The 207,898-nt window shown below is 67.6% G+C and carries 194 protein-coding genes, 4 pseudogenes and 1 riboswitch; of the genes and pseudogenes, 125 read left to right on the top strand and 73 right to left on the bottom strand.

Translation table 11 applies throughout. The features are described from left to right. Positions 1-109 precede the first annotated feature (109 nt). Positions 110-1,954, bottom strand: coding sequence for a glycoside hydrolase family 15 protein (locus VZC37_RS23560; RefSeq protein ID WP_330436383.1), 1,845 nt, complete (start codon positions 1,952-1,954; stop codon positions 110-112). Between the two features lie 152 nt (positions 1,955-2,106). On the opposite strand from VZC37_RS23560, the gene VZC37_RS23555 reads away from it, so the two are divergent. From VZC37_RS23555 to VZC37_RS23535, 5 genes are all read left to right on the top strand, one after another. Next, positions 2,107-2,928: a MerR family transcriptional regulator gene (locus VZC37_RS23555; RefSeq protein ID WP_330436381.1), complete on the top strand. Its 822-nt coding sequence runs from the start codon at positions 2,107-2,109 to the stop codon at positions 2,926-2,928. A gap of 54 nt (positions 2,929-2,982) precedes the next feature. Next, the gene (locus VZC37_RS23550; RefSeq protein WP_330436379.1) at positions 2,983-3,597 is read left to right on the top strand and encodes a DNA-3-methyladenine glycosylase I; all 615 of its coding nucleotides are present in this window, start codon (positions 2,983-2,985) and stop codon (positions 3,595-3,597) included. Between the two features lie 34 nt (positions 3,598-3,631). Then, positions 3,632-4,024, top strand: a complete 393-nt coding sequence (locus VZC37_RS23545) for a PPOX class F420-dependent oxidoreductase (protein WP_330436377.1) — start codon at positions 3,632-3,634, stop codon at positions 4,022-4,024. A 76-nt stretch (positions 4,025-4,100) separates the two neighbouring features. Continuing rightward, positions 4,101-4,853 carry a maleate cis-trans isomerase family protein gene (locus VZC37_RS23540; protein WP_330436376.1) on the top strand — a complete coding sequence of 251 codons (753 nt, stop codon included), beginning with the start codon at positions 4,101-4,103 and terminating at the stop codon, positions 4,851-4,853. A 5-nt stretch (positions 4,854-4,858) separates the two neighbouring features. After that, on the top strand, positions 4,859-5,257 hold the full coding sequence (locus VZC37_RS23535; protein WP_330436375.1) for a PPOX class F420-dependent oxidoreductase: 399 nt from the start codon (positions 4,859-4,861) through the stop codon (positions 5,255-5,257). Positions 5,258-5,299: 42 nt separating this feature from the next. Here VZC37_RS23535 and VZC37_RS23530 read toward each other — a convergent pair whose 3' ends face one another. Next, a complete protein-coding gene (locus VZC37_RS23530; RefSeq protein ID WP_330436373.1) occupies positions 5,300-5,845 on the bottom strand; it encodes a DUF6611 family protein in 546 nt (181 codons plus the stop codon). 334 nt (positions 5,846-6,179) lie between these two features. Between VZC37_RS23530 and VZC37_RS23525 the strand changes: the two genes are divergently transcribed. The 7 genes from VZC37_RS23525 to nhaA all read left to right on the top strand — a co-directional run bounded on the left by VZC37_RS23525 (position 6,180) and on the right by nhaA (position 15,990). Further along, on the top strand, positions 6,180-6,278 hold the full coding sequence (locus VZC37_RS23525) for a potassium-transporting ATPase subunit F (protein WP_330436371.1): 99 nt from the start codon (positions 6,180-6,182) through the stop codon (positions 6,276-6,278). A gap of 4 nt (positions 6,279-6,282) precedes the next feature. Further along, positions 6,283-8,076: a potassium-transporting ATPase subunit KdpA gene (gene kdpA / locus VZC37_RS23520; protein ID WP_330436369.1), complete on the top strand. Its 1,794-nt coding sequence runs from the start codon at positions 6,283-6,285 to the stop codon at positions 8,074-8,076. 254 nt (positions 8,077-8,330) lie between these two features. Continuing rightward, positions 8,331-10,451: a potassium-transporting ATPase subunit KdpB gene (kdpB, locus tag VZC37_RS23515; RefSeq protein WP_330436368.1), complete on the top strand. Its 2,121-nt coding sequence runs from the start codon at positions 8,331-8,333 to the stop codon at positions 10,449-10,451. A gap of 4 nt (positions 10,452-10,455) precedes the next feature. Then, positions 10,456-11,085 (top strand): potassium-transporting ATPase subunit C, encoded by a 630-nt coding sequence (locus VZC37_RS23510; RefSeq protein ID WP_330436366.1) that lies wholly within the window; start codon positions 10,456-10,458, stop codon positions 11,083-11,085. A 39-nt stretch (positions 11,086-11,124) separates the two neighbouring features. Continuing rightward, the gene (locus tag VZC37_RS23505) at positions 11,125-13,686 is read left to right on the top strand and encodes a sensor histidine kinase KdpD (RefSeq protein ID WP_330436364.1); all 2,562 of its coding nucleotides are present in this window, start codon (positions 11,125-11,127) and stop codon (positions 13,684-13,686) included. After that, the gene (locus VZC37_RS23500) at positions 13,683-14,375 is read left to right on the top strand and encodes a response regulator (protein ID WP_330436363.1); all 693 of its coding nucleotides are present in this window, start codon (positions 13,683-13,685) and stop codon (positions 14,373-14,375) included. The genes VZC37_RS23505 and VZC37_RS23500 overlap by 4 nt, the downstream gene beginning before the upstream one ends. A gap of 274 nt (positions 14,376-14,649) precedes the next feature. Further along, a complete protein-coding gene (gene nhaA, locus VZC37_RS23495) occupies positions 14,650-15,990 on the top strand; it encodes a Na+/H+ antiporter NhaA (protein WP_330436361.1) in 1,341 nt (446 codons plus the stop codon). Here nhaA and VZC37_RS23490 read toward each other — a convergent pair. Then, complete coding sequence (locus tag VZC37_RS23490; RefSeq protein WP_330436358.1) at positions 15,885-16,667, bottom strand: maleate cis-trans isomerase family protein; 783 nt, start codon at positions 16,665-16,667, stop codon at positions 15,885-15,887. The genes nhaA and VZC37_RS23490 overlap by 106 nt on opposite strands. A 65-nt stretch (positions 16,668-16,732) precedes the next feature. On the opposite strand from VZC37_RS23490, the gene VZC37_RS23485 reads away from it, so the two are divergent. The 4 genes from VZC37_RS23485 to VZC37_RS23470 all read left to right on the top strand — a co-directional run bounded on the left by VZC37_RS23485 (position 16,733) and on the right by VZC37_RS23470 (position 20,893). Then, positions 16,733-18,154, top strand: coding sequence for an amidase (locus tag VZC37_RS23485; RefSeq protein WP_330436356.1), 1,422 nt, complete (start codon positions 16,733-16,735; stop codon positions 18,152-18,154). Continuing rightward, a complete protein-coding gene (locus VZC37_RS23480; protein WP_330436354.1) occupies positions 18,151-18,648 on the top strand; it encodes a DUF3830 family protein in 498 nt (165 codons plus the stop codon). The genes VZC37_RS23485 and VZC37_RS23480 overlap by 4 nt, the downstream gene beginning before the upstream one ends. A gap of 22 nt (positions 18,649-18,670) precedes the next feature. Further along, positions 18,671-19,390, top strand: a complete 720-nt coding sequence (locus VZC37_RS23475; protein WP_330436352.1) for a GntR family transcriptional regulator — start codon at positions 18,671-18,673, stop codon at positions 19,388-19,390. A 123-nt stretch (positions 19,391-19,513) separates the two neighbouring features. Continuing rightward, positions 19,514-20,893 (top strand): MFS transporter, encoded by a 1,380-nt coding sequence (locus VZC37_RS23470; RefSeq protein WP_330436350.1) that lies wholly within the window; start codon positions 19,514-19,516, stop codon positions 20,891-20,893. A 300-nt stretch (positions 20,894-21,193) separates the two neighbouring features. Here VZC37_RS23470 and VZC37_RS23465 read toward each other — a convergent pair whose 3' ends face one another. The 8 genes from VZC37_RS23465 to VZC37_RS23430 form a co-directional block, all read right to left on the bottom strand. Continuing rightward, positions 21,194-22,417, bottom strand: a complete 1,224-nt coding sequence (locus VZC37_RS23465; protein ID WP_431309481.1) for a M20 family metallopeptidase — start codon at positions 22,415-22,417, stop codon at positions 21,194-21,196. A gap of 13 nt (positions 22,418-22,430) precedes the next feature. Further along, positions 22,431-23,675: an aminotransferase-like domain-containing protein gene (locus VZC37_RS23460; protein WP_330436348.1), complete on the bottom strand. Its 1,245-nt coding sequence runs from the start codon at positions 23,673-23,675 to the stop codon at positions 22,431-22,433. A gap of 152 nt (positions 23,676-23,827) precedes the next feature. Continuing rightward, positions 23,828-25,021 (bottom strand): M24 family metallopeptidase, encoded by a 1,194-nt coding sequence (locus VZC37_RS23455; protein ID WP_330436346.1) that lies wholly within the window; start codon positions 25,019-25,021, stop codon positions 23,828-23,830. Between the two features lie 57 nt (positions 25,022-25,078). After that, positions 25,079-26,584, bottom strand: coding sequence for an NAD-dependent succinate-semialdehyde dehydrogenase (locus VZC37_RS23450; RefSeq protein ID WP_330436344.1), 1,506 nt, complete (start codon positions 26,582-26,584; stop codon positions 25,079-25,081). A 2-nt stretch (positions 26,585-26,586) separates the two neighbouring features. Continuing rightward, complete coding sequence (locus VZC37_RS23445; protein WP_330436343.1) at positions 26,587-29,718, bottom strand: FAD-binding and (Fe-S)-binding domain-containing protein; 3,132 nt, start codon at positions 29,716-29,718, stop codon at positions 26,587-26,589. Further along, complete coding sequence (locus VZC37_RS23440) at positions 29,715-31,040, bottom strand: aspartate aminotransferase family protein (protein ID WP_330436341.1); 1,326 nt, start codon at positions 31,038-31,040, stop codon at positions 29,715-29,717. The genes VZC37_RS23445 and VZC37_RS23440 overlap by 4 nt, the downstream gene beginning before the upstream one ends. 112 nt (positions 31,041-31,152) lie before the next feature. Further along, positions 31,153-31,617, bottom strand: a complete 465-nt coding sequence (locus tag VZC37_RS23435; protein WP_330436338.1) for a MarR family winged helix-turn-helix transcriptional regulator — start codon at positions 31,615-31,617, stop codon at positions 31,153-31,155. Continuing rightward, positions 31,614-32,219, bottom strand: a complete 606-nt coding sequence (locus VZC37_RS23430; RefSeq protein ID WP_330436336.1) for a DJ-1/PfpI family protein — start codon at positions 32,217-32,219, stop codon at positions 31,614-31,616. The genes VZC37_RS23435 and VZC37_RS23430 overlap by 4 nt, the downstream gene beginning before the upstream one ends. A gap of 121 nt (positions 32,220-32,340) precedes the next feature. Between VZC37_RS23430 and VZC37_RS23425 the strand changes: the two genes are divergently transcribed. Genes VZC37_RS23425 through VZC37_RS23410 form a run of 4 tightly spaced genes read left to right on the top strand, consistent with a single transcriptional unit; the run spans position 32,341 to position 35,573 of the window. After that, entirely contained in the window at positions 32,341-33,366 is a 1,026-nt protein-coding gene (locus tag VZC37_RS23425) for a D-2-hydroxyacid dehydrogenase (RefSeq protein WP_330436334.1), read from the top strand. 4 nt (positions 33,367-33,370) lie between these two features. Then, positions 33,371-34,327 (top strand): type III secretion system chaperone family protein, encoded by a 957-nt coding sequence (locus tag VZC37_RS23420; protein WP_330436332.1) that lies wholly within the window; start codon positions 33,371-33,373, stop codon positions 34,325-34,327. Between the two features lie 8 nt (positions 34,328-34,335). Continuing rightward, positions 34,336-34,905 carry an orotate phosphoribosyltransferase gene (pyrE, locus tag VZC37_RS23415; RefSeq protein WP_330436330.1) on the top strand — a complete coding sequence of 190 codons (570 nt, stop codon included), beginning with the start codon at positions 34,336-34,338 and terminating at the stop codon, positions 34,903-34,905. Between the two features lie 2 nt (positions 34,906-34,907). Further along, positions 34,908-35,573 (top strand): TrmH family RNA methyltransferase, encoded by a 666-nt coding sequence (locus VZC37_RS23410; protein WP_330436328.1) that lies wholly within the window; start codon positions 34,908-34,910, stop codon positions 35,571-35,573. A 127-nt stretch (positions 35,574-35,700) separates the two neighbouring features. On the opposite strand, the gene VZC37_RS23405 is transcribed toward VZC37_RS23410, so the two are convergent. From VZC37_RS23405 to VZC37_RS23385, 5 genes are all read right to left on the bottom strand, one after another. Then, the gene (locus VZC37_RS23405) at positions 35,701-37,185 is read right to left on the bottom strand and encodes a long-chain-fatty-acid--CoA ligase (protein WP_330436326.1); all 1,485 of its coding nucleotides are present in this window, start codon (positions 37,183-37,185) and stop codon (positions 35,701-35,703) included. Between the two features lie 230 nt (positions 37,186-37,415). After that, positions 37,416-38,816: a VOC family protein gene (locus VZC37_RS23400; protein WP_330436325.1), complete on the bottom strand. Its 1,401-nt coding sequence runs from the start codon at positions 38,814-38,816 to the stop codon at positions 37,416-37,418. A 9-nt stretch (positions 38,817-38,825) separates the two neighbouring features. Then, complete coding sequence (locus VZC37_RS23395; protein ID WP_330436323.1) at positions 38,826-39,839, bottom strand: alpha-ketoacid dehydrogenase subunit beta; 1,014 nt, start codon at positions 39,837-39,839, stop codon at positions 38,826-38,828. Then, positions 39,836-40,903: a thiamine pyrophosphate-dependent dehydrogenase E1 component subunit alpha gene (locus VZC37_RS23390; RefSeq protein ID WP_330436321.1), complete on the bottom strand. Its 1,068-nt coding sequence runs from the start codon at positions 40,901-40,903 to the stop codon at positions 39,836-39,838. The genes VZC37_RS23395 and VZC37_RS23390 overlap by 4 nt, the downstream gene beginning before the upstream one ends. Positions 40,904-40,967: 64 nt before the next feature. After that, the gene (locus tag VZC37_RS23385; protein ID WP_330436320.1) at positions 40,968-41,966 is read right to left on the bottom strand and encodes an NAD-dependent epimerase/dehydratase family protein; all 999 of its coding nucleotides are present in this window, start codon (positions 41,964-41,966) and stop codon (positions 40,968-40,970) included. A gap of 147 nt (positions 41,967-42,113) precedes the next feature. Between VZC37_RS23385 and VZC37_RS23380 the strand changes: the two genes are divergently transcribed. Continuing rightward, positions 42,114-42,881, top strand: coding sequence for a helix-turn-helix domain-containing protein (locus VZC37_RS23380; RefSeq protein WP_330436317.1), 768 nt, complete (start codon positions 42,114-42,116; stop codon positions 42,879-42,881). Between the two features lie 6 nt (positions 42,882-42,887). Here VZC37_RS23380 and VZC37_RS23375 read toward each other — a convergent pair whose 3' ends face one another. After that, positions 42,888-43,874, bottom strand: coding sequence for an MOSC domain-containing protein (locus VZC37_RS23375; protein WP_330436316.1), 987 nt, complete (start codon positions 43,872-43,874; stop codon positions 42,888-42,890). Positions 43,875-43,988: 114 nt separating this feature from the next. Between VZC37_RS23375 and VZC37_RS23370 the strand changes: the two genes are divergently transcribed. Continuing rightward, on the top strand, positions 43,989-45,137 hold the full coding sequence (locus VZC37_RS23370) for a phosphatase PAP2 family protein (RefSeq protein ID WP_330436314.1): 1,149 nt from the start codon (positions 43,989-43,991) through the stop codon (positions 45,135-45,137). A 20-nt stretch (positions 45,138-45,157) separates the two neighbouring features. On the opposite strand, the gene VZC37_RS23365 is transcribed toward VZC37_RS23370, so the two are convergent. Both VZC37_RS23365 and VZC37_RS23360 read right to left on the bottom strand, forming a co-directional pair. Further along, a complete protein-coding gene (locus tag VZC37_RS23365; protein ID WP_330436312.1) occupies positions 45,158-45,898 on the bottom strand; it encodes a DedA family protein in 741 nt (246 codons plus the stop codon). A gap of 57 nt (positions 45,899-45,955) precedes the next feature. After that, complete coding sequence (locus tag VZC37_RS23360) at positions 45,956-46,996, bottom strand: DUF368 domain-containing protein (RefSeq protein ID WP_330436310.1); 1,041 nt, start codon at positions 46,994-46,996, stop codon at positions 45,956-45,958. A gap of 92 nt (positions 46,997-47,088) precedes the next feature. On the opposite strand from VZC37_RS23360, the gene fbaA reads away from it, so the two are divergent. Beyond that, a complete protein-coding gene (gene fbaA / locus VZC37_RS23355; protein ID WP_330436309.1) occupies positions 47,089-48,126 on the top strand; it encodes a class II fructose-bisphosphate aldolase in 1,038 nt (345 codons plus the stop codon). A gap of 394 nt (positions 48,127-48,520) precedes the next feature. Here the strand turns inward: fbaA and VZC37_RS23350 are convergent, their stop codons facing one another. Together VZC37_RS23350 and VZC37_RS23345 are read right to left on the bottom strand one after the other, a co-directional pair. After that, positions 48,521-48,853, bottom strand: coding sequence for a hypothetical protein (locus VZC37_RS23350; protein ID WP_330436307.1), 333 nt, complete (start codon positions 48,851-48,853; stop codon positions 48,521-48,523). Next, positions 48,838-50,781 (bottom strand): Rv0361 family membrane protein, encoded by a 1,944-nt coding sequence (locus VZC37_RS23345; protein ID WP_330436305.1) that lies wholly within the window; start codon positions 50,779-50,781, stop codon positions 48,838-48,840. Before VZC37_RS23345 ends, VZC37_RS23350 begins: the two co-directional genes overlap by 16 nt. A 243-nt stretch (positions 50,782-51,024) precedes the next feature. Between VZC37_RS23345 and VZC37_RS23340 the strand changes: the two genes are divergently transcribed. The 4 genes from VZC37_RS23340 (at position 51,025) to VZC37_RS23325 (ending at position 54,386) form a co-directional block, all read left to right on the top strand. Further along, positions 51,025-51,462 (top strand): DUF3151 domain-containing protein, encoded by a 438-nt coding sequence (locus VZC37_RS23340; protein ID WP_330436304.1) that lies wholly within the window; start codon positions 51,025-51,027, stop codon positions 51,460-51,462. A gap of 45 nt (positions 51,463-51,507) precedes the next feature. Beyond that, on the top strand, positions 51,508-52,611 hold the full coding sequence (locus VZC37_RS23335) for an FUSC family protein (protein WP_330436302.1): 1,104 nt from the start codon (positions 51,508-51,510) through the stop codon (positions 52,609-52,611). 152 nt (positions 52,612-52,763) lie between these two features. Beyond that, positions 52,764-53,687, top strand: a complete 924-nt coding sequence (locus VZC37_RS23330; RefSeq protein ID WP_330436299.1) for a cation diffusion facilitator family transporter — start codon at positions 52,764-52,766, stop codon at positions 53,685-53,687. 51 nt (positions 53,688-53,738) lie between these two features. Beyond that, a complete protein-coding gene (locus VZC37_RS23325) occupies positions 53,739-54,386 on the top strand; it encodes a pyridoxamine 5'-phosphate oxidase family protein (protein WP_330436298.1) in 648 nt (215 codons plus the stop codon). On the opposite strand, the gene VZC37_RS23320 is transcribed toward VZC37_RS23325, so the two are convergent. Beyond that, entirely contained in the window at positions 54,353-55,213 is an 861-nt protein-coding gene (locus tag VZC37_RS23320) for a site-2 protease family protein (RefSeq protein ID WP_431309480.1), read from the bottom strand. The genes VZC37_RS23325 and VZC37_RS23320 overlap by 34 nt on opposite strands. Then, the gene (locus VZC37_RS23315) at positions 55,210-55,842 is read right to left on the bottom strand and encodes a hypothetical protein (RefSeq protein WP_330436293.1); all 633 of its coding nucleotides are present in this window, start codon (positions 55,840-55,842) and stop codon (positions 55,210-55,212) included. The genes VZC37_RS23320 and VZC37_RS23315 overlap by 4 nt, the downstream gene beginning before the upstream one ends. Positions 55,843-55,920: 78 nt before the next feature. On the opposite strand from VZC37_RS23315, the gene VZC37_RS23310 reads away from it, so the two are divergent. Then, positions 55,921-57,207, top strand: coding sequence for an adenylosuccinate synthase (locus tag VZC37_RS23310; protein ID WP_330436291.1), 1,287 nt, complete (start codon positions 55,921-55,923; stop codon positions 57,205-57,207). Positions 57,208-57,211: 4 nt separating this feature from the next. Here the strand turns inward: VZC37_RS23310 and VZC37_RS23305 are convergent. The 3 genes and pseudogenes from VZC37_RS23305 to VZC37_RS23295 all read right to left on the bottom strand — a co-directional run. After that, positions 57,212-58,306: pseudogene (locus VZC37_RS23305) on the bottom strand (carotenoid oxygenase family protein); the annotation flags it as partial. Between the two features lie 41 nt (positions 58,307-58,347). Continuing rightward, entirely contained in the window at positions 58,348-58,962 is a 615-nt protein-coding gene (locus VZC37_RS23300) for a hypothetical protein (protein ID WP_330436290.1), read from the bottom strand. Between the two features lie 139 nt (positions 58,963-59,101). After that, positions 59,102-61,837, bottom strand: a complete 2,736-nt coding sequence (locus VZC37_RS23295) for a helix-turn-helix transcriptional regulator (RefSeq protein WP_330436289.1) — start codon at positions 61,835-61,837, stop codon at positions 59,102-59,104. A gap of 103 nt (positions 61,838-61,940) precedes the next feature. On the opposite strand from VZC37_RS23295, the gene VZC37_RS23290 reads away from it, so the two are divergent. The 4 genes and pseudogenes from VZC37_RS23290 to VZC37_RS23275 all read left to right on the top strand — a co-directional run bounded on the left by VZC37_RS23290 (position 61,941) and on the right by VZC37_RS23275 (position 66,524). Beyond that, a complete protein-coding gene (locus tag VZC37_RS23290) occupies positions 61,941-63,530 on the top strand; it encodes an adenylate/guanylate cyclase domain-containing protein (protein WP_330436288.1) in 1,590 nt (529 codons plus the stop codon). Positions 63,531-63,582: 52 nt separating this feature from the next. Then, positions 63,583-64,869: pseudogene (purT, locus tag VZC37_RS23285) on the top strand (formate-dependent phosphoribosylglycinamide formyltransferase); the annotation flags it as partial. A 489-nt stretch (positions 64,870-65,358) separates the two neighbouring features. After that, positions 65,359-65,838 (top strand): DUF456 domain-containing protein, encoded by a 480-nt coding sequence (locus VZC37_RS23280; RefSeq protein WP_330436283.1) that lies wholly within the window; start codon positions 65,359-65,361, stop codon positions 65,836-65,838. Continuing rightward, the gene (locus VZC37_RS23275; protein WP_330436282.1) at positions 65,835-66,524 is read left to right on the top strand and encodes a YoaK family protein; all 690 of its coding nucleotides are present in this window, start codon (positions 65,835-65,837) and stop codon (positions 66,522-66,524) included. Before VZC37_RS23280 ends, VZC37_RS23275 begins: the two co-directional genes overlap by 4 nt. Here VZC37_RS23275 and VZC37_RS23270 read toward each other — a convergent pair. The 3 genes from VZC37_RS23270 to VZC37_RS23260 are packed head-to-tail and all read right to left on the bottom strand — an operon-like array spanning position 66,484 to position 69,493. Then, positions 66,484-67,326 carry an ABC transporter ATP-binding protein gene (locus VZC37_RS23270; RefSeq protein ID WP_330436280.1) on the bottom strand — a complete coding sequence of 281 codons (843 nt, stop codon included), beginning with the start codon at positions 67,324-67,326 and terminating at the stop codon, positions 66,484-66,486. The genes VZC37_RS23275 and VZC37_RS23270 overlap by 41 nt on opposite strands. Continuing rightward, complete coding sequence (locus VZC37_RS23265) at positions 67,323-68,447, bottom strand: FecCD family ABC transporter permease (RefSeq protein ID WP_431309479.1); 1,125 nt, start codon at positions 68,445-68,447, stop codon at positions 67,323-67,325. Before VZC37_RS23265 ends, VZC37_RS23270 begins: the two co-directional genes overlap by 4 nt. Further along, positions 68,444-69,493, bottom strand: a complete 1,050-nt coding sequence (locus VZC37_RS23260) for a FecCD family ABC transporter permease (RefSeq protein ID WP_330436277.1) — start codon at positions 69,491-69,493, stop codon at positions 68,444-68,446. Before VZC37_RS23260 ends, VZC37_RS23265 begins: the two co-directional genes overlap by 4 nt. A 186-nt stretch (positions 69,494-69,679) precedes the next feature. Here VZC37_RS23260 and VZC37_RS23255 point away from each other — a divergent pair, with 186 nt between their 5' ends. Beyond that, positions 69,680-70,159 carry a hypothetical protein gene (locus tag VZC37_RS23255; protein WP_330436276.1) on the top strand — a complete coding sequence of 160 codons (480 nt, stop codon included), beginning with the start codon at positions 69,680-69,682 and terminating at the stop codon, positions 70,157-70,159. A gap of 197 nt (positions 70,160-70,356) precedes the next feature. Here VZC37_RS23255 and VZC37_RS23250 read toward each other — a convergent pair whose 3' ends face one another. Then, positions 70,357-71,754: an FAD-dependent oxidoreductase gene (locus tag VZC37_RS23250; RefSeq protein ID WP_330436273.1), complete on the bottom strand. Its 1,398-nt coding sequence runs from the start codon at positions 71,752-71,754 to the stop codon at positions 70,357-70,359. 153 nt (positions 71,755-71,907) lie between these two features. Continuing rightward, positions 71,908-72,942 (bottom strand): ABC transporter substrate-binding protein, encoded by a 1,035-nt coding sequence (locus VZC37_RS23245; protein WP_330436271.1) that lies wholly within the window; start codon positions 72,940-72,942, stop codon positions 71,908-71,910. Between the two features lie 101 nt (positions 72,943-73,043). Here VZC37_RS23245 and VZC37_RS23240 point away from each other — a divergent pair, with 101 nt between their 5' ends. From VZC37_RS23240 to VZC37_RS23230, 3 genes are read left to right on the top strand one after another with little or no spacing between them, the layout of a single operon-like run. Beyond that, positions 73,044-73,562 carry an Rv0361 family membrane protein gene (locus VZC37_RS23240; RefSeq protein ID WP_330436268.1) on the top strand — a complete coding sequence of 173 codons (519 nt, stop codon included), beginning with the start codon at positions 73,044-73,046 and terminating at the stop codon, positions 73,560-73,562. Continuing rightward, entirely contained in the window at positions 73,559-73,972 is a 414-nt protein-coding gene (locus VZC37_RS23235; protein WP_330436266.1) for a rhodanese-like domain-containing protein, read from the top strand. The genes VZC37_RS23240 and VZC37_RS23235 overlap by 4 nt, the downstream gene beginning before the upstream one ends. After that, positions 73,969-75,168, top strand: coding sequence for an O-succinylhomoserine sulfhydrylase (locus VZC37_RS23230; RefSeq protein ID WP_330436264.1), 1,200 nt, complete (start codon positions 73,969-73,971; stop codon positions 75,166-75,168). Before VZC37_RS23235 ends, VZC37_RS23230 begins: the two co-directional genes overlap by 4 nt. 137 nt (positions 75,169-75,305) lie before the next feature. Here VZC37_RS23230 and VZC37_RS23225 read toward each other — a convergent pair whose 3' ends face one another. Then, complete coding sequence (locus VZC37_RS23225) at positions 75,306-76,262, bottom strand: ERCC4 domain-containing protein (protein WP_330436262.1); 957 nt, start codon at positions 76,260-76,262, stop codon at positions 75,306-75,308. Beyond that, positions 76,255-77,358 (bottom strand): isochorismate synthase, encoded by a 1,104-nt coding sequence (locus VZC37_RS23220; protein ID WP_330436259.1) that lies wholly within the window; start codon positions 77,356-77,358, stop codon positions 76,255-76,257. Before VZC37_RS23220 ends, VZC37_RS23225 begins: the two co-directional genes overlap by 8 nt. Before the next feature lie 89 nt (positions 77,359-77,447). Further along, a riboswitch (SAM riboswitch) is annotated at positions 77,448-77,561 on the top strand. Between the two features lie 17 nt (positions 77,562-77,578). Here VZC37_RS23220 and VZC37_RS23215 point away from each other — a divergent pair. Beyond that, positions 77,579-78,922, top strand: a complete 1,344-nt coding sequence (locus VZC37_RS23215; RefSeq protein WP_330436257.1) for an aminotransferase class V-fold PLP-dependent enzyme — start codon at positions 77,579-77,581, stop codon at positions 78,920-78,922. Positions 78,923-79,081: 159 nt separating this feature from the next. On the opposite strand, the gene alc is transcribed toward VZC37_RS23215, so the two are convergent. Continuing rightward, complete coding sequence (gene alc / locus VZC37_RS23210; protein WP_330436398.1) at positions 79,082-80,065, bottom strand: allantoicase; 984 nt, start codon at positions 80,063-80,065, stop codon at positions 79,082-79,084. A 182-nt stretch (positions 80,066-80,247) separates the two neighbouring features. Between alc and VZC37_RS23205 the strand changes: the two genes are divergently transcribed. Further along, entirely contained in the window at positions 80,248-80,742 is a 495-nt protein-coding gene (locus VZC37_RS23205; protein ID WP_330436254.1) for a MarR family winged helix-turn-helix transcriptional regulator, read from the top strand. After that, entirely contained in the window at positions 80,739-82,403 is a 1,665-nt protein-coding gene (locus VZC37_RS23200) for an MDR family MFS transporter (RefSeq protein WP_330436252.1), read from the top strand. Before VZC37_RS23205 ends, VZC37_RS23200 begins: the two co-directional genes overlap by 4 nt. A gap of 185 nt (positions 82,404-82,588) precedes the next feature. On the opposite strand, the gene VZC37_RS23195 is transcribed toward VZC37_RS23200, so the two are convergent. Next, a complete protein-coding gene (locus tag VZC37_RS23195; RefSeq protein WP_330436250.1) occupies positions 82,589-83,101 on the bottom strand; it encodes an inorganic diphosphatase in 513 nt (170 codons plus the stop codon). A gap of 133 nt (positions 83,102-83,234) precedes the next feature. On the opposite strand from VZC37_RS23195, the gene dacB reads away from it, so the two are divergent. Genes dacB through tilS form a run of 3 tightly spaced genes read left to right on the top strand, consistent with a single transcriptional unit; the run spans position 83,235 to position 86,643 of the window. Next, positions 83,235-84,638 carry a D-alanyl-D-alanine carboxypeptidase/D-alanyl-D-alanine endopeptidase gene (gene dacB, locus VZC37_RS23190; RefSeq protein ID WP_431309478.1) on the top strand — a complete coding sequence of 468 codons (1,404 nt, stop codon included), beginning with the start codon at positions 83,235-83,237 and terminating at the stop codon, positions 84,636-84,638. Then, positions 84,635-85,714, top strand: a complete 1,080-nt coding sequence (locus VZC37_RS23185; protein ID WP_330436245.1) for a zinc-dependent metalloprotease — start codon at positions 84,635-84,637, stop codon at positions 85,712-85,714. The genes dacB and VZC37_RS23185 overlap by 4 nt, the downstream gene beginning before the upstream one ends. Continuing rightward, the gene (gene tilS / locus VZC37_RS23180) at positions 85,693-86,643 is read left to right on the top strand and encodes a tRNA lysidine(34) synthetase TilS (protein WP_330436243.1); all 951 of its coding nucleotides are present in this window, start codon (positions 85,693-85,695) and stop codon (positions 86,641-86,643) included. The genes VZC37_RS23185 and tilS overlap by 22 nt, the downstream gene beginning before the upstream one ends. A gap of 143 nt (positions 86,644-86,786) precedes the next feature. On the opposite strand, the gene VZC37_RS23175 is transcribed toward tilS, so the two are convergent. Then, the gene (locus VZC37_RS23175; protein WP_330436241.1) at positions 86,787-87,506 is read right to left on the bottom strand and encodes a DUF8020 domain-containing protein; all 720 of its coding nucleotides are present in this window, start codon (positions 87,504-87,506) and stop codon (positions 86,787-86,789) included. Positions 87,507-87,844: 338 nt separating this feature from the next. Here VZC37_RS23175 and hpt point away from each other — a divergent pair, with 338 nt between their 5' ends. From hpt to VZC37_RS23105, 14 genes are all read left to right on the top strand, one after another. Next, positions 87,845-88,408: a hypoxanthine phosphoribosyltransferase gene (hpt, locus tag VZC37_RS23170; RefSeq protein ID WP_330436239.1), complete on the top strand. Its 564-nt coding sequence runs from the start codon at positions 87,845-87,847 to the stop codon at positions 88,406-88,408. A gap of 194 nt (positions 88,409-88,602) precedes the next feature. Further along, positions 88,603-91,080 carry an ATP-dependent zinc metalloprotease FtsH gene (gene ftsH / locus VZC37_RS23165; RefSeq protein WP_330436238.1) on the top strand — a complete coding sequence of 826 codons (2,478 nt, stop codon included), beginning with the start codon at positions 88,603-88,605 and terminating at the stop codon, positions 91,078-91,080. 92 nt (positions 91,081-91,172) lie between these two features. Then, positions 91,173-91,790, top strand: a complete 618-nt coding sequence (gene folE / locus VZC37_RS23160) for a GTP cyclohydrolase I FolE (protein ID WP_330436397.1) — start codon at positions 91,173-91,175, stop codon at positions 91,788-91,790. Between the two features lie 17 nt (positions 91,791-91,807). Further along, entirely contained in the window at positions 91,808-92,725 is a 918-nt protein-coding gene (folP, locus tag VZC37_RS23155; RefSeq protein WP_330436236.1) for a dihydropteroate synthase, read from the top strand. Beyond that, the gene (gene folB, locus VZC37_RS23150; RefSeq protein WP_330436233.1) at positions 92,725-93,099 is read left to right on the top strand and encodes a dihydroneopterin aldolase; all 375 of its coding nucleotides are present in this window, start codon (positions 92,725-92,727) and stop codon (positions 93,097-93,099) included. Before folP ends, folB begins: the two co-directional genes overlap by 1 nt. Next, positions 93,096-93,623: a 2-amino-4-hydroxy-6-hydroxymethyldihydropteridine diphosphokinase gene (gene folK / locus VZC37_RS23145; RefSeq protein WP_330436231.1), complete on the top strand. Its 528-nt coding sequence runs from the start codon at positions 93,096-93,098 to the stop codon at positions 93,621-93,623. Before folB ends, folK begins: the two co-directional genes overlap by 4 nt. Continuing rightward, entirely contained in the window at positions 93,620-94,153 is a 534-nt protein-coding gene (locus tag VZC37_RS23140) for a DUF3180 domain-containing protein (protein WP_330436228.1), read from the top strand. The genes folK and VZC37_RS23140 overlap by 4 nt, the downstream gene beginning before the upstream one ends. Before the next feature lie 85 nt (positions 94,154-94,238). Then, entirely contained in the window at positions 94,239-95,351 is a 1,113-nt protein-coding gene (locus VZC37_RS23135; protein WP_330436226.1) for a DUF6779 domain-containing protein, read from the top strand. 155 nt (positions 95,352-95,506) lie between these two features. Next, complete coding sequence (locus VZC37_RS23130; RefSeq protein WP_330436224.1) at positions 95,507-96,508, top strand: Rossmann-like and DUF2520 domain-containing protein; 1,002 nt, start codon at positions 95,507-95,509, stop codon at positions 96,506-96,508. Further along, positions 96,505-97,422: a pantoate--beta-alanine ligase gene (gene panC / locus VZC37_RS23125; RefSeq protein WP_330436222.1), complete on the top strand. Its 918-nt coding sequence runs from the start codon at positions 96,505-96,507 to the stop codon at positions 97,420-97,422. Before VZC37_RS23130 ends, panC begins: the two co-directional genes overlap by 4 nt. Before the next feature lie 27 nt (positions 97,423-97,449). Then, positions 97,450-97,875, top strand: coding sequence for an aspartate 1-decarboxylase (gene panD / locus VZC37_RS23120; RefSeq protein WP_330436221.1), 426 nt, complete (start codon positions 97,450-97,452; stop codon positions 97,873-97,875). A 15-nt stretch (positions 97,876-97,890) separates the two neighbouring features. Continuing rightward, positions 97,891-98,694 (top strand): type III pantothenate kinase, encoded by an 804-nt coding sequence (locus VZC37_RS23115; RefSeq protein WP_330436220.1) that lies wholly within the window; start codon positions 97,891-97,893, stop codon positions 98,692-98,694. A gap of 154 nt (positions 98,695-98,848) precedes the next feature. Next, positions 98,849-99,289: a rhodanese-like domain-containing protein gene (locus VZC37_RS23110; protein WP_330436218.1), complete on the top strand. Its 441-nt coding sequence runs from the start codon at positions 98,849-98,851 to the stop codon at positions 99,287-99,289. A gap of 59 nt (positions 99,290-99,348) precedes the next feature. Then, on the top strand, positions 99,349-100,803 hold the full coding sequence (locus VZC37_RS23105) for an aldehyde dehydrogenase family protein (RefSeq protein ID WP_330436216.1): 1,455 nt from the start codon (positions 99,349-99,351) through the stop codon (positions 100,801-100,803). A gap of 9 nt (positions 100,804-100,812) precedes the next feature. On the opposite strand, the gene VZC37_RS23100 is transcribed toward VZC37_RS23105, so the two are convergent. Then, positions 100,813-101,214 (bottom strand): hypothetical protein, encoded by a 402-nt coding sequence (locus tag VZC37_RS23100; RefSeq protein ID WP_330436214.1) that lies wholly within the window; start codon positions 101,212-101,214, stop codon positions 100,813-100,815. A gap of 182 nt (positions 101,215-101,396) precedes the next feature. On the opposite strand from VZC37_RS23100, the gene lysS reads away from it, so the two are divergent. Continuing rightward, entirely contained in the window at positions 101,397-102,938 is a 1,542-nt protein-coding gene (lysS, locus tag VZC37_RS23095; RefSeq protein WP_330436212.1) for a lysine--tRNA ligase, read from the top strand. A 19-nt stretch (positions 102,939-102,957) separates the two neighbouring features. Here the strand turns inward: lysS and VZC37_RS23090 are convergent, their stop codons facing one another. Further along, positions 102,958-104,517, bottom strand: a complete 1,560-nt coding sequence (locus VZC37_RS23090; protein WP_330436211.1) for a FadD3 family acyl-CoA ligase — start codon at positions 104,515-104,517, stop codon at positions 102,958-102,960. A gap of 43 nt (positions 104,518-104,560) precedes the next feature. Between VZC37_RS23090 and VZC37_RS23085 the strand changes: the two genes are divergently transcribed. The 7 genes from VZC37_RS23085 to VZC37_RS23055 all read left to right on the top strand — a co-directional run bounded on the left by VZC37_RS23085 (position 104,561) and on the right by VZC37_RS23055 (position 113,918). After that, positions 104,561-105,859 (top strand): acyl-CoA dehydrogenase family protein, encoded by a 1,299-nt coding sequence (locus VZC37_RS23085; RefSeq protein ID WP_330436210.1) that lies wholly within the window; start codon positions 104,561-104,563, stop codon positions 105,857-105,859. Continuing rightward, positions 105,856-106,677 carry an SDR family oxidoreductase gene (locus VZC37_RS23080; RefSeq protein WP_330436209.1) on the top strand — a complete coding sequence of 274 codons (822 nt, stop codon included), beginning with the start codon at positions 105,856-105,858 and terminating at the stop codon, positions 106,675-106,677. Before VZC37_RS23085 ends, VZC37_RS23080 begins: the two co-directional genes overlap by 4 nt. Positions 106,678-106,718: 41 nt before the next feature. After that, positions 106,719-107,882, top strand: coding sequence for an acetyl-CoA C-acetyltransferase (locus VZC37_RS23075; protein WP_330436208.1), 1,164 nt, complete (start codon positions 106,719-106,721; stop codon positions 107,880-107,882). A gap of 128 nt (positions 107,883-108,010) precedes the next feature. Next, a complete protein-coding gene (locus tag VZC37_RS23070; RefSeq protein WP_330436206.1) occupies positions 108,011-109,519 on the top strand; it encodes an aldehyde dehydrogenase family protein in 1,509 nt (502 codons plus the stop codon). 81 nt (positions 109,520-109,600) lie between these two features. Further along, positions 109,601-110,200, top strand: coding sequence for a TetR/AcrR family transcriptional regulator (locus VZC37_RS23065; protein ID WP_330436204.1), 600 nt, complete (start codon positions 109,601-109,603; stop codon positions 110,198-110,200). Between the two features lie 101 nt (positions 110,201-110,301). Beyond that, positions 110,302-112,182, top strand: coding sequence for an ABC transporter ATP-binding protein (locus VZC37_RS23060; protein ID WP_431309477.1), 1,881 nt, complete (start codon positions 110,302-110,304; stop codon positions 112,180-112,182). Next, positions 112,179-113,918 (top strand): ABC transporter ATP-binding protein, encoded by a 1,740-nt coding sequence (locus VZC37_RS23055; protein WP_330436202.1) that lies wholly within the window; start codon positions 112,179-112,181, stop codon positions 113,916-113,918. The genes VZC37_RS23060 and VZC37_RS23055 overlap by 4 nt, the downstream gene beginning before the upstream one ends. Before the next feature lie 219 nt (positions 113,919-114,137). Here VZC37_RS23055 and VZC37_RS23050 read toward each other — a convergent pair whose 3' ends face one another. Continuing rightward, on the bottom strand, positions 114,138-115,388 hold the full coding sequence (locus tag VZC37_RS23050) for an HNH endonuclease (RefSeq protein ID WP_330436200.1): 1,251 nt from the start codon (positions 115,386-115,388) through the stop codon (positions 114,138-114,140). 188 nt (positions 115,389-115,576) lie between these two features. Beyond that, a complete protein-coding gene (locus VZC37_RS23045) occupies positions 115,577-116,128 on the bottom strand; it encodes a TetR/AcrR family transcriptional regulator (RefSeq protein ID WP_330436198.1) in 552 nt (183 codons plus the stop codon). 87 nt (positions 116,129-116,215) lie between these two features. Here VZC37_RS23045 and VZC37_RS23040 point away from each other — a divergent pair, with 87 nt between their 5' ends. Continuing rightward, the gene (locus VZC37_RS23040; protein WP_330436392.1) at positions 116,216-116,863 is read left to right on the top strand and encodes a lysophospholipid acyltransferase family protein; all 648 of its coding nucleotides are present in this window, start codon (positions 116,216-116,218) and stop codon (positions 116,861-116,863) included. A gap of 98 nt (positions 116,864-116,961) precedes the next feature. Here the strand turns inward: VZC37_RS23040 and VZC37_RS23035 are convergent, their stop codons facing one another. The 4 genes from VZC37_RS23035 to echA20 are packed head-to-tail and all read right to left on the bottom strand — an operon-like array spanning position 116,962 to position 120,510. Beyond that, entirely contained in the window at positions 116,962-118,053 is a 1,092-nt protein-coding gene (locus VZC37_RS23035) for an NAD(P)H-dependent flavin oxidoreductase (protein WP_330436195.1), read from the bottom strand. Then, positions 118,050-118,826, bottom strand: a complete 777-nt coding sequence (locus VZC37_RS23030; protein WP_330436193.1) for a CoA-transferase subunit beta — start codon at positions 118,824-118,826, stop codon at positions 118,050-118,052. Before VZC37_RS23030 ends, VZC37_RS23035 begins: the two co-directional genes overlap by 4 nt. After that, positions 118,823-119,722 (bottom strand): CoA transferase subunit A, encoded by a 900-nt coding sequence (locus VZC37_RS23025; RefSeq protein WP_330436192.1) that lies wholly within the window; start codon positions 119,720-119,722, stop codon positions 118,823-118,825. The genes VZC37_RS23030 and VZC37_RS23025 overlap by 4 nt, the downstream gene beginning before the upstream one ends. After that, complete coding sequence (gene echA20 / locus VZC37_RS23020) at positions 119,722-120,510, bottom strand: (7aS)-7a-methyl-1,5-dioxo-2,3,5,6,7,7a-hexahydro-1H-indene-carboxyl-CoA hydrolase (RefSeq protein WP_330436190.1); 789 nt, start codon at positions 120,508-120,510, stop codon at positions 119,722-119,724. Before echA20 ends, VZC37_RS23025 begins: the two co-directional genes overlap by 1 nt. A 66-nt stretch (positions 120,511-120,576) precedes the next feature. Here echA20 and VZC37_RS23015 point away from each other — a divergent pair, with 66 nt between their 5' ends. The 5 genes from VZC37_RS23015 (at position 120,577) to VZC37_RS22995 (ending at position 123,732) form a co-directional block, all read left to right on the top strand. Then, positions 120,577-121,410 carry an SDR family oxidoreductase gene (locus VZC37_RS23015; protein ID WP_330436189.1) on the top strand — a complete coding sequence of 278 codons (834 nt, stop codon included), beginning with the start codon at positions 120,577-120,579 and terminating at the stop codon, positions 121,408-121,410. Positions 121,411-121,457: 47 nt separating this feature from the next. Beyond that, on the top strand, positions 121,458-122,354 hold the full coding sequence (locus VZC37_RS23010) for an SDR family oxidoreductase (RefSeq protein WP_330436187.1): 897 nt from the start codon (positions 121,458-121,460) through the stop codon (positions 122,352-122,354). A 2-nt stretch (positions 122,355-122,356) separates the two neighbouring features. Continuing rightward, positions 122,357-122,740, top strand: coding sequence for a DUF8021 domain-containing protein (locus VZC37_RS23005; protein ID WP_330436185.1), 384 nt, complete (start codon positions 122,357-122,359; stop codon positions 122,738-122,740). Positions 122,741-122,876: 136 nt separating this feature from the next. After that, the gene (locus tag VZC37_RS23000) at positions 122,877-123,260 is read left to right on the top strand and encodes a DUF5313 domain-containing protein (protein ID WP_330436183.1); all 384 of its coding nucleotides are present in this window, start codon (positions 122,877-122,879) and stop codon (positions 123,258-123,260) included. Positions 123,261-123,264: 4 nt separating this feature from the next. Beyond that, positions 123,265-123,732 carry a MarR family winged helix-turn-helix transcriptional regulator gene (locus VZC37_RS22995; protein ID WP_330436181.1) on the top strand — a complete coding sequence of 156 codons (468 nt, stop codon included), beginning with the start codon at positions 123,265-123,267 and terminating at the stop codon, positions 123,730-123,732. Between the two features lie 4 nt (positions 123,733-123,736). Here VZC37_RS22995 and VZC37_RS22990 read toward each other — a convergent pair whose 3' ends face one another. Further along, positions 123,737-124,393: a GNAT family N-acetyltransferase gene (locus tag VZC37_RS22990; protein WP_330436179.1), complete on the bottom strand. Its 657-nt coding sequence runs from the start codon at positions 124,391-124,393 to the stop codon at positions 123,737-123,739. Between the two features lie 181 nt (positions 124,394-124,574). Here VZC37_RS22990 and fadD8 point away from each other — a divergent pair, with 181 nt between their 5' ends. Continuing rightward, positions 124,575-126,215 carry a fatty-acid--CoA ligase FadD8 gene (gene fadD8, locus VZC37_RS22985; RefSeq protein WP_330436178.1) on the top strand — a complete coding sequence of 547 codons (1,641 nt, stop codon included), beginning with the start codon at positions 124,575-124,577 and terminating at the stop codon, positions 126,213-126,215. Between the two features lie 83 nt (positions 126,216-126,298). Here fadD8 and VZC37_RS22980 read toward each other — a convergent pair whose 3' ends face one another. Then, positions 126,299-127,540, bottom strand: a complete 1,242-nt coding sequence (locus VZC37_RS22980) for a cytochrome P450 (protein WP_330436177.1) — start codon at positions 127,538-127,540, stop codon at positions 126,299-126,301. A 168-nt stretch (positions 127,541-127,708) separates the two neighbouring features. Between VZC37_RS22980 and VZC37_RS22975 the strand changes: the two genes are divergently transcribed. Further along, positions 127,709-128,320 carry a TetR/AcrR family transcriptional regulator gene (locus VZC37_RS22975; RefSeq protein WP_330436175.1) on the top strand — a complete coding sequence of 204 codons (612 nt, stop codon included), beginning with the start codon at positions 127,709-127,711 and terminating at the stop codon, positions 128,318-128,320. Positions 128,321-128,394: 74 nt separating this feature from the next. Here VZC37_RS22975 and VZC37_RS22970 read toward each other — a convergent pair whose 3' ends face one another. Together VZC37_RS22970 and VZC37_RS22965 are read right to left on the bottom strand one after the other, a co-directional pair. Continuing rightward, the gene (locus VZC37_RS22970) at positions 128,395-128,883 is read right to left on the bottom strand and encodes a nitroreductase family deazaflavin-dependent oxidoreductase (protein WP_330436173.1); all 489 of its coding nucleotides are present in this window, start codon (positions 128,881-128,883) and stop codon (positions 128,395-128,397) included. Then, entirely contained in the window at positions 128,883-130,046 is a 1,164-nt protein-coding gene (locus VZC37_RS22965; RefSeq protein ID WP_330436390.1) for a steroid 3-ketoacyl-CoA thiolase, read from the bottom strand. The genes VZC37_RS22970 and VZC37_RS22965 overlap by 1 nt, the downstream gene beginning before the upstream one ends. A 277-nt stretch (positions 130,047-130,323) precedes the next feature. On the opposite strand from VZC37_RS22965, the gene VZC37_RS22960 reads away from it, so the two are divergent. The 3 genes from VZC37_RS22960 to VZC37_RS22950 all read left to right on the top strand — a co-directional run bounded on the left by VZC37_RS22960 (position 130,324) and on the right by VZC37_RS22950 (position 132,734). Continuing rightward, on the top strand, positions 130,324-131,613 hold the full coding sequence (locus VZC37_RS22960; RefSeq protein ID WP_431309476.1) for a cytochrome P450: 1,290 nt from the start codon (positions 130,324-130,326) through the stop codon (positions 131,611-131,613). Next, on the top strand, positions 131,610-132,056 hold the full coding sequence (locus VZC37_RS22955; RefSeq protein WP_330436171.1) for a nuclear transport factor 2 family protein: 447 nt from the start codon (positions 131,610-131,612) through the stop codon (positions 132,054-132,056). The genes VZC37_RS22960 and VZC37_RS22955 overlap by 4 nt, the downstream gene beginning before the upstream one ends. Positions 132,057-132,182: 126 nt before the next feature. Beyond that, positions 132,183-132,734 carry a carboxymuconolactone decarboxylase family protein gene (locus VZC37_RS22950; protein ID WP_330436169.1) on the top strand — a complete coding sequence of 184 codons (552 nt, stop codon included), beginning with the start codon at positions 132,183-132,185 and terminating at the stop codon, positions 132,732-132,734. A gap of 33 nt (positions 132,735-132,767) precedes the next feature. Here the strand turns inward: VZC37_RS22950 and VZC37_RS22945 are convergent, their stop codons facing one another. Further along, positions 132,768-134,099 carry a site-specific integrase gene (locus tag VZC37_RS22945; protein ID WP_330436167.1) on the bottom strand — a complete coding sequence of 444 codons (1,332 nt, stop codon included), beginning with the start codon at positions 134,097-134,099 and terminating at the stop codon, positions 132,768-132,770. 241 nt (positions 134,100-134,340) lie between these two features. On the opposite strand from VZC37_RS22945, the gene VZC37_RS22940 reads away from it, so the two are divergent. From VZC37_RS22940 to VZC37_RS22885, 12 genes are all read left to right on the top strand, one after another. Continuing rightward, a complete protein-coding gene (locus VZC37_RS22940; protein WP_330436165.1) occupies positions 134,341-134,676 on the top strand; it encodes a helix-turn-helix domain-containing protein in 336 nt (111 codons plus the stop codon). Positions 134,677-135,062: 386 nt separating this feature from the next. Next, complete coding sequence (locus VZC37_RS22935; RefSeq protein WP_330436163.1) at positions 135,063-135,707, top strand: hypothetical protein; 645 nt, start codon at positions 135,063-135,065, stop codon at positions 135,705-135,707. Between the two features lie 529 nt (positions 135,708-136,236). Beyond that, the gene (locus tag VZC37_RS22930; protein ID WP_330436161.1) at positions 136,237-138,348 is read left to right on the top strand and encodes an AAA family ATPase; all 2,112 of its coding nucleotides are present in this window, start codon (positions 136,237-136,239) and stop codon (positions 138,346-138,348) included. A gap of 1,007 nt (positions 138,349-139,355) precedes the next feature. Next, positions 139,356-139,769 (top strand): hypothetical protein, encoded by a 414-nt coding sequence (locus VZC37_RS22925; RefSeq protein WP_330436159.1) that lies wholly within the window; start codon positions 139,356-139,358, stop codon positions 139,767-139,769. Continuing rightward, on the top strand, positions 139,766-139,999 hold the full coding sequence (locus VZC37_RS22920; RefSeq protein ID WP_330436157.1) for a hypothetical protein: 234 nt from the start codon (positions 139,766-139,768) through the stop codon (positions 139,997-139,999). The genes VZC37_RS22925 and VZC37_RS22920 overlap by 4 nt, the downstream gene beginning before the upstream one ends. Next, positions 139,996-140,406 (top strand): hypothetical protein, encoded by a 411-nt coding sequence (locus tag VZC37_RS22915; RefSeq protein ID WP_330436155.1) that lies wholly within the window; start codon positions 139,996-139,998, stop codon positions 140,404-140,406. Before VZC37_RS22920 ends, VZC37_RS22915 begins: the two co-directional genes overlap by 4 nt. Positions 140,407-140,457: 51 nt before the next feature. Next, complete coding sequence (locus VZC37_RS22910) at positions 140,458-140,616, top strand: hypothetical protein (RefSeq protein ID WP_330436153.1); 159 nt, start codon at positions 140,458-140,460, stop codon at positions 140,614-140,616. 73 nt (positions 140,617-140,689) lie between these two features. Continuing rightward, positions 140,690-140,920 (top strand): hypothetical protein, encoded by a 231-nt coding sequence (locus VZC37_RS22905; protein ID WP_330436151.1) that lies wholly within the window; start codon positions 140,690-140,692, stop codon positions 140,918-140,920. Continuing rightward, on the top strand, positions 140,917-141,747 hold the full coding sequence (locus tag VZC37_RS22900) for a hypothetical protein (RefSeq protein ID WP_330436149.1): 831 nt from the start codon (positions 140,917-140,919) through the stop codon (positions 141,745-141,747). The genes VZC37_RS22905 and VZC37_RS22900 overlap by 4 nt, the downstream gene beginning before the upstream one ends. After that, positions 141,720-142,268, top strand: a complete 549-nt coding sequence (locus tag VZC37_RS22895) for a hypothetical protein (RefSeq protein ID WP_330436146.1) — start codon at positions 141,720-141,722, stop codon at positions 142,266-142,268. Before VZC37_RS22900 ends, VZC37_RS22895 begins: the two co-directional genes overlap by 28 nt. Further along, the gene (locus tag VZC37_RS22890) at positions 142,265-142,474 is read left to right on the top strand and encodes a hypothetical protein (protein ID WP_330436144.1); all 210 of its coding nucleotides are present in this window, start codon (positions 142,265-142,267) and stop codon (positions 142,472-142,474) included. The genes VZC37_RS22895 and VZC37_RS22890 overlap by 4 nt, the downstream gene beginning before the upstream one ends. A 42-nt stretch (positions 142,475-142,516) precedes the next feature. Further along, positions 142,517-142,729, top strand: coding sequence for a hypothetical protein (locus VZC37_RS22885; RefSeq protein ID WP_330436142.1), 213 nt, complete (start codon positions 142,517-142,519; stop codon positions 142,727-142,729). Between the two features lie 166 nt (positions 142,730-142,895). Here VZC37_RS22885 and VZC37_RS22880 read toward each other — a convergent pair whose 3' ends face one another. After that, positions 142,896-143,207: a helix-turn-helix domain-containing protein gene (locus VZC37_RS22880; RefSeq protein WP_330436140.1), complete on the bottom strand. Its 312-nt coding sequence runs from the start codon at positions 143,205-143,207 to the stop codon at positions 142,896-142,898. Positions 143,208-143,635: 428 nt separating this feature from the next. Between VZC37_RS22880 and VZC37_RS22875 the strand changes: the two are divergent. Then, positions 143,636-143,731, top strand: a pseudogene (locus tag VZC37_RS22875) (carboxymuconolactone decarboxylase family protein); the annotation flags it as partial. A 198-nt stretch (positions 143,732-143,929) separates the two neighbouring features. On the opposite strand, the gene VZC37_RS22870 reads toward VZC37_RS22875, so the two are convergent. The 3 genes from VZC37_RS22870 to VZC37_RS22860 are packed head-to-tail and all read right to left on the bottom strand — an operon-like array spanning position 143,930 to position 147,223. Then, entirely contained in the window at positions 143,930-145,108 is a 1,179-nt protein-coding gene (locus VZC37_RS22870; RefSeq protein ID WP_330436138.1) for a thiolase domain-containing protein, read from the bottom strand. Beyond that, positions 145,108-146,142 carry a thiolase domain-containing protein gene (locus VZC37_RS22865; RefSeq protein ID WP_330436136.1) on the bottom strand — a complete coding sequence of 345 codons (1,035 nt, stop codon included), beginning with the start codon at positions 146,140-146,142 and terminating at the stop codon, positions 145,108-145,110. Before VZC37_RS22865 ends, VZC37_RS22870 begins: the two co-directional genes overlap by 1 nt. A gap of 46 nt (positions 146,143-146,188) precedes the next feature. After that, entirely contained in the window at positions 146,189-147,223 is a 1,035-nt protein-coding gene (locus tag VZC37_RS22860) for a Zn-ribbon domain-containing OB-fold protein (protein ID WP_330436133.1), read from the bottom strand. A gap of 69 nt (positions 147,224-147,292) precedes the next feature. Here VZC37_RS22860 and VZC37_RS22855 point away from each other — a divergent pair, with 69 nt between their 5' ends. Together VZC37_RS22855 and VZC37_RS22850 are read left to right on the top strand one after the other, a co-directional pair. Continuing rightward, entirely contained in the window at positions 147,293-148,330 is a 1,038-nt protein-coding gene (locus VZC37_RS22855) for an LLM class F420-dependent oxidoreductase (RefSeq protein ID WP_330436131.1), read from the top strand. A 169-nt stretch (positions 148,331-148,499) separates the two neighbouring features. Then, positions 148,500-149,939, top strand: a complete 1,440-nt coding sequence (locus tag VZC37_RS22850; protein ID WP_330436129.1) for a cytochrome P450 — start codon at positions 148,500-148,502, stop codon at positions 149,937-149,939. Between the two features lie 319 nt (positions 149,940-150,258). Here the strand turns inward: VZC37_RS22850 and VZC37_RS22845 are convergent, their stop codons facing one another. Next, entirely contained in the window at positions 150,259-150,666 is a 408-nt protein-coding gene (locus tag VZC37_RS22845; protein WP_330436127.1) for a YybH family protein, read from the bottom strand. Positions 150,667-150,715: 49 nt separating this feature from the next. Continuing rightward, on the bottom strand, positions 150,716-151,537 hold the full coding sequence (locus VZC37_RS22840) for a crotonase/enoyl-CoA hydratase family protein (RefSeq protein WP_330436124.1): 822 nt from the start codon (positions 151,535-151,537) through the stop codon (positions 150,716-150,718). A gap of 70 nt (positions 151,538-151,607) precedes the next feature. On the opposite strand from VZC37_RS22840, the gene VZC37_RS22835 reads away from it, so the two are divergent. The 3 genes from VZC37_RS22835 to VZC37_RS22825 all read left to right on the top strand — a co-directional run bounded on the left by VZC37_RS22835 (position 151,608) and on the right by VZC37_RS22825 (position 155,299). After that, entirely contained in the window at positions 151,608-153,233 is a 1,626-nt protein-coding gene (locus VZC37_RS22835) for an acyl-CoA synthetase (RefSeq protein WP_330436122.1), read from the top strand. 18 nt (positions 153,234-153,251) lie between these two features. After that, a complete protein-coding gene (locus VZC37_RS22830) occupies positions 153,252-154,400 on the top strand; it encodes an NAD(P)H-dependent flavin oxidoreductase (protein ID WP_330436120.1) in 1,149 nt (382 codons plus the stop codon). An 80-nt stretch (positions 154,401-154,480) separates the two neighbouring features. Next, a complete protein-coding gene (locus tag VZC37_RS22825; RefSeq protein ID WP_330436117.1) occupies positions 154,481-155,299 on the top strand; it encodes a DUF1206 domain-containing protein in 819 nt (272 codons plus the stop codon). Here VZC37_RS22825 and erm read toward each other — a convergent pair. The 4 genes from erm to VZC37_RS22805 form a co-directional block, all read right to left on the bottom strand. Further along, positions 155,187-156,071, bottom strand: a complete 885-nt coding sequence (gene erm / locus VZC37_RS22820) for a 23S ribosomal RNA methyltransferase Erm (RefSeq protein WP_330436115.1) — start codon at positions 156,069-156,071, stop codon at positions 155,187-155,189. The genes VZC37_RS22825 and erm overlap by 113 nt on opposite strands. 178 nt (positions 156,072-156,249) lie before the next feature. Then, a complete protein-coding gene (locus VZC37_RS22815; RefSeq protein WP_330436113.1) occupies positions 156,250-157,830 on the bottom strand; it encodes a long-chain-fatty-acid--CoA ligase in 1,581 nt (526 codons plus the stop codon). After that, entirely contained in the window at positions 157,827-158,972 is a 1,146-nt protein-coding gene (locus VZC37_RS22810) for an acyl-CoA dehydrogenase family protein (protein ID WP_330436112.1), read from the bottom strand. The genes VZC37_RS22815 and VZC37_RS22810 overlap by 4 nt, the downstream gene beginning before the upstream one ends. A gap of 240 nt (positions 158,973-159,212) precedes the next feature. Next, entirely contained in the window at positions 159,213-160,415 is a 1,203-nt protein-coding gene (locus tag VZC37_RS22805; RefSeq protein WP_330436110.1) for an acyl-CoA dehydrogenase family protein, read from the bottom strand. Between the two features lie 127 nt (positions 160,416-160,542). On the opposite strand from VZC37_RS22805, the gene VZC37_RS22800 reads away from it, so the two are divergent. From VZC37_RS22800 to VZC37_RS22745, 12 genes are all read left to right on the top strand, one after another. Continuing rightward, positions 160,543-160,731, top strand: a complete 189-nt coding sequence (locus VZC37_RS22800) for a ferredoxin (protein ID WP_330436108.1) — start codon at positions 160,543-160,545, stop codon at positions 160,729-160,731. A 95-nt stretch (positions 160,732-160,826) separates the two neighbouring features. Then, positions 160,827-161,717, top strand: a complete 891-nt coding sequence (locus tag VZC37_RS22795; RefSeq protein ID WP_330436106.1) for a 3-oxoacyl-ACP reductase — start codon at positions 160,827-160,829, stop codon at positions 161,715-161,717. Between the two features lie 114 nt (positions 161,718-161,831). Beyond that, positions 161,832-162,572, top strand: coding sequence for an MlaE family ABC transporter permease (locus VZC37_RS22790; protein ID WP_431309232.1), 741 nt, complete (start codon positions 161,832-161,834; stop codon positions 162,570-162,572). 3 nt (positions 162,573-162,575) lie between these two features. Continuing rightward, complete coding sequence (locus tag VZC37_RS22785) at positions 162,576-163,427, top strand: MlaE family ABC transporter permease (RefSeq protein ID WP_330436103.1); 852 nt, start codon at positions 162,576-162,578, stop codon at positions 163,425-163,427. Positions 163,428-163,440: 13 nt separating this feature from the next. Then, complete coding sequence (locus VZC37_RS22780; protein ID WP_330436101.1) at positions 163,441-164,619, top strand: MCE family protein; 1,179 nt, start codon at positions 163,441-163,443, stop codon at positions 164,617-164,619. Beyond that, the gene (locus tag VZC37_RS22775) at positions 164,612-165,670 is read left to right on the top strand and encodes an MCE family protein (RefSeq protein WP_330436100.1); all 1,059 of its coding nucleotides are present in this window, start codon (positions 164,612-164,614) and stop codon (positions 165,668-165,670) included. The genes VZC37_RS22780 and VZC37_RS22775 overlap by 8 nt, the downstream gene beginning before the upstream one ends. Continuing rightward, positions 165,667-166,896, top strand: coding sequence for an MCE family protein (locus VZC37_RS22770; protein WP_330436099.1), 1,230 nt, complete (start codon positions 165,667-165,669; stop codon positions 166,894-166,896). Before VZC37_RS22775 ends, VZC37_RS22770 begins: the two co-directional genes overlap by 4 nt. A gap of 4 nt (positions 166,897-166,900) precedes the next feature. Next, a complete protein-coding gene (locus VZC37_RS22765) occupies positions 166,901-168,154 on the top strand; it encodes an MCE family protein (protein WP_330436097.1) in 1,254 nt (417 codons plus the stop codon). Between the two features lie 8 nt (positions 168,155-168,162). Next, positions 168,163-169,410: an MCE family protein gene (locus tag VZC37_RS22760; protein WP_330436095.1), complete on the top strand. Its 1,248-nt coding sequence runs from the start codon at positions 168,163-168,165 to the stop codon at positions 169,408-169,410. Then, a complete protein-coding gene (locus tag VZC37_RS22755; protein ID WP_330436093.1) occupies positions 169,410-170,825 on the top strand; it encodes an MlaD family protein in 1,416 nt (471 codons plus the stop codon). Before VZC37_RS22760 ends, VZC37_RS22755 begins: the two co-directional genes overlap by 1 nt. Continuing rightward, positions 170,789-171,727, top strand: coding sequence for a hypothetical protein (locus VZC37_RS22750; protein WP_330436091.1), 939 nt, complete (start codon positions 170,789-170,791; stop codon positions 171,725-171,727). Before VZC37_RS22755 ends, VZC37_RS22750 begins: the two co-directional genes overlap by 37 nt. After that, complete coding sequence (locus tag VZC37_RS22745) at positions 171,727-172,314, top strand: hypothetical protein (RefSeq protein ID WP_330436089.1); 588 nt, start codon at positions 171,727-171,729, stop codon at positions 172,312-172,314. The genes VZC37_RS22750 and VZC37_RS22745 overlap by 1 nt, the downstream gene beginning before the upstream one ends. 138 nt (positions 172,315-172,452) lie before the next feature. Here VZC37_RS22745 and VZC37_RS22740 read toward each other — a convergent pair whose 3' ends face one another. The 3 genes from VZC37_RS22740 to VZC37_RS22730 all read right to left on the bottom strand — a co-directional run bounded on the left by VZC37_RS22740 (position 172,453) and on the right by VZC37_RS22730 (position 175,039). Beyond that, entirely contained in the window at positions 172,453-173,955 is a 1,503-nt protein-coding gene (locus tag VZC37_RS22740) for an aldehyde dehydrogenase (RefSeq protein WP_330436087.1), read from the bottom strand. 84 nt (positions 173,956-174,039) lie between these two features. Further along, on the bottom strand, positions 174,040-174,693 hold the full coding sequence (locus VZC37_RS22735) for an LON peptidase substrate-binding domain-containing protein (protein ID WP_431309475.1): 654 nt from the start codon (positions 174,691-174,693) through the stop codon (positions 174,040-174,042). A gap of 37 nt (positions 174,694-174,730) precedes the next feature. Then, positions 174,731-175,039: an antibiotic biosynthesis monooxygenase family protein gene (locus VZC37_RS22730; protein ID WP_330436085.1), complete on the bottom strand. Its 309-nt coding sequence runs from the start codon at positions 175,037-175,039 to the stop codon at positions 174,731-174,733. Between the two features lie 61 nt (positions 175,040-175,100). Here VZC37_RS22730 and VZC37_RS22725 point away from each other — a divergent pair, with 61 nt between their 5' ends. Together VZC37_RS22725 and VZC37_RS22720 are read left to right on the top strand one after the other, a co-directional pair. Continuing rightward, complete coding sequence (locus VZC37_RS22725; RefSeq protein ID WP_330436083.1) at positions 175,101-175,481, top strand: DUF427 domain-containing protein; 381 nt, start codon at positions 175,101-175,103, stop codon at positions 175,479-175,481. 84 nt (positions 175,482-175,565) lie between these two features. Next, positions 175,566-176,366, top strand: a complete 801-nt coding sequence (locus VZC37_RS22720) for an alpha/beta fold hydrolase (protein WP_431309484.1) — start codon at positions 175,566-175,568, stop codon at positions 176,364-176,366. Positions 176,367-176,435: 69 nt separating this feature from the next. On the opposite strand, the gene VZC37_RS22715 is transcribed toward VZC37_RS22720, so the two are convergent. Continuing rightward, positions 176,436-177,332 (bottom strand): A/G-specific adenine glycosylase, encoded by an 897-nt coding sequence (locus tag VZC37_RS22715; protein ID WP_330436080.1) that lies wholly within the window; start codon positions 177,330-177,332, stop codon positions 176,436-176,438. Between VZC37_RS22715 and VZC37_RS22710 the strand changes: the two genes are divergently transcribed. From VZC37_RS22710 to VZC37_RS22700, 3 genes are all read left to right on the top strand, one after another. Beyond that, positions 177,331-177,975 carry a carbonic anhydrase gene (locus tag VZC37_RS22710; RefSeq protein ID WP_330436077.1) on the top strand — a complete coding sequence of 215 codons (645 nt, stop codon included), beginning with the start codon at positions 177,331-177,333 and terminating at the stop codon, positions 177,973-177,975. The genes VZC37_RS22715 and VZC37_RS22710 overlap by 2 nt on opposite strands. Before the next feature lie 120 nt (positions 177,976-178,095). Further along, positions 178,096-178,866 carry a hypothetical protein gene (locus VZC37_RS22705; protein WP_330436075.1) on the top strand — a complete coding sequence of 257 codons (771 nt, stop codon included), beginning with the start codon at positions 178,096-178,098 and terminating at the stop codon, positions 178,864-178,866. 95 nt (positions 178,867-178,961) lie between these two features. Then, a complete protein-coding gene (locus VZC37_RS22700; protein WP_330436073.1) occupies positions 178,962-180,149 on the top strand; it encodes an acyl-CoA dehydrogenase family protein in 1,188 nt (395 codons plus the stop codon). Positions 180,150-180,175: 26 nt separating this feature from the next. Here the strand turns inward: VZC37_RS22700 and disA are convergent, their stop codons facing one another. Next, entirely contained in the window at positions 180,176-181,258 is a 1,083-nt protein-coding gene (gene disA / locus VZC37_RS22695; protein WP_330436071.1) for a DNA integrity scanning diadenylate cyclase DisA, read from the bottom strand. Positions 181,259-181,330: 72 nt separating this feature from the next. Between disA and VZC37_RS22690 the strand changes: the two genes are divergently transcribed. Further along, positions 181,331-181,879 carry a PaaI family thioesterase gene (locus tag VZC37_RS22690; RefSeq protein WP_330436070.1) on the top strand — a complete coding sequence of 183 codons (549 nt, stop codon included), beginning with the start codon at positions 181,331-181,333 and terminating at the stop codon, positions 181,877-181,879. A gap of 4 nt (positions 181,880-181,883) precedes the next feature. On the opposite strand, the gene radA is transcribed toward VZC37_RS22690, so the two are convergent. Together radA and VZC37_RS22680 are read right to left on the bottom strand one after the other, a co-directional pair. Further along, positions 181,884-183,260 carry a DNA repair protein RadA gene (radA, locus tag VZC37_RS22685; RefSeq protein ID WP_330436068.1) on the bottom strand — a complete coding sequence of 459 codons (1,377 nt, stop codon included), beginning with the start codon at positions 183,258-183,260 and terminating at the stop codon, positions 181,884-181,886. A gap of 140 nt (positions 183,261-183,400) precedes the next feature. Further along, a complete protein-coding gene (locus VZC37_RS22680) occupies positions 183,401-184,102 on the bottom strand; it encodes a copper chaperone PCu(A)C domain-containing protein (protein WP_431309474.1) in 702 nt (233 codons plus the stop codon). A gap of 307 nt (positions 184,103-184,409) precedes the next feature. Here VZC37_RS22680 and VZC37_RS22675 point away from each other — a divergent pair, with 307 nt between their 5' ends. The 7 genes and pseudogenes from VZC37_RS22675 to VZC37_RS22645 all read left to right on the top strand — a co-directional run bounded on the left by VZC37_RS22675 (position 184,410) and on the right by VZC37_RS22645 (position 191,420). Further along, entirely contained in the window at positions 184,410-184,898 is a 489-nt protein-coding gene (locus tag VZC37_RS22675; RefSeq protein WP_160900148.1) for a CarD family transcriptional regulator, read from the top strand. A 129-nt stretch (positions 184,899-185,027) separates the two neighbouring features. After that, positions 185,028-185,699, top strand: a pseudogene (gene ispD, locus VZC37_RS22670) (2-C-methyl-D-erythritol 4-phosphate cytidylyltransferase); the annotation flags it as partial. Between the two features lie 164 nt (positions 185,700-185,863). Continuing rightward, positions 185,864-186,322 carry a 2-C-methyl-D-erythritol 2,4-cyclodiphosphate synthase gene (gene ispF, locus VZC37_RS22665; protein ID WP_330436060.1) on the top strand — a complete coding sequence of 153 codons (459 nt, stop codon included), beginning with the start codon at positions 185,864-185,866 and terminating at the stop codon, positions 186,320-186,322. Positions 186,323-186,353: 31 nt separating this feature from the next. After that, on the top strand, positions 186,354-187,784 hold the full coding sequence (gene cysS, locus VZC37_RS22660; RefSeq protein WP_431309483.1) for a cysteine--tRNA ligase: 1,431 nt from the start codon (positions 186,354-186,356) through the stop codon (positions 187,782-187,784). A gap of 1 nt (position 187,785) precedes the next feature. After that, positions 187,786-188,739, top strand: a complete 954-nt coding sequence (gene rlmB, locus VZC37_RS22655; protein ID WP_330436056.1) for a 23S rRNA (guanosine(2251)-2'-O)-methyltransferase RlmB — start codon at positions 187,786-187,788, stop codon at positions 188,737-188,739. Positions 188,740-188,887: 148 nt separating this feature from the next. Then, a complete protein-coding gene (locus tag VZC37_RS22650) occupies positions 188,888-189,649 on the top strand; it encodes a LamB/YcsF family protein (RefSeq protein WP_330436054.1) in 762 nt (253 codons plus the stop codon). Between the two features lie 220 nt (positions 189,650-189,869). Then, the gene (locus VZC37_RS22645; protein WP_330436050.1) at positions 189,870-191,420 is read left to right on the top strand and encodes a carboxylesterase/lipase family protein; all 1,551 of its coding nucleotides are present in this window, start codon (positions 189,870-189,872) and stop codon (positions 191,418-191,420) included. A gap of 14 nt (positions 191,421-191,434) precedes the next feature. On the opposite strand, the gene VZC37_RS22640 is transcribed toward VZC37_RS22645, so the two are convergent. Continuing rightward, positions 191,435-192,241, bottom strand: a complete 807-nt coding sequence (locus VZC37_RS22640; protein ID WP_330436047.1) for an alpha/beta fold hydrolase — start codon at positions 192,239-192,241, stop codon at positions 191,435-191,437. A gap of 207 nt (positions 192,242-192,448) precedes the next feature. Between VZC37_RS22640 and VZC37_RS22635 the strand changes: the two genes are divergently transcribed. The 4 genes from VZC37_RS22635 to VZC37_RS22620 are packed head-to-tail and all read left to right on the top strand — an operon-like array spanning position 192,449 to position 199,134. Continuing rightward, positions 192,449-194,404, top strand: a complete 1,956-nt coding sequence (locus VZC37_RS22635; RefSeq protein WP_330436045.1) for a hypothetical protein — start codon at positions 192,449-192,451, stop codon at positions 194,402-194,404. Then, entirely contained in the window at positions 194,401-195,924 is a 1,524-nt protein-coding gene (locus VZC37_RS22630; protein ID WP_330436043.1) for a hypothetical protein, read from the top strand. Before VZC37_RS22635 ends, VZC37_RS22630 begins: the two co-directional genes overlap by 4 nt. Before the next feature lies 1 nt (position 195,925). Then, positions 195,926-197,455: a glycosyltransferase gene (locus VZC37_RS22625; protein ID WP_330436041.1), complete on the top strand. Its 1,530-nt coding sequence runs from the start codon at positions 195,926-195,928 to the stop codon at positions 197,453-197,455. Continuing rightward, positions 197,452-199,134 (top strand): glycosyltransferase family protein, encoded by a 1,683-nt coding sequence (locus VZC37_RS22620; protein WP_330436040.1) that lies wholly within the window; start codon positions 197,452-197,454, stop codon positions 199,132-199,134. Before VZC37_RS22625 ends, VZC37_RS22620 begins: the two co-directional genes overlap by 4 nt. On the opposite strand, the gene VZC37_RS22615 is transcribed toward VZC37_RS22620, so the two are convergent. Continuing rightward, positions 199,127-200,245 carry a glycoside hydrolase 5 family protein gene (locus tag VZC37_RS22615; protein ID WP_330436038.1) on the bottom strand — a complete coding sequence of 373 codons (1,119 nt, stop codon included), beginning with the start codon at positions 200,243-200,245 and terminating at the stop codon, positions 199,127-199,129. The genes VZC37_RS22620 and VZC37_RS22615 overlap by 8 nt on opposite strands. A 39-nt stretch (positions 200,246-200,284) precedes the next feature. Here VZC37_RS22615 and VZC37_RS22610 point away from each other — a divergent pair, with 39 nt between their 5' ends. Then, a complete protein-coding gene (locus VZC37_RS22610) occupies positions 200,285-200,815 on the top strand; it encodes a DUF2599 domain-containing protein (RefSeq protein ID WP_431309482.1) in 531 nt (176 codons plus the stop codon). A gap of 29 nt (positions 200,816-200,844) precedes the next feature. Here the strand turns inward: VZC37_RS22610 and VZC37_RS22605 are convergent, their stop codons facing one another. The 5 genes from VZC37_RS22605 to VZC37_RS22585 all read right to left on the bottom strand — a co-directional run bounded on the left by VZC37_RS22605 (position 200,845) and on the right by VZC37_RS22585 (position 205,541). Then, on the bottom strand, positions 200,845-201,720 hold the full coding sequence (locus VZC37_RS22605; RefSeq protein WP_330436035.1) for a metal ABC transporter permease: 876 nt from the start codon (positions 201,718-201,720) through the stop codon (positions 200,845-200,847). Next, positions 201,717-202,595 carry a metal ABC transporter ATP-binding protein gene (locus tag VZC37_RS22600; protein WP_330436033.1) on the bottom strand — a complete coding sequence of 293 codons (879 nt, stop codon included), beginning with the start codon at positions 202,593-202,595 and terminating at the stop codon, positions 201,717-201,719. Before VZC37_RS22600 ends, VZC37_RS22605 begins: the two co-directional genes overlap by 4 nt. A gap of 5 nt (positions 202,596-202,600) precedes the next feature. After that, on the bottom strand, positions 202,601-203,611 hold the full coding sequence (locus VZC37_RS22595) for a metal ABC transporter solute-binding protein, Zn/Mn family (RefSeq protein ID WP_330436031.1): 1,011 nt from the start codon (positions 203,609-203,611) through the stop codon (positions 202,601-202,603). Positions 203,612-203,713: 102 nt separating this feature from the next. After that, positions 203,714-204,310: a TetR/AcrR family transcriptional regulator gene (locus tag VZC37_RS22590; protein WP_330436029.1), complete on the bottom strand. Its 597-nt coding sequence runs from the start codon at positions 204,308-204,310 to the stop codon at positions 203,714-203,716. Then, complete coding sequence (locus tag VZC37_RS22585; protein ID WP_330436026.1) at positions 204,291-205,541, bottom strand: cytochrome P450; 1,251 nt, start codon at positions 205,539-205,541, stop codon at positions 204,291-204,293. Before VZC37_RS22585 ends, VZC37_RS22590 begins: the two co-directional genes overlap by 20 nt. Positions 205,542-205,685: 144 nt before the next feature. Here VZC37_RS22585 and mshA point away from each other — a divergent pair, with 144 nt between their 5' ends. Together mshA and VZC37_RS22575 are read left to right on the top strand one after the other, a co-directional pair. Next, positions 205,686-207,032 carry a D-inositol-3-phosphate glycosyltransferase gene (gene mshA, locus VZC37_RS22580; RefSeq protein WP_330436024.1) on the top strand — a complete coding sequence of 449 codons (1,347 nt, stop codon included), beginning with the start codon at positions 205,686-205,688 and terminating at the stop codon, positions 207,030-207,032. A 44-nt stretch (positions 207,033-207,076) separates the two neighbouring features. Continuing rightward, the gene (locus VZC37_RS22575; RefSeq protein WP_330436023.1) at positions 207,077-207,703 is read left to right on the top strand and encodes a type III secretion system chaperone family protein; all 627 of its coding nucleotides are present in this window, start codon (positions 207,077-207,079) and stop codon (positions 207,701-207,703) included. The last annotated feature ends 195 nt before the right edge of the window (positions 207,704-207,898 follow it).

Here is a 207,898-nt window from a genome sequence, read left to right as displayed (position 1 = left end):
AATCCGCGGTTGTCGCGGGCGTATTTGGTTTCGTCACAAATTCTGAATCATGCCCCGACAACCGCTCTGAACTGCGCAAACACGCCGCAGCATTCTCACCAACCGCGATCTACGGCTGTAGTACTAGGCGTCGGTCGAGGTTGATGGCAGCGCTGATCAGGGACAGATGCGTGAAGGCCTGCGGCATGTTCCCCAGTTGTGCGCCGGTCAGGCCGATCTGCTCCGCGTAGAGCCCGAGATGGTTGGCGTGGGTGAACATCTTCTCCATGGCGAGCCGGGCGTCGGCGAGCCGACCGGATCGTGTCAGTGCCTCCACATACCAGAACGAACACAGCGAGAACGTGCCCTCGCCGCCGTCGAGACCGTCGTGGCCGTCGGAGGTGTCGTAGCGAAACACCAGTGAATCGCTGACCAATTCGTCCTCGATGGCGCGCAAGGTACTCACAAACCGCTGGTCGGTGGGGGCGAGGAGTTTGACCGCCGGGATGAGCAGCAGCGCGGCGTCGAGCCGATCGGAGTCGAGGGTCTGCACGAATGCTTCGAGCTTCTCGTTCCAACCGCGCTCCATGATCTGGGTGAAGATCTCGTCACGGGTGGCCATCCAGGTGGCGACGTCGCCGGGCAGCCCGCGCTGTCGGCTCATCCGGATCATCCGCTCCAAAGCCACCCAGCACATCAGCCGCGAGTACACATGATGGCGGGGTTCGGTCCGGACCTCCCAGATGCTCTGATCGGGTTGATCCCAGTTGTCGACGAGCCACGCCGCGACCTCGCACAGCTGGGCCCATGAGTCATACGAGATGCCCGGTCCGTACTTGTTGTACAGGTAGACCGAGTCGATGAGTTCCCCGTAGATGTCGAGCTGGCGTTGCTGGGCGGCGGCGTTGCCGATCACCACCGGCGACGACCCCTCGTACCCTTCCCAGTCGAGCCGAGTCTCGCTCGGCGGTGGATCACCGTCGAGCGTGTACATCAGGCGCAGCGGGCCCGTCTGTTCGTCACCGCCGTCGGCGAAGCGGCACGTCAGCCACTGCATGAAGGACGCCGCCTCGTCGGTGAACCCGAGTCGCAGCAGGGCGTACAGCGTGAACGCGGTGTCCCGAATCCACACGTAACGGTAGTCCCAGTTACGTTCGCCGCCAATGCTCTCCGGAAGTCCGGCGGTCACCGCCGACACCACCGCGCCGGTGGGCTCATGCGTCAGCAGTTTGAGCGTCAGCGCCGACCGGTGCACCATCTCGCGCCACCGGCCGGTGTAGGTGCTCTGCGAGATCCAGCGCTGCCAGAATGCGACGGTCTCGGCGACCACCGCCGGTTCGCGGTCGTGCGCGAAGCAGTCGTCGGCGATCGGATCCGGGGCTGCCACCGTGGTCCTCGATTCGCCGGTTCGCACGGTGAATGTCGTCTCGATGTCACGGTCGTCGAGAACCGTCCAGTCGCCCTCGCCGAGGACGTGCAGGGCGAATCCGTCCGCCTCGAAACCGACGCGACCGCCGTCGACCGACACGGTGTGTGGCGCGCAGCCGTAGTCGAACCGCGGCGCGAGTCGCATCCGGAACGTCACCTCACCGCGTACGCAGACGACCCGGCGCACGATTCGCGTGCGGTGGTCGTCGTCGTGGGGACGTGCGATCGGCATCAGATCCTGCACCTCGGCCACGCCGTCGTCGCTCATGAAGCGGGTCACCAGAACGTTGGAGTCGGGGAGATAGAACTGCCGGGTCGTGACGTCGCCGTCGAGCTGTTCGATCGTCCACGCGCCGCCACGCTCCGCGTCGAGCAGCGAGCCGAAGACGCTGGGGGAATCGAAGCGCGGGCAGCAGAACCAGTCGATCCGGCCGTCCACGCCGATCACGGCGGCCGTGCGCAGGTCGCCGATGACGCCGTGGTCGGCGATCGGCAGATATCCCGGCGCGGGCGAGGACGTGGTGGTGGCACCGTCGGTTCGGGTCATACCCGCAGGTTAGGCGCCCTCGCGCAACTGCGAGGTCGACGACGGATACGGTCACGGAGTCGTGATCCGATGCCACGATTCGGTATCGATCGGTGTCGCCGGAAATGGCACCTTGACCCTGACACCGTGTGAGACAGGAGTGTGATCGTGTCATGTTCACCATCGGAGATTTCGCCACGATGGGTCGGGTGTCGGTACGGATGTTGCGGCACTACGACTCGATCGGGCTCCTGCAACCGGCACGAGTCGACGACCACACCGGCTACCGCTATTACGAGGCCGACCAACTCCGTCGGCTCAACCGGCTGGTCGCGCTGAAGGATCTGGGATTCACCCTGTCCGAGGTCACCCGGATCATCGACGCCGACGTCGACACCGCCGAATTGCGGGGCATGCTGACTCTGCGGCAATCGCAGGTGGCGGCCCAGATCGAGGCCGATTCCGACCGCCTACGGCGCATCGAGGCGAGACTCCGGATGATCGAAAGGGAAGGCAGAATGAGCACCAGTTCCGTCACCGTGAAGTCGGTCGAGCAACTTCGGATCGCGTCCGTGTCCGGCGTCGCCGACAGCGCCAACAGCGAGGACATCGCACCCGTCATCCAAACGCTCTTCGGTGAGTTGTTCGGCCCGCTGCAGGTTGCCGGGGTGCAACCTGCCGGCCCGATCGTCGCGACCTACGCGCCGACCGGCGACGGCAAGATGACCGTCACCGCCGGATGCACCGTCGCCGACGGTGTGAACGTCGATGGACTCGAGATCTCCACTCTTCCGGGACAGGAGCAGGTGGCGAGCTACATCCACGAGGGCGAGATGGCCAACATCGGGGAGGGCTACCAGACCCTCGCGACCTGGATCGACGACAACGGATACGTCACCGACGGCACCGCCCGGGAGGTCTACCTGGTCAGCCATCCCGAGCCGGAGGAGAAGTGGCAGACCGAGCTGCAGATGCCGATCACCGCGTCGGCCTGAGCTGTCGCAGCACGCCGGTAGGGTGCGGTTGATCACCGAGCCCGAGGAGTGCGCATGTCGTTCGTGACCACCGGAGATGACGGCGTGACCCGCTGCGGTTGGGCGGCGGTCGAGCCGGAGACCACCTACCACGACGACGAGTGGGGATTCCCCCTCGAGGGCGACGACGCGTTCTTCGAACGGGTCGCCCTCGAGGGCTTCCAGTCCGGTTTGAGCTGGCGCACCATCCTCACCAAGCGGGAGAACTTCCGCGCCGCATTCGCCGGCTTCTCCATCGAGAAGGTCGCCCGGTTCACCGACGCCGATGTGGCCCGACTGCTCGCGGACGCCGGGATCGTGCGACATCGCGGCAAGATCGACGCGACCATCAACAACGCTCGTCGCGCCGAAGAACTGATCGAGAGTGAGGGATCATTGCCCGGTTTCTTCTGGCGATACGAAGCCGATGCTGAGGCGGAACCGCAGTCGCAGACCACGTCTGCCGAGTCGATCGCGCTGTCGAAGGAACTCAAGAAGCGGGGCTGGAAGTTCGTCGGACCAACCACCATGTTCGCGCTGCTGCAGGCCAGCGGCATCGTCAACGACCACGCCCTCGAGTGCGTGACGCGCGAGCGGGTCGCGATGGCGCGGGCAGCGGCCCGGCCGACGGTTTCGCGCGGCGGAGCTTGACCTCAAGTGGACTTGAGGTCTTAACGTCGCGGGCATGACGACGCAGATGACCGAACGCAAACTGTCCGATCCCGATGTGCTCGAGTACCTGGCAACTCAGAAGCTCGGCCGATTGGCGACGGTCGACCGGCACGGGGCACCGCAGAACAATCCGGTCGGGTTCTGGGTGAACGAGGAGCTGGGCACCATCGACATCGGCGGGCTGAGCCTGTCGACGAGTCGCAAGTTCCGCAACCTCGCGCACAACGACCGGGTGGCGTTCGTCGTCGACGACCTGGCGTCGGTGACACCGTGGCGGGTGCGCATGGTCGAGATCCGCGGCCGGGGCGAGCAGATCACCGATGCGCCGTCACCCCGACCAGGCATGGACTCAGCGTTGATCCGGGTCCATCCGGAACGCATCATCGCCTTCGGAATCACCGACTGACCTTGGTAGACCGCGGTAACACAAACGTCACCTCACCTGGATTGTTGACAATCCGACAATGTGTCATCATTCCTGCATGAAACCGGTGGAGGTCACAGGCGTCCCCCAGCAGCAGGTGGGGATCGGCATGGTGTGTCCGTTCGACATGGCGCTCGACCGCGAGCTGTGGCGTTGGATGCCGGACTCAGCGTCCATCTACTTCACGCGCACCGGATTCATCGACGCCCCGGTCGACGTCGATCTGTGCCGCGACCTCAACAATCACGCCGACATCACGGCCGCGGTTCGCAGCATCACCGCGGTCGGGCCGCACGTCGTCGGATACGCCTGCGCGTCAGGAAGTTTCGTGTACGGGATGACCGGCGCGCGGGAGCTGTCGCACTGCATGATCGCAGCAGGCGCCGCGGCGGCGGTGACCACGTCGGAGGCGTTGGTGCGCGCTCTCGACGTGATGAACCTGAGCCGCATCGCGGTGGCCACCCCGTACACGTCGGCACTGACCGGGCTGCTGTGCGACTTCATCGGCGAGGCCGGCCGCACGGTGGTGTCCCAGGCTGGATTGGGGCGCGACCATGAGATCTGGACCATTCCGTATGCGGTGACGTGCGATCTGATCCGGGCCGCCGACCATCCGGATGCGGACGCGATCTTCGTATCGTGCACCAACTTGTGGACCTACGAGATCCTCGGCCTCATGGAGGCGGAGCTCGGCAAGCCGGTGCTGTCGGCCAATCAGGTCACGGCCTGGGCGACGCTGTCGGATGCGGGTTTGGTGGCCGAATCGCTGTCCGGCGACGACGGGCAGTCGCTGTTCGCCCGAGTAGCCTGAGGCTCATGTCCGATGGCGCACCTTTTGGCGAAGCGACCGATGCCACCTATGTCCAGCTGACCACCTTCCGCAAGGACGGCACGCCCAAACCGTCACCCATCTGGGCGGCGATGGACGGGGACCGGATGGTGGTGTGGACGGAAACCGATTCGTGGAAGGTGAAGCGACTGCGCCGGGACAGCCGTGTCCTCGTACAGGCCTGCGACGCACGCGGGAAGAAGACGCGCGGTGAGGTCGTCGAGGGTACCGGCGAGGTGCTCGACGCCGCGGGAACCGAGCGGGTTCGTGAGCTGATCCGTCGGAAATACGGTCTGCTCGGAAAGGTCATCGTCACAGCGTCGACCTGGCGTCGTGGCAAGGACGGCACGATCGGTATCTCGATCCAGCGCACTCCTCCCAGCTGACCTTCCCGAACACAGCGCCCCTCGCGAGAGCAGCCGGCGTGATCAGATCAACTGGTCGTAGCACCGCGCCCAGATCGCCTCGTGCTGAGCCGGATTGATGCGTCCATTGCGCAGGTCGGCGTCGTTGCGTCGCAGAGCATCGACGATGTCGAGCAGGTGATTGCGTGGTACCGACGTGAGTGGGTCCGCAGTCAGGTCGAGCCACACCGTCCGGTGGTGGATGCGACGACGAACCTGATGGGTGGTCCGCTCCGACCACACGACGGCGGCCGCGGTGATCAGTGCGGGCACCGAGATCGACCAAACCACGCCGACACCCGCACCCGCGAGGACGGTCCAGAGGACGAGGCCCACGGCCGAACCCCAGATGGGCGCGGCGTACCAGATGCGCAGCCGCAACCGTTGCTCGTATGGAATCCCCGGAGGGTAGATGATCAGCCGGTACTGCGCCCAATGCCGCGCGTACCCCACTCGCATCATGCCCCACGAATCGGGTCCGGCGAGACGATGTGGCCGGCGGGGATGTACCGCCGCGACGGGCGCAGTCGGCTGCGATCGGCGTAGTGGCCCAAAAGTTGTGTCGCTCATGTCATCAGGCCTACTCCCGCCGAAGTCGGGGCAGCGGCTTCGCAACGAGATCTACACGCCGGTCGAGCACATCTTGACGTCATCCTGACGCCGGATTCGACGAGTGCATACGCGCCATCAAGAACGGTTCTGCGCGCGTATGGATCGCGTTAAGGACCCTGTGCACCGGCGTCTGGCGGAGTGATCCTGTTCGTCGTGCCGTGCGGCAGCTGCTGCACGGAATCGACTTCGAACAAGGAGTGGAAGTGGCAGACCTGCTGTATCTGCTCGCGGCGCTCGCAGGCTTCGTGGCCTGCCTGTTGGTCGTGCGCGGCGTCGACGTGAGGATCGGCCGATGACGGCCGCCGGGGTGACCGCGGTCGTGTTGCTGGCGGTCGCAGGTGCTGTCGTGATCTATCTGCTGGCGGCGCTGATTGCGCCGGAAAGGTTCTGAGCAGGTGTCCGAAACCTCCGCCGGCCTCCTTCAACTCGCCCTGCTGATCGCGGTGCTGGCCGTGTTGTACGTACCGCTCGGTGACTACATGGCCCGCGTCTACGACTCCGGCCGTGACCTCCGGGTGGAGCGCATTCTGTATCGGATCGGCCGAATCGACCCGCGTGGACAACAGACCTGGGTCCGGTATGCCCTTGCCGTACTCGGATTCTCCGTGATGTCGTTCCTGATCCTGTATGCGATCCAACGTTTGCAGGGCGTGCTCCCGTGGTCGGACGACAAGCCCGGCGTCGATCCGTCGATGGCGTTCAACACCGCGATCTCGTTCGTCACCAACACCAACTGGCAGTCGTATTCGCCCGAAGCGGTGATGAGCAACCTGACACAGATGGTCGGCCTCACGGTGCAGAACTTCGTGTCCGCGGCCGTCGGGATGGCCGTCGCTGTCGCACTGATCCGCGGCATCATGAACCGCAAGGGCGATGGCGAACTGGGCAACTTCTGGGTCGACCTGATCCGCGGAACGGTGCGAATCCTGTTGCCGCTGAGCTTCATCGTCGCAGTGATACTACTGACCCAGGGCGCGATTCAGTCCTTCCGCACGGGATTCGACTTCGTCACGCTCGACGGGGAACAGATGCGCAGTATGGTCGGTCCGTTCGCATCCCAGGAGGCGATCAAGGAGATCGGCACCAACGGTGGCGGAACACTCTCGATCAACTCGGCTCATCCGTTCTCCAACCCGACACCGCTGTCGAACATCGTGGAGAACATCGCCCTCTTGATCGTCCCGGTGTGCCTGACCCGCACCTACGGCACGTTGGTTGGTGACCGTCGGCAGGGACTCACGCTTCTGGGTGTGATGACCGCGATCTGGACGGCGATGCTGGCCATCGTCTGGATCGCCGAATCCGGCGCCGCAGGAACAGCTTCGTCTGCTGCCGGTGCGATGATGGAGGGCAAGGAGCAGCGGTTCGGTATCCCGGCATCGGTCTTGTGGGCTGTCTCGACGACGGGAACATCTACGGGTGCAGTCAATTCCATGCACGACAGTTATTCGGCCGCCGGTGGCGGTGCGCTGATCTGGAACATGCTGCTCGGCGAGGTCGCGCCCGGCGGTGTTGGGGCCGGGCTGTACGGGATTCTCATCATGGCTGTCATCACGGTGTTCGTGGGCGGTCTCCTCGTCGGCCGGTCACCGGAGTTCCTGGGCAAGAAGATCGGACAGAACGAGATCACGGTGTGCGCGCTCTATGTGCTGGTGATGCCGGCGCTCGTCCTCGCCGGCACCGCGATCTCGGTGATCCTCGGTTCGACGACGGGCTTCCAGGGCAACAGCGGCGACGCCGGTACGCCCGGGTCGATCCACGGATTCAGTGAGGTGATCTACGCGTACACGTCGGCCGCCAACAACAACGGCAGCGCGTTCGGTGGGCTCACCGTCACCAGTGACTGGTTCCAGACATCTCTCGGTATCGCCATGCTGCTGGGGCGATTCCTGCCGATCATCTTCGTCCTGTCGCTGGCGGGTCTGCTTGCGCGGCAGAAGCCACGTACTCGGCAGGCAGCGGTCGACGACGTTGGCGCGGATGAGGATCGGCAGCGCGTGTCGGACGGTACAACTGTTGTTGCTGAACGGATTCCGACCCTCTCGCGAGCGCGTGTCGACGATCCGTCGACGCTCCCCACGCACGGACTGCTGTTCGGCGCGTTGCTCGTCGGCACCATCCTGCTGGTTGCCGGACTCACCTTCTTCCCGGCGATGGCGCTGGGACCGATCGCGGAGGCAATGCTGTGACCACTCCTGCAAGTCGACGGCGCGAGACCCTTCGTGACGCATCGCTCGTACCTCGCGAGGCTCCTCAGGGATCAGGTGAGGTGCCCCCTTTGACCCCTGAGGAGCACGCGAACGGAGTGAGTGTGCGTCACGAAGGGTACCTTCGTGACGCTCGCAAGCTCGCTCCTCAGGGAGCGGGGGACGCTCGCGAGCTCGCTCCTCAGGGAGCAGACAAGACGCAGCTCGTCACGAGTGGCGCATTCGACGTACGAACGTTGATCACCTCACTGCCACAAGCAATTCGCAAGCTGTCACCCCGCGCACAGGCCCGCAACCCGGTGATGTTCGTCGTGTACATCGGGGCGGTCATCACCACGCTGCTGGCGATCTGGCAGCCGTCCTGGTTCGCGTGGGCGGTGACCGTATGGTTGTGGTTCACGGTCGTCTTCGCCAACCTGGCCGAGGCCGTCGCCGAGGGTCGCGGCCGCGCACAGGCCGACAGCCTGCGAAAGGTCAAGCAGGACACAACGGCTCGCCGCCTCGACGACAAGGGTGCGACCACCGAGGTGCCAGGCAGCGCCCTGCGGATCGGCGACCTGATCGTCGTCGAGGCCGGTGAGGTGATCGCCGGCGACGGCGATGTGGTGGACGGCATCGCCACCGTCGACGAGTCGGCCATCACCGGCGAGTCCGCGCCCGTCGTCCGCGAGTCCGGCGGCGACCGTTCGGCCGTCACCGGCGGCACCGTGGTCCTCTCGGACCGGATCGTCGTCAAGATCACGACGGCGCCCGGCGAGACCTTCGTCGACCGGATGATCGCCCTCGTCGAGGGAGCCGCACGGAAGAAGACGCCCAACGAGATCGCCCTCGACATCCTGCTGACGAGCCTGACGATCATCTTCCTCCTGGCGGTGGTCGCGGTCGGGCCGATGCAGCAATACGCGGGCCAGGAACCCGATCCGATCAAACTGATCGCGCTGCTGGTCTGCCTCATCCCCACGACGATCGGTGCGTTGCTGTCATCGATCGGCATCGCCGGCATGGATCGTCTGGTGCAACGCAACGTGCTCGCGATGTCGGGGCGAGCCGTCGAAGCCGCCGGCGACATCGACACCCTGCTGATGGACAAGACCGGGACCATCACCTTCGGCAATCGGCGGGCCACCGAACTCCTCGGCGCGGCCGGGATCGACGCCGTCGACCTCGCCCGCGTCGCCTACATCTGCAGCCTCGCCGACGACACCCCGGAGGGCCGCAGCATCGTCGAACTGTGTGTAGGTGACTTCGCGGTGGAGGAGATCGATCCCGCGACGCTCGCCGCCGCCCGCGCGCATCAGCACCCCGAGTACGAGGCCGTGCCGTTCACCGCGGAGACCCGAATGAGCGGCATCGACCGTCACGGCCGGGAGGGGACCGTCGAGTACCGGAAAGGCGCAGCCGATGCCGTCGCCCGGTGGGTGGTCGCCGGAGGTGGTGAGGTGACCGCGTCCGTGCTCGAGCAGGTCGAGCGGGTCTCGTCGGGCGGGGCGACACCGCTCATGGTCGCCGTTCGCGGTTCCGTCGGCGCAGACGAGGGTTCTGTCGGCGCGAAAACGGGTTCTGTCGGCGGAAAAGTGGGTTCTGTCGGCGGGGGCGGGGGCGGGGGCGGGGTGCCGGTGGTGCTGGGCGTCATCGTGCTGTCGGATGTGGTCAAGCCCGGCATGTCCGAACGATTCGCGCAGTTGCGAGCGATGGGGATCAAGACGGTGATGGTCACCGGCGACAACCCGCTGACCGCGAAGGCGATCGCAGCAGAGGCCGGGGTCGACGACTTCGTCGCCGAGGCCACCCCGGAGGACAAACTCGCGCTGATCCGCAAGGAGCAGTCGGGCGGCCGGCTCGTCGCGATGACCGGAGACGGCACCAACGACGCACCGGCGCTCGCACAAGCCGACGTCGGACTGGCGATGAACACCGGTACGTCGGCGGCCAAGGAGGCCGGCAACATGGTCGACCTCGACTCCGACCCGACGAAGCTGATCGACGTGGTGGCGATCGGCAAGCAGCTGCTCATCACCCGTGGCGCGCTCACCACGTTCTCGCTGGCGAACGATCTCGCGAAGTACTTCGCCATCCTGCCGGCACTGTTCAGCTCGATCTACCCGCAGCTCGATGCGCTGAACATCATGCATCTGCACTCGGCGCAGTCGGCGATCGTGTCCGCAGTGATCTTCAATGCCCTGGTCATCGTGGCTCTGATCCCGTTGTCGCTGCGCGGTGTTCGCTATCGTCCGGCCGCGGCGTCACGTCTACTCGGCCGCAATCTGATGATCTACGGCATCGGGGGAGTGATCACGCCGTTCCTCGGGATCTGGCTGATCGACCTCGTGGTGCGCCTTCTTCCGGGAATGGGATGAACAAATGAAGACAGTCATGTCGGGATTCGTGCGTCAGTGGGTGGCCGCGGCCGGAGTGCTTCTCGCTCTCACGGTGGTCCTCGGAGTCGCCTATCCGGCGGCCGTGTGGGCGGTGTCGCGGATCGGCAGCAGCTCTGCGGAGGGATCACAGATCCAGGACGCGCGGGGATGCTCGGTGGGCTCGGAGTTGATCGGGCTCGACCCGAAGGTCGAGCCGGGGCAGCCCGACCCGTTCCTGCACGCGAGAGTCCTGGGATCGAGCGACGACGCCATGGCCGTCGGCGACCCGTCGGCGTCGGCGGCGAGCAACAAGGGCCCGAACAACGAGGAACTCGTGGACTGGATCGTCGAGCGGCGTACCGTCATCGCGGCCCGCGAGGGGGTGGATCCGGCGGAGGTGCCGGTGGATGCGGTGACCGGCTCGGGGTCGGGTCTCGACCCCGAGATCTCCCCGGAGTACGCACGGCTCCAGATGCCCAGATTGGCCCGCGAGAACGGCCTGCCGGTGCAACGGGTCGAGCAGATCATCGACGACAACACCTCGTCGCGCCCGCTCGGCTTCCTGGGACAGCCACGCGTCAACGTGCTGAAGGTGAATCTCGCACTCGGCCACACGGCACCGGCGTGTCCGTGACGAGCCTGACTCCGATTGCCGCCGGATACACTGATCGACATGGCCGCGGCGAGTGATGCGCGTGGACGACTCGAGGTCTTCCTCGGTTGTGCCCCGGGCGTCGGCAAGACATACGAGATGCTTGCCAGCGCCCGGGTGCTCGTCGACGAAGGCGCCGATGTGGTTGTCGCGGTGGTGGAATCGCACGGCCGTGTGGCGACCGCAGCGCTCATCGAGGGATTCGAGACGGTCGCCCGCAGGCCGGTCGAGTACCGCGGCACCGTTCTCGAGGAGATGGACCTCGACGCCGTCCTGGCGCGAAAGCCCCAGGTCGCCCTGGTCGACGAGCTGGCCCACACCAATGCACCCGGGCTGCGGAACACCAAGCGGTGGCAGGACATCGAGGTCCTGCGGGATGCGGGCATCGATGTCCTGTCGACCATCAACATCCAGCACCTGGAGAGCCTGAACGACGTCGTCGCACAGATAACCGGTGTGGTCCAACGCGAGACCGTGCCCGACGACGTCGTGCGGGCGGCCGATCAGATCGAACTGGTGGACATCGCCCCCGAAGCGCTACGCCAGCGGCTGTCGGCCGGAAAAGTCTACCCGGGCGGTCGGATCGACGGCGCGCTGGCGAACTACTTCCGGCAGGGCAACCTCACCGCGCTGCGTGAATTGGCACTGCTGTGGCTCGCCGATCAGGTCGACGACAATCTCGCCGATTACCGTGCTGCGCACGCGATCACCGAGACATGGGAGGCGCGGGAACGGGTCGTCGTCGCGATCACCGGAGGTCCCGAATCGGCGACGCTGCTTCGGCGGGCCAGTCGGATCGCGTCCCGGTCCAGTGCAGAACTCGTCGTGGTGCACATCGTCGCCGGGGACGGTCTCGCCGACCGGACCCGTTTCGACATCGACACCCTACGAGACCTCGCAGCAGGGTTCGGTGCGAAGATCCACACCGTCGTCGGCGACGACATCCCGACCACGCTGTTGGAGTTTGCCCGTGGCGTCAATGCGACCCAGTTGGTGCTGGGGACATCCCGTCGCCCGCGGTGGCAACGCATTCTCGACGAGGGCGTCGGCGCCACCGTGGTCCGCGAGAGCGGGCGGATCGACGTGCACATGGTCACGCACGACGAGACACGCAAGCGGAATCGGCTCGACATCCGCGACACCCGGTTTCAGCGTCCGCTGAGCTGGGCCGCCGCGGTCGTGGTGCCGTTCATCGTCACAGCCGTCCTGACCTATCTCGATCGCTGGCTCGGATTGTCCAGTGAGTCGGCATTGTTCTTCGTGGCGGTGCTCGCGGTGTCGATGCTGGGCGGCGTCGGACCTGCGGCGTTGTCGGCGGTGGTGTCGGGACTGTTGCTCAACTACTTCTTCACCGACCCGCGTTTCACCTTCACGATCAACGACACCGACAATCTGATCACGATCCTGGTCATGCTGATCATCGCGACGGCCATTGCGGCATTGGTCGATTCGGCCACCGTTCGTCGCGTGCAGGCCCAGCGCGCCGGACGTGACGCGGAGTTGTTGGCGCTGTTCTCCAGCGCCGTGCTCGGCGGTGCGGACGTGCCGGCATTGCTCGATCGGGTGCGCGAGACCTATGACCAGGACGGGGTGGCCCTGATCCGTAGGTCGGAACGCGGAGCGATCTCGATCGAGTCCGAGGTCGGCATCGGCGCGCCGCGGACGGAGACCGACGCGGTGACGGTATGCCCGGCCCCCGGTGGCGAGTTCGAACTGTGGCTCGCCGGACCCGAGCTCGGTGGTCGCGACCGGCGAGTGCTCACCGCGGTCGCCACGCAGGCTGCCGGCGCGGTCCAGCGACATCAGCTGGAATCCGAGGCCGCGGCGGCCGAGGCACTGGCCCAGACCGACGAGCTGCGGCGCGCCCTGTTGTCCGCGGTCAGCCACGACCTGCGGACGCCGCTCGCCGCCGCCAAGGCGTCGGTGTCGAGCCTGCGGAGCACCGACGTCACGTTCAGTGAGTCCGACACAGCCGAGTTGCTCGCCACCATCGAGGAATCGGTCGATCAGCTCGCCGCGCTCGTCGGCAACCTGCTCGACTCCTCGCGGCTCGCCGCGGGAGCGGTGCGCCCGAAGCTGCAGCGGACCTACCTGGCCGAGGTGGTCCACCGTGCCACCGCGGCCGTTCACCGCAGCGGTCCGACCGCGCCCACCACTGCCGTCGAGCTGGAACAGGCGTGGGCGTACACCGACGGGGGCCTGCTGGAACGCGCGTTGGCCAACCTCATCGACAACGCCTACCGCCATGGTGGCGGCGAGGTGACCGTCGACGCGCGTTCCGAGACCGTCACCGACCTCGAATCCGATTCCGGCGCAGATGATATCCGATGTGTCATCCGCGTCATCGACCACGGCTCCGGGATACCGCCCGACGAGCGAGGTCGGGTGTTCACCGCGTTCCACCAGTTCGGGGATCAGAACGGCGCGAGCACCGGAGTCGGGCTCGGACTGTCGGTGGCGCGGGGATTCGTCGCCGCCATCGGGGGCACCCTCGAGGCGACCGAGACCAGCGGCGGGGGAACGACGATGGTGATCTCGTTGCCGATGGCCGCGGAACCCACCGACCGGGACGTGCCGTCGTGAATGCACACGTCCGGGTCCTCGTGGTCGACGACGAGCCACAGTTGTTGCGGGCGTTGCGGATCAACCTCAACGCCCGCGGTTTCGCAGTGACCACCGCCGCCAACGGCGCGGAGGCGCTCGCCGCCGCCGCGCGCACCAACCCGCAGGTCGTCGTCCTCGATCTGGGGCTTCCCGACATCGACGGGCTGACCGTTCTCGAGGGTCTGCGCGGGTGGACGAACGTGCCGGTCATCGTGTTGTCGGCGCGTGCGGATGCCGCCGACAAGGTGGCGGCGCTCGACGCCGGTGCCGACGACTACGTCACGAAACCCTTCGGGATGGAGGAGTTCCTGGCGCGTCTGCGCGCAGCGGTCCGACGCGGAGCGGTGGTGTCGGATGCCGTGGGCGCGCCGGTCGTCGACGCAGGCGACTTCGTGGTCGACCTGTCCGCGAAGTCGGCGACCCGTGGTGGCGCGCAGGTGCATCTCACGCCCACCGAGTGGGGAATCCTGGAGATGCTGGTCCGCCACGAGGGCAAACTGGTGTCGCAGAAGGAAATCCTGCAGTCCGTGTGGGGTCCGACGTATCTCAACCAGACCAACTATCTGCGGGTGTACTTGGCCAGTCTGCGGCGCAAACTCGAAGCCGATCCGGCTCACCCACGCCACCTGCTCACCGAGACGGGGATGGGGTACCGGTTTGTCAGGTGAGTTGAGCTCGCGAATGGTTTGACGCACAAGATATTTGATGATCCAGGTCGATGTCGGCTGTGTCCTGCTGTGCCGGCGCGATGTGCACGACTGGGTGCGATCGTCTACACTCGGTGGCCGGTGTGCCGGGAAGCCTGGTCGGCCACGAGGTTGTTGACTGTTCGACGCCTCGTGTAGAAATGTCGACCCACGAAAGGCGCAACACCGCAATGTGGATAGCTCAATGCTCGAGAAACAGTCGAATTGATGTGAGGACCTCGACCGATGGCTCGCCATGAAGGGCGGGGCATCACCTACGGCAAAAGAGGTCTCGCGTCGTTCGTGGTCAGCCGTTTCCCGACTCTCCGACACTCTTCAGCGGGACACCGTCGGCGGATGCCTGTTGCTGGGTGCCGCCGTATTCGCCCTGCTCTGGGCAAACTCGCCCTGGGGTGACGCGTATGCGGCACTCGGCGAGGTGGAGGTCGGCGCCGACATCTTCGGCTTGCACCTGGACCTGAGCCTTTCCGCGTGGGCTGCGGACGGACTACTCGCGATATTCTTCTTCGTGGTCGGTCTGGAACTCAAGCAGAAGTTCGTTGCCGGGGATCTCCGCGACCCCTCGCGGGCCGCGCTTCCGATCGCCGGTGCTGTCGGTGGGATGATTGTTCCCGCAGCGATTTTCGTGGCAGTCACCCTGCCGGCCGGGGATGGTGCCGTCGAAGGGTGGGCCATCCCGGCTGCGACGGACATCGCGTTCGCTCTTGCTGTCCTTGCGGTGGTGGCTACACATCTGCCAGTCGCGCTCAGGACGTTCCTGCTGACCTTGGCTGTGGTCGATGATCTGCTGGCCATCACGGTTATCGCTGTCTTCTACAGCGAATCAATCGATTTCACTTTCCTCGCGTTGGCACTGGTGCCGCTCGCACTCTTCGCCATCTGCGTGCAGCGACGTGTGTCGCAGTGGTGGGTCCTCGTCCCGCTGGCCACGCTCACCTGGATCTTCATGCACGAGTCGGGTGTTCACGCGACCGTCGCAGGCGTACTACTCGGGTTCGCAGTCCCGGTTCTGGCTCGGGACGGTGCAGATGACAACGAACACGGTGGACTCGCCCACCATTTCGAACGTCGAGTGCGCCCGATCTCGGCCGGTGTGGCGGTGCCTGTCTTCGCATTCTTCGCGGCGGGAGTGACCGTCGGTGGGGTCGGTGCACTTGGTGACACCGTCACCGATCCGGTTGCGCTCGGTGTGATCGCCGGACTGGTGGTGGGCAAGGTGGTCGGGATACTCGGCACCACCCGTATCGTCTCGGAAGTCACGCGAGCCTCGCTCGACAGCAGTGTGAAGTGGATCGACATTTTCGGTGTTGCACTGTTGGCGGGAATCGGATTCACGGTGTCGTTGCTGATCGGTGAACTCGCCTATGCCGATGACGGGGACCGCGCCGAGGTGGTCAAGGTAGGGGTCCTGATCGGTTCGCTCATCTCGGCCTCATTGGCGGCGATCGTCCTCCGAGTACGTAACCGGCACTATCGCGATCTGCGGCGGGCAGCCGGCGACGACGACGCCCATCGCACCTCGTCCGCCGAGGGCCGGAACAACGCGCCAAGCCCCTCAGCGGCTACATCGACGTAAGCCAGCCGGGCAGCCTGCCACGCCGTGACCTGGTTGGCTGTGAGCACCGGCTTGTCGATCTCGCGTTCGAGGTCGGCGACCCACGCGATCGTGTGCAGGGCGGTGTCGGGCACCAGGACCGCCTGGGCGTCCGGCGAGTTCGCCGATCGGATCATCTCGAACAGGTTGTCGCCGTCGACGATGCCGGCCTCGGTTGCGGTGTGGATGTCGTGGGCGGCCGACGCGACGACGGCGATCCCGGCCCCGGCGAGGAACGTGGTGAAGCCGTCGGCGACGGGCGCCGGGTAGGTGGCCGCGACCGCCACGGACGTGACGCCGAGTTCGCGGCACGCCGCGGCGAACGCGAGCGAGGTGGATGACACCGGCAGGCCGACGGCGTCGGCGAGGCGGGCAACCTGCTCATGTGCGCCCTCCCAGCCGTACAGGAAGCTGCCGGATGTACAGGCCCACATCAATGCATCGGGCTCGTACGATGCCGCGCGACGCGCACCGTCACGCAGTGGCGCGTCCGTTCCGACGGCACGCATGGCCGCCACGGTGTGGTCATCGGACTCGATGTCGGTGATGATCACCGGCAGGCGGATCACGCCACCCAGGGCGGATTCCACGAGCGGGTAGTCGTCCTCCGCTGCGTGGCCCGGATAGAGCAGCGCGACCGTCGGCGTCCTGGTTGTCACTCACAGACCTCCCGAGTAGATTGTCAACAATCTACCAACATCTCGCCGATCTGCAGAAGGAACCGATGGACACATCCGCACGCTGGTCGACCGCCGCCCACTTGGCGGAGGGATACCGGTCGGGGACGTTCTCCCCGGTCTCGGTGACCGAGGAGCTCCTCTCCGCCATCGAGGCGGACAACCCCGCCGTCAACGCCTATTGTCTCGTCGACGCGGATGCGGCGATACGCGATGCCCGCGCCTCGGCGGAGCGGCACGCCGCGGGCGTGGCGCTTGGCCCCCTCGACGGGGTGCCGGTCAGCATCAAGGACCTGTTCCTCACCAAGGGTTGGCCCACGCTCCGCGGCTCCGAGTTGATCCACGCCGACGACGACGAGTGGGCAGTCGACGCCCCTGCGGTCGCCCGGCTGCGCGAGGCCGGCGCGGTACTGCTGGGGAAGGTGACCACGCCGGAGTTCGGTTGGAAGGGCGTCACCGACAGCCCAAGGTGCGGCGTCACCCGCAACCCGTGGGACACCGAACGGACGCCCGGCGGGTCCAGCGGCGGCAGCGCCGCGGCCGTCGCCGCCGGACTCGGTCCGCTGTCGGTCGGGACGGACGGGGGCGGGTCGATCCGCATCCCCGCATCTTTCTGCGGCATAGTCGGTTTGAAGCCGACATTCGGTCGCGTGCCGTTGTATCCGGCCAGCCCGTTCGGCACCCTCGCGCACGCGGGGCCGATGACCCGGACCGTCGCCGACTGCGCCACGATGCTCGACGTGCTCAGCGGTTTCGATCCACGCGACTGGTGGGCCATGCCGACCCCGACGACCAGCTCCGCCGAACTTCTCAGCCGCGCACCACATCACCTCGACGGTGTGCGCATCGCGTACAGTCCCGACCTCGGCTACGGATCGAATGATCCGGTGGTACAACAGAACACCGAAGCGGCACTGGAGATCATGCGCGGCCTCGGGGCCTCGGTCACCCAGATCGAACTCGGCTGGGAAGACCCGGCTTGGGCCTACCACATCCTGTGGTTCAGCGGCGCTGACGTCGTCGTCAAGGCGCAGGGGCCGGGCGCGACGGAGAAGATCGACCATGGACTGGCGGCGGCATTGACCCGCCATGCCGACTTCTCGGCCACCGACTACCTCGATGCCACCGCGCTGCGGATGGCTCTCGGGGTCGAGATGGGCCAGTTGCACCTCGACTTCGACGTCTTGATCACGCCCAGCACGCCACGTGTCGCGTTCGAGGCAGGCGTCGACGTCCCGGCCGGATCTGCCTCGCCGGACTGGACGTCGTGGACGCCGTACTCGTATCCATTCAATCTGACCGGGCAACCGGCGATCACGATCCCGAGCGGGTTCGATCGCAGCGGCGCCACCGCGCTGCCCACCGGCCTGCAGATCGTCGGAGCGCGCCATGCCGACGACACGGTGCTGCGCGTCGCGGCCGCCTACGAGCGGGTCGCGCCATTCACGACACGGGAGGGGATTCGGTGAGCGACCGCTTCATCACGGTCAGTTTGGAACAGCGCGGCGTGACAGCGGTCGCGAAGTTGCTCGACGACGAGGCCCCGCGCACCGCCGCAGCGGTCTGGGATGCCCTACCGCAGGGCGGACAGGTCTACCACGGCAAGTTCGCCCGCAACGAGATCTACACTCTGCTGCCCGCATTCGCCCCGACGGAACCGGGCCTGGAGAACAGCACGGTCACACCCATTCCCGGTGACCTGTGCTACTTCACCTTCGACGGCGTGCTCGACAATCCGGCATACGGGTACGAACCGGGCGGAGCGCCCGGCAGTCAACGACTGCTGATCGACCTCGCCGTGTTCTACGGGCGCAACAACCTGCTGGTCAACGGCGACGTCGGATGGGTACCGGGCAACGTGTTCGCGACCATCACCGAAGGTCTCGACGCATTCGCCGCCGCGTGCAACGACGTCTGGATGGGCGGTGCACGCGGAGAGACCCTCACCTACCGGCGTGCGTGAGAACCGACAAAGGAGCCAACACATGACAGGAACACGACAACGAGAACCCGGGCGCAAGCGAGTGCTCACCCCGCTGGTTCAGGAGTCGACGCCGGCGATCATCGCGCGGAAACTGCATGACGCGATCGCCAGCGGTGACTTCCCGCCAGGGTCCCAATTGACCGAATCCGGTCTCGCCGCGGATCTCGGCGTGAGCCGTGGGCCGCTGCGTGAAGCCATGCAGCGTCTCACCGCCGAAGGGCTGCTCGTGAGCCACCGCAATCGCGGCCTTTTCGTTGTGTCGATGGATGATTCGGACATTCGCGACATGTACGTCGCGCGAACGGCGGTCGAACGTGCCGCGCTGGAGCAGGTGATCTATCGTGGGGACGATGACGCCATCGACGACCTGAATGATGCAGTGGCACAGATGCGGGAGTTCATCGATGATCCCAACGGGGTCGAGATGGCCGACGCGGACATGCGTTTCCACCAGACGCTGGTGGATCATGCCGCCAGCCAGCGCCTTTCGCGGCTACACGAGACGATCCTGGTAGAAACCCGGATGTGTCTGCGGGCGATGCGGGGAACCTACGCATCGGGGAAGGAACGTATAGCAGAACATCAGGCATTGGTGGATGCCATCGTCGCGGGGGACGTGGCGGCGGCCGACGCACTGATGATCGAGCACATGAACGACGGGCTGCACCGTCTGGTCGGTGACACCATTCCCGACCTGTCCGGAGCGGTGTCGACGGGTTGATCGTTGCCATGATGTGAACGGATTCGCCCGCCCCCGGGGGCTTGCCGACTTAGTCTCGATACGTCAGATCGCCGATGTGAATCAGCACCAGAGAACTGGCCACCCAGACTGAGGAAGGCGCAGATGACGAACCCGAGTTCGACCGGATCGACGGCACATCCCAGACCCGACCCGGAATCCCCCGAAGGAAAGTCGATCCTCCGAAAGGCGATCAGCGCCTCCGCGATCGGCAACGCCACCGAGTGGTATGACTACGGCGTCTACGCCGCGACGGCGACCTATCTGACCGACGCCTTCTTCCCCGGCGACCTCGGCACGCTCGGCACCATGCTGGGTTTCGCGGTCTCCTTCGTCCTCCGGCCGCTCGGCGGGTTCGTCTGGGGGCCGATCGGCGATCGCATCGGACGTCGCTCCGTGCTCGCGCTCACCATCGTGCTGATCTCGGTCGCCACGGCGTTGATCGGTGTCCTGCCGACGCACGCGTCAATCGGTGTATGGGCGCCCGTCCTGCTCATCCTGCTCCGCGTCGTGCAGGGGTTCTCCACCGGCGGTGAGTACGGCGGTGCGGCCACGTTCATGGCCGAGTACGCCCCGGACAAGAAACGTGGCCGCTACGGCAGCTTCCTGGAGTTCGGCACGTTGGGCGGGTTCGTCCTCGGCTCGGCGGTCGTGCTCTTCCTCGATCTGCTCCTGAGCGACGACGCGATGGCCACCTGGGGATGGCGCCTGCCGTTCTTCCTCGCCCTGCCGCTGGGTCTGATCGGCCTCTACCTGCGTACCCAGGTCGACGAATCGCCGGTCTTCGAGGAACTCGAGGACGAACACAAGCTCGAATCGTCGCCCTGGGCCGAGCTGGTCGATCTGGTGAAGACGTACTGGCAGCCGGTGACGATCATGTTCGGCATGGTGGTCGCGCTCAATGTCGCGAATTACACTCTGTTGGCGTATCAACCGACGTATCTGGAGAACACGCTCGGGATGAGCACCGACACCGCCACGGCGGTGATCCTCATCGGTGAGTTGGCAATGATGGCGGTCATCCCGTTCTTCGGGGCCTGGTCGGATCGGACCGGACGAAAACCGATGTGGTGGTCGTCGTTGATCGGCCTGTTCGTCCTCGCCTTGCCGTTGTATTGGCTGATGGGGCAGGGATTCGCCTGGGCGATCATCGGTTTCACGATCCTCGGGCTGCTCTACATTCCGCAGCTCGCGACGATCTCGGCCACCTTCCCGGCCATGTTCCCGACCCAGGTGCGCTACGCCGGTTTCGCGATCTCCTACAACCTCTCCACAGCCGCGTTCGGTGGTACCGCTCCGCTCGTCAACGACGCCGTCGTGGAGGGCACGGGCTGGAACCTCTTCCCGGCGCTGTACATGATGGGCGCCTGTGCGATCGGCATGGTGGCGCTGGTGTTCTTGAAGGAGACCGCCGGAGTTTCGATCCGTGGTTCCGAGATCCCTTCGAGGGAGCGCGATCTCGCGATGGCGGCGAAGTCGACGTGACCGGGTTCTCCCGTTGGTCGAGTAGCGAATTCCCGCTGGTCGAGTAGCGACGGATTCCCGCTGGTCGAGTAGCGACGTGCGAGCGCAGCGAGCCCGACGCGTATCGAGGCCGTGGTGGGGGATCTCGATACGCATGCTCGCCTAGCGGCTCGCAGGCTACTCGATCAGCGGGTGGGGCGGCTCGCACGCTACTCGATCAGCGGGAGGGGGGTTTTCGTTGGTCGAGTAGCGACGTGCGAGCGTAGCGAGTCCGACGCGTATCGAGACCTTGGTGATCCGATCAGCGGGAACGCCAGACGATCAGCCCAGCATCCGCAACGCCGTGAGCGCGTAGGCACGCGCCGCGGTTTCGAGGTCGGCGATCGCCACGGATTCGTCGGGTTGATGTGCCTGCGTGTGGATCTCACCGGGACCGCACACGATCGCCGGGATACCGAGATCGCGGTTCACGAAACCGCCGTCGCATGCTGCGCTCCACCCGCCGACCGACGTGGAACCTCCCGCATCGGTGATCGCCCCGACGGTGGAGGTGACCAGGGAGTGCGACTTGTCGGTGGCGAAACCGGGCATCTCCATGGTGACCCGGACGTCGACGGAGATACCATCGGAGTCGATACCGGACTGCGAAATCGTCTGTCGCAGTTCTGCTGCAATGGTCTGCGCGCTCTCGTGCGGCATCAGGCGACGATCGATGCCGAGGCTGCACATGGGCGCGACCACCGAGATGCCCTGGCCGCCGGCGATGGTGCCGACGTTCCAGGTGCCCGATCCGAGGAGGTCGTCGGCGGTCATCGCGAGTTGCTCGTGGTCGAAGCGGATCAGATCCACGATGGATGCGGCGGCGTTGATGGCGCTGCGTCCGTCGGCGGGTCGGCCGGAATGCGCGGCCCGGCCGGTGATGTCGATCTCCAGATACGACGCCCCGCGGCATCCCCGAACGACCTCGAGGTCGGTGGGTTCGGCCACGATGCAGCCGGCGAACTCGTACTCCGGAGCCTGGGACACGAAGTCGCGCACGCCGATCCCGTGTTCTTCTTCATCCACGGTGCAGACCAGCTGCACGGGGCCGGACAGGTCGACGCCGTACGCCGAGGCATGGGACAACGCCTGCATGGCGACGACGGCGGCGGCCAGCCCGCCCTTCATGTCGGTGGCGCCACGGCCGTAGAGTCGTCCGTCCGCATACCGGGCGCGGTACGGGTCGGCCGACCAGCCGGGTCCGGCAGGCACCACATCTGAGTGGCCGAGCAACATCAGGCCCGGGCCCGAGCCGGCCGACAGGGTGGCAACCAGATTCGGCCGGCCCGGTGCGACCTCTCGCGTGGACACGGAGAAACCCGCACTGCGACATGCCTTCTCGAGGACCTCGACGGCGGCTGCCTCGGTGCCACCCGGATTCTCGCTGGATGCCTCGACGAGACCTGCGGTGAGCATGGCGACGGTGTCGGCGTTGATGTGGGACAACACGCCGGCCTCGGCTTCGGACAGGGACACGTCGCGACCTCCGGGTGCTCGTCTCGTCATCGAATGGATTCCGTCACCCAGTATGAGCCATCTTCTCCAGCGTGCCCGTCAGGCGCTTGATGCCCTCCTCGATCCGCTCCGGTGTGCTCGACGCGAAGCACAGCCGCATCGCGTTGCGGAACCGTCCGCCCGGCGACAATGCGGGGCCCGGGATGAAGGCGACGCCGTCGGCGAGGGCCACCTCGAACAGTTCGCGGGTGTCGATCTCGGCGAACTCCTCGCGCAGCGTCACCCACAGGAAGAAGCCGCCATCGGGGTCGGTGGTGTCCACGCGGTCGCCGAGGTGACGGCTGATCGAGTCCAGCATCGCCTCCTTGCGTTCGCGATAGAGCTTGCGAATCCCGGCGAGGTGGTCTTCGAGACCGCCACGCGCGATGTACTCGGCGACGATGTGCTGATTGGGCACGTTGGTGCAGGTGTCCATCGCCTGCTTGCCGTTGATGAGCAGCTGGCGCAGCGAGGCGTCCGCGTCGACCCAGCCGACGCGCCAACCGGGCGCCAGGATCTTGGAGAAGGTGCGCACCGAGAAGATCAGCGGGTCTTGGGGACTCAGCGTCTGGAAGGTCGGCAGATCCTCGCCGGCGAAACGCAGCAGCCCGTAGGGATCGTCGTCGATGATCACCGCACCCCACTGGTGTGCGAGGCGCAGCAGTTCGCGTCGTCGTTCCTCAGAGAGGGTGACGCCCGACGGATTCTGGAAGGTCGGGATCGTGTAGATCGCCTTGGGGGTCTGGTGGGTGTGGGAGACGAGATCCTCCAGGGTGTCCACCTGCATGCCGTCCTCGTCGGTGGGAACCTCGAGGAGTTGCGCACCATAGGAGAGGGCGGTCGCGCTGCCGTTGGTGTAGGTGGGGGATTCGACGATCACGAGGTCGCCGGGGTCGACGAAGAGCTTGCACGCGAGGTCGAGCCCCTGCATGCCTCCGGTGGTGATCACGAGGCGGTCGAGGCTCGACGGATCCGGTGTGGTCGCGAGGTAGTCGACGAGGAGCTGCAGGAGGCGTGGCTCGCCCTCGGTGGCGCCGTAGGTGAACGACGAGTTGTCCAGGATCTCCCCGGCGATCTGCCGGAACTCGTCGGCCGGGACAGCCTCGTCGGCCGGCGAGCCCATGGCGAAGCGCACGATGTCGTGGGTTTGTGCCGCGAGCAGGGAGGTGGACGAGTCGATCATCGACCCGACCAGGTCCTTGGCGCGCCCGGCCAATGGCAGCGTGGGGCCGGAATGGCGCAGGTTGTGGGTGTCGGCGGTGGCGGTCATCGGTTCACCTCTCGGTGTGGTTGGGGCCCTTCGTGACGCAATGTATCCGGTCCCTGAGGAGGTCCGGAGCGCTAGCGGAGGACCGTCACGGAGGGGCTGCCCTTCGTGGCCCTTCGAGACGCTCGCAAGCTCGCTCCTCAGGGATCGGGGGTTCATTTGCGGATCAACTCGCGCGGGAAGCTGGTGAAGGTCTCGACGCCGGTCGGGCTGACGCGCACCGACTCGGACAGTTCGAAGCCGTAGTCGTCCATCCACATTCCGCAGACGATGTGGAAGGTCATGTTGGTCTCGAGGATCGTCTCGTCCTCGGTCCGAATGCTGATCGTGCGCTCGCCCCAGTCGGGCGGATACCCGATGCCGATCGAGTAGCCCAGGCGCGAAGGCTTTTCCAGTCCGTACTTGGCAAGGGACCAGTTCCAGGTGGACGCCAGTTCACGAGTGGCCACCCCCGGACGGATGGCCTCGAGGACGTTGTTGAGCCCCTCAGCGGTGGCCTTGGCCACGTAGTCGAGATCCTTCGACGGCACGCCGAGTGACACGGTGCGGGCAAGCGGACAATGATATCGGTTGTGCGCGCCGGTCAGTTCGATGACCACCGCCTCGTCGTCGGTGAACGTGCCCTGATGCCACGTCAAGTGCGGGGTGTCGGCGGCGGCGCCGGTCGGCATCATCGGCACGATCGCCGGATAGTCACCACCGAAGTCCGAGGTGCCGGTGATCTGCGCCTGCGAAATGGCGGCCGCCGCATCACACTGGCGCACACCGACATCGATGGTTTCGATGGCGGCGCGCATGGCCTCCGAACACACCATGCCCGCCTGCCGCATCAGTTGGACCTCGGCGTCGGACTTCACCGACCGCACCCAGTTGACTAGCTCGAAGTTGTCGACGAGCTTCCACTCCGGGATGGCGTTGTAGAGCGCACGATACGCCTTCGGCGAGAAGAAGTGTGAGTCCATCTCCAGGCCAACTGATCCGGCCCGTGACGCCGGGGCGATCAGGTGGCGCTGACGCAACGCCCACGCGACCCAGTCGAAGGCGTGCACGTGCGGCCGATGCACGTAGCTCTCCGGGTAACCGACGATCTGTTCCTCGGGCAGCCACGTGGTGCGGTGTGCACCATGGGCATCCATCTCCCGGGCGAAGAACACCATCTCGCCCTCGATCGGCACGAACAGCATCTGCGGGGTGTAGAACGACCACGCGTTGTACCCGATGAGATAGAAGATGTTGGCCGGGTCGGTGACGATGATCGCCGAGAGGCCCTGCCGGTCCATGAGTTCACGGACACGGGTCAGGCGCTGTTCGTACTCGCTGTCGGTGAACAGCTGAGCGCCGAGGTACATCCGGGGTCTCCTGTCGGGTCGTCACCGGCCATGGCTGGACCAGTCAATTATGTTGTGTCAACGGGCTATCGGCCGTGCAACGTACTTTACGTCGAGAAACTCCTCGATGCCGAGTCGACCGCCCTCGCGGCCGAGTCCCGACTCCTTGATCCCGCCGAAAGGTGCGGCCGGATTGGAGACGAGACCGGTGTTGACACCGACCATCCCGACCTCCAGGGCCGTCGACAACCGGTCCGCCCGGTCGATGTCCTGGGTGTAGAGGTATCCGACGAGTCCCCACGGGGTGTCGTTGGCCAGCCGCAGCACCTCCTCGTCGTCGGCGCCGGCATCGCCACCGGTGGTGCCGAACGGGATGATCGCGGCCACCGGACCGAAGATCTCGGTGTGCATGAGGTCGGCGGACGGGTCGACATCGGTCAACACGGTCGGTGGGTAGAAGTGACCGGGACCGTCGGGACGTTCTGCACCGCAGACGATTCGCGCACCACGATCGACGGCGTCGGAGACGAGTTCGGTGACCTTGTCGGCGGCCTTGCTCTCCACGAGGGGACCCACCTGGGTGCCGTCTGCGGCGCCGTCGCCGACGGTGAGTCCACCCATCCGTGCGGCCAGCTTCTCGGTGAAGTCGGTGATCACGTCGCGGTGCACGAAGATCCGGTTGGCGGCGGTACACGCCTGGCCCATGTTGCGCATCTTGGCGACCATGACACCCTCGATCGCCCGATCGACATCGGCGTCGGCGCACACGATGAATGGTGCGTTGCCGCCCAGTTCCATCGATGTGCGCATCACGGTGCCGGCGGCCTGCCCGAGCAGGATCTTGCCGACCTCGGTCGAACCGGTGAAGCTGATCTTGCGGGCCTGACCGGATGACATCCATTCGCCCACCACAGATCCGGGATCGGTGGTGGTGACGACATTGAGCACGCCGTCGGGCAGCCCGGCCTCACGCAGGATGTCGGTGAGCAGCAGAGCGGTGAGCGGGGTGAGCTCGGCCGGTTTGAACACCATCGTGCAGCCCGCCGCAACCGCCGGACCGATCTTGCGGGTTCCCATGGCGAGCGGGAAATTCCACGGCGTGATCAGGATGCACGGGCCCACCGGTTGCTTGCTGACGACCACACGGTTGTTGCCGTCACCGGTCACGGTGTGGTCACCCCCGATACGCACGGCTTCCTCGGCGAACCACCGGAAGAACTCCGCCCCGTAGGCGACCTCGCCCTTGGCCTCGGCCAACGGCTTGCCCATCTCGGCGGTCATCACCGACGCGATCTCATCGACTCGATCCATGATGAGCTGGTATGCGCGATAGAGGATCTCACTGCGCGAACGGGGTGACGTGGCCGCCCACGCCGCCTGATGGTCGGCGGCTGCCTGCAGTGCACTGCGCGCGTCGGCGGCGCTGCCGTCGGCGACCACGGCCAATGGTTGACCGGTGGCCGGGTTCTCGACGGTGAAGGTGGCGTCCGCCTCGGCCGGTCGCCACTGGCCGTCGATGAACAGGTCGGTGTGGAGCCGCCCGATGACCTGTGATGCGTCCGAAGTGGGAATGGTGGCCGTCATGGTCACGCTCCTTCCGTGGTGGTGGGTTCTGTCGACGAGGGATCGGATTCCGTCGACGGGAACTTGGGTTCTGTCGGCGACTTTCGGGGTTCTGTCGGCGAAGATGGGGGTTCTGTCGGCGGGGTGGTCGGGTGGCGGGGCCGGCGGGTGAGCAGCTCGGCGAGGTGCAGGCCGGTCGCGGTGACCGCCGAGTCGGTCGCGGCGAGGTGGTCGACCGACATCGCACAACTGAAACCGTCAGTGATGACCGGCCGGTCCGGGTTCGCCCGCAGGGCCGGGGCGAGCGCGTTCTCGGCGACGGCGACACTCACGTCGTAGTGCCCGCGTTCGAACCCGAAGTTGCCCGCGACGCCGCAGCATCCGTCCGCCGTGTGGACTTCGACGCCGAGCGTCTCCAGCACCGACGCACCGGTACGGGCGCCGAACACGGCGTACTCGTGGCAATGCGTCTGCAGGGTGACGGATTCGGGTAGCCCCGTCGGCGTCCAGCCACGGTCGATGAGCCGTGGCAGGTAGTCGGCGAAGCTGTGGACCCGGGCGGACACGCGGTGAGCCGCGGCGCTGTCCACGAGTTCGGGTAGATCTTTGCGCAGGGCCGCCGCGCAACTCGGCTCCGGGAGCACGATCGGCCGGTCGGTGCCGTCGTCGAGCGCTGTCACCGTGCGCGTCAACACTTTCCGTGCGTGCGTGAGCTGTCCGGTGGAGATCCAGGTGAGCGCACAGCAGTTGTCCGCGCTACATCCCACTTGGTCTCCGCTGCCTCCCAGGACCTCGGCGGCGGCGGTCGCGACCTGCGGACGGAACGCTTTGGTGAACGAGTCGACGAAGAGGATGGTGTCGGTGGTCGGGGTCACCGGCGCCAGTGCGCGCAGGTGTCGTCGGCGGTCGCGGCGGGCGGCGAACCGCGGCATGCTGCGCCGTGCGTCGAGACCGCCTGCGCGGGCCGCGATCCGCCGCAACGGGGTGTTCAGGCTCGCGTTGATCACCGGTGCCAGGGTCCCGGCCACGGTCAGCCACGCCGGCATCCAGCCGAGCGAGTAGTGCGACATCGGCCGACGGCGACCGCTGTAGTGGTGGTGCAGGAACTCCGATTTGTAGGTGGCCATGTCGACCCCGGTCGGGCAGTCGGTGGAGCATGCCTTGCAGGACAGACACAGGTCCAGGGCGTCGGCCACATCTGTGGACTGCCAACCGGTCTCGATGTCGGGTGCGGTACGGACCATGTCCTGCAGGACCCGGGCCCGTCCGCGGGTGGAGTCCTTCTCGTCGCGGGTGGCTCGGAAACTCGGGCACATCACACCGCCCGACGACGCGCGGCAGCGACCCACGCCGATACATCCCTGCACGGCGTGCACGAACGGATCGAGGCTGTCGGCCGTCTCCGTAGCGCTTCCTGATTCGGCCGGCGTGAGGGTGAACATCGTCGGCCAGCGTCGTGCCGGGACGTCCGCCAGCGCGAGGTCGTCCGTGATGGGCGGTGCATCGATGATCGAGCCGGGGTTCAGCGTGCCCGCCGGGTCCCAGATCTTCTTGAACTCGGCGAACGCGGCGAGCATGGCAGGGGAGTACATCACGGGCAGCAGCGCCGACCGCGCGCGCCCGTCTCCGTGCTCACCCGACAGTGACCCGCCGTGTGCGACGACGAGATGGGCTGCGTCGGTGCAGAAACGGTCCATCGTCGCCCGCCCCTCGGCGGACCGTAGATCGAACGTGATGCGGACGTGCATGCAGCCGGCCCCGAAATGTCCGTACATCACCCCGGTGAGGCCGTAGCGGTCGAGCAGTGCGGTGAAGTCGTCGAGATAGTCGGCCAGCCGTTCCGGCGCGACCGCGGCGTCTTCCCAGCCGGGCCATGACTCGTAGCCACTGCCGATGCTGTCGTCGTCGGGGTCGGCGAGGCGTGACGAGAGCCCGGCGCCGTCCTCGCGGACCCGCCAGAGCGTCTTGCGTGCCACCGGGTCCGGGACGGTGGTCCCGGCGATCATGCGTCCATGGGCGCGGAGCTCGTCGAGGAGTCGCTTGGCGGTCGCGGGCACGTCGGTCTCGGATTGCTGTGTGGCGCTGTGCTCGTCGAGGTCGATGAACAGCCATGCGGTGCATTCCGGGTCGGTGATGCCGGGCAGCGCAGTGACCGTGTCCCGCCCACGGCGCGCGGCCATCGTGGCGACGATCTTGCGGTCGATGCCCTCCACCGCCGACGGCGCATACGGCAGGATCACGGGCACGTCGCGAGCCGCATCGCTGGCCGTCGGGTAGCCGACGCACAACAGCAGCGACGAGGACGCGACCGGGACCAGGCGGACGCGCGCGGCCACCACGATCGCACACGTCCCCTCACTGCCCACCAAGGTCCGTGCGACGTCGAAGCCGTTCTCCGGCAGCAATTTCGACAGGTGATACCCGGATACCTGGCGCGGAATCGTCTCCAGGTCGGTGCGCAGGATGGCGAGGTTGCGGGCCGTCAGATCACGCAGTTGCTCGGTGAGCGTCGCGGCGCGCTGCACAGCCGCCGTGTCATCGGGATCGGTGGCGGCGATACCGGTGCGGGTGGCTGTCAGACGCAGTCCGTCCGCGGTGACGAGATAGAGCTCCTCGACGTGGTCGGTGGTGCGACCGTGCCGAACCGAGTGGTTGCCGCAGGCGTCGTTGCCGATGGCCCCTCCGAGGGTCGCTCGCGACGCCGACGACGGGTCGGGGGCGAACGTGAGGCGTCCGTCGGTGGCGCTGCGGGCATTCGCCGCGAGCGTGGTCAACACGGCGCCGCTCTCGGCGACCGCGGTGGACGTGTCGACGTCGACCGCACGCAGCCGGTGCATGTGGCGCGACAGATCGATCACCACGCCACGCCCGATCGCGTTGCCGCCCATCGACGTGCCACCGCCACGGGCGATCAGCGGGATGCCGTGGGAATGGCAGTACTCGGCGGTGCGCGCCACGTCGAGATCGGTGCGCGGGAAGACCACCGCAATCGGACGAATCCGGTAATTGGAAGCGTCGTAGGAATACTCGGCGAGGCGCCGCGACGAGACGTCGACCTCGACGCCCAGGGCATCGAGGTCGACGGCTACATCGGGTTCGCCGGAGCGAGCGGGTCGATCGTCGTCCGTGAGCGCCGAGTTGCTGACATGTGTCATCTCTGTCCGAGGGTATCGCCTGAGAACACATCGGTCAGGGTTGCCGAGAAGCGCTCCAGACCCATGGTGATCTCGTCCTCGGTCACGACCAGCGCCGGAATGAGGCGCACGACGTTGCCGGCGGGGCCGCAGGTGAGGGTGAGCAGGCCGTGGCGGGTGGTGGCCTGCTGGACGGCGGCGGCCGCGGCGGCGTCGGGGACGGGAGTTGCGCCGTCGCCGTCCTTGACGAACTCGATCCCGGCCATGAGACCCAGTCCACGCACGTCACCGACGGCGTCGAATCGAGATGCGATGTCCTGCAATCCGCTCAACATCTGCTCGCCCCGGATACGCGCGTTCTCCACGAGGTTCTCGTCGCGGATCACGTCGATGGTGGCGACGGCGGCCGCGGCGGCGACCGCGTTGCCGCCGTAGGTGCCGCCCTGCGAGCCCGGCCACGCCTTGCTCATCAGTTCCGTCGACGCCGCGATCGCGGAGATCGGGAAACCCGAGGCGAGGCCCTTGGCCGTGATGAGGATGTCCGGGGTGAGGTCGGTGGCGTGCTGATGACCCCAGAACTTGCCGGTGCGGCCGAACCCGGCCTGCACCTCGTCGAGGATCAGGACGATGCCGTGCCGGTCGGCGCGTTCGCGCAGTCCCTTGAGGAACCGCGGCGGGGTGGGCAGGTAGCCGCCGTCGCCGAGGACCGGTTCGATGAGGAAGGCGGCCGTGTCGTTGGGGGCCACGCGTGACTGCAGCAGATAGTCGAGTTCACGCAGCGCGAAGTCGACGGCGGTGTCGGTGTCCCAGCCGTAGCGGTAGGCGTAAGGGAACGGCGACATGTGCACACCGGCCATGAGCGGCGAGAAACCGGCGGAGAACTTGGTTCCGGCGGTCGTCAGGCTCGCCGCGGCCACCGTGCGGCCGTGAAAGCCACCCTGGAACACGACGATGTTCGGCCGTGCGGTCGCCATCCGGGCGAGACGGATCGCGGCCTCGACGGCCTCCGACCCCGAGTTGGCGTAGAAGACGGAGTCCAAGCCGAGGGGCAGCACGCCACCGAGCTTTTCGGTCAGCTCGAGCAGCGGCTGGTGCATCACCGTCGTGTACTGGGCGTGGATGATCTTGGTGCACTGCTCTTGGGCGGCCGCGACGACGCGCGGGTGGCAGTGGCCGGTGCTGGTGACGCCGATTCCGGTGGTGAAGTCGAGGTAATCGTGGCCGTCGGTACCGCGGATCCACGAGCCCTGTGCATGGTCGACGACGACGGGCGTCGCCTGTTTGAGCGCGGGGCTCAGGGACGCGGTCTGGGCGGTCGGCAGGGATTCGGCGGTGACGGTCATGCGTACACGGTGACGGTCGATCGTCGGATTGTCAACAATTGGACATACCGCCTGTTCGCGGCCCCAATCCCCGGTTCGTCACGAGGTCCAGCAGGTGCGGCCGGTAACGCGCTCAGAGGTCGATCGGGTCGTCGAGAGCCGCGCTCAGGGCGTGGAGGGTCGCGACCGCCTCGGCCAGCCGCTCGACGCCGACACGCTCGGCGAGGGTGGTGGCCGCGATCCGGTGACCGGGATTGATCCGACGGATCGCGGCCAGCCCTTCGTCGGTCAGCCGGACCAGCTTGGCGCGCCGGTGTCCCGGGTTGTCGCGGTATTCGACCAGACCGTCGGCGGCGAGCAGGTCGGCGGTGCGCTGAACGCTCTGTCGGGTGATGCCCATGGCTCGTGCGATGTCGGAAACGGTGAGTGGCGCGTTGATCACGGCGCCGAGGACCTGCCAGCGGGTGGCCGTGAGGCCGGCCGGACGGGCGAGGTTCTCCGCCAGTGCGAGGAACTGGCCATTGAGGCGGAACGTGGTGAGGGCGCTGTCACTCAGGAGTTGTTGCACTTGTTCGACGGCGGGTGGGACGTCGGTCACGACTGTTCACCGAGCGCGTAGAAACCGCTCGGGTCCTGCTCACCGTAGAGCCGGTACCAGGCCTCGAGCACCGGCTGCGTGTACACGCCGAGCAGCGCGAACACCTCACGGGCGAACTCGATGGGAGCGACCGCGCCCGCGGTGATGACCCCGCGATCGGTGACCGCCGGGGCGTCGACGTACCGCGCGGCGCCCGCGTAGCCCGTCGGCTCGAGCTGCTGCGGCGCGTTGCTGGTGTGGCGACGATCGTCGAGTAGTCCGGACCGTGCCAAACCTACTGTGGCGCCACAGATCCCGGCGACCGGGATGCCGGCGCCGGCCCAGCGGCGGGCGGCGTCGACGAACGCGTCGTTGCCGTCCCACGACTGCGCTCCGGGCAGGACGAGCATGGTACTGCCGTCAGGGTCGACGTCATCGAGAACGGTGTCGGGAACCATGGTGACGCCGCCGATCGTACGAACCGGCTCTGCGGTCGCGCCGACGGTCACGATGCGGAATGCGCCGGGATCGCGCTGGTACTCGGGGTTGTTGATGCCGGCTGCGACGTAGCCGTACTCCCAGTCGGCGAGGCCAGGGTAGACGCCCAGGTGAACGGTCTTCATCGGATCTCCTCAGTGGGTTTGCGCCTTCATAATGACAGTATTCTGTCATTATGACAGTATGCTGTCAATGAGGTGGCTTCAATGGTGGGCGCGGTCGCGGAGTGTCTGGTTACGGTGAGGCGTGCCCACACAACGACGACCGACCATCGCGATCCTCGGGGCCGACGGAGTCCCGGACCCGCCCAACCTCGATCAGATCGCCGACCTCGCGACCATCCGGCCGTGCACGGCCGACACCCTGCCGTCGGCGCTGCCCGGCGCCGATGTCCTCCTCGTCTGGGACTTCTTCTCCCGTGCGCTGAAAGACAATTGGGGACCCGCGACGGCGGACCTACGCTGGGTACACGTGTGCGCCGCCGGCGTGGACTCGTTGCTGTTCGACGACCTGCGCGCCTCGGACATCGTCGTCACCAACGCCGCCGGGGTGTTCGACCGCCCGATCGCCGAGTTCGTCCTCGCCTCGATCCTCGCGCGTGACAAGCAGTTACACATCTCCAAGCGATTTCAGCAGCAGCGAGCCTGGGAGCATCGGGAGACCGCGCGCACCGAGGGCTCCTCCGCGTTGGTGATCGGTACCGGCGGGATCGGTCGCGCCACCGCCCGGCTGCTGAAGGCCGTCGGGATCCGGGTGACCGGCGCGGGTCGGACCGCACGGTCCGACGACCCCGACTTCGGCACCGTCGTGCCCACCGATGACCTGGTCGAGCACGTCGGCGGATTCGACACCGTGGTCGCGATCGCCCCGCTGACCGCCCAGACCGAGCGGATGATCGACGCGACCGTGCTGTCTGCGATGCGGTCGGATGCGCACTTCGTCAACGTCGGCCGCGGCCAACTCGTCGACGAACCGGCCCTGATCGACGCACTGTCCTCCGGCGACATCGGTGCGGCCTCGCTCGACGTGTTCACCGACGAACCGCTCGACCCATCGAGCCCGCTGTGGGCGATGGAGAACGTCGCCATCTCCCCGCACATGAGCGGTGACGTCGTCGGATGGCGCGACGTACTCGCCGAACAGTTCCTCACGAACCTGCGGCGCTACCTCGATGCGTCCGTACCGTTGGCCACGGTGCTCGGCAACGTCGTCGACAAGGACCGGGGTTATGTCGCCGGCGCTACACGCGCGGGCGGCGATAGTAGGCTGTAGCGCGATGACCATCGTGTATTTCGTGATCGCCGTGTTGGCACTCGCCGGTGCGGTCGCCCTGTTGTGGCTCGACCGGCAGCGTTCGAGTGCCGTTCGGCATCGGCGAGCGGTCTGGGGCGACCAGCACGAGTTCAAGTTCCGTGAGACGGACACCAAGCTGCGCAAGGTCTTTCATCGCGCGACGATGAACGTGCCCGAACGTGTCGCGGTCCAGGACGTCGCCTACGGCCAGTTCGGGGGCGCCGAGGCCGTGGTGTTCGACCTGGCCGAGACTGCGACGGTGGTCGCCGTGCGCCGATCCGCGCCGTCGCCGGTCGTCATCGACCTCCGGCACGAGGATGTGCTCGCCCCGGCCGAAGAGGACGTGGAACTGCTCGGCGCGATGGGCCCGCGGGTGATGTTCTCCAACAACCTCGACGTCGCGCGCCGTGTCTGTGACCGCCGGATGGTGGCGCTGGCCAACAACGCGCCGCCATTCATCGAGGTCCTCTGGAACGAGGGCAACTGGGTCCTCGGATCGATGCCGCAGACCGCCGAGGACGACCAGCTCGACATCGGCCTCGAGGTGGTTCGCCGCTTCGCGGACCTGCTTCGGGTGCTGCCGCCGCTCGTCGACCCGCAGGATGCACCGGATCCCCGCGACCCGCACGGACCCACGCGCGCCGAGCTGGCCGACGAGAAGACCGAGTCGATGCGCGACAAACAACGTCGTGCCCGCATCGCCGCCGAGGACTCCCGTGCTCGGGACGCGGTGGCGGCGGGCGACGCCGATGTCGCCGCGGCGCCTCCGCAGCGCGGTGGCGATGATGCCGCACCGCCGGCATGGACCCCTGAGACGGCCCCGGGCCGGCGGATGCAGCCGATGCCGGTGCGTCGCCCGGGTCCCGCACCTCGTCCATACGACATGCCGCCGGGCCCGCCGCCCGCAACGGACCGACCCAACCGCCACCACAAGAGTTGAGCCGCGATATGCCTTCGTCAGCGTCCGCAGCCCCCGCCGTCGACGACGGCGACCGGGCTCGCCTCGCGAAACTGGTCACCGAACTCGCCGTCGTGCACGGCCGGGTGACCCTGTCGTCGGGCAAGGAAGCCGACTATTACGTCGACCTCCGTCGCGCCACCCTGCACAACGAGGCTTCCCGGCTGATCGGCAGCCTGATGCGGGAGCTCACCGCCGATTGGGAGTACGAGTCGGTGGGTGGGCTCACGCTCGGCGCCGATCCGGTCGCGACGTCGATCATGCACGCCGACGGCCGCCCGATCGATTCCTTCGTCGTCCGCAAGGCCACCAAGACCCACGGCATGCAACGCCGCATCGAGGGTCCCGACATCGCCGGTCGCAACGTGCTGGTCGTCGAGGACACCTCCACCACCGGCGCGTCGCCGTCGACGGCGGTGGAAGCGGCGCGGGAGGCCGGTGCGACGGTGATCGGCGTGGCGACGGTCGTCGACCGTGCCACCGGTGCCGACGAGGTCATCACGGCGCTCGGCGTGCCGTACCGCTCGCTGCTCGGGCTCGCCGACCTCGGACTGGGGTAGGCGTGGACCAACCCGGTCCCACCGAGTGGCAGTCGCGGTCGGGCCCGGAGGTGGGTGTCGGTCCGTGGGTTGACGAACGCGGCACGTCGCCACCCGCCGACCCGCGCTACGACCCGGAACTGCTGGCCGACGGTGATACCCGCAATGTCGTTGACGCCTACCGTTATTGGACGCGCGACGCCATCGTCGCCGACATCGACTCCCGACGGCACCCGTTTCACGTCGCCATCGAGAACTTCGCGCACGACGCCAACATCGGGACGGTCGTCCGCACCGCCAACGCCTTCGCCGCGGCTGCCGTGCACATCGTCGGAAAGCGGCGGTGGAACCGTCGCGGCGCCATGGTCACCGACCGCTATCAGCATCTGATGCACCATGATTCGGTTGCCGATCTGATCGGCTGGGCGCGCGCCGAAGGTCTCGCCGTGGTAGCCGTCGACAACACGCCCGGCTCCCGGCGCCTCGAGACGGCGGAACTGCCGCGCGACTGCGTCCTGCTGTTCGGTCAGGAGGGGCCGGGCGTCAGCGAGGACGCCCACAACCACGCCGACCTCACCGTCTCGATCGCTCAGTTCGGCTCCACGCGCAGCATCAATGCCGGTGTGGCCGCGGGGATTGCGATGCACGCGTGGGTGCGACAGCACGCGGATCTCGGGACGGCCTGGTAGCCAAGGGTTTCAATGGGTTTCGATACGGCTCCTCGCACGCTCGTCGCCTACTCAACCAGCAGTGGGTGCGGATCTGCCGGCTGAGTAGGCCGAAGCTCGCATCGAACCTCCTGACGCTGAAAAGGCGTCAGGAGAGCGTGATCTCGCGCTTGAGGATCTTTCCGGTCGGACCCAGCGGCAGGGCATCGACGATGCGCACGACACGCGGATACTTGTACGCGGCCACCCGCTCCTTCGCGAAGTCGCGGATCTCGTCCTCGGTCACCGACATCCCGGGCTTCACGGTGATCACGGCGGCCACCTCTTCACCGTGCATCTGGCTGGGAATCCCGACCACCGCGGCGCTGCCGACCGCGGGATGGCCGTACAACACTTCCTCGACCTCGCGCGGGTACACGTTGTAGCCGCCCCGGATGATCATGTCCTTGGCGCGGTCGACGATGTAGTAGTAGCCGTCCTCGTCGCGCCGGCCGATGTCGCCGGTGCGGAACCAGCCGTCGCGCAGCACCGCTGCGGTGGCCTCGGGATTGCCGAAGTAGCCCTTCATCACGTTGTGACCCTTGACGGCGATCTCGCCGTCGGAACCCTCGGGAACCTCATTCCACTCCGCGTCGACGAGCGCGAGCTCCACACCCTCGACCGGCTGACCGACCGACCCGGGTTTACGCTCGCGGTCGGCGTGGTTGAAGGCCGCGACCGGGGACGTCTCGGACAGGCCGTAGCCTTCGAGAATCATTGCACCGTAGGCCTCCTCGAATGCGTGAAGCACCTCGACCGGCAGTGCCGAGCCGCCGGAGACGCAGCGGCGCAGACTGGACGTGTCGTAGCGGCTGCGATCCGGGAACTGTGACAGCGCAACGTACATCGTGGGGACACCACCCATGTGGGTGACCTTGTCCCGTTCGATGATCTCCAGCGCCCGTTCGGGATCGAAGCGGGGGAGGAGCGTGAGGGTCGCGCCGGTCAGCACCGCGGCGTTCATCATGCACGTCTGCCCGAACACGTGGAACAGCGGCAGCCCGCCGAACACCATGTCGCCCGACGACAATCCGATGAGGCTCTCGCTCGCGCACACCTCGGCGTTGCGAATCATGTTGGCGTGGGTGAGTTCCGCGCCTTTCGGTGCCCCGGTGGTGCCGGATGTGTAGAGGATCACCGAGGTGTCCTCGCCGGCGCGGTCGACCGCCTTGGTGGCCGCGTGCTCGCTGACCTGCCCGATGAACGTCGCCGGGTCGACCTCGAGGAAGGTGACCCCGGCGTCGGCCGCGCCCTTGGCCGCTTGCTCGGCGACGCCGTTCCATGCGAAGAAGGCCTTCGCGCCGCTGTCACGCAGGACATGCGCGAACTCGCGATCCTTGTACAGGGGGTTCATCGGGACGACGACACCACCGGCCCAGAGGATTCCGTAGTACAGCACCGGCATGTGCGGGATGTTGGGCAACGAGACCGCGACCCGGTCACCGGGTTCGATCCCGAGATCCCGTAGCCAGCGTGCGGTTTTGGCCGCCAGTCCGCTCAACTGGGCGTAGGTGATCTCGGCGTCGTCCATCTTGATCGCGACGGCGTTGGGGCTGTGCTCGGCGGTGTCCCGCAGGTTATCGGTGAGATTCATGGGGTGTGTGTTCCTTTCATGGGGTTGTGGGGTGGCCCTTCGTTACCCTTCGATACCCTTCGATACCCTTCGATACGCTCGCAAGCTCGCTACTCAGGGCGGCGCGCTCGCAAGCTCGCTACTCAGGGCGGCGCGCTCGCAAGCTCGGCATTTCCGATCCCTGAGGAGATCCGGAGCTTGCGGAGGATCGTGACGAAGGGCCTCGCTCATCCGGGGCCAGGGACCAGGAGTCAGTGCCGCTCGGCGGCGCGAGCGAGGCCCTCGGCGAGCGTACGCACCATGCGGCCCGTGATCGCGGTCGATCCGGGGAGAAGGGTACGGTACTGCGCTTCCCACGTGATCGTGCTCCCGCCGGAGCTGTTCTCCTCGACGTTGACGAAGCTGTGATAGCGCTTCATGCCCGGTGCGCCCTTCGCGGTGTACTCCATCCGGTACGGCGCCTCGGCGGTGATGATCTGCTCGTGCACGGTCATCCCGGCCGGACCACCGCTGAGCTTGCGGATGAGGCCCACTCCGGCTGCATCACCGTCACTGACCACCTCCGAACGCTTGAACGGAGTCCACGCCGACATTGCCACGTGGTCGTCGAGCACCGCCCACACCTGCTCGGGGGTGGCGGAGGTGTGCGCATCCGCGCTCACCCGCTTGACCGGCGGCTGTTTCGCAGCGAAACCGAGCTCGAGAAGACCGAGCGGATCCACCCGCCGGTGCTTGCCCTTGCTGCCGTGCCAGAGCAGTTCGATCGAGAAGCCCATGGGGTCGTTGACGTAGGAGGCATACCAGATCTTGTCGACGACCGTGCCCTTGGTGGTGTTGGGCTCGATGCCTACGGTGCGCCCCTTCTCGACCAGCGCATCCAGTGACGCCCGATCCTCCACGCCGAGAGCGATGTTCAGGATTCCGAGATCGCTGATGTGGTAGCCGGTCGGCCAATCCTTGCCGACCGGGTCGAGGTACTGAACGACCTCGATGAACGAGTCACCGGCGCGGACCACGAACGACTCGCGGGTGGAACCGTCCAGGCCCCAGAGCTTCTCGTGTTCGGAATCGTGCAGCGCGAGGTCCACTTCGGGCAGGCCCATCACGTCGATCCAGGTGCGCCGCGCCTCGGCGAGGTCGGGCACCGACAATGTGGTGAACCGGGCGACCGCGGGGGTGTCCGGCCGCGGGCCCATCTCGTCGATGCGGGGATCGTCCTCCATGATCTCGAGCAGGATGCCGTCGGGGTCTGTGACGCACACGCGTCGCGACCCGAGCAGACCCATCGGCTCGGTCAGCAGGGTGACGTTGCGACGCGCGAGCCGCTCCAGTGTGCCGTCGAAATCAGTGACGTGGAATCCGACTGTGGTGTAACCGATGTCGCAGGGCCGCCAATCCGTCGGCACCGGCTTCGGGTGCGGCTTGGAGAACTCGAAGAGTTCCATCTGGAAGCCCGGGGTGCCGTCGAGCATCCACCAGCAGACGCTGGTGGCGCCGGGCACGTTCTGCACGTCCTCGGACCCGAGCAGCGGGATGAACGCGTGCGTACCACCGGATTCGGTGAAGCCGAAGATGTCGCGGTACCAGCGTTGGCTGTGTTGGATGTCCCGCACACTCAGCGCGATCTGGACGAGGGGCAATGACGTGGTCATGGTGAGTCCTCAGGCAAGGGATTTGGCCGCCGAAGCGATGCGTTCGGCGTTGGGGAGTACGCCGTACTCGAGGTGCGGCGCGAAGGGGATGGTCTGCTCCACCGCGACCCGCGCGTAGCGGGCGGTGGTATCGGATTCCAGGAGCAGCGCGGCGATCTCGCCGGTCAGTCCGCCGCGGCTGTAGTCCTCGTCGGCGACGACGACGCGACCGGTGCGGCCGACATGCGAGATGATGGCCTCGGTGTCGAGCGGTGCGAGGGTGCGCAGATCGAGCACGGTGGCCTCGATCCCGTCGGCGGCGAGCCGGTCGGCGGCCTCCAGGCACCGATGCACACCGATCCCGACTGACACCAGCGTGATGTCGCTGCCCTCACGGCGGGTTGCGGCCTGTCCGAACGGGATCGGGGTGACAACGTCGGGGACGTCGCCGATGGCGCCGGCCTTCGGCTGGACCGGGGTGAGGTCCAGAGTGTCGCGCTGGTCGCCACCGAGGTAGTCCAGGATCTGCTGATCGAGCAGCTTGGGGGTGAGGAAGACGGTGAACTCGTCGCTCTGCACGGCCGACAGCATCAGTCCGGCGGCGTCGGCCGGGGTGGACGGCACCACGACCTCGGTGGACGGATACGAGGAGAGGCTGCCCCAGAAGGTCTGCTCGTGCTGGCCGCCGTCGGCGTACCAGCCGCCCACGCCGGCGCGCAGCACCATCGGGATGTTCCAGCGGCCGCCGGAGAAGTCCTTGAATTTGGAACCGGCGTTGGCGATCGCCGACCACCCGACCATGCCGAAGTCGATCATGTACAGCTCGACGACCGGACGCAGACCGGCCATGGCGGCGCCGATACCGGCATACATGAAGCCCTGCTCGGAGATCGGGGTGTCGCGGACCCGTTCCGGTCCGAAACGGCTCTGCAGCACGCGGCGCAGGATCTCGACGTCCTCACCCCAGGTGACCACCGACGAGTCGGCGGCCATCGCCTGGCCGAGGGCGTGATCGACGGCTTCGTCGTAGCGCATGATGGTCATCGGGTTCCTCCTGTGGTGACGCCGAAGCCGATGCGCTTGCCGACGCGCGCGCGGGCTGCGGTGATGGCGGCGAGCACCTCGGCTCGTTCCTGGGCTTCGATGGTGGTGGCGGCTTCGGCGCCGACCAGGGATCGGCCGCGGCGGACCGGGTCCTTGCGGGTGTTCACCGCCATGTCGCGGGTGAAGCGTCCGGCGCGCCGGCCGACACCGACCATGGCGCGCAGCTTCTCCCCGGTGGTGCCGCTCGCGGAGTTGGTGAATCCACCCATCAGTTCGGGGACCCACACCGACAGTTGCTGTTTGGGTTGCCGCAACAGACCCACCAGCGGGTCGCCCTCGAGGTGCCCGTTGGGCCGGTGGCAGGTGACATAGAGGAATCCGGGCCCCTTGCCGGCGCGCGCCCGGTCGATGAGTTTGCCTGCGGCACGGTGCACGTCGCCGACCTTGTGTCCGGCGGCCGTCTCCACATTCAGGCCGAATCCGCGGGCCCGCTGCACCGGGGTGCCGGCGGTCTGGTCGCTGGAGTAGGTGGTGATGCCCCACTTGTTGTCCTTGCAGACGAACACCACGGGCAGATTCCAGGCGACGGCCATGTTGTAGGCCTCCATCATCATGCCCTGGTTCATGGCGGCCTCACCGTGGAAGGTGACCGCGACGCTGCCCGGATTCACCCGGGTGTGCGCGACGGCCTGCCCGACGGCGAGGGGACCACCGGCGCCGACGATGCCGTCCGCGCCGGCGTTGACCTCCGGAGCGAAGATGTGCATGTGTCCGGCCATCCCGCGGGCGATGCCCTCGTCGGAGCCGAGAACCTCGAGCATCAGCGGCTCGAGATCGATGCCGCGACCCACGAACGGTCCGGTGTTGCGGTGATCCAGCGCCAGGGTGTCGCTTTCGTGCAGGTGCGCCAGCACGCCGGCGTTGATGCCTTCCTCGCCGTGCGCCGAGTGATACTCACCCGGGACCAGGCCGTCCTGCCAGGCTTCGACGAACGCTTCGTCGACGAGTCGCATCCGCACCATCATGCGGTAGATGCGGCCGGCGTCCATCCGGTTGGTGCTCATCGGTGGCCTCCGGGGATTGTGTTGTGGTTCATGTCTTTTCCTGTCTTCTTCGGATCGGCGGGTGTCAGATGAGTCCTTCGCGCCGTGCCCATTCCTTCTGCCGGGCCATGCCCTCCTCGTAGGAGACGACGGGCTTGAAACCCAGGATGGTGCGCGCCTTCTCGTTGGACACGACCACCTGGCGGTTGAACATGTGCATCAGCGCGGGCCCGAGCTCGCTCGTCATGCCCAGACGCCGCTGGACCTTGCCGATGGCCCCGAGTGCCGGTGCCGCCACCTTGATGGGTACCGAGGTGACCTTGCCGCCCGGGACCCACGACGCGAGTTCACCGAAGTACTCGCCGCAGGTGCGCATCGTCTCCTCGCCGAAGTTGAACACCTGGCCCTCGACGTCGGCGCCGTCGGCCGCGAGCAGGAGCACCATGGCGTCGACGAAGTTGTCGATGAAGATCACGTCGAAGACGCCGGAACCGCCCTCGGGCAGGATCATCTGGTTCTTCTTGATCATCGCGAGGGGTTCACGAACCCAGACCGAGCCGGGGCCGTACACGTCCGCCGGGCGCACGATGACGGTTTCCATACCGCGCTTCGCATTGGCCAGCACCGTCAGCTCGGAGTTGGTCTTGGTATCGGTGTAGGTGCTGACGCCGCCGGTCACCCGCGTCGGATGGTCCTCGGTGACGTGGTCGGGGTACTCCCAGCCGTACGCGGCGATCGAGCTGAGGTGAACGAACCGGCCGACGCCCGCGTCGACTGCTGCGTCGAGCACCTTCTTGGTGCCCAGCACGTTCACCTCCCAGGCCTGCTCGACGGGCGCGACGGTGCTGACGATCGCGGCGGTGTGCACCACCGCGTCGACGCCATCGAGCGCATGCGCCCATGTCGACGGGTCGGTGGTGCTGCCGGCGACGATGCCCTCGGCGGGGTCGGCGACGCGGTCGACGCCGGTGACAGTGGCGCCGAGCTCGCGCAGACGGGCGGCGAGGGTGCGGCCGATGAAGCCGCCGGCACCGGTGATGAAGACCGAACCGGGGACGGTGGGGGCGGGGCGGGCGTCCGACATGGTGACCTCCGGGATGTGACGTGACGCGGGGTGGAGTTGCACTGTCTGTTGTCAGTAACAACTGTAAGCAGACAGTAAGATGAGTCACAACACGCTGTCAAGTGTTGTCTGACGCGCCGCTGTGCGCTGGCACCGGGAGGTGATTTCATGTGGGGTGTGACATCCAACGACTCTGCCGAGGCGAGCTTCACCATCGCCGAGCTGGAAAAGGTCGCAGAGGTCCCCGCGCGGACCATCCGCTACTACCAGTCCGAGGGGCTGCTGCCCCGGCCGGCGCGCAAGGGCGGCCAGGCGGTGTACGGGCCGCCGCACCTGGAACGGCTGCGGTCGATCGCGGCGCTGCAGGGCCGGGGGCTACGCCTGCAGACCATCAAGACAGTGCTCGGCGAATCCGGCGAGCCGTCGTCCGGGGTGGTGGACCTACTCGGACCGTCGATCGCCGGATCGGCCTGGTTGGCGACGTCGGCGAGGGAACTCGACGAGGGCGAGCTCGCAGATCTGCTCGGTGACGCCTACCCCGATCAGGTGGCCGAGCTCGTCGCCGCCGGCTATCTGGAACGACGCCGCACCACTGACGGCCGCCGGGTGTGGTTCGCCCCCAGCGTCCCCCAGCTCCGCGGTGCTCTCGAGATGCGTTCCATCGGAACGGATCTGGAGCTCAGTCGTTGGTCGGCGGCAGAGATGCGCACGGTGCTGCGGGAGCTGTGTGAGCGATTGGTCGCGCGCTGGATCGATGAGAGCGGGAAGCTGTATCAGGGGTCGGGCACGCAGGCGGAGTTGGAGCAGAACCTCGAACTGATCCGCGCGGTCGCCTGGCAGTCGGCGGCGCATGTGATGGCCGAGGAGATCGGCGCGGCCGTGCACCGCGCCGACGAGATCCGGGAGCGGCTCGACGCCGGCGACATCACGGTCTGAGCCGCGTCAACCGCGGCGGAACATCTCGGCGACCCGGTTGGCGGAGTCGAAGGCCAGCACGCGGCCGCGGCCGGCCAGTCGTCGCGGCGCCGACGGTGGGCTCGGCGGCGTGATCGTCAACGGGTCGCCCACCCGGACCCGGCCCGACCGGATCACGTCGGCATACACGCCGAGGTAGCGGTCGGCGGTCGTGGCGACCGCACGGGTCAGACCGGCCTCCACCGGCAGGTCCACGTGTGCGCGGCTGGGCACCACGCAGCGCACCGTTCGCATCACCACCCGCATGTGTGCGTCGCCCAGACCCAGGCCGGCGTCGGCCCAACGGGCCTCGGGCAGGCCATCGGCGAAGTCGCCGGCGAGCACCAGGTTCGGCCGGAACCGTCGGGGATCGAGGTGCTCGACACCCATCGCGGCGGCGATGGTGGCCACGCTGGTCTCGGTCACGAGGTGCACCGGACACAGGTCGACGAACGTGCCGGGCGGGGTGGCGTTGCGGGTCAACGTCGCCAGCGCGCGGGCATTCATGTCGGAGACCTTCGGCAGTTTCTCGTCGGGCGCGATACCGAGGTCGCGGGCGAGCGCTCCCGGGGTCAGCGACGTCATCCGCTCGCGCCACGACAACCGGTGCGCGCGCGGATCGTCGGGCAGCGGGACCAGGCGCACGTCGCGGTCGAGTCGTGCCGACATGGCGGAGTGGATCTGCGGGTCGTCGCTGTGATGCTCCGAGCCGTCGGGAGCGGTGACGATCACCGCCGGTGCCCGGCCCGGGCCGGCGTCGGGACCGGGTGGCGCCGCGAACCGCGCGGAGAATCCCAGGACGGCGGGCAGCCGGCGCGCCGAGATGGTGGTGTCGCGTTCGACATCATGCAGGGCCCACAGCCGATCACCGTGTACCCCACGCGGTCTCAACTCGAGCGACTCGAGCGACTCGCCACCCATCGACTTCACCGGATGGCGCCACAACTCGGTGATACGACACGGTGTGCTGCTCATCGGTCCCTGCTCTCCGGCGATTGCCCGCAACTGTGCCCGCGGCGGTGGGTCGCGCCCACGGTAACCGATCGTTCACTTGCGCAACCAACGGCTGGGACGGAAGAGTGATCACCCGTGTCGACCTCGCGCCTCCGCCCTGCGCTCATCTCCGTACTGACCGCCCTGACCGTCGGCCTCGGTCTCGTCTCCGGGGGAGTCGCTGCGGCCGCGCCCACCGCGGTGGCGGCGCCGGCGGCGTTCACACCCGCCCAACTCGTCGGGCCGTACCCGTCGGATTATCCGCCGGGTGGGACGTATGTCCCGGTGCTGGACGGCTTCTCGTACCTACGTGACAACCGGCCGGACATCATCGCGCAGAATCTGCGCACCGTCGAACGGATCAACGGGTCGGCCACCCGCGCGGAGCAGAACGACGCCGTCGCGATCAACTACGACGACCGGCTCCTCTCACTGTCGGAGGCACTCGGGCAGCGGCTCGGGCCGGTGTTCCGCAAGCTGCTCGCCGACGGGCGGCTGCCCAAGGTCGCGGCCCTCACCGAGGGCTACACCGCGCGCGCCATGCTGCCGCTCGGTACGACGCTGATCGAGAAGGAGATCTTCGGCAATCCGCGTCCCTTCGTGGTGGCACCCGGCAAGATCGAGCGCTACAACCGGCCGGGCGAGGATCTGTACGCCGACCTCGGTGGCAACGGCTCCTACCCATCCGGGCACACCAGCATGGGCTACCTGATCGGCGGGCTCCTCGCCTACTGGCTGCCCGAGTTGGGGCCGCAGATCACCGTGCGCGCCGGCGAGATCGGACGCAGCCGGATCGTGCTCGGTGTGCACTACCCGCTCGACGTCATGGGCGGCCGGATCCTGGCCACCGACCTCGTCTCCGCGCGACTGTCCGATCCGGGTTTCGCCTCGCTCGTCGACCAGGCCGGCCGGCAGTTGCGCGCCGAACTCGAACGGGCGGTCGGCGTGCCGCTGGCGCGGTTCATCGCAGCCGACACCCCGTACATGAGCACCCAGGAAGCGGTGGCCGCCCACCGGCAGATGATGACCTACGGATTCGGCAAGGTCGCCCCCGGTCAGCGCAACGAGATCCCGGCGTCGGCGGCGGCCCTGCTCAAGAGCCGATTCCCGCGCCTGTCCGACGCCCAGCGCCTCGACATCCTGCGACGGACCGCGATCGATGCGGGTTATCCGCTCGACAAGGCCGGGTCCAACGGTGGCTGGCTGCGAATCGACCTGGCCGCGGCGTACGCGGTCACCCCCTGATCGGCGAGAAACCCGACTGACTACGCGGTCGGGTTCTCTTCGCGTTCGACGTCGACCGGCTCCTCGACGATCGGCCGGCGCGACCGGAGGAACCGCTTGGTCACCTCGCTGATGATGGGGATGACCGAGACGAACACGATGAGCAGGAAGATGATGTCGATGTTGTCGCGGATGAACTCGATCTGGCCGAGGAAGTAGCCGAGCAGGGTGACCCCCGCGCCCCACACGATGGCGCCGACCACGTTGTAGGTCAGGAACACCGGGTAGCGCATCTTGGCCGCGCCGGCGACGAGCGGCGCGTACGTCCGCACGATCGGGACGAACCGCGCCAGGAAGATCGTGATGGGGCCGTGCTTCTCGAAGAACTCGTGCGCCTCGACGATGTAGCGCTCCTTGAGCACCTTGGCGTCCGGCCGGAACAGCGAGTATCCGACGCGGTTGCCTATCCAGTAGCCGACCTGGTCGCCGAGGAACGCGGCGATCGGGATCGTCACCAGCAGCACCCACAACGGCGCGAACGGCTCGATGTCGGCGGACTTCGCCGCGACGATCAGCCCGGCGGTGAACAGTAGGGAGTCACCGGGCAGGAGCGGGAACAGCAGCCCCGACTCGATGAACACGACCAGCAGCAGGCCGGCCAGAATCCAGGTGCCGAACGAGTTCAGCAGGTTGACCGGGTCCAGGAACCCCGGCAGCAAGGCGAGGTTGGTGGTGGTCGTGCTCAGAGCAGTCGTGCTCGTGGAGAGGGCGGTGTCGATCACGTCGAAACAATGTACCCGCGATTCGACCCACGACCGCGCAGCAAAGCCGCCGAACTGCTACCGATCCGCCGGCTCCGACGCGCGAGCGTCGGCCGAGTACACCTTGTGCTGGACGAGTGCCACGACGGCGACCACCGCGACACCGAGCACGAACAGGCCGAGCGCCCCGGGCCATTCGTCGCCGACCCCGAGCAGACCGCCGTCGTCGGTCTGCCAGGGCCACAATGCGCGAAGCGACCCGAGCAGCAGACCCGCGGCGCCGATCATCGCGGCGGTGTGATGATTCTCGAGCAGCCATTCGAGGATTCGCACGAACGTCACGATGCCGAGCAACGCACCGAGGGCGAAAACCGCCAGGTACTGGACGTTTCGGTCGTCGACGGCGGCCATCGTGGGTGCGTAGATGCCCACCACCAGCAGAAAGAACGAACCGGACACTCCGGGCAGGACGAGCGCGCAGACCGCGACCGCCGCCGCACAGAACACGAGGATCAATGGAGGATCGCTGATCTCGCTGCGCGGTAGCGAGGTGAGGATGAAAACCGCCGTCGCCATGGCGATGAACAGCGCGGCCGCCTTGCCCTTGGCGCCGCGGGTGTCGAGATCACCTGGGCGGACTTCCAGGAACGGGATCGCCACCGATGCCGCGATCATGCCCATGAACAGCGCCTTGGAGTACACCGGCTGCTCCGTGACGAATGTCTCCATCACGCCCGCGATGGAGAACACCGCGACGAGCATCCCGATGGCCACGGGGATCAGCAGCCACCAGTCGACGTTGCGGGCATCCGCGCGCCAGTCGGATCTCGTGATCATGCCCCGCGGGACGTCGGTCAGGTGCTTGGCCGAGGCGATCAGTCGCGTGTAGATCCCGGTGACCAGAGCGACGGTGCCGCCGGAGACGCCGGGAACCGTCTCGGCCAGTCCGATCAGTCCGCCGCGAACGACGTTGCCGATCGTCTCGGTGGCCGGTGGTCGTTGTCCGCCGCGGGGAGACCCGTCCGACGGCGCTGGGTTCTCCTGCCTCGGCGTCACGCTGACATCGTAGCGGGCATATCCGGCCCCGATCGGTGCCGGTGGCCGGTCGGCGAACTCCATGTGTACATCTCAACCGCGACCCGTGTACCTGCCATACTGAGATGCGATGGCAGCTCGCTGAGGCGAGGAACCTACGTTCGAAGGATTCATCGATGCCCATTGCAACACCCGAGCAGTACGCAGAGATGTTCGACAAGGCCAAGAAGGGGGGCTATGCGTTTCCCGCGATCAACTGCACGTCGTCGTCGACGATCAATGCGGCCATCAAGGGATTCGCGGACGCCGGCAGTGACGGCATCATCCAGTTCTCCACCGGCGGTGCCGAATTCGGTTCCGGCCTCGGTGTGAAGGACATGGTGACCGGCGCGGTCGGGCTCGCCGAGTTCGCCCACGTCGTCGCGGCGAAGTACGACGTCACGATCGGGCTGCACACCGACCATTGCCCCAAGGACAAGCTGGACACCTACGTGCGTCCGCTGCTCGCGATCTCGCAGGAGCGCGTCGACGCCGGCAAGAATCCGCTGTTCCAGTCGCACATGTGGGACGGCAGCGCGGTGCCGCTGCCCGAGAACCTGGAGATCGCGAAGGAGCTGCTCGCGAAGGCGGGCGCGGCCAAGATCATCCTGGAGATCGAGATCGGTGTCGTCGGCGGTGAAGAGGACGGCGTCGAAGCCGCCATCGACGACAAGCTGTTCACCACCCCGGAGGACTTCGAGAAGACCCTCGACGCCCTCGGCGCGAGCGACACCGGCAACCGGTACCTGCTCGCCGCGACCTTCGGAAACGTGCACGGCGTCTACAAGCCGGGCAACGTGAAGCTGCGCCCCGACGTGCTCAACACCGGCCAGGAGGTCGCGGTCAAGAAGCTCGGTCTGGCCGAGGGCAGCAAGCCGTTCGACTTCGTGTTCCACGGCGGTTCCGGATCGCTCAAGAGCGAGATCGAGGAGGCCCTCAGCTACGGCGTCGTGAAGATGAACGTCGACACCGACACCCAGTACGCCTACACCCGTCCGGTCGCCGGGCACATGTTCGCCAACTACGACGGTGTGCTCAAGGTCGACGGCGACGTGGGCAACAAGAAGACCTACGACCCGCGTGTCTGGTCGAAGAAGGCCGAGACCTCGATGTCCGAGCGCGTCGTCGAGGCATGCACCGACCTCAAGTCGGTGGGTAAGTCGATCAGCGCCTGATCGAGTCCCACCATCGCTCTCACCTCGGTCCCTGATGAGGGAGCTTGCGAGCGCGCCGCCCTGAGGAGCGAGCCTGCGAGCGTCAGCCCCGGTCCCTGAGGAGCGAGCTTGCGAGCGCGCCGCCCTGAGGGGCGAGCCTGCGAGCGTCTCGAAGGGTCACGAAGGGTCACGAAGGGCGACCCTTCGTGACGGGCCTTCGCAGGCTCCGGCCCTCCTCAGGGATCGGCGGACTTTCATCCCGGTCCCTGAGGAGCGAGCTTGCGAGCGTCACGAAGGGCGGCCCTTCGTGACGGGCCTCCGCAGGCTCCGGCCCTCCTCAGGGGTCGGTTGGTGACGGGCCTTCGCAGGCTCCGGCCCTCCTCAGGGGTCGGTTGGTGACGGGCCTTCGCAGCCGTCAGAGAGTGGCCAGACCGACGAGGACGCCGACGGCGAGTGCGAGCATGACGATCGCGGCGATGACGACCGGGGGATCGATGCGTCGCTCCCCGCGCGGCGTGGTGGTCGCCCGCGGTGCCGGACGCTCGATGTGCAGCGGCGTGGTCTGCGGTTCGAAGTAATAGGTGGGTTCGGTGTCGGTGCGTCCGACGTGCGCAGCGGGCTGCACCGGATGGCCCGAGCGCAGTTCGGTTCCGGTGGGGTGGTGGACCCACGTCGGACGCTGTGTCGGTGCGCCAGGCGGACGGGCCGGACGGGCCAGGGGGCCGCTGCGGGTCACTGCGGCGTGCACACCTTCCACTCCTCGCCTGAGCGCTGCAGGTTGATCGTCACGACCTGCGGCTGCTCGGGGTTGGCGCTCTGCACCGCCTCGACCTCGACGACCGCCTGATTGCCGTCGTCGGTCACCAGGACCGCCTTGATCTCCCTGACCTCGACGAGTTCGTTGCGCGCCCGCTGGCCGTCGTAGATCGTCTGGAAGTCCGAGTCGCTGAGCGAGCTGTAGAACTGTTGGCGCTCACCGCAGGTGATCGATCGCAGTGTCGCCAGATCACCCTCGTACAGCGCCGTGGAGAATTCCTCGGCGGTATCGGCCGCCTCGTCTTCCGGGGCCGGTGGGCGCAGGCTGAGGTAGCCGAATGCCGCTCCGGTGGCAGCGAGAACGACGACCACCGCAGCGGCGACTATCCACCAACGCCGGGCCCCTCCGGACCCCGTCTTCTCGGCCTTCTCGGTGCTGGTTCTCCCGGTGTCCGACTTCTCGGTGCCGGTAGCGGAGGACGAACTCCGGCCGGGGATCACCTCGGGCTTGTGCGCGGTCGTCGACCAGCCCTGCGCCGCGGATGTCTTGGCGGTGGGCGCCTCTGACGCCGAATCCGACGCCGATTCCGATCTCGAAGCTGCCGCGGCTCCGGCTGCTCCGGCCGCCACCGCCGCACCCGCAGCAGCGGCGGGGAGGACCTTGGTGGAGCCGGAGTCGTCGGACGCGTCCTTGTCGGCGGTCTCGCCGTCGGCCGATGACTCTGCGGCGTCGGGACGTGCGTCGGCAGGGGAGTCGTCGACGTCGGTCCACTCGTCGGTCGGGTCGGCCTCTGCCTCGTCCTCTGAGCCTGTCTGGGCGTCGGCTTCGGCGGTCTCGGCTTCAGGGGTCTCGGAATCGGTGGTGTTCTCGGAGTCGGACGTCTCGTCGGCGACCGTGTCGATCGACTCGAGATCTTCCAGCTCGTCGTCGTCGGGCAGTTCGTCGCGACGGATCACCGTCGTCGCCGAATCCGTCGGACCGATGCCGCCGCCCGGCTTCCGGCGTTCGGTCGGCTGCTCGTCGGTGGCCGACTCGGTCGTGTCAGCGGCGTCGTCGGCGGGGGTGTCATCCGAACCGGTATCACCGGAGCTGATGCTGTCGAGGTCTTCGAGGTCGGCTGCCTCCGGCAGGTCCTCGCGGCGGATCACGGCGGTGGCGGAGTCGATGCCGCGACCGCCCTTCGGAGTACGTCGGGCCGTGACCTGTTCGGCCGGTGCGTCGTCGGTGCCTGCGGCTTCGGCGGATTCGGGCGCTTCCGTGTCGGCTACATCCGGTTCCGGTTCCGGCGCGGGGTCCGCGCCCGCCTCTGCGTCGGGGACATCTGCGTCGGCGAGATCCGTGTCGGTGTCCGCTGCGTCGGCGACTGCGCCCTGTTCGGCTGCGGTTTCGTCGGGGGTGTCCGTCTGGTCGTCGTCCGTCTGGTCGTCGGACGTCTCGCTACCGGCAGCCTCGTCGGTGGATTCAGACGCGTCGGTCGCCTCGGCTGCATCGACGTCTGCCGGGTCGTCGACGACTGCCGGATCGTCGGAGGCCTGGTCGATGTCGGAATCCGACGCGACTGCGGGCTCGTCCTCGGCGTCGGCGGTCGGCGGGACCTCGTCACCGGTCTGCTCGGCCTGCTCGGCCGCATCCGGTGTGGGCTCGGCCGCGTTCGGGTCGCCGTCGTCGGTGTTCTGCACGACACTCTCGTTCGCGTCAGCCGTGCTCGGCTCGTCGGAGCCGGTCCCGGTCACGCCGTCGTTGTTCGTCTCGTCTGTCACCGCTGCGTCGTCGCCCTTCGTACTCTCGACCCAGGAATCATCCGGACCGCGGCGGCCGGGTCGGGCCGCCCCGTGGTCCTTGTCGTGATCGTTGCCGCGATTGCGCCACGCCGAGAAGGCGCGGCCGATCAGCGACCCGTCGTCGCGCGTCGAGGGCATCGCCGTCTACACCCCGCTTTCCCCGGATGGAACGGATCGGCGTCGATGTTGGTGACGAACTCCCGTCGAATGGGTCGCGTCATGGCCGATCGCGTCATTCACCCTAGCGAATGGTCGCCGCTCTCAGCACTCGGTGGGCGCCGAAAACCGCCATGGTGTACATCGGCCGGTGGACTCATGCCGCCGTGCAGGCGGGGGCGGTGGTCGACAGCCCGCGACCGGGCGGGGTGCTTCAATGGTGTGGTGACTTCTTTCGGAGACCTGTTGGGCCCGCAGCCGGTGCTGCTCACCGGCGACGACGAGGCCGAATCCGACCTGCTGAACGGTGCCGACCCGGCGCAGACCGCGGCGGCACACCCGACCGCGTCGATCGCCTGGGCGTACCTCGCCGACGCTGCGCTCGCGGCCTCTGACGGCGGCGCCGACGTGGGCCGCGTCATCGAGGCCTACGGCTACGCGCGGACCGGGTATCACCGTGGCCTCGACCAGCTGCGCCGGCACGGCTGGAAGGGCTTCGGCCCGGTGCCGTGGAGCCACGAACCCAACCAGGGATTTCTGCGGTGCGTCGGCGCGCTCGCCCGCGCCGCGCAGTCGATCGGCGAAGAAGACGAGTACCTGCGGTGCCTCGATCTCCTGAACGACAGCGACCCGACCGCGGTGGCTCAGCTCGGACTGGCCTGACCGCCCGTCGCGCCGACCCCGTGACGACGTGACCACCTCACCGCCGTGACCGACTGGCTGCGCCGACGATTTCACGCGCTCCCGCCGCCGGTGCGGCGACGGGTCCGTCGGCTGTGGCTGTCGGCCGTGCCGATCACGCAGTGTGCTCTGGCGGCCGGGGTCTCCTGGTGGATCGCCGTCGTGATCTTCGATCACCCGCAGCCGTTCTTCGCGCCGATCGCCGCGGTCATCTCCCTCGGGTTGTCGCTGGGAAAGCGGTGGCGCCGGTCCGCCGAGCTGGTGACCGGTGTCGTCATCGGCATCATCGTCGGCGACCTGCTGATCTCGTGGATCGGTTCGGGGACATGGCAGATCATCCTGGTGGTGGCCCTGGCCATGACGGTTGCCGTGGTCCTCGACGACGGCCCGATCATCCCCATCCAGGCCGCATCGTCGGCGGTCCTGGTGGCGACTCTGTTGCCGCCAGGCGAAGTCGGCGGCGTCAACCGGGCGATCGATGCCCTGATCGGCGGGCTGATCGGCATCCTCATCGGCGCGTTGTTCCCGGTCAATCCCGCCCATCGGGCCCGCAGGGACGCGGCCGGCCTGCTCGCGACGATGCGCGATTCGTCCCGCCGCCTCGCCGCGGGCCTGCGCGACATGGAGGAGCAGGAGGTGTTCGCCGCGCTGACCGCGGCGCGCGGAACGCAGGAGGCGATCAACACGATGCGCGCCGACATGCGTGGCGGCAAGGAGGTGAGCGCCATCTCGCCGCTGTACTGGGGATCACGCGAACGGCTGCAGCGGATCTCCGCGACCGCCGACCCGATCGACAATGCCGTGCGCAACTTCCGGATCATCGCCCGGCGGGCCTTGGCCATGACACAACGGCGCGAAGCGCTGCATCCCGACATCGTCGACATCATCGACGACCTCGGGGAGGCGTTCGAGATCCTGCGCGCGATGATGATCGCCAAACCCGGCGAACCGCCCGACCAGGCCGATGCGGCCCGGGTGCTGCGCACCATCGCCCGCAAGGCGAAGCCCGAACTCGTCGCAAACAGTTCGCTCGCCGAGACGGCCGTGATGGCCGAGATCCGCTCGTTGCTGGTCGACATGTTGATGATCTGCGGGCTCGGGCGGTCGTCGGCGGCGGCGACGCTGCGCTGACCTCGCCCTTCGTGACGACCCTTCGCAGGCTCCGGGTCTCCTCAGGGATCGGGGGTGGCACTCCGCAGGGATCGGGGGTTGGGTAGTCGGCAGGGGTCGGGGCGGGACCGCGCTTGTCATATATGCGAAAGTCTGCATATATTGGCGACGACATGGGGCACTCACATTCGCACGCGCACACCCACGGGCCGACGACGACCGCATCGACGGGGCATCGCCGGATCTGGCCGATGGCGGTCGCTGTCGCGATCATCGGCAGTTACTTCGTCGTCGAGCTCGTCACCGGACTGATGGTCAACTCGCTGGCCCTGATCGCCGATGCGGGTCACATGCTCACCGACGTCGCCGCGCTGACGATGGGTCTGATGGCGCTGCTGCTCGCTCGGCATGGATCGGCGACCGACGACCGCAGCTTCGGCTGGCACCGCGCGGAGGTGTTCACCGCTGTCGCGAACGCGGTGCTGCTCATCGGGGTGGCGGTGTTCGTGTTCTACGAGGCCATCCGGCGCATCGGTACCGACCCCGAGGTGCCCGGGCTGACGTTGATCGTGGTCGCATTGGTCGGCCTGGCCGTCAACATCGCGGTGATGATGTTGCTGCGCGCCGACTCGAAACAGTCCATCGCGGTGCGTGGTGCCTACCTCGAGGTGCTCGCCGACGCCGTGGGCAGTGTGGGTGTCCTCGTCGCCGGCGTCGTGGCGTTGACCACGGGCTGGGGGTATGCGGACGTCGTCGTCGCGGTGCTGATCGCGCTGTGGGTGGTGCCGCGCGCGGTGCGGTTGGCGTTGGACGCCTTGCGGATCCTCAACCAGCAGGCCCCGGCGCATGTCGACGTCGATGCACTGCGCCGGGACCTCGCAGCGATCCCCGCCGTCGACGACGTCCACGACCTGCACGTGTGGACGCTGACGACCGGGATGGATGTGGCAACGGTGCACCTCGACAGCGACGGCACCAATACCGACGTCCTGACCGCCGCCCAAGAAGTCATGGCCCGCCACGGGCTCGGTCACTCCACGATCCAGGTGGACCCCGAGTCCGTGCAACGGAAGTGTCGCGACGAACTGCAATGGTGACGGTGCGAAAACTGATGGCGTGAACGCGCATCACTCGCCATGCTGTGAGCCATGACGATCGACGATCTGTCCACTCTCACACGCAAACCCGACCGCGGTGGGGACCGTGCGCTCCTCGACGAGGTCCTCGACGAAGCGACCGTCGGGGTGCTGTCGACGGTGACCGACGACGGGTTCCCGTGGTCGGTGCCGATGCTGGTGGCCCGCGACGGCGACCGGCTGCTCGTGCACGGATCGTCTGGTGCCGGCGCCCTCCGGCACGTCGCCGCCGGCGCGCCCGCCACGTTCACCGCGTTCCTCGTCGACGGCCTCGTCGTCGCCGCGACCTTGTTCGACCACTCGATGAACTACCGGTCGGCGGTTGTCCGGGGACGGCTGGAACGCGTGGACCCGGCCGACGCCCTGCGCGCACTCGACGTCTTCTCGGACGCGGTATTGCCGGGCCGCAGTGCGGAAGTACGTGACCACACTCCCAAAGAGGTGTCGGCGACGGCGATCCTGGCGCTGCCGATCGTCGAGGGCCAGTGGCTGACGAAGGCACGCAGCGGTGGTCCCGGTGTCGCCGACGGCGACGTCGGCTGGACCGGCCACATCCCCATCCGCACCGTCTACGACGAACCGGTGGTCGCGACACCCGGTGAGCTCCCCGGATCGGTGCGAGCCCTCTACCGCCAGAACACGAACAGATCCCAGCCGTAGGAGGCGAGCACACTCGGCACCCCGGACAGGCCGAACAGCCAGTAGACGAGGTCGAAGAACGCGCGGTTGAGGAACGGGATGAACAAGAGCGCGAACACGATCAGGAAGCCGTAGGGTGCCACCTTCTGCATCGAGAACCGCGTCTTGTCGGACAGGTACGGCTCGATTGCGCCGTAGCCGTCGAATCCCGGCACCGGCAACAGGTTCAGCACCGCGGCGGTGATCTGGAGGAACGCCAGCATCGACAACGCCGCCCACAGGTTGAGGCCGTCGACCGCATAGAGAACGTTGGCCGGAGCGGTGAAACCCTGTGCCCCATAGGCACTGGGAGACGCGAATCGCACGACCATCAGCAGGATCACGCCGAGTGCTGCGTTGGTGAGCGGTCCGGCCAGCGACACGATGGTGCGTTGGGCCCGACTGAATCCGTGCTGATGCACGTACACCGCGCCGCCCGGAAATCCGATGCCGCCCAACAGGATGATCAGCAACGGCAACCCGATCGACAGACCCGGATGTGCGTACCGCAAGGGATTGAGGGTGAGGTAACCACGCAGTTCGGCGCTGCGGTCGCCGAACCGGAATGCGGTGACGGCGTGGGCGAACTCGTGCAGGCACAGCGAGATGACCCATCCGGCCAGCACCAACAGGAGTGTTCCGCCGACCGACTCGAGATTGCGGCCGGGTTCGGAACCGGCGACCAGCCAACCGCCGCAGACCGCGGCCGCGACGAGCCCGAGGAACAACGGCCCCGGTCGGACGGCGCGGACGACTTCACGACTCGTCGGCCCGGCACCGCGACCGGCGGCCGGCCCGAACGCACTCACGGACACACCAGGTTCATGTCCACATGATGCCGATAGAACGTCGAACGCTTCAGCGTGCGCGTCGTGAGGACGCCCTCTCGCTCGACGACGATGTTGGTACCACCGGTCTGCGCCGCTCGTCCCTCGTGCCACCCACCCGGGCGCAGCGGCCGGATCAGCCGCGCGCGCAGGCCGGGAGCGTGCGCCAGCGGTTCGATCTCCACCCCACGCACCTCGCCGGTGAACAGTCGGGCGTTGTCGACATAGGTCTCGCCGTGCAGCTTCGCGCCGTCGCCGCCCAGGTGACGAGCCCGCCCGACCAACACCGTCGCTGCGTCGTCACGGATCAGCGGCACCGCGCGGGCGCGGCCCTGCTCGGCGAGTTCTGCCGCCTCCTGCCCGTGGGGGAGACCGTGGACCCGGGTGGCACGGGTGGCGACCGGCGCGACGTAGCCGACCTCCACGTCGAGGCGTTCCGTCAGCATCAGAACCGCGAGGACCTGCGCGAGAAATACATCGGCACCGGCCGCGCCGGCCCCCACCACCACCAGTCGCGAAGGTTGTTCGTCGGCGAGAAGACCCGTCACCGCGGCCCGTACCGCCTGCTTCTGATTCCCCACCTCGGCTTCGGCGATACGCACAATCGACACGTGAGTAGCGTATCCATCCCGGTGAGCAAGTAAGGTTGGCCTGTTGTTCAGCGTGCCAACTCAAAGGAGTAACCGACCATGGCCGCGATCGTGCTGATCGGCGCCCAGTGGGGCGACGAGGGCAAAGGCAAGGCGACCGACCTCCTCGGTGGGCAGCTGCAATGGGTTGTCCGCTACCAGGGCGGCAACAACGCAGGTCACACTGTGGTGTTGCCCAACGGTGAGACATTCGCGCTGCACCTGATCCCGTCCGGCATCCTCACGCCGGGGGTCAACAACGTCATCGGCAACGGTGTCGTCGTCGATCCCGGTGTGCTGCTCACCGAACTCGGTGGGCTCGAGGACCGCGACATCGACACCTCCGGGCTGATGATCTCCGCGGACGCGCACCTGCTGATGCCGTATCACGTGGCCATCGACAAGGTGACCGAGCGATTCCTCGGCAACAAGAAGATCGGCACCACCGGGCGCGGTATCGGTCCCTGCTACCAGGACAAGATCGCGCGCGTCGGCGTCCGGGCCGCCGACGTGCTCGACGAGAAGATCCTGACCCAGAAGGTCGAGGCGGCGCTCGAACTGAAGAACCAGATCCTGGTCAAGATCTACAACCGCCGTGCTCTCGAGCCGGCGCAGGTCGTGGACGAGGTGCTGACGCAGGCGGAGGGCTTCAAGGGGCGCATCGCCGACACCCGGCTGCTGCTCAACCAGGCGCTCGAGCGCGGCGACACCGTGCTGTTGGAGGGGTCGCAGGGCACCCTGCTCGACGTCGACCACGGCACCTACCCGTACGTGACGTCGTCGAACCCGACATCCGGTGGCGCGGCCGTCGGGGCGGGCATCGGCCCCAACAAGATCACCACGGTGCTCGGCATCCTGAAGGCCTACACCACCCGCGTCGGCTCAGGGCCGTTCCCGACCGAACTGTTCGACGAGTGGGGCGCCTACCTCGCGAAGACCGGCGGTGAGGTGGGCGTGACCACCGGGCGCGCCCGCCGGTGCGGCTGGTTCGACGCGGTGATCGCGCGGTACGCGACCCGCGTCAACGGGATCACCGACTACTTCCTCACCAAACTCGACGTGCTCTCCAGCCTCGATACGGTGCCGATCTGCGTCGCCTACGACGTCGACGGCGAACGCGTCGAGGAGATGCCGATGACGCAAACCGGATTCCACCACGCGAAGCCGATCTACGAGGAGATGCCCGGCTGGTGGGAGGACATCTCCGGCGCCCGGACCTTCGAAGAGCTGCCGAAGACCGCACAGGACTATATCCTGCGGCTCGAAGACCTTGCCGGCGCACACATCTCGTGCATCGGTGTCGGCCCGGGCCGGGACCAGACGATCGTGCGGCGCGCGATCATCTGACCAGAAACCACAGGCTCTCCCGCACGCCACGGTCGCCGGGTCCCGCAGCCACAGTTGCGACTCGGTGGTGGTCGCGGGTCAGCAGGCGGTCGTCCACGCGTGGGAACTCCATGTCGATCGGTTTGTCGCTGATCGTGTTCCGCGTGATCCTGCCGTCCGGGTGGATGATCGCGCGGGTCAGCGTCGACGCGGCCGGGCGGGGGTCATGCGCAAAGCCCGCCGGATAGTTCCATTCCACGTAGTCGACCGTCACCGAACCGTCGGTGTTGTCGTAAGCATTGGCGAAGTGCCGGGTGCCGTCGTCAGGGCGCCACGACAGTAGCGAGCCACCGGTCATCGCGGCCTCGAGATCGAAGGCCAACGGGCATACGAACAGCACGATGTAGCGGGAGGTGAGCGCCATGTCGTGGATCATGTAGCTCTCGGACAGTCCGTCGACCGGTGTCGGCGGTGTGGTGGTGCGGCCGTCGGAATCGAGGACCGACCAGGTGAGATAGGGCGCTTCCAGCGAGTAGTTGAACAGGACGAGCTCGCCGGTCGCGGGATCGATCTTGGGGTGGGCGGTACTGCCGACCCGCATCGCGCCGTTGCAGTCGGTCTTGGCCAGCGTCGCGAGGTCGTCGGGGTTCAACAGATACGGCCGGTCCGACTCGGCCATGGCCATCAGGCGACCGCCATGCCGCACGATGTTGATGTCCGGCAGCTCGCGGAACGTGCCGGCGAGGTCGTCGCCCACCTCGCTCGCCGGTGGGGTGTAGCCGTCGGTGATTCCCGACCAGATGGCATGGCCCGCAGCTTCTTCCGCCACGACCATCGGAGTGCGGACGAATCGGTTGGTGTAGCCGACCCGGCCGTCGGAGATGGCGATGCGGTGGACCATCCCATCGCCGTCGAGTGGGTACACAAACGAGCCGATGGGGTCGAAACGAGGGTTCGGCCCGTTGCGGAGGTAGCTGCCCGACAGGTCGGCCGGGAGATCGCCCGTGATCGGGAGATCGGCGACGTCGACCTCGTCGCGTTGCGGGGCGAACAGCCCGGTGAGGTGACTGTGATGGGTGAGGTCGACGGGTGCGGGACGAGTGGGAGACGTGCTGGTCATGGGGTGACTCCGTTCATGGGGGTGGGAGGTTCGATGTGGGTTCAGCGCGGGTCGGTGGCGGACACCGACGGCCGGGCGGGGGAGCCGCTGATCGCATGGGTGCGCTTGACGGCGAAGACGATGAGCGCGACCGGGATCACCCAGTTGAGGAGGATGTTGCCGGGATGGGCACCGGCCACGTCGGCGCCGGCGGCGAGCAGACCTGCGATGACGTGGCAGACACCCATCGCGGTGACCGCCCCCGCCCACACCAGGCTGATCTGGCGGTTCTTGGCGCGGAAGATCGGGGAGTGCCAGAGCGCCGGGTCCACGGATTCACGCGCATACTGTTCGGTGAACGGAATGGTGAAGGCGGATACCGCCATGATCGCGGCGAGGATGAACGCCGAGCCGCCGCGGCCGAAATAGACGAGCACTTCGTCGACCTGATGCGATCCGATCAGTCCGACGACGGCGATCAGTCCGAACAGGACGACGCCGGACACATCGAGGACTTTCCATCCCCGTCCCTGCAGGGCCGAATAGGCGGTCATCGCGAACGCGAGCGCGCAGGCGGCCAATGCCGCGATGGTGACATGGTCGGCGCCGAGGCGCTCGGCGGCGAAGCTGAAGACGAACCAGGGTGCGAGGCCCAGGATCATTGATTTGGCGTCCATGGTGGTTCTCCTGCGAGAGGTGGAATGGTGACCTCTTCACTCTCGCGACCGCCGATGGCGCAGACATCTGCGTCATGACGGAGATTTGACTGCCAAGGAGGATTTCACCGCCAATGAGTCGGCCGCCAGTGGCCGGGAACTAGGGCCGGGAAGCGACGTATGCGGCTAGTTCCACCCGGGTACGGAGGCCGAGTTTGGCCAACGCATGGGACACGTGGGTCTGCACCGTCCGGGTCGAGATGAACAACTGGTCGGCGATCTCCCCACCGGACAACCCGGTGGCGACCAACTCGGCGACGGTGACCTCGGTCTCCGTGAGGCTCGGCCACCCATGCGTGGGCCGATCCCGGACGGCGTTCGGGTCCATCCGGACCCCGTGGGCCCGGAGCCGGGATGCGATACGTGCGGACATGGTCACCGCACCCATCGACTGCGTCAGCACGAAGGCCTTGGCCGCCAGGTCGCGGGCGGCGCGGGCGTCGTTCAGTGCGGCAGCAGCGCAGGCCGCCTCCTCCCAGGCGCAGGCCTCCAGGAGCCCGTCGGACACCTCACGAAGCTCGTCGGCGGACCGCTGCGCAATCGTGATCACATCGGCCAGGTCGAGCCGGCCGAGCGAGGCCAGGCACCGCGCTCTCGCGAGCGCGACGGGGCCGCGTGCGCTGGCCGTGGGTGGATACGGGGCGGCATCGAGACCGGCGACGACCGCCTCGAGCAGCGCCATGTCCTGTGCGCGAGTGGCGATCCGGGCGCAATCGAGCGCGACGAACGGTAGCCACGCGTACAGCCGGGTGCTCACCGCCCGGTCCCACGCCGTCGCCGCGGTGCCGGCCGCCGGTTTCAGCTTGCGGCGCGCCTCGTGCAGCAGAGCCCAGGCCCGCAGGGCGGTCGGGAACCCGAACTGGTCGGGTTCGCCCGAGGCGTCCCAACCGTCGAGTCGCGTTGTCGCCGTGGCGAGATCGCCGCGGAGCACGTCCACCATCGCGCGTCCGGCATGCGCCTGCGACGTCCATCCCATGTCGGCGGCAGCCGCCCGTTCCAGCCCGGCATCCCACGCGGCGGCCGCATCGTCGAGGTTCCCGCGACCGAGATCGATGCTCCCCTGGGTGAGTTCGTGGTAGGCGGTCATCCAGTCGGTGCCCTGGTTGGCGCGCAGCCGCACCGCACGTTCGAGCAGATCGGCGGCCGCGGCAGGCCCGCGGGTGTAGACGCCGATGAGGGGCGGCCAGATGTCTGCCGACGAGTTCGCCGGCCCGCCCGCCACCTGTGACTCGTTTTGCCGTTGGGAGGCGAGCAGGGCCAGCCGGAGGCCGTCTTCGACCTGCCCGATCAGGAACAGCCGCAGTGACTCGGCGATCAGACCCTGGACCGACCGGGTTCCGGCGTCGCGTTCGATGTCGAAGAACGGTTCGTCGGGGACGGGGGTGGCGCCGTCGAGCAGACCGACGTAGCGGCGCAGATCGGTGAGCGTCTCGGCGACATCGTCACCCACCGGGAGCGCGAGGGTCTCGTCGATCAGTTCGTTGACGCGTGCGCTGTCGCCCTTCGCGATCAGAACGAACAGCTGGATGCGCGTCAGATCGGCCATCTCGTCGATGTCGGTCGACACGGCCAGGCCCTCGGCGGCAACGGTGGCTGCCCGCGCCAGGCGACCGGTCCGTGCCAGAGCCACCGCCAGCGAGACGTGAACGCCGGCCGGGGTGGGTGCGCCGTCAGCCTGCTGGGCGAGCTCCTCGAGAAGGTCGGCGGCGACGGCCGGTGTGTTCGCGAGTTCGCTCTCCGCGCGCCGAACGGCCACCAGCGTGGCGTCTGGATCGGTGCCGGCGGCCAGCCGGTGGTGCGCGACGGCCTGGCGGTTGCGCCTGATGGCCGGATGGTTCGCGGCGGCCTCGTGCAGCACCGATCGGAGAAACGGGGCCAGACTCTGATTCGTGACGTCGGCATAGAGGTCGTGTGTGAAGCTCAACCTTCCGTCGGCGCCGGCGGCCACGATCCCGGCATCGATCGCCGACTGCGCCGCGCCGACCAGCGAGGCCGGGCTCGCACCGTCGAGGACCGCGAGTTCGCCCAGGGTCGCCGGTCGGCCCCACACCGCCATTTTCTGGGTGAGCTCACGGGCTCGACCGTCGAGGAGCGCGAGGTGCTGGGTGATCGCGTCGCGCGTGCCGGCCGCGACGTCGGCTGAATCGGTTGCGATCGATGCTCGGCCGCCGGTGACCACTACTCCGCCCGACTGCTGCAGCGAACGCACCATCGAGATGGCCTGCATCGGGTTTCCGCCGGCGGCGGACAGCGCGGTGGCCAGGCCGCGGTCGGGTTGCGCGCCCAGGAAACCGCTCGCCAGACGGGTGATCTCGGCGTCGGTCATCGGCGGGAGTGTCCATTCGCGGACGTCGGCCCGTGCGACCAGCCGGGTGAGCACATCCCGCTCGGGCAGTGGGCGCCGGCCGACCAGCAGCACCAGCGGCAGATCGCGGGTCGCGCCGGCGAGCCGGGTCAGCAGATCGAGCGTCGCGGCATCGGCGTGATGCGCGTCGTCGACGATCAACACGAGCGGACCGTCGGCGCACAGGCTGTCCACCTCGCGGTACAGCTCGTCTTCGAAGGTGTCGGGCACCGGGAATGGGAGACCCGTCCCGATCAGCGCGGCCGCAACGACGAACGGGTGCCGCGCGGAGAGGTCGTCGGCTCGGGCATACCGGGTCGCCGAATCGATTTCCGATTGCAGCAGGTGGAGGGTGTGCGACTTGCCGGTGCCGGGGCCCGCCGTCATCACCAGCGTCCGCGGTGCGCCCCGGTCTCCTCGCCGGGCGGCGGCGAGTGCACTGCGAATCTGATCGATGGTCCCCCGACGTCCGGCCAGGTGGGAGGCGAGCACGGTGCCAGATTAGGTCGAAACCGGACGTGGTGTGCCGGGTCGATGCGATAGCCCGCCGGGTGAATCGTCATCGGGGCCCGCGGGCCGTGAGAAGCTAGGCGGCATGCGTCCGAGGCGGGGGAGTCGTGACTACGGGTCGATCTTGCTCGGCTCGGCCGACGAGAGTGGGTTCCGGCAGCGGATCCGGATACAGACGCTGCTGACGGCATCGATCGTCACGGCCAACCTGTTCGGCGCCCTGGTCGCCGTGGCGCTGACCGCGGTCGGCATCCCCGAACCCACGGTCTTCACCGGCGAACTGTGGTGGGTGAACTTCATCGCGGTGCCGGTGTACATCTTCGCCGCCTTCGTCGTCGGGATCGGTTGGGGCACAGCGGTTGCCGTTCGAGATCTGCGGTGGGCCATCGCGGACCGGCCGCCGACCAAGCGCGACGCGCGCCGCACGATGCGGGTGCCGTGGGTGCTGTCGCTGGTGCAGGGCATGCTGTGGGGCGGCGCGACCGTGATGTTCACGCTGATGTACGGGATCGTGGACCCGCAACTCATTCCGAAGACCCTGTTCGTGGTGGGGCTCAGCGGCATCGTCGTCGTGTCGATCTCGTACCTGCTGATCGACTTCACGCTGCGTCCCGTCGCAGCAGAACTGATCAGCGCCGGATTCCACCGCCGCAAACGCAGCGGCGTGCGGGCCCGTTCGGTGGTGTCGTGGATCGTCGGGTCGGCCATCCCCATCGTCGGGATCATGCTCGTCGTCGGCTTCGGCCTCGCGCGCGACGACACCACCAAACTTGACATGTTCGTCGGTGTGATCGTGCTCGGACTGACCGCGCTGTTCACCGGACTGCTGCTGACGGTGTTGTCGAGCGTCAGCGTGACCGGCCCGATCCGCAGTGTGCGCGCGGGCATGAATCAGGTGACCGCCGGGGACCTCGACGACGCCGAGATCGTCGTCTACGACGGCACGGAGCTCGGTGACCTGCAGGTCGGCTTCAACTCGATGGTGGTGGGTCTGCGGGAGCGGGAACGGATGCGGGACCTGTTCGGCCGCCACGTCGGTCGCGATGTGGCGGCGGCGGCGCTCGAGCGGGACCCCGAACTCGGCGGGTCGGAACGCACCGTCGCGGTCGTATTCGTCGACGTGATCGGCTCGACGACCCTGGCGGCCGGTCGAACTCCCACCGAGGTTGTGGAGATCCTCAACCGGTTCTTCGCGGTGATCGTCCGCGCCGTCGAACATGGTCAGGGCCTGGTCAACAAGTTCGAGGGCGACGCCGTGCTCGCCATCTTCGGCGCACCGATCGAAATCGACGATCCATCGGGCGCCGCCCTGACCGCGGCCCGCGACATCGCGCAGGGACTCGCCCAGGACGTCCCGGACATCTCCGCGGGCATCGGCGTCGGCTACGGGCCCGTGGTCGCCGGGAACATCGGCGCCATCGAACGCTTCGAGTACACGGTGATCGGCGACCCGGTGAACGAGAGCGCCCGGCTCTCTGAGCTCGCCAAGAGAGATCCGTCGCGCCCACTGGCCGCGGGACGCGCGGTCGACGCCGCCGGGGACGAATCGGCGTCCTGGGAACGGCAGGAGACCATCACGCTGCGCGGACGCACCGAGGAGACCGTCGTGTACGCGGCGATCATCGACGACGGGCACGTTACCGCGGATTCGCCCACGCCTGATGTCACCGACTGATCGACCGATATCTCCGCGGAGGCACGCTCTGAACTGCACGTAGGATCTGGGCATGACGTCAGACAGCCACAGCGCTTCGGAGGCGTCGGTGCAGGCCGGTGAGGAGGCTGCATCGGTGCCGGGCCCGCAGGTCCCACCCCCGGTCGATCCGGAGGTACCGACGGCCGTTCCCGCACCGGCCGTCGGACCGCCCGCGGTGCTCGGAACCCCGCTCAGCCCCTCGGCCACCAAGGTGATGGTGCTCGGTGCCGGTGAGCTCGGCAAAGAGGTCATCATCGCGTTCCAGCGGCTCGGTGTCGAGGTGATCGCGGTCGACCGGTACGCCGACGCCCCCGGACAGCAGGTCGCCCATCATGCCGAGGTCGTGGATATGACCGACGGTGACGCGCTGCTCGCGCTGATCGATCGGTACCGCCCGCACTACGTGGTGCCCGAGATCGAGGCCATCGCCACCGAGGCGCTCGTCGAGGTCGAGAACCGTGCCCTCGCCGAGGTCATCCCCACGGCCCACGCGGTGGTGGCGACGATGAACCGCGAAGGCATCCGCCGTCTCGCCGACGAGGAGCTGGGGCTGCCCACCTCGCCGTACCTGTTCGCGTCCTCGCAGGAGGAACTGGAGGCGTCGGTCGCCGAGATCGGTTTTCCCTGTGTCGTGAAGCCGGTCATGTCGTCGTCGGGCAAAGGGCAGACCGTGGTGCGTGCGCCCGCCGACATCGGGGCCGCGTGGCAGACCGCGACGACGGGTGCCCGGGTACAGGGTGAACGCGTCATCGTCGAGGGTTTCATCGAGTTCGACTACGAGATCACGCTGCTCACCGTGCGTGCGATCGACCCGGCGACCGGGCGCTTGGCATCGCACTTCTGCGCCCCGATCGGTCATCAGCAGGTCGGCGGCGACTACGTGGAGAGCTGGCAGCCGCACGAGATGAGCGGCGACGCACTCGCCTCGGCAACGTCCATCGCCGCGCGCATCGCGACCGCGATGGGTGACGGAAAGCTCGGCGGGCGAGGGGTTTTCGGTGTGGAGCTGTTCGTCAAGGGCGACGACGTGTACTTCTCCGAGGTCAGTCCGCGCCCGCACGACACCGGCCTGGTCACCCTCGCCACCCAACGGCTCTCCGAGTTCGAGATGCATGCCCGCGCCATCCTGGGTCTGCCGGTCGACATCACCCTCGCCTCACCCGGAGCGTCGGCGGTGATCTACGGCCAGCTCGACGAGCCGGCGATCGGATTCGCCAACGTCGCGCGCGCCCTCGCCGTACCCGAGACCGACGTCCGGCTGTTCGGCAAACCGGCGAGCTTCCAGCGTCGGCGGATGGGTGTCATCACCGCCACCGCCGACGACGTCGCCACCGCACGACAGCGGGCGGTACAGGCCGCGTCGCTGGTCACCCCGGTGGCCGGCCGGCCGTTCGAACGCATGGTGCCGCAGCCGATGGGCCGACCGCCGGTGCCGCCGCCCCCGCGCCGTCCCGGTCCCCCGCCGATGCCGGTCGGCCGGCCCGGTGGGCCCGGACCGTCCGGTCAGGCCGGGCCGCCGCCCCCGCCGCGTCCCGGACCTCCGCCGCGAAATGCACCGCCGGGACCGCCGCCGCACGGTCCGCGACCGGGACCGCCCCCGCCACGCGGACCGATGCCGCCGCGCGGCGGTGGCCCCGGGCGACCGGGTGGCCCGCCGCCGCGTCCGATGCCCCCGAACGCGGGTCGCCCCGCCGGACCGCCGCCGCCCCGCCCGGCCGACCAGTCGTCGAGATCGGGCGACGACAAGCCGTCCGCGCCCGCGGACACACCGTCGCGCGCATCGGTCGACTGACCCGGACACCCGTCGATGTCGCTGGGTGGGGAACTGCTCATCGGGGCAGTCATCCTCGTCGGACTGCTGGGCATCGTGTTCCCGGTGCTCCCCGGTGGCCTGCTCGTCGCGGCCGCCATCGGGATCTGGGCGCTGCTCGTCGGCGGCTGGGCATGGGGGATCTTCGCTGCCGCCGCCGCCATCATCCTGATCGGTGAGGTCGTCAAATACCTCGTCGCGGGACGCTCCCTGAAGGCCGACGGCATCCCCAACACCACCATCGCCGTCGGCGGGGTGCTCGGCATCGTCGGGTTCTTCGTGATCCCGGTGATCGGGCTGTTCATCGGCTTCGTCGTCGGCGCACTGGTCACCGAACTGATCCGGACCCGCAGCACCGCCGCCGCCTGGCGTGGCACCCGTGCGGCGTCGAAAGCGGCGGTCATCACCATCGGCATCGAGTTGTTCGCGGCGCTGCTCGCCACCGGCGTCTGGCTCGTCGGTGCGGGCATCTGGTGACCCGGACCGATCCGTCCGGCGGAATGGTCGCCGCCGGACTCCTGCTGCTCGTCGCCGGTTTCGTCGACGCGGTCGCCTTCATCTATCTGCAGGCCAACTTCGTGTCGTTCATGTCCGGCAACACCACGGTCATGGGGGTGTCGCCGAGCCTCGGCCACTGGTCGGATGTCGCGGTGTGCGCCGGGCTGATCGCCCTGTTCTTCGTTGGGGTGTTCCTCGGATCCGTCGTCAACCGGACCCGACGTCGTCCACGGGAATTCCTGGTGTGGACGATCGCGGCCGCGACGACGGTCGGTGCGGTGTTGGTGAGCCTGGAACCCGTTGCCGCCGCAGGTGACATGGAGGGTGCCGGTGTCGCCGGGATGCTCGTGGTGGCGGTCGCGACGGGCATGATCAACGCGATCTTCGAGAAGGAGGCAGCAGTGCCCTACGGCCTCACCTATATCACCGGGACGCTGGTGCGGTCGGCTCGGCAGCTGGCCGACACGGTGGTGGGAGAGACGCCCGGCCGACGCTGGTCGTGGCTGGGGTCGCTGGGGATGTGGTCGCTGCTGGCCGTCGGTGCGGTCGGCGGCGGTTACTGCTACCGGTGGATGTCGTTGCCTGCCATGTGGATTCCGGCCACACTGCTGGCGGCGATGGCGCTCACGATCTCACTGGCGCGTGTCGCGCGCCCAACGGGATGATCATCGGACCGCCCGCGATCGGGTCCTCCATCACGTGCGCCTGGAGGCCGAACGCGTCCTCGAGCAGCTCGCTGGTGATCACATCACCGGGGCGCCCGTGCGCCATGATCTGACCCTCGCGCATCACGAACAGTGAATCACTGTATCGCGCAGCGAGATTGAGGTCGTGCAGGACCATCACCACGGTCTTGCCGTGTTCGGTGCGCAAGGTCTGCACGAGGTCGAGGATCTCCACCGAGTGCGCGAGGTCGAGGTAGGTGGTCGGCTCGTCGAGCAGGAGCAGATCGGTTTCCTGCGCAAGCGTCAACGCGATCCACACACGCTGACGCTGACCGCCCGACAACGCGTCGATCGTGCGGTCGGCGAGGTCGGCGGTCTCGGTCTGCTCCAGGGCGCGGGCCACGGCCGCCTCGTCGGCCGCGGTGGCCTGCTGATACCACCGTTGATGCGGGTGACGACCGCGGATGACCAGGTCGGCAACCGTGAGGCCCTCCGGCGCAATGGGATTCTGCGGCAGCAGTCCGAGCGTGCGGGCCACCGTCTTCGGACGCATCCGGTTGATGTCCTCGTCGTCGAGGTACACCGTGCCCGCCCGCGGCGGAAGCAGCCGCGACAGCGCCCGCAACAATGTGGACTTCCCGCATCCGTTGGGGCCGATGATGCTGGTGATCTGCGCACCCGGGATCGCGATGTCCAGATCGGCGATCACCGTCCGCTCGTCGTAGCCGACGCTGAGGCCCTCGGCCCGCAGCCGACAACCAGTGGCGTGCGGTCTGACGTCGATACCGGGACCGTGGTTCATACCGTCGCCTTCCGGGACATGGTGATCATGAGGTAGATGAGGAACGGTCCGCCGATCGCCGCGGTGACGATGCCGACGGGGAGATTGCCGGGAAGCACGGTGCGGCACAACAGGTCGCCGCCCAGCACCAGCATGGCCCCGATGAGTCCGGAGGCCAGCGGCGTCGGCTGCGGTGACGCCGTCAGCCGCAGCGCGATCTGCGGGGCGAGCAGCGCGACGAAGGCGATCGGACCGGCCGCCGACACGCACAGGGCGGTGACGACGACGGCGGCCACCAGTACCACCGCGGTCATCCGGCCCGCGTTGATCCCGAGGCCGCGTGCGATGTCGGGACCCAGACCCAGCACCCCGATCGGACGCGACAGCCCGATCACCATCGTCACACCGATCGACACCGCGATCAGCGACGGCCACACGTCCGACCAGGTCGCCTGCGACACCGACCCGACCAGCCACGTCTGCGCGCGGGCGGCATCGTCGATCCGGGCCCGGGTGAGCATGTAGGTGGTCAGCGCCTGCAGCATCCACGTCACACCGACGCCGATGATGACCAGGCGGAACGGGTCGATCCCCGCATTGGCGCGACGCCCCGGCCAGGCCAGGATGTACATCGCGATCGCGGTCGCGAATCCGCCCAGCAGCGCGGCCGCCGGAATGCCCAGGTCGGCGAGCCAGGCGCCCCACGAGGTGGAGAAGGCGATGGCCGCGACCGCCGCGGCGCTGGCGCCTGCGGTGATGCCCAGGATGTCGGGCGTGGCCAGCGGGTTGCGGGCGATCCGCTGGGTGAGTGCACCGGCCATCCCCAGCCCGAACCCGACGAGCAGCGACACCAGGGCGCGCGGCAAGGCGACGTCGAACACCACCACGTTCTCGATGCGGGTCCCGCCGCCCAGCAATACCCGCGCGACGTCGAACGGCCCCATCGGGTAGTCGCTGACCCCGACGCTGAGCAGGAAGAGCAGCAGAGTGATCGCCGCGCCGACGACGGCGACGGTGACCATCCGCGGGCGGACGATCCACGACGACGGTCCGACCCGGACGATCCGCCGGGACGTCGATCCCATGGTCTTCTCGGCCCGGTCCGGCTCCGGGGCGTTCTGGGTGCGCGTGTCGACGGTCATACGCTCACCAGTCTCCGTCGTCGGACCATCGCGATCAGGAACGGGGCCCCCACCAGCGCGAGCACCACACCGACCTGGATCTCTCCCGGCCGGGCGATGACGCGGCCGAGGATGTCGCAGACGAGGATCAGGATCGCGCCCAGCAGCGCCGAGTACGGGACGATCCACCGGTAGTCGGGCCCGACGAAGGCGCGGGCGATGTGCGGCACGACCAGCCCGAGGAACACGATCGGGCCGCACGCGGCAGTCGCGGCGCCGATGAGCAGCGTGATGGCGAGGATGCCGACCGTGCGGATCAGCACCACCCGCGATCCGAGCGCCTTGGTCATGTCCTCGCCCAGACTGAGCACATTGAGGAAATAGCCACTGCCCAGCGCGAGGACCAATCCGATCACGATGAACGGCAGGCTTGCGGAGAACACGTCGAGGCCGCGCCCGGTGGTGGCACCGACGTTCCAGAAGCGCCACGCGTCGAGGGTGACGCTGTCGGTGAGCACGATCCCCGAGGTGATCGCGAGCAGCATCGCGGACAGGCCGGTGCCGGCGAGAACCAGGGTCAGGGGGCTGGCCCCCGACAGGGCGGACAGTCCGAACACGGCACTGGCGGCGATCAGCGCGCCCAGCAGCCCGAATGCCATGTAGGCGATCGGGCTCGAGATGCCCAGCACGTACACGCCGACGACCACCGCGCAGGCGGCGCCGGCGTTCACCCCGAGCATCCCGGGGTCGGCGAGCGGATTGCGGGTGTGGCCCTGGGCGAGTGCGCCGGCCGCGCCGATCGCCAGGCCGACGATCAGACCGAGGACGGTGCGGGGGAAACGGAGATCCCAGACGATGCCGTAGACATCGCCTGCGTTCGGCGGGGGAGCGGGGGACTCGAGCACGATCCACGGCATCCCGTGGAAGTCGGTCAGGCTCAGATGTGGCCACCCACCGGCCTGCAACACGTCGAGGACCTCACCGAGCCCGAGTTGCCGGGTGCCGATCGCGACGGACGCGAGCAGCGCCACGACGAGTACTGCGATGAGCAGCACGATTCCGGTCATCCGACGCACAAAGGGTTACCTTACCAACGACTTTCGAGGGCCAGGTGGCGCCCATCGTGACAATCTCCGTTGCGTAACGAACCGGTGCCCGTGTCTGTGAAGATGCTTTGAGGTACGTAACGATTCGATACGTGGGGATCGATAGATCAACCAGTACTTGAGGTCGACAACCAGAGGAGAGGTCCGATGAGAGCATCAATCAAGCGTGCTGGCGCCGCCGCGTTGGCGACGGTCGGCATCGCTGCCGGCTCGCTGGCCGGTACGGCGCCGGCGCAGGCCGTCCCCGGAGTCCACAACCTGCAGATGATCGGCGGGATCAACTGCTACTGGAAGGGCTGGGGCCCGACGTGGGACAACCTCCCGGGCTGGCGTATGCACCGCTGGATGGGTGTGAAGAACACCGGCAGCCAGCGGATGCACGGTGTGACCGTCACCGAACTCTTCGGTGCCGCCAAGTCGCCGAACTTCCGTGGCCAGCCCGCACGTTCGCTGAAGCCGGGCCAGACCTTCATCGCGTTCGACACCACGTGGGAGGGCTGCTGGCCGTCGTCGATCTCCGGCTATGCGATCGCCACGGAGACCGAGGACCTGCTCGACAACTGGGGCTTCTGGGCCAACGTGCGTCAGGAGCGCGGTGACCAGTCGGAGGTCACGCCGGGGGAGTAGGAAGCACCGGCCCGGCGTACGCCGACGGAACCCGGTTTCGCGCCGACGGAACCTCGGCGTACGCCGACAGAACCCAAAAAATCACCGAGAGAACCCACCCGCGATCACAATCACGGGCCTCCGTCCAAGACGGTGGGTTCTCTCGGTGATTTTTTGGGTTCTGTCGGCCGCCGTGCTGAGCACGTTGGCAGGTGACCTTACGAGCTGGGGCGCGCGACCTTGTCGGGCTCGCTGGCGGCGAGCATGTCCTCGCGTTCGACGACCTTGACGCGTTCGCGGCCTTCGGCGGCGCCGAGGGCGCGTTCGTGCTCGTCGAGGCGGTACCAGCCGTCCCAGGTGGTGAACGGGATGTTCTTGGACTCGAGGATCTCGATGAGGGCGTCCTCGGCGGGGCGGCTCGGGGTGTTGAGCACGCCGTTGGTCATGTCCTCGAGGATGCAGTCCACGGTCTCGTTGGCGTCGCCCTTGGTGTGCCCGATCAGGCCGACCGGGCCACGCTTGACCCAACCGGTGGTGTAGATGCCGGTCAGGTGGGTGCCCTCGTCGAACACGCGTCCGGCCTCGTTCGGGATCACGCCGGCCTGGGTGTCGAACGGGATCTGCGGCAGGTTGTCCGACAGGTAGCCGACGGCGCGGTAGACCGCGCCGAGGTCCCAGTCGGTGTGCTTGCCGGTCGGCTTGACGTTGCCGGTGCCGTCGAGCTGGGTGCGCTCGGTGCGCAGGCCCACGACCTTGCCGTCTTCGCCGAGGATCTCCACCGGATTCTCGAAGAAGTGCAGAAACAGCTTGTGGATCGCGCCCTGCTTCGGTTCGCGGATGGCGTAGTTCTCGATGATCGTCGCGACCTGGTCCGTGATCTTCGACCCGCGACGGGCCACCGCCGAGCCCTCGTCGTATTCGATGTCCTCGGGCGCGACGATGACCTCGATGTTCGGCGAGTGGTCGAGTTCCTTGAGCTCGAGGGGGGTGAACTTGGCCTGCGCGGGTCCGCGACGACCGAACACGTGCACCTCGACGGCCTTGTTGTTCTTCAGACCCTCGTAGACGTTGGCCGGGATCTCCGTCGGCAGCAGTTCGTCGCCGGTCTTGGCCAGGACGCGCGCGACGTCGAGGGCGACGTTGCCGACACCGATGACGGCGACCTTTTCCTGATCCAGCGGCCAGGTGCGCGGGAAGTCGGGGTGTCCGTCGTACCAGGCGACGAACTGGGCGGCGCCGTAGCTGCCGTCGAGATCGATACCGGGGATCTCGAGGGCGCGGTCGTCGGTGGCGCCGGTGGAGAAGATCACCGCGTCGTAGAGGTCGCGCAGCTCATCGAGGGTGATGTCGGTGCCGTAGTCGACGTTGCCGATCAGCCGCACCTGCGGCTTGTCGAGCACCTTGTGCAGCGCGGTGATGATGCCCTTGATCCGCGGGTGATCCGGCGCCACGCCGTAGCGGATCAGACCGAACGGCGCAGGCATGCGCTCGAACAGGTCGATGCTCACACCACGATCCTTGGCGGTGTCGGACTTCATCAACGCGTCGGCGGCGTAGATCCCGGCGGGACCGGCTCCGACGATGGCAACCCGCAACGGGCGGCTCGTGTCACTCATGGAATAGGTGCTTTCCGTGGCTCTCTCGGTGACTTCGGCGAAGAAGTCGCTGGCGGTGGCCGCAAACGCGGCGCCTATCCCTTCTACGGTAGGCGCTGACAGGCCGTCACCAAAATCTCCGTGTGAGGTAAACCTCACTTGGGTCGTGGGTGGTCAGCGCTTCGCGGCCTCGGATATCGGTCCGACGGACTGCTCTGCCACCCAGGGGATGGTCAGAAGCGTGGGTACCGACATCGCGGTGCCCACCTGCTGGTCCAGGTAGACGACGCGTCCCTCCTGCGCAACGGGCTGCCGCTGCCAGTTCGGATCGTTGCGCAGGCGGTCGTTGGCCCCGTCCCAGTCCACGGCCACCACCACATCCGCATCGTTGAGCATCGCGTAGTTCTCCGCGGAGATCTCCCCGTAGAAGCCGTTGGTGATGGCCGACTTCAGCGACTCGGGGAAGGCCAGGCCGTAGTCGGTGAGGGTCTGGCCGCGGCCGTCGGTGGCGCTGTAGATCGACAGCCCGCCGGTCGGCGACGAGGTCACCACAACCCCCGTCTTGCCCGCCAATTCCGGATGCTGCTCGCGGACGTCGGCGAGGAATGCCCTGGTCTCGTCGATCTTCGCCTGAGCTTGCTCCGGTAGGCCGACCGCGCGACCGATCTGTGTGGTCTGCGCGTCCCACGGCACCTGCCAATCCGGGTACTCGGCCGGGCGGGTGACGGTCGGGACGGCCTTGGAGAGGATGTCGTACTGCTCGCGAGACGGGGCGGCGCCGACGGCGGTGACCAGATCCGGATCGGTCTCGAGTGCTCGCGGGATCTGGCTGCCGAACTCGAACGCCGCCTCGGGCAGGATCACCGGCTCTGCGTCGCCGAGCAGCTCGGCGTTCCACGGCGTGGAGCGCTCCGGTGGATCGTTGAACGGCGCGATCGTCGTCGGCGTGATGCCCAGCGCCAGGAGGGTGTCCGCATCGCCGACGCCCATCGCCGCCACCCGCGACGGTTGGTCGGTCACGGTGGTCGAACCGTAGGAGTGGTCGATGGTCACCGGCAGCGCGCCGGGATCGGCCGACGGCATCGACGACGTCGCGGCGGTGTCCTCCGCGGGTGCGCTACACGCGCCGACGGCCAAGGCCGTCGTGGCGGCGACCGCCGCGATCGCGACACGGGTGGGCCGGAAGGGACGTGTTCGATGTGCTCGCAAAGTTGCCTCCGCCTCGTGTGTTTGGTTACCCAACCCTTACCAGCAGGGGGACGACGGTGCCCCGGGGCGGGTGCGCGATTGCTCTCGATAGACTGCGCGCCATGGCCAAGAGTGCAGGTGATCGGGATCGTTCGACGTCACAGGGACGTCGTGGCGAGCCGACTGCGCCGGCTGCGCCGACCCGTCGGTCGTGGAAAGAGATGTGGCCGTTCCTGGTCGCCCTGGGGATCATCGTGGTCGTCGCCCTCGGCATCGGCATCTCCTATCTGATTCGCCCTGCCGATGACCGGATGAACACCGAGGCCCACATCCAGCACGCCGTGAACGACGCCTACACAGCACGCAACGAGCTCGACTATGCGGCCTACCGCGGCGCGATGTGTGCAGCGGAGCTCGGGTCGGACACCTTCCCGGACGAGGCCACATTCGTCGACGACAACCGGATCTCGTTCGAGGAGAACGGTCAGATCGTGATCCCGGAGATCGCCGACATCACCGTCACCGGAGATCGTGCGACCGCGCAGGTACATTGGCATTTCGACGAGAAGCCCGATCAGGAACAGGTCACGAACGTGGTCGTGGTACGAGAAGACGGGGACTGGAAGGTGTGTACGTCGTGAGCTACGCGGGTGACCTCACGCCGCAGCAGGCGTGGGAGAAACTGGAAAACGATCCGAACGCGGTGCTGGTCGACTGCCGTACGCGGGCCGAATGGGCATTCGTCGGGGTGCCGGATCTCGAGATCATCGGCAAGAAGACGGTGTTCATCGAGTGGAACACGTTCCCCGACGGTCGCCACAACGGCGCGTTCGTGTCGCAGCTGCGCGACGCCGGGATCGCCGACGACAACGAGGTCATCTTCATCTGCCGGTCCGGGCATCGGTCCATCGGGGCGGCGGAGGCGGCAACGGCCGACGGCGTCGCGGCGGCCTACAACGTGCTCGACGGCTTCGAGGGCGGTCTCGACGAGAACGACCATCGCGGCCGCGTCGGTTGGCGGGCGTTGAACCTGCCGTGGCGGCAGTCGTGAGCAAGCAACTGCCCGAAGGTGTTTCGGCCGATACGCTCGCCGTCCGGGCCGGCCTCGACCGCTCCGGATTCTTCGAGACCTCCGAGGCGCTGTACCTGACGAGCGGGTACGTCTACGACTCCGCCGAAGCAGCCGAACGTGCGTTCACCGGCGAGGACGAGCGATTCGTGTACTCCCGGTACGGCAATCCCACGGTGGAGATGTTCCAGGAGCGTCTGCGCCAGATCGAAGGTGCCGAAGCGTGTTTCGCCACCGCGAGTGGTATGGCGGCGGTGTTCGTCGCGCTGGGTGCGTTGCTCAAGGCGGGTGACCGGCTGGTCGCCGCCCGGAGCCTGTTCGGTTCGTGCTTCGTGGTGTGCAACGAGATCCTGCCGCGCTGGGGCGTGGAGACGGTTTTCGTCGACGGTGAGGACCTCGACCAGTGGGAGGCGGCGCTCGCCAAGCCCGCCGACGCGGTGTTCTTCGAGACCCCGTCCAACCCGATGCAGGTGCTCGTCGACGTCGCCAAGGTGACCGAGATGGCGCATGCCGCCGGCGCGAAAGTGGTGTTGGACAACGTCTTCGCCACTCCGCTGCTGCAGCGTGGACTGGACATGGGCGCCGACGTCATCGTGTACTCGGGTACCAAGCACATCGACGGTCAGGGCCGCGTGATGGGCGGTGCGGTGCTCGGCGAGAAGGAGTACATCGACGGTCCGGTGCAGACCCTGATGCGCCACACCGGCCCCGCCATGAGTCCGTTCAACGCGTGGACGATGCTCAAGGGCCTCGAGACGATGCGGCTGCGGCTCGACGCCTCGGTGTCGTCGGCGTTGCGGATCGCCGAGTTCCTGGAAGCCGATCCGCGGGTCGCGTGGGTGAAATACCCCTTCCTGCAGTCTCATCCGCAGTTCGAGCTGGCGCAGGCGCAGATGTCCGGTGGCGGCACGGTGGTGACCTTCGAGATCGCCGACCGCGACGGCGTCGGCGGCAAGAAGCGGGCGTTCGAGGTGCTCAACGGCCTCCAGATCGTCGACATCTCGAACAATCTCGGCGACTCGAAGTCGCTGATCACCCACCCCGCCACCACAACCCACCGTGCCATGGGGCCCGAGGGGCGCGCCGCCATCGGCGTCACCGACTCCGTTGTGCGGTTGTCGGTGGGACTCGAGGGTGTCGATGATCTGCTGGCCGATCTGGATCGGGCGTTGGGGTAGGGGTTTCGGCGGTCTCATCTCGATCTCGATACGGTCCTCGGCTAGCGCCTCGGCCCTACTCGATCAGCGAATAGGGGACTCCTAACCGCTGGTCGAGTAGTCGCGAGGCGCTAGCCGAGCGACGTATCGAGACCGCTTCACCCCTCCGGCCGATCGTTCCGCTGTTCCCACGCCGTCCGGATGCGCGCCGGGATCCGCCCTTTCGCGGGTACATCGAGCCCTTGGGTCAGCGCCCAGGTTCGGATCTCGGCGGGCGAGGCCTGCGGCCCGGCCAGGTCTGCGACCACGACGTCCGTGCGCGCCGACAGACGCCACTCGTGCAACGCGGCACCGAGCCACCGATACGTCCACTCCTCGGCCAGCTTCCGGTTGTCGCAGAACACGATCGGCACCCGTGGGAAGCGGACCTGTGCCTCGGCGAGTGCTTCGGCGAGTGTCGCGCCGGACACGTACTCGCGCTTGAAGAGTGAGCTGTACCCGGCCTCGACGACGACAGCCGCGCGATGTAGGCCGGCGAGATCGGCGAGCTGATAGGTCAGCTTGCCCGACGTCAGTCCGGCACTGAGGTCGTCGACGGACTTACGTTCCACCGCCGCGATCACGGTGTCGCCGTCGGTGATCGCATAGTCACCGGCCGGGAGCTTGCGGCGGGTGGTGCTGGTCTGCTGATGGTCGAACTTGTAGGCGTACCGTTCGCCGCTGTCGACCACGATGTCGAGCACCTGTCCATGCGCCCGGGCCGTCGGCAGCGTGACATTGGGCCGGGCCTGCTTCGCGGTGCGGCGCGACTGCCAGAAGATCATCTCGCGCCCGCGGGCCCGGGTCAGCACGAACTGTGATCGGTTCTCCCGGCCGCGGTTGAGCACGAGGTCGATGGCCGCACCGCGCCGCGACACCGTCCGCACCGGGAGCCGATCGACGATCTCGGCGTCTTCCGGCCACGATTCCGCACGGTGACAATAGATCTTGGACGTGCGCGGCCACGTGTCACGCACCTTGAGGACCACGCCGTTGGCGCCCAGCGGGATTCGCACCAGATACGGCAGCGACGAACCTTCTTCGGGATTGCGGGCGACGAGGAAGTCGTCAGGCATGATCGATCCCCAACGCCCGCAGAACGGTTGCGAGTTTCGCCGTGGTCTCGTCGAGCTCATCCTGCGGGTCCGACTGCGCGACGATGCCACCACCCGCCCAGGTCCGCAGGCTTCGACGATCTGCACCCAGGTGCAGGCATCTGATCGTCACCATCCATTGGCCGTCTCCCGACGCGTCGCACCAACCGACCGCGCCGCCGTAGAGGCCGCGGGGTTCCTCGATCTCGCGGATCAGCTGTGCGGCAGCGTCAGTGGGGGTGCCGCAGACTGCGGGAGTGGGGCTGAGGGCCGAGGCCAGGTCGAGTGCCGTGATCGACGGATCGCGGAGCGTCGCGCGAATCGGAGTGGCGAGGTGCCATACCTCGCCGGTCGGATGGACCTCCGGCGTCGACGGTACGTCGAGGTCAGAACACAATGGCGCGAGCCGATCTCGCAGATAGTCGACGACGAACCGATGTTCGGACTGATCTTTGTGTGATGCTGCGAGAGCTCGCGCGGCCGCCCGGTCGACCGTTGGGTCCGCCGACCGTGGTGCGGAGCCCGCGTACGGGCGGCACGTGACGACGCGACCTCGCCTGCGTAGCAACATCTCCGGGCTCGCCCCGAGGAGCCATGAGTCGTCGCCGAACACTGCGCCCACATCGACGGCGAACGCGTTGCGGTCGCTGTTGCCGCCGGCCAGCGCGGCCAAGAGTTCGGGGACGTCCACCGCGGGCTCGACGACGATGTCGACCGCACGAGCGAGCACCACTTTGTCGAGCTCGCCGTCGGCGATCCGCTTGATGGCGCCGATGACTCGGTCGCGATGGGTTCGCGGGTCCGGGCGCGCGATCATCGACGTCGCTCGACGCCGGACCGGACTCGAGGGTGCCAGCGGTGCGGGCTCGGCCGGCAACGAGATCGGTGCCACCAATGCCGCAGGGTCGCTGGGATCGAACGGGATCGCGCCTGTGATCGCGCGCACCGACCCCGATGCCAGGGCCGCCCGTGCGGCCGTCACGTCGTCGAACGTGCGACCGACGCCGCGTCCGCGAACTGTCCCGTGCGGCCCGGACAGGACGAACACATCGTCGTCGGCGCCGTAGGAGGAGGCCATGACCTCACCGTACCGGCTAGGCAGTCGGGGTTTCGCTCACGCTGAATCAGTTGTTGACTCCGCCTGGTCGATGGGTGAGTCTTGATGCGGGTCATGAGTGCCAGTGACAAGCCCCGGCTCGCTGGCCGGCAACCCTCCTCCGCGGTGGGGTGCTCCGGGTGACGACCCGGCCGTGGTCGAGGTGATCACGGCAAGCGCGGATTCCCTAGGAGTGTTTGTCATGTCTGCTGTGTTGTCATCCCCGTTCGTGACGTCGCTGGCCGGTCTCTCGGCGCGGGCGCCGAAGCGGCCGCCGATCGCCCCACTCGCCGAGGTCGTCGGCGCCGGCGAACGGGTGCCGCTGTCGTCCGGTGACGTGGTGCGGTACGCCAATCTCGACTATGCGGCCAGCGCGCCCGCCCTGGCCGATGTCGCACGGGCCGTGCAGCGCTCGCTGGGCCAGTACGCGAGTGTGCATCGCGGAGCGGGCCATCTCTCCCAGGTCACCACCGCGCGGTACGAGGCGGCCCGTGAGACGGTGCGCGAGTTCGTTCGCGGCCGCGTCGACGACGCGGTCGTGTTCACCCGCGGCACCACCGACGCCATCAACCTGGCAGCCCACATCACCTGCGGCGACGTGGTCGTTCTGGACATCGAACACCACGCGAACCTGCTGCCGTGGTCGGCCCGCGAACGCACCGGGTCGTCACGGCTGCGGGTGGTCCGCGCCGCGCCGACGATCGAGGACACCCTCGCCGCGCTGGAAACCGAACTCGCGTCGTCGCCGGCGGCGCTCCTCGCGGTGACGGCCGCCTCCAACGTCACCGGCGAGGTCCTGCCGGTCGGTCGTCTTGCGGCCGTCGCACACCGTCACGGCGCACGCATTCTCGTCGACGCCGCGCAACTCGTCGCGCATCGGCCGGTGTCGATGGTGACCCACGGCGTCGACTATCTCGTGTTCTCCGGTCACAAGCTCTACGCACCGTTCGGGGCCGGGGTGTTGGTGGGACGTTCGGATTGGCTCGACGCGGCCGAGCCGTATCTGGCCGGCGGTGGAGCCTCGGCGGCCGTCACGGTCGACGAGGCGACCCAGTCGGCCGACGTCACCTGGCACCGCGGCGCCGCGCGACATGAGGCCGGATCGCCGAATGTGTTGGGCGCGTTGTCGATCGCTGCTGCATGTGAGTCGTTGACCGCGCTCGGGTTCGACGCGATCGGACTGCACGAGACCGCTCTGCTGGCCCGCCTCGACAGAGGCCTCGATTCGGTCGACGGCGTCGAGCCGCTGCGTGTGTTCGACGACTCGACCGAACGGGTCGGCATAGCCGGCTTCGTCGTCGACGGTCGTGCGCCCCGCGAGGTGGCCGAATTCCTCAGCAACAGAGCGGGAATCGGTGTCCGCGACGGCAAGTTCTGCGCGCATCCGCTCTTGCGGCGGCTCGGATTCCCGGACGGCGCGGTGCGCGCGAGTTTCGGCCTCGGTACCGGTTCCGACGACATCGACCGGTTGGTGGATGCGCTGCGGGGGCTGGCCCTTCGTGACGCCCGCTCCTTCGTCGCGGGCTCCTCAGGGACCGAGGGATAGGTCAACCGCTCGTTCGTCGCGGGCTCCTCAGGGGCCAGGGGATAGATCAACCGCTCCTCAGGGACCGGGGAAAGATCAACTGCTCCCTGAGGAATCCCGGAGCCTGCGAAGGGATGTCACGAAGGGCAGCAACCGCTTCCACGAAGGGCGTGGCACCCCTCAGGCCTCGCCGCGCTCCCACTGCTCGACCAACTCGGCTTCCGCATCGGGCGCCAGGGTGCCGTAGAGCTTGAACCGCGCCATGCCGCCGTCGGGGAAGATGTCCATCCGCGCCTCGGTCATCGGCCGGTCGAGATCGATGACGAATCTGTGACGGGTATCGGGCTGTAAGTCGGTGCGCGGCAACACCTCGAACCATTCGCCGTCCTCACCGTCGCGCCCGCGGACGGTTGCGGAGCCGGGGGCGTTGCCGAGGAAGTAGCTGGTGTCGAGTTCGACGAGGCTGACCTGGCCGCGGCCCGCGAGTCGCACCTGCACCCAGTCGTTGCCGTCGTCGCGTCGCCGCGACGTCTCCCAGCCCTCACCCATGTTGCGGGCGCGGCCGGGCATCAGCAGGTTGTTCGGCGAGCTGTAGAACATGTTGGAGCAGGCCGTGATCAGGCCACCGTTCTCCAGGGCGGCGAGGTCGAAATGGCCGTAGCGGAAGAAGTGCGGGTTGGGCACGCCGCGACCGTGCACCCGGAATCGGGCGACGCCTCCGTCGGGATGCATCGACAGCCGTACGTGGGTGAAGCGGTTCTTGGCGCCGACCTTGAACGGATTGCGGGTGTCGCCCTCGGCCGGGCTCTTCTCGACGATCGTCACCCACTCGACGTCGTTGAGGAGTTGATCGACCGAGACCACGCCCTCGACGGCGGCCGCCTCGACCGAGATGTGCGGGGGATAGTTGCCCTTGAACCACGACGTGTCCACGACGACGCCGTACACCACTCCAGGCGCACCGAGACGGACGATCGCCTGGTCGATGCCACCAACACGGCGACGGCGGGTCTCCCAGCCGTCGTACACCTGACCCTTGTGGCCGAACGTCGCGGGGCGGTACTCCGCCGGCGGCGTCTTGATCAGATTCTGTGCCTCCGCGAAGAGATCGTCGTTGGTCCAGACCACCGCGCCCCCGAGGTCGCGAAGTGCGAGATCGGGCATGGACGTGAAATGCGGGCGATGGCCCGACGAGGGCGGCGGCTGAGGAGTCACGTTTTCTCATCGTAGGTAACGGTTTGCCTGGGATCGAATCCGAGCGCATACTTGCGCCCAGCAATTGATTGCAGACCGCAACTAATTGCAAAGGGAAAGTAAAGAAGTCCTCCGGAAAGGGATCTGCGCCGATGCTCGACCAGAACGCCCTCGATGAGCTCTTCGACGTGTTGGCCCGCTACGTCCGCATGCGCGACCGCGCGGCCCACCGAACGTTTCGGACACCGGACGGCGACGTCGAGTCGGCTGCCTTCAAGTGCCTGTTCCATCTGGCGCGGCAGCCGATGCGCGCCCGTGAGCTGGCCGAGAGCCTGCATGCCGAGCCGTCGTCGGTGAGTAGGTACGTCGCCGAACTCGTCGACCTGGGGTTTGTCCGTCGCGAAGCGGATCCCGCTGATGGCCGGGCCACGCTGCTGGTCATCACCGACATCGGCCGCGAACGCGTCGCGGCGATGCGTGCGGTGCGGCGACACGCGATGGACCGGGCGATGACCGACTGGACCGACGACGAACTGCGGACCCTGGTGCTGCTTCTCGGCCGGTTCGTCGACGCGGCCGAGCCGCTCTTCGCGCCGTCGGGAGACAAGCCCGGCAGCCTGGAGGACTTGATGAAAGGACGTGCATGACCGACACAGCCGCCGAGGCCCGCGACGAGGTCGCCGGGGCCGGGCTGACCCACCGCCAGATCCTCACGGTGCTGGCGGGCCTGATGAGCGCGATGTTCCTGGCCGCGCTCGATCAGACGATCGTCTCGACGTCGATCCGCACCATCGCCGACGACCTCAACGGCTACGACATGCAGGCGTGGGCGACGACGGCATACCTGGTGACCGCGACCATCGTCACGCCGCTCTACGGCAAACTGTCCGACCTCTACGGCCGCAAACCGTTCTTCATGGTCGCGATCTCGATCTTCGTCGTCGGGTCCCTGCTGTGCAGCCTGGCGACGTCGATGTACGAGCTCGCCGCGTTCCGCGCATTCCAAGGCCTCGGCGCGGGTGGCCTGATGACCTTGGCGCTCACCACCATCGGCGACATCGTGCCGCCGCGGGAGCGCGCCAAGTACCAGGGCTATTTCCTCGCCGTGTTCGGTACCTCCAGCGTGCTCGGACCGGTCCTCGGCGGACTGTTCGCCGGACAGAGCTCGATCCTGTGGATCAGCGGCTGGCGCTGGGTCTTCCTCGTCAACGTGCCGATCGGGATCTGTGCACTGCTACTCGTCTACAAGGTGCTCAACTACGACCAGCAGAAAGGCACCGGTGGCCGCACCGACTACTGGGGCGCCACCGGCCTGGCCGTCACGGTCGCACCACTGCTGATCGTTGCCGAGCAGGGCCGCGAATGGGGATGGACCTCCGGTACCGCCTGGCTCTGTTACGCGATCGGCGCGGTCGGCCTCGCCGCTTTCATCTGGATCGAGCACCGGATGGGCGACGACGCGCTGATCCCGTTGCGAGTGTTCCGGAATCCGGTCTTCGCGCAGGGCGTGGTCATCTCGGTGGTCGTCGGCGCCGCGATGTTCGGCGGCATCTCGATTCTCCCGCAGTACTACCAGGTGTTGCGCGGATCGAGTCCGATGATCGCGGGACTGCAGATGCTGCCGATGGTCGTCGGCCTCATGACCGGCTCGATCCTGTCCGGTCAACTGATCTCGCGGACGGGTCGCTACAAGATCTTCCCGATCATCGGGTCGGTGCTGGTGACCGTCGGCGCGTTCCTGATGCACCTCGTCAGTGTGGACACACCGCTCTACCTGGTGATGGGCACTGCCGCACTGATCGGATTCGGCCTGGGCAATCTGCTGCAGCCGGTCACGCTGGCCATGCAGAACATCCTGCCGCCCAAGGACATGGGCCTGTCGACCGGCACCGCGACGTTCTTCCGTCAGATCGGCGGAACGATGGGTGTGGCGGTGTTCTTCTCGGTGTTGTTCTCCCTGATGGGTCCCAACATCTCCGACGAGATGACCTCGGCCGCGCAGCAACCCGAATACCGGGCTGCGGTGGTCGAGGCCTCGCAGAGCGACAACCCTCAGGTCCGACAGTTCGCCGACGGACTCATGGCCGCGGCCCAGAACCCAGACGGCGCCGCCGGCGCGTCCGACGACGTCATGTCCGACACCTCGGTGATCTCCGAGCTGCCTGCCGAACTGGCCCGACCCATCAAGGTCGGTTTCGCCGACTCGATGGATGGGGTGTTCCTGGCCGTGTCGATCGTGTCGCTGGTCGGTGTTCTCGGCACGCTCACATGGAAGGAACTGCCCCTGCGCACCGGAAAACCCACGTAAGTTCCCCTACCAACGTGCCCAGCACGGAGGTCGAGTGGGCGTTGAATTCGGTCGAGTGGGCGTCGCCTCTGCAGAAACGTGACGTTCTGAGAGAACTCCGACGCCCACTCGACCGAATTCAGCGCCCACTCGACACGAAAGGCCCGTGCTGGGCACGTTCTGGACGTTGGGTTGCGGTCTGTCGACTACCCCCGACTCGGCTCGTTGACCTCTTCCGGATGAGTCTTGAGGCGCTCGACGGCCGCCTTGGCGATCTGCTCGGCCTCGGCCTTGCCGACCCAGCCTCCGGGCTGGACCTCTTTGCCCGGCTCGAGGTCCTTGTAGTGCTCGAAGAAGTGGGCGATGGGTCCGAGTTCGAACTCGCTGACGTCGTTGACGTCCTGGATGTGATCCCAGCGGACGTCGCCGGCGGGCACGCACAGCAGCTTGTCGTCGCCGCCGGCCTCGTCGGTCATCGTGTACATGCCGACGACGCGGGCGCGCACGATCACACCGGGGAACACCGACTCGGGCAGCAGCACCATGGCGTCGAGCGGATCGCCGTCCTCGCCGAGGGTGTTGTCGATGTAGCCGTAGTCGGCCGGGTAGCCCATCGAGGTGTACAGATAGCGGTCGAGGTAGATCTTGCCGGTCTCGTGATCGACCTCGTATTTGTTACGGCAGCCCTTGGGGATCTCGATGGTCACATCGAATTCCACGGTTCCTCCTGGCACTTGATCGCTGGTGGTGACGGCAGCCGACGAGCAGTCGCCTGCGCAGATCGCCTCAACGATACTGTGAGGGCACAACGGGGGTCGGACCCCACGGGCGATAACCGGAGGTTCACAGGGAGTGCGGCGCGGATCGACAACCGGAGACAGCACATCGGGCCGTGGCCTCCGTTCCCGGCGGGGCGTGCTGTGGACGATCATCTCGGTGGTCATCGTCGCCCTCATCGGGGCCGGCGCGGTGGTGGTGGCCCTGCAGATCGACGCATCCGACGAACTGCCACCCGGCATCCCCCCGCAACCTGCTGCGATCACGGTGAACCCGCAGATCAGAGCGGTGCCACCGAATGCTCCCGAACCGACGCCGACCGGGGTGCAGCAGGCGATCGCCGACGCCGTCCGTGACCCGGCGCTCGGAGAGTTCACCGGCGAGATCAGCGACGCGCTGACCGGCCAGACCCTGTGGTCGGAGGCGCCGACCGAGCCGCGCGTCCCCGCCTCGAACGCCAAGATCCTCACCGCCGCGGCGGCGCTGTTGGACCTGCCACACGACCAGCGGATCACCACGACCGTCGTCGCCGGCCCCGACGGGCAGGTGATCCTCAAGGGCGCCGGCGACCCGACGCTGTCGGCGCAGCCGACCGGGGCGGACACCTTCTACACCAACCCGGCACGCATCGCCGACCTGGCGGCGCAGATCCGGGAGGCCGGCGTCGACGTGACGTCGGTGGCCGTGGACACCAGCGCCTTCACCGGGCCGACCATGGAACGCACGTGGGAAGACGCCGACATCGCGGGCGGCGACATCACCCCGATCGAGTCCCTCATCGCCGACGGCGGGCGCATCGAACCGCTCGACGAGTACTCCCCGCGCGTGGCCGACCCGGCGATCACCGCCGGTGAGGCGCTCGCCTACGCCCTCGGCGTCGACGCACCCGTCACCGAGGAGACCGCACCCGGCGGTGGACAGGTGATCGCCCAGGTGCAGTCGGCGCCCCTGGTCACCCGCGTCAACGACATGATGCGCCTGAGTGACAACGTGCTCGCCGAGACGCTGTCCATCGAACTGTCCGTCGCCCAGGGCGGTCCCGCGTCCATCGCCGGCGGGGTGGCGGCCATCGAGAGCTCGTTGGCACGTCACGGTTTCGACATGTCCGCGGTCACCCTGCGCGACGCGTCCGGCCTGTCCTACGCCAACCGCGTCCCGGCCACCGTGCTCGACACCCTGATGGGCGCGGCCGCCGGGCCGGCGCAGCCCCTGATGCGTTCGCTGCTCGACGGCCTGCCGGTCGCGGGCGGCACCGGGACGCTGACCGACCGGTTCGATCCCGAGACCAACCCGGGCGCCGGGTGGGTGCGCGCCAAGACGGGAACACTCACCGGAGTCAGTTCGTTGACCGGGATAGTCCAGACGATCGACGGTCGGGTACTGGCGTTCGCCCTGATGTCCGGTGGCACGTCACCGGCCGACGCGCGGCCCGCCCTCGACGACGTGGCCGGCGAGCTCAGGGAATGCGGGTGCCGATGAACAGCAACGAGACGACGCTCGAACAGGTCGACACCGAGTCGATCGGCGCGCGGATCGACTGGGGACTGGCGGCCGCGACGGGCAAACGGCTGTCGCGTCCCGGTCCGAAGACCACCGCCTACACACTCGACGCCGCACACGCGGAACTCGCCGACGCCGCCACCCGCGCGGAGGCTCCGGTACGTGAAGTCACCGGCCTCGCCGACGGACTGCGGGTCCCCACCACCCGCATTCTCGACCGCGAGGAATGGGTGGAGGCCGCCGCACAGTCGATGCAGTCGATGCTCGGCCTGGACGGGGCGCCCGCCGACGACTCGATCCTCGGTGGGATCTCGGCGAAGGTGGGCGGCGTACAGGCCGGCGGGCTGCTCGCCTTCCTGTCGGGAGCGATTCTCGGACAGTACGACCCGTTCACCCCGGATCCGGACACCGGCGATCCGGGCGTGCTGATGGTGGTGGCGCCCAACATCATCGCCGTCGAGCGCTCATTGCGGGTGGTGCCCAGCGACTTCCGGCTGTGGGTGTGCCTGCACGAGGTGACCCACCGCGTTCAGTTCTCCGCCAATCCGTGGCTGCGCCAGTACATGGTCGACAACCTGGAGATCCTCACCGCCGACTCCGGCGAATCGACCGGCGAGATCGTCGGGCGCATCACCGAGACCCTGCGCGGCGACAAGCCCCGCGAGAAGGGCGTGCTCGGCGCGATGCAGCTGCTGCAGACGCCCGAACAGTACGAGGCGTTCAACCGGATGATGATGCTCGGCACCCTCCTTGAGGGGCACGCCGATCACGTCATGGACGCCGTCGGTCCCGCACATGTGCCGACGGTGGCGACGATCCGGCAGGCCTTCGACAAACGACGCACCGCCCCCCGCAACCCCGTCCAGCGCATCATCCGCGCCCTGATCGGCATGGATGCCAAACTCGCGCAATACATCCGGGGCAAGGCCTTCGTCGACGAGGTGGTCGACGCGGTCGGTATGGAGCGGTTCAACACCATCTGGACGTCGCCCGAGACGATGCCGCGTCCCGACGAGATCGACGAGCCGCGCCGATGGATGCAACGGGTGCTGTAACCCGCGCCGTCACCGAGTTCGCAGCGCACCACCCCGACCTCGGACGCGAGGTGTGTGTCGGACTCTCCGGCGGACCCGATTCGCTCGCACTGCTCGCGTGCGCCCTGCGCGCCGGCCTCCACGTGCGCGCCCTCGTCGTCGACCACGGGCTGCAACCCGGATCGAATGCGGTCGCGTCCGCGGCGGCCGACGCCGCACTCGCGCTCGGTGCGCAGGTGACCGTGCTACGTGTGCGGGTCGGTTCCGACGGCGGGATGGAGGCGGCTGCCCGCACGGCCCGCTACGCAGCACTCGACGATGCTCGCGACGGGCGGCCGGTGCTGCTGGCCCACACCGCCGACGACCAGGCCGAGACCGTGCTGCTCGGCCTTGCCCGCGGTTCGGGAGCACGGTCGATCGCCGGAATGCGCGCATGGAACCCGCCGTGGGGGCGGCCCCTGCTGGATGTGCGGCGCGCGCAGACCCTCGCCGCCTGCGCCGAGCTCGGACTTCGACCCCACCACGACCCGCACAACCGCGATCCGCGGTTCACCCGCGTTCGGGTTCGCAGCGAGGTGCTGCCGCTGCTCGACGACGTGTTGCACGGAGGTGTCGTCGAAGCGCTGGGGCGGACGGCTTCGTCTCTGCAGGCCGACAACGACGCACTCGACGCCCTGGCCGACGACCTGCGCACTCGGGCAGCCGTCGGCGACGACCTCGACGCCGAGCTTCTCGCGGCAGCGCCCCCGGCGGTCCGCACCCGCGCGCTGCGCCGCTGGCTGCTCGACGTCGGCGCCACCGAGCCCACCCACCGGGTGATCGGCGCGGTCGACGCCATGGTCACCGACCGACGTTCGCGTGCTCAGGTGGCGATCGGCGGCGACCCGGCCGCGAGGACCGTCGTGGTGCGATCCGACGGCCGGTTGCGCGTCGAGCGCACGCCACGCTGACGCTGGATTGAAGTTCCGGCCGCAGTTCCAGGGTCTGGCCGCAGTTTCTGGTCCAAGCCGGAACCTGAAACTGCGGCCAGAAATCAGACACGATGACGGCCCGCCTCGTCGAAACGTTGAGGCGGACCGTCGGGGTGGATGGCTTAGTTCCTCGGTGGGACGAAGGGGGAGTTGATGGTCTCGAAGTACTGGACGGCTGCATATATCAATGAGCCACCGCCGCCAAGCGCCAGGCCGATGATCCCTCCGAGCGACCCGCCGAGCGGGATTCCTGGCAAGCACCCGATCCCCGCCGCGGGGAAGCCGATGGCGCAGCCGATCGCGCCACCGATCACCGCGCCGAGCACGGTCCCAACCAGCGACGAGATCGTGATACCCGCACTCAACTCCTGATTGAACCGCGCCAAGGCCTGATCATCCCGTTCCTGCTTCGTCCGCGGAGCGTCCACCTGCTGGGCGGCGACTCGGAACGGCTCCACCTCGGCCGGGTTGACCGGATTCGCCCGCGACAGGTCACGAGAAGGTATCAGCGTCGCGGAATTGCCCACGGTTTTGGCATCGATCGGAAACTGCTGATATTCCTTTCGATAGCTAAGCGGCATTTGGAATGCCGTCGCACCTGCGGAATTGCGAATCGCGAGCACTCCGTTCGCGGTGCTGATCGAACCGTTGTGAACGGTGATCGTGAATGACGACGGTGTCGTATGAATGTCGTACGTCGTGGGTGCCGATCGGGTCGGCACCGCCTGCGCGACCCCGGCGAATGCCGTAAAAGCCACAGTGACAAGAGAAATGATGGTCAGAAGTCGGAGCGGGGCGCGAAAGCCTCGATGGGAGACGCGGGCGCCGGTGGCTGCGTTCATCAAAGGGTCGTCTTTCCGGTCGACGGCTCCCGCGAGGAGCCTGGGCGAGTGTTCGGTGTTCAACAATCTCGTTCGCGGAACAAAAGACCAGGCCCCCAATAAATCAATTCGCCGCGAACGGATTCACTTTCACAAATTAATGTTCCGTGCTGGAGAAAAATGTGTCGCGTGTGAGTCATGTTGTCATTCGTGATCTGAGTGTGATCAGTGACACGCCGGTCCCACAATTCGCTGTCCTCCAAATGACGTACGCGCGTGAGGCCGCCTCCGGCGGCCTTCGAGCGGGCGAAGCGGCGGTTGGGAGCGAGCGGCGTCGCACGGCATGACAAGCTTGAGGTGTGCAGTCCGCAGATGGATATGGCGACGACATCGAAGCGATCCTCATCACCGAGGATCAGATCAAGCAACGAACACAGGAGTTGGCCGACGCGGTGGCCGCGCGTTATGCGGACATCGAGCAGGATCTGGTCCTGATCGGCGTCCTCAAGGGGGCGGTCATGTTCATGACCGACTTCGCGCGGGCGTTGCGCATCCCATCGCAGATGGAGTTCATGGCGGTGTCGAGCTACGGGTCCTCGACGTCGTCGTCGGGTGTGGTGCGCATTCTCAAGGACCTCGACCGCGACATCACCGGTCGCGACGTCCTCATCGTCGAGGACATCATCGACTCGGGCCTCACCCTGTCGTGGCTGATGAAGAATCTCGCGACCCGATCACCGCGATCGCTCGAGGTCTGCACCCTGCTGCGCAAGCCCGAAGCGGTCCGCTCGCCGGTCGACGTCGCCGAGGTCGGCTTCGACATCCCGAACGAATTCGTCGTGGGCTATGGCCTGGATTACTCGGAGCGCTACCGCGATCTGCCCTTCATCGGGCGGCTGCGGCCGTCGGTCTACCAGAACTGATTCTCACCAGGGGTGAGATGCCTCGCAGGCGGGTGCGGAACAGTTTTCCCTGGATGTTCGTTGACCGGTAGCCTCTAGAAATACGGACAGTCGCGCGGCGCGTCGCGCGGCCGGCCACGACGTCGACCGGGAAGGACAGTGGGAACGGCGCGGAGACAGGTCGTGAGGCCGGGTCCCGACCACCACCAACAGGCATGAACCGAAAGTCAGTCTTCCGCAACCTCGCCATCGTGGCGTTGATCGTGCTCGCCCTGTGGGGCTGGAGCGTGATGCGTGACTCGGGCCGCGAATACCAGTCCGTGGACACCTCGGTCGCATTGACGCAGCTCAACGTGAAGAACACCGAGCGCATCGACATCGATGACCGGGAACAGACGCTGCGGATCGAGCTGACGAACCCGATCCAGGTCGACGGCACCGACGTCACCAAGATCAGCACCCAGTACCCGGCGGCGGCCGGCGACCAGGTCTTCGACTCGGTCACCCAGACGGGCGCGCCGTATCAGACCCACGTCAACGAACAGTCCGCGCTGTGGCAGATCCTCATCTTCATCCTGCCGATGCTGCTGCTGTTCGGTCTGTTCTTCTTCGTGATGAACCGCATGCAGGGCGGCGGCCGCGGCGGCGTGATGGGCTTCGGCAAGTCGAAGGCCAAGCAGCTCACCAAGGACATGCCCAAGACCACCTTCGCCGACGTCGCCGGCGCCGACGAAGCGGTCGAAGAGCTCTACGAGATCAAGGACTTCCTCCAGAACCCGACGCGCTACCAGGCGCTCGGCGCCAAGATCCCCAAGGGTGTGCTGCTGTTCGGTCCGCCCGGCACCGGTAAGACCCTGCTCGCCCGGGCTGTCGCCGGCGAGGCCGGAGTGCCGTTCTTCACCATCTCCGGTTCGGACTTCGTCGAGATGTTCGTCGGTGTCGGCGCCTCCCGCGTCCGTGACCTGTTCGAGCAGGCCAAGACCAACAGCCCCTGCATCATCTTCGTCGACGAGATCGACGCCGTCGGCCGCCAGCGTGGCGCCGGCCTCGGCGGCGGGCACGACGAGCGCGAGCAGACCCTCAACCAGCTCCTCGTCGAGATGGACGGCTTCGGCGACCGCTCCGGCATCATCCTGATCGCCGCGACCAACCGCCCCGACATCCTCGACCCGGCCCTGCTGCGGCCCGGCCGCTTCGACCGGCAGATCCCCGTCGGCAACCCCGATATCGCCGGCCGCCGCGCCATCCTCAAGGTGCATGCCGCAGGCAAGCCCATTGACGCCGACGCCGACCTCGACGGCCTGGCCAAGCGCACCCCCGGCATGTCCGGCGCCGACCTGGCCAACGTCGTCAACGAAGCGGCGCTGCTCGCCGCGCGCGAACACAAGGACACCATCACCGCCGAGATGCTCGAAGAAGCGGTGGACCGCGTCATCGGTGGCCCGCGCCGCAAGAGTCGCATCATCAGCGAACACGAGAAGAAGGTCGTCGCCTACCACGAGGGCGGACACACCCTCGCCGCGTGGGCGATGCCCGACCTCGACCCGATCTACAAGGTCACCATCCTGGCCCGCGGCCGCACCGGCGGTCACGCCCTCGCGGTCCCGGAGCAGGACAAGGACCTGATGACGCGATCGGAGATGATCGCGCGTCTCGTCATGGCCATGGGTGGTCGGGCCGCGGAGGAACTCGTGTTCCACGAGCCGACCACCGGTGCATCGTCCGACATCGACCAGGCCACCAAGATCGCGCGGGCGATGGTCACCGAGTACGGCATGAGCGCGAAGCTCGGCGCCGTCCACTATGGCCAGGAACAGGGCGACCCGTTCCTGGGTCGTTCGATGGGCAACCAGGCGTCGTACTCGGCTGAGATCGCCAGCGAGATCGACGAGGAGGTGCGCCGGCTCATCGAGGCCGCGCACACCGAGGCATGGGCGATCCTGTCGGAGTACCGCGACACCCTCGACATTCTCGCCACCGAGCTGCTCGAGAAGGAGACGCTGACCCGCAAGGACCTCGAGGGGATCTTCTCCGACGTGCACAAGCGTCCGCGGATCACAACGTTCAACGAGTTCGGCGACCGCACCCCGAGTGACAAGCCACCGGTGAAGACACCGGGCGAACTGGCGATCGAGCGCGGGGAGCCGTGGCCGCCGGAGCCCGTGCAGCCCCAGCCCGTTCCGGAACCGGTCGGTGCCGGCGGCCCCGGCGGGCACCCGGGCAGCGGCCCCGGCTACCCGAGTCCGACTCCCGGACAGTCGTATCCGCCTGCCTACCCGCCGCAGTCGGCGCCCGGCTACGGGCCCTACGGCGGTCAGCCGTCCCGGCCGGACAGCTATCCCGGTCAGCCGACCCACGGCACCCGGCCGGACTACGGCGCCCCCCGCGACTGGTCGGCCCCCGGCTGGCCTCCGCAGGACGCTCCGCAGGGTCCCAACGGGTCGGGCGGTTACGGTTCCGGCAACAACGGCTCCGGCCAAGGCGATCCGCAGCAAGGTGGTCCCCGGCACGGTTCCGGCACCAACGGATCCGGCGATCACGGTCAATACGGCAACGGTGGCTACGGGAACGGCGGATACGGGAACGGCGGATACGGGAACGGCGCCAACGGTTACGGCCCCTATGGCGGCGGTGCCCACACCGGCGGACCGAATGACGCCGGCACGGCAGATCCCGGCACCGAGAACCGGTGACATCCGCCTCGGCCGACCAGCGTTCATAGAACGGACCAGATGACACGATGACGATCAGCGAACAGCGCCACACCGACCTGGGATCCAAGGGCATGGGTGCCGACGACGTGGACGAGTTCTCCCCGCGTACCCCGGCCGGGCGACACTTCGACCAGGCGCGCGCCGAAGCGGCGGTCCGCGAACTGCTGATCGCCGTCGGCGAGGATCCGGACCGGGAGGGACTGCAGCGCACCCCCACCCGGGTCGCCAACGCCTATCGCGAGATGTTCGCGGGTCTGTACACCGATCCGAGCGAAGTGCTCGCCACCGTCTTCGAGGAGAACCACGACGAGTTGGTGCTCGTCAAGGACATCCCGATGTACTCGACCTGCGAACACCACCTCGTCTCGTTCCACGGGGTCGCCCACGTCGGTTACATCCCGGGCGAGAGCGGGCAGGTGACGGGCCTGTCGAAGCTGGCGCGTGTGGTCGACCTGTACGCCAAGCGGCCGCAGGTGCAGGAGCGGCTGACCAGTCAGATCGCCGACGCAATCGTCGAGCGGCTCGATCCGCGCGGCGTCATCGTGGTCATCGAGGCCGAGCACCTGTGTATGGCGATGCGCGGCATCCGCAAGCCGGGCGCCACCACCACGACGTCGGCGGTGCGGGGTCTGTTCAAGACCAGTGCGGTCTCCCGCGGTGAAGCCCTCGACCTGATCTCGCGGACCTGAGCGACCACATCGACCTGATGCGCCTGGATGCCGATCGCACCCTCGTGATGGGGGTCATCAACGTCACCGCCGACTCCTTCTCCGACGGTGGCCGCTACCTCGACCTGGATGCGGCTATCGCGCACGGCCACGAACTGATCGCGCAGGGCGCGGATCTGATCGACATCGGCGGCGAATCGACCCGGCCCGGCGCGACCCGCGTCGACCCGGAGGTGGAGGCGGCCCGCGTGGCACCCGTCATCAAGGGGCTCGCCGGTGCGGGTGTGCCGATCTCGGTGGACACCATGCGTTCGGCGGTGGCCGAAGCGGCCATCGACGCCGGGGTCACCATCATCAACGATGTATCCGGGGGGCGCGCGGACGCCGACATGGCCCGCGTCGTCGCCGAATCGGGACTGCCGTGGATTCTGATGCACTGGCGTCCCATCGACCGGGTGAGCCAACGGGCCGGCGCCACCTTCACCCACGGCATCGACGACGCGGGCGGCTACCGCGACGTCGTCGCCGAGGTGAGCGGTGAACTCCTGGCGCAGGTCGACGCCGCGGTCGCCGCCGGCGTCGACCCCGACCGCATCATCCTGGACCCGGGCCTCGGTTTCGCCAAGACCGGCGACCACAACTGGGCGCTGCTGCACGCGCTGCCCACCCTGGTCGGGCTCGGATTCCCGGTCCTCATCGGTGCGTCGCGCAAGCGGTTTCTCGGCACGCTGCTCGCCGACGGTGGCGATCTCGGATCTGGCGAGCCCCGCCCGCCCGCCGGACGGGAGATCGCCACCGCCGCGATCTCGGCTCTGGCGGCAGCCGAGGGGGCGTGGGCGGTGCGGGTCCATGACGTGGCGAAGAGCCGCGACGCGATCGCGGTGGCCAGCGCCTGGCGCGCCGGTGGGCAGCGCGGAAAGCCGAACGTTCAACACACCGCAGGAGTCACGGACTGATGGCCGATCGGATCGAGTTGCGGGGACTGGTCGTCCGGGGCAACCACGGGGTATTCGAGCACGAGCGTCGCGACGGTCAGGACTTCATCCTCGACATCGTCCTGTGGATCGACCTCGCGCAGGCAGCCGCATCCGACGACCTCGCCGACACCGTGGACTACGGCGCGCTGGCCCAGCGTGCCCACGACATCGTCGCCGGACCGCCCCGCAATCTGATCGAGGCGGTGGGCGGCGAGGTCGCCGACGACATCATGGGCGACGAGCGCATCGCCGCCTGCGAGGTCACCGTGCACAAGCCGTCGGCGCCCATCCCGCTGCAATTCGCCGACGTCGCCGTGGTCACCCGCCGTTCGCGGAAGTCGATGGGCCGATGATCCGGTCGCGTGCGGTGCTGTCGGCCGGCTCCAACGTCGGCGACCGGCTCGCCCACCTGACCACGGTCGTCGAGCGGCTCGCCGACGACCTCGTCGCGACGTCGCCGGTCTACTCGACACCCCCATGGGGCGGCGTCGAACAGGACGACTTCTACAACATCACGCTCATCGTCGAGGGCGCGAAACGTCCCGACGACTGGCTCGAGATCTGCCACGAGCTCGAGCGGTCCGCCGACCGGACCCGCGAAATACGTTGGGGGCCCAGAACTCTCGACGTCGACGTGATCTCCGTCAGCTATGACGGCGAGGTGGTCCGCAGCGACGACCCGGACCTGCTCCTTCCGCATCCCCGCGCAGCCGAACGCGCCTTCGTGCTGGTGCCCTGGCTGGCGATCGATCCCGAGGCCGCCCTGTGGACCCCGGAGGGCGCGCGGCCCGTCGCCGACCTGGTCGAGCAACTCGATGCCGACGAACGCGCCGGCGTGCGACCGGTCGCCGATCTCCCGGGGGTGGGGCCACGGTGACCTCGCCGAAACGGCCGCCCGAGGAGAACCAGGACGAAGAGCCCGGTCTCGGCCCGACCCGGCTGCGTGACCTCGCGCTGATCGCCGGCGTCGTCGCGGTGGTGGCCTGGATCCTGGTCCGCTACAACTACGGCAGCCTGCCGCCGATGCCGCTGCTGGCCGGCCTCGTCCTCTACATCCTCGCGGCGTTGGAGGCGGTGATCGCATTCGTCGTCCGCGCCCGGGTGGCCTCCCGCGACGTCGGGCGGGCCCGCGGTCAGCTGCACCCGTTGACCGCGGCGCGGGTGTTCGCGTTGGCGAAGTCGTCGGCGATCCTCGGTGCGATCGCGGTCGGGGTGTGGGCCGGGCTGCTCGTCTACCTCGCCACCCGGCACGATCTCGCAGCGGCCCAACACGACCGGCCCGGCGCGATCGTCGGACTCATCGGCGGCGTCCTCCTCGTCGCCGCTGCGCTGTGGCTCGAATACTGTTGTCGCGCACCCGACGACCCCACCGACGAGGCCGTCGGAAGGCATCCGGGCCACGCCTGACCTCGCGTGAGTCGCGGTCCGGCGATTCGTGACTCTCCGCCGAGGTTGGGCAATATCGGCGCGATCAGGCGGTATGTTCACGGACATGACGACCTCGAACGGCCGTTCCACGGAGCCGCGGCGCTCCGGTAGATCGGTGGGACAGTGGCTGCTGGGTCTGCTCATCGTGCTGGCCATCGCCGCCAGCATCCTCATGGTGTTCACCGATCAGTTGTCGATCAGCGGGTCACTGGCTGTGATCGCGGCCCTGTGGGCGGCCGTGATCGGGGCGATCCTCGTCACCAAGTTCCGTCGCCAGGCCGAGAGCGCGGAGGCCAAGAGTCGTGATCTCCGGCTGGTGTACGAACTCCAGCTCGAACGGGAGATCGCCGCGCGACGCCAGTACGAGCTCGACGTGGAGACCACCGTCCGCAAAGAGGTGAGCGCCGAGGCGAACCAGGAACTCGCCGACCTCAAGGCGCAGGTGCTCGCGTTGCGCTCCAGCCTCGAGATGCTGCTCGGCGAGTCGCTGCCCGAGCACCGCGCGGCCCTGCCGAACGAGAAGCTGCGCGAGCTGGCGTCCGGCATCGGTCAGCCCGAGGGATACGGCCACGGATTCGGCGGCTACGGCACCGACGACAGTGTGCGGGCTGCACAGGACTTCGCGAGGACCGCGCCCGCGACGGACATCGGCGGCCGCGTCCCGCAGCGTGACATGGCAGATGTGGACCCGAACGAGATGACCGAGGTGATCCCGGTCATCACCGACGACGCACCCATCTCCGGCCGGATCGCCACCGAGGTCCCGGACGCCGGCGTCGACGACCACGTCGAGGACGCCGTCCTCGCCGACGACGAAGACGCCCTGCGCGACGTCGCCCCAGCAGGACCCGGAGCCGGCGCGGGACCGCAGGGTTACGTCGACGAGGCGCCGACCGACGAATGGCCGCCCACCCCCGAACCCGAACAGCCCGCCGAACCCGAGCCCGCTGTCGAACCCGAGCCCACCGAGGCCGCCAGTCCTGCTGACGAACCCACCGTCCCCGATCGCCACGAAGGCACTGGTGACGAGGTGAGCCCGGTGCTGCAGGGACGGCGTCGCCGCCGTGCCGATGACGGCGAGAGCGCACACTCGGCCGGGCTGCCCGTCTCCGAGCTGCTCAGCCAGTTGCGCGGATCCGGCGCACCCGGTGGCGGGCGCCGCCGACGCGAGGACTGAGACCCACCCCAAACCCATCGCGATGCCCGCCCTGCCGGGCGCGGTGAACCCTGTCACAGGTGTTGGCCCCGCGCCCGCCGGACGAACTACTCTTGCTCTGCAACGTCTGGTACCCGAGCTCAGCCGGGACTGGAACTGATCAGCGGAGGACAGTGGTGACCTCACCGAGCGATGAACTCGGCCCGTCGGGGCGGCCTGGCGCTGCCCCCTACCTGTCCGGCGTCTCCAACCTTCCCGCCCCGGCCCGCCTGACCGTCGGCATCATCTCCGCCGGCCGCGTCGGCACCGCCTTCGGCGCCGCCCTCGAACAGGCCGGCCATGTCGTCGGCGCCGTCCTGGCCCGCTCCGAGACATCCCGCCGCCGCGCCGCGGAACGCCTGCCCGAATCGGAGATCCTCGACCTCGCCGGTGTCGTCGCGCGCGCGGAACTGCTGATCCTCGCCGTCCCCGACGCCGCGCTCGCCGACGTCGTCGCCGACGTCGCGCGCAGCGGCGCCCTTCGACCGAACACCCTGGTCGCCCACACCGCGGGCGCGACCGGCGTGAGCGTGCTGGCACCGCTCGCCGAACTCGGGGCGCTGCCCCTCGCGATTCATCCGGCGATGACCTTCGTCGGCGCCGAGGAGGACACCACCCGGCTGCGGCAGGCGTGTTTCGGCGTGACCGCAGCCGATGAGGTCGGGTACGCGATCGCGCAGTCCCTGGTCCTCGAGATGGGTGGCGAGCCGGTGCGGATCGCCGAGGCCGACCGCGTCCTGTATCACGCGGCGCTCGCGCACGGCGCGAACCACCTCGTCACCCTCATCACCGACGCGGTCGCCGCCCTCAACGCCGCGATCGAAGGCCACGATGGCCAGGCGGCCAGGGCGACCGCGACCGTGGACGGCAGCGCCACCATGCTCGCCGAACGCATCCTCGGCCCGCTCGTCACCGCGTCCCTGCGCAACGTCCTGGAGTTGGGGCCGCGCGCGCTCACCGGTCCCGTCGCCCGCGGCGACGCGGCTGCCGTCGCCGATCACCTCGCCGCGCTGCGCACCCTGCCCGCCGACCGGGCCGGGGCGACCGGTATCGCCGAGGCCTACCGGGTGATGGCGCGCCGGACCGCAGGTCACACCGATGCGTCGGCCGATCTGCTCGCCGTACTGGAGGCCTCATGAGCGGCGGACTCGACGGCACGGCCTTCGTGCCCGGAGAACTCACCGTGCATCGCGACCCGACGGTGCTGCATCGGGTCAGCCAGGCACTGCGTCGCGCCGGCAAGAGAGTGGTCCTGGTACCGACCATGGGTGCGTTGCACGCCGGTCACCTGGAACTCGTGCGTGCCGCAAAGTCCAAGGGCGACGCGGTGGTCATCGTGTCGATCTTCGTCAATCCGCTGCAGTTCGGCGCCAACGAGGACCTCGACGCCTATCCGCGGACCTTCGACGCCGACTGCGAGCTGCTCCGGTCGGTGGGTGTGGAACTCGTGTTCGCCCCCACCGTCGCGCACATGTATCCGCACGGGCAGCGCACCCTGGTCCAGCCCGGGCCGGCCGGCGCCGTGCTCGACGGGCTCTCGCGGCCGACCCACTTCGCCGGAATGCTCACGGTGGTGCTCAAACTGCTGTCGATCGCGGCGCCGCACGCCGCCTACTTCGGCGAGAAGGACTACCAGCAGCTCGTGCTCATCAAGCAGATGGTGGACGACCTGAACATCGACGTCGACGTGATCGGCGTCCCGACGGTGCGCGAGTCGGACGGGCTCGCGATGTCCTCACGCAACCGCTACCTCGACGAAACCCAACGAGAACTCGCCACCACCCTGTCGGCGGCACTGGTCGCCGGCGCCCACGCAGCGGCCGGTGGCAGGGACGCGATCCTCGCTGCCGCCCAGTCCGTCCTCGACGCCCACCCCGACATCGAGGTGGACTACCTCGCACTGACCGGCCGACTGCTCGACGAAGCACCCGAACGAGGTGACGGGCGCCTGCTCGTCGCGGCCCGGATCGGCCCGGCCCGCCTCATCGACAACGTCGGCGTCGCCATCGGCACCGGCTTCGCCGGCCGCGACCCCGAACCAATCGACCACTGATCACCCCGACGAAAGGGAAAGCACACCATGTTCCGCACCATGATGAAGTCGAAGATCCACCGGGCCCGGGTCACCCAGGCCGACCTGCACTACGTCGGGTCGGTCACCATCGACCAGGATCTGCTCGACGCGTCCGATCTGCTCGAGGGCGAGCAGGTCACCATCGTCGACATCGACAACGGCGCCCGCCTCGAAACCTATGTCATCGCCGGTGAACGCGGCTCCGGCGTGATCGGGATCAACGGTGCCGCAGCACATCTCGTCCATCCCGACGATCTGGTGATCATCATCGCCTACGGCATCATGAACGAGCAGGAACTGCGCGACTACTCGCCGTCGGTCGTCTTCGTCGACGATCACAACCGCGTCCTCGAGGCCGGCACCGATCCGGCACGCGTCCCGGCCGGCTCCGGACTGCGCGACCCGCGCGAGCTCGTCGACACCCGCGCCTAGGAAACCTCACCCACGATGCTGCTCACCGTCGACGTCGGGAACACCAACATCCATCTCGGCGTCTTCGCCGGAGCGGGTGATCACGCGACCCTGGTGCGCGACTGGCGCATTCACACCGAACCCAATCTCACGTCCGACGAACTGGCTCTGCTCATCCGTGGTCTGCTCGGTCGCGACGTCGACCAGGTGACCGGTGTCGCCGCGCTGTCCACGGTGCCGTCGTTGCTGCGTGAATTGCGGGTGATGGTGCCGCGCTATTTCGGCGACGGCCATCACCACCTGCTGCTGGAACCCGGTGTGCGGACCGGGGTTCCGCTACTCGTCGACAACCCGAAGGAAGTCGGCACCGACCGTGTCGCCAACTGCGTTGCGGCTCACCACAATTACCCGAAGGGCCCATGTATCGTCGTGGCCTTCGGGACCGCGACAGTCGTCGATGCGATCTCCGCGAAAGGTGAATTCCTGGGCGGCGCCATCGCTCCCGGTGTCGATCTGGCGGTGGAGGCGCTGTCCGAGCACACCGTCACCGTTCGCAAGGTCGAGCTGATGCCGCCCCGCAGCGTCCTGGGCAAGAACACCGTCGAGGCCCTGCAGTCGGGCATCCTGTACGGCTTCGCCGGGCAGGTGGATGCCCTGGTCGACAGGGTCCGCGACACCGTCGACGGGTTCGACTCCGACGACGTGACCGTGGTCGCGACCGGCTACCTCGCCCCGCTGATGTTCGACGAGTGCGAAACCCTTACCACCCACCACCCGCACCTGACCCTCGACGGTCTCCGGCTGGTCCACGAGCGGTCCAAGCAGCAGCGTCGTCGCTGAGCCGTGCACCAGGGTCTGGTGGCAGACCAATATCTGTGGCACACTGTTCGCCGTGATCAAGAGCTGTCTGGAGTGTTGTCAGGGCTGAGTTCCGCATCTGCGGCCGCCCTTCTTCGACGACCCCCGCTCGCTTCGATCACTCCCAGGACATCTCATGACCGCCGTGCTCGGCACCCTCGCCACTGAATCCGTCACCCTCGATCCCACCGTTGCCCAGGCGACCGTCGCGCCGCTGTCGGCGCAGGCCGCCGACTACGCGATGCTCGTCGCCACCGGCACCACCCCGGTCGATGTCCGCAGCCAGCGCAAGCGCGACGCCGACGGCGTGCTCTCCGGCGCCCTGGCCATCGACGCAGCAGAGATCCTCACCCGCCTCACCCCTGGCACCGACGAGTCCCTGACCAGTGCAGACGCCGACGCGCGGTGGTTGCTCATCAGCGACGACGGCCACGAGGCCGAGTGGTTGGCGTGGCACCTGCAGGCACGCGGCATCACCGGCGCCGTCTTCGTTGTCGGCGGGTTCCGTGCACTGCGCCGCGCCCGGGTGGTCGGCACCATCAGCGAGCAGGAGCTCGCGGCGATCTCGGCGCACTGAGAGTCTTCTCCTACCCGGGCCGGCCCACCGGCCAACCCGAAGCTTCTATCGTCGGGTACATGACCACCACGACGACTCCATGGGACGGCAAGATCTTCGACGGCAGCTGGATCGACGGCGGCGCCGGGACCCTCGACGTCACCGCACCCGCCACCGGCCACAGCATCGCCACCGTCGGCGGCGCGAACATCGACGATCTGCGCGCCGCGGTCACCAAAGCGACAGCCGCGCAACGTGAGTGGGCTGCGCTCCCGTACACCGAGCGTGCCGCCGTGATGAGCCGCGCGTCGGCCCTGCTCGCCGCCGACCCCGACCGGCTGACCCGCTGGCTCGTCCCCGAATCCGGCTCCGGTCAGGGCAAAGCGGCATTCGAAGCCGGACTGGTCACCTCCGAGATGGCCGAGGCCGCCGGTCTCGCGTCGCAGCCGTTCGGACAGGTGCTGCGCAGCATGAAGCCCCGCATGTCCATCGGCCGGTACGTGCCGATCGGCATCGTCGGGGTGATCAGCCCGTTCAACTTCCCGGCCATCCTGTCGATGCGGTCGGTCGCGCCGGCACTGGCCGTCGGCAACGCGGTCATCCTCAAGCCCGACCCGCGCACCCCGATCTCCGGGGGCCTGGCACTCGCCGACCTGCTCGCCGAGGCGGGCCTCCCGGATGGCCTGCTGCACGTCCTGCCTGCCGGCGCCGACGTCGGAGCCGAGCTGGTCACCCACCCCGACATCGGCTGCATCTCCTTCACCGGCTCCACCCCGGCCGGACGCAAGATCGGTGCAGCAGCCGCCCCGCTGCTCAAGAAGGTGCACCTCGAACTCGGCGGCAACAACGCGCTGCTCGTCCTCCCGGACGCCGACCTCGACGCCGCGGCATCGGCGGGCGCCTGGGGTTCGTTCCTGCATCAGGGCCAGATCTGCATGACCGCCGGGCGGCACCTGTTGCCGTCCGACCTCGCCGCGTCCTACACCGGCAAACTCGCCGACAAGGCCGACGCCATACCGGTCGGTGACCCCACCGACCCCGCCAACGCGCTCGGCCCGATCATCGACCGCGGTCAGCTCGAGCGGGTCGACGACATCGTCCAGTCGACGGTGCGTGGCGGCGCGACACTCGCGGCCGGCGGCACCTACGACGAGCTGTTCTACCGGCCCACCGTCCTGGCCGACGTCTCGCCTGACGCACCCGCGTTCACACAGGAGATCTTCGGACCGGTCGCGCCGGTGGCCACCTACGACACCGTCGACGAGGCGATCGACATCATCAACTCGTCGGAGTTCGGGTTGTCGGTGTCGATCCTCACCGGCAACGCCCTGCGCGCCTACGAACTGGCCGACCGCATCCGGTCCGGCGCGATCCACATCAACGACCAGACCGTCGACGACGAGGCGGTTGCGCCGTTCGGTGGAACGAAGGCGTCCGGAACCGGCGGACATTTCGGGTCGTCGGTGAACCTGGACACTTTCTGTGACCTGCAGTGGGTGACGATGCAGGCGGACATCGAACGCTATCCGTTCTGACGCCCCCGGTCAGTTCCGGCCAGGTGCGGAGGCGCGGGGCGCGGTGTCCTGCCGCTCGATCGCATCGGCCACCTCGTCGATCGCAGCCCGGATCAGGTCGCCATACGGATCGTCGGCCAGGTGCGACGAGCGTGCCCGCGCGGCATCGATGTGGTCGTTTGCCGGAGCGAACGCGCCGAGCCGTCGGTAGTCGTCGGCGAGGTTCAGATGCAGCGACGGGTAGAAGCCGTCGATGTGCAGGTCGGCGTGGTGGTGCGCGAGGGTGCAGCGGTGCAGGGGGTCGCCGAGCACACCCATCTCCGTCCAGGGGGTGCGGAGTTGGGCGCGTGCGGCCGCCGCGTCACCGGACTGTCCGGTGGTCACGGCGGCGATGATGGCCGTCATGATGGGGTCCGGCGTGGGTGCGGTCATCGATGTCTCCCGTCGGTGTGGTCGGTAGGGTTGCGCAGTCGGTCAGAAGATCGCACCCGGCCATCCTCGCCTCTTGGTCTGACACAGCCACTTCGTCTGACACTGCCCCTTCGTCTGACACAGGGGCCGACCGCCGCCACCGGACTGGGGTCGGGGAGGTCGGTTCCGATAGGGTTTCCGGCGTGAGCAACACCCCGACCACGCAGAACGCGCCCGCCGACGCCGACGACAACGCCCCGGAGCAGCTCCGGATCCGTCGCGAGAAGCGCGAGGCGATCCTGAGTGAGGGGCGCGAGGCCTACCCGGTCTCCATCGCTCGGACCCACAGCCTCTCGGAGATTCGCACCACGTTCCCCGATCTCGAGGCCGGCACCGAGACGGGCGAGATCGTCGGCATCGCGGGCCGGATCATCTTCCTGCGGAACAAGGGCAAGTTGTGTTTCGCGACACTGCAGGAGGGCGACGGCACCCAGCTGCAGGCGATGATCAGCTTCAACGGGGTGGGCGAGGACGCGCTCGCCCGATGGAAGGCCGAGGTCGACCTCGGTGACATCGTCTTTGTCCACGGTCAGGTCATCAGCTCCCGCACCGGCGAACTGTCGGTGATGGCCGACACGTGGGAGATGGCGTCGAAGGCGTTGCGTCCCTTGCCGATCGCGCACAAGGAGATGAACGAGGAGACCCGGGTTCGGCAGCGCTACGTCGATCTCATCATGCGTCCAGAGGCCCGTGAGACCGCCCGGACCCGCATCGCGGTCATCTCGGAGCTGCGAAATGCGTTGGCGCGACGAGACTTTCTCGAAGTCGAGACGCCCATGTTGCAGACGCTGCACGGTGGTGCGGCGGCGCGGCCGTTCGTGACCCATTCCAACGCCTTCGACATCGACCTCTACCTCCGGATCGCGCCGGAACTGTTCCTCAAGCGCTGCATCGTCGGCGGCATCGAGCGGGTCTTCGAGATCAACCGCAACTTCCGCAACGAGGGTGCGGACTCCACGCACTCACCCGAGTTCGCGATGCTCGAGACCTACCAGGCCTACGGCACCTACGACGACGCCGCGGTGATGACACGTGAACTCGTGCAAGAGGTTTCGCAGGGTGCACTGGGCACACTGACGCCGGTGATGGCCGACGGCACCGAGTACGACCTGTCCGGTGAGTGGACGTCGCTCCAGATGTACCCGTCGCTGTCGGAGGCGCTGGGGGAGGAGATCGTCCCGGACAGCGGCGATGCCGGGACGAGCGTCGACGAACTGCTGTCGATCGCCGCTCGGGTGGGCCTGGAGATCCCGAAGGACAAGGGTTACGGCCACGGAAAGATCGTCGAAGAGCTGTGGGAGCACATGGTCGGGGAGAAGCTCGACCAGCCGGTGTTCATCCGTGACTTCCCGGTCGAGACATCACCGTTGGTTCGTGCCCACCGCTCGGTGCCCGGCGTCGTGGAGAAGTGGGACCTCTACGTGCGCGGTTTCGAGCTGGCCACCGGCTACTCCGAACTCGTCGACCCGGTGATCCAGCGGGAGCGATTCGTCGACCAGGCGAGGCTGGCCGCGGCAGGAGACGACGAGGCGATGCGCCTCGACGAGGAGTTCCTCACCGCGATGGAATACGGCATGCCGCCCACCGCGGGAACCGGCATGGGTATCGACCGCCTGCTCATGGCGCTCACGGGTCTCGGCATCCGGGAGACCATTCTGTTCCCGCTGGTCAAGCCGCGTAACTGAGCGCGAGTTCGCCGGTGGTTCAGGCGAGTTCGCGTTTCAGTATCTTGCCGGCGGCGTTGCGCGGGAAGGCGTCGAGGAACACCACCGAGCGGGGGACCTTGAAGTTCGCGAGGTGTTGCTTGGCGTAGGCGATCACGGCGGCCTCGTCGAGCTCGCTGCCGTCGCGGACCGTCAGATACGCCCGCCCGACCTCGCCCAGACGCTCATCGGACATGCCGACCACGGCCGACTCGGTGACACCGTCGAGCCGGGCCAGGGCCTGTTCGATCTCGGCCGGATAGACGTTGAATCCGCCGCAGATGTACATGTCCTTGAGTCGATCGGTGATCTTCAGGTTGCCGCGCTCGTCGATGGTGCCGATGTCGCCGGTGTGCAGCCACCCGTCCTCGTCGATGGTCTCCTTGGTCGCGGCCGGGTCGTCGAGGTAACCGCGCATCACCATCGTGCCGCGGGCCAGCACCTCGCCCTCCTCGGACAGCCTGATCTCCATGCCGTCGAACGCACGACCACAGGTGTTGGCGACCGTCTCGTCGTCGTCGTCCGGGGTGCAGGTGGAGACGAACCCGCTGGCCTCGGTCAACCCGTAGGCGGTGATCACCGTGTCCACCCCGAGTTCGTGCTGCAGGCGTTCGACGAGGACGACCGGCACGATCGCCGCGCCGGTCACCACCAGTCGCAGCGACGACAGATCGTGGTCGCTGCGGGCCGGGTCGTCGAGGATGGTCTGGAAGATCGTGGGCGCGCCCGGAAACACGGTGGCACGCTGCTTCTCGGCGAGCTTCATCGCCTCGGTCGGCGAGTAGACCGCGAGCGGGATCATCGTGACCCCGAACAGCACACAAGGCAGGATGCCCGCCTTGTAGCCGAACGTGTGGAAATACGGGTTCACCATCAGGTACCGGTCCTCGTCGGACAACTGTCCGTTGGCGCCCCACGCGCGCGAGCCGGCGACCGTCTGCTGGTGCTCGGCCAGGACGCCCTTCGACTTGCCGGTGGTCCCGGAGGTGAACAGGATGTCCGAGATGTCATCGGGAGCCACCGCATCCGCACGGCTTTCGGCTTCACGGCGCGACTCGTCGGTGGCGCGGTCGAGGAAGTCCGCCCAGGACACCGCCCCGTCGGGCACAACCGACGATCCGTTGAGCGTCACCCCGACGACGACGTCGGGCATGGTGGCGCGGTGATCGCTCATCAGCTCGGCGAGATGATCGCTGCCGAGGAACTCGCCGGACACGATCGCCGCCTTGGCGTCCGAACGTTCGATGATCTCGATCGCCTCACCCGCGGTGTAGCGGGTGTTGAGCGGCACCAGCGTCGCTCCGGCATGGTGGACACCGAGCGCCGCGATCGGCCAGTGGTAGCTGTTCGGGGACCAGACGGCCACGCGGTCGCCCGGCGCAACACCGGAGGCGACGAGTGCGCCGGCGAAGGTGACCACGGCCGCGGAGAACTCCGACCACGTGAGCGCGACGTGAGGGCTGTCCGTGGACGACCATTGGTCGTCGACGATGGCGATCTTCTCCGGCCAGGTCCGCACCGCCCGACGCAGGGCAGCCGGAGTCGTCAGGATCGGCTCCATACGCCCCAACCTAGCACTTGCTTGGTGAGTTATGCTAGCGGTCATGACCTCGATCAACCTCGCCGACCGGGCCGTCGACCTGGGTGAATGGGCGAGATCCGTGCCCGACGCGGACGAGCAGTTCGCCGTCGCGGTGCGCGAGTGGCTCGAGAAGAACCTCACCGGCGAGTTCGCCGATCTGAAGGGGCGGGGCGGTCCGGGCAGCGAGCACGAGTTCTTCGACGGCCGGCTCGCCTGGGATCGCCATCTCGCCGCCGCCGGCTGGACCTGCCTCGGATGGCCCACCCGCTACGGCGGCCGCGGCGCCACGCTCGATCAGCGGATCATCTTCCATCAGGAGTACGCGCGGGCCAACGCGCCCGCGCGGGTCAATCACCTCGGCGAGGAACTGCTCGGCCCCACCCTGATCGAGTACGGCACGGAGGAGCAGAAGCAGCGGTTCCTGCCCGGGATCGTCGACGTGACCGAACTGTGGGCCCAGGGGTACTCCGAGCCCGGCGCCGGTTCCGACCTCGCCGGGGTGTCCACGACCGCACAGCTCGACGACAGCGGTGAGCGGTGGGTCCTCAACGGGCAGAAGGTGTGGACATCGCTCGCGCATGTCGCGCAATGGTGTTTCGTCATCTGTCGCACTGAACTCCGATCCCTGAGGAGCGAGCCTGCGAGCGTCACGAAGGGTCGCCACAAGGGCCTGAGCTTCCTGTTGGTGCCCCTCGACCAGCCCGGCGTCAGCGTGCGGCCCATCCAGCAGCTCACCGGGACCTCGGAGTTCAACGAGGTGTTCTTCGACGATGCGGTCACCGACGCCGACCTCATCGTCGGCGAGCCGGGGGAGGGCTGGAAGGTCGCGATGGGGCTGCTGCAATTCGAGCGGGGTGTCTCCACACTCGGCCAGCAGGTGGGCTTCGAGCGTGAATGGCGCGAACTCGTCGACATCGCCCAGGCCAACGGCGCGGTGGACAATCCCGAGATCGCCACCCGGCTGACCCGATCGTGGATCGGACTGAAGGTCATGCGCGCCAACGCCCAGCGCACACTCGCCGGCGACATCGTCTCCGAGGCCGGCGCGGCATCGGTGTCGAAGTTGTTGTGGGCCAACTGGCATCGCGACCTGGGGGAGCTGGCGATGTCGATCGTCGGCCCACGGTCACTCCTCGGGCCCAGGCACACCGTCGAAGGCGTCGCCAACGACATCACCGACCCCGACCACGTCGAACTCGACGAATGGCAACGACTCTTCCTGTTCACGCGCGCGGACACCATCTACGGAGGTTCGAACGAGGTGCAACGCAACATCATCGCCGAGCGGGTGCTCGGCCTACCCCGGGAGGCCCGACAGTGACGGAATCGACCATCTCCCAGCAGCGCTCACCGCTGGCCGACCCGCCGGAGGAGACCCCAGGGCACGGCCTGTTGCTCGGCCGCAAGGTCGTGGTGACCGCGGCCGCCGGGACCGGCATCGGCTTCGCCACCGCCCGCCGGGCACTCCTCGAGGGCGCCGACGTCGTGATCAGCGACTGGCACGAACGCCGCCTCGGCGAGGCCCGGGAGACGCTCGCATCGGAGTTCGCCGACCAGACGGTCGGTCAGATCGTGTGCAACGTGCAGGAATCCGCCCAGGTCGACGCCCTGATCGACTCGGCCGCAAGCGAACTCGGTCGAATCGACGTCCTGGTGAACAACGCCGGCCTCGGTGGCGAGACACCGGTCGCCGACATGACCGACGACGAGTGGGATCGGGTCGTCGACATCACCCTGAACGGCACCTTCCGCGCGACCCGCGCCGCGCTGCGGTACTTCCGCGGCGTCGAGCACGGGGGAGTGATCGTCAACAATGCCTCGGTCCTGGGGTGGCGAGCGCAGCGCGGGCAGGCGCACTACGCCGCGGCCAAGGCCGGTGTCATGGCATTGACCCGATGCTCGGCGGTCGAGGCGGCCGACTTCGGCGTGCGGATCAACGCCATCGCGCCGTCGATCGCCAAGCATCCGTTCCTGGCGAAGGTGACCAGCGACGAACTGCTCGACGAACTGGCGTCGCGCGAAGCGTACGGCCGGGCCGCCGAGGTCTGGGAGGTCGCCGCCACGATCGCCATGCTCGCCAGCGACTACACCACCTATCTCACCGGCGAGGTCGTCTCGATCTCCAGCCAGCGTGCCTGACAGTCCTCACACTGCGTGACAACAGAATCGGAGTCCGGATCATGACATCGTCCACACCTGCGGCCTACATCGTCGACGCCATCCGCACGCCCGTCGGCAAGCGCAACGGGTCGCTCGCCAAGACGCACCCCGCCGACCTGGGTGCCCACATCATCAAGTCGCTGGTCGACCGCACGGGCATCGACCCCGACGTGGTGGACGACGTGGTGTTCGGTTGTGTCGATGCGATCGGCCCGCAGGCCGGCAACATCGCCCGCACCGCGTGGCTTGCCGCCGGATTGCCGTTGTCTGTTCCCGGTACGACGGTCGACCGTCAGTGCGGGTCGTCGCAACAGGCCATCCACTTCGCGGCGCAGGGAGTGATGAGCGGGACGCAGGACGTCGTCGTCGCGGGCGGTGTGCAGAACATGAGCGCCATCCCGATCTCGCAGGCCATGATCGCCGGACAGGAACTCGGTTTCACCACCCCCACAGCTGAATCCGCGGGCTGGCGGGAGCGATTCGGCGATGCCGCCGTCTCCCAGTTCAACGGTGCCGACATGATGGCCAACAAGTGGGACATCTCGCGCGAGGACATGGAGCGGTGGGCGCTGCAGTCACACGAGCGTGCTCGCGCCGCGATCGCCGAGGGCCGGTTCGACAACGAGAACGTGCCGCTCGGGGACTGCGTCGTCGACGAATGCCCGCGCGAGACGTCGATGGAGAAGATGGCCGGACTGCAGCCGCTGGCCGAGGGATCTCGGTTGACCGCGGCCGTGTCGTCGCAGATCTGCGACGGTGCGTCGGCCACGCTGGTTGTCTCGGAGAAAGCCCTCGAGGAGTACGGCCTGACCCCGCGGGCCCGTATCCACCACATGTCGGTGCGCGGCGACGACCCGGTGATGATGTTGTCGGCGCCGATCCCGGCCACCGCGTACGCCTTGGCGAAGACCGGCCTGAGTATCGACGACATCGACGTGATCGAGATCAATGAGGCCTTCGCGTCCGTCGTGCTCGCGTGGCTCAAGGAAACCGGAGCCGACCCGGCGAGGGTCAACCGCAACGGCGGCGGGATCGCCCTCGGTCACCCACTCGGCGCGACCGGCGCCAAGCTGTTCGCCACCCTGCTCAACGAACTCGAACGGACCGGCGGTCGGTACGGCCTGCAGACGATGTGCGAGGGCGGCGGCACCGCGAACGTGACGATCATCGAGCGGCTGGGGTGAGGCGGGGGCCGCATCTGAATACCCATGTGGCCAGAACGCTGTGATCTGACGCATACTAGGCTGGAACTGATGTACGAGTTCGTCTCACGACCTCGTGCGAGGCACTGGCAACGTTCGGAGGATCACTAATGACCAAACCAGCAGAGTTGCGGACGGCGGTCGGGGACCGTGTCTCGTCGGAAGCGCACACGATGACCGAGCTGCTGGAGATCCAGCGTGCTGCGTTCCTGCGTGACGGCATCCCGGACGCGAAGACCCGCATCGACCGGATCACCCGCCTGTCGTCGCTGCTGCTCGACAACTCGGAGGAGATCGCGCAGGCGCTGGAAGCCGATTTCGGGTCGCGTCCGCGCGAGCTGTCGATGGCCACCGACATCGTCGGCTGCATGATCGACCTCACCCATCAGCGACGTCACGCCGAGAAGTGGATGAAGGAGGTCAACGTCGCCAAGGGCCAGGGGTTGGCCGGCTTCAAGCAGCGCCTCCGCCACGACCCGCTCGGTGTCGTCGGCATCATGGGGCCCTGGAACTTCCCGCTGAACCTCACCTTCGTTCCCGCGGGGTCGGCGTTCGCGGCCGGCAACCGGGTGTTGATGCGCCCGTCGTCGGTCACGGCACGGACCACCGAGGTCATCGCCAAGCACGCACCCGACTACTTCTCGATCGAAGAGCTCGCGGTCATCACGAGCAAGCACGGGTCCGGGTCGGACTTCGCGAAGCTCAAGGTCGACCACATGTTCTTCACCGGCTCGCCCGAGGTCGGATCTTCGGTGGCGCAGGAAGCGGCCAAGAACCTCGTGCCGGTGACCTTGGAACTCGGCGGCAAGAACCCCGCCGTGGTCGACGTCGATGCCGACATCGACAAGGCCGCCAAGTTCATCGCCGACGCGCGCCTGGTCAACGGCGGCCAGGTCTGCCTGTGCCCCGACTACGTGTTCGTGCCCGAGGCGAAGCTCGGCGAGTTCACCGACAAGGTGATCGCGCGCTGGAAGGAGAAGTTCCCGACCATCCGCTCGAACGCGGAGTACACCTCGACGATCAACGAGAAGAACTTCACCCGCATCGTCGGACTCATCGAGGACGCCGAGCAGCTCGGCGCCACCAAGCACCAGGTCATCCCGGCGGGCGAGTCGCTGCCGGATGCCGAGACCCGCAAGATCCCGCCGACGCTGCTCACCGGGGTCAAGGCCGGCATGAAGGTCGAGGAGGACGAGGTCTTCGGTCCCGTGCTGACTGTCTACCCGTACCGCGACCTGTCGGAGGCCATCAGCCACATCAGCAGCCATCCGCACCCGCTGACCATGTACTGGTCCGGCGACGACAACGAGAACTTCAAGAAGCTCGCCGACGGCACCCGCAGCGGATCGATCAACGCCAACGACTTCGCCACCCACCTGTTCAGCCTGGAACTGCCGTTCGGCGGTGTCGGGAAGAGCGGCATGGGCAACTACCACGGCCGGTTCGGTTTCGAGACCTTCAGCCATGCCCGCGCTGTCACCGTCTCGACGCTGCCGGTGTCGGTGGCCGAGTTGATGTCACCGCCGTTCACCGCAAGCGACAAGCGGATGACCAACGGTCAGCTGAAGATGTGGGCGTTCTTCAACAACAAGGCCATCAAGAAGCTGAAGAAGCGCTGACGGTTTTCTCTCACCGGGTTCGCCCAGCTTGGCCGGGTTCGCACACCGCGGACCCGGCCAAGCGCTTGCTAGGGTAGGCCCATGGCCCCACGCAGCACCGTTCCCGGCTCCACCAGGCGAGACGAACTGCTGTCCACCGCGGGTCGGATGTTCGCCGAGCAGGGGCTGCGGTCGACCACGGTCCGTGACATCGCCGACGCCGCCGGCATCCTCTCCGGCAGCCTCTACCATCACTTCGACTCCAAGGAGTCGATGGTCGACGAGTTGCTACGGGGTTTCCTCGACGACCTGTTCTCGCGATACCGCGAGATCGCCGGGGCCGGCCTGAGTGCGGCCGAGACCCTTCGTCGACTGGTCGTCGCGTCGTTCGAGTCGATCGACGCGCAGCGCAACGCCGTCGCGATCTACCAGGACGAGGCCAAACGCCTTGCCGCGCAAGAGCGTTTCGCCTACATCGGGGAGCTCAACACCGAGTTCCGTCAGCTGTGGCACGCGGTGCTGCGGCGCGGGGTCGACGACGGCGAGTTCCGTGCCGACCTCGACGTCGAACTGGCCTACCGATTCCTGCGCGACACGGTCTGGGTGGCGGTGCGCTGGTATCGGCCGGGTGGTTCGCTGTCGGCCGACGACATTGCGCAACAGTATCTTTCGATCGTTCTCGACGGCATCTTGCCGCGCTGATCGTTTCTCGGTCGCGTCGACGGACTCGTGCGATGTCGTCCGAACGGGCTCAAACTTAGGTAACCCTTGCTCGGGTGATTCGGTGCCGATACTGTACGCACGTGACACTTGGTGCAGAGCTCGAGGACGACGCGCGGGCGACGCATGTCGCCGACCCGCCGGCCGACGACGCCGAACCGGATGTACGCGCGGAGGCCAAAGCCAAAGCCGCGGCGTTGCGCGAACTGCTCGAGCCGGTTCGTACCCGCACGCTGTTGGGGCAGGCCATCCAGCTCCTGGCGTCGGCGGCGACCGTGGTCCCGTTCATCGGCATCGTCGAACTCGGTCGCACCCTGCTCGCACCGGGCCCCGTCGATTCGGGCCGAGTGTGGCTGATCGTGCTGATCGTTGGTGTGGGACTTGCGGCCCGCGCACTGTTCGGTTTCCTGGCACTGACGGTGACTCACTTCGCGGATCTCGACCTTCAAGCGCAGCTACGGGTTCGGATCGCGGACAAACTGGGCCGTCTGCCGCTCGGATGGTTCAGTCGCACGAGTTCGGGAGCGGTACGGAAATCCGTGCAGAGCGACGTCGCCGAACTCCACTACCTCGTCGCGCACGCCAACGTCGAGGCCACGGCGGCCGTCGTCACTCCGTTGTTCGCACTCGCGTATTGCTTCGTCCTGGACTGGCGACTGGGTCTGCTCGCGATCGCCACGTTGCCGCTGTACGCGCTCGCCTATGCGTGGATGGCGCGGGACATGACCGCCCAGATGGCCCGGATGGATGCGGGTGTGGCGAAGATCAGCGCGACAATCGTCGAGTTCATCGCGGGCGTATCAGTGGTGAAGACGTTCGGTCAGGTGGGCAAGGCGCACCGACGATTCGTCGACGCAGCCGACGAGTTCAACGACGACTTCTCCGGGTACATCGGTCCGATGCTCCGCCTGGAGGCGGTCTCGTCGATATTCCTCTCCGCCCCACTGATCTTGCTCGTCAACCTCGCCGGCGGCTATTGGTTCGTCGACAGCGGATGGGTGGAGCCGATCGAACTCGTCGGCTCGACGTTGATCGCGATGGTGCTGCCGACAGCACTGCTGACGGTGTCGATGGCCGTGCACACGCGCCAGCAGGCTTCCGGTGCCGCCCAACGGATCGTCGACCTGCTCGGTGAGCCCGAACTACCGACCACCGACAGTCCGAAGTCGCCGGTGGGCCACGATGTCGTCATCGAGGACGTCGATTTCACCTACCCGCCGCGACTGGGGGTGTCGGCGGGCGTCAAGGCCCTTGACGGCGTCAACCTCCAGCTTCCCGCCGGCAGCCTGACCGCACTCGTCGGACCGTCCGGAAGTGGGAAATCCACTCTGGCAACGTTGCTGCCACGGTTCGGCGACCCCGATTCGGGGTCGGTGAGAATCGGTGGGGTTGACGTTCGTGAGATCGCCCCGTCGGAGCTCTATCGGCACGTCGGCTTCGTGCTGCAAGACGTCCAACTGCTGTCGACATCCGTGCGCGACAACATACGCCTCGGGCGGCCGGATGCGACCGACGACGACGTGTTCGCCGCCGCACGCGCTGCCAACATTCACGACCGCATCCTCGAACTGCCCAACGGGTACGACACCATCGTGGGTGTCGGGGCCCACTTCTCCGGGGGCGAGGAGCAGCGCGTCTCGATAGCGCGCGCACTCCTCGCCGACACACCGATCCTGGTCCTCGACGAGGCCACCGCATTCGCCGATCCGGAATCCGAAGCCCAGATCCAAGAGGCGATCTCGACATTGGTGGCCGGTCGGACCGTCCTCGTCATCGCACATCGCCTGGGCACGATCACGCACGCCGACAACATCGTCGTCCTCGATGGTGGCCGCGTCGTGGGGCAGGGGACGCACACCGACCTCGTGTCGGCGGGGGGCGTGTACGCCGCGATGTGGGCGAGCTATCAGGCGGGCACCACCCGACAAGACGAAGAGATCGCGCGACAGGAGGCCCGACGATGATCCGCGGTTTCTATACGATCCTCGGGCCGGAGCGTTCCCGGCTCACGGTCTTCCTGTTCTGGGTGGTCGTGTACGGAACCGCCCAGGGACTCGCGATGCTGACCCTCGTGCCGTTCGTCCGCCACCTCCTCGACGGCGACGTCGAAGCCGCGGCCGCGTGGCTGTGGCCGCTCGCCGTCCTTGTCGCCGTCGGTGCTTGTGCCTGCTACATCCAGGCCATGCAGGGAATGCGAATGGCCGTTTACAGCATGCGGATGCTGCATCACCGGCTCGGCGACCACATGGTCACCCTGCCGCTCGGCTGGTTCACCCGCGACCGTGTCGGCGACGTCTCCCAGATCGCCGTCAAGGGAACGATGTTCGTCGGCAGTACCGGCGCCCACTTCATCACTCCGGTCGTCGCGAACACCGTCAGTTCGGTGGTCGTGGTGATCGGCCTGTGCTTCTTCGACTGGCGGATCGGTGTGCTGATGATCGCCGGGGCTGTACTTCTCGCGCTGGTCGGGCGGGCGTCGAGCGCGATGCTCGCGGATGCGGAGAACCGCAAGCGCGGGGCGACCGTCGACGTCAACAACCGGGTGTTGGAGTTCGCTCGGTGCCAGGCGGTGTTGCGCGCGTTCGGCGATGCCGGCTCCCATCATGTGCCGCTGTCCGAGTCGTTGGCACAGCAGGCTCGGATCGGTAAGGCGATGATGTGGCGGTCGGTGCTGGGAATTCTGTTGAACGGGTTGTCGGTTCAGATCGTCTTCTCCGCGGTTCTCGCCTTCGGCGCCTGGCTGGCGGTGACCGACCGGATCGAACCCGCTCTACTGATCGCGATCTTCGGGCTTGCCGCCCGATTCTTCGGTCCTATCGGCGAACTCGCAGAGTTGGGCTCGACCCTTCGGATGTCGACCGACGAGATCAACCGCATCACCGGCGTTCTCGACACCGAACGAATGCCGGCACCGGACCGGCCGAAGGAACTCACCGACCACGGCCGGATCGAACTCGACAGTGTCGCCTTCACCTACGATGACAGCTCTCCGGTACTGCGGGACGTGTCTTTCGTGGCCCGGCCGGGCACGATGACCGCCCTGGTGGGACCCTCCGGATCGGGAAAGACGACGATCTTCCGGCTGATCGCACGCTTCTACGACGTGACCGATGGTGCGGTCCGCGTCGGCGGCGTCGACGTTCGCGACCAGGACACCGTCACTCTGATGAGGCAGCTTTCGCAGGTGTTCCAGGACGTCTATCTCTTCGACGACTCACTGCGCGAGAACATCCGGATCGGACGGCCGGATGCCACCGACGACGAGATAGCGGCTGCGGCCGAGACCGCCGGTGTGACCCCGATCGTCGGGCGGCTACCCGACGGATGGAACACGCGCGTCGGCGAAGCCGGGTCAGCACTCTCCGGCGGTGAACGGCAGCGTGTCTCCATCGCGCGCGCCCTGCTGAAGAACGCACCCATCGTGCTGTTCGATGAGGCCACGAGCGCCCTCGATCCGGAAAACGAAGCGCATGTCGCGGCGTCGATCCGTGCACTGGCCGACAACAGCACCGTCCTCGTCATCGCACACAAACTGTCGACGGTCGTGGCAGCCGACCAGATCGTGGTGCTCGACGACACCGGTCGCGTGGTCGACATCGGCCGCCACCACGAGTTGCTCACTCGCGGAGGCCGCTACGCCGAGTTCTGGGCACAGCGCACGGCGGCGGCCGGATGGACGATGGCCGCGTCTGGCCAATGACCCAGTCCGCCGATGACCCAGTCGGTACGACGATCGATCTTGTCGGCGCCGTCCGGTGTTGCGTACCGCGCACCGTGCCGGCCTTGTGTAGGTCGGGGTGGCGGCCGTCGGGTACGTGACACCGGTTGGTGGCGTGGGTGTTTCACTCTGTGGAGTTGTCAAGGTACGGATGCGGTCCCGACGAGGTCGGGTGCGGTCTGGGTGTTCAGAGCGTGAGGGTCAGGCTGCGCTGGGTAGGTTGTCGAGGTTCAGTGTTCGTCGGTTGTGGGCGGGTAACGGTCGCCGCTGCGGGTCGACGGCGACGGGTGGGATGAGCCAGGGGTGGTGGTCGGCGCCGATGATGACGTCCCAGCCGTTGTGGTGCACGTCGGCGTGACAGGCTGGACAGAGCAAACACCCGTTCTGCAAGGATGTTTCGCCTCCGTCGGCCCAGTGGATGATGTGGTGGGCGTGGGCTCGGGTGGCGGGTGCGCCGCATTTGATGCAGCCCTGATCGCGTACGTGCAGGGCGCGGCGCAGGTGGGCGGGGAACAGGCGCTGTTCGCGGCCGATGTCGAGGGGGACGCGTTCGCCGTCGACGATCATGGTGGTGATGCTGCTGTCACACGAGAGGCGGCGCAGGGTGGCGTCGGTGATCGATCCCATGAACTCCAGGCTCGACTGGTCGGGTGTGTCGGCGGGAACGGTCAGTAGGACTTGGGTTTTGGGTGCGGAGGCGACTCCTGCGGTGTCGATGCGGGCGGCGATGTCGAGCAGGGTGTCCAGCGCGTCGGCGTGGCGTCGCGCGGTGGTGCGCAGGTCGGTGCGGCCGTCGGGTTCGGGTCGTGGCTTACCCAACGCTTCGAGTGCGGCGGAGAGTTTTTCGCCGACTTCGACGTCGAGGCTGGCTTCGAGGTGCAGGCGGCCGTCGTCGTCGATGTGGGTGGCGAGTTCGTTGAGTTCGCGGTCTTCGGCGGCGGGCAGGCCGTCGGTGTCGTCGGCGAGTTGGTTGCCCAGGGTGCGGGCACGTTTGTCGATGTCGGCGGGGGTGGCGCCGGAGAAGTACTGTCCGAGAAGATCGGTCACGTGGTTTAGACGCAGCGTGTCGTCGATCGGTTCCGCTGATCTGCCGGCGATGTGGCTGACTCCGCGGGCGATGGCGTCGACGTGTTCGGCGGAGATGGCGCCGTCGGCGGCGTGGGCGTCCAGGGTCGGTAACGCCTCCAGCGATCCGGCGATACGCAGGAGCCGTTGGGCGACCGATGGTGCGAAGCCCATCACGATGAGCAGTTCGCGGGTGCTGCGGCCGTGGTCGCGGGCCACGCCCAGCCGTTCCAGCATGCCGGCGAGGCGGGCGGCGTGGTGGTCGACGAGGTTGCGGACGATGAGCATGAGCTGCATCGCCTCGAACGCGTCATGACCCGACAGGTCATCGACACATAGGTCGCGTAGTAGATCGCTGATGGTGGTGAGATCCCCCGAAGTTCTCATGCCTCCAGAGTACACGAACACATGTTCGAATCAAGGTGAAATGTGAAGTGGTGCAAACACATCCAGCACCTTCAGTGAACAGTGGTAGACCGTGGTGGACTGTGGTGAACAGTAGTCACATAGGTAACAGCCGTCCGCGGCGGATGTCCTCGCTCGGAGGTTGCTGCACGAGTCGCAAGATGATTGCGTCACGGTGCTCGAAGGACGCCCTCGATGAGGACGCCGAGCACTGGGCTCGGATCGACCCCGTCCGACGCGATGGCTTCCACGCTGCGCCGACTGAACATTGTTCCGAGGCCCTGTACCCCCGCCCATAGTGCGAGCGCGTGTCGTTGGTCACCGTCGGAACGAATTTCACGAATGCGAGTGCTGGCAGACACCAGCCACCCGTTCGTTGTCTGTCGCAGGTTTGCACCCGCTCCTTCGAGTAAGTCGTGGCGGGAGATCAACTCGAACATCGCGGGGCGAGCGATGGCGAAGTCGATGACGCACTTGCCGACACTGAACAACGCCAGTTGGGGGTTCGGGATAGAGAGACTGTCCTGGACGCCGACATCCAGGTCGTCGACGCCTGATCTGGCCATCGCTGCCAGCAGATGGGCATATGAGGGGAAGTGGTGTCGGGGGGCACCGTGGGAGACGCCGACCCTGGTCGCGATGAGGCGCTGAGTAAGCGACCCGATGCCCTTCTCTTCCAGGAGTTCGACACCGGCTCGGACCAGTTGCTCACGCACGTCCATGTAGACAGTGTCTAAGTAAATCGTCAGAATGTCTCCTAGACACTGTCTGGGAGGTTGTCCTTGTACTGGATTCTCAAGTGGATACTCATGGGGCCGGTAGTCCGTTGGTTTGCGCGGCCTGTCGTGAGCGGGGCATTGCCTGAGGGGCCAGTGGTACTCGCACCAAACCACCTCGCGGAGATCGACTCACTCGTACTGTGCGCGGCATTGCCCCGGCGACTGACGTTTGTTGCGAAGAGCGAGTACTTTGCCCGCGACGGCGCGGGAGCCTGGTTCTACGGGACGCTTTGTCGACTGACTGGCCAGATTCCGATCCGGCGGGAGGGCGTTGGTCGCGCGGACGTAGCCCTCGCGACGGCGAGTGGAATCCTCCAGCGCGGGAGAGTGTGGGCGATCTATCCAGAAGGCACACGCTCCCCCGACGGTCGTCTGTGGCGCGGACGGACTGGCGTAATGCGGGTCGCGTTGCAGGGGAATCACCCAGTCGTGCCTGTTGGTATCGTCGGTACCCGATCGATCAATCCGCGGGGCACGCGAGGCTGGCGCCGCGGTCGGGTCGAGATTCGCATCGGTGAGCCGTTGAAACTTGCGAAGTGGTCCGAGTCTTCGACGGACCCTGCATCTTGGCGTGAGGCGACCAACGAACTGATGGCAGCGATCCAGGAGCTCACGGGTCAGGAGTACGTGGATCGGCACTCGAGTGCCCGCGAGCGGGCTCGGCGTGGCGCTGCATAGAACGTGTTACTGATCGCGTCAACCAACCGCTGGCCGTGCGAGTGACTAACCTCGGGAAGGACGTCATATCTGGATGACTCCGCCAGTGATCGTCCGACTCACCCCAGCGTGCCGAGTGCCTTCAGCCGGTCGTGCGCCTGCGTCATGATCGATTGGACGAGCTGGTCACAGGTCGGTAGGTCGTCGATCATGCCCACCACCTGCCCGGACGCCAGCACGCCGGCGCGGGTATCGCCTTCGACGAGGCCGGCTTTCAGCAACATGGGGGTGTTGCCGGCCATGATCACCTGCTGCCAGCTGCGCTCGCCGGACTTGCGCATGGTACGACCGTCGCGGAGCATCGTGGTCCACTTCATGCCGGTCATCTGCTTGAACTCGTTGGCATTTCGGGCCGCGGCGATCAATGCCTTGGCCCGACTGCCGCTCTCGAGCGCTTCCACCAGTGGGGTGCGCAGCACTCGGTGCGGCATCCCGTCGACTTTGACCGACACCACGGTGTCGCCCAATCCGCGCTGCAGGTATTCCTGCTTCACGGCGTCAGGGACGGCGCTATCGGAGGTGAGCAGGAACCGGGTCCCCATCGCGACTCCCTCGGCGCCATAGGACAGTGCCGCCACCAGGCCACGACCGTCGAAGAATCCGCCGGCCGCCACCACTGGCATGTCGATGCCTTTGGCCGCCAACGCATCCAGGACCGACGGCAGCAGCAGCGTGGTGGCGACCGGTCCGGTATGCCCGCCGCCCTCGCCGCCCTGCACGATGACGGCGTCGGCACCCCATGACGCCACCTTCACGGCGTGCTTCGCCGCGCCGATGGACGGGATCACCACGACCCCGTTCGCTTTCAGCTTGGCGATGAGCTCCTGCTTCGGTGCCAGCGCGAACGACGCCACCCGCACGCCCTCGCGGATCAGCAGGTCGATTCGCTCCGGCGCGTCGGTGGCATCGGCCCGGATGTTGACCCCGAAGGGCTTGTCGGTCAATGACTTCGTCTTGGCAATGGCCGCCTCGAGTTCGTCGTAGGTCATCGTTGCCGAGGCGAGGATGCCCAGTCCGCCCGCGTTGGAGGTGGCCGACGTCAATGCCGGCCCCGACACCCAGCCCATTCCGGTCTGGACGATCGGGTACTCGATGCCGACCAGCTCGGTGAATCGGGTCGACAGACCGGCGGCCCGGGCAGCAGAGGTCACTTCACTTCTCGATTCCGCACGCCCTTGGGGTCGAGAACGTCCCGGATCAACGTCAGTTCCTCCTCGGACGGCAGACGTGTCGTCGGGGCGTCGGCGAGTCCGGCGATCTCGAAGCCCGTGTTCTCGGCGACCTCGTCGGCGGTGACGCCGGGATGTAGGGAGCGTGCCCGCATGGTGTGGTCGGGGCCGTCGAAATCGAAGATGCCCAGATTCGTCACGACCCGGTGGATGTTCAGGTCGCGGAAGGCCGGATTGTCGGGATCGACCTTGTCATAACCGATCCCGGACACGATGTCGACGGTTTCGGTGAACACCCGCGGCGAGTGGCGGGCCACCCAATAACTCGTCGGATGGTTGATCGTGTTCCCGGGCGCGCCACGCACACCGAACATCTGACGTGTCGGCTGCTGCAAGGGGCCGAACGCCGACAGGTTCTGATTGCCGAAGCGGTCGATCTGGTTGGCGCCCATCACCACATGCCGGCGACCCGAGGCGACGACGTCGAACACTTTGCGGAACGGCATCCACCCCTCGATCGGCCCGGACTTGCCGATGGGTGGGGTGTCGGCGAGGATCAGCGCCTCGCCGTCGGTGATCAGCAGATCGGGTTCCGTGGTCAGCCGGGCCAGGCGCGCACCGATCAGGGGTGTCGGTGCCATCGGCGATGCCATGATCTCGCCTGCACCGGAGAAGATCTCGGCGCACGCGACCACGCAGATCTCGGCGCGGGTGATGGTTTCGACAGGCTCAACCGACGGGGAAGTGGTGCTCATTTCTGCTCCTCCTGCTCGCCCTGCCATTCGGTGACGGCGTGCTGGTAGTCGGCCTCGTCGACCTCGAGGAATCGTTTCGAGAACGCGGCCCAGGTCTCCGGGTCCTTGGCCGATTCCACATAGAACTGCTGGAACTTCTCATCACGGCCGTATTCACCCGCAAACGTGAAATGCGCACCGTTCGGTGCGTGGACGACGCGGTCCACGTTCATCCGGTTGAGTAGCATGCGTTGCGTTGGAACAGTTTTCACCAGCACCTCGGTGGACACGAGTTGGTCGGTCTCCAGGTACCTGCGTTCGGCGGCGGCGCAAAAGATGTCGTCCATGTACGGGTCGACGCCCGTGTATGCGGCGTTGCCGCGGCTGTCGGCCAGATCGAGATGCACGAACGCCGCATCGAGACGCAACGCGGGCATCGCGATCAGCGTCTCGGTCCGGCCATCGGCCGCCGGATACGGGGATGTGACGGTCTTGAGCTCGCCCTCCCAGAAGTTCGGCACGTCCGAACCGAGGCCGGCGCGGATGGGCAGGAACGGAACCCGGGAGGCTGCCGCCTCGAGTCCGCACTTGACCATGCCCTCATCCATCTCACGTGCCTCGAGGGTTCCCGAGGTGCGGGCCTTGGCGAACCACGGATCGTAGAACGGGGCCGAGTCCAGCGACACGAAGCCGTAGTAGGCACGCCGGACCTTGCCTGCCGCGCACAGCAATCCGAGGTCGGGCCCGCCATAGGTCACCACGGTCAGATCCTTGACGTCGGAGCGGGCCAGCGCGCGGACGAGGGCCATCGGCTTGCGGCGTGAACCCCAGCCGCCGATGCCGATCGTCATCCCGTCGCGCAGTTCGCCGATGACGTCGTCGAGGGAACTGGTCTTGTCGGTCGGTGTCGCCGCCATCAGGGACGTCCTCCATTGCTGTTCGAGCCGGCGGTGTCGAGGGCCTTGCCGGTGGAGACGAACGCGTCACGGTGTTCGTCGGCCACACCGGCCAGATTGAGTTCGAAGGTGAAGCCCTGCTCGAGTCGGTAGCTGCTCTTCACGTCGACCGGATCGATGTGGTTGATGGCTTCCTTCGCGGCGCGGATCACACGGGTGTCCTTGGTGGCGATCTTCTCTGCCACGTCCATCGCCGTGTCGAGCAGTTGATCGCGCGTGACCACCCGGTACACCGAACCGAAATGCTCGAGCTGCTGAGCGGTCACATTCTGCGCGGTGTAGTAGAGCGTGCGCATCATGTGTTGCGGGACCAGCCGTGCCAGGTGTGTGGCCGCACCGAGCGCGCCGCGGTCGACCTCGGGCAGTCCGAAGACGGCGTCGTCGGATGCGACGATGACGTCGGCGTTGCCGACCAGACCGATCCCGCCGCCGACGCAGAACCCGTTCACCGCGACGATCACCGGGACCTTGCAGTCATAGACAGCGGAGAATGCTGAGGCACATCCGCGGTTGGCGCCGATCAGGGCGTCGAAACCCTCGGTCGCCTGCATCTCCTTGATGTCGACGCCTGCGTTGAACCCGCGACCCTCGGCTCGCAGGATCACCACGTGGGTGGACATGTCCTCGCCCGCAGCGGTGACGGCGTCGGCCAGCTCGAACCAGGCCGCGGACGGCAATGCGTTTACCGGCGGGTAGTCGACGGTCACCGTCACGATCCCGCTCTCGGTGCGTGTCGTGGTGATCGGCACACCTGCTCCTCTCGGGTACTCAACCGCAACCAAGCAAGTGCTTGGTTGTTTGGTAGGGTAGCACTCATGAAGGCAGACGGGCAGACCGCAGGTCAGGCCGCCGGCCCGGAGGGCGGCGCCACTCCGGTACCCGGTCGCGGTCTCGACCTCGGGCTGGACAAGAAGGTCGTGCTGGTGACCGGCGGAACCCGTGGTGTGGGCGCGGGCATCGCGCGCGTGCTGGCCGATCTCGGCGCCGTCCCCGTCGCGTGCGGCCGCAACCCGACGGCGGGCTCGGACATCGAGTTCATCGAATGTGACGTCCGAGACGCGGATGCGGTCGAGGCGATGGTGCGCGGCATCGCCGAGTCGCACGGGCGGCTCGACGGCGTGGTCAACAACGCCGGAGGGTCGCCGTTCGCGCTGGCCGCGGACGCGTCCCCGAGGTTCTCGAGCAAGATCGTGGAGCTGAATCTGCTTGCGCCGTTGACCGTTTCGCGCGCCGCCCACGCGGTGATGCGCGACCAGGCCACCGGCGGCGCCATCGTGAACGTGTCGAGTGTGAGCGGTCACCGTCCGTCGCCGGGCACCTCGGCGTACGGCGCGGCCAAGGCCGGCCTCGACAACGCGGTCACCTCGTTGGCCATCGAATGGGCGCCGCACGTGCGTATCAACTCGGTCGTGTGCGGATCGGTCCTCACCGAGCAGGCACATCTGCATTTCGGCGACGACGCGGGGGTGGCCGCCGTGGGCGCGACGATCCCGATGGGGCGGCTGGCGATGCCGGAGGACGTCGGCAACGCGGTGGCGTTCCTGCTCAGTCCACTCGCGGGATACATCACCGGGTCGACGTTGACCGTGCACGGTGGGGGTGAACGCCCGGCCTTTCTGGCCGCCGCCACCGCCGACAACAAGGTGTGAACCGTCGCAGTCAACGCCGACGAGTGAATCGAAGAAGGGGAGAAGTCTTGACTGACAAGCTCAATGAAGGTCGTGTGGCGATCGTGACCGGGGCCGGGCAGGGGATCGGGCGTGCACACGCGCTGGCGTTCGCCGCCGACGGCGCGAAGGTGGTGGTCAACGACTTCGATGCGAACTCGGCGCACGCGGTGGCGGCCGAGATCACCGACGCAGGCGGTGAGGCGCTGGCCATCGTGTCCGACGTCGCGGATTGGGACGCCGGGGCGGCCATGATCAAGACGACGGTCGACACGTTCGGTGGACTCGACATCGTGGTCAACAACGCGGGATTCGTGCGTGACCGGATGCTCGTGGCCATGTCGGAAGACGAGTGGGATGCGGTCATCCGCGTGCACCTCAAGGGACACTTCGTGACCTTGCATCACGCTGCGGCGTACTGGCGTGCCCAGTCGAAGGCGGGCAACCAGCCGACCGCGCGGATCATCAACACCTCCTCGGGCGCCGGACTGTTCGGGTCCGTCGGTCAGGGCAACTACGTCGCCGCCAAGGCCGGGATCACGGCGCTGACCATCCAGGCCGCAGCCGAACTGGGCAACTACGGAGTGACGGCCAACGCGATCGCACCCTCGGCGCGGACCCAGATGACCATGGGTGCCGGCGAGGCGATGGCCGAACAGATGGCCGCCCCCGCCGACGGCTCCTTCGACGCGATGGACCCCGCGAACATCTCGCCGCTGGTGGTGTGGCTCGGTTCGCCGCAGTCGTCGGCGGTCACCGGGCGGGTGTTCGAGGTCGAGGGTGGCAAGGTCACCGTCATCGACGCCTTCCAACGCAGTGCCGAGCAAGACAAGGGATCACGTTGGGCGCCAGCGGAATTGAGCGCCGTTGTCGAAGAGATCCTGGCGAAGTCGCCGGCGCCGGTGCCCGTGTACGGCGCGCGGTAGCCGTGACGCCCGACCTCGACCCCGAGCGGGCCGCGCAACGCGTCGCCGCGGCGCGTGCCTATGTCGACGCCCTGGTCAGCCACGATCCGTCGCATGTGTCTCTTCATCCGGAGTGCACGCGAATCGAGTTGGGACTCAAGACGGGTCGTAACGGACCGCATATCTCGCGTGGCCTACGGCGCGCACCGCAGTTCCGGCTGATCCACCGCATCAGCGAGTTCGACGCCGATGTCGACGGCCACATGGTCTCCACGCGCTACTGGGTCCACGTGCGGCCGAAGGCGCTGGGTCTGGCCGCGCATGTCACTGAGTCCTTCGTGGTCGACGACGAGAACCGGATCCGGGCGATCGTCGCGCGGTTCGGGGTGCCGCGGCGGCGGGGCTGACGGGCGGCGGGTCTCGATACGCTTGCTCGCCCAGGGGCTCGCAGGCTACTCGACCGGCGGAAGGGTGCGGCGGGTCTCGATACGCTTGCTCGACCAGCGGCATTATGTGCACGATTCGATCGTGTACGATCAATTCGTGCAAAAGTCGGTCGCTCGCCCCCGAGGTCTGCAGTACGTGCGTTACGCCTACGGCGCGACGCTGCCCGCGTCGATGACCGAGTGGGTGGCCAACGATCTCGCGGGCCCTCGGGCGGCGCTGAGAATGGTCGTCCGGTGGGCGATCCCGTGTCTGATCCTGATGCTGCCGTTCCTGTTCGTACCCGCCGGCTGGGATGTGCGGATCACGATGGCGCTGCCGATCCCCATCGCGTACGTGTTCTTCACCATCGCGCTGAACCGTGTGTACCGGCGGCATCGTCTGAGTCAGCACGGCCTCGATCCCGACCTCATCGACAAGCGGGAGAGGGAGCGGAACGCAGACCTGTACCAGGAATATCACCGCAAGTATCGCGGACGGTGACGGTATGTCCGACGCGAACATCGCAGACGCAGAGGCCAATCCGCTGCTGCTGGAACGCCAGGTGTGCTTCGCCCTCGCGGTTGCCAACAGGTCGGTTCTGAAGATCTATCGGCGGTTGCTCGAGCCCCTCGGACTCACCCACCCGCAGTATCTGGTCATGCTGGCGCTCTGGGAGGTGTCGCCGCGCGCCGTGAAGGACATCGGTCATGTGCTGCAACTGGATTCGGCGACCCTGTCCCCACTGCTGAAGCGGCTCGAGTCATCCGGCCTCGTCGTTCGCCAACGGCGCGGTGACGACGAACGCAACGTCGACATCGCCCTGACCGGCGACGGTGCAGCGCTGCGAGAGCAAGCGCTGACCATCCCGCCGGCGGTCGTCGATGCGCTCGGCGTCGACCTCGACGTCCTCCAAGAACTCCACGGCGTTCTCACTCGGGTCAACGAGGCCGCCGTCCGAGCCGGCGCAACCTAGTGTCCTAGGCGCTCGGGGCTCGCACCACCATATGGACACCGGGGAACAGGGCGGCCATCTCCGAGCGCGACTTGCGCAGGCACGCCGTCCCATAGCCCTTCTTGCGCTGATCCGGATGGATCCAGATCCGGACGTCGACCTCGCCGCCGGTGAGTTCACCGAAGACGAAACCGACCTTGGTGCCGCCGTCCACGCCGACGAGCCAGACGGCGTCCTCGTTGTCCACGCGCTCGGTGGCCTTGGCGATCTCGTCCGCGATGTCACCGGCCGGGGAGCCCGATCCATCGCCTGCGACCTTGAGTTCCTCTGTGCGCGTCCGGAACAGGTCTGCGTCGGCGCTGGGGTCGAATGGCCGCAGTTCGAGCGAGTCGCCGCTGCTCGCGGGACGCTCGGCGAGGGTGAAGGTCAGGGCGTTGTTGAGGTCGTCGAGTTCCGCCTGGTTCTTGCGGCGCTCGTCCTTGGTGAGTTGATAGAAGGACATCCCCAGGATCGCCTCGGCGCCCAGGGTGGACTTGTCGAGCAGCTTGGCGACGGACTCGACCGCCTCGTCGCGGTTCTCGGCGTCGACGATCGCGTCGAGGACCTCGTGCCGACGCTCGAGGGCGGTCAGGAGTGCGTCGGTGATGTCGCGGCGGGCGGTGGCCAGATCCAGATCGGTCATGGTCACCGATCTTAGTTCAGCACCTGGGGGCGGTGCGCGTAGTCGGGTAGACCCCAATTCCCGAAATGAAACACGTTCTATCTGTTTCGAGTGGTCCGAACTCGGTGATACTGCCACGTCATGAGCTTGATGACGCTGATCTCCTTCCCAATCGCTGTAACACGTCCTAGTCTTGATCACCATGACTGATGCTCAGGAATCGACGACTGATTTCGACCACCTGCGCGGTGGGACCCACCTCGGCGACCTTCTCGTGGCCGCATTGCGTCGACATGCGGATCGCAAGGTGCTGTTCCTCGGTGACACCGAACTCACCGGCCGCGAGATGGCGGACGCTGTCAGCCGGTACCAGCAGGCGTTCGAGGCGATGGGTGCGGGGACTGGTGCGACCGTCGGACTCCTGGCCCTCAATCGCCCGGAGGTGCTGCTGGTGATCGGTGCGGGACAGACCCAGGGCTGGCGCCGCACCGCGCTGCACCCACTCGGGTCGCTGGACGATCATGCCTACGTGCTCTCTGACGCGGGCGTCACCACGCTGGTCATCGATCCGGTGCCGATGTTTGTCGAACGCGCGGCCGCTCTCGTCGATCGGGTCGACAGCCTCAAGCAGGTGCTCACCCTGGGGCCGGTCCCCGAGGAACTGGCCGCCTACGGCCGCGACGTGGTGGCAGAGGCGGAGAACTACTCACCCAGACCGCTTGTGGCCGCAGATCTCCCGCCCGAGCACGTGGTGTCCATCACCTACACCGGCGGCACCACGGGCAAGCCGAAGGGCGTCATCGGTACGGCCCGTGCCATGTCGACGATGACGCAGATCCAGCTCTCCGAGTGGGAATGGCCGGAGAATCCCCGCTTCCTGATGTGCACCCCGCTGTCGCACGCCGGAGCGGCGTTCTTCGTCCCCACGCTCATCAAGGGGGGCACGATGATCGTGATGGCCAAGTTCGATCCCGCCGAGGTGCTTCGGGTGATCGAGGAGCAGCGCATCACGGCGACGATGCTGGTGCCGTCGATGCTCTACGCCCTGATGGATCATCCGGATTCCCGGACGCGCGATCTGTCGTCGCTGGAAACCGTCTATTACGGTGCGTCGCCGATCAATCCGGTGCGCCTCGCCGAGGCCATCGAACGGTTCGGGCCGATCTTCGCGCAGTACTATGGCCAGTCCGAGGCGCCGATGGTGATCAGCTACCTCGGCAAGAACGAACACCCGAAGCCGGGCGACGACCCGCGGCGGCTCAGTAGCTGTGGACGGCCGTCGGCGTTCCTGCGTACCGCGCTCTTGGGGCCCGACGACAAGCCGGTGCCGCAAGGGGAACCCGGTGAGATCTGTGTCGCGGGTCCGTTGCTGGCCGGCGGCTACTGGGGGCTGCCCGAGCAGACCGCGGAGACCTTCCGCGACGGATGGCTGCGCACCGGGGACGTGGCACGGGAAGACGAGGACGGTTTCTGGTACATCGTCGACCGGACCAAGGACATGATCGTCACCGGCGGCTTCAACGTGTTCCCGCGCGAGGTGGAAGACGTTGTCGCCGAGCATCCCTCGGTCGGCCAAGTCGGTGTGATCGGGGTGCCCGATGACAAGTGGGGGGAAGCCGTCACCGCCGTGGTGGTCCTGCGTGGCGACGTCGCATCCGACGACGCCGCGAAGGAACGGATCACCGCCGAGATCCAGCAGTCGGTGAAAGACCGCAAGGGTGCCGTCCAGTCGCCCAAGCAGGTCGTGTTCGCCGATTCGCTACCGCTGACCGCTCTCGGCAAGCCGGACAAGAAGGCTCTGCGTGCGCAGTTCTGGAAGGGGTCGGGCCGCGGGGTGGGCTGATCGGGCCGTTCTGGCCGCACCTACAGCTTCTGGCCGCACTTCCGATTCCACGCCGGAATCTGAAGTGCGGCCAGAGTTTGCACCTATGGGCGGTAGACCACCGGCAGATCTTTCACCCCGTTGAGCCACCCCGATCGGACACGGCGCATGTCACCGACCCGGGTGATGTCGGGTAGTTCGTCGGCGATCGCATTGAAGATCAGGTTCAGTTCGAGCCGAGCGAGATTGGCGCCGATACAGAAGTGTGCACCGCTGCCGCCGAACGCGAGATGCGGATTGGGGTCGCGGGTGATGTCCAACCGGAACGGGTCGGTGAACACGTCCTCGTCGTAGTTGGCCGAGCTGTAGAACAACCCGACGCGTTGCCCTTGTGCGATGTCCTGGTCCCCGATGCGGGTATCGACGAGTGCCGTGCGCTGGAACGCGTGCACCGGAGAGGACCAGCGGAGGATCTCTTCGATCGCGGTGGCCGGGCGCTCGCGCTTGTAGAGGTCCCATTGGTCGGGCCGATCCATGAAGGCGTTCAGGCCGTGGGTGGTCGCGTTGCGCGTGGTCTCGTTGCCGGCGGTGATGAGCAGGATGACGAAGAAGCCGAACTCGGCCTCGGTGAGCGCTTCGCCGTCGATGTCGGCCTGCACCAGCGTGGTGACGATGTCGTCGCGGGGGTTGGCGCGACGATCCTCGGCCATCGAATAGGCATAGCCGAGCAGTTCGGCGTTCGCGGTCGTCGGATCGATGGTCTGGTCGGGATCGTCGCTGTTGATGATCGCGTCGACGAGTTCGTGGATGCGGGCCCGATCCGGGTGCGGGATGCCGATCAGGTCCAGGATCGCCTGTAACGGAAGGTGGATCGCGATGTCGTCGACGAAGTTCCCATTGCCCTTCTCCGCGGCGTCGCGCACGATCTCTCGTGCCGACGTCGTGAGGTTCTCCTCGAGCATCGACACCGCGCGCGGTGTGAAGATGCGCGACACGATCTTGCGAAGCCGGGTGTGTTCGGGCGGATCATGGTTCACCAGTAGAGCTTTGGTGAACTCGATCTGATCTGGCGTGACGTAGTCGGGCAAGCGGATGATCGCACCGTTCGCGTTGGTCGACCACACCTGATTGTTCTTCGAGATCTCCCGGATGTGCGCGTGTTTGGAGATGACCCAGAACCCGCCGTCGGTGAATCCTGACGTGCCGACCGGCTGCGCGTTCCACCAGACCGGCGCGGTCTTGCGTAGCTCGGCGAACTCTGTGATCGGGATTCCCTGCTCGAGGACGTCCGGGTCGGTGAAGTCGAAGCCGGGGCTGACGGACCCCAGGTCGGTCGTTGCGGTCACGGGAACCTCCTGGTCACGACGGCACGATGCGCCACATTGTGGCGGCAGTCACTACACCATACACCAACTCATGATCCGTATGGTCGGCCGAATCGGTGTGGTGCGCGGTGGGCGGCCGATAGGCTGATGCGCCATGACGGGATACGTGTGCGCAGGTGAGTGCTGCTGATGCGAACCCATGGATGGGGAGGACGCGTTCCGGTCAACGATGCGGAGGCGCGATCGCGGATCCTGGCGGCGACGAGAACTGTCATCGACACTCGTGGGGCGGCGACGAGCATCGCCGACGTCGCCCGCGAACTCGGGGTCACCCGCCAAACGGTGTACCGCTACTTCGGAAGCACTGATGAGCTTCTCGCCGCCACTGCCGTCGACGCCGTCGACGCGTTGCTCGAGCGGATGGCCGTGCAGCTGCGGGGAATCGAGGCGCCCGATGTTGCGGTCGTCGAAGGGTTGGTGGCGGTCCTCGAAGAACTGCGTCGCGACGACTATGTGGGGCTGCTGTTGCGTGCCGACCGCGTGAGTGCGCCCATCGTCGGCGAGTTCACCTCGGAGATCGGCCGTGTGTTCGCCCGTTCGATCATCGAGCGGATGGACGTCGACTGGGCCGGGCGTGGGTACTCGGATGCCGGTCTCGAGGTCGTCATCGAAATCGTGTTGCGCACATTGCAATCCATGGTTATCGACCCGGGGGATCCGGAGCGTTCGGTCGATGACGTCCGGGGCTTCATCGATGCCTGGGCCGGTGCAGCGGTGCGGGCGATGGCGGCCGGTGGGTGAGTGGCGACCCTTCGTGACGGTCCTTCGCTAGCGCTCCGGACCTCCTCAGGGGTCAGGGGGTGCGATCCTTCCGATCAACGGGGCTCGCAGATCACCACCGGGATCGTCCGATCGGTCCATGCGGCGTAGGTGTCGAAATCCGCATATGTGGCAACGAGTTCCGGCCACAGTTCCGCATGCTCGGCCTCGGACGCGGTGCGGGCGGTCAGATCGAACGTCTCCTTGCCCACCTGGATCGTGACTTTCGGATCGGCGACCAGGTTCAGGTACCAGGCAGGGTTCTTCGGGAGTCCTCCCTGCGACGCGACGAGGACGAACGTGTCGCCCTTGCGCAGGAAGATCAGTGGCGCGGTGCGCGGTTCACCGGATTTACGGCCGGTGGTGGTGAGCAAGCAGACCGGTACCGGCTTGCCGAACCCCGCGCCGACTCGCCAGTACTTCCCAAGCCGGCCCCCAGTTGCCTTGTACAGCTTGGTGTTGACGCGCGAGCCGATCTTGATCATCTTCGCCACGAGCGGGGAACCGAGCTGATCGGGCCGCTTGGCGGGATCGAGTAGTGGCATCAGATGCGCTCGATGATCGTGCCGGTGGACAGTGCGCCGCCGGCGCACATGGTGATGAGGGCGGTCTGGCCGTCGCTGCGCTCCAGCTCGTGCAGGGCGGTCGTGATGAGTCGGGATCCGGTGCTCCCCACCGGATGTCCGAGGGCGATCGCGCCACCGTTGACGTTCACCTTGTCCATGTCGGCGCCGTGCACCCGCGCCCAGCTGAGCACCACCGACGCGAACGCCTCGTTGATCTCCACGATGTCGATGTCCGACAACGACATCCCGGACTTCGCCAGAACCTTCTCGGTGGACTGCACTGGGCCGTCGAGGTGGTAGTAGGGCTCTGCGCCGACGAGCGCTTGCGCTTTGATTCGGGCGCGCGGGGTGAGCCCGAGCGCCCGGGCCTTCGCCTCGTCCATGATGAGAATCGCGGCGGCACCGTCGGAGATCTGTGACGAGGTGCCGGCGGTGTGGATGCCGCCCTCGAGGACCGGCTTGAGCGCCGACAACGACTCCATGGTCGTGTCCCGGAGCCCCTGGTCGCGGCCGACGTCGAGGATGGTGCCGGTGTACTCGCCCTCCTTGGTCCGCTCGGGCGCCTTGAGGGACAACACTTCCCGGTCGAAGCGACCTTCCGCCCAGGCCTGCTTGGCCAGACGTTGGCTGCGTTCGCCGAGCTCGTCCGTGTCGGTCCGGGTGATTCCGCGACGCTCCGCGATCCGCTCGGCCGCTGCGAACTGATTCGGCATGTCGATGTCCCACGAATCGGCGTGGTAGGGACCGGCTTCGGTGCCCACGTTGGCCCCTAGCGGAACCATGGACATCATCTCTATGCCGCAGGCGATCCCGACGTCGATGGCGTCCGTCGCGATGAGCCCGGCGATGAGGTGATTGGCCTGCTGCGCCGAGCCGCACTGGCAATCGATCGTGGTGGCGCCGGCGGTGTCCGGGAGTCCCGCGGCCAGCCAGGCCTTGCGGGTGATGTTGCCCGCCTGTGCGCCGGCCTGGGTGACGCAGCCGCCGATCACCTGCTCGACGATGGCCGGGTCGATCCCGGCTTTCTCGACGAGCCCCCGCTGCGTCATGCCGAGGAGTTCCTCGGCATGCAGTCCCGACAACCACCCGGCCCGCTTGCCGATCGGCGTCCGCGCCGCCTCCACGATCACCGGCACACCCATGCCCGCCTCCTCATCTGTCGACATCCTTCAGACTCAAACTAGAACAAGTTCCTATTCGAGTCCATCGGCCGCAATCGCGGGGCTGTGGGTCCTCTGTCGACCACGCATCGAGCCGCCACGAGACGATGTCGCAATGTCTGTTGATACTATTTCCGCACCTCGCAGCGTTGCCGGCGACCGAAACTAGAACAAGTTTCAATCTGGGACTGTCATAGGCGTCACAATGTGCTCTAATGAGATTGAAACAGGTTCTAATCTCACAGCGAGGTGGTGTGACGTGACCCAGGCTCAGGGTGCGACGACCGGCGCCGATATCGGGGGCGCTACGGCCGACTGTCAGTTCATGCAGGAGGAGGGCTGGGACTTCACCAGCCCGGACCTGCTCGAGAAGGGCATACCGGTCCACGAGTTCGCGCAGCTGCGCAAGACGGCTCCCGTCTGGTGGAATGCCCAGCTGCCCGGCAAGGGGGGTGGCTTCCATGACGGCGGCTACTGGGTGGTCTCCAAGCACGCCCATATCCGGGAGATCTCGAAGAACAACGACGACTGGTCCACCGCGACCCACGGCGTGATCATGCGCTTCGACGACGAGATGACGCAGGATCAGCTCGACGTCACCAAGGCGCTGCTGATCAACCACGATCCGCCGGATCACACCCGCCTGCGCAAGCTGGTCTCCAAGGCGTTCACCCCACGTGCGGTGCATTCGCTGGAAGAGAAGCTCGACGATGCGGCGCGCACGATCGTGCGCAAGGCCGCGGAGAAGGGCACCGGCGACTTCGTCCACGACGTCGCCGTCGACCTGCCGCTCCTGGCCATCGCGGACCTGCTCGGTGTGCCCGAGGAGGACCGCGGCAAGTTGTTCGACTGGTCGAACAACATGATGAACTACGATGACCCGGAGTACGGCGAGGACCCGCAGATGGCCTCGGCCGAGATCCTCGGCTACGGCTACAACATGGCCGAGGAGCGGCGGAAGAATCCGGTCGACGACATCGTCTCGACGCTGGTGAACGCCGACATGGACGGATTGAGCCTCGACGAGACCGAGTTCGGGTTCTTCTTCATCCTCCTGACGGTCGCCGGCAACGAGACCACCCGAAACGCGATCAGCCATGGAATGAACGCCTTCCTCGAGCACCCCGACCAGTGGGAGCTGTTCAAGAAGGAGCGCCCCGCAACAGCGGTCGACGAGATCGTTCGGTGGGCGACGCCGGTGAACTGTTTCCAGCGATCGGCCAAGCGCGACACTCAGATCGGTGGAGTGGACATCAAGGAAGGCGAGCGCGTCGGCATGTTCTACGGCTCGGCCAACTACGACGAGGACGTCTTCGACGATCCGTTCACCTTCAACATCCTGCGCGACCCGAATCCCCACGTCGGTTTCGGCGGCAACGGAGCGCACTTCTGCGTGGGGGCGAATCTGGCCCGCATGGAGATCAACCTGATGTTCAACGCCCTCGCCGACATGGTTCCCGACATCAGCCGACTGGAGTCCCCGCGACGCCTGCGCCACGGCTGGATCAACGGCGTCAAGGAACTCCAGGTCGACTACGGGACGAAATGACGACCCAGGAGACACCGGCCTACCTGAACATCGATCGGGACAACCATCCCGCCGTGGTGGCGGGTCGCCGGTCGCGTGAGTTCGTCGCGGCACGCGACAAACAGGCGTGGGTGGAGAACTTTGCCGTCGAGGGGTCGGTGGAGGACCCGGTCGGGCCGTCGATGTTCGACCCCGAGGGGACGGGCTTCCACGGCCACGAGCAGATCGCGGAGTTCTGGGACAAGTCGATCGCAACCACGGAGAGCATCGAGTTCGTCTTCGACGACGAGATCATCTGTGGCAACGAGGTCGCCTACGTCGGCAAGATCGTCACCCACATCGCCGGGCACGTCTCAGAGGCCCACGGCGTGTTCACCTATCGAGCCGACGCCGACGGCAAGATGAGTGCGCTACGGGCATTCTGGGAGGTCGAGAAGACGATCAACTCGGTTCGCCCGGCCTGAGAAGTAGATCACGAAACCACCCCGCCTCTTGTCAGACACCTTTGGTCAGTACCAAGGTGAATGACAAGGATCGGGGTGGTTCGTTGTTCGCCCCACGACGACGTTGTCGGCTGCAAAGGTGGAGCGATGCGCGCAATCAATCGAATCCGTGGTTTCGGCAAGGCGTTTCGGTCATCGCAGCGACATCGTGGCGATCTGATCGGATGGCTTGGCCGTCGGCCGCAGATCGGTGCGGCCACCGGCGTCTACGAGACGGCGCTGCTGTTCAGCAATGCGCTCGACCCGAAGCTCAAAGAACTCGCCGAACTGAAGGCGGCCGGTCTGATCAGCTGCGAGTTCTGCCTGGACATCGGCTCCGCGCTCGCCCACGACAGCGGCGTCAGCGAACAGCAGATCCGCGACCTGCCGCGGTACCGCGACAGCGCCGCATACTCGGACCTGGAGAAGCTCGTCATCGGCTACGCCGAAGCCATGACACTCACGCCCGCCGTGGGCGACGACCTCACGCGACTCCGAGAAGAGCTGTCGCGTCATCTTTCTCGACGACAGATCGCCGAGCTCGCGATGACCGTCGCGTGGGAGAACCAACGTGCCCGGCTCAACCAGGCTCTCGGTGTGCGGTCTATGGGCATGTCAGAGGGTGTTTCGTGCGCGGTGCCGGAGGTCCCGACACCCTGAGCGGGCCGAGAGCGGGCCGAGCGGGTCCGCCGGTCAGCTGATCAGGGCCGCCCCGGCCGCCTGCGTCGCCGACGGCAACGCGTGGCCGTACACGCTCAACGTCATCGCCGGGTCGTGGCCCAACCACGCGGCGACCGCGTGTACCTGGTGACCCTCGGACAACAGCACGGTCGCGGCGGTGTGCCTGAGGTCGTGCAGCCGGATCGGTGGCAAACCGGCGGCGGCCGCGTGCGCCTGGAACTGCTCGGTCCACCGGTCCGGCCGGTAGGGGTCGCCGATCTCGTCCACCACGATCAAACCGTCCGCGTCCCACGGGACGCCGAGGGCCAGCCGCTCCTGCTGCTGGGTCGCCTTGAGGGCCGACAGCGCAGCCACGACATCGGGCGGTAGCGCCAGTGTCCGGCGCGATCGGGCGGACTTCGGTGGCGCGAGCACGTCACCCGATCCGCCCAGGCGGGCGCGGCCTTGCCGGATCGTCAACGTGCCAGCGGCCGTGTCGATCGCCGACCACGTGACGCCCATCAGCTCCGACCGCCGCAACCCGAGCATGGACAGCTGCCAGCACGCCGCCAGCCGGTCGGTGGCGACCTGCGCGGCGAACCGGGCAAGCTGCGGGCGATCCCAGTGGCCCATCGTCGGGGCGGTGGAAGTCGGTTTCTCCACGGTCCGTGCGACATTGCGGTCCAGCAGCCCGTCGGCGATCGCGTCATCCAGCGCGCCGATCAACGTGTTGAGCATCATGACCACCGTGTAGGGCTTCACCCCGGCACGCGCGGTGGCGGTCTCGGCGGCCAGCACGTACCGGCCCCGCTCGGGCCGGTCGAGGTGGCCCGAGTCGACCAGCGCGCGCAACGCATCCGCACCTCGGACCCCGTGGGAGGCCTTCACCTGGCCGTAGCGGACGCCCGCCGGTCCGGCCGCCCGGACGCATTCCAGCACGGTCGCTGCGAGTTCCGACAGCGGCGGCCGGGTGGACGCGCGGCCCTCGGTCAGCCTCCACGTCACCAGGTCATCGAGATGTCGCCGGGTCAGCTTCTGCAACTCCACGTGACCGAGCCGGGCGATGACCGGGCTCAGGCTGGAGCGGTAGCCGCTGAGCGTCACGGCCCGAATCCCTCGGCGGCCGTCCAACCAGCTGGTCAGGAACTCGCCCACGGTGACCCGCCGCCGCACCACGTGCCGCCCGTCGGCGACCTCGGTGCTGATCCGCCGGTAGGCCGCTCTCGCCTCAGCCAGGGTGCGGTGGGTGGACCGCTGTCGCACGCGGCGGCCGGTCGCCTCATCAACGCCGACATCGACGCGGATCGAGTAGGTGACCACGCCGGTAGCGCTGACGTTCCGGGTGATGGGTTCTCGGCGGCTCATGGGGTGTCCTTTCGTAGACGGTCCGGGCCGGTCCCGGACAGTGGACGGGAACCATAGCCGAGCGCGTGGCTTGCGGCGCGGGCGGTGTGTGGTTCGGGTCAGGGACGCAGCGGCCCTGTGCGGTAACGGCTTTCGGTGGTGTTCGGGCAGGTAGGCGGTGGTGTGAATTGAGTTTGCACTGTTGCAGGGTATTGAGATCCGTTGCTGCTCAACGGGTCTCGAAAAGTCAGACTAGCCGAGTTTGGCCGGATACGGTACTGTCGAACTCGGTCACGCCGATCCGGGCGTGGACCGCCGTACCCGGCAGGATTGCGCCCGCCCCACGGTTGAGCAGGACACCACCGAAGGGGGCACCGCTGTGTCCGCACTACCCACCCTGAAAGTCGCCCAGGCCGCGCTGAAACGTGGCACCACGGTGAGCGTGCCGGAAGCCGCACGGCTTCTGGGTATCTCCCGCGACGCTTGTTACGAGATGGCGAAGTCCGGTGAGCTGCCAGCGATTAGGATCGGACCCCGACGAATCCGAATCCCCGCGCGGCCGCTCGCGGACCTGCTGGAGAACGGGGACCGCCGATGACCGAGAAGGATGACCGACCGCGCGTGCTCATCGCCGATGTCGTCGGCGACCGCAACGTTGTCGTCGGCGGCGACCACATGAGCATCGCGGGCGCGACCACGATGCGCAGCGAGTAGTACTCCATCCCGGCCCGGGCACGGCCCGCTGATACCACCGGCGCGGTCGGGTCCGGTTGTCGCCCAGCCTGTTTCGAGTCAAGCACACCGGTTGGCGGGAGCGGTGGGTCCCGGTCACCCCGAGGTCCGACCGCTGTGCTGGACCACCTCAGGCACCGGCCTCCTGATCCGCCAATCCCGGTGCCGCCCTTACCGGTTCGTTAGGCGGTCGGTGCCGCCGTCGGTAGAATCGATCAACCCACCACCCGACTACTAGAGAAGGACACCACCATGATGGATGATGATTCATTGCCACCCTGGCTGCGCCCGCCGGAGGAGCTTTGGGCCGAGTCGCCCACGGGCTCCACGTATTTCGCCACGCTGGACGACTTCGAGAGGCGGGTCCGATCGGCTCTGGCGCGGGACGGGCTGAGTCCTCACCACGAGGTGTTCGGCAAACTCGACACGCCCGCTCCCGGCGATTACGACCACTGGCCGTGGTCCCACCGGTGGTACGTCACGGTGCTGGACGTGGAAGCCCGCGTCATCGCGGTGTTCGTGGAGGACTTCGGGGGCGGGGTGCTGCGCCTGCCCGAAGCCCGGTGGCCTGTTGGGGTGATCGCGGCGGTCGCCGATGACCTGATGACCCCGGAGTCGATGGCGGACACGCCCGGGACGACGATGACCGAGTCGGCCTTCACCCGGCTCGCGCAGCAGGCGTGGTCCGCCGCCCGTCCCGATACCGACACCACGGTGAGTGAGCCGGTGCCGGTTCCGATAGAACGTGCGGGGGTCGTGCCGTATTGGTTGTGGGCCTGCCTGGTTCACGACTCCGGCCGCCTGATGGCGATCGTGGAGGACGGCGCGGGCGGCGTGTTGATCATGCCCGCCCGGGAGGTCGCGGACCGGCACCCGTACCGGGGTCCCACGGAGTGACCGACGATTCCTGATGCCCGCCAGCAGGTTTCGGGCCGGGGTCCGAGGGATCGCCCTCGGGCTCCGGCCCGTGATCGTGCTGAGCCGCAACAGAAAACGTGGTTCGTGTGCGTTGAAAGGGCCACCCACGACGTGGGGCCTTTAACCTTTCATCGGGCCCTGAGGTGGTTCCTGCGCCCACGGACCAATGCGGACGCCCCCCGGTCTCCTCCATTCGGCCGGGGGGCGTCGTCATGTCTCAGTACGCCCCCGTTACAGTGCAAAGTCGTTGTGGGGGAGCGGGATTCGTAGACGGCCTCACATCGGTGGGGATATGGTCGAGAGACGACGACGGCCCGGCGCGCACGCCGGGCCGACCAGAACCATCTAACCCAGGAGGGGCGCAACAGCTCTATGCATGAACGATAGCACCATCTGATGGCGACGGCGATGGCGTCCCTGGAGAGTTCGCCACCGCCGTCACACCACTGATCGATCCACCACCGAAAGGATCACCCTCAATGAACAGCAACATCCATGAAAGGCAATCATGACAATACCAGCTAAGGACGAAAGCGCCAGCGGCGGTGACGATCCGTTCACCTCCGCGTCGCCCGCGCCTCTGACCGACCCGCCGGAGGACGAGTCACCCGAGCAAGCACCCGCGACCTACACCCACGCTGCACATTTCGCCGCGCTGGCGCACGTGTCGCCCGAGCGACCGGCCCGGCAACTGATGAACGACCTGACCGCGATCTACGGCCGTGAGGCCGCGCTGGCGGCGATGCGGACGCTCACCGCCGGGTTGGGAGCGTTCGGGGAGCAGCTACCGGCGGACGCACCCGTGGACCTGATCCCGATCGTGCCGACCGACACCCTGGTCCCCCTGGGCATCGACCCGCCGACGGTCGCCGAGGTCGCCGAGGCCAGCGCGCGCGACTTCGGCCGCGACGACACCGGTGACCTCCATCTCGACATCGACCGGGTCGCTGATCAGTTACGCACCACCCACACCGACCGCCAGCGGTACCGGTTCGCCGCTCATGCCCGCGCGATGGCCGACCGGCAACGCAACGCGGATGAACGGGCGCTCGCGGACACAGCGGCGGTGGCGGATTCGGTGGCATCGGCAGCGGCCGAGGCAGCGGTCCGCACCGCCGGACTCAACCCCGCCCGGGTGGTGACCCTGGCGCAACTCAGGGACCGTTTCGGCCAGACCGACAGCGGCTTTGTCGAGGTGGCGACCGCGATCGTGCATGACAAGTGGACCGAGGCCGCCGCCGCGCCCAAACGGGTCGCACCGGTCTACGGGGCCACTCTGGTGGATCTGGTGCGGGCCGGGGGCGATCCGGCCGCGCTGGCCGGGTTTGAGCCGCTGACCGCCGCCGACCGCGCTGAGGCGATCACCGAGCGCAACCAGTGGGAGGCCCGCCAGTTCTACCGGCGGCGCACCGATGCCGAGCGACGGGCGCGACGGGAGGATGAAGGTGACACGGTCGATCTGACAGCGGCGGTGTTCGATTACGACCGCCGGGCCGAGCTGATGGTGCCGCCGGTCGACCTGATCACCAGCGGTCAGATCCGCAGCCGCTCGGTGGTCCAGATCGCCGGGCCGCCCAACACCTTCAAGTCGTTTCTGGCCCTGTCGTTCTCGTGCGCGCTGACCGCTGAGGGACGGGCGGTGATCTATCTGGCCCCCGACGATGACGTGTATGAAGTCGTGCGGCGCGTGGCGGGTTGGTGCGTCGTCCACGATGTCGACCCGGCCCGGCTGCTGGCCGGGCCGACGCCCCGGTTGCGGATCGTGTCGGCGGCGGCCTACTTCTCTGACCCCGAACACATGGCGCTCGTGGCGGACTGGGTGCGCGACTGCGAGGCCGCGATGGTCGTGTTCGACACCCAGCATCTGTGCTCGGCGGGGCTGAGCGAGAACAGTGCCGACGACGCCCGCACCCTGGTGTGGGCGTGTAAGCGACTCGCCCGGCTCGGTCCGGCGGTGCTGCTCATCCACCACACCGCGATCGGCCGGACCACCGGATCAGCACGGGGGACCAACGCGATCGAGGGCGGTATCACCGCCCGGCTGACCGTGACCAAGACCGGCTCCCTGAGCTCGGGCACCGCCGTGCTCACCCTGTCGGACGGGCGGCAGAAGAATCAGCCCAAGCGGTCCGACAGCGCGGGTGTGACGTTCGGCCTGACCGGGGTCACGATCCCGGACCCGATGGCCGACGACCTCCGCATCGCCGAGCGCGACCGGGACACGCTCGCTGTCCGGGTCGGGGTCGACCCGATGGACGCGATCGTGCCGCCGACGTTCGATGCCGCCGCCTGGCAGCTGTACGGCCTGCTGTGGGCGATCGCCGCACCCCACCAGGCCCCCACCCAGTCCGCCGTCATCCGCGACGCCCGCGACCATCTCCGGCCGCTGCTCATCGCGCAGAACTGGATGGCCGCCGACGCGAAGCAGATGCCGAACGGGATGAGCAGCAGTGCGTTGATCGAGCGGCTCAAGCTGATCAGCCGCCCTGGCGAGTTGGTCACCGCCGTCACCCTCGGCCCCAACGGCACGACGTTCCACTACCAGCTCACCGAGACGGGCCACCAGCACGCGGCCGAGGTGGCCGCCGCGCTCGGGGTCCCACCGCCCCGGACGGCATGACCGCCGCCGAGGTGTCCGACTTCACCGAAATGAAGTCGGACGGGTTGGCGACCGCTCGGAAATGGTGTCTGACCTGCGCGTTCGGGGCGTCGTCGGCAAGTGTCCGACTTACCGTCTGACTTGCGTCCGACTTCAAGTCAGACGGCAAGTCGGACACCGCCGCCGGGAGACCGGAAACCGTGTCTGACCTGCGAGAATGACCCGGATCTGGGGTGTCCGACTTCGGTGTCCGACTTACGAATCCGCCGCCCCGGCCGCTGCTCGCGATGATCGCCCAATCCTGTTGCCGCCCAATCGAAATGACGTGAATCTGAAAGTGTACGACTTTCCCTCGATCCCTAAGAATCGTCCCTGCCGGGAACACGCCGCGCGCGACGCGCCCCACGGCGACTTGGGACCGGTGCGGAGGAGGAGAAGAAACCCCACCCCCAAGTCGACCACTTCTCCACCCCACCTCACCCGAGCGGCGGCCGAGGTACCCCGGACACCCCGGCGGGCGACGGGTCGTCGTGGACGAGCGCAGCGAGACCAGCGGGCGGACAGACTCGCTGCGCCGCTCGCAGCCGATCCCGGTCGCAGCCACACCCGAACACCGGGGAGCGGTCAGACGGCGGCCTGGAGCGCATCAGGGACCTCGGCGGACCGGTCCCGGCCCGGCGGCGGCCAGCGGTCCCCGGATCGCTCACGGCGGTCAGCTGCTCAGCCCCACGCCCGCCGAGCTGATGAACCGGCGCGGCCGACTCGGACACGGCGGACCCGCTGGACCCGATTGCCGGCGACTTCACCCCTCCGGCGGGGCGAACTCAAACACGGTGTCGCCCTGTCGAAGTCTTCACCCCTCCTCCGGGGCAAAGTCAAAGTCGGTGTTGCTCACCACGAACCGGCCTCCGGCCGCCTTACTGACAACACCACGCTATTGGGCGCACAATGGGCACATGCGACCCGGACCGACACGCTCACACGCTGAGTCCCGCGCACGCACTGAGCAGGCAGTTCTCCTGGAAGCGATGGGTCTGAGCTGGGCTGAGATCGCCCGGCAACTCGGGTGGCAATCGCGCAGTGCGGCACAGCTCGCCGTGACCAGATACAAGCAGCAGAATCCGATCGGGACCGCCGAGCAGGTCCGCCAGCGGGAGCTACGGCTGCTGCTGCATGTGCGTACCACGCTCGCACAGGGATTCACCGAAGCGCGGTCCCGCCGCGATGACGCGGCGGTCATCGCCTACGCCAAGCAGCTCAACGACAACATCGCCAGGGTCGCCAAACTTCTCGGGCTCGATGCGCCCGTCCAGGTCGATGTCGACCATCGGCTTGGAGAGCAGGACTTCGCGGCCGTCGCCGCCAACCTGCTCACCGAGATCGCCAGCGGGCCTGTCGAGCTTCCACTCGGCCGCACCATCGACGCCGAGGTGACCGGGTGACTCGCCGGTCCCGGTCGACCTCGGGTCACGCAGCCGCGCTGGCGTTCACCCGCCACGTGGGCGGCGCACCCCGATCCGCTCGTGGGTTGGTGGGCTACCGGGTCAGCACGGCCGCTGCCGAATCCGTCCGGCCTGACGACCCGGAACCGTCACCACCGTCACCGATCGGTCGGCTGGCGGCGCGGGCCGTGCTGTTCAACCCCCGACTTCGCGGGGCGCGGCCGAGATGAGCGATCCAGTCCCGCACTATGATCCGCAGCTCGACATACTCGAAGACCGATCCCTCGGCGCACCGTCGATCGCCACCGGCACCTACGACCCGTTCCGAGGTGTCCGGTGGGGGTCGTGGAAAACACGCCCTCAGATGCCCGCTGACGCGTCGGATCGCGTCCCGGCCACCGAGACACACCCGGCGGCGGGCGGCACGGCTCCGGCGCAGCCTGCCACCGATCCGACCACCTCGGCACCGACGACACCGACACCGGTGAAGGGCCGACCCGGCCTGACGGCCGACGAGATCGCGAACGCGGCTGCTCATGCTGAGCTTGAAGCCAGGCTGGCGGCGATGGCCGACGCGGCCCGGTCGGCGGCCCGGTCAGCAGCGGCCGACCCCGAGACCGGCACCGGCTCCACCTGATCCGACCCACCCACGTCGGTTGCCACAACCGACGCCACCCGAGAGGTCACCATGACCGAGACGCCCCGACACCTCGCACCGCGTCTGCGATCGACCAGCGGCCGTGGCCCCTCCGACCTCGCCCACGCCGTGACGGCGGTGGTCCGGTCGTTGTCGCCGATCGCGGCCGTCCCGGTCCCCGGGCCACCCCACCCCGAGAATGCCCCGTAAGCGTGTAACTCTCAGTCCCACACCGACATTGAGGGGTCGACACCCCTGCTAGGGACGGCTACCCTAGAGCCTCATGATGCTCACGACACAGGTGGCGTCGGGTCGGCTCGGTGCGCTGATCCGGCGTGGTGTCCCCGAGGACGACCCCGAGATGCGCACCGCCCGGCGGGATCTCGCGGTCTGTCGGGTCCGCGATCTACTCAGCTTCTACTCCGACGTGGCACCCGACGTGCTCGGTGAGCTGGTCAGGGCCGCCCTGCTGGATTCGGCTGAACCTGCGCCCGAGCCGGAGGTGACACGATGAGCCGACCGTCTCCATCGACCGGGATGGCGGGCATGAGTCGTCAGCTCCGGCAGTTCGACAAGGGCGGTGTCGCGTTCGATCTCCCCGACCCACCGCCACCGTCCCAGGACGCCCAGAGGGATGCCCGCCGTGGCGGATACGCGGTCGCGCTCGATGGTCGGTTCGTGCTCTCGGCCGAGCTGATCGCCGTGCTGGCACCCGTGCTCGACAGGTTCACCGGCACCCAGCCGAGCGATGCCGAGGTGGCCGACGTGGCGACTGTGGTGGTCTCGGCGGTCGCCGTGCTCGACCTCGCCGACCTGCTCATCACCGAACGGGACGCGACCCTGCGCACCGCCGACCTCGGGCCCGACAAGGCGGCTGAGGCCCGGTCGTTGATCTTGCGGCTACGCCGACCCGTCACCGCCGCACCGCCGGACGCGGCGGGCCTGAGCAACGGCACCTGGACGGCCGAGATCATCGAACTCGCCCGGGAGCGCGATGAGCCGCTGGCGGCCGCCCTGGCCAGCTGCCCGTTCCTCACCGCGACCGGCGGCCGGGGCCGACCCCGGTCGGCGAGACTGGTGGCGACCCTGTCGGATCTCGACCTCGCGGTCACCGAGTGTTTGCGATTCTGTTCGGCCCGCGCGGCCGCTCGTCGGGCCGCCGCCCAACGGGAGATCGACAGTGCTGCTGCCGCCGAGACCGCGCGGGCGGCCGACCAGGCTGCGCTCGACCGGCTCGGTGTACCCCCGCCGCCGAAGATCTCCCGGGTCACCGTGGGTCACCCGGATGCTGAACCGGGCCGGTTCATCACGCGGTGGCGGGGACGGCGGGCCGGATCATGATGTCCGCCCACGACTTCGCTGCCGCGTGTGTCCACGAGAGTGCACACGCCCTGGTCGCGGTCGCCACCGGCGGCCGACTGACCGCGCTGACCGTGACGCCGGTCCCGACGGGGTCGCACGCCGGGCACGTGGAGTACTCCACGCCGCCGGGAATCACCCTGCCGGAGAACGAGATCGCCTACGCCGGGCTGTTCGCCGAATCCGTGTTCGACAGCAACGGTGGCCGACCCGCTCACCGGACCCTGCTGGCCGCGTTGGCGGCGAACCCTGACGACCGCACGGCCCTGCTCGATCACCGTGGAACCGTGGCACTTCCGCGTGAGATCGAGCCGGTGCTACTCGACCTCATGCCGTCCGTGCTCACCGTCGCGGCCACGTTGGCGACCGCTCGCCAGGGCCGACTCCCGGCACCGCACCGCCAGGTCGCCGCCGTGCTGGGCATGTCGCCCACGAGCGGCCCGCTCATCCGTGGGTCCCTGCGTAATTCGGGGTGGGCACTCCGAGGTCTGGAGGCCGGATGACCGCCGACATCGACCGGATCGCTGTCTCCACGGTCGACACGGCTCGCGCCGCCAACGCTGGGGCTCTCCTCGTGTCGGCCGTGGCGGTGTGTCGCGGTGACCGGGTCATGCTGGACCTGATCGCCCGGCCGATCGCCCGGCACACCCGAGAACAGCTGTCCGACACCGAGATCGAAAGGCTGAACACCGCGCTCACCCAGATCTGAAAAGGGCACCCCGACCCCACCACCACCAGGAGGTTCGCCCGAATGACCACCACCGAGATCCCTGATACCCCTGCCGACCTCGACTTCGCCGAGTTCTGGGACCCGTGCCCGGCGTGCGCGTGCCCGACCGCGCCGACGACCATCATCGCCAACAGCTGGAATGAGTCAGTGGCGGTGCGCTACTCGTGCCCGTGCGGCCGAACCTTCACGCGACTCTGGGAATCTCGGACGCGGTGGCTGGCGATGTCCCCCTGAAACCTGCTCACCCGGGGCGTCAACCGACGGCAATCGAGCTGGTCGAAGGCGGTCCACGACGGGGTCTCCTGAACTCCCCCTGAGGCCGACCTGCGCCACCGCGTGAGCACGGAAGATCCACCGCCCCTGTCCCCTTCGCCGTGCAGGCGGGCCGGGGGCGGTGGTGTCAGTACGGCCGTCCGTGAATCCACCGGCGGACCGTCGACTGCGAGACCTCCAGCCGCTGTGACATTTCCGGGTAGGTGAGGCCGTGGGCGCGCAGTGTCCGGGCGGCGGCTGCCGGGTCCAGGCCGGACAGGTCGATGTCGCTGCCGGGGCCGCTGCCGGACGAGACCGGCACCCGTCGTGTCGGTTCCGGGGTGGGCTCGGCGGCAGCGAGCCGATCCGCCAGGGCGGTCAGGTACTTGCGTTCATCCTTGGTCCAGAGCTGTGCCTCGGCGCGCAACGCGCGGGCGATCGCGACCGGGTCGGCGGTCATGAGGTCCGAGAGGCACCCGGACACGCGACGGGGATCACCACCGGCCCGCAAGATGAGTCGGGAGATCTCGCGGGATGGACGGGGTGGTTTCGGTGGGGGTGTCCGAGGCACGACCACACGATAGCGCGGTCGAGCCGCTCTGAGGCCGTCTCGGCGATCCGACACCCATGCCCACCCTCGGGCCCAGCCATCCCCACGTTCGGCCGGGAGCGGCGCAGCAGGGTGGTCGCCAGGGTGACCGAGGTGGCCGAGGTGTCCCTGAGCTCGACACCTCGGCCCGGCCCGGGCCGAAGTCATCGAGCGGGCCGGGACCGGGCCGAGACGCGCCGATCCGCCCCCGGACGAGATCGGCCGCCCCGGTCCATGAACTCGCTGTGACCTGGACGAACACGACCGGGACGGGCCCACCTGAGCCGCCACACACGGGATGGGAGAACCAGCGCGGCCGGCTCAATCAGGCCCTCGGTGTGCGACCGATGGGAATGTCGGACGGCCAGGCGTGCGCCCTCCCGGAAGCCCCCTGACTCCAGACGTAACCTCACCTCCCAACGCGCCCAGCACGGAGGCCGACAGAACCCAAAATTTCGCCGAGAGAACCCTCCTCCACTCGCGGTCGGATGCCGTCGGCGGAAATGAGGGTTCTCTCGGCGAAATTTTGGGTTCTGTCGGCGCGAACGGGGTCGCCCTCCGTGCTGGCTCGTTGGGGAGGTGAGGTTGCGCCGCTAGTGTGTGGGCTTGGAGGAGCCCACCAACCACATCGAGAAGTACTGTGAGCCACCGCCGTAGGCGTGTCCGAGGGCCTTGCGGGCGTCGGGGACCTGATGGTCGCCGGCCTTGCCCATCACCTGGATCGCGGCCTCGGCGAAGCGGATCATGCCGGATGCACCGATCGGGTTGGACGAGAGCACACCGCCGGAAGCGTTGAGCGGGATGCGGCCGCCGATCTCGGTCTCGCCGGCCTCGGTGAGCTTCCAGCCCTCACCCTCCGGTGCGAATCCCAAGCTCTCCAGCCACATCGGTTCGAACCACGAGAACGGCACGTACACCTCGGCGGCGTCGATCTCCTCGACCGGGTTGTCGATCCCGCCGGCCTTCCACAGTGCGGCGGCGGCATCGCGACTGGCCTGTGGGCTCACGACGTTGCGGTGGGCGAACGCCAAGGGTTCGGTGCGCATCGCGGTGGCGTGAATCCACGCGACCGGGTTGCCGGCTGCCGCCGCGGCATCGGCCACGTCCTCGGCGCCGATCACCACCGCGCAGGCGCCGTCCGACGACGGGCACGTCTCGTCGTAGCGGATCGGGTCCCACAGCATCTGGCTACCCATCACCTTCTCGACTGTGAGGTCGGATTGCTGCAGATGGGCGAGCGGGTTCAGTGATCCGTTGCGTCGGTCCTTGGCGGCTACCATCGCGCCGATGTGTTCGGGCGCACCGGACTGCCGGATGTAGGCACGCACGTGCGGGGCGAAGAAGCCCCCCGCACCCGCGCCGACGGGTTTGGTGAAGGGGACCGGAATCGACAACGCCCACATGGCGTTCGACTCCGACTGCTTCTCCCACGCGACCGCCAGCACACGCTTGTGCACGCCGGCGAACACCAGTGACGCGGCGACGTTGGCGGTCGAGCCGCCCACCGATCCGGCTGTGTGCACACGGATCATCCGCTTGCCCACCGCGCCGAGAGCCTCGGCCATCGCCAGTTCCGGCATCATCGACCCCTCGAACAGGTCGGGGGCCTTGCCGATGACGATGGCATCGACGTCGTCTATGGACACCTGGGCGTCGGCCAGGGCGGCGTCGATGGCCTCGCGGCACATGCCGGCCATGGTCACGTCGTGGCGTTTGGCGACGTACTTGGTCTGGCCGGTGCCCAGGACTGCTGCGCGATTGTTGTGTGCCATCAGTTCTCGTCTCCTGCCAGGGTGACCACCATGTTCTGCTGCAGCAGTGGGCCGCTCGACGCATGCGCCACCGCGGTACCCGCGTTTCCGGTGAGGATCTCGTGTGCGGCGTAGCCGACACGCTGTAGTCCGGCGGAGAACAGCGAGTTGCCGGCCAGTGATCCGCCGGATGGGTTGATCCGCACGGACTCCGGGAGGTCGAGCGCGTTGCACACGATCAGCTCCTGGTGGGTGAACGATGCGTTGATCTCGGCGACGTCGACCGCGCGGCTGCGATCGCCGAAGGCGGTGTCCCCGGCGAGCTTCGTCGACGGTGACACCGTCAGGTCACGGGCACCGAAGTTCGGGGTGTCGATGCGGTGATCCCAGCCGGTGACGAAGGCGGGGTTGGCGACGAGCTCTTTCGCCTTGCGTTCACTGGCGATGATCACCGCAGCCGCGGCGTCGGTGTAGGGCGCGATGTCGTGTGCGCGTAGCGGATCGGCGACATAGTCGGAACCCAGGAGTTCGTCGACCGATGATCCGGAGGTGCGGGCGGCGACCGCCGCCATGTCCTCTTCGGACCAGGTCCCGGCATCGAGCCCGGCACGCGCCTGCAGGGCACCCAGCGAGCGTGCGTCGGGCCACAGCGGTCCGACGGTGTAGGGGTCGAGCTGCAGCGCCAGGGTTTGATCCATGTTGCCCGCAGTGGATTTACCGAAGCCGTATGCCAGTGCCAGGTCGACCTCGCCGGTCGCGATCTTCACCCAGGCCTCGTACAGCGCCCAGGCGCCGTCCATCTCGACGTGGGATTCGTGGATCGGCGGCATCGCGCCGATCGAGTCGATGGCCGAGATGAACGAGAAGGCGCGTCCGGCGAGGTAATCCGATGAGCCGCTGCACCAGAACTCGATGTCGGTGCGGGAGATGCCGAGGTCGGCGTAGAGCTTGTTGAAACACGGGATCAACATCTCGACACCGTTGGTGGTGCCATGTGTCCCGACGATGTTCGGGCTGTGCGCGAACCCGACGATCGCGATCCGGGGGAGGGTCACTGCAGACTCCTTGGTGGAAGTGGCCTGATGGAAGACGTGGTGTCGCTCAGAGGAACTCGCGATACGACTCATAATCGGCGTCGGGCTCACCGGTGGGCCGGAAGTGGCTGATGCTGCCCATGGACAGCTCGCGCTCCTCCTCGGGTTGCCAGACGGCCTGCACCCGCATACCCATCCGCACGTCTGCAGCCTCGCAGTCGAGGATCAGGTGCAGGAACGGGATGTCGGTGCCGTCGAGCAGCACGTAGGCGGCCACGTATGGCGGCTTGATCCGCTGCCCCTGGAACGGGACGTTGACGATACAGAAGGTCGTCACGATGCCGGTGTCGGCCAACTCGACTCGCTCCACCGCGGCCGAACCGTCGGACGGGCTGACCGCCTTCGGTGGGAAGTAGACGCGCCCGGCATCAACACCGGACCCGATCCGCGAGCCGTAGAGCTTGCCTGCCTTGAGACCCTCGAGATACCAGGACTCCTCCTCGGTGGCCGAGTGGATGATCTCTGTGCTGATGGGGGTCGGCATCACGATGAGTTCGTCGTCGGAGTTCTCGGCCTCGTTCGCCGGCGCCGCATCGCCGGTTTCGCCCGGCAGGAAGTGGGCGATGTCGTCGATACGCCCGATGCGTGCGGCCTTCCACACCGCATGTACCCGTAGACCGGTGGAAATGTCGGCGGGCGAGTCCACCGCGACCGCATGCAGCAGTGCCGTATCGGCGCCGTCGAGCTTGATCAGGGCCCAGGCGAAGGGCTTGTCGAGGGGTTGCGGCGTCAGCGGCTGCGGCTGCCACGACCAGGTGACGACCGTGCCCACCGAGGCGACGTCGACGAGCTCGGTGGTCTTCGCGCCGCCGGCCGGATCGAATTCGCGGGGCGGCACCGACACGGTGCCGTCGCTGCTCTTCGAGCCGATGATGCGGCCGTCGCGCAGCGCGAGGGCGAATTGGCTCAGGACCGGTCCGAGCGAGCGCGTGTAGTCGAAGGAGTTCTTCAACGGCGCCGACAGGATCTCCGATTGTGGCTCGGGGACCTCGGCGACCGGACTCGTCGGGGCAGAGCGGGGTGCAGTTGTGCTGGTGCTCACCCATCGAGTAGAACACGTTCTAGTATTGAGGCACAAGGTGCACGTCACAGACCCGCGGAGGACGCACAGGTGAAGCTCGGACTACAGCTCGGCTATTGGGGTCGTGGGCCCATCGACAACGCTCCGCAGCTCATCGCGGCTGCAGAGGAAGCCGGTTTCGACGCGGTCTTCACCGCCGAGTCATGGGGGTCGGACACCTACACCCCGTTGGCGTGGTGGGGAGCTGCGACAGAGCGAATTCGTCTGGGCACGGCCGTCTCGCAGCTCTCGGCCCGGCCGCCGACCTCGTTGGCGATGGCGGCGCTGACCCTCGACCACCTCTCCAACTGCCGCCACATCATCGGACTCGGTGTGTCGGGCCCGCAGGTCGTCGAAGGGTGGTACGGGCAACCGTTCGGGAAGCCGTTGGCGCGCACCCGAGAGTACGTCCAGGTGATCCGCGACGTCCTCGCCCGTGAGGGCCAGGTGGCCAATCCCGGGCCGCACTATCCGCTGCCGTACCCGGCCGATGCGCCGGGATCATCGGGACTCGGCAAGTCGCTCAAGCCGATCACTCATCCGTTGCGCGCCGACATCCCGATCTGGCTCGGTGCGGAGGGGCCCAAGAACGTGGCGCAGACGGCCGAGATCGCCGACGGCTGGCTCGCCATCTTCTACAGCCTGCGCCTGGCCGATCAATACGAGGAATGGCTGGCCGAAGGATTCGCTCGACCGGGCGCCCGACACAGCCGTGACGACTTCGAGGTCGCGGCGACGGTGCAGGTGGTGATCACCGACGACGTCGCCGAGGCGGTGGAGCGGTACCGCCCGTCGACCGCGCTCTACGTCGGTGGAATGGGGGCCAAGGAGAAGAACTTTCACGCCGAGCTCTACCGACGCATGGGATACGGCGACGCGGTCGATGAGATCGGTGCGCTGTTCCGTGAGGGTCGCAAGGCCGAGGCGATGGCGGCCGTCCCCGACGAGATGGTGCGCGAGACGATGATCGCCGGCACCGCCGACGAAGTGCGTGCCCAGATCAAGCAATGGGAGGCCGCGGGCGTGAGCATGTTGATGGTCACCGCTCGTGATGTGGAGACGATTCGCCAGTTGGCGGCGTTGGTGTGACCGGAGGCCTGGACCTTCGCGCACCCAGCGATCAGTCGCGCGTGCAGCTTCACGCGCGAGTGATCGCTGGCCGCGCGAGGACTTCGCCCTCCTGCAATGTGCGTGTGCTCGGACAGAATCCATCCGTGGATGGATTGACACGCCTGCTCCCCCGGAGCAAGGTCGAGTCGTGGTCAGGTCATTGAAGAACGACTGGTCGGGACAGTCCTTTCCGCATGCCGGTCGCCGCAAACCGCTTGTCGGGGATCTGGGCGTCTCGAATCCCAGGCACCCCATCCTGGATCTACTCGATTGGGGCGCGGACCTCGGACCTATCTTCGAGATGCGGATCTTTCGCCAGAATTTCGTGTTCGTGTCGAGTGCAGAGCTTGCTGCTGAACTCTGCGACGAGACGCGGTACTGCAAGGCCCTGCCGCCGGCGATCACGGCACTGCGCCAGTACGCCGGGGACGGACTGTTCACGGCGTACAACGACGAGCCCAATTGGCAACTTGCACACGACTTGTTGATGCCCGCTTTCACCAAGTCGGCGATGCAGTCGTATCACCCCATCATGCTGGCGACCGCCGATGAACTGTTCGCCTTCTGGGATCGGCAGACCGGCCCCGTGGATGTGACGCAGTCGATGACGAAGCTGACCATGGAGACGCTCAGTCGAGCGGCGTTCAGCCACGACTTCGGATCCTTCACCAGCGAGCAGCCGCACCCGTTTGTCGGCGCCATGATCCGAGCGTTGGAAACCGGGCGTCGCAAGGGCGGCCTGCTGACGGCGCCCGGAGGCGCGATGCTCGGTAGGCTCATCGATCGACGCAACGCGGGTCAGCAGGCTTATGTGGACGAGATGCTGGACGATCTCATCGCGGAACGATCCGCGTCCTCTGACGATCACGACCTGCTCGGCATCATGCTCAACACCTCGCATCCGGAGAGTGGGGAGCGGCTGTCGCCGTTGAACATCCGCCACCAGATCCTCACCTTCCTGGTTGCGGGGCACGAAACCACCTCGGGTGCACTGTCATTCACGCTGTACTACCTGTCGCGGAATCCGGACTGCCTGGCGCGGGCGCAACAGGAGGCCGACGAGATCCTCGGTGACGACCCGGACGCGGTGCCGACCTTCGAGCAGATCCCGAAGTTCCGCTACATTCGTCGCTGCCTCGACGAGGCGTTGCGGATCTGGCCGACCGTACCGGGCTTCGCGCGCGGCCCGCGGGAGGAGACGACGCTGGGCGGCCGATATCGGATGCGGCCAGAGGATTGGGCGGTGGTAGTGCTCGGTCTGGTGCACCGTGACCCGGCCGTGTGGGACCGCCCGGACGTCTACGATCCCGACCGATTCCTCCCGGCGAACGTCAAGAAGCGACCGGCGCACAGCTACAAACCGTTCGGTGCCGGCCTGCGGGCGTGCATCGGACGCCAGTTCGCGCTGCACGAGTCGGTGCTGGTTCTGGCTCGCCTCCTGCATCGATACGATCTGTCCGGCGATCCCGATTACGAACTCGCAGTGGACGAGCGGTTGACCATGGTGCCGAAGGGGTTCGAGATCGCCTTGAGGTCGCGGGACCGGAGTGCGCTTGTGGCCGAGGAGGATTTGTCGGTGATCGAGTAGGTATCGAGGCGCTAGCCGAGATGCCGTATCGAGATCGGGTTGCGGGGTCTCGATACGTTCTCGGCTAGCGCCTCGAACTACTCGACCATCGAGAAGGGGGGTCTTCGGCTCGGCCATGGTGCCGAAGGGGTTCGAGCTGGCCTTGAGGTCGCGGGACCGGAGTGTGCTTGTGGCCGAGTGGGCCATCCCGGTGATCGAGTAGGTATCGAGATCGGGTTGCGGGGTCTCGATACGTTCTCGGCTAGCGCCTCGAACTACTCGACCATCGAGAAGGGGGGTCATCGAAGGGGCGACCATCGACAGGGCGGGGGGGCTTCCGCTAATCACGTGGTGCGGCAGCGCGGATGTGCGCGACGAGCCACGACGCGCCTCGGCGCACGAACACGTCCGTGAAGCGGTGCTCGATCGAGAGACGTGGCAGGTCACCGTCGCCGGGTCGGTCGACCGTGGCGATCCCGTCGAGTACGGCGACGTCGTCGGTGACGAATCGGATGCGGACGACCTCGATGTGGTGGGTCGATCGCAGTGCCTCGCCGCCGAGGACATCGCCGAGTTCACGGCGGATCTCCGCATGGCCCTCGGCGACATCACCTCGAGGGCTCACCAGCACCGCGTCCTCTGTCAGGCAGGCGAGCAATCCGTCGATATCACCGTTCGCCCAGCAGCGGTCGTAGTCTGCCTCGACCCGAAGGATCGCCGATTCATCGGAGGCGCGGTTGGTGTCCACATTGCCTGCGTAGCACCGATCCGTGGTCGGCACTCGAGAACGGCGCAGTTCATTCTCCGGTGAAGACCGGCTTCTCCTTGTTGGCGAAGGCCCGCGGACCGACCTTGGCGTCCTTGCTCTTGAACACCGAGATGCCCAGCTTCGATTCGATCTCGAAGGCGTCGAGTTCGTGCATGCCCTCGGTGTCGCGCATGGTCTTGAGAATCGCCTGCACGGCGAGCGGGCCGTTGGCGGCGATGGCCTCGGCGATCTCGAGCGCCTTGTCCAGGGCCGAGCCGTCGGGAACGGCGTAACCGATGAGGCCGTACTCCTTGGCCTCGGCCGCGGTGATGTGCCGTCCGGTCAACAGCAGGTCGGCGGCGATGGTGTACGGAATCTGTCGGGGTAGCCGAACGGCGCTGCCGCCGAGCGGAAACAGGCCCCAGCGTGCTTCGGCCACACCGAATTTGGCGCTTTCGCCGGCCACTCGGATGTCGGTGCCCTGCAGGATCTCGGTGCCGCCGGCGATGGCCGGCCCCTCGACTGCGGCGATCAGCGGCTTGGTGAGGCGCCGTCCCTTTAGCAATGCGGGCAGGCTTGCGGGGTTCCAGGTGCCCTGATCGGCGGTGTCGCCGGGGGAGTTCTTGTTCATGGCCTTGAGGTCCATGCCGGCGCAGAACGCACCACCGGCGCCGGTCAGGATCGCCACGCGGATGTCGGGGTCGTTGTCCACCTGATCCCAGGCCTCGACCATGATCCGCATCATCTCCGCCGACAACGCGTTCCGGGCTTCCGGGCGGTTCATCGTCACGATGAGGATGTGCCCGCGCTTCTCGACGAGGCAATCGGGGGTCTGCTCGGTGGCGGCGTCGGAACCGGCAACTGTGGTCATCGTCGTTCCTCGTGAATTCTGTGCGGATTGCTGCTTGCCCGAAACGATAACACGTTCTAATTTTGACACCATGGCCTACACGATTGCCGACCTCATCGAGCATGCCGTCGACCTGATGCCCGAGCGCACTGCCCTGGAATCCGGCGACCGCACCCGCACGTACGCAGATCTGGAGGCGCGCTCCAATGCGCTGGCCCACAAACTCCGCGAACTCGGCGTGCAACCCGGCGACCGGGTGGGTTTGTACAGCCGAAACACCATCGAATCGGTCGAGTCGATGGTCGCCATCTTCAAGGCCCGCGCGGTCATGGTGAACGTGAACTATCGCTACGTCGAGGCCGAGCTCGAACACATCTTCACCGACTCCGGGATGAAGGTGCTCATCCACGAGCGACAGTTCTGCGAACGGGTATGCAACACGTTGCCGAAAGCGCCGTCGATCGAACATCGGATCGCCATCGACGACGGCAGCGATGCTCCACTGAGTTGCGGCGGTTACGAGGACACCATCCGGTACGACGACGCGATCGCGGAGTCGTCGACCGAGCGAGACTTCGAGGAACGCACCAACGACGACCTGTACATGCTCTACACCGGCGGCACCACCGGCAAACCCAAGGGAGTCGTGTGGCGGCAAGAGGACGTCTGGCGCGTCCTCGGAGGTGGGATCGACTGGTACACCAGCGAACCCGTGGCCGATGAGTGGAAGCTTGCGCAGGACGGTGCGGCCGGCGGGCAGCTGGTGCGCTACCCGATCCCGCCGTTCATCCACGGCGGGTCGCAATGGGCGATCTTCCAGTCGCTGTTCGCCGGCGGAAAAGCGGTGGTGTATCCCGACTTCAGTGGCAGTGCCGCATGGGACATCGTCGCGCGTCATGGTGTGAACGTCATCTTCATCACCGGAGACGCGATGGGCCGGCCGATGATCGAGGCGTTGACGGACAAGGACGAACACGATCTCTCCTCGGTCGTCTCGATCGCGTCGTCGGCATGTCTGTTCTCACCGAGCATCAAGGATCAGTTCGTCGACCGGTTCCCCAACGCGGTGATCGTCGACGCGATCGGTTCCTCCGAAACGGGTTTCGGAGGTCTGAGTGTGGTGGCCAAGGGCTCGCCCCACAGCGGTGGACCACGCGTGAAGGCGGACAGCGAGACCCATGTGCTGCGTGAGGACGGCACTCCGGTGGAGGCCGGCAGCGGCGAGGTGGGTGTGTTGGCAAGGTCCGGGCACGTGCCGCTGCGCTACCACAACGATCCGGAGAAGTCGGCGAAGACCTTCAAGGAGTTCAACGGGATTCGGTACTCGCTGCCGGGTGACAACGCGCAGCTGGAGGCAGACGGCACCATCACCATGCTCGGGCGCGGTTCGGTATCCATCAACACCGGCGGCGAGAAGGTCTTCCCCGAGGAGGTGGAGGGTGCGCTCAAGGCGCATCCCGACGTGTTCGACACGGTCGTCGTCGGTGTGGCAGATGATCGGTGGGGCCAGCGGGTCGCGGCGGTCATCGCCACCCGTGACGGTGCTCGGCCCTCGCTCGCCGACCTCAACGACGTGGTCCGCAAGGAACTCGCCGGCTACAAATGCCCGCGAAGCGTCTGGTTCGTCGATCAGATCAAGCGTTCGCCCGCAGGCAAACCCGACTACCGGTGGGGAGCAGGCATCACCGCCGAACGTCCCGCCGACGAGGCGCTGTAGCGCCGGAGATGAGCCGAGATGCATACCGAACTCGCCGAACGTTTCGGCATCGAATACCCGATCTTCGGATTCACCCCGAGCCAGCATGTGGCCGCCGCGATCAGTCGCGCCGGTGGCATGGGAGTGCTGGGTTGTGTGCGCTTCAACGAGGCCGACGAACTCGACGAGGTCCTCGAGTGGATGCACGAGAACACCGACGGCAAACCGTTCGGTGTCGACATCGTGATGCCCGCCAAGATCCCCACCGAGGGCAGCCAGGTGGATCTGGACTCGATGATCCCGCCCGAGCACAAAGCGTTCGTGGAACGCACCCTCGACGACCTCGGTGTGCCGCCGCTGCCCAACGGAGAACGGGTGAACGCCGGAGTGCTCGGATGGCTGCACTCCGTCGCGCGTTCCCATGTGGACGTCGCGATGGAACACACCCGCAAGTACGGGCAGATCAAGCTGATCGCCAATGCGCTCGGGTCTCCGCCGGAGGATGTCATACAGACCTCCCATGACAACGGCCTGCTCGTTGCGGCGCTCGCGGGGGCGAAGGAACACGCGCTGCACCACGTGGAGGCGGGCGTGGACATCGTCATCGCACAGGGCTACGAGGGCGGCGGCCACACCGGCGAGGTCACCTCGATGATCCTGTGGCCCGAACTCGTTGATGCATTGGGTGATTCGGCGCCGGTGCTGGCTGCCGGCGGGGTGGGCAGCGGTCGGCAGATCGCCGCGGCGATCGCTCTGGGCGCGCAAGGGGTGTGGATGGGCACCTACTGGCTGACCGCCGCCGAGTACAAACTCGGCATGGCCCCGGACGCCGACGGGCCGTCGACGGTGCAGAAGGCCCTGCTGAAGGCGACCTCGCGGGACACCGTGCGCCGCCGCATCTACTCCGGCAAACCCGCGCGCTTGCTGAAGACCAAGTGGACCGACGCCTGGGACGCCGACGGCGCGCCGGACGCGTTGCCCATGCCCCTGCAGAATCTGCTCGTCAGCGAGGCGCACGCGCGGATCTCGGCCGCCGACGACCCGGAGGTGGTGGCGATGCCGGCCGGTCAGATCGTGGGACGCTGCAACGAGATCGTGCCGGTGGCCGACCTGATCGCCGACCTCGTCGCCGAGTACGACCGCGCGGTCACCAGGATGAACCAGACGTTGCCGACGACCGCGAGCTGAGAGGCGGGTTTACCAGTCGGGGTCATCGGGTACCCCGCGACGATGTCCTACCCAGACCGGCACCCGACGAACGGACCCCGATGAGCCGCAATCAGGCGGTCCGGACGGTGGACCGTGTCACCGACAGCCCATGGTTCGAGCGTGCTGCGCGAGCCGGCCACGTGGTCAACGGACTTCTCCACCTGCTGCTCGCCTACATCGTCGCGCGCATCGCGTTCGGTGGCGGGGGCAGCGCCGACCAGTCGGGTGCGTTGGCGGTGTTCGCGGGCCAACCCGGCGGTCGCGTCGTCCTGTGGGTCGCCGCCGTCGCCTTCCTGGCATTGGCGTTGTGGCGACTGGCCGAGGCCATCCTCGGTGGCAAAGTGAATGATCCGGATTCGTCGGACGGCGGCCTGAGTGAGTGGTTCGACCGTGGGAAGGCGTTGGCGCTCTTCGTCCTCTACCTCAGCCTCGCCTGGTCCGCGGTGAACTTCGCGACGGGCAGCGGGCAGTCCAGCGGTCAGCAGAACGCAGGTATGAGTGCACGGCTGATGGAGCACACCGGCGGCAAGCTGCTCCTGGTCATCGTCGGCCTGATCGTCGTCGCCGTCGGCGGCTACTTCGTCTACAAAGGCGTCACGAAGAACTTCCTCGACGATCTCCGGCGTGGCGGCGGGACGGCGGTCACGGCGACCGGTGTCATCGGGTACACCGCCAAAGGTGGCGTGATCGCCGGTGCCGGAATCCTGGTCATCGTGGCCGCCATCCGAGCCGACCCGTCCAAGGCGTCTGGCATCGACGCCGCGATCAAGACCCTCGCCGGCCTCCCTGCCGGACAGATCCTGTTGATCCTCGCCGCGCTCGGGCTTGCCGCTTACGGGGTGTACTGCTTCGTGATGGCCCGCTGGGCACGGATGTGATCTCCGGCGCGCCCAGCCGATACAGCGTCGCCCACTCGGTTGCGTCGAGATCCCGAGGGAGGCGTGAGTGCAACCGGTGCGCCGAGATCCATCGCCGCACCTCACCGCGCCGGTCGGCGGGAACCGCACGGCCGGCGATCTCGCCGAGCCCGTGCCCGCTACCGGTGAACATCGCGTGCACGAATCCCTGGTAGTCGCCACGACGCGCAGTCTTCAGAAGCGGGTCGGTGCGGCGAGTGATGGTCAGCAGTCCGCCGTCGACACCTGGGCGCGGGGCGAACGCCGTGGCCGGCACCCGGCCGGCGAGCCCGAAGTCATACCACGGCCACCATTGGGCGGTCATCATCGTCGCCCCACCGACACCCGCACGCCGGCGGGCTACCTCCCACTGCGTCACCAGCACCGCGTGCGTCCAGTGCGGGGATCGGAGCAGGCGACGCAGGATCGCGGTGGTCTGGTGGAACGGCAGATTGCCGACGATCACGTGCGGCGTATGCGGCAGTCGATGGTGCAGGAAGTCGGCGCAGACGACCGACGTGTGTGCGGGGTCGGCGCGCCGACCGAGTGATCTCGCCAGACGCGCGTCGATCTCGACCGCCTCGATAGGACGGCGGAGGCGCTGCAGCGGAATGGTGAGTGCACCTGCACCGGAGCCGATCTCGACGATCGGCCCGTCGGTGCGCGCGACCAACTCGACGATGTGGTCGATGACCGTGCGGTCGGAGAGGAAATTCTGGCCGTGCTCGTGACGGCCGGCGTGAAACGCGGGCATGAGGCCTCCGGGGCTCGCGGTGCGGATACCCGGGCAGCACGAAACGAGCCGCCGGGTGATGAGCTACCTGGGCGGCCGAGCCGGTCAACCGAAAAGGTGGTTGTGAGAGAGACGGCTCGCCGCTATGCGCGACGGAGCCGAACGAGTGCCATGCGTGCGTTTCCCATGGGCGCGGACACTATGGCCGCACCGACGCGGGGTCAACTGATTTTTCGTGTTCCTGGCGATCCGGCGTCGCGCGGTTCGCGACGAAGCGGAACTCGCCGATCGGTCGGGTCCAGGTCGGTGGGATCGCGTCCTCGCGGAGATGTCGTTTGACCGTCTTGAACGTGGCGGTGTCCGGAAGATCATGGGTCAGGCGCACACGATGCGGCCATTGCTTGGGCCCGAGGTCGGACTGATCCTGCAGGAACCCGGTGAAGTCCTTGGCGGTCAGGTCGCCGTCGACCACCAGGACCGCCTCGATTTCGTCGCCGATCTCCACCGGGACTCCGTAGACCGCCACCTGACGAACCATCGGATGCCGCAGGAGAATTCGTTCGATGGGTCCGGTGCCCAGGTTCTCGCCGTCGACGCGGAGCCAGTCGCCGACGCGCCCGGCGAAATGCAGGTAGCCGTCGTCGTCCACCCAGGCGAGGTCGCCGGTGTGATACATCCCGCCCCGCATCCGGTCGTCGGATGCCTCCGGGTCGTTGTGGTAGCCGCTGAACAGTCCCGGCCCCGAGGTGTTGACGATCTCGCCGACTGTGCCGGTGGGCACCGGCTCGCCGGTGTCGGGGTCCACGACGGCCGTCGGGGGCCGGAGTGGACCGAGCGCATCCGGCGGCGTGTCCGGCGTACGGGTGATCGCGACTCCACCCTCGGTGGAGCCGAACCCGTCGATGACCCGACACCCGAAGCGTCGGGCGAACCGCTCACGATCGCGCGCCGACGCCTCGTTGCCGTACATGATGCGGAGTGTGTTGTCGGCGTCGTCCGGCCGTTCCGGGGTGGCGAGGATGTAGTTCAGCGGCTTGCCGACATAGTTGGCAAACGTGACTCCGTACCGTCGCACGTCAGGAAGAAAACCGCTCGCGGAGAAGCGGTCTCGGAGTGCGACGGATGCGCCGCCGGCCAGCGCCACCGACCAGCCCGCGATGACGGCATTGGAATGGAACATCGGCATCGAGAGATAGACGACGTCGGAGCTGTCGATGTCGAAACGGTCCGCGAGCATCCGGCCACTCTCCGCGAACTTCCGCTGGGTGCAGCGGACCGCCTTCGGGTCCCCGGTGGTTCCGGAGGTGAAGATCAGCATCATCAGGTCGTCGGGTGCGGGGGTCGAGATCGACCGACGGTGGGGAAACTCCTCCCGTTGATCGAGTAGCCGCGCGAGCGAAGCGAGCCGGCGTATCGAGATCACCGGCACGCCTAGCTCGACACCGTCGAGCAGATGACGGGAACGCTTGTCGGTCAACACGATCTGGCAGTCGGATCGCTCGATGTCGGCGGCGAGTGCCGCGCCTCGTCGCGTGGTGTTGAGGCCGACGAGCACGAACGAACCGAGGGCGGCGGCCCCGAGGAGATAACTGAACTCCGGCGAGTTCTCCATGAGCACACCCACATGCGGTGTGGCGTCGTCCGGCAACAGGGCGCGCAGTGCCTCTCCACGTGCCCGGGAGGCCGCGACGTGGTCGCGCCACGACACGAACTCGTCGCCGTGGTGAAGTCCGCGGTCGTCGACGTCGGCGACCGCGGTGAACAGCTCGGCGAGTGTCACACGGGTGCGGCGGCGAGTTCGCCACCGATTGATCGAAGGACCAGAGGCGCCGAGCCGCAGGTGAATTCGTTCTGCTTGGCGCGCAGAAAGTAACGGTGCAGCGGATGGCTGGTGTCCAGGCCGACGCCTCCGTGGACGTGGACGGCGGTGTGTGCGACCCGATGACCCGCCTCGGCGGCCCAGAACTTGGCGGTGGCGATCGCGGTCCGCAACTCGCCGTCGTCGGGCCGGTTGGATGACGAGGCGTTCGACAGCATCCACACCGCCTGGGTGGTGGTCAACGAGAGGCCCTGGGCGTCGATGTAGCCGTCGGCGAGGCGCTGCGCCACGGCCTGGAATGATCCGATTGCACGGCCGAACTGCTCACGCTCCCGGGCGTATTCGGCGGTCAGCTCGAGCGCGCGGGTCACCACGCCGACCTGATCCGCGGACACCGCGAGGGAGATCCGATCCGCGACGTCGAGCGCCGCAGCCGCACCACCGTCGAGGATGCGGTCGGGATCGACGGTCACGTCGGTGAAGTCGACCTGGGCGGTCGGCGTCTTACCGGTCGATTGGGTGGGGGTGATCGAGACCCCGTCGTCGTCGGCACGGACCACGACGGCCAACGGGCCGTCGGGGCCGATCGCGTTGACCACGAAGACATCCGCGGCCGACGCGTAGGGCACATTGACCTTCGTTCCGTTCAGGGTGCCGGGTACGTCGGTTGCCGTCAGCGTTGCGGACGGGGTGGTCGGGTCGGTACCGAGATCTTCCTCGAATGCGACCGTGAGGACGAGGTCGCCTGCTGCGCCGGCGGCCAACGTCTGCTCGCGGAGGGGTGCGGACCCGCGGCCGGCGATCACCGGCAGAGCCGCGAATGCGTGCGCCCCGAACGGGACCCGGGCCAGCGCTCGGCCGAGTTCCTCGGCGACGAGTGCGTTCTCCACCGCGGTCAGGTCGCCGCCCTGCTCGCCGACAGCCGCCGACGTGAGCTCGAGACCGAGCAGACCCGCGGCGCCCAGCTCACGCCAGAGGTCGGTATCCATCGGGGCGTCGGCGGTCTCCAGCTCGGCGACCCGGTCGGCGGTGCTGACCTTGGTGGCGATGTCGCGGGCGAGACCCCGGACGTCGTCGGCGGATTCGGGAAGGGTGAAGTCCATGGTGGTGGCTTTCGGTGGGTTGTGGTTGTGGTTGTGGTTGTTGGGTCACCGGGTCTCGATACGCCCTCGCCTAGCGGCTCGGGCTACTCGACCAGCGGATGGGGGACCAGCGGATGGGGGGAGCAGCGGATGGGGGGTCTCGATACGCCCTCGCCTAGCGGCTCGGGCTACTCGACCAGCGGTTAGGGGGAGCAGCGGATGGGGGGACCAGCGGATGGGGGGTCCAGCGGTGGGGGGGAATCATCGTCGGGCGGCGGGCAGACCGAGCGCGAGCATCCCGATGATGTCGCGTTGGATCTCGTTGGTGCCGCCACCGAAGGTGAGGATCAACGAGGTGCGTTGGAAGCGTTCGAGACGGCCGTTGAGGTGAGCGCCGGGCGACCCTTGGCGCAGTGTCGCGGCGGGTCCGACGACCTCCATCAGCAGTCGATAGGCCTCGGTAGCGAATTCGGTGCCGTACACCTTGGTCGCCGACGCGTCGGCCGGGCTCGGTGAACCGCCGGAGGCTGCGATGGAGGCGATCTTCCAGTTGATCAGCTTGAGGAACTCCACCTTCGCGTGCACGCGCGCGAGGTTGGTCTGCACCCACGGTGCATCGATCACCCGCTGACCGTCGCCGGTCTTGGTGTGCTGGGCCCACTCGATGATCTCGCGCAGGGCGGTCTGGATCGGCGCGGCACTGCACAGCGCGACCCGCTCGTGGTTGAGCTGGTTGGTGACCAGCGACCAGCCACCGCCTTCCTCGCCGACCCGTGCGCTCGTGGGCACCCGCACGTCCTGGTAGTAGGTGGCACTGGTGTCGACTCCGGACATCGTGTGCACCGGTGTGTAGCTGAAACCCTCGGCCGTGGTGGGCACGATGATCATCGAGATGCCCTTGTGCTTCTTTCCGCCGGGCTCGAGGGTGGCGGGATCGGTTCGGCAGGCCAGCCAGATGTAGTCGGCGTAGGGGACCAGACTGGTCCACATCTTCTGTCCGTTGATGACGTAGTCGTCGCCGTCGCGGATCGCCGTCGTACGCAGTGCGGCCAGGTCGGTGCCCGCGCCGGGCTCGGAGTAGCCGATGGAGAAGTGCAGCTGACCCGCGGCGATCTTCGGCAGGAAGAACGCCTTCTGCTCGTCGGTGCCGTAGTGCATGATCGTCGGCGCCACCGAGTTGATGGTCAGAAACGGGACCGGGGCACCGGCGATCGCGGCCTCGTCGGTGAAGATCAGCTGATCCATCATCGAACGGTCCTGGCCGCCGAACTCGGTGGGCCAGCCCAGTGCCAGCCAACCGTCGGCACCCATCTGGGCCACGACGTCGCGGTAGGCATCGCCCTCACCGATCTCGCCGTCCCCACCGAGGAGGGCGGCGCGGCGTTCGGCGGTCATCAGCGAGGCGAAATAGGATCGCAACTCGCGGCGGAGGTCGTCCTGCTGGTCGGTGTAGGCGATGCGCATCGGGGTCTCCGTGTCATAGTGGACAGCCGTGTGGCGGCGAACACACGCTCGCCAACTTCTGAAACACGTTCTAACCTGTAGAACACAGCCCGTCAACCAGACGACACGTCGGTAGAAGGAGTTCGGTATGCGAATCAAGGCAGATTTCGACCTGTGCGAGTCCAACGCTGTGTGCGTGGGCATGGCGCCGGATGTCTTCGACCTTGACGACGACGACTACCTGGTGATTCACAAGGAAGAGGTCCCGGCGGAGCGCGAAGAGGAAATGCGTCAGGTGGTGGCCAGCTGCCCCAAGTCCGCCCTGTCGCTCGAATGAGGTCAATCGACCGATTCTGACCAATCGGTTCCGGTCCGCGCGCGTTCGTGCTAGAACAGGTTCTAGTTTTTACAGCTTCGGCGAAAGGGAGTCGCGTGGGCGGGTCGTTGGACGGACGTGTCGCGGTGGTCACCGGCGCCGGCGGGGGGCTCGGTCGGGCTGAGGCCATCGGTCTGGCCGCCGACGGCGCGACGGTGATCGTGAACGATCTGGCGAGCTCGCTGGACGCCAGTGATGTGATCGACGTGATCACGTCGGCCGGTGGGCGGGCCGTCCCGGTGGCCGGGGACATCTCGGAATCGGCCACCGCCACCGAGATAATGCGCACCGCCACCGAAGATCTCGGCAGCCTCGACGTCCTGATGAACAACGCCGGGATCACCCGCGACAAGATGTTGTTCAACATGACCGACGACGAGTGGGACCTCGTCATCCGGGTGCATCTACGCGGCCACTTCCTGCTGAATCGGAACGCGGCGAGCCACTGGCGGGCCGCGTCGAAAGCGGCCGGCGGCCCGGTCTACGGGCGACTGATCAACACCGCATCCGAGGCGGGTCTGCTCGGACCCGGCGGCCAGGCGAACTATGCCGCGGCCAAGTCGGGGATCATCGCGCTCACGGTTTCCGCGTCTCGGGCGCTCGCGCGCTACGGCGTCAAGGCCAATGCCATCTGCCCGCGGGCACGGACATCGATGACCTCCGATGTGTTCGGTGACGCTCCGGCCGATGGCGTGGACCCGCTGTCGCCGGAACACGTCGTCACCCTGGTCCGGTATCTGGCCGGTCCGGAGGCGGACAACGTCAGCGGGCAGGTGTTCGTCGCCTACGGCGGCGAGGTGATGCTGATGGCCGCGCCGACGGTCGAGGAGACCTTCACCGCGGTCGGGGATGCGTGGGAGCCTGCCGACCTGACCAAAACGCTGACCAGCTATTTTGCCGGTCGCGACGCGGCGCGTTCTTTCTCGGCGAGTGAACTGGTCGACTGACCAATTCGGTCGCCTGGTGCGTGATAGGTTCGCGATGTTCGACGGGGCGAGCACTACGACGGGGATCTTCCCGGGGGGTTAGGAGTGTTGGTGTTCGAGAAGCTCGCGACGCCCATGGCAGGCGTCGGCGACTTCGTCGCGCTGGGGGTGGAGTCCTCCCGTGAGCTGTTCCATCGTCCGTTCCAGTGGCGCGAGACGGTCGAGCAGTCGTGGGCGATCGCGCGTGTGTCGATGGTTCCCACGCTCCTCGTCGCGATCCCGTTCACGGTTCTCGTCAGCTTCACCCTGAACATCCTCCTTCGGGAGATCGGTGCGCAGGACCTGTCCGGGGCCGGTGCGGCACTCGGCACCATCACCCAGATCGGTCCGATCGTCACGGTGCTGATCGTCGCCGGCGCCGGCGCGACCGCGATCTGCGCCGACCTCGGAGCGCGAACCATCCGCGAAGAGATCGACGCGATGAAGGTCCTCGGCATCAACCCGATCCACCGGCTGGTGGTGCCCCGCATCATCGCCTCGACCGGGGTCGCGATCCTGCTGAACAGCCTCGTCTGCACGATCGGTATCGGCGGCGGCTTCATGTTCTCGGTCTTCCTGCAGGACGTGAACCCCGGCGCGTTCATCGCCAACCTCACGTTGCTCACCGGATTCGGCGAGCTGATGATCTCGATGGTCAAGGCCGCCCTGTTCGGTCTGTTCGCCGGGATGGTGGGCTGCTACCAGGGACTGAACGTGAAGGGCGGCGCGAAGGGCGTCGGCGACGCGGTCAACGAGACGGTCGTCTACTCGTTCATGGCGCTGTTCGTGGTCAACGTGGTCGTCACCGCGGTGGGTCTCAAGGCGACGGCGGGCTGAGCGATGGTACTTCCGTTCACGACTCGCTTCCGCACCGCTCGAGTCGCCGTCAAGCGGGCCGGTGAGGACTGGGACCAGATCGGCGACCAGGCGCTGTTCTACTGGGACAGCATCATCGCGATCCCACGTGCACTCAAGCACTACAAGAAGGAGACGCTGCGGCTGATCGCCGAGATCTCCATGGGCACCGGCGCTCTGGCGATGATCGGCGGCACGGTCGTGGTGGTGGGCTTCCTGACCCTGTTCACCGGCGGCACGATCGCCGTGCAGGGCTATAGTTCGCTTGCCAACATCGGCGTCGAGGCGCTCACCGGCTTCTTCTCCGCGTTCATCAACGTGCGAATCGCGGTCCCGGTGATCGCCGGCATCGCGCTGGCCGCGACGATCGGTGCCGGTGCCACAGCCCAATTGGGTGCGATGCGGGTGAGCGAGGAGATCGACGCGCTGGAGACGATGGCGATCTCGTCGATTCCCTACCTCGTCAGCACGCGCATCGTCGCCGGGCTCATCGCGATCATCCCGCTGTACTCCCTCGCCTCCCTCGCTTCCTTCCTGGCGAGCCGGTTCGCCACCGTGATCCTCTACGGTCAGTCGCCGGGCGTGTACGACCACTACTTCAACACCTTCCTCATCCCGTCCGACATCATGTGGTCGTTCGTGCAGGCGATCTGCATGGCGGTGGCCGTGATGTTGATCCACACCTATTACGGCTACAACGCATCCGGCGGACCGGTCGGCGTCGGTGTGGCGGTCGGCAACGCCGTGCGCGCGTCGCTGGTCGTGGTCGTGGTGATCACCCTGCTGACCTCGCTCGCCATCTACGGCGTCGACGGCAAGTTCAACCTGGCGGGATAGGGCCGACGCAGACATGGCACGACGACAGGAACGCAGCAGGACGACCCGACGGATCGCCGCGGTCATCATGGTGGGCGGGCTCGTGGCCATCATCTCCGCGGCCTCGGGTCAGTTCCTCGGTGGGTTCGCATCGACGGAGACGGTGACCCTGGAGGCGCCGAGGGCCGGTCTGGTGATGAGCCCCGACGCGAAGGTGCGCCTCCGGGGTGTGCCCGTGGGTCGCGTCGAGTCGATCGACGAGGGCGGCGGACAGGCGGTGCTCACGTTGAGTATCGACTCCGACCAGATGTCGCAGATTCCGGGCAACGTCACCGCGGACATCAAGTCCAACACGGTGTTCGGCGCCAAGGCGGTCAACTTCGTGGTGCCGGAGACCGGGCCGAGCGGTCAGCTGCGGCCCGATCAGACCATCACCGCCGACCACGTCGTCGTCGAACTCAACACCGTCTTCCAGCAGCTGGTCTACGTGCTCGCAGAGATCCAGCCGGAGAAACTCAATTCCGTTGTCGGTGCGGTGAACACCGCCCTGGCCGGCAACGGTGAGCGGATCGGCGCGGGCCTGGAGCAACTGTCGAACCTGCTCGACGAGACCAATGAGTATCTGCCCGAGCTGAACGAGCTGATCCGACAGACCGCGACGTCGACCAACGTCTACGCCGACGCGATGCCCGACCTGATGCGATCGGTCGACAATCTGACCTACCTGGGCAACACCCTCGTCGACAACTCGGCGAACCTCGATGCGCTGCTCATCAACGCGACCGGGATGGCCAACACCATCAACGGCGAACTCGCGCCGTCGAAGCAGACACTGATCTCCGCGTTGAGCAACCTCGATCCCGTGTCGCAACTGCTCGGCTACCAGTCGCCCGGCATCAAGTGCTTCCTGACGACGTCGGCGGTGTCGGCGGATCTCGCCAAGCCGTACTTCGGCGGCCGCAACGGCAACCTGTTGCTCTACGCCGGTCTGCTGCCGGGCAAGGAGCCCTACCGCTATCCCGAGAACCTCCCGCGCGTCGACGCCGCCGGTCCGCCGACCTGCGCCGGCGGGCTCAGTGACCCGACCACGAAGGAACATTCGAACTTCTACGTGACCGACAACGCGCCCGTGCCGTACCAGCCGCGCACCCAGCCGAAAGCCAACCGCCAGAAACTGTTCCAACTCTTGTTCGGGGAGCCGGAGCGTGGATAACCGTGCACGCGCGTTCCGCGCGACCCTCATCAAGCTCGGCGCGTTCGCCGTGGTGATGCTGCTGGTCTTCGTCGGCCTCGTGGTCGTGTTCAGCAACTACCGCTCCGGCAAGTCCGACGATTACCGTGCGGTGTTCTCCAGCGCGTCGGCGATGCAGTCGGGCAGCAAGGTGAAGATCGCCGGTGTCGAGGTCGGTCAGGTGTCCGGGATCTCGCTCAACCGCGACAACGAAGCGGAGGTCGAGTTCTCGGTGGACCGCGAGTACCAGCTTCCGACGTCGGTACGCGCGCTGATCCGCTACGAGAATCTCACCGGCGACCGGTACCTGGAACTGCAGCAGGGCTCGGGGGATGCCGAGGACCAACTTTCGCCCGGGGACGAGATCCCGATCGACCAGACCGAGCCGGCGCTGGACCTCGACAAACTGCTCGGCGGCTTCAAGCCGTTGTTCCGGACGTTGAATCCCGATGAGGTGAACGAACTCTCGACCTCGCTCGTCGCGGTGTTCCAGGGGCAGGGACCGGCTCTCAACGAGTTGCTCTCCGACACTGCGTCGTTCACCGGCGCATTGGCTGATCGGGATCAACTGATCGGCGAGGTCGTGGACAATCTCAACGACACGCTGGGCACACTCGACGGGGACCGGGCCGGTCTCGACAGCAGCATCGACCAACTGCAGCAGTTGGCGTCGGGTCTCGCCGCCCAGCGAGGTGTCATCGGCAACTCGCTGACGCAGACGTCGAAGGTGACCAACGGGCTCGCCGACCTGCTGCAGACGACCCGGCCGGACCTGCAGCAGATGGTGACCAATACGGGAACGGCCGCCCAGGAGTTGCTGAACGCCGAACCATACCTGCGGTCGCTGATCCCGCGGTTGCCCAACGACTACAAGAAGCTGTCCAATCTCGGTAGCTATGGCGCCTGGCTGCAGATCTACTTCTGCCGAATCCGCCTGCTGCTCACCGGTCCCGGCGGAAAGCAGTACTTCTTCACATCCAACGACGTGACAGGTGACACGACCAAGGCAGGCGGGAGGTGTGCGTCGCAATGACCGGACCATTCGGCAGGCTCTTCAGCAGCCAGCGCAGTGAGTCGACCGAGGCCGACGTCTCCCGTGAGGCCAAGCGCGGTGGACGCAGCCGCGCCGGCATCGGGGTCATCGGCGTCGTCGTGACCGCATTGGTGATCGTGGTGGCGCTGCAGATGGATCGGTTGCCCTACTTGTCGCCGATCAGTTCCTACACGGCCTATTTCGACGACGCAGGCGGCCTGGTCACCGGGGACATCGTGACGGTCGCGGGCGTCAACGTCGGCACCGTCCAGAACATCGCCCTCGCCTCCACCGACGACGGCACCAAGGCCGCGGTCACCTTCCGGATGAACGACACCATCATCATGGGCGCCGAGACGCAGGCCGCGATCAAGACCGAGACCGTCCTCGGCAGAAGGAATCTGACGATCCTGCCGCACGGCACCGGCCGCATCGAACCGGGCGGCGACATCCCCAACCAGAACACCATCGCGCCCTACTCGCTCACCGACGCGCTCGACGACGCCACGACGACGTTGTCGGAAACCGACACCGACGAACTCAACAACGCACTCACCACCCTGTCCGCGGCGTTCGCCGACACCCCGGACGAGGTGCAGGGTGCGGTCGACGGCGTCGGTCGGCTGTCGGCGGCGATCGCCGACCGCGACAACACCTTGCGTGAACTGCTCGCCAAGGCCAACAGCGTCACCGAGATCCTCGGCGAACGCAACCAGCAGATCAATCGGCTACTCGTCGACGCGAATTCGCTGCTGGGGGAACTGCAGATGCGTCGCGCCGCGATCGCCGAACTGATCACCGGCGCCCGTGACGTGTCCGCCCAGATCAGCGGTTTCATCGCGGACAACAATGAACAACTCGCGCCGGTGCTGACCAAGCTCAACGGCGTGCTCGACATCCTCAACGACAACGAGCAGAGCCTGCGGGAGACCATCGACCGGCTCGGGCCGTACGCGAACGCGCTCGGCGAGGCCGTGGCCAACGGCCCGAACTTCGATTCGCTCGTCGGTGTGTCCACCTTCGGCGACTACACCGCCACGTTCCTGAAGGTGCTGCAGCAGAAATATCCGGAGGCGGCGAAAGCCTTCTCCTACAGCGGGTTCCCCCTCCTTCCGCAGGCGTGGAGTGAGGCGCCCCCGGCCGGATCGCGACCGGAGTCGCCCAAACCGCCGCCGGCGACCTATCCGACGCCCCCGCCGCCCACGACCCCGCAGTCAGGAGGATGACGCGATGACAAAGCGTGTGATCCAGATCGTCGCGGGCGTCGTGCTCATCGCCCTCGTCGCGGTGGCGGCATACCTGGGCTTCACCCGCGCGACGACGAAGTCGGTGACGGCCTACTTCCCGTCGGCGACCGGCCTGTACGAGGGCGATCCCGTCCGTGTGCTCGGGGTGGACGTCGGCAACGTCTCGTCGATCACCCCGCGCGAAGGCGATGTCCGCGTGGACCTACAGATCGACGCCGACACCCCGATCCCGCTCGACGCCAAGGCGGTCGTGGTGGCGCAGAGTCTGGTGTCCGGGCGATTCATCCAGCTGACTCCCGTCTACGCCGAGGGCCCGCAGCTCGATGACGGCGGCACCATCCCGATGAAGCACACGGCGGTCCCGATGGAGTGGGACGACGTGAAGAAGCAACTCAGCATGCTCACCGAGGCCGTCGGTCCTCAGGGCGCGGAGCCGGGAACCGCGGCCGAAGCGATCGACGTTGCGCAGCAGAACCTCGACGGCAACGGCGAGGCGATCAACCAGTCGATCACCGAGCTGTCGGATGTCATGGACACCCTCGCCGCCGGTCGCGGCGACCTGTTCGCCACCATCCGCAGCCTGCAGAAGCTCACCGATGCACTCTCCGACAGTCATCAGCAGCTGGTGCAGTTCAACGGCCGGATCGCCTCGGTCGGTGACGTCCTGGCCGACAACACCGATGCGCTCGACGGCGCATTGACCAACCTGGACTCGGCCATGGTCGACATCCAGGGATTCATCGCACAGAACCGGGACGCGCTGACGTCGTCGGTGGCGAAGCTCGCCGACACCACCACGATCCTCGCCGACAAGGACGAACAGTTGCGTGGCCTGCTGCACTCGGCACCGAACCAGCTCGCGAACTTCTACAACATCTACAACCCGCTGACGGGGTCGTTGTCGGGGGTGTTCGGGCTCGGGATGGGCAACAACCTCATCACGCTGTTGTGCGGCACCATGGACGCCAACAACCGGCCCGGGGCGAGTCAGGCCGACATCGAACACTGCGTCGACGTGCTGGCGCCGATGCTGTCGTCCATCGCGGTCGCGTACCCGCCCTTCCTGGCCAACCCGGTGACCGGCATCAACGCCGCCCCCGGCCAGATCACCTATCAGGACTCGAGTGTCCGTCGGCGCGCTCAGGCAGGTCTGCGCGAACAGGACGCCCAGACGCGGCGCGACAACGGCGGCGGCGCGCTCGGCGACCTCCTCGTCCCGTGGGGAGCCGAGGAATGATCCGGCCGATGATCCGCAAAGTGCGGATGCTCTTCGTGTTCGCCACGGTGATCGTGGCGGCGTCGGCCTGCGGGTTCTCCGGACTCAACAGCCTCCCGGTACCCGGTGCGCAGGGGACGGGTAACGGCGCCTACCAGATCAGCGCCGTCATCCCGAACGCCGCGGGCCTCGTACCCAATGCGCCGGTGATGATCGACGACGTCACGGTCGGCAGCGTCGGCCAGATCCACGTGCGGGACTGGAACGCCGAGCTCGACATCCGGCTCGAGGAGGGCGTGCGGATACCCAACGGGTCGCACGTGATGGTCGGGATGACCAGCGTGCTCGGGTCCACGCACCTGCAGATCGTCGAACCCGCCGAGTTCGAGGGCTACCTGGCCGCCGGCGACCAGATCCCGCTGCCGGCCTGCCCGGAGGCCACGAACATCGCCCAACCCACGATGTCGCCGGCGGTTCCCGACATCACGTCGGCGCAGCAGGTGGCCGGGTGCTCGTACCCGACGACCGAACAGGTGCTGAGTTCGTTGTCGGTGGTGCTCAACGGTGGAGGACTGTCGCAGTTCGGCGACATCGTGCACGAGATGGATGCCATCTTCGGTGACCGCCAGGAAGAGATCCACGAACTCATCCCGCGGCTCAACAAGCTCATCGCCGACCTCGACAACCAGACCGGCAACATCATCCGCGCGATGGAGGGACTCGACCGGCTCACCACCACGATCAACGAGCAGACCCCGACCGTGGAACGGGCCCTCGCCGACGCGCCGACGATCCTCGGGCTGCTCAACGACCAGCGCGAGCAATTCGTCACCGCACTCGACTCACTCGGTCGGCTGTCGAAGACCACCAACGACGTCCTCGACGCCAACACCGACGACATCGAGACGATCGTCGCCAACCTGGATCCGGTGCTCGGTGAGCTCGCCGCGGCCGGTCCGGCGCTGCCCGGGTCGTTGAAGATCCTGCTCACCTTCCCGTTCCTGGAGGAGGCCATCCCGACCATCGTGAAGGGTGACTACGTCAACTCCGACCTGGTGCTCGACCTCACCTTCGAGGGCTTGAGCAGCACCATCCTCCGGTCCGTCGGCGTCGTCGGCCCGGAGGGGGTCACCGGGACACCCGCAGGTGCGGCGAAGCGCGGGCTCGACCCGTTCACGTCGCCGCTGACGCCCGGTGGCGAGCGGCGTCCCGACTCCGACGAACCGGTGCCCGCGCCGGCGGCCACCCCGATTCCGCGTGGGGGAGGTGGCAACTGATGAAGATCACCGGATTCGTTCGCATGCAGTTGACGATCTTCGCCATCGTCACCGTGGTGGCGATGGTCGCGATGGCCATCTACTACGTCCGGCTGCCGTCGATGGCCGGGATCGGCCGCTACCAGGTGGAACTGAACCTGCCCAGTACCGGCGGTCTGTATCAGAACGCAAACGTCAGCTACCGCGGGGTGAACGTCGGCAAGGTCGAGTCGGTCCGCCTCACCGAAGGCGGTGTGCAGGCCGGATTGTCGATCAACAGTGACGCGAAGATCCCGGCGTCGTCGGCAGCGGCGGTGCGCAGCGTGTCCGCGGTCGGTGAACAGTACGTCGAGTTCACGCCGACTGAGGATGGTCAGGACGGCTTCCTCCACGACGGTTCCGTCGTCACCAGTGACGATGTGCCGGTGGAGATCTCGTCGGTGCTCGACCAGGCCAACGCGCTGCTCGACAAGGTCGGCGACACCAAGTTGCGAGCGCTGATGGACGAGGCGTTCACGGCCTTCAACGGCACCGCCGAAGATCTGCGACGATTGCTCGACTCCATGGTCCTGCTCGTCGACGACGCCGACAAGAACTCCGACGTCACCATCGAATTGGTCAAGCAGGCGGGTCCGCTGCTCGCCACACAGTCGGCGACGGCCGGTGACATCCGCGCATGGACCGCCGACGTCACCGCGGCCACCGATCAGCTGCGGGCCAACAACCCGGAGATCACCGATCTGCTGCAGGAGGGGCCGACGACGACGTCACAGGCCGAGCAGCTGTTCGCGTCGATGGATCAGACACTGCCGCTGCTGATCTCCAATCTGGGGGTCGCGTCGAAGACCCTCGCGGTGTACCTGCCGAATCTTCAGCAGATCCTGGTCATCTACCCGCGACTCATCGACGCGCTGCTGACCGCGCTCAACGCCGGCGACCCGCGCTACGGGCCGAGCGTCCAGTTCTCGCTGGGCTTCCAGGACCCGCCGCCCTGTACGGTCGGCTACCTTCCGCGTTCGGACTGGCGATTCCCGTCGGCGCAGAACGCCCGCGAACTGCCGCCGGGCATGCTGTGCCGCGTCCCGCAGAACGCTCAGGTGGCTGTGCGTGGGGCGCGAAACTATCCCTGCGTCGAGTTCCCGGGACGCCGCGCCCCGACGCCGGCAGAATGCCGCGACGGCTATGTACCCACCCCTGGCTCCAACGACGCGCTCCCCAACGGACTGTTCGGCCTCCCGCTGCCGGCCGGTCACACCACGCCCGGAAGCCCGACCGACCACGAGCCCGGACCCGCCGTGTACGCCACCACGTACGATCCGAAGACAGGAGACTTCATCGGACCGGACGGGAAGACGTACAACGCCGGTACCGGACAGGATTCGCAAGGACACGACACCACATGGCAGAGCCTGATAACCGAGACCGTGCAGGGCTGAACCCGCGGGCCGGTCAGAACGGACCGGTCCGGCGGGCACCGCTGCGTCGATCGCGTCGCCCAGCTGCACGAGAGACCCCAGCGACCCAGCCGGAGACCCCGTCGGCCGATCCCGGTCCCGACGACGCCGCGCAGCCCACCGAGACTCCCGCGGCAGCGAATCCGGCTGCCGACGTCAGCGCGTCGGAGGAGCCCACCGCGGCAACCGACGGTTCTGTCGGAGCGCCGGAGGGTTCCGTCGACGAGAAATCGGGTTCTGTCGGCGAGGACGACCGGGTTGCCGAGATCGAAGCCGATCCCGCCGACACGGAGAAGACCCTCGGCTACCGCGAACGGCGGCGCCGTCGGCAGAAGCGGCCGCGCGACACCAAGGCGACGGGCTCACCCGGTGGCGTACGGTACCGCGGCGCGAAGCGCTCCCGCGGATGGATCGTCGGCAGTGCCGTGTGCGCGGTCGTGCTGGTGGCGAGCATCGTCGCCGCCGTGGTGTTCGCCCTCGGGGTCGGCCGGATCACCGATGAGCAGGATCTGCGGCAGGAGTACTCGACGTTCGCCCGCCAGATGGTCGTCAACCTGACGACCCTGAACGCCGACAACGTCGACGAGGCGATGAAGACCCTCGAAGACCGCACGAGTGGCCGTGCGCACCAACAGATGCAGGAGTCCATGCAGCAGGCGGTGAGCCTCGTCCGAGATCAGGATCTCGACACGAAGTCGACTGTCATCTCCGACGCGGTCACCCACGCCACGCCCGACGAGGGCACCGTCATCCTGGTGTACGGATGGCAGATGAAACCCGAGAACCCGGAAGAACAGACCATCGTGCAGACGTTCCGCTGGCGCGTCCAGGTGACCCGCATCAACGACGACCTGAAGATGACGAACTTCGAGTGGGTGACCTGATGGAGTTCACCACACGCCGCCTCGCGGCCGCCGCTCTCGTCATCGTGACCATCGCATGTGTCTGTGTCGCAGGCTTTCTGGGCTACCGGTACAACGAGCTGCGGCTCACCGAGAACTCGCGCGACTCGTCGCTCCAGGCGGCCAAGGGCTATGCCACGACGATGTTCGGGTACACCCCCGACAACGTCGAAGACCATGTGGCGCAGTCGATGCAGGTGCTCACCGGCGCGGCGAAGCCGACCTACGAGGATCTCGTCAACGACAGCAACCTCGTCGACGAGGTGCGCAAGCAGCTCGTCGTGTCCGAAGTGACCATTCAGGATGCCGGGGTGGTGACCAACACCGAGAACACCTCGCAGGTGCTGATCTTCATGAATCAGTCGGTCACCCGCGGTGGCAAGGAACTCGTCCGGGTGGACCCGAGCCGCCTCACCTTCGACATGGTGCAGCAGGATGGTCGGTGGATGGTCACGGCCATCGATGTGATCACCGACGATTCCTTCCGTAGCCGGATCGATCAGACCGACACCCCGCCGCCGGGTGCGGTGCCGCTGCCGGCGCCTGCGCCGTCGGCGCCACCGGGCTGACCCTTCGTGGCTGGACCCTTCGTGACGCCCCTCCGCTAGCGCTCCGGGGCTCCTCAGGGGGCAGGGGGTCACGAAGGGCAACACAGAACCGGGGCCGGCGACCTCGCGGTCACCGGCCCCGGTATCCCCTGTGAGAGATCAGGCTTCGGAGGTGTACCCCATCGGCATGAGGATGGACTTGTGTTCCAGGTAGGACTCGAGCCCCTCGCGGCCGTTCTCGCGGCCGATGCCGGAGTTCTTGTAGCCGCCGAACGGTGACGCGGGATCGATGGCGTACCAATTGATCCCGAGTGTGCCGGTGCGGACCTTCTTCGCGATCGAAACACCACGCTCGACGTCGGCGGTCCAGATCGAGCCCGCGAGACCATAATCGGAGTCGTTGGCGATCGCGACCGCTTCGTCGACGTCGTCGTAGGCGATGACGCTGATGACCGGGCCGAAGATCTCCTCACGGGCGATCGTCATGTCGTTGGTGACGCCGGTGAAGATCGTCGGCGTCACGTAGAAGCCGTTGTCGAGGCCATCGGGGCGAGTGCCCTCGAGCACGGCCGTCGCACCCTCTTCCTTGCCCTTGGCGACGTAGCCCTCCACCTTGTCGCGTTGTTTCTCGGTGATGATCGGCCCGAGCATGGTGCCTTCGGCCGTCGGCAGTCCGGGCGTGAAGGTCTTCGCGGTCTCCACCATCGCCGCGACGATCTCGTCGTGACGCGAGCGGGGGACGAGCACGCGGGTCTGCGCCACACAGGCCTGGCCGGCGTTGATGAGGCCGGCCGAGAACACCAGCATGTGGATGTTGGCCTCGAGGTCGACGTCGTCGAGCACGATCGCCGCCGACTTCCCGCCCAATTCCAGCGAGCAACGCTTGAGGTTCTCGCCACAGCGGGCGGCGATGGCGCGACCGGCCGCGGTTGATCCGGTGAAGGTGATCTTGTCGACGTCGGGATGCTCGACGAGCGCCTTGCCGGTCTCCGGCCCGCCCGGCACCACCGAGATCACGCCTTCGGGTACACCGGCTTCGACGAAGATCTGCGCGAGGAGGTTCGCGTTGAGCGGTGTCTCCGGCGCCGGCTTCAGCACGATCGAGCAGCCCGCGGCGAGTGCCGGTCCGAACTTGTTGCACAGCAGGAACAGTGGGACGTTCCACGCGATGATCGCGCCGACGACTCCGACCGCCTCCCGGGTCACGAGGGTCTCACCGAACAGGCCGGTGCGCTTCTCCTCCCACGGGAACTCGGCCGCGGCGGCGGCGTAGCCCTGGAGCACGCCGGTCGCCGGAAGTTGTTGCAGCGTGGCGACGTCGGTGGGGGTCGCGCCCATCTCCGCGGACACCAGGTTGGTGATGTCGGCGGTTCGCTCGTTGATCAGGTCGGCTGCGCGGTTGAGCACCGCGGCGCGATCGGCCGGTGGGGTGGCGCTCCACACCCCGGAATCGAAGGCCGCGCGGGCCCGGGCGACCGCGGTGTCGACATCGGTCGCGTCGGCGAGTGGAACCGATCCGACGCGCTCTCCGGTGGCCGGCGAGAACACCTCCAGCGTCTCGGTCGAGTGCGGATCGACCCACTGTCCACCGATGAACAGTTGCGGCTGGTCACCGGCGCCGACGAGGGCGGACGCCGGACGGGACTCGACGGTCTCGGTCATAGATGTGCTCCTGAGTCGGGTGTGAACTACTCCACAGCCGATACTAGAACACGTTCTAACTTTGTGGCCAGGGGTGTCCCGGGCTCACCGTCCGAAGCGGATCATCGCGGTCAGGCCGTCGACGACGTCGTCGAGTACCGCCACCTGGTCGGCGACCGTCTCGCATTCGAGGAGCCGCTGCCGGTCGGCCGGACCGATCGGCAGTCGTGTCGTCCACGCGAAGAGTCCGTGCTCGACCACCTCGTCGACCTCGAAGTCGGGCAGACCCGCGGGAGCCGCCTCGGGGCGGGTTTCGGCGACCTCCGCGACGAACGCGCCGAGCCGGTCACGTAACTCGAGGATCTTCGGATGGTCGGCGGACTCGATGGTCGGCTCCGGAATGGGCTCGGTGATCGCCCGCGGATACGGGTCGTCGGGCAGCCACTCGGTCACACGGAACCGGCCCGCTCCCGTGCAGGTGAGCGCAGCGCGGCCGTCGGCCTGCCGCAGCACGTTGTCGATGCGGGCGAACGTTCCGAACTGGTGGCGCACGTCGCCGCCGCCCACCTCGTGGCCTCGCGCGATCAACACCACGCCGAAGTAGCCTGCCGCGTCGGACTTCTCGGCCCGACCGAGACAATCGGCCAGCATCTGCCGGTAGCGCGGTTCGAAGATGCGCAGCGGCAGTGGCTCGCCGGGGAGCAGCGCGGTGCCCAGGGGAAACATGGGCGTCACCGGCGACTCGGCCGACGAGCTCACAACGAACCGCTCATCGGTGACGTCAGGACCGGCAACCTCAGGACGAGGGCTTGGCGTCGAGCACGACCTCGAACTCCAGCAGGTCGGCACCGCTCGCGACGGGCTTCGCGCGCTCGCCGGAGTGCGCCTCGCGAGCCGGTCCGGCAGCCCAGGCCTGGAAGTCCTCCTCGGATTCCCAGTGGGTGACCACGAAGTAGCGGTCGTCGCCCTTCACCGGACGGAGCAACTGGAACCCGAGGAACCCCTTGGAGCCGTCGACGGAGTGGGCGCGATTGGCGAAACGCTTCTCGAGCTCGGGTCCGGCACCCTCGGGAACCGAGATCGCGTTGATCTTCACAACAGACATGCGCTCAGCCTACTGGCATGCTGGATGAAGGGATCTCGAGTTCATGGTGAACGGAGGAAGCATGACGCGCCAGAGACTGCAACCGGGGCCCGACCATCCGATCACGGTGTCGCCGGACAACGGCAGAGTTGTGGTCCGCGTGGGAGAGGTCGTCGTCGCCGACACCACCTCTGCGCAGGTGTTGCGCGAGGCGCAGTACCCGCCCGTCCGATACGTCCCGCTGGCCGATGTCGACCAGGCGCTGCTCCGCGACAGCGCGACCACGACGTACTGCCCATACAAGGGTGAGGCCACGTACTACGACCTCGTCATCGGCGAAGATGTGGCCACCGACGCCATCTGGTCCTATCGCGAACCGTACGAGGCCGTCGCGCCCATCGCCGGACATGTCGCGTTCTATCCGGATCGGGTGCGGATATCGGCGGACGCGGCGGCCACCTGACACGCTGTCCCCTGCCATACCCTGTAGTCCGTGAGCACCTTCGTCGCCGATTCCGCGTCACCGGATGGGTCCTCGCACGGGGGAGTGGCGCCGAACGAGATCGGCTTGCGTGATCACGGCGGGCCGCTCGGACCCGACGGCCATCCGGTCCGCGGGGTCGGACCGATCGTGCTGTTGCACGGTCTGATGGGACGTGGTCGCACCTGGCGGCGGCAGATCCCGTGGCTGCGTCGTCACGGCCGCGTGTTCACCTTCGATGCCGCATTCCACACGGGCGCCGACGTCGCCGAACCCGGCGGGCAGGCCGAGATCGCCACCGAGCGGTTCGTTGCGGATCTCGCCGAGATCCTGGTCTGGATCGACCAGGGGCCCGCCGTGCTGATCGGCCATTCGATGGGGGGTCTGCACGCGTGGTGCACCGCCGCGCAGTACCCGGAGATGGTGTCGGCGTTGGTGATCGAGGACATGGCGCCGGATTTCCGCGGCCACACCACCCGGGACTGGACGCCGTGGTTCGACAGTTGGCCCGAGCGATTCACGTCGGTCGGGCATGCGCAGGAACTCTTCGGCGCGGTCGCCGGCCGCTACTTCTACGAGGCGTTCGACGACGGGCGACTGCACGGAAAGCTCCCGATCTGGACCGGGATCGCCGACGAATGGGCCGGCCGCGACTTCTGGGCGCAGTGGCGCGCGGTCGACGTTCCCGCGCTGTTGATCGAGGCGGAAAACTCGGTGACGCCACGGGGGCAGATGCGCACCATGTGCTCGATGCATCAACGCGCCGAACACCTGCGGGTACCGGGTGCGGGACATCTCGTCCACGACGATGCGCCGGACGTCTACCGCGGTGCCGTGGAGGCGTTCCTGTCGGGGTTGCCGGGTTGAGATGTCGGGTCGCGTGGTCTCGATCGCGCCGCTAGGCGAGCGCGTATCGAGACCCGCAACCGCTCCTCGTCAGTTCCCCTCACCCGCAAGGCAATACAGCCCGTCGTCGGTGACTTCCACCAGACCGTCGACGAGTAGCGAGTCCAGCGCACGGTCCCGCTGTGCGGTGTCGGTGGTCCACACCTGGTCGAGCCGCGGACGTTCGACGGGGCGGTCCGTGCCGCGCAGGACGTCGAGCAACAGCCCACGCACCTGACGATCCGTGCCGGCGAACTTCTGCACCTTGCGCGGCGGGCCGGTGTGTGCCGGCCGACCGAGCCGCACCCAGGTGCAGTCGGGCAGCGGGCACACGTCGCACTTCGGGTTACGCGCGGTACAGACGAGGGCGCCGAGCTCCATCAGCGCCGCCGAGAACCGGGGCGCGGAGGCGGACGGATCACCGGAAGGGTCGTGGGGGAGCAGATCGATCGCGTCGACGAGATCCCGACGCGACGGGTTGCCGGGGTGTTCACGGCCGTGCACCGCGCGGGCGATGACCCGCCGAACGTTGGTGTCCACCACCGGAACCGGCTGCCCGTAGGCGAAGCACGCGATGGCACGGGCGGTGTAGTCGCCGATCCCCGGCAACGTCAGCATCACGTCCACATCGTCGGGCACCCGATCGCCGTGGTCGCGTGCCAGGACGGTGGCGCACTCGTGCAGCCGCAACGCCCGACGCGGATAGCCGAGCTTGCCCCAGGCCCGCAGGACCTCACCCGGCGACGCCGCGGCCATCGCCGACGGCACCGGCCAGCGTCGCACCCACTCCTGCCACGGTTGCACGACGCGCGACACCGGTGTCTGCTGCAGCATGATCTCGCTGATCAGGATCTGCCATCCGCTCAAGCCCGGCTCACGCCACGGGAGGTCGCGTTCGTGGAGGTCGAACCAGCCGAGCAGGGCGGCCGGTGGCACACTATTGCCCATGAGCCAAGTCACGCCGACCGAAGCCTGGAAGATTCTGCAGGAAGGGAACGATCGGTTCGTCGCCGGTGAGTCTCAACATCCCAAACAGGGTATCGAGGACCGTGAACGACTGACGTCCGGTCAGCACCCGCACGTCGTGCTCTTCGGCTGCTCCGATTCGCGGCTCTCCGCGGAGATCATCTTCGATCAGGGTCTCGGCGACATGTTCGTGGTCCGCACCGCCGGCCAGGTCATCGACTCGGCGGTGCTCGGCTCACTCGAGTTCGCCGCCGAGGTCCTCGAGGTCCCGTTGATCGCCGTCCTCGGTCACGACAGCTGTGGTGCGGTCAAGGCCACGCTCAACGCGCTGGACAACCTCGAGATCCCCGGTGGTTACATCCGCGACGTCGTGGAGAAGGTGAGCCCCAGCATCCTCGCCGGACGCAGCGAGGGACTGAGTCGCATCGACGAGTTCGAGGCCCGGCATGTGCTGGAAACGGGCAAGCAGCTCATGGAACGCAGCCGCATCATCGCCGACCGGATCGCCGACGGCAGGCTTGCGATCGTCGGTCTGACGTATCAGCTCGGCGAGGGTCGCGCCTATGTTCGTGGTGTGGTCGGTCAACTCGACGGAGTCGACACCGTCGACGTCGCCCACAGCTGAGCCGTGACCCCCTGCGGGGGTGAACCCCGACTTTAGACTTTCCGCCGGTCAGAGCATGTATGTGCGACACGCCGAGCGGGGTCGGACAGTCGATTCTCCGGTCCCGTTAGCGTGGGGTTCGTGATCGAACCGAACGGCCCGCTACCACCCGAGATCTATTGGCGACGACGCGTCGTCGCGCTCGGTGGCGCTGCCGTCGTGATCGGTCTCGTCATCGGCCTGATCATCTGGGCCAGCAGCGGTGGTGAGGAACCGAGCAACACCGCCGCGACCTCGTCGGCCCCGTCGTCGTCCACGACAACCGCATACGCCGGGGAGTCGTCCGAACCGTCCGAGAGCTCCGGGGTGGCCGGCGGCAGCGGCGGCGGCGGAATTGCCGGCGGCAACGCGGCGGCCGGGGCGCCGTCGGACGCATCGGCCTCGGGCGAGGTACCGACACCGGGCGGCGAGTCGGCCGCACCCGGCCCGGTCCCGCCGTCGGGTCTGTGCCCGGACGCCAACATCTCGGTCGTCCTCTACACCGACAAGCCCACCTACTCGCAGGGCGACCAGCCGGTGTTCACCATCGTCACCACCAATGCCGGTCTCACCGAGTGCACCCGAGACGTCGGCAAGTCCGCCCAGAACGTGATCGTCCGCAACCTCGACGGCACCCGGACACTGTGGTCGGCGCGTGACTGCTCGCCGCTGCAGACGCCGAACAACGTGAGCCTCAAGCCGTCTCAGCAGGTCCGTGACACCATCACCTGGTCGTTCACCACGAGCAACCCCGGCTGTGACACGCCACGTGTGCCAGTCCCGGTCGGGGCCTACCAAGCCATCGGCAAGATCGGGGAGAAGGAGTCCGCGCCGATCACGTTCAACGTGGTCGCGCCCGCGCAGGAGCCGTGAGGTAGCAGGTCGGCTGCCGGTGATCTCGATACGCACGCTCCTTCGTCGCGGGCTACTCGATCGGCGGGGGTCGGCGCGCGGGCTAGGGTGAGGCCATGTCCACTGCTCAGACCGTCGCCCAATTGTTCGCACTCGATCCGTTGCTGGAGCCCGAGGAGCTCGCCATCCGCGACACCGTGCGGCAGTTCGGCGTCGACCGCCTGCGCCCGCATATCGCCGACTGGTTCGAGGAAGGTCGGCTACCCGTCCGCGAACTGGCCGCCGAACTGGGTTCACTGGGTGCACTCGGCATGCATCTCGACGGCTACGGCTGCCCGGGGATGAGTGCGTCGGCCTACGGTGTCGCGTGTATGGAACTCGAGGCGGTCGACTCGGGGATCCGCAGCCTGGTCTCCGTGCAGGGATCGTTGGCGATGTTCTCCATCCACCGCTGGGGCAGCGAGGAACAGAAGCAGGAATGGTTGCCGCGGATGGCCACCGGTGAGGCGCTCGGCTGCTTCGGCCTGACCGAACCCGACTTCGGCTCGAATCCCGCGGGCATGCGCACCAACGCCAAGCGCGACGGCGACGACTGGGTGCTCAACGGCACCAAGATGTGGATCACCAACGGCTCGGTCGCCGACGTCGCGGTGGTGTGGGCGCAGACCGATCTCGCCGACAGTCCGGCCGGCATCCGCGGTTTCGTCGTGCCGACCGACACCCCAGGGTTCTCCGCACCGGAGATCCACAAGAAGCTCTCCCTGCGCGCCTCTGTCACGTCGGAGCTGGTGCTCGACGACGTCCGCCTCCCGGCGTCGGCGATGCTTCCGGACGCCGCCGGACTCCGTGGACCGCTGACGGCGCTCGGTGAGGCCCGCTTCGGCATCATCTTCGGATCGATGGGCGCCGCACGCGACTGCCTGGAGACCGCGATCGCCTACGCGCAGTCCCGCGAGGTGTTCGACAAACCCCTGGCGGGCTACCAGATCACCCAGACCAAGATCGCCGACATGGCCCTCGAGGTCGGCAAGGGCCACCTGCTCGCGTATCACCTCGGTCGGCTCAAGGATCGCGGCGAGATCACCCCGGAGCAGGTCAGCACCGGCAAGCTGAACAACGTGCGCGAGGCCATCGCCATCGCCCGCGAATGCCGGACGATCCTCGGCGCCAACGGGATCACCCTCGAATACCCGGTCATCCGGCACGCCAACAACCTGGAGTCCGTGCTCACCTACGAGGGCACGTCGGAAGTCCACCAGCTCACCATCGGCAAGGCGCTCACCGGTGAGGGCGCGTTCCGGTAGCGATCGGGACGCCGGTGCGCGTCGTCCTACTCGTACCGTTCGATGCTGCTCTCCGCGAGGCGAGATAGTCCCTCGCGGATGTGACGGGCCCAGATGCTGCCGATGCCCTCGACGGCTAGCAGGTCGGCGGCGCTGGTCGCCAACAGGGCCTGCAGGGTGCCGAAGCTGCGCACCAGCCGGTCGACGTGCGCGAACTGCAGGCGCGAGATCCGCGCCAGCAGCCGGTACCCGCGTGGGCTCATCGCGGTGTCCTGGGCGTCGATCGTCGTCGGATAGCCGAAGGCGCCCGCCAGCAGGGTGAGATCCAGCAGATCTGTGTCGGAGAGTCGCTCCACCGTCTCCAGCGTCTGATGAACGTCTTCGGTGTTGGCCGGCTCCGGGCTGGCGTAGTAGTCGCGGACCAGCAGTTCCCGCATGGTGTCGTTGTCGCTGATGAGTTCCTCGAGTTGCAGGCTCACCTGCCGGCCGTTGACGCCGAGTTCGAGGACGTACGCGCCGATCTCCACCGACACCCGGCGCACCATCTCCATCCGCTGCGCCGTCGTCATCGCATCGCGCAACAGCACGTAGTCCTCGATCTCGGCGCGCGAAAGTCCGGCGATCACCTCGTCGAGCCGTGCCTTGTAGCGCTCGAGCGTCGCCAACGCGACATTCGCGCGGGAAAGGATCGGGTCCGGACTCTCGACGACCCGTCGCGCACCGTCGACGTAGACACTGACGATCGACATCGACGCGCTCACCGAGATGACGGGATGGCCGGTCTGGATGGACGTGCGCTCGGCGGCGCGATGGCGCGTGCCGGACTCCTCGGTCGGGATCGACGGATCGGGCACCAGCTGGACGTTCGCCCGGACGATCCGCTTACCGTCGGTCGACAGGACCACGGCGCCATCCATTTTCGCCAGCTCGCGCAGCCGGGTGGGGGCGAACTCGACGTCGAGGTGGAACCCGCCGTCGCAGATCTTCTCCACGTCCGAGTCGTGGCCGAGCACGATCAACGCGCCGGTACCGCCACGCAGGATGCGTTCGAGTCCGTCGCGCAACCCACTGCCGGGTGCGACGCGCGCGAGGGTCTCGCGGGTGAGGTCGGATTTCGCGATCTCAACCATCTCGGGCCCTTCCTGTACGACGGGGTGGTCCGCCCACCGAGTCGAGGTGCGCTCCGACTAGGGTATCGGGACGTGAAGAGCAGTTTTGTCGTGCCCACCGACCTCGATCCGGTGCAACGCCATCCCAAGGCGGCGAAGGCCGGTGAGCGGATGCGGATGCACAACCCGATGTGCTTCGGTTGCGGTGAGGAATCCCCGAACGGCTTGCGACTGGAGATGTTCGCCGGCGAGGAGTTCACCGTCGACGCCGCCATGCGCGTGCAAACCCAGTTCGAGGGCGGGCCGGGGGTCATCCACGGCGGCGTGCTGTCGACGGCGTTCGACGACGTCATGGGCATGGTTCCGCTTCTCGTGGGCCCCTCGGCGGTCACCGTGCACCTCGAGGTGGACTACATCAAGCCGATCCCGGTGGAGACGACGCTGCAGTTCCGCGCGTCGCTGCTGGGCAGGCAGCGCCGCAAGATCTACACCGAGGGCATCGCCCACTACGGTGATCCGACGCAGCCGGTCGCGGTCGCGCACGGCATCTTTGTGACCATCAACGCCCGCGAACACTTCGCCGATCACCTCGAGAACAGCCAACTCTCCGACGAGTACAAACGCCGGTTGTCGCGGCCCTGATCGATCAGAACGGGGCGTCGACGACGTCGCGCGTCTTTGTCGCGACGGCCTGATCGAGGTTGTCCACGCGCGTGATCCGGATGCCCGACGGCAGCTTCTCGTCGGTGCCGGTGGGGATGATGGCGTGGGCGAAGCCGAGTCGTTTCGCCTCGGCCACCCGGCGCGCGACCGCCGACACCCGACGTACCTCGCCGGCCAGCCCGACCTCGCCGATCGCCACGGTGTCGTGCGGGATCGGTTGGTTCTTGACGGCGGATCGGATGGCCAACGCGATCGCGAGATCGGTGGCGGGTTCGGTGACCCGCATGCCGCCGACCGTCGACACATAGACCTCTTGGTCGTCCAACTTCACGCCGAGTCGGCTCTGCAGGACGGCGATGAGCATCGCCACGCGCGCCGAATCCACGCCGGAGACCGCGCGCCGCGGCATCGACATCGTCGATTTGTTGGTCAGCGCCTGGATCTCGCCGACGAGTGCCCGCTTGCCGTCCATCGCGACCATCGCCGTGGAGCCGCTGACGTCCACGTCCCGCTCGTGGCGGAAGATCCCGGACGGGTCGGGGACCTGGTGGATGCCGTCGTCACGCTGTTCGAAGCAGCCGACCTCGTCGGCGGCGCCGAAGCGGTTCTTGATGCCGCGGACCATCCGCAGCGTCGAATGGCGGTCGCCCTCGAACGACAGCACGACGTCGACGAGGTGCTCGAGTGATCGGGGACCGGCGACCGCGCCGTCCTTGGTCACGTGCCCGACGAGTACCACCGCGATGCCCCGGTTCTTCGCCATCGACACGAGCGCGGTGGTCACGGCGCGGATCTGGGTGACGCCGCCGGTGACACCGTCGGTGCCGGTGGCGACGACCGTCTGCACCGAATCCACCACCACCAGAGACGGATTGACGGTGTCCACGTGGCCGAGGATCGTCGCGAGGTCGGATTCTGCTGCCAGGTAGACGTTCTCGTGCACGGCGTGGGTACGTTCGGCGCGCATCCGCACCTGACCGGCCGACTCCTCGCCGGTCAGGTAGAGCGCCCGCCGGCCTTGTCCCGCCCAGTGTTTGACCGTCTCCAGCAGCAACGTGGACTTGCCGACCCCGGGCTCACCGGCGAGCAAGATGACCGATCCGGGAACCACACCGCGGCCGAGCACCCGGTCGAGTTCGCCGATCCCGGTGGCGACGGCCGAGGACGAATTGGCGTCGACCTCGGTGATCGGCCGGGCCGGACTGGTCGGCGTGACGCCGCCGACGGCATCGGGGCGCGGTGCGATCGAGGCGATTTCGTCGACGGTGCCCCACGCGCCGCAATCGGGGCAGCGCCCGACCCATTTGGCGACCGTGTGCCCGCACGCTGTGCACCGGAACGTCGACCTCGTCTTTGCCACGCGCTCACCCTAGTCGTGGGTGCCGACAGGTCGACGGCCGCAACGCATGTGCCCAACAAGAAACCTCACCTGTGGACAGACACCGGAAGGTGTTCGTCCACAGGTGAGGTCTGTGTCTGGATGTGGTTCCGGGTGGCCGCTCAGTGGCCGCCTTCGCCGTGGCCCTCGCCTTCGCCGCCACCGCTGAGGTCGACGTGCGCCTCGTGCGGGGGCTCCGCCTGGCGGACCTGATCCTGGCGGACCATGTAGGTTCCCGCGTCGACCGGGGTGTCCACGGTGACCGTGCCGGCCCGTTCGAAGCGGAACTCCAGCGGGGTGGTGAGGCCCGGCGCAACGGTGTCGCCGGCGCCGTCGAGCGTCACGGTGATGTGCTCTTCCTCGTCGGTCGCCGCGACGTCCTGAGGCTCGAGCAGACCCACCGGCTTGCCGGCCGCCAGGGCCTGCCCGGCGGGGATCGTGGTGTCGCCCTCGATGGTGACGGTGCCGCCGTTGGGTGCATCGATGCCCAGCAGGCGGTCGGCCTCGACCGGGTCGATGTTGCTGATGACGAAGGAGACCTCGAACGGTCCGCCGCCGCCGAAGACCTCGTCGGCGCGGTCGTCGGGGTAGATGATCTGCACGTTGCGCAGCTGCATCGAACCGACGTTCGCGAGATTGCCGTTCACGGCCGGTTCCTGGTTCGCGGTCTGCGAGACCTGACCGGCACCGCAGGCGGTGGTCCCGAGAGCGAGCGCGATTCCGAACGCGGCGACCGCCGTGGCCTTCACCGTTCGTCCGCCGACCGTGCGCTCATCGACGGTTCGAGCAGCCGAACGCCGAGCGGTTTTCCGAAGCACTGACACCCGTTCCTCCCAGGTCATCGAAGGCCGACACGCCACCCGGCGCGAACCCTGCACTACGCAGCGTAGTGGGCCGTGGCGGCAAAAGTCCGATCGGGTGCCGGATTGGTGCCGACGACCCTCCCGCGCCGGGTCTGTCCACACCCTCCGACACGGTGTCTGTGGGGCCCGTCACGGCCCGGTTCTTGCAGGTCCGTATGCTCGCCGAGGGGTGCCCGTCACCCCGGTTCAGGGCCGTGACCTGCACCGTTGGGTGTGCCCTCTCGGACGCCCGTGCTAGACTGGCTGTACTCGAAAGGGGCATGGAACATTGAACTTCAAAGTTGGCGACACCGTTGTCTACCCCCATCACGGTGCTGCCCGAGTCGAAGACATCGTGACTCGGACCATCAAGGGTGAACAGATCGAATACCTTGTTCTCAAAGTCGCCGATGGTGACATGACCGTTCAGATCCCCTCGACGAAGCTGGAGTACGTCGGCGTTCGCGACGTGGTCGGCGAAGAGGGTCTCGATCAGGTCTTCCAGGTGCTTCGCGCCCCGCATACGGAGGAACCCACCAACTGGGCCCGCCGCTTCAAGGCGAACCAGGAGAAGCTCATCTCCGGCGACATCATCAAGGTCGCCGAGATCGTCCGCGACCTGTGGCGTCGCGAGCAGGACCGTGGATTGTCGGCCGGTGAGAAGCGCATGCTGACCCGCGCCCGTCGTGTCCTCGTCGACGAACTGTCGCTGGCGCAGAACACCGATGACGCCAAGGCGACGAGCATTCTCGACGAGGTCCTGGCCGCGGCCTCCTGAGCCGCGTTCCGTGGCTGACTACTCGGCTGCCGCGGTTCTTCCCCCTGGTCTTCGTTCCTCCTCCGAATGTTCTCGGGGGAGGAACGTAAACGAGGCGGACGAACGGTGCCGGTGTGGTGAGGGCCTGTCGTGAGCGTCGGCGTCATCATTCCGGCCGCAGGGTCTGGGACCCGCCTCGGCGAGCCGGTACCCAAGGCCTTCGTCAAGCTGGGTGACCGAACAATCCTCGAGGTCTGCGTGGCCGGTGTCCTCGATGCGGGTGTTGCCGACACCGTCGTCGTGGTGGTCCCGGCGGACCTCGTCGACGACGCCCGCCGGATGGTCCCCGAGGCGACCGTGGTCGCCGGTGGTGCACACCGGTCCGATTCGGTGCGTGCCGGGATGGACGCCGTCGGAGTCGCCGACGTCGTGCTCGTCCACGACGCTGCCCGTCCGTTCACCCCACCCGCGGTCTTCGGCCGCGTCGTCGACGCCGTGGGTGCCGGACATCCGGCTGTGGTGCCGGGGCTACCCGTCGCGGACACCCTCAAAGAAGTCGTGCCCGGGGACACCTCGGGCATCGAGCAGGTGCGTGCGACCGTGGACCGTGAACCACTCCGCGCCATCCAGACCCCGCAGGGGTTCACCCGGGATGCGCTGCGCGCCGCCCACGCGGATGACACCGGCCTCGCCACCGACGACGCCGGCCTCGCCGAACGTGTCGGCATCCCCGTCCACGTGGTGTCCGGCGACCCGCTCGCCTTCAAGATCACCACCCCATGGGACCTGCGGATCGCCCGCGACATCGTCGCCGAGTCCGCCCGCACCTCGACACCTTCTGCTGGTCGAGTACCTACCGCTGGTCGAGTGGCCCCCGAGTCGCCTTCCGCTGGTCGAGTGGCCCCCGAGTCACCTACCGCTGGTCGAGTAGCCTCCGAGCGAAGCGAGGACGCGTATCGAGACCCCTCGCACCCGGAGGCACCCACATGAGAGTCGGCATCGGAACCGACGCCCATCAGGTCGACGCCGACGCCGCGTGCTGGATGGTCGGCCTCCACTTCCCCGACGAGCCCGGGTGCGCCGGTCATTCCGACGGCGACGTCGGCGCGCACGCCCTGTGTGACGCCGTTCTCTCGGCCGCCGGACTCGGCGACGTCGGTTCGGTGTTCGGCACCGGTCGCCCCGAGTGGGAAGGTGTCTCCGGAGTGGCGATGCTCGAACACGTCCGGGACCTCGTCGCTGGTGAGGGGTTCGCGGTCGTGAACGCCGCGGTGCAGGTGATCGGCAACCGCCCGAAGATCGGACCGCGCCGCGACGAGGCGCAACGCGTGCTCGGCGAAGCCCTCGGAGCGCCCGTGTCGGTGTCGGCCACCACCACCGACGGCCTGGGTATGACGGGCCGCGGCGAAGGCGTCGCGGCCGTCGCGACCGCCCTCCTGGAGTGACTGCCGGAGCGACCTCGACCGGCCGTGTGGCCTGATCGGCGGATCTGACCCGGTAGGATGGCACGTCGTGACCTTGCGCCTGTATGACACCGCTACCCGAGAGGTGCGCGACTTCGTGCCGCTGCGCCCCGGCCACGCCTCGGTGTACCTGTGTGGCGCCACCGTCCAGGGCGTTCCGCACATCGGCCATGTGCGCAGCGGGATCGCCTTCGACATCTTGCGGCGATGGCTCGAGCACAAGGAACTCGACGTGCTGTTCGTCCGCAACGTCACCGACATCGAGGACAAGATCCTGCGGAAGGCGGCCGACGCGGGCCGACCGTGGTGGGAGTGGGCGGCGACGCACGAGCGTGCGTTCAGCCGCGCCTATGACGCCCTCGGTGTGTTGCCGCCGTCGGGGGAGCCGCGCGCGACCGGGTTCGTCACGCAGATGGTCGAGTACATGGAACGGCTGATCGAACGCGGACATGCCTACGCCGCCGACGGCAACGTGTACTTCGACGTGCAGAGCCTGCCCGAGTACGGCGCGCTGTCGGGACACAAACTCGACGACGTCCACCAGGGTGAGAGCGCCGGGACCGGCAAGCGTGATCCACGCGATTTCACGCTATGGAAGGCTGCCAAGCCCGACGAGCCGTCGTGGCCCACCCCATGGGGTACCGGACGGCCCGGCTGGCACCTCGAGTGCTCGGCCATGGCGACGTCGCTGCTCGGTCCGGAGTTCGACATCCACTGCGGCGGAATGGATCTCATTTTTCCGCATCATGAGAACGAGATCGCGCAAGCCCATGGCGCGGGAGATCCGTTCGCCCGCTACTGGTTACACAACGGCTGGGTGACCATGGGCGGCGAGAAGATGAGCAAGTCGCTCGGAAACGTCGTGGCCATCCCGGCGATGCTGCAACGCGTTCGCGCCGTCGAACTGCGCTACTACCTGGGCAGCGCCCACTACCGGTCGATGCTCGAGTACTCCGACGGCGCGCTCACCGAGGCGGCCGCCGGCTACCGTCGGGTGGAGTCCTTCGTCAACCGGGTGTCGTCGCGCGTCGGTGCGGTGGCGCTCGGCGACATCCCCGGCGAGTTCGCCGACGCACTCGACGACGACCTGGGTGTGCCCGCGGCACTCGCGGTCGTCCACAACGTGGTACGCCACGGCAACACCGCCCTCGAATCAGGTGATGGCGCAGCCGCTGTGGCCGCCGCGTCGTCGGTCCGCGCGATGATGGGCATCCTCGGTGTCGACCCGCTCGATGCCCACTGGCTCGACGAACAGGCAGACGAATCGGCCGCCGGCACCGCACTGGACGTGTTGGTGCGGGCCGAACTGCAACGCCGGGCGCAGGCGCGCGCGGAGAAGGACTGGGCCACCGCCGACGGTGTGCGTGACCGACTCGCCGAGGCGGGGATCGAGGTCACCGACACCCCGGACGGCGCTCAATGGTCGCTGAAGGGAACCTCCTGACATGGCCGGAAACTCCAAACGCAAAGGCGCCGTACGTAAGTCGGGGTCCAAGAAGGGGCAGACCGTCGGCTCCGGCGGCCAGCGGCGCCGCGGGCTCGAAGGGCGCGGTGCCACCCCGAAGGCCGTCGACCGTCCGTACCACCCGGCTCACAAACGGGCCAAGGCCGCGTCGAAGTCCGTCGCAGGTCGCGGCGGTCGCACGCACAAAGACGACGGGCCGGAATACGTCCTCGGCCGCAATCCCGTCCTCGAATGCCTCCGCGCCGGAGTGCCGGCGACCGCTCTCTACCTGGCCACCAATTCCGAGCCGGACGACCGCGTCGCCGAAGCGGTGAAGATGGCCGGCGACAAGGCCATCTCCATCCTCGAGGTCGGCAAGCCCGAACTCGACCGGATGTCGTCGAACGGACTGCACCAGGGCATCGCGCTGCAGGTCCCGGAGTACAGCTACGCGCACCCCGACGACCTGATGCGCGACGCGATCGACAGTGGCACACCGCCGTTGCTGGTGGCGCTCGACAACATCACCGACCCCCGCAACCTCGGTGCGGTGATCCGGTCGGTGGCCGCCTTCGGCGGTCACGGAGTGGTGATCCCGCAACGTCGCAGCGCGAGTGTCACCGCCGTCGCGTGGCGCACCAGTGCGGGGGCCGCGGCCCGCCTGCCGGTGGCGCAGGCCGCGAATCTGACCCGCACGCTGAAGGATTGGGCGTCGTCGGGAGCTCAGCTGGTGGGCCTGGACACCGAGGGCGATGTCACCCTCGACGACTACGACGGCACCGGTCCGACGGTCATCGTCGTGGGCTCCGAGGGCAAGGGGCTCTCGCGGCTGGTCCGCGAGAACTGCGATTCCATTCTGTCCATCCCGATGGCCGGCGATGTGGAGAGTCTCAACGCCTCGGTCGCCGCCGGCGTGGTGCTGGCCGAGTTCGCGCGTCAGCGTCGGCAGGCCTGACCCGCCGACGGAACCCCGTTTCGCGCCGACAGAACCCCGAATCCCGCCGACGGAACCCAGAGTTTCGTCGACAGAACCCTGAAATCCGTCAACAGAACCCTGAAATCCGTCGACAGAATCACCTGCGGCCGCCACTAGGATGGCGTTCATGGCAGATTCAGGAAGCCCGACGATCACCGTCGACCTGAACGCCGACCTCGGCGAGGGCGTAGGTGACGACGAGGCGATGGTCGGCATCGTCACCAGCGCCAACGTCGCCTGCGGATTCCATGCCGGCGATCCCTTCGAGCTGCTGAGCACGTGTCGCGCTGCGGCGGCCGCGGGGGTGCGCATCGGTGCCCAGGTGTCGTATCCGGATCGCGAAGGCTTTGGCCGACGGTTCATGGACATCGAATCGGCACGTCTGACCGCCGACATCATCTACCAGATCGGCGCATTGCAGGCCATCGCGCGATCTGTCGGCGTCGATGTCGAGTATGTGAAACCCCATGGTGCCCTGTACAACTCGATCGTCTCTCATGAGCTGCAGGCGGACGCGGTGGTCGCCGCTATCGTCGAACTGGGCGGCACGCTCCCCTTGATGGGGCTCCCGGGGTCGTTGTCGTTGCGGCTCGCCGGCGACAAGGGGCTGTCGACGATCACCGAGGCCTTCGCCGATCGCGCCTACCGGCCCGACGGGACACTGATGCCGCGGTCCGAGCCCGGTTCGGTTCTGACCGACACCGGTGAGATCGCGCGACGGGTGGTCGGCCTCGTCGAGAGGCGCGAGGTGACCGCGGTGGACGGGTCGGTCGTCGCCGTCGATGCCGAGTCGATCTGCCTCCACGGCGACACGCCCGGCGCAGTCGAGCACGCGCGAGCGGTTCGGGCCGCCCTGACCGACGCCGGGATCGACGTCTCCGCCCGCTGAACGGGTTCCGTCGGCGCGGAACCGGGTTCCGTCGGGGGAATTCGGGGTTCTGTCGGCGAAATTCGGGGTTCTGTCGGCGAAAAGACGGGTTCTGTCGGCGTGGGTGGCAGCGCGGCCCGTCTGAGGTCGCGCAACCCGGGACCTCGACGACCTGGGGCGGCGGCGAACCGTGTGGCGGGGGTCACGCTGGGCGATACCGGCCTGCACTATGTTGGGGAACATGACAGCGATCGACAGCAGGGTTACCACCGCCGATGGCATCGTCGAGGGCAGTCGTGGCAAGCGCACCCGGCGCGGCACGATCAGCTGGAAGGGCATACCGTTTGCCGCGCCGCCCGTGGCGGGGCTCCGGTTCCGGGACCCGCAACCCCCGCATCCGTGGCCCGGGGTGCGTGACTGCTCGTCGTTCGCCAAGGCTGCCGTGCAGGCCAAGATGTACACCGCGGTGGCGCCGGGCAAGTATCAGCCGATCGGCGAGGACTGTCTGACCCTCAACGTGTTCGCGCCCGACCGCCCGTCGTCGCGGCCGCGGCCGGTCATGGTCTTCATCCACGGCGGCGCCTACATCCTCGGTACAGCCGCCACCCCGCTGTACGACGGTGCGCTGCTGGCCCGGGCCGAGGACCTGATCGTGGTGACCATCCAGTACCGATTCGGCCCGTTCGGGTACCTGGATCTCAGTGCCTACGGCACCGACGACCGGCAATTCGACTCGAATCTGGGTCTCAAGGACCAGGTCGCAGCACTGCAGTGGGTGCAGCGCAACATCGCCGCCTTCGGCGGCGACCCCGACAACGTGACCGTGTTCGGGGAGAGCGCCGGCGGTTCCGCGGTGCTGTCGCTGCTGTGCGCGCCGGCCGCCGAAGGCCTCTTCGCGCGCGCGATCGCGCAGAGCCCGGCGCCCGACCTCACGATCTCGGCGGACAGCGCCCGCGTCTACGCCGACGAATTCCTGCGTCAACTGCGCGACCCCGACCGGCGCGCCACGAGCATCGATCCCGATGCCGAGCCGATCGCACCGGAAGAGGCGCAGAAACTGGTCACCCGCGCATCCGCGCAGGACATCCTGCGTGCCGGCGACCGCCTGATGAAGTTCGCCCAGGTCGCCGAGGGTGCCGACCCGATCCCGTTCGGTCCTGTCATCGACGGTTCTTACCTCCCGGCATCCCCGCTGCAGACCGCGTCCACGGGCAAAACCCTCCCGGTCCCGCTGGTGATCGGCAGCAACCATGACGAAGGCCTCCTGTTCACCAGGCTCTGGAACGTGCTCCCCGACGCGGAGAAGGCGCTCGTGCGGGTGAACGACGAGGAGTCCCGCGCGGAGATCACCGCGCTGTACGACGGCGGCAACCGCGACCTGGTGCAACTATCGGCGGACTCGGTGTTCTGGGCACCCATGGTGGCCTTCGCCGACGGACACGCCGCCGTCGCACCCACATATGTGTACCGCTACGACTTCCACACCCGGGCACTCAAGGCCACCGGCATGGGCGCCACCCACGCGACCGAACTGTTCGCCGTCTTCGGCGCATTCCGGACCGCGATCGGCGCCGGGCTGGCCGTCGGCGATTGGCGGTCGACGGGACGCATCATCCGTTCCGTCCAGCGCCGGTGGGGTGGCTTCGCGTCCGCGGGCGTGCCGGGAGTCGGGTGGCCGGCCTACGACACCGACTCCCGCAAGGTGCTGATCATCGACGATCCCGACCGGGTGGAGTCGGATCCGGAGGGTGCGCGCCGGCTCGCGTGGCGGAAGGTCCACGTGCCTGCCTGATAAACAGGGGTCGGTCAGGGGTAGGGCACCCAATGATCGGGAGGGTCGGCCGCGAGGAACGACACGACCAGAGGATTGAACAACTCGGGCGCCTCGACCGGCAGGATGTGGGTTCCAGGCAGCACCGCCAACCTGCCCTTCGGCAAGACGCGCGACAGCGCGAGTGCGTGGTCGAGCAGGGCAACCCCGTGGTCGGGCGCCACGACCAGCGTCGGGGCGGTGACGTCGGCGAAGTCGTCGAGGGCGAAATCCGGCTCGCGTTCCAGCATCGCGAGTGTCTTGTCGTAGACGGTGTCGAAGTGGTCGGGACCGTCCGGACTGATCTCCACATACCCGTCGCGCAGGAACTCGAGCGTGCCAGGATGTCGATCCCGGATCAGATCGAGGAACTCGCCGGCATCCTGGCCGCTCTGGCTGACGTAGCTCGACACCATGACGATCCGGTTGACCAGGTCGGGACGACGCTGCGCGATGAGCAGCGCGACCACCGCGCCGTCGCTCCAGCCGACCAGATGCGCCGGTGCGGCGACCGCACGCTCCAGATAGTCGATGGTCTCGGCGACCATGTCGTCGAGGGTGAACGGGCCGGGATGGTCGGGGGAGTGGCCGTGGCCGCTGCGCTCCGGTGCATAGACCGACAGACCGGCGGCCGACAGGCCGGCGATCTGGGCGCCCCAGATCGATGCGGACCCGAACGCCCCGTGGAGCAGCACGGTCGGCTGACCGGACGGGTCGCCACCGCGAAAATGCCAGACGCGTCGCGCGCCGACGTCGAGATAGACGCCGCCGTCGATCTGCTCTCCGATGGACACGCTGGGCACCCCGCCATGCTTCCAGAATCCGCGCCGCCGATGGGAAACGGTTGCGACTCGAAACCACTGCGACTCGACTACGTGGCGACTCGGACAACGGCGTGAACATCTGACGCGGTACGGACGATCGGATAGGTTCTCAGGGGGGTCTGAAGCTTCTCTCAGGGAACGCGCGTGGAGTCGGGGGGACTCCACGCCCAGCGCAGGAAGGGTTCGATGACCGTTCGCCGCAGGTCCAGCCGCCCAGTTCGCGTCACGTCGGTGTTCGCGATCGTCGTCGGGCTGATCGTCGCCCTCAGTGGCGTCGCCGGGCAGGCGACCGCCGCGCCGGGTGACCCACCGCCGCCGATGGCTCTGGACGAACTCGGTTCCTCGACCACCCTCACCTTCCCCGGGCAGCAGGGCGAGGTCGGTCTGAGCCTGCCGGTCGCACCGGACCTGACGCCCTCGGTCCTGCGTGGCGAGACGCAGGTGCCGGCGTTCGTCACCGGTGGCAGTATCGATGTGCTGCAAGGAGATCGGCTGATCTCCCGCACCCCGATCGCCACCGGGGTGAGCGCCCCGATCGAGCTACCGCTGCGCGGTGTGCGGGTCGATGAGAACGCGGTCGACCTGACCCTGCGCGGCTACCTCCGCGTCCAGGGCTTCTGCCAGTTCGACCCGGAGAACGCCCTTCGCCTGCTGAACCTGTCGGTGGAGTACACCGGGCGTGAGGCCATCCCCGACAACGTGGCGGAATTCCTGCCGCCGATCCTGCGCGGCCTGACCATCTACATCCCCGACGACGTACAGGAGGCCGAGGGAGCGGCCGCGGTGAATCTCGCCGCCGCGGTCGTGTCGGAGTACGCCCCCGCGCCGGTGCCCATCGAGACGGTCGCCCTGCCACGCGGGTCGATGGTGCCGCCCACCGTCGCCGGGCCGCTGGAACGCCAGATCGTGATCAACAACGCCGCGGACGCGGGCCTGAACCTGCAGACCTCCCGCGGTTCGTCGTTCCTGGTCATCGGCGGGTCCGACGAGGACCTGTTGACCCAGACGCAGTTCCTCACCTCCGACCTGTCGCCGATCGCGCTCAGCTCCTCCGCGGTCGCGGGTTCACTGCACGACGCCCCGCAGCTGCCGGCGTCCGTCCAGACGCTGAGCGACCTCGGCGTGCCCGACCAGTCGATCACCTCCGCCGCGTGGCCCCGGATCACCGTCGGCATCGACGAGACGAGGCTGGGATGGTCGGCGACGAACGTCTCGGTCCAGCTCATCGGCTCCTACAGTCCCGGACCGGGCGACGCCGACGGCGCGATCGCGGTGCGGGTGGGTGACCGGGTGATCGACACGATCCCCACCGACGAGTCGGGCACGTACAACACCTGGGTGGACATTCCCGACGACGTGCTGCGGCGCTACACCGAGGTCTCGTTGACCCTCGAACGCGGCAACCTCGGCGAGAGCTGCGGCACCGGATACCGCAACACGCTGAGCCTGTCGTCGGCGGGTGAGATCCGGTCGGAGCAGGCCGATCCGCCGCAGCCGGCCGGATTCCAGTCAATGCCTCAGGCGCTGATGCCACGCACCCAGCTGGCCTGGACCACCGGGGACACAGCTGACGTGGGACGGGCGGTCTCGATCGTCGCCGGGCTGCAGGCGATGTCTGCGGTGCCCCTGGGCGTCGACGTCGTCTCGATGGACACCGCAGCGGGATCGGGGCAACCGGCCATCCTGATCTCCGGTGACGGAAACGGGCTGCCGGAACTGCCGCTGCCCGTGCAGGCCGACGGGCGCACGTTGACCGTCACGTCGGGCGGCGACGACGCGCAGTCGTCGTCGGTCACCCTCAATCCCGGCATCAACTACGGGGCGCTGGAGGTGACCCGCGACAACGGCCGCAGCATGCTGGTCGCCACCTCCACCGACGATGCCCGCGACCTCGATGCGCTGCTCGACTGGCTTTCCGAGGAGCAGCGGTGGTCGACGGTCGACGGGGACGCGATCCTGCAGGTCTCCGGACAGGATCCGGTGGCGTTGTCCTCCGATGAGATCAACCAGGGTGCGGACGACTCCGAACGGATCGGCTCCTGGATCATCGGCGTGGCACTGGCAGGCGCGCTGGTCCTCGCCGGTGCGGTGATCGGCTGGACGGTGCTGAGTAGGCGACGCGGGCGGTCGGAGACGCCGTGACGACCACGGCGGCGCCGGTCGGTTCACCGGAGGCACGCGGTCCGGGTCTGCGGGAGCGGTTCGCGCAGAACGTCACTCTGGTGTTGGCGGCACGCTGGGCGCTGGTGCTCGTCGCGACCGGGGTTGCCTTCTGGAACACGCTGGTGGCAGTCGCGAACGAGATGCGTGAGCAGACCATCATCACCTACCTACCGGCCGTGGTGGTGCTGGTTCTGTACGCCGCGATCGGCGTCTCCTGGCGGCGCGGGGTCGAGCGACCGATCCACGACCGGCAGACCGACGTGATCGTCGGCGTTGTGCTGCTGCTGATCGCGATCACCGTGAAGGTTCTGAACCTCAGGTACGACGACGGATATCTGGTCAGCCACGTCGACCTCCTCGCCCTCTGGTTCTTCGTCCTCGGATGTTGCTGCCTCGTATTCGGTCTGCGGCCGGTGGCCCGATATCGGTGGGTGTGGTTCCTGCTGTTGATGATCTTTCCGGTGCCCTACCGCCTGGAGGCGTTGTTGCTGCGCGGCGGGCCGATGGCCGCCGGGCTGGTCATGGTGGCGTTCGGGGCCGTCGCGACCGGCGTCGCGGCGGCGCGGACCCGACGTCGGGCGCTGGCCGGCGCGGCGATGTCGGGGACCGGGGGCCTCGTCGGCCTTCTGGCGGTGCGATTCCTGGCCCAGGACGCGCCCACGTGGGTGTACCAGACGGTGCCGGCAGTGATCGCCGCGCTGGTGGCGAGCGCCGCTCTCTATATCGAACGGCGCCGGGAACATACGGTGTCGTGGCGACCGCTCGGACGGGCAAAATACCCGCCGGCGGTGTCGCGGGTGGGGCGGCCGGGACTCGTCGTCGTCGCGGCGGCGGCGATGATGGCGTTCGTCCCGATCCCCGCGTACGGCGAGTATCCGAACCCTCGAATCGACGGCCTCGACACGCGGCCGCCGATGGTGATCCCGTCCGGATGGGTGGCCGGGGAATACCGGGAGTACCAATGGGTGTCGCGCCTGTACGGTCCCGGCGCGGTCATGGGTGGCCAGGATCTCTACCAATCCCGGGGCAGCTACGAGTTCGACAAATTCGCCCGGCCACGCAAGGTCGTGGTGAACACCATCGAGAGCTCCCGACCGCTCACCTTCGAGGTGTACCCGACCATCTTCGTGTACGACCTGGTCGGAGACCGGTTCAGCTCGCTGGAGAAGGTGGCACTCCCGCACGGGGTCATCGGATTTCTGCAGACCGTCGTCGATGACAAGAGCTACCTGACCTACAACCGGATCGTCTGGGAGTGGAACAACGGCGAGACCACCGCACGGGTCACCATCGTCTCGGTCGACAATCACGAGGCCGACGCGCCGTTCCCGTCACCGGAACCGACCGTCGCCCGGAACATGAACACCTTCCTGACGGTCCTGTTCCGCGGGAACTCGGTGATCGCCGACCTCGAACCGCAGTTCAAGGACCGGGATCTGCTCGTCGACTGCGCCACCGACCTGATCAACGCCCAGGTCGACGCGATCGGGGATCGGTGACATGACCCCGGGTCGCGACGGGCGCGGTATCCCCGAACTCCTGGCCGACGAGGAGTATCGCGAGGACGCCCTCTACGACGCCATCGAGCGACTGCGCGACAAGGACGCCCAGTTGTCGGCGTCGCTGCCCTTCAGCCGCGGGCAGAAGATCATCGGGCTGACGGCACTCGCGGTCGTCGTCCTCCTGCTCGTGCTCTTCCCGGTCGGTACGGCCGCCGGCCTGATCTCGATCGCGACCGTCGTCTACATCCTGGCGCTCATCGACCGTCTGACGATCTTCCGCCGCGGACTGGTCAACGGCGCCATCCAGATCAGCGACGAGCAGGCGAGATCGATCCCCGACGACGATCTGCCGCCCTACACCGTGCTCGTGCCTGCCTACGGTGAGCCCGAGGTGGTCGGTGATCTCATCGCGGCCATGGAATCGCTCGAGTACCCGCGCGAGAAGCTGCAGGTGTTGCTGCTCCTCGAAGAGGACGACGAACCGACGATCGCCGCGGCACGCGAGGTCGGCGAGAACGACCTGGTGACAGTGGTTCTCGTCCCGCCGGCGCAACCACGCACCAAACCGAAGGCCTGCAACTACGGCCTGCACTTCGCGACCGGTGACATCGTCACCATCTTCGACGCCGAGGACCTCCCCGACCCGCTGCAGCTGCGCCGAGCGGTGGCCGCCTTCCGGCAGGAGGACGACCGCGTCGTCTGCGTCCAGTGCGCCCTCAACTTCCACAATCCGCGCGACAACACGCTCACCGAGTGGTTCACCGCCGACTACGGCATCTGGTTCGGCTACCTGCTGCCCGGTCTGATGGTCAGTCGGGCGCCGATCCCGTTGGGCGGCACATCGAATCACTTCCGACGCGACATCCTCGACGACATCGGCGCGTGGGATCCGTTCAACGTCACCGAGGACGCCGACCTCGGTGTCCGCATCGCCGACCACGGCTATCGCACCGCGGTGCTGGACTCGTTGACGCTCGAGGAGGCCAACGTCGACCCGATCAACTGGGTTCGCCAGCGATCACGGTGGTACAAGGGCTATATGCAGACCTGGTTGGTGCACATGCGCCGGCCGGTGCAGCTGTGGCGGATTCTCGGGCCGGTCGCCTGGTATCGATTCACACTGCTCATCGCGGGGACACCGCTCATCGCCTGCATGAACATGGTGTTCTGGCTGATCATGGTCATCTGGATCGCCGGGCAGCCGGCGGTGTTCCACGATCTGTTCCCCGGCCCGATCTACTACCTGTCGCTGATCTCGCTGATCTTCGGCAACGGTGCCGCGATCTACATGAATCTGGTGGCGATCCGCGAGGACGGACGCAGCCCGCTGATGTGGTCGGCGCTGATGATCCCCGCCTACTGGGTGATGATGAGTGTCGCCGCGATCAAGGGCATGTGGCAGATGCTGTTCAATCCGTCGTACTGGGAGAAGACCTTTCACGGGTTGTCGAGCGGATCAAGCGGCAGCAGCTCCGACGCGTCGCCGGAAAGCGAGCAGTCCGCGAGCGGTGGGGGGAGCACCGCATGACCAGACGGCAGGTCGTGGCGCTCTTCGTCGTCGTGTGGCTGGCCTATCTGGCCGTCGGTGTGTGGCTGGCCGCCGATGTCCGGTTCTACTTCGGTGATTCGTTGTCCCGTGTGCAGTCCGCGCAGAGCGTGCTGTTCAGCCGCGACCCACACCTGTCGGCGATCGGGTTCATCTTCACCCCGCTCACCGCGATCGTCCAGCTGCCCTTGACCGCGCTCACCCCCATCTTTCCGGCGATGACGACGTCCGCGTTGTCGGCGGCGGTGATGTCGTCGGGATTCATGGCCGGCTCCGTCGTCCAACTGTCCGGCATCGGCCGGGATCGTGGTCTCGCCCCGTGGCTCTGGATCTCGATCACCGTCTGCTACGCGATCAACCCGATGATCATCCTGTACGCGGCAAACGGGATGAGTGAGGCGCCGTACCTGTTCTTCCTGGTGTGGGCAGGCCGGCGGCTGATCCGGTGGGTCGACACCGACGACGTCCACGACCTCGTCACCGCCGGAATGGCTTTGGGCTTCGCCTACCTGACCCGCTACGACGGGGCGTTGGCCGCGCTGGGTGCCGGCATCGTCGTCGCCGTCGTCAGCTATCGCCGCGCCGACCGCACCGATCGGGTGACGCGCGCCGGGTTGGACATGCTGATCGTGGCATTGCCCAGCGCCATCGCGTTCCTCGGCTGGGCCTTCACCAGTTGGCTGATCACCGGCGACGCACTGGCCCAGATGTCGTCGCAGTACGGCAACACCGCGATCATCGAACAGTCCGGCGGGACGGGTGTCACCGGACCGTTCCAGGCGCTGCGGTTCTCGGTCACCGAAGTGCTCATCCTCGCACCACTGTTCCCGCTGCTGCTCGCGGCCGTCGCGATCGCGCGGATACGACGTCGCCGCTTCTACCCCCTGCTCATCCCGATGGTGCTCGTCGGAGGGGTGCTGGCCTTCCAGATCTACAGCTACGCGCAGGGTTCCACGTTCGGCTTCCTGCGGTTCTACATCACGGTCGTGCTGTTGGCGTCCGGTGTCGCGCTGCTCGCCGTGCCTGCGCGGTCGCCGTCGCCGACGCGGCGCCCGGGACGGCATGCCGACATCCCGCACATCGTCGTACGACGTGGTCGCGGCCACCTCGCCATGGCGGTGGCCGCGGTGATCGCGGTGGCCGTCGCCATCCCCACGACCGCCTACGGCATGTCGTCGACGAAGTATGCACCGCAGGAGTTCCCGATCTATTCGGCGATCGGGTCGGACCGGCTTCCGGTCGACGCGAAGCGGCTCGACGGACAGCGGACCGTCCGGTCGTTCTCCACCGAGCGGTCCATCGCCCAGTACCTCGACGGGCTGAATCTGCCCGACGGAAGCGTGTTGTGCGACACCGTCTACGGGTTCGCCGTCATCGCGCAATCGACACGCCCCAAACAGTTCGTCATCCCGTCCGACACGGATTTCACCGAGATCGTCAATGATCCGGCCGCGCACGGCGTCCGCTACATGCTCTCGGTGCCGAACGAAGGCCGCGGCGTCTCCGACGCACTCAACGTGCGATTCCCGACGCTCTACGAGAACGGCGGTGAGGTCGGCGTGCTGGTGATGGAAGCCCAGAACGTCGGCGCCGACCTACCGGACTGGCGGATCTATCGGGTCAGCACCTCCGCGAGCCTGGTGGGCGAGGGCGTCAACTGACCGTGTCGACGATGACCTGCCAGGCCGGGTCGATCGGCCCGATGTCGTAGGTGCACTCGGTGGTCCGCGGGTCGGGGACATAGGCCCACAGCAGGGCGCCGGCCGTCCCGGCGTCGCGTTGCTGGCCGATCTTGATGCGTAACCCGTCGGCTCGGGTCGTGACGTCGAGGCAGGACCCGGCGTCCACCCCGATCTCGTTGACCATGATCGGTTTTCCGACCTCGCGGGCCTGCCGGATACGGGTCGGCAGGTCGCTGCCGGCAGGGCCGTAGTCGCTCAGATTTCCGCCGTAGTCATGGAAATCGAGGACATCGAGATGCTCCGAGCGGGCCACTTCGGCGTAGTCGCCGCCTTCGAGTCCACATTGGTCGCCGCCGACGAACCCGGCGAAGATCGGGCGCCCGGGGTCGATGCCGTGCAGCATCCCGCCGGCGTCGTCGAAGAAGGTGCGTAGCACCTCGGCTCCGCCGGGTGGGCATGCTCGCACCTGCCAGTCACAGCCGCGGGCGGTGCACACGCTCGCCTCGGGTTCGCCGACGATCTCCCAACCGGCGATCGTGGGTCGTCCCTTCCAGCGATTCACCGCTGTGGTCAGCCAGTCGGCGAACGTCATGCCGCCCAGAGACATCTCGGTGCGCCACCCGTCTTCGTACCAGGCTCGCTCCTTGAACTGACCGTCCTCACACTCGCCGATGCTGCCGGTGAGGACGGGCAGCACCATCTGGCGGTGACGGGTGGCGGCGTCGAACACGGCATCGAGCGGCTCGAAATTGATCAGACCGTTGTTCTTGTCGACGACGAACATCGAGAACAGGTTGAAGCGCGTCAGTGCGTGCGGAGGAAGCTTCCCGAAGTAGGCGTCGAGGTCCACCTCGGCGCCGCAACCGCGGTTCACCGACCAGTCGGTGCCGAGTTGATACGCGTTGAACCCGGTAGGCCACCAGTCGCGGTTGTCGAGCCGCAGGCCCGTGGCCGTGACGCCGACACGTCCGCTGAAGTCCTCGGAGACCGACGGAGTGATCCGTGATTCGCCGCCGATGCCGCAGCCGGTGATGCCGATCGTGACGGCGACGATGACACTCAGGAACGCGATGGCGCGTGGGTGGCCCACCCCCGCAGGCTACCGCTGACTAACCTGCGACGTATGGGGATGATCGGCACTCGGGGATCGTCGCGGCGGTTGGCCGCCGGGCTCCTGTCGCTCGGAATGGGTATGGGGGCGCTGGCGGGATGTGGCGGCGGCGACGAGTCGGCGGCCCCGAGCGCACCGGAACCGAGCGCGACGGGACCGAACACGACGACAGCGGCGACCACCACGTCGGCCGCGCCTGCGTGGACCACCTCAGCGACGCCGACCTCTACGCCCGTCCTCCCGCCGCCGTACGTCGACCACGTCGAATGGGTGGACACGGCGGTCGGCCCGAGTCTGCAGATCTACCCGACACCGTCCGGTCGCCGGACCGAGAACCTCCGCGGAGCCGACATCGCCTGGGCCGAGGTCGTGCGGCTCGCCCCCGACGGCGACACCCCGGGGATGCGCGCCCAGTTCGACTGTCACTGGGATTTCGCCCGGTTGGTGGAACCCGACAAGCCGAGCTGGAACATCGAGCCCGGGCGTCCGGTGGTGACCGATGACGTGATGATCGCGGCCCGCTGCAATCCGGGGTTCGCGGAGGAATAGCCTTCGGGTGATCGCGTGTCGAGAGTCGTTCAGCGCGTCACGAACTGGCGGCGATGGCCGGCCCAGCGGCAGATCACGTAGATGACGAACGAGATCGTCGTCACGAACACCGACACCGGCAGCCCCGGTGCGAGCGACATGATCAGCCCACCGACCGCGGCCACCTCGGCGAAGACGATCGAGACGATCACGGCCGTCGTCGGATTCGCGGTCAACCGCGCAGCCGCAGCGGCGGGGGTGATCATCAGCGACATGACCAGCAGCGCGCCGATGATCTGCACGCCCTGGGCGCAGGCGAGGCCCATCAGCACGGCGAACACCACCGACAGGGTGCGCAGCGGCACCCCGCTCGCCGCGGCCAGCCGGGGATCGAGCGACGCGAACAGCAGCGGCCGGTAGATGACGGCCATCACCGCCAGCACCACCACCGTCGTGATGGCCACCGCGGTCAGGCCGTCGGTCCCCACGCTCACCACCTGCCCGGTGAGCATCGCGAAACCCGTTCGGGCACTGCCGTAGAGCGCGAGGAACAGCACGCCGAGGCCGAGGCCGAACGCCATCACCACACCGATCACCGAGTCTCGTTCGCGCGCACGGTTGCCCATGTAGCCGAACACCGACGCCGCGATGACCGCGCCGACCACACCGCCGACGTTGATCCCGACGCCGAGCAGCAGCGCCGCCGCAGCGCCGGTCACCGACAACTCGCTCACCCCGTGCACGGCGAACGACATCTGCCGCGCGACGATCAGCGGACCCAACAGGCCGCCGAGCAACCCGAGAAGGACGATCGCCAGCAGCGACTGCTGGACGAAGTCACGACTCAACAAGTCGGCGGTGGTGCTGAAATCCCAGAAGCTGCTGAGCTCGATGTCCGCGACCGCCAACGGCTGTGCGAGCGTCATACGCCGGTGTCTCGCTCTCGGCCGGCCGCCGCGGGGGTCGGTGAGGTGGGTGGTTCGGCGAGGTGATCACAGTGATGGCTGTCCTCGCCGCCGATCACCACCAGGCGGCGATTGACCCGCAGCACTTCGACGTCGCTGCCGTAGAGCTCCGACAACGTCCCGGTGGTCATCACCTCGTCGGGGGTCCCGATGCGGAAACGGCCCCCGACCAGGTACAGCACCCGGTCCACGTAGGGCAGGATCGGGTTGATCTCGTGGGTCACGAAGACGACGGCGGTGTTCGCGGATCGGCGGCGTTCGTCGATGAGTTCGACGACCCGGTGCTGATTCGTGGGGTCCAGACTCGACAGCGGTTCGTCGCACAGCAGCAACGACGGATTCGTGGTGAGCGCCTGCGCAACCCGCAAGCGTTGCTGTTCGCCGCCGGAGAGCAGGCCCATCGGTGCGTTCGCATACGCCGTCGCACCGACCTCGGCGAGCGCGGCGTCCACGAGGCGACGCCGGCGGAGACGTCCGCGCAGACCCACACCCCACCGCGAGCCGTCCACGCCGAATCCGACGAGATCGCGGCCGCGCATCGCCATCGGATCCGAGTCGTCGGCGTGCTGCTGCGGGATGTAACCGATCGCGTCGGTGACCTCGAGACGCCCGCCGTCGAGGCCGTACTGCCCCAACAGGCAGCGCAGGAACGACGTCTTGCCGGAACCGTTGGGCCCCAGGACCGCGACGAACTCGCCGCGCGAGATGGTGAGGTCCAGGTCGTCCCAGAGCACACGGCTGCCGAAGGCGAGTCGCGCGCGTTCGAACGTCGCGACCGGTGCCGCCGGGTCATCGTCGATGACCGTGCGTGCCGACGAATGATCGGGGTCTGCCATGAGGTTCAGTGTGCGGTATCCGAGTCGAGCGCGGTACGCAGTGCGTCGATCTGGGCGGTCTGCCACGCGACGTACCCGTCGACGCCATCGGGCAGGGTCTCGGTGAACTCCACCACCGGGACGTTCGCGCCCTGGGCGGTGGCCAGAACTGCTTCGGTGACCGAGTCGACGGCCTGCGTGTTGTAGATCAACGAATGGACCTCATGGCCGGTGAGCAGGTCCTCCAACGCGGCGCGATCGGCCGCCGAGGGCGACTGCCCTTCCTCCACGGCCTGAGTGAATCCGGCGGGCGCGGCGTCGACGAGGCCGGCCTCGGCCAGCAGGTAGTCGGCCAGCGGCTCCGTCTGCGCGACCTCGGTGCCGTCGTGGGCGGTTCGGATCTGCGCGAGGTTCTCCTGCAGACCGTCGATCTCCGCGTTGAACGCCTCGGCGTTGGCCCGGTAGGTGTCGGCGTGATCGGGGGCGATCTCCGCGAGCTGGTCGCCCACCTGGGTCGCGACCTCCCCGACCACCTCGAGGTCGTAGAAGACGTGCTCGTTCATGGCACTGTGGTCATGGTCGGCGTGGTCGTGATCACCGTGATCGTGGCCGGCGTGGTCGTCACCGCTCTCCGCGGAGTCACTCTCCTGCGCTTCGCCGTCGGAGGCGTGCGCCTCAAAGAGCTCGAACGCGTTGACCGCCGGCACCCCGGTGTCGGCGACCGCGTCCTCGAGGTACTGGTCGTAGTGGCCGCCGTTGAGCACGACAAGATCGGCATCGGCGACCTCGGCGGTGTCCGCTGCGGACGGCTCGAACTCGTGCGGGTCTGCCGACGGATCGGTGAACATCGCCGTGACCGTTGCGTTCTCGCCGCCGACCGCGGACGCGACCGAGGCCCACACATTTGTCGAGGTGACGACAGTCGGGGTTCCGGGCGCCGCGCCGGAAGCGTCGGTGCCGTTGTCGTCCGAACAGCCCGAGAGTGCCAACGCTCCCGCGCCGATCATGGCGACCGTCGTGGTCAGTGCTCGCCTCATCGTTTCCGCCTCACGCAAATGACAATCGTTACCGAGAGAAGTGTAGGGGACGGGGCCGTCGCGCCGAAATCGGCGGCCGCGCGGAAGCGGCGCCGATCCCGCTCAGTTGCTGCCGAGGATGACCGGGACGACGAAGCGCTGCACGAGGGCACGCTCCTCGAGTTCCGAGGCGGCGGGGCCGGTCAGCAGGGAGACGATCACGCGGACCAGCCACCGGGCGCGCTCACGCAGGTCGTCGAGATCGGCGGTGGGCAGGATCTCGGTGAGAAAGCCCACGGTGAGCTGTTCGATGGCGGGGGAGACCAGGGCGAGCGAGGTCGAGCGGCCGGCGGAATCGGCGACGAACCAGGCCGACAGGGCCGGGTTCGACCGCACTCCGGCGACGGCCGTGGCGACCGCGGCCACCAGTCGATCGCCCGGATCGGACTCGTCGCCGACGGCCGCGGCGACCGACGCGCCCAGGTCGGTCGCGGCGCGGTCGACATAGGCCGCGAGGAGTTCGGCCTTTCCCGCGTAGTAGCGATACAGGGTCGCGCGTGAGCACCCGACCGCCTTCGCCAGGCCACGCATGGTGACCGCGGAGACTCCGTGCTCGACGAACAACTGCTCGGCGACGTCGAGGATGCGGGTCGTCGCGAGGTCGGTGCGTTCCGTCGCGAGCCAGTCCGTTCGGCTGCCTTCAGGCATGGAACGGGACACGGGTCGGTCGTCGAACATAGTTGCCGTCGGCCCACTCGATGCCGTCGAGGTCGACGGTGAAGTCGGGGAACCGGGCGAGCAGCTCGGTCAGCGCGACGCGTGCCTGCATCCGGGCGGCCGCGGCGCCGAGGCAGTGGTGATTGCCGTGGCTGAAGGTCATGATGCCGCGGGGGCGTCGGGTGACGTCGAGGTCGTCGGCGTCGGGGCCGAATGCGCGGGGATCGCGATTGGCCGATGCGTAGCAGAGCAGCACTTTCCGTCCGGCCGGGATGGTGACCGGGCCGGACGGGTGGTCGGGGTAGGTGACGTCCCGGGTCGTGGTCCGCGCCAGACCCTGCACCGGCGAGGTGAGGCGCAGTAGTTCGTCGACCGCGTCGGGGATGAGCCCTGGGTCCTCGACGAGTCGCCGACGTTGCGTGCGATGGCGTTCCAGCAGCGCCACACTCCCGCCGAGCATGCCCGTGGTGGTGTCGTTGCCGCCGGCGACCATCGTGAAGGTGAACGCCAGGATCGAGAGCAGTCCGCCCGGGTCTGCGGGATCGTCGGCGAGCCCGGCCGCGACGAGTTGGGAGACCGTGTCGTCGGCGGGATGTGTCTTGCGGAACTCGACGAGGTCGGTGAAGTAGGCGAGCATCTCCATCGTCGCCGTTCCGGCGGTCTCGGCGGCCGCCGCCATCCCGCCCGTGCCCGACGTCGCGCCGACGATCGCCTGCGTCCAGCCGTCGAACCGTCCCCAATCCTCCTCCGGCACACCGAGGTAGTGCGCCACGACCATGCTGGGCAGCGGCTTGAACAGTTCGCCGACGATGTCCGCGGGGCCATCGGTGGCCAGCCCGTCGAGCCGCTCGACCACGAACTCGCGCACTTGCGGCTCGATGTCGATCACCTGCCGCGGCGTGAAGCCCCGCGCGACCAGCTTGCGGAACGCGGTGTGCGACGGCGGATCCTGCATCACCATCGGCGGATGGTCGGCCATCCCGATCGCCTCGAGTTCGCCGTAGGTGACGGTCAGACCCTGCGCCGACGAGAACGTCGCGGTGTCGTCGGCGGCCGCGAGCACATCGGCGTGGCGGGTGAGCACCCAGAAGTCGGCGGCCGCGTCGTCCGGGTGCGCCACCCGATGCACAGGGTCGTGGTCACGCAGTGCCGCATACATCGGATACGGATCGGCCCAGCCGGCGCCGGAGCGAAGTACGAACGTCACCGGGCGGTCGGACACTTCGGACGTCATGTTGAGATCCTGAGACACTTTGGCAAGAGTGTCAATCAGCGGGTTGAGCTTCTCGTCGAGATCCCGGGCCGGGTCGGCGGGGATCGGGGCAGTTGGGAGCGGGTGCGAAGAAGGCTCCCGACCGGTTTTCTCTAAGGTGGAGGGATGACCAGCCCCCCGGTGCCGCGGCGCGTAGCACTCATCTCCGTGCACACGTCACCGCTGGCGCAGCCGGGCACCGGCGACGCGGGCGGTATGAACGTCTACGTCTGGCAGACGGCCACCCGGCTCGCCCAACGGGGGATCGAGGTGGAGATCTTCACCCGCGCGACGTCGTCCTCGGATGCGCCGATCGTCTCCGCCGCACCCGGCGTCACGGTCCGCAACGTGGTGGCCGGCCCGTTCGAGGGCCTCGACAAGCGCGACCTCCCGGCTCAGCTCTGCGCATTCACCGCAGGTGTGCTGCGTGCCGAGGCCATGCACAAGCCCGGGTACTACGACCTGATCCATTCGCACTACTGGCTCTCCGGGCAGGTCGGGTGGCTCGCGCGCGACCGGTGGGGCGTGCCGCTGGTGCACACCGCGCACACCCTGGCCGCGGTGAAGAACGCATCGCTGGCCAAGGGCGACACCGCCGAGCCGATGCTGCGGGTGATCGGCGAGCAGCAGGTCGTCGACGAGGCCGACCGCATGGTGGTGAACACCGACACCGAGGCCACCGAACTCGTCTCGATGTACAACGCCGATCGAGCTCGGATCGACGTCGTGAATCCGGGTGCCGATCTCGACACATACGCCCCGGGCTCGCGGTCGGCGGCCCGCGCCGAACTCGGCCTGGACCCCGACGAGACGGTCCTGACATTCGTCGGGCGCATACAGCCGCTGAAGGCGCCGGACGTCTTGTTGGCCGCCGCGGCCCCGATCATCCGTCGGGCACGCATGACGGGGCGTCGCGTCCGGGTCCTCGTCGTCGGCGGACCGTCGGGGACGGGTCTCGATCAACCGACCGCCCTCATCGACCTCGCCGACGAACTCGGCATCGGCGACGCGGTGTCCTTCCTGCCGCCGCAGCCCGCCGGGCGCCTGGCGCAGGTCTACCGCGCATCCGATCTCGTCACGGTGCCCAGCTATTCGGAGAGCTTCGGCCTCGTCGCGATCGAGGCGCAGGCGTGCGGGACCCCGGTCGTCGCCGCCGACGTCGGTGGGCTGAGTGTCGCTGTGGCCGACGGGAAGTCGGGACTCCTCGTCGACGGTCACGACGTCGAGGACTGGACCGCGGCCATCGACGGTCTCCTCGCCACGCCCGACCGGTTGGTCGACATGCGTCGCCACGCCCGACCGCATGCCGAGCAGTTCTCCTGGGAGCACACGTCCACCGAGCTGTTGGCCAGCTACTCGGCAGCGATGCAGTCCTTCGCCGCCCGCAATCCCGGATCGATCGGCGCCGCCTCGGCGCGCCGTTCCGCCCGGCGTTGGCGGCGTGTCCGGTCGAAGATGCCGGTGGGCCAGTAGCAACCGCAGAAACCGTTGGGTAGCAACCGTATTGGGGTGATCGCATGAATCAGGCGGAGATCGTCGACGTTCTCGAGAAGACCCTGACCGAGCGCGAGATCGAGTTCAGCCGTCGGGACGCCGCGGGCGCACAGGCCGAGCACTTCGTCCTCGAACTCCCCGGCGAACGCAAACTCAAGACCACCGTCCTGCTGACCGCAGGGCCGCACGGGGTCCGGGTGGAGGCGTTCGTCTGCCGTCGGCCCGACGAGAACCATGAGACCGTGTATCGCTATCTGTTGCGGCGTAATCGGCGCCTCTACGGCGTCGCGTACACCATCGACAACACCGGCGACATCTACCTCGTCGGACGGATCTCCGGTGACGCACTGACCCCCGACGAGGTCGACCGCGTGCTCGGGCAGGTCCTCGAGGCCGCCGACGGCGACTTCAACACGCTCCTCGAGCTCGGGTTCCTGACGTCGATCCAGCGTGAATGGGCGTGGCGGGTGTCGCGGGGTGAGTCGCTACGCAACCTCCTGGCCTTCGAACACCTCATCGACAAGGACGCGCTACCCGAGCCCGGCGAACCCCTGCCCGGCCGGTACGTCCCCGGTGAGACCACCGCCGTCGACGCCGCTGGAGAGCGTTCGAGTGAGTCCTTCGACGACGACTCTTCCTCCGATCCCTGAGGAGCCCGGAGCTTGCGGAGGGCGTCACGAAGGGTCGGCGCCGGTTAAGGAGCCCTTCGTGACGCTCGGCTAGGAGACTGCTGAATAATCGGCGTTGGTTTTCGGCGTGTGGTGGGCGGGTTGTGGCTGTTGGGCTGGGATCCTGGTGGGTATGCAGGGTGAGGTTGATCGCCAGGGTGAGTTTTTGGATGTGAA

The sequence above is a fragment of the Gordonia sesuvii genome (assembly GCF_036350415.1).
GTDB lineage: Bacteria > Actinomycetota > Actinomycetes > Mycobacteriales > Mycobacteriaceae > Gordonia > Gordonia sesuvii.
This window is presented reverse-complemented; position numbering and strand designations above follow the sequence as displayed.

Bases quoted from the DNA above. Each gene is read 5' to 3' on its own strand.
- VZC37_RS23560 (WP_330436383.1), bottom strand. From the start codon at position 1,954: ATGACCCGAACCGACGGTGCCACCACCACGTCCTCGCCCGCGCCGGGA.
- VZC37_RS23555 (WP_330436381.1), top strand. From the start codon at position 2,107: ATGTTCACCATCGGAGATTTCGCCACGATGGGTCGGGTGTCGGTACGG.
- VZC37_RS23550 (WP_330436379.1), top strand. From the start codon at position 2,983: ATGTCGTTCGTGACCACCGGAGATGACGGCGTGACCCGCTGCGGTTGG.
- VZC37_RS23545 (WP_330436377.1), top strand. From the start codon at position 3,632: ATGACGACGCAGATGACCGAACGCAAACTGTCCGATCCCGATGTGCTC.
- VZC37_RS23540 (WP_330436376.1), top strand. From the start codon at position 4,101: ATGAAACCGGTGGAGGTCACAGGCGTCCCCCAGCAGCAGGTGGGGATC.
- VZC37_RS23535 (WP_330436375.1), top strand. From the start codon at position 4,859: ATGTCCGATGGCGCACCTTTTGGCGAAGCGACCGATGCCACCTATGTC.
- VZC37_RS23530 (WP_330436373.1), bottom strand. From the start codon at position 5,845: ATGAGCGACACAACTTTTGGGCCACTACGCCGATCGCAGCCGACTGCG.
- VZC37_RS23525 (WP_330436371.1), top strand. From the start codon at position 6,180: ATGACGGCCGCCGGGGTGACCGCGGTCGTGTTGCTGGCGGTCGCAGGT.
- VZC37_RS23510 (WP_330436366.1), top strand. From the start codon at position 10,456: ATGAAGACAGTCATGTCGGGATTCGTGCGTCAGTGGGTGGCCGCGGCC.
- VZC37_RS23505 (WP_330436364.1), top strand. From the start codon at position 11,125: ATGGCCGCGGCGAGTGATGCGCGTGGACGACTCGAGGTCTTCCTCGGT.
- nhaA (WP_330436361.1), top strand. From the start codon at position 14,650: ATGAAGGGCGGGGCATCACCTACGGCAAAAGAGGTCTCGCGTCGTTCG.
- VZC37_RS23485 (WP_330436356.1), top strand. From the start codon at position 16,733: ATGGACACATCCGCACGCTGGTCGACCGCCGCCCACTTGGCGGAGGGA.
- VZC37_RS23475 (WP_330436352.1), top strand. From the start codon at position 18,671: ATGACAGGAACACGACAACGAGAACCCGGGCGCAAGCGAGTGCTCACC.
- VZC37_RS23470 (WP_330436350.1), top strand. From the start codon at position 19,514: ATGACGAACCCGAGTTCGACCGGATCGACGGCACATCCCAGACCCGAC.
- VZC37_RS23465 (WP_431309481.1), bottom strand. From the start codon at position 22,417: ATGACGAGACGAGCACCCGGAGGTCGCGACGTGTCCCTGTCCGAAGCC.
- VZC37_RS23460 (WP_330436348.1), bottom strand. From the start codon at position 23,675: ATGACCGCCACCGCCGACACCCACAACCTGCGCCATTCCGGCCCCACG.
- VZC37_RS23455 (WP_330436346.1), bottom strand. From the start codon at position 25,021: ATGTACCTCGGCGCTCAGCTGTTCACCGACAGCGAGTACGAACAGCGC.
- VZC37_RS23450 (WP_330436344.1), bottom strand. From the start codon at position 26,584: ATGACGGCCACCATTCCCACTTCGGACGCATCACAGGTCATCGGGCGG.
- VZC37_RS23445 (WP_330436343.1), bottom strand. From the start codon at position 29,718: ATGACACATGTCAGCAACTCGGCGCTCACGGACGACGATCGACCCGCT.
- VZC37_RS23440 (WP_330436341.1), bottom strand. From the start codon at position 31,040: ATGACCGTCACCGCCGAATCCCTGCCGACCGCCCAGACCGCGTCCCTG.
- VZC37_RS23430 (WP_330436336.1), bottom strand. From the start codon at position 32,219: ATGAAGACCGTTCACCTGGGCGTCTACCCTGGCCTCGCCGACTGGGAG.
- VZC37_RS23420 (WP_330436332.1), top strand. From the start codon at position 33,371: ATGACCATCGTGTATTTCGTGATCGCCGTGTTGGCACTCGCCGGTGCG.
- pyrE (WP_330436330.1), top strand. From the start codon at position 34,336: ATGCCTTCGTCAGCGTCCGCAGCCCCCGCCGTCGACGACGGCGACCGG.
- VZC37_RS23405 (WP_330436326.1), bottom strand. From the start codon at position 37,185: ATGAATCTCACCGATAACCTGCGGGACACCGCCGAGCACAGCCCCAAC.
- VZC37_RS23400 (WP_330436325.1), bottom strand. From the start codon at position 38,816: ATGACCACGTCATTGCCCCTCGTCCAGATCGCGCTGAGTGTGCGGGAC.
- VZC37_RS23395 (WP_330436323.1), bottom strand. From the start codon at position 39,839: ATGACCATCATGCGCTACGACGAAGCCGTCGATCACGCCCTCGGCCAG.
- VZC37_RS23390 (WP_330436321.1), bottom strand. From the start codon at position 40,903: ATGAGCACCAACCGGATGGACGCCGGCCGCATCTACCGCATGATGGTG.
- VZC37_RS23385 (WP_330436320.1), bottom strand. From the start codon at position 41,966: ATGTCGGACGCCCGCCCCGCCCCCACCGTCCCCGGTTCGGTCTTCATC.
- VZC37_RS23380 (WP_330436317.1), top strand. From the start codon at position 42,114: ATGTGGGGTGTGACATCCAACGACTCTGCCGAGGCGAGCTTCACCATC.
- VZC37_RS23375 (WP_330436316.1), bottom strand. From the start codon at position 43,874: ATGAGCAGCACACCGTGTCGTATCACCGAGTTGTGGCGCCATCCGGTG.
- VZC37_RS23360 (WP_330436310.1), bottom strand. From the start codon at position 46,996: ATGGAGTTCGCCGACCGGCCACCGGCACCGATCGGGGCCGGATATGCC.
- fbaA (WP_330436309.1), top strand. From the start codon at position 47,089: ATGCCCATTGCAACACCCGAGCAGTACGCAGAGATGTTCGACAAGGCC.
- VZC37_RS23345 (WP_330436305.1), bottom strand. From the start codon at position 50,781: ATGCCCTCGACGCGCGACGACGGGTCGCTGATCGGCCGCGCCTTCTCG.
- VZC37_RS23330 (WP_330436299.1), top strand. From the start codon at position 52,764: ATGGGGCACTCACATTCGCACGCGCACACCCACGGGCCGACGACGACC.
- VZC37_RS23325 (WP_330436298.1), top strand. From the start codon at position 53,739: ATGACGATCGACGATCTGTCCACTCTCACACGCAAACCCGACCGCGGT.
- VZC37_RS23310 (WP_330436291.1), top strand. From the start codon at position 55,921: ATGGCCGCGATCGTGCTGATCGGCGCCCAGTGGGGCGACGAGGGCAAA.
- VZC37_RS23300 (WP_330436290.1), bottom strand. From the start codon at position 58,962: ATGGACGCCAAATCAATGATCCTGGGCCTCGCACCCTGGTTCGTCTTC.
- VZC37_RS23290 (WP_330436288.1), top strand. From the start codon at position 61,941: ATGCGTCCGAGGCGGGGGAGTCGTGACTACGGGTCGATCTTGCTCGGC.
- VZC37_RS23280 (WP_330436283.1), top strand. From the start codon at position 65,359: ATGTCGCTGGGTGGGGAACTGCTCATCGGGGCAGTCATCCTCGTCGGA.
- VZC37_RS23270 (WP_330436280.1), bottom strand. From the start codon at position 67,326: ATGAACCACGGTCCCGGTATCGACGTCAGACCGCACGCCACTGGTTGT.
- VZC37_RS23265 (WP_431309479.1), bottom strand. From the start codon at position 68,447: ATGACCGTCGACACGCGCACCCAGAACGCCCCGGAGCCGGACCGGGCC.
- VZC37_RS23260 (WP_330436277.1), bottom strand. From the start codon at position 69,493: ATGACCGGAATCGTGCTGCTCATCGCAGTACTCGTCGTGGCGCTGCTC.
- VZC37_RS23255 (WP_330436276.1), top strand. From the start codon at position 69,680: ATGAGAGCATCAATCAAGCGTGCTGGCGCCGCCGCGTTGGCGACGGTC.
- VZC37_RS23250 (WP_330436273.1), bottom strand. From the start codon at position 71,754: ATGAGTGACACGAGCCGCCCGTTGCGGGTTGCCATCGTCGGAGCCGGT.
- VZC37_RS23240 (WP_330436268.1), top strand. From the start codon at position 73,044: ATGGCCAAGAGTGCAGGTGATCGGGATCGTTCGACGTCACAGGGACGT.
- VZC37_RS23225 (WP_330436262.1), bottom strand. From the start codon at position 76,262: ATGCCTGACGACTTCCTCGTCGCCCGCAATCCCGAAGAAGGTTCGTCG.
- VZC37_RS23220 (WP_330436259.1), bottom strand. From the start codon at position 77,358: ATGGCCTCCTCCTACGGCGCCGACGACGATGTGTTCGTCCTGTCCGGG.
- VZC37_RS23215 (WP_330436257.1), top strand. From the start codon at position 77,579: ATGTCTGCTGTGTTGTCATCCCCGTTCGTGACGTCGCTGGCCGGTCTC.
- alc (WP_330436398.1), bottom strand. From the start codon at position 80,065: ATGCCCGATCTCGCACTTCGCGACCTCGGGGGCGCGGTGGTCTGGACC.
- VZC37_RS23205 (WP_330436254.1), top strand. From the start codon at position 80,248: ATGCTCGACCAGAACGCCCTCGATGAGCTCTTCGACGTGTTGGCCCGC.
- VZC37_RS23200 (WP_330436252.1), top strand. From the start codon at position 80,739: ATGACCGACACAGCCGCCGAGGCCCGCGACGAGGTCGCCGGGGCCGGG.
- VZC37_RS23185 (WP_330436245.1), top strand. From the start codon at position 84,635: ATGAACAGCAACGAGACGACGCTCGAACAGGTCGACACCGAGTCGATC.
- tilS (WP_330436243.1), top strand. From the start codon at position 85,693: ATGGATGCAACGGGTGCTGTAACCCGCGCCGTCACCGAGTTCGCAGCG.
- VZC37_RS23175 (WP_330436241.1), bottom strand. From the start codon at position 87,506: ATGAACGCAGCCACCGGCGCCCGCGTCTCCCATCGAGGCTTTCGCGCC.
- ftsH (WP_330436238.1), top strand. From the start codon at position 88,603: ATGAACCGAAAGTCAGTCTTCCGCAACCTCGCCATCGTGGCGTTGATC.
- folE (WP_330436397.1), top strand. From the start codon at position 91,173: ATGGGTGCCGACGACGTGGACGAGTTCTCCCCGCGTACCCCGGCCGGG.
- folP (WP_330436236.1), top strand. From the start codon at position 91,808: ATGCGCCTGGATGCCGATCGCACCCTCGTGATGGGGGTCATCAACGTC.
- folB (WP_330436233.1), top strand. From the start codon at position 92,725: ATGGCCGATCGGATCGAGTTGCGGGGACTGGTCGTCCGGGGCAACCAC.
- folK (WP_330436231.1), top strand. From the start codon at position 93,096: ATGATCCGGTCGCGTGCGGTGCTGTCGGCCGGCTCCAACGTCGGCGAC.
- VZC37_RS23135 (WP_330436226.1), top strand. From the start codon at position 94,239: ATGACGACCTCGAACGGCCGTTCCACGGAGCCGCGGCGCTCCGGTAGA.
- panC (WP_330436222.1), top strand. From the start codon at position 96,505: ATGAGCGGCGGACTCGACGGCACGGCCTTCGTGCCCGGAGAACTCACC.
- panD (WP_330436221.1), top strand. From the start codon at position 97,450: ATGTTCCGCACCATGATGAAGTCGAAGATCCACCGGGCCCGGGTCACC.
- VZC37_RS23115 (WP_330436220.1), top strand. From the start codon at position 97,891: ATGCTGCTCACCGTCGACGTCGGGAACACCAACATCCATCTCGGCGTC.
- VZC37_RS23110 (WP_330436218.1), top strand. From the start codon at position 98,849: ATGACCGCCGTGCTCGGCACCCTCGCCACTGAATCCGTCACCCTCGAT.
- VZC37_RS23105 (WP_330436216.1), top strand. From the start codon at position 99,349: ATGACCACCACGACGACTCCATGGGACGGCAAGATCTTCGACGGCAGC.
- VZC37_RS23100 (WP_330436214.1), bottom strand. From the start codon at position 101,214: ATGACCGCACCCACGCCGGACCCCATCATGACGGCCATCATCGCCGCC.
- VZC37_RS23090 (WP_330436211.1), bottom strand. From the start codon at position 104,517: ATGGAGCCGATCCTGACGACTCCGGCTGCCCTGCGTCGGGCGGTGCGG.
- VZC37_RS23085 (WP_330436210.1), top strand. From the start codon at position 104,561: ATGACCTCGATCAACCTCGCCGACCGGGCCGTCGACCTGGGTGAATGG.
- VZC37_RS23075 (WP_330436208.1), top strand. From the start codon at position 106,719: ATGACATCGTCCACACCTGCGGCCTACATCGTCGACGCCATCCGCACG.
- VZC37_RS23070 (WP_330436206.1), top strand. From the start codon at position 108,011: ATGACCAAACCAGCAGAGTTGCGGACGGCGGTCGGGGACCGTGTCTCG.
- VZC37_RS23065 (WP_330436204.1), top strand. From the start codon at position 109,601: ATGGCCCCACGCAGCACCGTTCCCGGCTCCACCAGGCGAGACGAACTG.
- VZC37_RS23055 (WP_330436202.1), top strand. From the start codon at position 112,179: ATGATCCGCGGTTTCTATACGATCCTCGGGCCGGAGCGTTCCCGGCTC.
- VZC37_RS23050 (WP_330436200.1), bottom strand. From the start codon at position 115,388: ATGAGAACTTCGGGGGATCTCACCACCATCAGCGATCTACTACGCGAC.
- VZC37_RS23045 (WP_330436198.1), bottom strand. From the start codon at position 116,128: ATGGACGTGCGTGAGCAACTGGTCCGAGCCGGTGTCGAACTCCTGGAA.
- VZC37_RS23040 (WP_330436392.1), top strand. From the start codon at position 116,216: ATGGGGCCGGTAGTCCGTTGGTTTGCGCGGCCTGTCGTGAGCGGGGCA.
- VZC37_RS23030 (WP_330436193.1), bottom strand. From the start codon at position 118,826: ATGAGCACCACTTCCCCGTCGGTTGAGCCTGTCGAAACCATCACCCGC.
- VZC37_RS23025 (WP_330436192.1), bottom strand. From the start codon at position 119,722: ATGGCGGCGACACCGACCGACAAGACCAGTTCCCTCGACGACGTCATC.
- VZC37_RS23015 (WP_330436189.1), top strand. From the start codon at position 120,577: ATGAAGGCAGACGGGCAGACCGCAGGTCAGGCCGCCGGCCCGGAGGGC.
- VZC37_RS22995 (WP_330436181.1), top strand. From the start codon at position 123,265: ATGTCCGACGCGAACATCGCAGACGCAGAGGCCAATCCGCTGCTGCTG.
- VZC37_RS22990 (WP_330436179.1), bottom strand. From the start codon at position 124,393: ATGACCGATCTGGATCTGGCCACCGCCCGCCGCGACATCACCGACGCA.
- fadD8 (WP_330436178.1), top strand. From the start codon at position 124,575: ATGACTGATGCTCAGGAATCGACGACTGATTTCGACCACCTGCGCGGT.
- VZC37_RS22975 (WP_330436175.1), top strand. From the start codon at position 127,709: ATGCGAACCCATGGATGGGGAGGACGCGTTCCGGTCAACGATGCGGAG.
- VZC37_RS22970 (WP_330436173.1), bottom strand. From the start codon at position 128,883: ATGCCACTACTCGATCCCGCCAAGCGGCCCGATCAGCTCGGTTCCCCG.
- VZC37_RS22965 (WP_330436390.1), bottom strand. From the start codon at position 130,046: ATGGGTGTGCCGGTGATCGTGGAGGCGGCGCGGACGCCGATCGGCAAG.
- VZC37_RS22955 (WP_330436171.1), top strand. From the start codon at position 131,610: ATGACGACCCAGGAGACACCGGCCTACCTGAACATCGATCGGGACAAC.
- VZC37_RS22950 (WP_330436169.1), top strand. From the start codon at position 132,183: ATGCGCGCAATCAATCGAATCCGTGGTTTCGGCAAGGCGTTTCGGTCA.
- VZC37_RS22945 (WP_330436167.1), bottom strand. From the start codon at position 134,099: ATGAGCCGCCGAGAACCCATCACCCGGAACGTCAGCGCTACCGGCGTG.
- VZC37_RS22935 (WP_330436163.1), top strand. From the start codon at position 135,063: ATGATGGATGATGATTCATTGCCACCCTGGCTGCGCCCGCCGGAGGAG.
- VZC37_RS22930 (WP_330436161.1), top strand. From the start codon at position 136,237: ATGACAATACCAGCTAAGGACGAAAGCGCCAGCGGCGGTGACGATCCG.
- VZC37_RS22925 (WP_330436159.1), top strand. From the start codon at position 139,356: ATGGGTCTGAGCTGGGCTGAGATCGCCCGGCAACTCGGGTGGCAATCG.
- VZC37_RS22915 (WP_330436155.1), top strand. From the start codon at position 139,996: ATGAGCGATCCAGTCCCGCACTATGATCCGCAGCTCGACATACTCGAA.
- VZC37_RS22910 (WP_330436153.1), top strand. From the start codon at position 140,458: ATGACCGAGACGCCCCGACACCTCGCACCGCGTCTGCGATCGACCAGC.
- VZC37_RS22905 (WP_330436151.1), top strand. From the start codon at position 140,690: ATGATGCTCACGACACAGGTGGCGTCGGGTCGGCTCGGTGCGCTGATC.
- VZC37_RS22900 (WP_330436149.1), top strand. From the start codon at position 140,917: ATGAGCCGACCGTCTCCATCGACCGGGATGGCGGGCATGAGTCGTCAG.
- VZC37_RS22890 (WP_330436144.1), top strand. From the start codon at position 142,265: ATGACCGCCGACATCGACCGGATCGCTGTCTCCACGGTCGACACGGCT.
- VZC37_RS22885 (WP_330436142.1), top strand. From the start codon at position 142,517: ATGACCACCACCGAGATCCCTGATACCCCTGCCGACCTCGACTTCGCC.
- VZC37_RS22880 (WP_330436140.1), bottom strand. From the start codon at position 143,207: ATGACCGCCGACCCGGTCGCGATCGCCCGCGCGTTGCGCGCCGAGGCA.
- VZC37_RS22870 (WP_330436138.1), bottom strand. From the start codon at position 145,108: ATGGCACACAACAATCGCGCAGCAGTCCTGGGCACCGGCCAGACCAAG.
- VZC37_RS22840 (WP_330436124.1), bottom strand. From the start codon at position 151,537: ATGACCACAGTTGCCGGTTCCGACGCCGCCACCGAGCAGACCCCCGAT.
- VZC37_RS22835 (WP_330436122.1), top strand. From the start codon at position 151,608: ATGGCCTACACGATTGCCGACCTCATCGAGCATGCCGTCGACCTGATG.
- VZC37_RS22830 (WP_330436120.1), top strand. From the start codon at position 153,252: ATGCATACCGAACTCGCCGAACGTTTCGGCATCGAATACCCGATCTTC.
- VZC37_RS22825 (WP_330436117.1), top strand. From the start codon at position 154,481: ATGAGCCGCAATCAGGCGGTCCGGACGGTGGACCGTGTCACCGACAGC.
- erm (WP_330436115.1), bottom strand. From the start codon at position 156,071: ATGCCCGCGTTTCACGCCGGCCGTCACGAGCACGGCCAGAATTTCCTC.
- VZC37_RS22810 (WP_330436112.1), bottom strand. From the start codon at position 158,972: ATGGACTTCACCCTTCCCGAATCCGCCGACGACGTCCGGGGTCTCGCC.
- VZC37_RS22805 (WP_330436110.1), bottom strand. From the start codon at position 160,415: ATGCGCATCGCCTACACCGACCAGCAGGACGACCTCCGCCGCGAGTTG.
- VZC37_RS22800 (WP_330436108.1), top strand. From the start codon at position 160,543: ATGCGAATCAAGGCAGATTTCGACCTGTGCGAGTCCAACGCTGTGTGC.
- VZC37_RS22790 (WP_431309232.1), top strand. From the start codon at position 161,832: ATGGCAGGCGTCGGCGACTTCGTCGCGCTGGGGGTGGAGTCCTCCCGT.
- VZC37_RS22785 (WP_330436103.1), top strand. From the start codon at position 162,576: ATGGTACTTCCGTTCACGACTCGCTTCCGCACCGCTCGAGTCGCCGTC.
- VZC37_RS22780 (WP_330436101.1), top strand. From the start codon at position 163,441: ATGGCACGACGACAGGAACGCAGCAGGACGACCCGACGGATCGCCGCG.
- VZC37_RS22770 (WP_330436099.1), top strand. From the start codon at position 165,667: ATGACCGGACCATTCGGCAGGCTCTTCAGCAGCCAGCGCAGTGAGTCG.
- VZC37_RS22765 (WP_330436097.1), top strand. From the start codon at position 166,901: ATGACAAAGCGTGTGATCCAGATCGTCGCGGGCGTCGTGCTCATCGCC.
- VZC37_RS22760 (WP_330436095.1), top strand. From the start codon at position 168,163: ATGATCCGCAAAGTGCGGATGCTCTTCGTGTTCGCCACGGTGATCGTG.
- VZC37_RS22755 (WP_330436093.1), top strand. From the start codon at position 169,410: ATGAAGATCACCGGATTCGTTCGCATGCAGTTGACGATCTTCGCCATC.
- VZC37_RS22750 (WP_330436091.1), top strand. From the start codon at position 170,789: ATGGCAGAGCCTGATAACCGAGACCGTGCAGGGCTGAACCCGCGGGCC.
- VZC37_RS22745 (WP_330436089.1), top strand. From the start codon at position 171,727: ATGGAGTTCACCACACGCCGCCTCGCGGCCGCCGCTCTCGTCATCGTG.
- VZC37_RS22740 (WP_330436087.1), bottom strand. From the start codon at position 173,955: ATGACCGAGACCGTCGAGTCCCGTCCGGCGTCCGCCCTCGTCGGCGCC.
- VZC37_RS22730 (WP_330436085.1), bottom strand. From the start codon at position 175,039: ATGTCTGTTGTGAAGATCAACGCGATCTCGGTTCCCGAGGGTGCCGGA.
- VZC37_RS22725 (WP_330436083.1), top strand. From the start codon at position 175,101: ATGACGCGCCAGAGACTGCAACCGGGGCCCGACCATCCGATCACGGTG.
- VZC37_RS22710 (WP_330436077.1), top strand. From the start codon at position 177,331: ATGAGCCAAGTCACGCCGACCGAAGCCTGGAAGATTCTGCAGGAAGGG.
- VZC37_RS22715 (WP_330436080.1), bottom strand. From the start codon at position 177,332: ATGGGCAATAGTGTGCCACCGGCCGCCCTGCTCGGCTGGTTCGACCTC.
- VZC37_RS22700 (WP_330436073.1), top strand. From the start codon at position 178,962: ATGTCCACTGCTCAGACCGTCGCCCAATTGTTCGCACTCGATCCGTTG.
- disA (WP_330436071.1), bottom strand. From the start codon at position 181,258: ATGGTTGAGATCGCGAAATCCGACCTCACCCGCGAGACCCTCGCGCGC.
- ispF (WP_330436060.1), top strand. From the start codon at position 185,864: ATGAGAGTCGGCATCGGAACCGACGCCCATCAGGTCGACGCCGACGCC.
- rlmB (WP_330436056.1), top strand. From the start codon at position 187,786: ATGGCCGGAAACTCCAAACGCAAAGGCGCCGTACGTAAGTCGGGGTCC.
- VZC37_RS22650 (WP_330436054.1), top strand. From the start codon at position 188,888: ATGGCAGATTCAGGAAGCCCGACGATCACCGTCGACCTGAACGCCGAC.
- VZC37_RS22645 (WP_330436050.1), top strand. From the start codon at position 189,870: ATGACAGCGATCGACAGCAGGGTTACCACCGCCGATGGCATCGTCGAG.
- VZC37_RS22635 (WP_330436045.1), top strand. From the start codon at position 192,449: ATGACCGTTCGCCGCAGGTCCAGCCGCCCAGTTCGCGTCACGTCGGTG.
- VZC37_RS22625 (WP_330436041.1), top strand. From the start codon at position 195,926: ATGACCCCGGGTCGCGACGGGCGCGGTATCCCCGAACTCCTGGCCGAC.
- VZC37_RS22620 (WP_330436040.1), top strand. From the start codon at position 197,452: ATGACCAGACGGCAGGTCGTGGCGCTCTTCGTCGTCGTGTGGCTGGCC.
- VZC37_RS22610 (WP_431309482.1), top strand. From the start codon at position 200,285: ATGATCGGCACTCGGGGATCGTCGCGGCGGTTGGCCGCCGGGCTCCTG.
- VZC37_RS22605 (WP_330436035.1), bottom strand. From the start codon at position 201,720: ATGACGCTCGCACAGCCGTTGGCGGTCGCGGACATCGAGCTCAGCAGC.
- VZC37_RS22600 (WP_330436033.1), bottom strand. From the start codon at position 202,595: ATGGCAGACCCCGATCATTCGTCGGCACGCACGGTCATCGACGATGAC.
- VZC37_RS22595 (WP_330436031.1), bottom strand. From the start codon at position 203,611: ATGAGGCGAGCACTGACCACGACGGTCGCCATGATCGGCGCGGGAGCG.
- VZC37_RS22585 (WP_330436026.1), bottom strand. From the start codon at position 205,541: ATGACGTCCGAAGTGTCCGACCGCCCGGTGACGTTCGTACTTCGCTCC.
- mshA (WP_330436024.1), top strand. From the start codon at position 205,686: ATGACCAGCCCCCCGGTGCCGCGGCGCGTAGCACTCATCTCCGTGCAC.
- VZC37_RS22575 (WP_330436023.1), top strand. From the start codon at position 207,077: ATGAATCAGGCGGAGATCGTCGACGTTCTCGAGAAGACCCTGACCGAG.